The 193,777-nt window shown below is 71.2% G+C and carries 162 protein-coding genes, 1 tRNA gene, 1 rRNA gene, 1 pseudogene and 1 riboswitch (1 of these 166 only partly in view); of the genes and pseudogenes, 65 read left to right on the forward strand and 100 right to left on the reverse strand.

Annotated features, from left to right (window positions below; translation table 11 throughout):
- Window positions 1-1,054: the 5' portion of an APC family permease gene (locus ACZ41I_RS31405; RefSeq protein WP_363215098.1), read on the reverse strand. 998 nt of this gene lie to the left of the window's left edge; 1,054 of the gene's 2,052 nt are visible here — the first part of the coding sequence; its start codon is at window positions 1,052-1,054; the stop codon falls past the left edge of the window.
- Window positions 1,055-1,519: 465 nt separating this feature from the next.
- On the opposite strand from ACZ41I_RS31405, the gene ACZ41I_RS31410 reads away from it, so the two are divergent.
- From ACZ41I_RS31410 to ACZ41I_RS31455, 10 genes are read left to right on the forward strand one after another with little or no spacing between them, the layout of a single operon-like run.
- Window positions 1,520-1,645, forward strand: a complete 126-nt coding sequence (locus ACZ41I_RS31410) for a hypothetical protein (protein ID WP_363215097.1) — start codon at window positions 1,520-1,522, stop codon at window positions 1,643-1,645.
- A gap of 11 nt (window positions 1,646-1,656) precedes the next feature.
- Window positions 1,657-2,343 (forward strand): 2OG-Fe dioxygenase family protein, encoded by a 687-nt coding sequence (locus tag ACZ41I_RS31415; RefSeq protein ID WP_363215096.1) that lies wholly within the window; start codon window positions 1,657-1,659, stop codon window positions 2,341-2,343.
- Window positions 2,336-5,221, forward strand: coding sequence for an FAD-binding and (Fe-S)-binding domain-containing protein (locus ACZ41I_RS31420; protein WP_468515651.1), 2,886 nt, complete (start codon window positions 2,336-2,338; stop codon window positions 5,219-5,221). The genes ACZ41I_RS31415 and ACZ41I_RS31420 overlap by 8 nt, the downstream gene beginning before the upstream one ends.
- A gap of 3 nt (window positions 5,222-5,224) precedes the next feature.
- Window positions 5,225-6,001, forward strand: a complete 777-nt coding sequence (locus ACZ41I_RS31425; RefSeq protein ID WP_363215094.1) for a fumarylacetoacetate hydrolase family protein — start codon at window positions 5,225-5,227, stop codon at window positions 5,999-6,001.
- A complete protein-coding gene (locus tag ACZ41I_RS31430) occupies window positions 5,998-6,726 on the forward strand; it encodes a sulfite exporter TauE/SafE family protein (RefSeq protein WP_363215093.1) in 729 nt (242 codons plus the stop codon). Before ACZ41I_RS31425 ends, ACZ41I_RS31430 begins: the two co-directional genes overlap by 4 nt.
- 56 nt (window positions 6,727-6,782) lie before the next feature.
- Window positions 6,783-7,979: an aminotransferase class I/II-fold pyridoxal phosphate-dependent enzyme gene (locus ACZ41I_RS31435; protein ID WP_363215092.1), complete on the forward strand. Its 1,197-nt coding sequence runs from the start codon at window positions 6,783-6,785 to the stop codon at window positions 7,977-7,979.
- Window positions 7,969-9,273, forward strand: a complete 1,305-nt coding sequence (locus ACZ41I_RS31440) for an ATP-grasp domain-containing protein (RefSeq protein ID WP_468515652.1) — start codon at window positions 7,969-7,971, stop codon at window positions 9,271-9,273. Before ACZ41I_RS31435 ends, ACZ41I_RS31440 begins: the two co-directional genes overlap by 11 nt.
- Window positions 9,270-10,517: an ATP-grasp domain-containing protein gene (locus tag ACZ41I_RS31445; protein ID WP_468515653.1), complete on the forward strand. Its 1,248-nt coding sequence runs from the start codon at window positions 9,270-9,272 to the stop codon at window positions 10,515-10,517. Before ACZ41I_RS31440 ends, ACZ41I_RS31445 begins: the two co-directional genes overlap by 4 nt.
- Window positions 10,518-10,560: 43 nt before the next feature.
- Window positions 10,561-11,439 carry an isocitrate lyase/phosphoenolpyruvate mutase family protein gene (locus ACZ41I_RS31450; RefSeq protein WP_468515654.1) on the forward strand — a complete coding sequence of 293 codons (879 nt, stop codon included), beginning with the start codon at window positions 10,561-10,563 and terminating at the stop codon, window positions 11,437-11,439.
- Window positions 11,436-12,650, forward strand: a complete 1,215-nt coding sequence (locus tag ACZ41I_RS31455; RefSeq protein WP_363215088.1) for an MFS transporter — start codon at window positions 11,436-11,438, stop codon at window positions 12,648-12,650. Before ACZ41I_RS31450 ends, ACZ41I_RS31455 begins: the two co-directional genes overlap by 4 nt.
- On the opposite strand, the gene ACZ41I_RS31460 is transcribed toward ACZ41I_RS31455, so the two are convergent.
- Entirely contained in the window at window positions 12,620-13,684 is a 1,065-nt protein-coding gene (locus tag ACZ41I_RS31460) for a LuxR family transcriptional regulator (RefSeq protein ID WP_399772317.1), read from the reverse strand. The two genes, ACZ41I_RS31455 and ACZ41I_RS31460, sit on opposite strands and share 31 nt — an antisense overlap.
- A 299-nt stretch (window positions 13,685-13,983) precedes the next feature.
- Here ACZ41I_RS31460 and ACZ41I_RS31465 point away from each other — a divergent pair, with 299 nt between their 5' ends.
- The gene (locus tag ACZ41I_RS31465; protein ID WP_363215086.1) at window positions 13,984-14,655 is read left to right on the forward strand and encodes a potassium channel family protein; all 672 of its coding nucleotides are present in this window, start codon (window positions 13,984-13,986) and stop codon (window positions 14,653-14,655) included.
- Window positions 14,655-15,326: a potassium channel family protein gene (locus ACZ41I_RS31470; protein ID WP_363215085.1), complete on the forward strand. Its 672-nt coding sequence runs from the start codon at window positions 14,655-14,657 to the stop codon at window positions 15,324-15,326. The genes ACZ41I_RS31465 and ACZ41I_RS31470 overlap by 1 nt, the downstream gene beginning before the upstream one ends.
- A gap of 80 nt (window positions 15,327-15,406) precedes the next feature.
- Here ACZ41I_RS31470 and ACZ41I_RS31475 read toward each other — a convergent pair whose 3' ends face one another.
- The 7 genes from ACZ41I_RS31475 to ACZ41I_RS31505 form a co-directional block, all read right to left on the reverse strand.
- Window positions 15,407-16,168: a DUF3159 domain-containing protein gene (locus tag ACZ41I_RS31475; RefSeq protein WP_399772320.1), complete on the reverse strand. Its 762-nt coding sequence runs from the start codon at window positions 16,166-16,168 to the stop codon at window positions 15,407-15,409.
- A gap of 3 nt (window positions 16,169-16,171) precedes the next feature.
- Window positions 16,172-16,570, reverse strand: a complete 399-nt coding sequence (locus tag ACZ41I_RS31480) for an OB-fold nucleic acid binding domain-containing protein (RefSeq protein ID WP_076095565.1) — start codon at window positions 16,568-16,570, stop codon at window positions 16,172-16,174.
- Between the two features lie 43 nt (window positions 16,571-16,613).
- The gene (locus ACZ41I_RS31485; protein WP_363215083.1) at window positions 16,614-17,303 is read right to left on the reverse strand and encodes a response regulator; all 690 of its coding nucleotides are present in this window, start codon (window positions 17,301-17,303) and stop codon (window positions 16,614-16,616) included.
- Window positions 17,300-19,882 carry an ATP-binding protein gene (locus tag ACZ41I_RS31490; protein WP_468515655.1) on the reverse strand — a complete coding sequence of 861 codons (2,583 nt, stop codon included), beginning with the start codon at window positions 19,880-19,882 and terminating at the stop codon, window positions 17,300-17,302. The genes ACZ41I_RS31485 and ACZ41I_RS31490 overlap by 4 nt, the downstream gene beginning before the upstream one ends.
- A 228-nt stretch (window positions 19,883-20,110) precedes the next feature.
- The gene (locus tag ACZ41I_RS31495) at window positions 20,111-20,875 is read right to left on the reverse strand and encodes a DUF3710 domain-containing protein (protein WP_363215081.1); all 765 of its coding nucleotides are present in this window, start codon (window positions 20,873-20,875) and stop codon (window positions 20,111-20,113) included.
- 1 nt (window position 20,876) lies between these two features.
- Window positions 20,877-21,428, reverse strand: coding sequence for a dUTP diphosphatase (dut, locus tag ACZ41I_RS31500; protein WP_363215080.1), 552 nt, complete (start codon window positions 21,426-21,428; stop codon window positions 20,877-20,879).
- On the reverse strand, window positions 21,425-22,009 hold the full coding sequence (locus tag ACZ41I_RS31505) for a PaaI family thioesterase (protein WP_363215079.1): 585 nt from the start codon (window positions 22,007-22,009) through the stop codon (window positions 21,425-21,427). The genes dut and ACZ41I_RS31505 overlap by 4 nt, the downstream gene beginning before the upstream one ends.
- Window positions 22,010-22,067: 58 nt before the next feature.
- Here ACZ41I_RS31505 and ACZ41I_RS31510 point away from each other — a divergent pair, with 58 nt between their 5' ends.
- On the forward strand, window positions 22,068-22,571 hold the full coding sequence (locus ACZ41I_RS31510; protein ID WP_468515656.1) for a DUF3093 domain-containing protein: 504 nt from the start codon (window positions 22,068-22,070) through the stop codon (window positions 22,569-22,571).
- Here ACZ41I_RS31510 and ACZ41I_RS31515 read toward each other — a convergent pair.
- The 4 genes from ACZ41I_RS31515 to ACZ41I_RS31530 form a co-directional block, all read right to left on the reverse strand.
- Window positions 22,568-23,482, reverse strand: coding sequence for a hypothetical protein (locus ACZ41I_RS31515; protein ID WP_399772326.1), 915 nt, complete (start codon window positions 23,480-23,482; stop codon window positions 22,568-22,570). The genes ACZ41I_RS31510 and ACZ41I_RS31515 overlap by 4 nt on opposite strands.
- A 13-nt stretch (window positions 23,483-23,495) precedes the next feature.
- A complete protein-coding gene (locus ACZ41I_RS31520) occupies window positions 23,496-23,792 on the reverse strand; it encodes a DUF4193 domain-containing protein (RefSeq protein ID WP_003997302.1) in 297 nt (98 codons plus the stop codon).
- A gap of 393 nt (window positions 23,793-24,185) precedes the next feature.
- Window positions 24,186-25,433, reverse strand: coding sequence for a sensor histidine kinase (locus tag ACZ41I_RS31525; RefSeq protein WP_363215076.1), 1,248 nt, complete (start codon window positions 25,431-25,433; stop codon window positions 24,186-24,188).
- 6 nt (window positions 25,434-25,439) lie between these two features.
- The gene (locus ACZ41I_RS31530; protein WP_031165802.1) at window positions 25,440-26,093 is read right to left on the reverse strand and encodes a response regulator transcription factor; all 654 of its coding nucleotides are present in this window, start codon (window positions 26,091-26,093) and stop codon (window positions 25,440-25,442) included.
- Window positions 26,094-26,511: 418 nt separating this feature from the next.
- Between ACZ41I_RS31530 and ACZ41I_RS31535 the strand changes: the two genes are divergently transcribed.
- A complete protein-coding gene (locus ACZ41I_RS31535; protein ID WP_167528465.1) occupies window positions 26,512-26,685 on the forward strand; it encodes a hypothetical protein in 174 nt (57 codons plus the stop codon).
- Window positions 26,686-26,886: 201 nt separating this feature from the next.
- Here ACZ41I_RS31535 and ACZ41I_RS31540 read toward each other — a convergent pair whose 3' ends face one another.
- Together ACZ41I_RS31540 and ACZ41I_RS31545 are read right to left on the reverse strand one after the other, a co-directional pair.
- Window positions 26,887-27,702, reverse strand: coding sequence for an inositol monophosphatase family protein (locus ACZ41I_RS31540; protein WP_399772329.1), 816 nt, complete (start codon window positions 27,700-27,702; stop codon window positions 26,887-26,889).
- An 8-nt stretch (window positions 27,703-27,710) separates the two neighbouring features.
- A complete protein-coding gene (locus ACZ41I_RS31545; protein ID WP_468515657.1) occupies window positions 27,711-28,838 on the reverse strand; it encodes a ferrochelatase in 1,128 nt (375 codons plus the stop codon).
- A gap of 172 nt (window positions 28,839-29,010) precedes the next feature.
- On the opposite strand from ACZ41I_RS31545, the gene ACZ41I_RS31550 reads away from it, so the two are divergent.
- The 3 genes from ACZ41I_RS31550 to sepH all read left to right on the forward strand — a co-directional run bounded on the left by ACZ41I_RS31550 (window position 29,011) and on the right by sepH (window position 33,015).
- Window positions 29,011-30,249: an MFS transporter gene (locus ACZ41I_RS31550; protein WP_468324217.1), complete on the forward strand. Its 1,239-nt coding sequence runs from the start codon at window positions 29,011-29,013 to the stop codon at window positions 30,247-30,249.
- Complete coding sequence (locus tag ACZ41I_RS31555) at window positions 30,209-31,528, forward strand: D-arabinono-1,4-lactone oxidase (protein ID WP_468515658.1); 1,320 nt, start codon at window positions 30,209-30,211, stop codon at window positions 31,526-31,528. The genes ACZ41I_RS31550 and ACZ41I_RS31555 overlap by 41 nt, the downstream gene beginning before the upstream one ends.
- A gap of 446 nt (window positions 31,529-31,974) precedes the next feature.
- Complete coding sequence (gene sepH / locus ACZ41I_RS31560; protein ID WP_363215071.1) at window positions 31,975-33,015, forward strand: septation protein SepH; 1,041 nt, start codon at window positions 31,975-31,977, stop codon at window positions 33,013-33,015.
- Window positions 33,016-33,071: 56 nt separating this feature from the next.
- Here the strand turns inward: sepH and ACZ41I_RS31565 are convergent, their stop codons facing one another.
- Window positions 33,072-33,923: a sulfurtransferase gene (locus ACZ41I_RS31565; protein ID WP_468515659.1), complete on the reverse strand. Its 852-nt coding sequence runs from the start codon at window positions 33,921-33,923 to the stop codon at window positions 33,072-33,074.
- 321 nt (window positions 33,924-34,244) lie between these two features.
- Between ACZ41I_RS31565 and ACZ41I_RS31570 the strand changes: the two genes are divergently transcribed.
- Window positions 34,245-35,036: a VOC family protein gene (locus tag ACZ41I_RS31570; protein ID WP_399772344.1), complete on the forward strand. Its 792-nt coding sequence runs from the start codon at window positions 34,245-34,247 to the stop codon at window positions 35,034-35,036.
- 217 nt (window positions 35,037-35,253) lie between these two features.
- On the opposite strand, the gene ACZ41I_RS31575 is transcribed toward ACZ41I_RS31570, so the two are convergent.
- Window positions 35,254-35,988: an SDR family oxidoreductase gene (locus ACZ41I_RS31575; protein WP_468515660.1), complete on the reverse strand. Its 735-nt coding sequence runs from the start codon at window positions 35,986-35,988 to the stop codon at window positions 35,254-35,256.
- A 71-nt stretch (window positions 35,989-36,059) separates the two neighbouring features.
- Between ACZ41I_RS31575 and ACZ41I_RS31580 the strand changes: the two genes are divergently transcribed.
- Window positions 36,060-37,007 carry a LysR family transcriptional regulator gene (locus tag ACZ41I_RS31580; RefSeq protein ID WP_468515661.1) on the forward strand — a complete coding sequence of 316 codons (948 nt, stop codon included), beginning with the start codon at window positions 36,060-36,062 and terminating at the stop codon, window positions 37,005-37,007.
- Between the two features lie 448 nt (window positions 37,008-37,455).
- On the opposite strand, the gene ACZ41I_RS31585 is transcribed toward ACZ41I_RS31580, so the two are convergent.
- Genes ACZ41I_RS31585 through ACZ41I_RS31605 form a run of 5 tightly spaced genes read right to left on the reverse strand, consistent with a single transcriptional unit; the run spans window position 37,456 to window position 43,284 of the window.
- A complete protein-coding gene (locus tag ACZ41I_RS31585; protein ID WP_468324205.1) occupies window positions 37,456-38,106 on the reverse strand; it encodes a thymidine kinase in 651 nt (216 codons plus the stop codon).
- 51 nt (window positions 38,107-38,157) lie between these two features.
- Window positions 38,158-39,348: an alkaline phosphatase family protein gene (locus ACZ41I_RS31590; RefSeq protein ID WP_468515662.1), complete on the reverse strand. Its 1,191-nt coding sequence runs from the start codon at window positions 39,346-39,348 to the stop codon at window positions 38,158-38,160.
- The gene (locus ACZ41I_RS31595; RefSeq protein WP_363215064.1) at window positions 39,348-39,935 is read right to left on the reverse strand and encodes a DUF5998 family protein; all 588 of its coding nucleotides are present in this window, start codon (window positions 39,933-39,935) and stop codon (window positions 39,348-39,350) included. Before ACZ41I_RS31595 ends, ACZ41I_RS31590 begins: the two co-directional genes overlap by 1 nt.
- Before the next feature lie 10 nt (window positions 39,936-39,945).
- Complete coding sequence (locus tag ACZ41I_RS31600) at window positions 39,946-40,359, reverse strand: hypothetical protein (protein WP_468515663.1); 414 nt, start codon at window positions 40,357-40,359, stop codon at window positions 39,946-39,948.
- A gap of 18 nt (window positions 40,360-40,377) precedes the next feature.
- Window positions 40,378-43,284, reverse strand: coding sequence for a bifunctional acetate--CoA ligase family protein/GNAT family N-acetyltransferase (locus tag ACZ41I_RS31605; protein WP_468515664.1), 2,907 nt, complete (start codon window positions 43,282-43,284; stop codon window positions 40,378-40,380).
- Between the two features lie 178 nt (window positions 43,285-43,462).
- On the opposite strand from ACZ41I_RS31605, the gene ACZ41I_RS31610 reads away from it, so the two are divergent.
- Window positions 43,463-43,744: an HPr family phosphocarrier protein gene (locus ACZ41I_RS31610; protein WP_184565564.1), complete on the forward strand. Its 282-nt coding sequence runs from the start codon at window positions 43,463-43,465 to the stop codon at window positions 43,742-43,744.
- Between the two features lie 139 nt (window positions 43,745-43,883).
- On the opposite strand, the gene ACZ41I_RS31615 is transcribed toward ACZ41I_RS31610, so the two are convergent.
- From ACZ41I_RS31615 to ACZ41I_RS31630, 4 genes are all read right to left on the reverse strand, one after another.
- Window positions 43,884-44,570: a GntR family transcriptional regulator gene (locus tag ACZ41I_RS31615; protein ID WP_399772366.1), complete on the reverse strand. Its 687-nt coding sequence runs from the start codon at window positions 44,568-44,570 to the stop codon at window positions 43,884-43,886.
- Window positions 44,571-44,767: 197 nt separating this feature from the next.
- Window positions 44,768-45,511 (reverse strand): M23 family metallopeptidase, encoded by a 744-nt coding sequence (locus ACZ41I_RS31620; RefSeq protein ID WP_468515665.1) that lies wholly within the window; start codon window positions 45,509-45,511, stop codon window positions 44,768-44,770.
- A 12-nt stretch (window positions 45,512-45,523) separates the two neighbouring features.
- Window positions 45,524-45,684: riboswitch (cyclic di-AMP (ydaO/yuaA leader) on the reverse strand.
- A 213-nt stretch (window positions 45,685-45,897) separates the two neighbouring features.
- On the reverse strand, window positions 45,898-47,286 hold the full coding sequence (locus tag ACZ41I_RS31625; RefSeq protein ID WP_363215059.1) for a M16 family metallopeptidase: 1,389 nt from the start codon (window positions 47,284-47,286) through the stop codon (window positions 45,898-45,900).
- The gene (locus tag ACZ41I_RS31630) at window positions 47,283-48,677 is read right to left on the reverse strand and encodes a M16 family metallopeptidase (protein WP_363215058.1); all 1,395 of its coding nucleotides are present in this window, start codon (window positions 48,675-48,677) and stop codon (window positions 47,283-47,285) included. The genes ACZ41I_RS31625 and ACZ41I_RS31630 overlap by 4 nt, the downstream gene beginning before the upstream one ends.
- 323 nt (window positions 48,678-49,000) lie before the next feature.
- Here ACZ41I_RS31630 and ACZ41I_RS31635 point away from each other — a divergent pair, with 323 nt between their 5' ends.
- Window positions 49,001-51,460 carry a DNA topoisomerase (ATP-hydrolyzing) subunit A gene (locus ACZ41I_RS31635; RefSeq protein ID WP_399772371.1) on the forward strand — a complete coding sequence of 820 codons (2,460 nt, stop codon included), beginning with the start codon at window positions 49,001-49,003 and terminating at the stop codon, window positions 51,458-51,460.
- Here the strand turns inward: ACZ41I_RS31635 and ACZ41I_RS31640 are convergent.
- Both ACZ41I_RS31640 and ACZ41I_RS31645 read right to left on the reverse strand, forming a co-directional pair.
- Window positions 51,457-52,542, reverse strand: a complete 1,086-nt coding sequence (locus ACZ41I_RS31640; RefSeq protein ID WP_468515666.1) for a CobW family GTP-binding protein — start codon at window positions 52,540-52,542, stop codon at window positions 51,457-51,459. The genes ACZ41I_RS31635 and ACZ41I_RS31640 overlap by 4 nt on opposite strands.
- A 150-nt stretch (window positions 52,543-52,692) precedes the next feature.
- Window positions 52,693-53,859 (reverse strand): citrate synthase, encoded by a 1,167-nt coding sequence (locus tag ACZ41I_RS31645; RefSeq protein WP_399772376.1) that lies wholly within the window; start codon window positions 53,857-53,859, stop codon window positions 52,693-52,695.
- A 111-nt stretch (window positions 53,860-53,970) separates the two neighbouring features.
- Here ACZ41I_RS31645 and ACZ41I_RS31650 point away from each other — a divergent pair, with 111 nt between their 5' ends.
- The 4 genes from ACZ41I_RS31650 to ACZ41I_RS31665 all read left to right on the forward strand — a co-directional run bounded on the left by ACZ41I_RS31650 (window position 53,971) and on the right by ACZ41I_RS31665 (window position 58,676).
- On the forward strand, window positions 53,971-55,239 hold the full coding sequence (locus ACZ41I_RS31650) for a citrate synthase (RefSeq protein WP_468515667.1): 1,269 nt from the start codon (window positions 53,971-53,973) through the stop codon (window positions 55,237-55,239).
- Window positions 55,240-55,292: 53 nt separating this feature from the next.
- The gene (locus ACZ41I_RS31655; protein ID WP_468515668.1) at window positions 55,293-56,234 is read left to right on the forward strand and encodes a sucrase ferredoxin; all 942 of its coding nucleotides are present in this window, start codon (window positions 55,293-55,295) and stop codon (window positions 56,232-56,234) included.
- Between the two features lie 85 nt (window positions 56,235-56,319).
- Complete coding sequence (locus ACZ41I_RS31660) at window positions 56,320-57,999, forward strand: ATP-binding protein (RefSeq protein WP_468515669.1); 1,680 nt, start codon at window positions 56,320-56,322, stop codon at window positions 57,997-57,999.
- Window positions 57,996-58,676: a response regulator gene (locus ACZ41I_RS31665; protein WP_468515670.1), complete on the forward strand. Its 681-nt coding sequence runs from the start codon at window positions 57,996-57,998 to the stop codon at window positions 58,674-58,676. The genes ACZ41I_RS31660 and ACZ41I_RS31665 overlap by 4 nt, the downstream gene beginning before the upstream one ends.
- A 10-nt stretch (window positions 58,677-58,686) precedes the next feature.
- Here the strand turns inward: ACZ41I_RS31665 and ACZ41I_RS31670 are convergent, their stop codons facing one another.
- The 3 genes from ACZ41I_RS31670 to ACZ41I_RS31680 form a co-directional block, all read right to left on the reverse strand.
- On the reverse strand, window positions 58,687-59,736 hold the full coding sequence (locus tag ACZ41I_RS31670; protein WP_399772387.1) for an ABC transporter substrate-binding protein: 1,050 nt from the start codon (window positions 59,734-59,736) through the stop codon (window positions 58,687-58,689).
- 67 nt (window positions 59,737-59,803) lie between these two features.
- A complete protein-coding gene (locus ACZ41I_RS31675) occupies window positions 59,804-60,667 on the reverse strand; it encodes an ABC transporter permease (protein WP_399772389.1) in 864 nt (287 codons plus the stop codon).
- The gene (locus tag ACZ41I_RS31680) at window positions 60,657-61,472 is read right to left on the reverse strand and encodes an ABC transporter ATP-binding protein (protein WP_363215048.1); all 816 of its coding nucleotides are present in this window, start codon (window positions 61,470-61,472) and stop codon (window positions 60,657-60,659) included. The genes ACZ41I_RS31675 and ACZ41I_RS31680 overlap by 11 nt, the downstream gene beginning before the upstream one ends.
- Window positions 61,473-61,629: 157 nt before the next feature.
- Between ACZ41I_RS31680 and ACZ41I_RS31685 the strand changes: the two genes are divergently transcribed.
- The 3 genes and pseudogenes from ACZ41I_RS31685 to ACZ41I_RS31695 all read left to right on the forward strand — a co-directional run.
- Window positions 61,630-62,322 (forward strand): response regulator, encoded by a 693-nt coding sequence (locus ACZ41I_RS31685; RefSeq protein WP_363215047.1) that lies wholly within the window; start codon window positions 61,630-61,632, stop codon window positions 62,320-62,322.
- A gap of 55 nt (window positions 62,323-62,377) precedes the next feature.
- Window positions 62,378-62,869: a hypothetical protein gene (locus ACZ41I_RS31690; protein ID WP_468515671.1), complete on the forward strand. Its 492-nt coding sequence runs from the start codon at window positions 62,378-62,380 to the stop codon at window positions 62,867-62,869.
- A gap of 182 nt (window positions 62,870-63,051) precedes the next feature.
- A pseudogene (locus ACZ41I_RS31695) lies at window positions 63,052-63,246 on the forward strand (IS5/IS1182 family transposase); the annotation flags it as partial.
- Window positions 63,247-63,271: 25 nt separating this feature from the next.
- Here the strand turns inward: ACZ41I_RS31695 and ACZ41I_RS31700 are convergent.
- The 6 genes from ACZ41I_RS31700 to ACZ41I_RS31725 form a co-directional block, all read right to left on the reverse strand.
- Window positions 63,272-64,864 (reverse strand): solute symporter family protein, encoded by a 1,593-nt coding sequence (locus ACZ41I_RS31700; RefSeq protein ID WP_468515672.1) that lies wholly within the window; start codon window positions 64,862-64,864, stop codon window positions 63,272-63,274.
- Window positions 64,861-65,346: a DUF485 domain-containing protein gene (locus ACZ41I_RS31705; protein ID WP_399772398.1), complete on the reverse strand. Its 486-nt coding sequence runs from the start codon at window positions 65,344-65,346 to the stop codon at window positions 64,861-64,863. Before ACZ41I_RS31705 ends, ACZ41I_RS31700 begins: the two co-directional genes overlap by 4 nt.
- Before the next feature lie 70 nt (window positions 65,347-65,416).
- Window positions 65,417-66,106 carry a response regulator transcription factor gene (locus tag ACZ41I_RS31710; protein ID WP_468515673.1) on the reverse strand — a complete coding sequence of 230 codons (690 nt, stop codon included), beginning with the start codon at window positions 66,104-66,106 and terminating at the stop codon, window positions 65,417-65,419.
- On the reverse strand, window positions 66,103-67,254 hold the full coding sequence (locus ACZ41I_RS31715; protein WP_363215042.1) for a sensor histidine kinase: 1,152 nt from the start codon (window positions 67,252-67,254) through the stop codon (window positions 66,103-66,105). Before ACZ41I_RS31715 ends, ACZ41I_RS31710 begins: the two co-directional genes overlap by 4 nt.
- The gene (locus tag ACZ41I_RS31720; RefSeq protein ID WP_468515674.1) at window positions 67,251-67,772 is read right to left on the reverse strand and encodes a DUF1453 domain-containing protein; all 522 of its coding nucleotides are present in this window, start codon (window positions 67,770-67,772) and stop codon (window positions 67,251-67,253) included. Before ACZ41I_RS31720 ends, ACZ41I_RS31715 begins: the two co-directional genes overlap by 4 nt.
- A gap of 662 nt (window positions 67,773-68,434) precedes the next feature.
- Complete coding sequence (locus ACZ41I_RS31725; RefSeq protein ID WP_363215040.1) at window positions 68,435-70,558, reverse strand: DNA gyrase/topoisomerase IV subunit B; 2,124 nt, start codon at window positions 70,556-70,558, stop codon at window positions 68,435-68,437.
- A 438-nt stretch (window positions 70,559-70,996) separates the two neighbouring features.
- Between ACZ41I_RS31725 and ACZ41I_RS31730 the strand changes: the two genes are divergently transcribed.
- Window positions 70,997-71,227, forward strand: a complete 231-nt coding sequence (locus ACZ41I_RS31730) for a DUF7455 domain-containing protein (protein WP_363215039.1) — start codon at window positions 70,997-70,999, stop codon at window positions 71,225-71,227.
- 99 nt (window positions 71,228-71,326) lie between these two features.
- Here ACZ41I_RS31730 and ACZ41I_RS31735 read toward each other — a convergent pair whose 3' ends face one another.
- From ACZ41I_RS31735 to ACZ41I_RS31780, 10 genes are all read right to left on the reverse strand, one after another.
- On the reverse strand, window positions 71,327-72,187 hold the full coding sequence (locus ACZ41I_RS31735; protein WP_468515675.1) for a serine protease: 861 nt from the start codon (window positions 72,185-72,187) through the stop codon (window positions 71,327-71,329).
- Window positions 72,188-72,307: 120 nt separating this feature from the next.
- Window positions 72,308-73,849 (reverse strand): RNA polymerase sigma factor, encoded by a 1,542-nt coding sequence (locus ACZ41I_RS31740; RefSeq protein WP_363216989.1) that lies wholly within the window; start codon window positions 73,847-73,849, stop codon window positions 72,308-72,310.
- A gap of 436 nt (window positions 73,850-74,285) precedes the next feature.
- Window positions 74,286-75,173 carry a FadR/GntR family transcriptional regulator gene (locus ACZ41I_RS31745; RefSeq protein ID WP_363216990.1) on the reverse strand — a complete coding sequence of 296 codons (888 nt, stop codon included), beginning with the start codon at window positions 75,171-75,173 and terminating at the stop codon, window positions 74,286-74,288.
- 162 nt (window positions 75,174-75,335) lie between these two features.
- A complete protein-coding gene (locus ACZ41I_RS31750; RefSeq protein ID WP_468515676.1) occupies window positions 75,336-78,335 on the reverse strand; it encodes an ATP-binding cassette domain-containing protein in 3,000 nt (999 codons plus the stop codon).
- Between the two features lie 163 nt (window positions 78,336-78,498).
- Window positions 78,499-79,257, reverse strand: a complete 759-nt coding sequence (locus ACZ41I_RS31755; protein ID WP_363216993.1) for an NUDIX hydrolase — start codon at window positions 79,255-79,257, stop codon at window positions 78,499-78,501.
- A 128-nt stretch (window positions 79,258-79,385) separates the two neighbouring features.
- On the reverse strand, window positions 79,386-81,563 hold the full coding sequence (locus tag ACZ41I_RS31760) for a glycogen debranching N-terminal domain-containing protein (protein WP_468515677.1): 2,178 nt from the start codon (window positions 81,561-81,563) through the stop codon (window positions 79,386-79,388).
- A 467-nt stretch (window positions 81,564-82,030) separates the two neighbouring features.
- The gene (locus ACZ41I_RS31765) at window positions 82,031-83,581 is read right to left on the reverse strand and encodes a DUF4192 domain-containing protein (protein WP_468515678.1); all 1,551 of its coding nucleotides are present in this window, start codon (window positions 83,579-83,581) and stop codon (window positions 82,031-82,033) included.
- Between the two features lie 255 nt (window positions 83,582-83,836).
- Entirely contained in the window at window positions 83,837-85,378 is a 1,542-nt protein-coding gene (locus tag ACZ41I_RS31770) for a hypothetical protein (RefSeq protein WP_468515679.1), read from the reverse strand.
- A 156-nt stretch (window positions 85,379-85,534) separates the two neighbouring features.
- The gene (locus ACZ41I_RS31775) at window positions 85,535-86,776 is read right to left on the reverse strand and encodes a SufS family cysteine desulfurase (protein WP_468515680.1); all 1,242 of its coding nucleotides are present in this window, start codon (window positions 86,774-86,776) and stop codon (window positions 85,535-85,537) included.
- A 187-nt stretch (window positions 86,777-86,963) separates the two neighbouring features.
- Entirely contained in the window at window positions 86,964-88,343 is a 1,380-nt protein-coding gene (locus tag ACZ41I_RS31780) for a family 2B encapsulin nanocompartment shell protein (protein ID WP_468515681.1), read from the reverse strand.
- A 317-nt stretch (window positions 88,344-88,660) separates the two neighbouring features.
- Here ACZ41I_RS31780 and ACZ41I_RS31785 point away from each other — a divergent pair, with 317 nt between their 5' ends.
- Window positions 88,661-89,134 (forward strand): GNAT family N-acetyltransferase, encoded by a 474-nt coding sequence (locus ACZ41I_RS31785; protein WP_363216999.1) that lies wholly within the window; start codon window positions 88,661-88,663, stop codon window positions 89,132-89,134.
- 51 nt (window positions 89,135-89,185) lie between these two features.
- Here ACZ41I_RS31785 and ACZ41I_RS31790 read toward each other — a convergent pair whose 3' ends face one another.
- Window positions 89,186-91,345 carry a RecQ family ATP-dependent DNA helicase gene (locus ACZ41I_RS31790; RefSeq protein ID WP_468515682.1) on the reverse strand — a complete coding sequence of 720 codons (2,160 nt, stop codon included), beginning with the start codon at window positions 91,343-91,345 and terminating at the stop codon, window positions 89,186-89,188.
- Window positions 91,346-91,671: 326 nt separating this feature from the next.
- Between ACZ41I_RS31790 and ACZ41I_RS31795 the strand changes: the two genes are divergently transcribed.
- Complete coding sequence (locus tag ACZ41I_RS31795) at window positions 91,672-92,292, forward strand: hypothetical protein (protein WP_363217001.1); 621 nt, start codon at window positions 91,672-91,674, stop codon at window positions 92,290-92,292.
- A gap of 465 nt (window positions 92,293-92,757) precedes the next feature.
- Here ACZ41I_RS31795 and ACZ41I_RS31800 read toward each other — a convergent pair whose 3' ends face one another.
- The 6 genes from ACZ41I_RS31800 to ACZ41I_RS31825 form a co-directional block, all read right to left on the reverse strand.
- A complete protein-coding gene (locus tag ACZ41I_RS31800) occupies window positions 92,758-93,390 on the reverse strand; it encodes a hypothetical protein (protein WP_363217003.1) in 633 nt (210 codons plus the stop codon).
- 68 nt (window positions 93,391-93,458) lie between these two features.
- Window positions 93,459-94,160, reverse strand: coding sequence for a ribonuclease HII (locus tag ACZ41I_RS31805; protein ID WP_363217004.1), 702 nt, complete (start codon window positions 94,158-94,160; stop codon window positions 93,459-93,461).
- An 81-nt stretch (window positions 94,161-94,241) separates the two neighbouring features.
- Window positions 94,242-94,538 carry a hypothetical protein gene (locus ACZ41I_RS31810; RefSeq protein ID WP_468515683.1) on the reverse strand — a complete coding sequence of 99 codons (297 nt, stop codon included), beginning with the start codon at window positions 94,536-94,538 and terminating at the stop codon, window positions 94,242-94,244.
- 295 nt (window positions 94,539-94,833) lie between these two features.
- On the reverse strand, window positions 94,834-95,739 hold the full coding sequence (locus tag ACZ41I_RS31815; RefSeq protein WP_363217006.1) for an ADP-ribosylglycohydrolase family protein: 906 nt from the start codon (window positions 95,737-95,739) through the stop codon (window positions 94,834-94,836).
- A gap of 12 nt (window positions 95,740-95,751) precedes the next feature.
- Window positions 95,752-96,411 carry a histidine phosphatase family protein gene (locus ACZ41I_RS31820; RefSeq protein WP_363217007.1) on the reverse strand — a complete coding sequence of 220 codons (660 nt, stop codon included), beginning with the start codon at window positions 96,409-96,411 and terminating at the stop codon, window positions 95,752-95,754.
- Between the two features lie 98 nt (window positions 96,412-96,509).
- Window positions 96,510-97,115, reverse strand: a complete 606-nt coding sequence (locus tag ACZ41I_RS31825; protein ID WP_363217009.1) for a YdbC family protein — start codon at window positions 97,113-97,115, stop codon at window positions 96,510-96,512.
- A 154-nt stretch (window positions 97,116-97,269) separates the two neighbouring features.
- Between ACZ41I_RS31825 and ACZ41I_RS31830 the strand changes: the two genes are divergently transcribed.
- Window positions 97,270-97,800 (forward strand): TerD family protein, encoded by a 531-nt coding sequence (locus ACZ41I_RS31830; RefSeq protein WP_468324137.1) that lies wholly within the window; start codon window positions 97,270-97,272, stop codon window positions 97,798-97,800.
- Between the two features lie 59 nt (window positions 97,801-97,859).
- Here ACZ41I_RS31830 and ACZ41I_RS31835 read toward each other — a convergent pair whose 3' ends face one another.
- Window positions 97,860-100,754 (reverse strand): vitamin B12-dependent ribonucleotide reductase, encoded by a 2,895-nt coding sequence (locus ACZ41I_RS31835; RefSeq protein ID WP_468515684.1) that lies wholly within the window; start codon window positions 100,752-100,754, stop codon window positions 97,860-97,862.
- A gap of 165 nt (window positions 100,755-100,919) precedes the next feature.
- Window positions 100,920-101,471, reverse strand: a complete 552-nt coding sequence (gene nrdR, locus ACZ41I_RS31840; protein ID WP_363217013.1) for a transcriptional regulator NrdR — start codon at window positions 101,469-101,471, stop codon at window positions 100,920-100,922.
- A 565-nt stretch (window positions 101,472-102,036) separates the two neighbouring features.
- On the opposite strand from nrdR, the gene lexA reads away from it, so the two are divergent.
- Window positions 102,037-102,816 carry a transcriptional repressor LexA gene (gene lexA, locus ACZ41I_RS31845; protein ID WP_023546157.1) on the forward strand — a complete coding sequence of 260 codons (780 nt, stop codon included), beginning with the start codon at window positions 102,037-102,039 and terminating at the stop codon, window positions 102,814-102,816.
- Between the two features lie 200 nt (window positions 102,817-103,016).
- Here the strand turns inward: lexA and ACZ41I_RS31850 are convergent, their stop codons facing one another.
- Entirely contained in the window at window positions 103,017-105,008 is a 1,992-nt protein-coding gene (locus tag ACZ41I_RS31850; RefSeq protein ID WP_399772448.1) for an ATP-dependent DNA helicase, read from the reverse strand.
- A 555-nt stretch (window positions 105,009-105,563) separates the two neighbouring features.
- Between ACZ41I_RS31850 and ACZ41I_RS31855 the strand changes: the two genes are divergently transcribed.
- The 8 genes from ACZ41I_RS31855 (at window position 105,564) to ACZ41I_RS31890 (ending at window position 113,656) form a co-directional block, all read left to right on the forward strand.
- Window positions 105,564-106,463 carry a LysR family transcriptional regulator gene (locus tag ACZ41I_RS31855; RefSeq protein WP_363217016.1) on the forward strand — a complete coding sequence of 300 codons (900 nt, stop codon included), beginning with the start codon at window positions 105,564-105,566 and terminating at the stop codon, window positions 106,461-106,463.
- 187 nt (window positions 106,464-106,650) lie between these two features.
- Window positions 106,651-107,100, forward strand: coding sequence for a cobalamin B12-binding domain-containing protein (locus ACZ41I_RS31860; protein ID WP_468515685.1), 450 nt, complete (start codon window positions 106,651-106,653; stop codon window positions 107,098-107,100).
- 29 nt (window positions 107,101-107,129) lie between these two features.
- The gene (locus ACZ41I_RS31865; protein ID WP_468515686.1) at window positions 107,130-108,440 is read left to right on the forward strand and encodes a methylaspartate mutase; all 1,311 of its coding nucleotides are present in this window, start codon (window positions 107,130-107,132) and stop codon (window positions 108,438-108,440) included.
- Window positions 108,441-108,480: 40 nt separating this feature from the next.
- Window positions 108,481-109,416 carry a transporter substrate-binding domain-containing protein gene (locus ACZ41I_RS31870; protein WP_363217020.1) on the forward strand — a complete coding sequence of 312 codons (936 nt, stop codon included), beginning with the start codon at window positions 108,481-108,483 and terminating at the stop codon, window positions 109,414-109,416.
- Between the two features lie 34 nt (window positions 109,417-109,450).
- The gene (locus ACZ41I_RS31875) at window positions 109,451-110,440 is read left to right on the forward strand and encodes a DMT family transporter (protein WP_468326792.1); all 990 of its coding nucleotides are present in this window, start codon (window positions 109,451-109,453) and stop codon (window positions 110,438-110,440) included.
- Window positions 110,437-111,480, forward strand: a complete 1,044-nt coding sequence (locus ACZ41I_RS31880) for an aspartate-semialdehyde dehydrogenase (RefSeq protein ID WP_363217022.1) — start codon at window positions 110,437-110,439, stop codon at window positions 111,478-111,480. The genes ACZ41I_RS31875 and ACZ41I_RS31880 overlap by 4 nt, the downstream gene beginning before the upstream one ends.
- Window positions 111,477-112,610 (forward strand): amino acid kinase family protein, encoded by a 1,134-nt coding sequence (locus tag ACZ41I_RS31885; protein WP_363217023.1) that lies wholly within the window; start codon window positions 111,477-111,479, stop codon window positions 112,608-112,610. Before ACZ41I_RS31880 ends, ACZ41I_RS31885 begins: the two co-directional genes overlap by 4 nt.
- 5 nt (window positions 112,611-112,615) lie before the next feature.
- The gene (locus tag ACZ41I_RS31890) at window positions 112,616-113,656 is read left to right on the forward strand and encodes a TauD/TfdA family dioxygenase (RefSeq protein ID WP_399772463.1); all 1,041 of its coding nucleotides are present in this window, start codon (window positions 112,616-112,618) and stop codon (window positions 113,654-113,656) included.
- A gap of 981 nt (window positions 113,657-114,637) precedes the next feature.
- Here ACZ41I_RS31890 and ACZ41I_RS31895 read toward each other — a convergent pair.
- The 4 genes from ACZ41I_RS31895 to ACZ41I_RS31910 form a co-directional block, all read right to left on the reverse strand.
- Complete coding sequence (locus ACZ41I_RS31895) at window positions 114,638-115,660, reverse strand: enolase C-terminal domain-like protein (protein ID WP_468515687.1); 1,023 nt, start codon at window positions 115,658-115,660, stop codon at window positions 114,638-114,640.
- A gap of 158 nt (window positions 115,661-115,818) precedes the next feature.
- Entirely contained in the window at window positions 115,819-116,814 is a 996-nt protein-coding gene (locus ACZ41I_RS31900) for a helix-turn-helix transcriptional regulator (RefSeq protein ID WP_363217026.1), read from the reverse strand.
- A gap of 184 nt (window positions 116,815-116,998) precedes the next feature.
- Window positions 116,999-118,369 (reverse strand): acyl-CoA dehydrogenase family protein, encoded by a 1,371-nt coding sequence (locus ACZ41I_RS31905; RefSeq protein ID WP_468515688.1) that lies wholly within the window; start codon window positions 118,367-118,369, stop codon window positions 116,999-117,001.
- A complete protein-coding gene (locus tag ACZ41I_RS31910) occupies window positions 118,366-119,427 on the reverse strand; it encodes a ScbA/BarX family gamma-butyrolactone biosynthesis protein (RefSeq protein ID WP_468515689.1) in 1,062 nt (353 codons plus the stop codon). Before ACZ41I_RS31910 ends, ACZ41I_RS31905 begins: the two co-directional genes overlap by 4 nt.
- Window positions 119,428-119,679: 252 nt before the next feature.
- On the opposite strand from ACZ41I_RS31910, the gene ACZ41I_RS31915 reads away from it, so the two are divergent.
- Window positions 119,680-120,282, forward strand: coding sequence for a TetR family transcriptional regulator (locus ACZ41I_RS31915; protein WP_468515690.1), 603 nt, complete (start codon window positions 119,680-119,682; stop codon window positions 120,280-120,282).
- A gap of 156 nt (window positions 120,283-120,438) precedes the next feature.
- A complete protein-coding gene (locus tag ACZ41I_RS31920) occupies window positions 120,439-121,068 on the forward strand; it encodes a ScbR family autoregulator-binding transcription factor (RefSeq protein ID WP_399772476.1) in 630 nt (209 codons plus the stop codon).
- 24 nt (window positions 121,069-121,092) lie between these two features.
- Here the strand turns inward: ACZ41I_RS31920 and ACZ41I_RS31925 are convergent, their stop codons facing one another.
- The 3 genes from ACZ41I_RS31925 to ACZ41I_RS31935 form a co-directional block, all read right to left on the reverse strand.
- Window positions 121,093-121,899 carry a GNAT family N-acetyltransferase gene (locus ACZ41I_RS31925; protein ID WP_468515691.1) on the reverse strand — a complete coding sequence of 269 codons (807 nt, stop codon included), beginning with the start codon at window positions 121,897-121,899 and terminating at the stop codon, window positions 121,093-121,095.
- Window positions 121,900-121,972: 73 nt separating this feature from the next.
- The gene (locus tag ACZ41I_RS31930; protein ID WP_468515692.1) at window positions 121,973-123,928 is read right to left on the reverse strand and encodes an IucA/IucC family protein; all 1,956 of its coding nucleotides are present in this window, start codon (window positions 123,926-123,928) and stop codon (window positions 121,973-121,975) included.
- Window positions 123,929-124,137: 209 nt separating this feature from the next.
- On the reverse strand, window positions 124,138-125,529 hold the full coding sequence (locus ACZ41I_RS31935) for a diaminobutyrate--2-oxoglutarate transaminase family protein (protein WP_468515693.1): 1,392 nt from the start codon (window positions 125,527-125,529) through the stop codon (window positions 124,138-124,140).
- A gap of 374 nt (window positions 125,530-125,903) precedes the next feature.
- On the opposite strand from ACZ41I_RS31935, the gene ACZ41I_RS31940 reads away from it, so the two are divergent.
- Complete coding sequence (locus ACZ41I_RS31940) at window positions 125,904-127,130, forward strand: trypsin-like serine peptidase (protein WP_399772486.1); 1,227 nt, start codon at window positions 125,904-125,906, stop codon at window positions 127,128-127,130.
- 73 nt (window positions 127,131-127,203) lie between these two features.
- On the opposite strand, the gene hflX is transcribed toward ACZ41I_RS31940, so the two are convergent.
- The 6 genes from hflX to miaA form a co-directional block, all read right to left on the reverse strand.
- The gene (gene hflX, locus ACZ41I_RS31945) at window positions 127,204-128,694 is read right to left on the reverse strand and encodes a GTPase HflX (protein WP_468515694.1); all 1,491 of its coding nucleotides are present in this window, start codon (window positions 128,692-128,694) and stop codon (window positions 127,204-127,206) included.
- 155 nt (window positions 128,695-128,849) lie between these two features.
- Window positions 128,850-130,502: a M1 family metallopeptidase gene (locus ACZ41I_RS31950; RefSeq protein ID WP_468515695.1), complete on the reverse strand. Its 1,653-nt coding sequence runs from the start codon at window positions 130,500-130,502 to the stop codon at window positions 128,850-128,852.
- A gap of 141 nt (window positions 130,503-130,643) precedes the next feature.
- Window positions 130,644-132,932: a RelA/SpoT family protein gene (locus ACZ41I_RS31955; RefSeq protein WP_399772494.1), complete on the reverse strand. Its 2,289-nt coding sequence runs from the start codon at window positions 132,930-132,932 to the stop codon at window positions 130,644-130,646.
- 284 nt (window positions 132,933-133,216) lie between these two features.
- The gene (gene dapF, locus ACZ41I_RS31960; RefSeq protein ID WP_399772496.1) at window positions 133,217-134,086 is read right to left on the reverse strand and encodes a diaminopimelate epimerase; all 870 of its coding nucleotides are present in this window, start codon (window positions 134,084-134,086) and stop codon (window positions 133,217-133,219) included.
- 173 nt (window positions 134,087-134,259) lie between these two features.
- Window positions 134,260-134,793, reverse strand: a complete 534-nt coding sequence (locus tag ACZ41I_RS31965) for a hypothetical protein (protein ID WP_399772583.1) — start codon at window positions 134,791-134,793, stop codon at window positions 134,260-134,262.
- Between the two features lie 107 nt (window positions 134,794-134,900).
- Window positions 134,901-135,839 carry a tRNA (adenosine(37)-N6)-dimethylallyltransferase MiaA gene (gene miaA, locus ACZ41I_RS31970; protein WP_468515696.1) on the reverse strand — a complete coding sequence of 313 codons (939 nt, stop codon included), beginning with the start codon at window positions 135,837-135,839 and terminating at the stop codon, window positions 134,901-134,903.
- Window positions 135,840-136,021: 182 nt separating this feature from the next.
- Here miaA and ACZ41I_RS31975 point away from each other — a divergent pair, with 182 nt between their 5' ends.
- Window positions 136,022-136,315, forward strand: a complete 294-nt coding sequence (locus ACZ41I_RS31975) for a hypothetical protein (protein WP_363218034.1) — start codon at window positions 136,022-136,024, stop codon at window positions 136,313-136,315.
- Between the two features lie 23 nt (window positions 136,316-136,338).
- The gene (locus ACZ41I_RS31980; protein WP_363218033.1) at window positions 136,339-136,623 is read left to right on the forward strand and encodes an antitoxin; all 285 of its coding nucleotides are present in this window, start codon (window positions 136,339-136,341) and stop codon (window positions 136,621-136,623) included.
- Window positions 136,624-136,795: 172 nt separating this feature from the next.
- On the opposite strand, the gene ACZ41I_RS31985 is transcribed toward ACZ41I_RS31980, so the two are convergent.
- The 6 genes from ACZ41I_RS31985 to ACZ41I_RS32010 all read right to left on the reverse strand — a co-directional run bounded on the left by ACZ41I_RS31985 (window position 136,796) and on the right by ACZ41I_RS32010 (window position 142,341).
- The gene (locus ACZ41I_RS31985; RefSeq protein ID WP_468515697.1) at window positions 136,796-137,509 is read right to left on the reverse strand and encodes a class III extradiol dioxygenase subunit B-like domain-containing protein; all 714 of its coding nucleotides are present in this window, start codon (window positions 137,507-137,509) and stop codon (window positions 136,796-136,798) included.
- Window positions 137,510-137,574: 65 nt separating this feature from the next.
- Window positions 137,575-137,862, reverse strand: a complete 288-nt coding sequence (locus ACZ41I_RS31990; RefSeq protein WP_468515698.1) for a hypothetical protein — start codon at window positions 137,860-137,862, stop codon at window positions 137,575-137,577.
- A 60-nt stretch (window positions 137,863-137,922) separates the two neighbouring features.
- Complete coding sequence (gene miaB, locus ACZ41I_RS31995) at window positions 137,923-139,452, reverse strand: tRNA (N6-isopentenyl adenosine(37)-C2)-methylthiotransferase MiaB (protein ID WP_363218030.1); 1,530 nt, start codon at window positions 139,450-139,452, stop codon at window positions 137,923-137,925.
- A 513-nt stretch (window positions 139,453-139,965) separates the two neighbouring features.
- Window positions 139,966-141,534 carry a multicopper oxidase family protein gene (locus tag ACZ41I_RS32000; RefSeq protein ID WP_468515699.1) on the reverse strand — a complete coding sequence of 523 codons (1,569 nt, stop codon included), beginning with the start codon at window positions 141,532-141,534 and terminating at the stop codon, window positions 139,966-139,968.
- Window positions 141,531-141,992, reverse strand: a complete 462-nt coding sequence (locus ACZ41I_RS32005) for a hypothetical protein (protein WP_399772511.1) — start codon at window positions 141,990-141,992, stop codon at window positions 141,531-141,533. The genes ACZ41I_RS32000 and ACZ41I_RS32005 overlap by 4 nt, the downstream gene beginning before the upstream one ends.
- Window positions 141,985-142,341, reverse strand: coding sequence for a darcynin family protein (locus ACZ41I_RS32010; RefSeq protein WP_363218027.1), 357 nt, complete (start codon window positions 142,339-142,341; stop codon window positions 141,985-141,987). The genes ACZ41I_RS32005 and ACZ41I_RS32010 overlap by 8 nt, the downstream gene beginning before the upstream one ends.
- A gap of 138 nt (window positions 142,342-142,479) precedes the next feature.
- Here ACZ41I_RS32010 and ACZ41I_RS32015 point away from each other — a divergent pair, with 138 nt between their 5' ends.
- Window positions 142,480-143,223, forward strand: coding sequence for a TetR/AcrR family transcriptional regulator (locus ACZ41I_RS32015; RefSeq protein WP_399772515.1), 744 nt, complete (start codon window positions 142,480-142,482; stop codon window positions 143,221-143,223).
- Window positions 143,224-143,244: 21 nt separating this feature from the next.
- Here the strand turns inward: ACZ41I_RS32015 and ACZ41I_RS32020 are convergent, their stop codons facing one another.
- Together ACZ41I_RS32020 and ACZ41I_RS32025 are read right to left on the reverse strand one after the other, a co-directional pair.
- Complete coding sequence (locus ACZ41I_RS32020) at window positions 143,245-143,904, reverse strand: hypothetical protein (RefSeq protein WP_468515700.1); 660 nt, start codon at window positions 143,902-143,904, stop codon at window positions 143,245-143,247.
- Window positions 143,901-144,788, reverse strand: coding sequence for an ATP-binding cassette domain-containing protein (locus ACZ41I_RS32025; RefSeq protein ID WP_468515701.1), 888 nt, complete (start codon window positions 144,786-144,788; stop codon window positions 143,901-143,903). The genes ACZ41I_RS32020 and ACZ41I_RS32025 overlap by 4 nt, the downstream gene beginning before the upstream one ends.
- Before the next feature lie 126 nt (window positions 144,789-144,914).
- Between ACZ41I_RS32025 and ACZ41I_RS32030 the strand changes: the two genes are divergently transcribed.
- Complete coding sequence (locus ACZ41I_RS32030) at window positions 144,915-145,340, forward strand: SRPBCC family protein (RefSeq protein ID WP_363218022.1); 426 nt, start codon at window positions 144,915-144,917, stop codon at window positions 145,338-145,340.
- 49 nt (window positions 145,341-145,389) lie between these two features.
- On the opposite strand, the gene ACZ41I_RS32035 is transcribed toward ACZ41I_RS32030, so the two are convergent.
- Together ACZ41I_RS32035 and ACZ41I_RS32040 are read right to left on the reverse strand one after the other, a co-directional pair.
- Complete coding sequence (locus ACZ41I_RS32035) at window positions 145,390-145,668, reverse strand: hypothetical protein (protein ID WP_468515702.1); 279 nt, start codon at window positions 145,666-145,668, stop codon at window positions 145,390-145,392.
- Window positions 145,669-145,732: 64 nt separating this feature from the next.
- Window positions 145,733-146,482 carry a PP2C family protein-serine/threonine phosphatase gene (locus tag ACZ41I_RS32040; RefSeq protein WP_363218020.1) on the reverse strand — a complete coding sequence of 250 codons (750 nt, stop codon included), beginning with the start codon at window positions 146,480-146,482 and terminating at the stop codon, window positions 145,733-145,735.
- 126 nt (window positions 146,483-146,608) lie between these two features.
- Between ACZ41I_RS32040 and ACZ41I_RS32045 the strand changes: the two genes are divergently transcribed.
- The 3 genes from ACZ41I_RS32045 (at window position 146,609) to ACZ41I_RS32055 (ending at window position 149,227) form a co-directional block, all read left to right on the forward strand.
- Entirely contained in the window at window positions 146,609-146,968 is a 360-nt protein-coding gene (locus ACZ41I_RS32045) for a DUF6204 family protein (protein WP_468515703.1), read from the forward strand.
- A gap of 73 nt (window positions 146,969-147,041) precedes the next feature.
- Window positions 147,042-147,485: a MarR family winged helix-turn-helix transcriptional regulator gene (locus ACZ41I_RS32050; protein ID WP_363218018.1), complete on the forward strand. Its 444-nt coding sequence runs from the start codon at window positions 147,042-147,044 to the stop codon at window positions 147,483-147,485.
- A 299-nt stretch (window positions 147,486-147,784) separates the two neighbouring features.
- On the forward strand, window positions 147,785-149,227 hold the full coding sequence (locus ACZ41I_RS32055; protein ID WP_468515704.1) for a hypothetical protein: 1,443 nt from the start codon (window positions 147,785-147,787) through the stop codon (window positions 149,225-149,227).
- On the opposite strand, the gene ACZ41I_RS32060 is transcribed toward ACZ41I_RS32055, so the two are convergent.
- A complete protein-coding gene (locus ACZ41I_RS32060; protein ID WP_468326759.1) occupies window positions 149,224-149,697 on the reverse strand; it encodes a pyrophosphohydrolase domain-containing protein in 474 nt (157 codons plus the stop codon). The two genes, ACZ41I_RS32055 and ACZ41I_RS32060, sit on opposite strands and share 4 nt — an antisense overlap.
- Window positions 149,698-149,803: 106 nt before the next feature.
- Here ACZ41I_RS32060 and ACZ41I_RS32065 point away from each other — a divergent pair, with 106 nt between their 5' ends.
- On the forward strand, window positions 149,804-150,802 hold the full coding sequence (locus ACZ41I_RS32065; protein WP_363218015.1) for a TAXI family TRAP transporter solute-binding subunit: 999 nt from the start codon (window positions 149,804-149,806) through the stop codon (window positions 150,800-150,802).
- A 46-nt stretch (window positions 150,803-150,848) separates the two neighbouring features.
- On the opposite strand, the gene ACZ41I_RS32070 is transcribed toward ACZ41I_RS32065, so the two are convergent.
- Window positions 150,849-152,252: a sensor histidine kinase gene (locus ACZ41I_RS32070; RefSeq protein ID WP_399772535.1), complete on the reverse strand. Its 1,404-nt coding sequence runs from the start codon at window positions 152,250-152,252 to the stop codon at window positions 150,849-150,851.
- Between the two features lie 9 nt (window positions 152,253-152,261).
- A complete protein-coding gene (locus tag ACZ41I_RS32075) occupies window positions 152,262-152,948 on the reverse strand; it encodes a response regulator transcription factor (RefSeq protein ID WP_363218013.1) in 687 nt (228 codons plus the stop codon).
- 290 nt (window positions 152,949-153,238) lie between these two features.
- Here ACZ41I_RS32075 and ACZ41I_RS32080 point away from each other — a divergent pair, with 290 nt between their 5' ends.
- From ACZ41I_RS32080 to ACZ41I_RS32115, 8 genes are all read left to right on the forward strand, one after another.
- A complete protein-coding gene (locus ACZ41I_RS32080; RefSeq protein WP_399772537.1) occupies window positions 153,239-154,015 on the forward strand; it encodes an amino acid ABC transporter ATP-binding protein in 777 nt (258 codons plus the stop codon).
- Window positions 154,016-154,090: 75 nt separating this feature from the next.
- Window positions 154,091-154,927 carry a glutamate ABC transporter substrate-binding protein gene (locus tag ACZ41I_RS32085; protein ID WP_363217724.1) on the forward strand — a complete coding sequence of 279 codons (837 nt, stop codon included), beginning with the start codon at window positions 154,091-154,093 and terminating at the stop codon, window positions 154,925-154,927.
- Window positions 154,928-155,002: 75 nt separating this feature from the next.
- Window positions 155,003-155,668 (forward strand): amino acid ABC transporter permease, encoded by a 666-nt coding sequence (locus ACZ41I_RS32090; protein WP_363217723.1) that lies wholly within the window; start codon window positions 155,003-155,005, stop codon window positions 155,666-155,668.
- On the forward strand, window positions 155,665-156,624 hold the full coding sequence (locus ACZ41I_RS32095; protein ID WP_468326752.1) for an amino acid ABC transporter permease: 960 nt from the start codon (window positions 155,665-155,667) through the stop codon (window positions 156,622-156,624). The genes ACZ41I_RS32090 and ACZ41I_RS32095 overlap by 4 nt, the downstream gene beginning before the upstream one ends.
- Before the next feature lie 176 nt (window positions 156,625-156,800).
- The gene (locus ACZ41I_RS32100; RefSeq protein WP_468515705.1) at window positions 156,801-158,435 is read left to right on the forward strand and encodes an FAD-dependent monooxygenase; all 1,635 of its coding nucleotides are present in this window, start codon (window positions 156,801-156,803) and stop codon (window positions 158,433-158,435) included.
- Window positions 158,436-158,512: 77 nt separating this feature from the next.
- Window positions 158,513-158,599: a putative leader peptide gene (locus ACZ41I_RS32105; protein WP_313960178.1), complete on the forward strand. Its 87-nt coding sequence runs from the start codon at window positions 158,513-158,515 to the stop codon at window positions 158,597-158,599.
- 72 nt (window positions 158,600-158,671) lie between these two features.
- Window positions 158,672-159,205 carry a cupin domain-containing protein gene (locus tag ACZ41I_RS32110; protein WP_363217726.1) on the forward strand — a complete coding sequence of 178 codons (534 nt, stop codon included), beginning with the start codon at window positions 158,672-158,674 and terminating at the stop codon, window positions 159,203-159,205.
- Window positions 159,202-159,615, forward strand: coding sequence for a rhodanese-like domain-containing protein (locus tag ACZ41I_RS32115; protein WP_468515706.1), 414 nt, complete (start codon window positions 159,202-159,204; stop codon window positions 159,613-159,615). The genes ACZ41I_RS32110 and ACZ41I_RS32115 overlap by 4 nt, the downstream gene beginning before the upstream one ends.
- A 68-nt stretch (window positions 159,616-159,683) precedes the next feature.
- Here the strand turns inward: ACZ41I_RS32115 and ACZ41I_RS32120 are convergent, their stop codons facing one another.
- The 5 genes from ACZ41I_RS32120 to ACZ41I_RS32140 form a co-directional block, all read right to left on the reverse strand.
- The gene (locus ACZ41I_RS32120; protein WP_468515707.1) at window positions 159,684-162,212 is read right to left on the reverse strand and encodes an FtsX-like permease family protein; all 2,529 of its coding nucleotides are present in this window, start codon (window positions 162,210-162,212) and stop codon (window positions 159,684-159,686) included.
- Window positions 162,213-162,428: 216 nt separating this feature from the next.
- Window positions 162,429-163,277: a recombination regulator RecX gene (gene recX / locus ACZ41I_RS32125; RefSeq protein ID WP_468515708.1), complete on the reverse strand. Its 849-nt coding sequence runs from the start codon at window positions 163,275-163,277 to the stop codon at window positions 162,429-162,431.
- Between the two features lie 3 nt (window positions 163,278-163,280).
- Window positions 163,281-164,408 (reverse strand): recombinase RecA, encoded by a 1,128-nt coding sequence (gene recA, locus ACZ41I_RS32130; RefSeq protein ID WP_363217717.1) that lies wholly within the window; start codon window positions 164,406-164,408, stop codon window positions 163,281-163,283.
- A gap of 230 nt (window positions 164,409-164,638) precedes the next feature.
- Window positions 164,639-165,883: an AI-2E family transporter gene (locus ACZ41I_RS32135; RefSeq protein WP_363217716.1), complete on the reverse strand. Its 1,245-nt coding sequence runs from the start codon at window positions 165,881-165,883 to the stop codon at window positions 164,639-164,641.
- Between the two features lie 114 nt (window positions 165,884-165,997).
- Window positions 165,998-166,192, reverse strand: coding sequence for a DUF3046 domain-containing protein (locus ACZ41I_RS32140; RefSeq protein ID WP_399772557.1), 195 nt, complete (start codon window positions 166,190-166,192; stop codon window positions 165,998-166,000).
- A gap of 80 nt (window positions 166,193-166,272) precedes the next feature.
- Between ACZ41I_RS32140 and ACZ41I_RS32145 the strand changes: the two genes are divergently transcribed.
- The 4 genes from ACZ41I_RS32145 to ACZ41I_RS32160 all read left to right on the forward strand — a co-directional run bounded on the left by ACZ41I_RS32145 (window position 166,273) and on the right by ACZ41I_RS32160 (window position 174,688).
- Window positions 166,273-167,217 carry a hypothetical protein gene (locus tag ACZ41I_RS32145; RefSeq protein WP_399772560.1) on the forward strand — a complete coding sequence of 315 codons (945 nt, stop codon included), beginning with the start codon at window positions 166,273-166,275 and terminating at the stop codon, window positions 167,215-167,217.
- A gap of 695 nt (window positions 167,218-167,912) precedes the next feature.
- Entirely contained in the window at window positions 167,913-172,910 is a 4,998-nt protein-coding gene (locus ACZ41I_RS32150) for an ATP-dependent helicase (RefSeq protein WP_468515709.1), read from the forward strand.
- 50 nt (window positions 172,911-172,960) lie between these two features.
- Window positions 172,961-173,800: an Fpg/Nei family DNA glycosylase gene (locus ACZ41I_RS32155; protein ID WP_468515710.1), complete on the forward strand. Its 840-nt coding sequence runs from the start codon at window positions 172,961-172,963 to the stop codon at window positions 173,798-173,800.
- A gap of 123 nt (window positions 173,801-173,923) precedes the next feature.
- Window positions 173,924-174,688, forward strand: a complete 765-nt coding sequence (locus ACZ41I_RS32160) for an SDR family NAD(P)-dependent oxidoreductase (RefSeq protein WP_363217710.1) — start codon at window positions 173,924-173,926, stop codon at window positions 174,686-174,688.
- Between the two features lie 350 nt (window positions 174,689-175,038).
- Here the strand turns inward: ACZ41I_RS32160 and ACZ41I_RS32165 are convergent, their stop codons facing one another.
- The 9 genes from ACZ41I_RS32165 to ACZ41I_RS32205 all read right to left on the reverse strand — a co-directional run bounded on the left by ACZ41I_RS32165 (window position 175,039) and on the right by ACZ41I_RS32205 (window position 189,516).
- Window positions 175,039-175,509, reverse strand: a complete 471-nt coding sequence (locus tag ACZ41I_RS32165) for a Dps family protein (RefSeq protein WP_399772586.1) — start codon at window positions 175,507-175,509, stop codon at window positions 175,039-175,041.
- 193 nt (window positions 175,510-175,702) lie between these two features.
- The gene (locus ACZ41I_RS32170) at window positions 175,703-176,077 is read right to left on the reverse strand and encodes a helix-turn-helix domain-containing protein (protein ID WP_014675397.1); all 375 of its coding nucleotides are present in this window, start codon (window positions 176,075-176,077) and stop codon (window positions 175,703-175,705) included.
- Window positions 176,078-176,186: 109 nt separating this feature from the next.
- Window positions 176,187-176,732 carry a CinA family protein gene (locus ACZ41I_RS32175; RefSeq protein ID WP_363217707.1) on the reverse strand — a complete coding sequence of 182 codons (546 nt, stop codon included), beginning with the start codon at window positions 176,730-176,732 and terminating at the stop codon, window positions 176,187-176,189.
- Window positions 176,729-177,487 (reverse strand): CDP-diacylglycerol--glycerol-3-phosphate 3-phosphatidyltransferase, encoded by a 759-nt coding sequence (gene pgsA, locus ACZ41I_RS32180; RefSeq protein ID WP_363217706.1) that lies wholly within the window; start codon window positions 177,485-177,487, stop codon window positions 176,729-176,731. Before pgsA ends, ACZ41I_RS32175 begins: the two co-directional genes overlap by 4 nt.
- Window positions 177,484-178,956 (reverse strand): 30S ribosomal protein S12 methylthiotransferase RimO, encoded by a 1,473-nt coding sequence (gene rimO, locus ACZ41I_RS32185; RefSeq protein ID WP_363217705.1) that lies wholly within the window; start codon window positions 178,954-178,956, stop codon window positions 177,484-177,486. The genes pgsA and rimO overlap by 4 nt, the downstream gene beginning before the upstream one ends.
- Before the next feature lie 117 nt (window positions 178,957-179,073).
- Window positions 179,074-179,919 (reverse strand): helix-turn-helix domain-containing protein, encoded by an 846-nt coding sequence (locus tag ACZ41I_RS32190; protein ID WP_399772572.1) that lies wholly within the window; start codon window positions 179,917-179,919, stop codon window positions 179,074-179,076.
- Window positions 179,920-180,205: 286 nt separating this feature from the next.
- Window positions 180,206-182,950 (reverse strand): DNA translocase FtsK, encoded by a 2,745-nt coding sequence (locus tag ACZ41I_RS32195; RefSeq protein ID WP_468515711.1) that lies wholly within the window; start codon window positions 182,948-182,950, stop codon window positions 180,206-180,208.
- Between the two features lie 124 nt (window positions 182,951-183,074).
- Window positions 183,075-183,755, reverse strand: a complete 681-nt coding sequence (locus ACZ41I_RS32200; protein ID WP_363217702.1) for a response regulator — start codon at window positions 183,753-183,755, stop codon at window positions 183,075-183,077.
- A 298-nt stretch (window positions 183,756-184,053) separates the two neighbouring features.
- Window positions 184,054-189,516 carry a HAMP domain-containing protein gene (locus ACZ41I_RS32205; RefSeq protein WP_363217701.1) on the reverse strand — a complete coding sequence of 1,821 codons (5,463 nt, stop codon included), beginning with the start codon at window positions 189,514-189,516 and terminating at the stop codon, window positions 184,054-184,056.
- A gap of 426 nt (window positions 189,517-189,942) precedes the next feature.
- On the opposite strand from ACZ41I_RS32205, the gene ACZ41I_RS32210 reads away from it, so the two are divergent.
- A complete protein-coding gene (locus ACZ41I_RS32210) occupies window positions 189,943-192,702 on the forward strand; it encodes a SpoIIE family protein phosphatase (protein WP_363217699.1) in 2,760 nt (919 codons plus the stop codon).
- Window positions 192,703-192,745: 43 nt separating this feature from the next.
- Here ACZ41I_RS32210 and ACZ41I_RS32215 read toward each other — a convergent pair.
- The 3 genes from ACZ41I_RS32215 to rrf form a co-directional block, all read right to left on the reverse strand.
- Window positions 192,746-192,821, reverse strand: a tRNA-Thr gene (locus ACZ41I_RS32215).
- Between the two features lie 85 nt (window positions 192,822-192,906).
- Window positions 192,907-193,569 (reverse strand): DegT/DnrJ/EryC1/StrS family aminotransferase, encoded by a 663-nt coding sequence (locus ACZ41I_RS32220; RefSeq protein ID WP_468515712.1) that lies wholly within the window; start codon window positions 193,567-193,569, stop codon window positions 192,907-192,909.
- Between the two features lie 115 nt (window positions 193,570-193,684).
- Window positions 193,685-193,777 (reverse strand): 5S ribosomal RNA (rrf, locus tag ACZ41I_RS32225); the annotation flags it as partial.

Genomic DNA, 193,777 nt, shown 5'->3' on the forward strand with positions numbered 1-193,777 from the left:
GCGGGAAGCCGTTGTAGGCCGTGTTCGCCGCCAGGAACAGCACGAGGGCGGTGGCCGCCGCGAGGACGACGAACAGGAAGCTGCCCTTGCCGAAGACCGCCTCGGCGACCTGGGAGATCACCGGGTTCTGGACGTAGCCGGAGCCGAGCGGGTGGCCGTCCCGGAGCAGGTCGGTGGCCGGGTTCTCGGCCATACGGACCTTGGTCGACATGGCGAGGGCGATGATGCCGCAGAACATGGTGACGGCGAGCCCGCCCATCAGCGCCAGCGTGGTCGCCGCGTTCTTCGACTTGGGCTTGCGGAAGGCCGGGACGCCGTTGGAGATGGCCTCCACGCCGGTGAGCGCGGCACAGCCGGAGGAGAAGGCGCGCAACAGCAGGAAGACCAGCGCGAAGCCCGCGAGGCCCTGGTGTTCGGCCTGGATGTGGAAGTCGGCGGTGGGTGCGCGCATGGTGTCGCCGAGGAGCAGACCGCGGACGGCGCCCCATGCGATCATGATGAAGACGCCGCCGACGAACACATACGTCGGGATCGCGAAGAGCTTGCCGGACTCCTTCACGCCGCGCAGGTTCATCAGCGTCAGCAGGACGATCACGGCGACCGCGCACAGCACCTTGTGCTGGACCACGAAGGGGATCGCGGAGCCGAGGTTCTCGATGCCGGAGGCGATCGAGACGGCGACGGTGAGGACGTAGTCGACGAGCAGGGCGCTGGCCACCGTCAGGCCCGCCTTGGGGCCGAGGTTGGTGGTGGCGACCTCGTAGTCGCCGCCGCCGCTCGGGTAGGCGTGCACGTTCTGGCGGTAGGAGGCGACGACCGTGAACATCAGCACGACGACCGCGACGGCGATCCAGGGGCTGAAGTGGTACGCCGACACGCCCGCGATGGACAGGACCAGCAGGACCTCCCCCGGCGCGTAGGCGACAGAGGACAGCGGGTCGGAGGCGAAGACGGGGAGTGCGATGCGCTTCGGCAGCAGCGTTTCGCCCAGCCGGTCACTGCGCAGTGCGCGCCCGATCAGGATCCGTTTGGGCACGTCGGTCAGTTTGGACACGACAGAGGATCGTACGGCTTCGAACCGGGTGCTTCCACTTGCGGTCGCACATCTGCCTGACGGGTGAAATCGGCGCCGGTCAGGGCTACGGATTCCGCAGCCCCGACGATCTTGTGTCTAGATCTCCATGTCCATATGACAAATCCCGTCCTTGCCGTCGTACGGAGGTCCCATGCCCGCGCCCGCAGAGCTGATCGGCGCCGCCTGCGCCCTCGTCGGCCTCGGAATCCTCACCCTCTTCAGCGTCCTGAGCATCAGCCGCCGCTGAGCCGGAACGCCCGACGGCGAACCCGCCTCCTCGAACCCGTCGTGTTTCCGCACTGCGGGTTCAGGCACCCTTTTCGATCTTGAACGGTCCGAGCGGCTGGGAAAGGCTGGCGAAAGCCACGCGAACCCGCTGTGAACAACAGCGCACGGAGCGATGACCAGCTCTGCCCCACCCGCGCCCAGAGAGGCTGTACGACCGTGATTCGCCGTCTGCTCATACCTGCGATACCCGCCGTGCTCATCGGCGCCGCCCTCCTCCCCACGGTGCTGGCCACCGACATCGGCTGGGACGTCTCCCGCCCCGCCGCGCCGGCCACCGCCTGAGGAGGAGAACCATGACCAACGTCCCGCCCTACCTGCATGTGCCGGCCGCCGACACGCTGCGGGCGCTGGCCGCACACTCCGACGAGGAGCTGAAGTCCTTCCGGGAGAGCTGGGAGGACCTGCCCGTCGACGCGTACATGAAGGACGGTGCCGACTACCGGCGCCGCCGCTACGGCTCCTTCCGCGGCGTGGACCGCATGGAGCCCGACGCGCACGGCGTCTTCCACCAGTCCGTCGAGGTCAACGCCCTGCACGGCGGCGTCGACCGGCTCTTCCCGCCGCTCGCCGAAGAGGTGAAGGCCTCCAAGGTCCTGCGCACCCTGGTGGCCGCGCTCGCCGACCGGCTGCCCGGTGAGTTCGACCGGAGGCGCGGCGGCGTCGGCGTCCACCAGATACGCATCACCGCCACCCGCGGCACGAACGGCCTGCCCGCCCCCGAGGGCGTCCACGAGGACGGCCACCACTTCGTCGCCCAGGTCTTCATGGGCCGCGTCGGCGTCCAGGGCGGTGCCTCGCAGATCTACGACCGCGAGATGCGGCCGCTGCTGCGCACCACGCTCACCGAACCGTTCGAGACGATCATCATCGACGACCGGCGGGTCTTCCACGGCGTCGACGCCATCGAGCCCGCCGACGGCCACCGCACCGGTGTCCGCGACATGCTGCTCGTCGACTTCTTCCCGCGCGCCGATGGGTGACGGCGCCTCCGCGGTGCCGGGCGGCGTCACCGTCCCGGACGGCTTCCTGCGCGAGCTGTCCGAGCGGCTGCCCACCGCCCGCACCGATGCACTGACCCGGTCCGCCTACACCTCCGACGCATCGATCTACCGTGTCGTACCGCGTGCCGTCGTCGAACCCCGGGACGCCGAGGAGGCCGCCACCGCCGTGGCGGTCGCCGCGGCGCACGGGGTCGGCGTCACCGCTCGCGGCGGCGGCACCTCCATCGCCGGCAACGCCATCGGCGCCGGCCTGGTGCTGGACTTCTCCCGGCACATGAACAAGGTCCTCGCCATCGACCCGGATGCCGGTACGGCCACCGTGCAGCCCGGCGCGGTCCTGGGCACCGTCCGGGCGCGCGCCGCCGAGCACGGGCTGACCGTCGGCCCCGACCCGTCCACCTACTCGCGCTGCACCATCGGCGGCATGATCGGCAACCATGCCTGCGGGCCGCACTCCGTGGCCTGGGGCACCACCGCCGACATCACCGAGCGCATCGAGCTGCTGCGCGCCGACGGACGGCTGCTCAGCGTGGGCCCCGGCACCACCGGCGACCGGGACCTCGACGAACGGCTCCGGGGTCTGCGGGACGCGCACCTGGCCGGCATCCGCACCGAGCTGGGCCGCTTCAGCCGCCAGGTCTCCGGCTACGGACTGGGCCGGCTGCTGCCGGAGCACGGCTTCCACGTGGCGCGCTCGCTGGTGGGCTCCGAAGGCACCTGCGGCCTGGTCCTGGGCGCGACGATCAACCTGGTACCGCTGCCCGCCGCCCGGGTCCTGCTGGTCCTCGGCTTCCCGGACGTCTACGACGCCGCCACCGCGGCCCCCGGCCTGGCGCGGGCCGGCGCCCTCACCGTCGAGGGCATGGACGCCGCCCTGGTGGACGCGCTGCGCGCGCGGCCCGGGCAGGCGGCGGGCGTCGACCTGCTGCCGCCCGGCGGGGCCTGGCTGTACTGCGAGATCGAGGGCACCGACCCGGCGGACGCCGAGGAGCGGGCCCGGCGGATCGGGAAGGAGAGCGGGGCCCGCTGGGAGGTCTTCACGGACGCCGGCCGTACCGACGCCCTGTGGAGCATCCGGCGCAACGGCGCCGGCATCGCCACCCGCATGGCCGACGGCCGGGAGGCCTGGCCGGGCTGGGAGGACTCCGCGGTACCCGCCGAGAACCTCGCCGGTTACCTGAAGGACCTGCACGCCCTGATGGCCGAGCGGCAGCGGCAGGGCACCATCACCGGCCACTTCGGCGAGGGCTGTCTGCACCTGCGCGTCGACTGGGACCTCACCAGCGAGGCGGGCATCGCCGACTACCGCGCCTTCATCGAGACCGCCGCCGACATCGCCGTCTCGCACGGCGGCTGTGCCTCCGGCGAGCACGGCGACGGGCGGGCCCGCTCCGAGCTGCTGACCCGTACGTATTCGCCCGAACTCCTCGGCGCCTTCCGGCAGTTCAAGGAGATCTGGGACCCCGAGGGGCTGCTCAACCCGGGCATCCTGGTCGACCCGGCCCCCCTGGACGCCGATGTGCGGCCCGGCCCCGGGCACGACCGGCACGCGCTGCCGCTGCTCACCCTGTCCGCCGACAAGGGCTCGATGGCGGGTGCGGTACGCCGCTGCATCGGCGTCGGCAGCTGCCGCAACGCCACCGGCGCCATGTGCCCGTCGTTCCAGGCCACCGGGGACGAGGTGCACTCCACGCGCGGCCGGACCCGGGTGCTCGGCGAGATGCTGCGCGGCGAGACGCTGCCGGACGCCTGGCGGTCCGAGGAGGTCCGCGAGGCGCTCGACCTGTGCCTGTCCTGCAAGGCGTGCAAGAGCGAGTGCCCGGTCAACGTCGACATGGCCGCGTACAAGGCGGAGTTCCTGCACCAGCACTACAAGGGGCGGTTGCGTCCCCGGGCGCACTACGTGCTCGGCTGGCTGCCCCTGCTCGGCCGGCTCGGCTCCCTGGCGCCGGGCGCGGTCAACGCGCTGGCCCGACGGCCGGGGATCGCCCGGAGGCTGTCGCGGCTGGCCGGTCTGGAGACCCGGCGAGGCCTGCTGGGGGTCGCTCCGCGCACCTTCCGGCAGTGGTTCGCGGCCCGGCGGGCGGCGCCCGCAGCGGGACGGCGGACCGTCGTGCTGTGGCCGGACACCTTCTCCAACTTCCTCGACCCGTCCGGCGCACAGGACACCGTCGAGGTGCTGGAGGCGCTCGGGTACCGCGTCGTCCTGCCGGACGGCCCGGTCTGCTGCGGCCTGACCTGGTACTCCACGGGGCAGCTGGGAGTGGCCCGCACGGTCCTCGCGCGTTCCCTGAAATCCCTGGAGAAGCACCTCGCGGCCGGGCACACGGTCGTCGGCGTGGAACCGTCCTGCACGCAGGCTCTGCGTGAGGAGTCCGTCGAGCTGCTCCCCGAATCGCCGGCCGCGCGCCTGCTCGCGGCGCAGACGACCACGCTGGCCGAACTCGTCGCCGGGCACGAGGGCCCCTGGCCCTTCGGCCCCCTCGACACCGACGCCGTACTCCAGCCGCACTGCCACCAGGAGGCGGGTCCCGGCCACCGGGCCGAGCTGGAGGTCCTGAAGCGGCTCGGCGTGGACACCGACGTGGTCACCGCGGGGTGCTGCGGGCTCGCCGGCAACTTCGGCTACGAGCCCGGGCACTGGGAGGTCTCCCAGTCCTCGGCGGAGCGTGAGCTGTACCCGAAGGTGCGCGCGGCGGACGAGAGCACGGCGATCGTCGCCGACGGCTTCTCCTGCCGTACGCAGATCTCCCAGGGCACCGAGCGCACGGCCACCCACCTCGCGGCACTGCTGCGCAGGGCGCTGGGCAGCGGCGGCGGTTCGGGTGATGTACCAGCACAGCGAAAGAACGGATGACGTATGCGCATCGTGAGGTACCGGGAAGCGGCGGGGACCGAGGGGGTGTACGGCCTCCTCGGCGCCGACGGGCTGATCACGCCGTTGGCCGGGGACCCGTACGGCACCCGCGCTCCGGCCGGGGACCGCCCGCCCCGCCCCTTGGACGAGGTGACGCTGCTCGCCCCGGTGGAGCCCTCGAAGGTGATCGCGGTCGGCCGCAACTTCGCCGCCCACGCCGCGGAGCTGGGCAACCAGGTGCCGGAGCGGCCGCTGATCTTCCTCAAGCCGTCCACCAGCGTGGTCGGTCCCGGAGCGGACATCGTCTTTCCGGAGTACACCGACGAGCTCCACCACGAGGCGGAGCTGGCGGCGGTCGTCGGCGTCCAGTGCCGCGACCTGGCACCCGAGGACGTACCGGGCGTACTGCTCGGCTACACCTGCGCCAACGACGTCACCGCTCGCGACCTGCAAAAACCCGACGGCCAGTGGTGGCGGGCCAAGGGTTCGGACACCTTCTGCCCGCTCGGCCCCTGGGTGGAGACCGACCTGGACCCGGCCGCGCTGCGGGTCACCGCCACCGTCAACGGCGAGCTGCGGCAGGAGGGCGGCACCCAGCAGATGGTCCGCCCCGTCGACGAGCTGATCGCGCACATCAGTTCGGCGATGACGCTGCTGCCCGGCGACGTGATCCTCACCGGCACTCCGGCGGGCGTCTCGCGGATGTTCCCCGGTGACACGGTCACCGTCGCCGTCGAGGGCCTGGGCGAGCTGACCAACACGGTGGTGCGGGCCTCATGACCGCAGCCGTCGTCGCCGGGGTCTTCCTCGTCCTCACCCTGGCCTCCGTCATCCGCACCACCGCGGGGTTCGGCTTCTCGCTGGTCGCCGTACCCCCGCTGACGCTGCTGCTCGACCCGGTGACGGCCGTCGTCGTCGCCGCGATCATGGCGGCGCCGCTCAGCCTGTGGATCGCCGTGAAGGACTGGCGGCACGTGGACCGGCGGATCACCGCCGTGGCGCTGGGCGCGGGCCTGCTGGGCGTGCCGTTCGGGGTGTGGCTGCTGCACGTGCTGCCCGGACGGGCACTGTCGCTGGTCATCGCGGTCGTGGTGCTGCTGTGCACGCTGATGGTGTGGCGCCGGGTCACCGTGCGCGGCGGGCTGGCCGCGGTCGCCTGGATCAGCGCGTTCTCCGGCGCCTCCTTCGCCTCCACCGGCATCGACGGCCCGCCGATGGTGGCCGCCATGCAGAGCCTGCGGCTGCCACCGCGGGTGCAGCGCGCCACGCTGGGCGTGGTGTTCTCCGGTACGAGCCTGGCGTCGCTGAGCGGTTACGCGCTCAGCGGGCGTCTCACCGCTCAGGTCGGGTGGGCGCTGCTCGCCGGGGTGCCGGCGCTGCTCATCGGCATCGTCGTCGGCGAGCGCATCTTCGCCCGCTTCGACTCCGAACGCTTCCGGCAGGCCGTCCTGGGGCTGCTCGTCGTCAGTTCGGTGTCGGTGATCGCCGGCGTGCTCTCGGGCTGACCACCCTGCCACCCCTTCCCCCCGTCTCTTCCAGAACGACAGATGGGAGCCCTCGCATGCGCCTCGCCGCACGCGCGCACTCCGTATCCGGATCCAAGACCTCCGGCACCCGCAACAAGGCCGAAGCCCTCCGGGCCCAGGGCGTCGACATCGTCAACTTCGCTGCGGGAGAGCTGGACTTCGCCCCGCCCGCCGACGTCCTGCGCGCCCTGCACGCGGCCACGGACGCGGACACCCACCGCTACACCGACACCGCGGGGCTGCCCGCCCTGCGCACGGCCCTGGCCGAGCGGATCACCCGGCTGTCCGGGGTGCCGTACGCGGCGCAGGAGGTGATCGTGACCACCGGGGCCAAGCACGGTCTGCACCTCGCCGCGCTGGCCCTGCTCGACCCGGGCGACCAGGCGCTGGTCCCCAACCCGGGCTGGGGCACCTTCGCCGCGCAGATCCGCATTGCGGGCGGTGAACCCGTGCCGGTGGAGACGTCCGACACCGGGTTCGTGCCGGACGTGGACCGGCTGGAGGCCCTGCGGACGCCGCGCACCCGCCTGCTGGTCCTCAACACCCCGAACAATCCGACCGGCGCGGTCTGCCCGCCCGAGCAGCTGGCCCGCATCGCCGCCTGGGCGGTCGCCCACCGCGTGTGGATCGTCTTCGACGAGTGCTACGGCGAACTCGTCCTGCCCGGTGCGGCCCACGCCCACCCCGCGGCGCTGGTGCCTCAGGCCCGCGACCTCACCGTCGGCATCGGCTCGTTCTCCAAGAGCTTCGCCGTCACCGGCTGGCGCGCGGGCCATGTGCACGGCCCGCGTCCGCTGATCGACACGCTGAAGAACCTGCAGAGCCACACCGCGTCGAACGTCACCAGTGTCGTCCAGCACGCGCTGCTGCCGGCGGCCCGGGGCGAACTGGACGGTTTCACGGAGCACGTCCGCGAGGTGCTGGCCCGGCGGCATGCACTGGTCGGCGAAGCCCTCACCACCATCGACCACATCCGGCCCGCCACCACTCCCCAGGGTGCCTTCTACTACTTCCTGGACGTCCGTGACGTGATCGGCCGCAAGCTCGGCGGCGTCCCCGTCCCGGACACCGACACCCTCACCGGTGTCCTCATGGAGCAGGCGCACATCGCGCTGACCCCGGGCACGGCCTTCGGCACCGAGGGCTTCGTGCGGTTGTCGTACGCGATCGCCGAGGACCGCATCGACGCGGGCCTCGCCTCGCTGCGGGAGGTGATGACCGGTGTCGAGTGAGCCCGCCGCGGCCGGCCGCCGTCCGCTGGTCCTGTACTTCGGCGCCGTGCAGCGCCCCGAGTTCTACGCCGGCCTGCTGGAGGCAGGGGTGGCACTGGGTGTGCTGCGGGACACCGACAGCGTGCACACGCTGGAGCCCGAGGAGTTCGAGGTCGTCGAGCACCTGCGGTTCGCCGACGGCGCGGACGCGGTCGTACGCCGGATCGAGGAGATCGGCCGGACCTGGCGGATCGACTCGGTGCTGAACGTCGACGAGACCCTGGTGCCGCTGTGGGCGGAGGTGTGCGCGCGGCTCGGGCTGGCCGCGATGAGCCGCGAGGCGGCGGCCGCGGTGCGCAGCAAGAGTGTGATGCGGCGCAGGTTCGCCGAGCACATCGGGGAGCACGCCTCCGCCCGCTCGGCCGTGGTGACGAGCGAGGAGCAGGCGCTGGCCTTCGCCGCCGGCACCGGCTATCCGGTGGTGCTCAAGCCCGGCAACCTGTGGGGCAGTTATTTCGTCTCGCGGTGCGAGAACGCCGCCGAGCTGGCCACCGCCCACCGCGAACTGGCCGCCACGCTCCCGGAGTTCAGTGCGGGACAGCGCATCGGCGACACACCGGTGGAGATCCTGGTCGAGGAGTTCCTGACCGGCACCAACCACTCCGTGGAGTGCCTGGTGCTCGGCGAACAGGTGTGGACGACACCGGTCGTGGACGTCGTCACCGGTACCGACCTGGGCGGCACCGACTTCCACCACTTCGCCCGTGTCACCGCCACCCGCCTCACGCCCGGCGAACGCGAGCGGATGCGCGCCCTGGCCGCGGACGCGGTCCGTGCCCTCGGCATCCGGCGCGGTCTCGCCCATGTCGAGTTCGTGCACGGCCCCGACGGTCCCCGGCTGATCGAGGCGGCCGGCCGCCCCGGTGCCAACCGTGCCCCGCTGCTGCGCGAGGCGTACGGCATCAATCTGATCGCTGGCTACCGGGACGTGCTGCGCGGCGTGGAACCGGACGTGGAGCCGGTGCGCGACGGGGCCGCCGCGGTCGTCACACCGTATCCGGAGCGAGCCGGGACGCTGGTCGCCTATCACGGCCTGGACCGGATCCGCGCCCTGCCCGCCACCGCCCAGGTCGATGTGTACAAACACCCCGGCGACCTGGTCCGGCCCCGCCACGAGGGTGCCGCCTCCCCGCTGCGGATCGAGCTGCGCGCCGACTCGCCCGAGCTGCTGCTGGCGGACCTGGACCGGCTGACGGCCCTGAGCGAGGACCTTTTCGTGCTGGAACCGGCGGCGGCTCCAGAGGCGGCGCTGTGAGCGGCCGGCACGTCGTCTTCCTGGAGAGCAACCTCACCGGCAGCGGGTACGAGGCCATCGCCGCCGCGCGCCGCGCCGGCCACCGGGTCACCTTCCTCACCCGGGATCTGTCGCTGTACCTGGCTCCGGGTCATGAACGCCTGGACCTCGGTCTGGTCGACGAGGTCGTCACCTGCGAGACCAACGATCCGGCCGCCGTCGTGGCCGCCGTACGGGGCCTGGCGCACCCGGCGGACGCGATCGTGGCCGTCGGCGAGTGGCACATGATCAGCGGCGCCGAGGCCTCGCGCGCGCTCGGGCTGCCCGGTCCCGACCCCGCGGGGGTCCGCGCGGCCCGCGACAAGTCACGGACCCGCCGGCTGTGCGCGGACGCGGGCGTGCCGGTGCCGGGGTTCGCCCGTGTCGGGACGCCGGAGGAGGTGCACGGCGCGGACCTCGCGTACCCCTGCGTGGTCAAGCCGCTCGACGACGGCGGCAGCAACGGCGTACGCCTGTGCCGCGACGCGGACGAGGCTGCCGACCATGTGCGGCTGCTGCTGAAGGAGACCCACAACGAGCGCGGCCAGCGCAAGATCCCGGCGGCGCTCGTCGAGGAGTACGTCGACGGACCCGAGGTCAGCGTCGAGGCGCTGGTGCGCGGCGGCGAGGTGTCCGTCCTCGCCGTCACCCGCAAGGAGCTGGGCGAGCTGCCGTACTTCTGCGAGACCGGCCACCACGTGCCGGCCGCGCTCGGCTCCGGCCTCGACGAGGCATGCGCGGACGTGGCCGCCGCCGCGCTGCGGGCCGTCGGTTTCGACTTCGGCGCCGCCCACGTCGAACTGCGGCTGGCCGCCGACGGCCCGCGCCTCATCGAGATCAACTGCCGTCCCGCGGGCGACCGGATCACCCAACTCGTGGCGCTCGGCACGGGCGTGGACATCCCCGCCGAGCTGGTCACGATGTACCTGACTCCCGGGGACGCGCACCCACTGCCCGCGCCCGGGCACCACCGGGCCGCTGCCATCGCCTTCCTCCCCGCGGTCGAGGGCGTGGTCACGGCGGTCACGGGCGCCGACGAGGCGGCCCGGCTGCCCGGGGTCCTCGACGTCGGTGTCTACGTCGGGCCCGGCGCCCGGGTGCGGCCCCTGCCCAACAACACCGCCCGCTACGGGCACGTGGTCGCCGTCGCCCCGACCGGTCCGGAGGCGCTGCGGCGGGCGCGGGCGGCGGCGGACGCCGTGACGGTGACCACCGCGCGGGCCTGAAGTCCTGTTCACCCCCACCACTCGCACACCAAGGAGCACCGCCATGCTCGGATCCACCCGTCATCCCTCCTTCCGCTCGGTCCTCGCCGCACGCCGTGCCGCCGGGGGCGCGGTGCGGGTCGCCGGCGCGCATGACGCGCTGGGCGGCCGGCTCGCCGAGTCCGCCGGCTTCGACGCCGTCTGGGCGTCCAGCCTGGAGGTGTCCGCGGCACGCTGCCTGCCGGACGCCAGCGTGCTGACGATGACCGAGTACCTCCAGGCCGCGGCGAACACCCAGAAGGCCATCGGCATCCCCGTCGTCGCCGACGTGGACACCGGCTACGGCAACAACCTGAACGTGGCGCACATGGTCCGCGAGTACGAGGCGGCCGGGATCACCGCGGTCGCCATCGAGGACAAGCAGTTCCCGAAGATGAACAGCTTCGTCGCCACCTCCCACACCCTCCTCGACACCGAGACGTTCTGCTCCAAGCTGCGCGTCGCCAAGCAGGCCCAGCGCACCGAGGACTTCTTCGTCATCGCCCGTACCGAGGCGCTGATCGACGGCCTCGGCGTCGAGGTCGCCCTGGAGCGCTGCCACGCCTATGTGGACGCGGGCGCCGACGCCGTGCTGGTCCACTCGAAGATGCCGACCAACGAGCAGGTGCTCGCCTTCCTCGCCGAGTGGCGGGACCGCGCGCCGGTGGTGGTCGTCCCGACCACCTACCCCGACTGGCACATCGACGACGCCGCCAAGGCCGGCGTGTCCACGGTGATCTACGCAAACCAGGGCCTGCGCGCCACCATCCGGGCGCTGCGTGAGACCTACGGCACGATCCTCGACCGGGGCGCGACCACCGAACTGGAGGGCCGCATCGCCTCCGTGAAGGACATCTTCTCGCTGCAGCGGCTGGCCGACTGGCAGGAGCTGGAGTCGGCGTGAGAGCACCGCACCCGGGAGCGGCCGTCGTACGGCAGCCGCTCCCGCCCGTGTTCTGGCTGCTGTTCGCCGGGACGCTCCTGAACCGGCTGGGCATCCTCGTCCCGGCGTTCCTCTCCCTGTACCTGGCCGCCGGGGCGGGGCTGTCCGCCGGCACCATCGGGGTGCTGGTCGGCCTGTGGGGTGCGGGGTCCGTGGCGGGGTCCCTCGCGGGCGGTGCGCTGGCCGACCGGATCGGGCCCCGGGCGGCGGTGCTGTGCTCGCAGGCGGTCTCGCTGGCCGCCTCCCTCGCCCTGGCCGGCACCCGGCGCACCGGCCTCCTGGCCGCGGTCGTGCTGCTGTCCGGATGCGCGTCCACGCTGCACAAGCCGGCCGGTGCGGTCGTGGTCGCCCGGGCCCTGCCCGAGTCAGGCCATGTGCGCGCCTTCGGACTGCTCTACTGGGCCTCCAACATCGGCGCCGCGATCTCGCCCGCGGTCTCCGGCGTCCTGCTCGAACGCGGTGCCGGCTGGCTGATCGTGCTCAACATCACGACCGCCCTGTGCTACAGCGCGGTGGCGCTGCGCCTGCCCGGGCGGGGGCCGGGCGCCCCGGGCGGCAGCGGTGCCGTACACGGCCTGCTGTCCCCCTTCCGCTCCGGACCGGTCGCGCGCTTCCTGTGCCTGTCCTTCTGCCTGGCCCTGATCTACCTGCAGAAGCAGTCGACACTGCCGCTGGAGATGGCGGCGCACGGGCTGAGTCCGCACGCCTACGGCCTGGTCGTCTCCCTCAACGGACTGCTGATCATCGTCCTGCAGCCCGTCGTGTCCCGGCTGGCCGGACGGATCGGCATGGACGCCCAGTTCGTCCTCGCCGGACTGCTGGTGGCGCTCGGGTTCGGCGCCAACGCCGTGGCCGGGGCCGCATGGTCGTACGCCGCCGCACTCACCGTGTGGACGCTGGGCGAGATCCTGCTGGTGCCGCAGGCGTCGGCGTTCCTGGTCCGGCACGCGCCCGAGGGCCGGGCGGGCGCCTACCAGGGCGCGTACCAGTTCGTGTGGAACCTCGGCCTGGTGCTCGGCGCGCCGCTGGGCATGACGGTGCGTCAGGCCTACGGCGGGGACACATTGTGGACGGCGTGCCTGGTGCTCGGGACCGGGGTGGTGGTGCTCTACGCGGTGTACGCGGCCCGGGCGCGGGCGGATCAGCCGACGGTGGACAGCGAGGCGGCGTGAACCGAGGTGTGCTCCGGGTCCTCCGGGGGCTCGTCCGGCACATGCGCTTCCAGCAGGCCGGACTTGGCGATCAGGTAGCCGAGCTGTGCCCGGCTGCGGCTGCCGAGCCGGTCCGAGAGCCGGGCGATGTAGGCCTGGCAGCGCCGGATGCTGATGCCGAGCTGCTGGGCGGTCACGGCGTCCTTGTCGCCGGCGACCACGTGCCGCAGGATCGCCAGCTCCATCTCGTCGGTGATCCGCGCCGTCGCCCGGTCCCGGCCCGGCGGGGTGAAGGGGACGGCGCGGAGCCAGGACCGTTCGAAGACCACCGCGAGGAAGGAGACGACCGCCGGGATGCGCACCTCGACGGCCACCGAGCGGTCTTCGGTGCCCGGAATGAAGGCCACCTTGCGGTCGAAGATGATCAGCCGGTCGAAGTTCTCGTCCAGGGTGCGCACTTCCGCGCCGTGCTCCTCGATGGCCCGTACGTACGCCTGGGTGGCGGGGCCGGAGCGCGCGTTGTGCTGGTAGATCGTCTTCATCCGGGCGCCGCGCCTGAGCATGTCGAGCGTCGGGGGAAGTGCGGTGGCGAGTACCTCGGCGGAGCGCGGTCCACCCGGTTGCGAGGTGAGGATCTCCTCGTGGCACTCGCGGGTGGCGATCTCGATGGCGGCGTTGATGTGGGGCAGCCCCGAGTGCACCTTGTACCCGCCCGAGTCCCGCTGGCGCAGGTAGGCGTCCACCGCCGGGGCCAGTGTCTCCTGGTCGCGCAGCAGGCGCCCGATCATCTCCTGCGCCTCGTCGAGGACGCCCTTCGCCCGCAGGCCGCCGACGCGGGCGGGGTTCACGGCGGCGTAGGTGACGGGGTGGCGGCCCTCACCGGCCTCGCCGCTCTCGTGCAGCAGCCCGATCGCGACCAGCCTGCGCACCGCTTCCGGCGGCGCTCCGTCGGCCGGCCCGGGCAGTCGGGGCAGCAGGGAGACGTAGACCTCGACGTCCTCCGGCTCCAGTAAGCCCCCGCCCCGCGCGACCCTCAACTCGCCCCGTTCCGTCACGATTCCCCCGAGCTGCGGCAACGTTGTCCACGATCTTCGCTGTCTTCAAATGTAACCACCGCAACCACTGTTCACACCTCACAGGCCTGTGACGGGCGTCTCCTGCCGCTACGGTGGCCGCAGCGCGGACGGCGGCAGCAAACCGCGACCCACGAGCGGATGACGGCGGCATTCCCCGGCATGATGTTGCCTTGCGGGCCGCGAACGGCCCGCAAGGTAGCGCGTGGCGAGCCGAGAGAGGAACATGAAAACGACGTTGGGACAGGTCGGACGGCCTGCCGAAAGTGCGGTGTGAGGCGATGCACATTGTCATCATGGGCTGCGGACGAGTGGGCTCCGCTCTGGCCCAGACCCTGGAGCAACAGGGCCACACGGTCGCCGTGATCGACCAGGACCCCACCGCCTTCCGCCGGCTGGGCCCGGGCTTCGGGGGCCGCCGGGTCACCGGGGTCGGCTTCGACCAGGACACGCTGCGCGAGGCGGGCATCGAGGAGGCCGGGGCCTTCGCCGCCGTCTCCAGCGGTGACAACTCCAACATCATCTCCGCGCGCGTGGCCCGCGAGATGTTCGGCGTGGAGAACGTGGCCGCGCGCATCTACGACCCGCGCCGTGCCGAGGTCTACCAGCGTCTGGGCATCCCCACCGTGGCCACGGTGCGCTGGACCGCCGACCAGATGCTGCGCCGCCTGCTGCCCTCGGGCGCCGAGCCGCTGTGGCGCGACCCCACCGGGGGCGTCCAGCTCGCCGAGGTGCACGCCTCCGCGAAGTGGGTCGGTCACAAGATCAGCAAGCTGCAGGAGGAGACGGGCGTCCGCGTGGCGTTCCTGACCCGTCTGGGGGAGGCGATCCTGCCGACCTCGCAGACGGTGCTGCAGGAGGGCGACCTCGTGCACGTGATGATGCGGACGGACGAGGTCGAGAAGATCGAGGCGGCGTTCGCCCAGGGACCGGAAGAGGAGGGCGGTCACTGATGAGGGTCGCCATTGCCGGAGCCGGCGCCGTCGGCCGCTCGATCGCGGGCGAGCTGCTGGAGAACGGCCACGAGGTCCTGCTCGTCGACAAGGCCCCGACCGCCATCTCGGTGGAGCGGGTGCCCCAGGCGGAGTGGCTGCTGGCCGACGCCTGCGAGATCACGTCCCTGGACGAGGCGGCGCTGCAGCGCTGCAACGTCGTCATCGCCGCGACCGGCGACGACAAGGTCAACCTGGTCGTCTCGCTGCTCGCCAAGACGGAGTACGGCGTCCCGCGGGTCGTCGCCCGCGTCAACAATCCGAAGAACGAGTGGCTGTTCAACGAGGCCTGGGGCGTGGACGTGGCCGTCTCCACCCCGCGCCTGATGTCCGCCCTGGTCGAGGAGGCGGTCTCGGTCGGCGACCTGGTCCGCCTGCTCCGCTTCAGCCACGGCGACGCCAACCTCGTCGAGCTGACATTGCCCGAGGAGTCGGCCCTGGCCGGCACCCAGGTCGGTGACGTCGAGTGGCCCGAGGACACCTCGCTGGTCACGATCATCCGCGGCACCCGCGTGCTGACCCCGTCCAAGGAGGACTCCCTGGAGGCGGGCGACGAGCTGCTGTTCGTGGCCGCCCAGGCCCGGGAGGAGCAGCTGGAGGAGCTGTTGTCGGTGCGGCGGGAAGAGGCCTGACCGCCACATCGAGAAGGGCGCCCTCTCCCCGAGGGCGCCCTTCTTCGTCGTACGACGGCCGACCAGCCGCCGGACACCCCCTAGCCCTCCCGGCGGTGCCTGCCGCCGGCGGCCTCGGCAGCGGCCTTCCTCTCCTCGGCCGCCTTCTCCTCCGCCTCCATCTCCGCGAACACGTCGATCGGCGCGGGCGCCTTCGCCAGGAAGACCCAGGTGAGCCACACCGCCAGCAGGAACGGCGGGATCTTCAGGGCGACCAGGACCCAGCCGAGCCTGGTGGTGTCGGACCACCAGTAGAGCGGGAAGAGGATCGCGCACTTGGCGAGCAGGATCAGGCCCCAGGCCCAGCTGGCCTTCGCGTAGGCCTTCTTGCGGCCGGGGTTGCGGGTGCGCCAGGAGAGGTTCTCCTTGAAGACCGGGCCGAGGATGAGGCCGATCAGGGGCACCCCGGCGAGGGTCGTGACGATGTACGCCAGCGCCAGGCCCAGCGTGTAGAGCATGCCGGGCAGGTAGAAGTCCTTGGCGTTGCCGGTGAACATCGCGAAGACCACGCCGAAGGCCACGCCGAACACGCCGCTGAAGGCGTGCTTGACGGTGTCCTTCATCGCGAGCCGGACCACGACCAGGACCAGGGAGACGATCAGCGCCGCGATCGCCGACACATGCAGGTCCTTGCTGACCGTGAAGATCGCGACGAAGAGCAGGCCCGGCACGACCGTCTCGACCATGCCGCGGACACCGCCGAACGCCTCGAACAACGCGGCCTCGGTCACCGCGCGGGCGTCGCCGGTCTCGTCGGGGGGATTGTGGTCGGTGCTTTCGGTCGGCTTGTCGAGGGACGTCACCGGCTACTCCCGTCCGAGGGGTCGCAGTTCGTACTTCGGGTTGAAAAGCACCCGGCGGCCCCGGCTCATCGAGATCCGGCCCGATGCGATCAGCTTGCGCCCCGGTTCTATGCCCACGATGGAACGCCTGCCGAGCCACACCACGTCCAGCGCGGCGGAGCCGTCGAACAGCTCGGCCTCCAGGGCCGGGACCCCGGCGCGTGGTCGCAAGGTGACCGTGCGCAAGGTACCAGTTACGGTGACGATCTGCCGGTCGTGGCAGTCACCGATCTTCGTGCAGCCCGCCGTCTCGGCGTCTTCGCGCAGCTCCTCGGACTCCAGGTCCTCCTGTGAGGAGGAGAGCCGGTCGAGCATGCGCCGGAACCGGCCGGCCGGCTTTTCGGAACGAGGAACAGCACTCATACCTGAAGCGTACCGGGGCCCACCGACGGCACCGTAGCGCAGCTCACTTCTCGAAGCGGTATCCCATGCCGGGCTCGGTGACGAAGTGCTTCGGGTGCGAGGGGTCCGTCTCCAGCTTCCTGCGCAGCTGGGCCATGTATACGCGCAGGTAGTTCGTCTCGGTCCCGTACGAGGGCCCCCACACCTCCTGCAGCAGCTGCTTCTGGCTGACCAGGCGCCCGGTGTTGCGGACCAGCACCTCCAGCAGGTGCCACTCGGTCGGGGTGAGGCGGACGTCCCTGCCGGCCCGGTTGACCTTCTTGGCGGCCAGGTCGACGGTGAAGCCCTCGGTCTCCACGGTCGTCAGGTCGTCCTCGCCGGCCCCGACCGGCTCGGCCCGGCGTACGGCGGCCCGCAGCCGGGCCAGCAGCTCGTCCATGCCGAAGGGCTTGGTGACGTAGTCGTCGGCGCCCGCGTCCAGCGCCTCGACCTTCTCGTCGGAGGAGTGCCGGGCGGACAGGACCAGGATGGGCACGCGGGTCCAGCCCCGCAGGCCCTTGATCACCTCGACGCCGTCCATGTCGGGCAGACCCAGGTCCAGCACGACCACGTCGGGGTGCCGGGAGGCGGCGAGTTCGAGCGCCGTACGGCCGTCGGGGGCCGCGTCGACCTCGTACTTGCGCGCCTTGAGGTTGATCACGAGGGCGCGCACGATCTGCGGCTCGTCGTCGACCACGAGCACCCGGGTCGTCATAGGGTCTGCCTTTCTGGTTCTGCGAGGTCCTCCCCCGTGGGAGATCCTGCGAGGTCCGCGCCCGCCTCCAGGGGCTCCGGACCCGGTCGTGCGGCCCGCAGGCTCAGGACCATGGTGAGGCCCCCGCCCGGCGTGTCCTCGGCGTTGAGGGTGCCGCCCATGGCCTCCGCGAAGCCCCGGGCGACCGCGAGGCCGAGCCCGACCCCGGCGCCGCGCGGGGCGTCACCGTACCGCTGGAAGGGCTCGAAGATACGGTCCTTGGCCTCGTCCGGCACGCCCGGCCCGCGGTCCACCACCCGCACCTCCACCCGGTCCGCCATGGCGCTCGCGGAGACCAGCACCGGGCGCCCGCGCGGGCTGTACTTGACGGCGTTCTCCACCAGGTTGGCCACGGACCGCTCCAGCAGCCCGGGGTCGACCTCGACCATCGGCAGCGTCTCGGGCACGTCCAGTGCGACGCTGTCCTCGGGTACGCCGCCCAGGGCCATGGGGACCACTTCGTCCACGTCGATCTCGCGGATCAGCGGGGTGACCGTACCGGTCTGCAGGCGGGACATGTCGAGGAGGTTGCCGACGAGGTGGTCGAGCCGGTCGGCGCCCTCCTCGATGCCCTTCAGCAACTCCGCCCGGTCCTCCTCGGACCAGGCCACGTCGTCGGAGCGCAGACTCGACACCGCGGCCTTGATGCCGGCCAAGGGCGTGCGCAGGTCGTGGCTGACAGCGGCCAGCAGGGCGGTGCGGATGCGGTTGCCCTCGGCGAGGGTGCGGGCCTGGTCGGCCTCCTCCTGCAGCCGCCGGCGGTCCAGGACGACGGCCGCCTGCGCGGCGAAGGCGGCGAGCACCCGGCGGTCCTCGGCGGGCAGCACCCGGCCGGTGAGCGCGAGCGCCATGTGGTCGCCGACGGGCATGTCGACGTCGGCGTCCTCGGGCCGCTCCAGCGCCCGCCCGAACCCGGCGCGCCCGGCGCAGGTCCACGGCTCGACGTCGCTCGCCCGCTCCAGCAGCGCGGCCGACTCCATCGCGAAGGTCTCCCGGACCCGCTCCAGCAGCTCCTCCAGGCTGGTCTCGCCGCGCAGCACGTTCCCGGCGAGGAAGGAGAGGATCTCCGACTCGGCGCGCAGCCGGGCGGCCTGGTGGGTGCGGCGGGCGGCGAGGTCCACCACCGAGGCGACCGACATGCCGACTCCGAAGAAGATCGCGATGGCGACGATGTTCTTGGGATCGGCGATGGTCAGCCGGTGCAGCGGCGGGGTGTAGAAGTAGTTCAGCAGCAGCGAGCCGAAGGCCGCCGAGGCCAGCGCGGGCAGCAGGCCGCCGAGCAGCGCCGCCGCGACGGTGACCGCCAGGAACAGCAGCATGTCGTTGGCGAGGCCGAGGTCGATGGTGTTCAGCAGCACCGCGAGGACCGCGGGGCCCACCAGACCCACCGCCCAGCCCCAGAGGATCCGGGCCCGCCCGAGCCGTGCGCCGCGGGCCACGGGCAGTCCGCGGCCCTTGGCGACCTCCTCGTGGGTGACGATGTGGACGTCGAGGTCGGGACCGGAGTCCCGGGCCACCGTGGCGCCGACGCCGGGTCCGAAGACGTACTGCCAGACCTTGCGGCGTGAGGAGCCCAGCACGATCTGGGTGGCGTTGACACCGCGCGCGAAGGCCAGCAGCGCGGCCGGTATGTCGTCCCCGACGACATGGTGGAAGGTGCCGCCGAGGTCCTCCACGAGGGTGCGCTGGACGGCCAGCTCCTTCGGGGAGGCCGCGGTCAGACCGTCGCTGCGCGCTATGTAGACGGCGAGCACCTCACCGCCGGCGCCCTTCTCGGCGAGCCGCGCGGCCCGGCGGATCAGGGTGCGCCCCTCGGGGCCGCCGGTCAGCCCGACCACGATCCGCTCGCGCGATCCCCAGATCCTGGAGACCCGGTGTTCGCTGCGGTACTCGTTCAGGTACTCGTCGACCCGGTCGGCCACCCACAGCAGCGCCAGCTCGCGCAGGGCGGTGAGGTTGCCGGGGCGGAAGTAGTTGGACAGGGCCGCGTCGACCTTGTCGGGCTGGTAGATGTTGCCGTGGGCCATACGGCGGCGCAGGGCCTGGGGCGACATGTCGACCAGCTCGATCTGGTCGGCGCGCCGTACCACCTCGTCCGGAACGGTCTCGCGCTGCCGCACCCCGGTGATCGACTCCACGACGTCGCCGAGTGATTCCAGGTGCTGGATGTTGACGGTGGAGACGACGTCGATGCCGGCGGCGAGCAGTTCCTCCACGTCCTGCCAGCGCTTGGCGTTGCGGGAGCCGGGGATGTTGGTGTGGGCGAGTTCGTCGACCAGGGCGACGGCGGGCGCCCGGCGCAGCACGGCGTCGACGTCCATCTCGCCGAAGACGGTGTCCCGGTACTCCAGCCGCCTGCGCGGCACCTGCTCCAGGCCGTGCAGCAGCACCTCGGTGCGCGGCCGGCCGTGGTGCTCGACGAAGCCCACGACACAGTCGGTGCCCCGCTCCACCCGGCGATGCGCCTCGGAGAGCATGGCGTAGGTTTTGCCCACGCCCGGTGCCGCGCCGAGGTAGATCCGAAGCTTGCCGCGTGCCATGGCTCCATTGTCTTCCGGTGACTGCTGCCTACGCAGCGTCGACCTTACGGCCAACCATCACGGCAAACGGGACAGGAGGGCGGGCCGGGGGCAACTTTGACGCAACCCTGATGACCACCTTGTTCACGCACGACGAACCCGCACTCGGCAACGGAGGACCCCCAAGGGCGAGACCCCGCAAAAAAGCGGGCCGCGCCCCTCGAAGGCACGGCCCGTGAACCCGATGGGCTATCGAACTTCCGTGATCTCCGGCCCCCGCTGCAACTGCCCCATACCCCCGGAGAAGCGCGAGCCCTCCTCCTGCTGGACCCCTTCGGGGACCATCTGCGCGTCGTTGGGCAGCTTGAGGACGATCGGGTCACGAGGCGCCATCGGCCCCTCACCGCGCACCACGACCGTGTCCCGGAAGATCTGCTCCAGCAGCCCCGCGGCCTGCGGCTGCACCGCGCCCTGCCCGGAGATCACACCGCGCAGGAACCAGCGCGGACCGTCCACGCCGACGAACCGCACGACCTGGAAACCGCCCGTGCCGTCCGGCAGCTGCACCGGCACCTGCGCCCGCAGCTCCCACCCCAGCGGCCCCTCGACCTCGTCGACGATGCCACCCTGCTGGGTGATACCGGCCCCGATCTCCTCGCGGACCTCGCCCCAGATGCCCTCACGCTTGGGCGCGGCGAAGGCCTGGAGCTGGATGGCGCTGTCACGCAGCACGACGGTCGCGGCGACGATCGCGTCACCGGCGACCTCGACCCGCAGCTCCATGCCGTCGACGCCCGGGATGAACAGCCCGCCGAGGTCCACGCGGCCCTCGCCCGGGTCGCGCACCTCGCTGCTGTCCCACGGCCCGTCGGGCCGCGGCCCGGGCTCCAGCCGGACGCGCTCGCGCTCGGCCTCTGCTTCCTCGTCCGCCTCGGTGTCGACGTTGTCGACGACCTGCTCGGCCTCGCCGGCCGCGTCCTCGGCGGCACCCTTCTTCTTGCGACGTCCGAACACGTCACTGTCCTTCCCGGTCGGATACGACCGAAGCGTATCGATTCCCACCCGTCGGACCGCCCTCGGCGGCCTGACCGCTTGTGCCGCTCTCGCCGCCCACCGCGGCATGGCCACCGGTGGACCCGAAGCCCCCTTCGGCCCGCGCCGAGCCGGGAAGTTCCGCGACCTCCTGGAAGCGGACCCTCTCGACCTGCTGGACGACCAGTTGGGCAATCCGGTCGAAGCGCTCGAACCGCACGCTCGCGCGCGGATCGAGATTCACCACGATCACCTTGATCTCCCCACGGTACCCGGCATCCACCGTCCCCGGGGCATTCACGAGGGCGACACCGCAGCGGGCGGCGAGGCCGGAGCGCGGATGCACGAAGGCGGCGTACCCCTCGGGCAGGGCGATCGACACGCCCGTGGGCAGCACCGCCCGCTCCCCGGGCTCCAGCTCGCACGCCTCGGTGGTCCGCAGATCCGCCCCGGCGTCCCCGGGGTGCTCGTACGCCGGAAGCGGTACGTCGGGGTCGATGCGCCGGAGCTGCACGTTCAGGGGACGGCGGCTCACGGGTTCACCTCGAAGGCGCGGGCGCGCCGGACCTGGTCGGGGTCGCTCATGGCGGCCTGGATCTCCTCCTCGCGGCCGTGGTCGATGAAGTGGTCGACCTTGACCTCGATGAAGAGGGCGTCGGCGCGGACGGCGACGGGCCCGTCGGGGCCGCCGATGCGTCCGGTGGCGGTGGAGTAGATCTTCCGCCCGGCGACGGCGGTGACCTCGGCCTCCAGGTACAGCGTGGTGCCCACCGGGACCGGCCGTACGAAGTCGGTCTCCAGCCGGCCGGTGACGGCGATGGTCCGCAGCAGCCAGTTCAGCGAGCCGAGGGTCTCGTCCAGGGCCGACGCCAGCACGCCGCCGTGCGCGAGGCCGGGGGCGCCCTGGTGGGCGGGCTGGACGGTGAACTCGGCGGTCAGCGAGACATCGTCACCGGCGCGAGCCTCCAGGTGCAGGCCGTGCGGCTGCCCGGGGCCGCAGCCGAAACAGTGTTCGTAGTGGGCACCGAGGAGTTCCCCGGGCGCGGGCGCGTCGGGGTGCCGTACCGGTTTCACCGCGTCGGCGGGGGGCTGAAGGCTTGCGGAACTACCACTCACAGCCGCAGACCTTACCCGCGCGTCGGGGATATCAGGATCCCGTGCCAAGCTTGGCCCCATGCAGCTCTCCGCCACCCCCTACGAAGAACGCCTCACCGCCCCCCGCTCATGGTGGCTGATCAGCCTTCTCGTGGGTGTCTCGTTCGCCCTGATCCTGCTCCCGTTCGGCACCCTGCCGCTGCTCGGCGGTCTGGTCGGCGGTACGGCGGCCGCGGCGGTGGTGGCCAGTGCCTACGGCTCGCCGCGCATCCGTGTGGTGGGCGACTCGCTGATCGCGGGGGAGGCGAAGATCCCGGTGTCGGCGCTGGGCGAGTCGGAGGTGCTGGACGCGGAGGAGGCCCGCGCCTGGCGGACGTACAAGGCCGACACCCGCGCCTTCCTGCTGCTGCGCGCCTACATCCCGACGGCCCTGCGCGTCGAGGTCACGGACCCCGAGGACCCGACGCCGTACCTGTACCTGTCGACGCGGGAGCCGGAGAAGCTGGCGGCGGCGATCGAGGCGGCCCGGAAGTCCGGCGCCCAGAGCCCGCGACGCCGGGATGATCCGAACGACACCCCCTAGAGCTCTTCCGGAAGATCGCGCAGCTTCAGCGGGTCCGCCGGCTTCTCCAGCGGGGGAAGCTCCGCCAGCTCCTCCCACGGCACCTGGATCTTGCGCAGGTCGGCCCGGATGCGGGCGGCGAGTCTCTTGGTGTCCCTGCGGTTCATGACCGCCCCGACCGCGGCGCCCACCATGAACGGCATGAGGTTGGGCAGGTCCCGGACCATCCGCTTCATGATCTGCTGGCGCAGTTCGCGCTTCATGCGGCCGCCGAGGGCCACGTCGTACGTCGACGGCTTCATCACGTCGATCCCGCGCTCCCCCGACCAGGAGGACAGATACGCGGTACTGCGGGTCTTCAGGTTCCCGGGCGGTCGTACGCCGTAGACCTCGTGCAGTTCGGCGATGAGCTTCACCTCGATCGCGGCGACCCCGGTGATCTCAGCGGCCAGCTCGGTCGGCATGGCCGGCGGTACCGGCAGCATCGCCGCCGCTCCGATCCCGGCGCCGATCGTGGAGGTGCCGGCCGCCGCGCCCGCCACGAGCTTGTCGGCGAGTTCTTCGGGGCCGAGCTCCGGGAACTGCCGACGCAGGGTCGCGAGGTCGCGTACGGGGATACGCGGGGCGATCTCGATGATCCGGTCCGCGAGGTACGCCAGGCCCGCGCGGGCGCGGCTGCCGCCCCTGCGGGCCCCTTCCCGGGCCAGGTCCCGGGCCTTGTCGCGCATCACCGCGGCCCGTCGCCGTGCGACGGGCGCGGGCTGCCGCACCGGCGCCGGGTGGTCAGCCCGGTCGGTCGCCGGTTCGAGCGGGGCCACCACTCCCGGTGAGCCCCGCTCGTCGTCACGCGCGCCGTGCGGGCCGTCGGACGGCCCTTCGTCCGCTTTCCCGAGGGAGAAGCGGCGCTTCCGTGGAGGGGTCGAGCCAGTCACGGCCGACCCGACCTCAGTCGCAGTCGCGGCAGATCGGCTGGCCGTTCTTCTCACGGGCCAGCTGGCTGCGGTGGTGCACCAGGAAGCAGCTCATGCAGGTGAACTCGTCCTGCTGCTTCGGCAGGACCCGGACGGCCAGCTCCTCGTTCGAGAGGTCGGCGCCGGGCAGTTCGAGGCCCTCGGCGGCCTCGAACTCGTCGACGTCCACCGACGAGGTGGACTTGTCGTTCCGCCGGGCCTTCAGCTCTTCGAGACTGTCCGAGTCGACGTCGTCATCGGTCTTGCGTGGAGTGTCGTAATCGGTTGCCATATCGCTCTCCCCCTCTGGGTGTCTGCGGTGTCTCCAGCGCACGTAACGCGTGAGAGGCCGGACTTGTGCCCGACCTGAGGCGGAGATTTTGCCTCACATCAAGGTCTGTTACTCAATCGACACCCAACCCGACCCCTCAAGAGTGATCGGCTTGGATGGCGGTGAGGACCGTACACGGTTCGAATGCCGCACCTCAAAGGCGCCTCACCGTGTACTTCCCGTGATCAAGAGCCCTGAAAACCAGGACTTTCCCGGCTTTCTGCCATCTGTCATGATCACGGAGCGTACATGGCCGGAAATCCTCCCATGTGATTGATCACACAATGTGAACCCCGTCCGGCGCCCCGAGGATTCCGCGCAAAGCGAACATGCCTCGCGTGTGTCGGTCCAGGATCACAACGGCAGGGTGACCCGCATCACCAGGCCTCCGCCGTCGCGAGGCTGCGCCACGATGTGGCCGCCGTGCGCGCGCGCCACGGACCGGACGATGGACAGTCCGAGACCGACACCCTTGTCGCTGCCCGTGCGCTCCGTACGGAGCCGCCTGAAGGGTTCGAAGAGGTTGTCGATCTCGTACGCCGGCACCACCGGCCCGGTGTTCGTGACGGTCAGCACCGCCTGTCCGTGCTGGACCTCGGTGTTCACCTCGACCCAGGCGTCCTCGGGCACGTTGTACCGCACGGCGTTCTGCACCAGGTTCAGCGCGATCCGCTCCAGCAGCACGCCGTTGCCCTGCACCACGGCGGGCTTGCGCTCGCCGCGGATCTTCACGCCCTTGGCGTCGGCCTCGGCGTGCACCTGATCGATGGCCTGGGTGGCGACCTCGGCCAGGTCGACGGGCTTTCGCTCGACGATCTGGTTGTCGCTGCGGGCGAGCAGCAGCAGACCCTCGACCAGTTGTTCGCTGCGCTCGTTGGTCGCCAGCAGCGTCCTGCCGAGCTGCTGCAGCTCCACCGGGGCGTCCGGGTCCGACAGATGGACCTCGAGCAGCGTTCTGTTGATCGCGAGCGGGGTGCGCAGCTCGTGGGAGGCGTTGCCGACGAAGCGCTGCTGGGCGGTGAAGGCCCGTTGCAGCCGCTCCAGCATGTCGTCGAAGGTGTCCGCCAGCTCCTTCAGCTCGTCGTCCGGGCCGTCCAGCTCGATCCGGCGGGACAGGTCGGATCCGGCCACCTGGCGGGCGGTGCGGGTGATCCGGCCGAGCGGGGACAGCACGCGGCCGGCCATCGCGTAACCGAACGCGAACGCGATCACGGCGAGGCCCAGCAGGGCCAGCAGGGAGCGGCTGAGCAGGTCGTCCAGGGCCTCCTGGCGCTGCTGGTCCACGCAGTGGGCGATCGCGTCGTTGAAGTCGGACAGCGGCAGCGTGCCGCCGTTGATCGCGGGACAGTTGTCGCTGGAGACCCGGATCTGGGTACCGCTGACGATCTTGAACAGTGGCTGGTTGCCGGTGCTGATCGCCTGTGCGGCCAGCAGATAGATGATCGACAGCAGCAGGATGCCGGCGATCAGGAACATGCCGCCGTACAGCAGCGTGAGCCGTATCCGGATGGTCGGGCGCAGCCACGGGAAGGGGGGCTGCGGTCTCCGGGGATCCCAGGTGGGCTTCGGGGGCGCCTGGGGCGGCGCGGGAGTGGCGGCCATGGCGGATCAGATCCGGTAGCCGGAGCCGGGAACGGTGACGATCACCGGGGGCTCGCCGAGCTTGCGCCGCAGGGTCATCACGGTCACGCGCACGACGTTGGTGAACGGGTCGGTGTTCTCGTCCCAGGCCTTCTCCAGCAGCTGCTCGGCGGAGACGACCGCGCCCTCGCTGCGCATGAGGACCTCCAGCACCGCGAACTCCTTGGGCGCGAGCTGGATCTCCTTGCCGTCGCGGAAGACCTCGCGGCGGTTCGGGTCCAGCTTGATGCCGGCGCGCTCCAGGACCGGCGGCAGGGGCACGCTCGTACGGCGGCCGAGGGCGCGCACGCGCGCGATCAGCTCGCTGAACGCGAAGGGCTTGGGCAGATAGTCGTCGGCGCCGATCTCCAGGCCCTCGACCCGGTCGCTGACGTCGCCGGACGCGGTGAGCATCAGCACGCGCGTGGGCATGCCCAGCTCCACGATCTTGCGGCAGACGTCGTCGCCGTGGACGAGCGGGAGGTCGCGGTCGAGGACGACCACGTCGTAGTCGTTGACGCCGATGCGCTCCAGGGCGGCCGCACCGTCGTACACGACGTCGACGGCCATGGCCTCCCGGCGCAGTCCGGTGGCCACCGCATCGGCGAGCAGCTGCTCGTCCTCGACGACGAGTACGCGCACGTCGCTTGTCCTTCCTCTGTCCACCCGCGACAGCGCACCGTGTGGGCGTGTGCGGGCAGGGGTGTTCGTGGGGTGTGACCTCCATCCTGCCCTTTTCGGCCGTAAGTCGGCTGTAAGGCGGGTTGCGGACGGCACGGACCGGCGCCCGGGGCAGGAATACGAGATTTTCTCCTCCGGTTGAGGTTTCCGGGTGAGGGAGCGGGGGGAGGACGGCTTTACACCCCGCGATCACGCTCTGCATGTGCCGCAGCACCATGCGGTACCCCACGATCCGCTTGTTGCAGAGTGGGCGCGGGTGTCCGGCACCGTCGCCGCCCAGCAGGGCAGCGCTGGGCACCCGTGAGAGACGTGATCGCCCCTTTCCCAACAGGCACACCCCCGTGCCACCGACCCACGACCCAGGACGAGGGGGCGCAGCATGGACGCTTTCACCGCAGGACTTCTGCAGCGCATAAGGGCGACCGAGTCCGACCTGTCGCGGGCTCGTGACGAGGGCGACGACTTCCTCGTCGAGGTGGAGCAGGCAGAGCTCGACGACCTGCGACGCCTCGCCGCCGACCACGGTGTGGAGGTCGGCGCGTCACGCGTCTGATCGGCTCGAAAGCGCAAGAAGGGACCCCGGCGAATCCAGCGCCGGGGTCCCTTTGCGTCGTGCGGTGCATCGTGCGGTGCGCCGGGCGCGCTCCCTGCCGCCGGCGGTTGCCGTGCAGCCGGCCGGCGCTTTCTTCGCGCCGCCGCGGCGCTCAGCCACGACGGCGGTCACCGGCAGTGCCGGCCTCCGCGCCCTGCCCCCTCAGTCGTGCCACGCGCCGAACTCCTCCAGCAGCCCCTGCAGCGGCTCGAACACCCCCGGCGCCGCGGCGACCGTCAGATCCCGCGACGGCCGCTCCCCGGGCCGTCCACCGACCAGCGCGCCCGCCTCCCGGGCGATCAGGTCACCCGCGGCGAAGTCCCACGCGTTGAGCCCCCGCTCGTAGTACCCGTCAAGCCGGCCGCAGGCCACATCGCACAGGTCGACCGCCGCCGAGCCGCTGCGCCGGATGTCCCGCAGCAGCGGGATGAGCCGGCCGGCGACCTCGGCCTGGTGGGTGCGGACCTCGGCGACATAGTTGAAGCCGGTGGAGACCAGCGCCTGCTCCAGCGGGGGCGCGGGACGGCAGGCGAGCGCCCGCTCGCCCTCCCACGCGCCGGTGGCCCATGCGCCGCCGCCGCGCACGGCGTGGTACGTCTCGCCGCGCATCGGGGCCGCCACGACCCCGACGACCGTCTCGCCGTCCTGCTCGGCCGCGATGGACACCGCCCAGGTCGGCAGGCCGTACAGGTAGTTCACCGTCCCGTCCAGCGGGTCGATCACCCAGCGGATGCCGCTGGTGCCCTCGCTGGAGGCGCCCTCCTCGCCGAGGAAGCCGTCGTCGGGCCGCCGGCCGGAGATCAGGTCGGTGATCAGCTTCTCCGCCGCGATGTCCATCTCGGTGACGACGTCGATGGGGCTGGACTTGGTCCTCGCCACGGCCAGGTCGGCCGGGCGGCCGTCGCGCAGCAGCTCCCCGGCCCGGCGGGCGGCCTCCCGGGCCAGCTCCAGCAGTTCCCGGTGCAGGGCGTCGGTCACGGGGCTCCTCACGCGTAGGGGCTGTCGGCGCCGGCGGCGGCCGGGCGGGGCGTACGGGACGGACAGCAGCCGACGGGGCAGATGTTGTGGCTCGCGCCGAGGGCGCCCAGGGCGCAGGGAGTGATCTCCTGACCGCGCTCCACGGCGGCACGCTCGGTGATCAGCTCGCGGACCGCGGCGGCGAACCGCGGGTCGGCGCCCACGGTGGCCGAGCGGCGCACCGGCAGGCCCAGCTCCTCGGCCTTGGCCGTGGCCTCGGTGTCGAGGTCGTAGAGGACCTCCATGTGGTCGGAGACGAAGCCGATGGGCGCCATGACGACGGCCGGAACGCCCGCCGCGTGCTGCTCCTCCAGATGGTCACAGATGTCCGGCTCCAGCCACGGGATGTGCGGGGCGCCGGAGCGGGACTGGTAGACCAGCCGCCAGGGGTGGTCCACGCCCGTGCGCTCGCGGACGGCGTCGGCGATCAGCTGGGCCACCTCCAGGTGCTGCTCGACGTACGCGCCGCCCTCCCCGTGGGCCTCGACCGGGCCCGAGCTGTCGGCGGCGGAGGCCGGGATGGAGTGCGTGGTGAAGGCGATGTGAGCGCCCGCGCGGACGTCCTCGGGGAGGTCGGCGAGGGAGCGCAGCACGCCGTCGATCATGGGCTCGACGAAGCCGGGGTGGTTGAAGTAGTGCCGCAGCTTGTCGACCTTCGGCAGCTCCAGGCCCTCGGCCTGAAGGGTGGCCAGCGCGTCGGCGAGGTTCTCGCGGTACTGCCGGCAGCCGGAGTAGGAGGCGTAGGCGCTGGTGGCGAGCACCAGGATGCGGCGGCGGCCGTCGGCCACCATCTCGCGCAGGGTGTCCGTGAGGTACGGCGCCCAGTTGCGGTTGCCCCAGTAGACCGGCAGGTCCAGTCCGTGCTCGGCGAAGTCCTTGCGCAGGGCGTCCAGCAGGGCGCGGTTCTGGTCGTTGATGGGGCTGACCCCGCCGAACAGGAAGTAGTGCTGCCCGACTTCCTTCAGGCGTTCCTTCGGGATGCCACGCCCGCGCGTGACGTTCTCCAGGAAGGGGACGACGTCGTCCGGGCCTTCGGGGCCGCCGAAGGAGAGCAGGAGCAGGGCGTCGTACGGGGTGGCATCGAGCGCGTCTGGCATGTCTCGATCCTGCCACCCGGCACTGACAGCCGGGCAACAGTGGGGTGACGAGTCGGGTTCCAGTCGGTTTATGCCGGTATTTCCCACGGTCGAACGAGGTGCAATTAGGGTCCCCTAACTCGTAAGCTGTATCGGCCGCATTCGCGCCTTACCGAGCCGCTTCGGAGACCCCGTGCCCAGCCCCTACAGAGCCCTGTTCGCCGAGCCCGGCACCAAGGCGTTCTCCGCCGCGGGATTCCTCGGCCGGATGCCGCTGTCGATGATGGGCATCGGCGTGGTCACGATGGTCTCCCAGCTGACCGGGCGGTACGGGCTCGCGGGCGCGCTGTCGGCCACCATCGCGCTGTCCGCCGCGGTGATCGGCCCGCAGATCTCCCGGCTGGTCGACCAGCACGGGCAGCGCCGGGTACTGCGTCCCGCGACCCTGGTGGCCCTGACGGCGGCGGCCGGGCTGCTGCTGGCCGCGCATCTGAAGTGGCCGGACTGGGTGCTGTTCGTGTGCGCCGCCGGGATCGGCTCGGTGCCGAGCCTCGGCGCGATGATCCGAGCTCGCTGGGCGGCGCTGTACCGGGGCACCGACAAGCTGCACACCGCCTACTCGTTCGAGTCGGTCGTCGACGAGGTGTGCTTCATCTTCGGCCCGATCATCTCCATCGGGCTGTCCACGGCCTGGTTCCCGGAGGCCGGGCCGCTGCTCGCCGCCTGCTTCCTGGCCGCCGGCGTCTTCTGGCTCACCGCCCAGCGTGCCACCGAGCCGGAGCCGCACCCGCGCGAGAAGCACGGCGGCGGCAGCGCCCTGCGCTCGCCGGGGCTGCAGGTACTGGTGGCGACCTTCGCCGCGACCGGCGCGATCTTCGGCTCCGTGGACGTGGTCACCGTCGCCTTCGCCGACGAGCGCGGCCACAAGGGCGCCGCGAGCCTGGTCCTCGCGCTGTACGCGGCCGGTTCCTGTGTGGCCGGCGCGGTCTTCGGGCTGCTGCGGTTCGCCGGGGCACCGGAACGTCGCTGGCTACTGGGCGTGGCGGCCATGGCCGTGAGTATGATCCCCCTCCTACTGGTCGGAAGCCTGCCGCTGCTGGCCGTGGCGCTGTTCGTTGCGGGGCTGTCCATCGCACCGACGATGATCACGACGATGTCCCTCATCGAAGAGCACGTACCTCGCGCGCAGCTCACCGAGGGCATGACCTGGGTGAGCACCGGCCTCGCGGTCGGAGTCGCGCTCGGCTCCTCCGTGGCCGGCTGGGTGATCGACGCCGCCGGGGCACGGGCCGGGTACGGGGTTCCGGCCGTGTCCGGGGCCGTCGCGGTCGCGGTCGGTTTCCTGGGGTACCGCCGGCTGCGCAGGCCGGCCGCGGGTCGGGGAGGCACCGTTGAGCAGCACGGCGAGCGGGAAGAACGGCACCTGGCGTAACTGGGGCGGGAACGTCTCGGCCCGGCCCGCCCGGCAGGTCGCGCCGGCGTCGGTGGACGAGCTGGCCGCGGCGGTGCGCCGGGCGGCCGAGGACGGCCTGAAGGTGAAGGCGGTCGGGACCGGCCACTCCTTCACGTCGATCGCGGCCACCGACGGTGTGTTGATCCGCCCTCAACTGTTGACGGGCATCCGCAGGATCGACCGTGAAGCCATGACGGTCACGGTGCAGGCCGGCACCCCGCTCAAGAGACTCAATGTGGCCCTGGCGCGCGAGGGCCTGTCGCTGACCAACATGGGCGACATCATGGAGCAGACCGTCTCCGGGGCCACCAGCACCGGCACGCACGGCACGGGCCGTGCGTCCGGCTCCATCGCGGCCCAGATCAAGGGCCTCGAACTCGTCACGGCCGACGGCTCGGTGCTCACCTGCTCCGAGAAGGAGAACCCGGACGTCTTCGCGGCCGCCCGAATAGGCCTCGGCGCCCTCGGCATCGTCACCGCCCTCACCTTCGCCGTGGAGCCGCTCTTCCTGCTCGCCGCGCGCGAGGAGCCGATGCCCTTCGAGCGGGTACTGGCCGAGTTCGACCAACTGTGGGCCGAGAACGAGCACTTCGAGTTCTACTGGTTCCCGCACACCGGCAGCACCAATACCAAGCGGAACAACCGCAGCGCCGGCCCCGAGCAGCCCGTGGGGCAGCTGGCCGGCTGGTTCGAGGACGAGTTCCTCTCCAACGGCGTCTTCCAGGTGGCCCAGTGGGTCGGCCGAGCCGTCCCCGCCACCGTCCCGGCCATCGCCCGGATCTCCAGCAAGGCCCTGTCCGCGCGGACGTACACCGACATCCCCTACAAGGTCTTCACCTCCCCGCGCCGGGTGCGCTTCGTGGAGATGGAGTACGCCGTCCCGCGCGCGGCCCTGACCGAGACGCTGCGGGAGCTGAAGACCATGGTCGACCGTTCCGGGCTGCGCGTCAGTTTCCCCGTGGAGGTGCGCACCGCACCGGCCGACGACATCACCCTGTCCACCGCGTCCGGCCGGGACACCGCCTACGTCGCCGTCCACATGTTCCGGGGCACGCCGTACCAGGCCTACTTCACCGCCGCCGAGCGGATCTTCACCGCGCACGAGGGCCGACCGCACTGGGGCAAGGTGCACACGCGCGACGCGGAGTACTTCGCACGCGTGTACCCGCGTTTCGACGAGTTCACCGCACTGAGGGACCGCCTGGACCCGGAACGGCTGTTCCAGAACGACTACTTGCGGAGGGTTCTGGGCTCGTAGACCCCGTGGCGGGCTCGCCGAGAAGGGCGGACGTACCGACGAAACCAATAATTCCGTTTCTGCTGATTGCGTGAAGTTCGCCACGTTCATGATCGGTAAAACCGGTTGCCAAGGGCCAAGTCATAGGCCTTGCCAGAAGTTGGGCGGCGCGCCCATCCACGCACATGGTCCAAATGGAGTACTGTTGCGAGCCCTGGGTCCGGTCTCCCACCAGGGTGTCCGCGGCCTTGCAGGACCGCCGGGAGGGGGGCTAGTTGCACAGGGTGACAGACTTGGTCACTTAGCGTTGCGAACAGGTAACCGTGCCATAACGGCGACCCAGGGTCCGTGCCCGACACGCCGGGCAACTCGGCAAGGTTGTGGCAGGCTGCACCCGGGCAGGCCACACTCGACTAGCGGAAGCAGCGACGCACGTGACGTCGGCAGGCACCACCCGGGAGGTCCCCATGCCCGAACTGCGTGTCGTGGCCGTCTCGAATGACGGCACACGGCTGGTGCTCAAGGCTGCCGACTCTACGGAGTACACGCTTCCGATCGACGAACGGCTCCGCGCAGCCGTGCGCGGCGATCGGCCGCGTCTCGGCCAGATCGAGATCGAGGTCGAGAGCCATCTGCGCCCGCGTGACATCCAGGCGCGTATACGCGCCGGGGCCACCGCGGAAGAGGTCGCTCAGCTCGCCGGCATCTCCGTCGACCGCGTACGGCGCTTCGAGGGCCCCGTACTGGCCGAGCGCGCCTTCATGGCGGAGCGCGCCCGCAAGACCCCGGTCCGCCGCCCCGGCGAGAACTCCGGTCCGCTGCTCGGCGAGGCCGTGCAGGAGCGGCTGCTGCTGCGCGGCGCCGAGAAGGACAGCGTGCAGTGGGACTCCTGGCGCCGCGACGACGGCACCTGGGAGGTGCTCCTCGTCTACCAGGTCGCGGGCGAACCGCACTCGGCGAGCTGGACGTACGACCCGCCCCGGCGGCTCGTCCAGGCCGTGGACGACGAGGCGCGCTCGCTCATCGGCGAGTCCGACGACCTCGCCGTGCCCGAGCCGAGCTTCCCGTTCGTCCCGCGCATCGCCCGGCTGCCGCGCGAGCGTTCCATGGACCGCGCGCTCGACCGGAGCGACCGGGAACGGCCCAGCCTGCCCGCGCAGCCGTCCGAGCCCGCCGAGGACAGCACGGGCGAACGCGACTCGCTGACCAGCCTGCTGGAGGCCGTGCCGAGCTTCCGGGGCGACCTGGTGGTCCCCGAGCGCCCGGCGGAGACGCCGGAGGAACCCGCCGACGAACCGGCTGCCGAGGAGCCGCCGGCCCCGGCCGCCTCGGCCGGCTCGGCCTACGCGGACGTCCTCATGCCCCGCTCCGTCGGCAGCCACCGCGACCGGCTCATCGGCGCGACCGACCGGCAGGCCGAGGCCGACGGTGTCCGGCCCGGCCGCCGCGCGGCCGTACCGAGCTGGGACGAGATCGTGTTCGGCACGCGGCGCAAGAAGCAGGAGTAAGCAGGCCGTACGGGAACGGCGGGGGTACGCGCGCGTGCCCCCGCTTCCCGCTGCCGCTACTGCGGATCCGCCCCCACGGCCACCGGACGGGACGGGTCCGAGGACCACTCGGACCACGAACCGACGTACAGGGCCGCCGGAATGCCGGCCACGGCGAGGGCGAGGACCTCGTGGGCACCGGAGACGCCCGAACCGCAGTACACGCCCACCTCGGTGTCCGCAGAGACGCCCAGGGCCTTGAAGCGGTCCAGCAGCTCCGCCGCGGGCAGGAAGCGGCCGTCCGGGCCCACGTTCTCCGTCGTGGGCGCCGACACCGCGCCCAGGATGTGCCCGCCGACCCGGTCGACCGGCTCCACCTCCCCGCGGTACCGCTCCCCCGCACGCGCGTCCAGCAGTACGCCCGCGCGGGCCAGTGCGGCTGCCCCGTCCGCGTCCAGCAGACCCGCGGCGGCCGGCGCCGGCCGGAAGTCGCCCTCGGCCACCGCCGGCACCTCGGTGGACAGCTCACCCGCCCAGGCCGCCAGACCGCCGTCGAGGACCCGCACGTCCGGGTGACCCGTCCAGCGCAGCAGCCACCAGGCGCGGGCCGCCGCCCAGCCCTGGCCGCCGTCGTACACGACGACCGGGCGGGTGGCCGACACACCCGCACGGCGCATCGCGGCACCGAACTCCGCGAGGTCCGGCAGCGGATGCCTGCCGTGTTCCCCGGGCGCTCCGGCCAGTTCACGGTCCAGGTCGACGAAGACCGCGCCGGGGAGGTGACCGGCCGCGTACTCGGCCCGCCCGTCGAAGGCCGGTGCGCCCGCCGCCTTGGCCAGGGTCAGCTGCCAGCGCACGTCCAGCAGCAGCGGCGGGCGGTCCCCGGCCAGCTCATGTGCGAGATCGGTTGCGGTGATGATGGCTGTCATGGCGTCCATCCATACGCCAGGGGTGGCCGCGGCGTCCAGGTCCGGCTACTCTGCTCGGCCGGACACGCTCGATCACCAGGCGTACGGGATCGAGCACGGGCTGTACAGCCGACGGACACCCGCCGGCCATCGTCAGGAAGCGGCGAAAGACGGCAGATCGGGCATCCTCCCGGACGTACCGCCGGGCGGCTGCGCGGTATCGCACACGGCGCCGTGGAGGATGCGGGCACCGGTGCGGGCGTACCCGCCGCCGGCGTGGACACCCCTTCCGGGGAGCGGAAGCGACACGGCCACCGCGAGGGGCCGGGGAGAGAGTGATCGATGACCGAGGCACGGGAGCCGGCCGGTCCGCACGCGCGGCGTGCGCCCGGCACGCCCTGCTGGGTGAGCCTGATGGCGCACGGGCTGGGCGCCACCGAGGAGTTCTACGGTGAGCTGTTCGGCTGGGAGTTCCGGCCGGGCCCGCAGCAGCTCGGCCCGTATGTGCGGGCGCTGCTGGACGGGCACGAGGTGGCGGGCATGGGCCAGTTGCCCCCGGACCGCCGGCTGCCGATCGCCTGGACGCCGTACCTCGCCTCGGACGACGTGGACGCGACGGCCGACACGGTGCGGGAGTGCGGCGGCACGGTGGCGGTCGGTCCGCTGGACGCCGCGGAGGCCGGGCGGATGGCCATCGCCGCGGACCCCTCCGGCGCGGTGTTCGGCATCTGGCAGGGCTCCGCGCATCTCGGCACCGCGATCACCGGTGTGGCCGGGACGCCCGCGTGGAACGAGCTGGTGACCTTCGAGACGGAGAGCGTCGCCAAGTTCTACGCGACCGTGTTCGGGTACGAGCAGCAGCCGGTGGTGTCCGCCGACTTCGACTACGTGACCCTCCATCTCGCCGGGCGCCCGGTGGCCGGGCTGCACGGCGTGGGCCACGCGCTGCCCCGCGATCGCGGACCGCACTGGCAGACGTACTTCGAGGTCGCCGACGCCGATGCGACGACGCGTCAGGTCGCGGATCTCGGCGGCCGGGTCATCCGGCCGCCGCACGACAGCCCGCACGGCCGGGTGGCCACGGTGGCGGACCCGGAGGGCGCGGAGTTCTCGGTGGTCCAGAACCCGCACTGAGCGAAACGGCGGCGCCCCTGGCCGACGGCACTGCAGCACCAGGGCGCCGGGCTGCACCGACACGCGGCTCCGCCGCGACGGGCTCCGGTTCGAGAGGACAACCGAGCACTTGGCAAGCGCCAAACGGGGAACGGCGCCGCTCAAGAGGCCAGTGATCGTCACTGCGGAGGTTGAGAACACCCCGGCAGGCTTCGGGCGGAGACGGCGCGGCATGGTCTCACCAGGGAATCGGCCCGTCCTCGGCCAGGAAGGCGCCCGTCGGGCCGTCCTCGCCCACAGTCGCCAGGTCAACCACGACGGCCGCGCCCTCCTCCGCCGTGCGTATCCCGGTGTGGCGGTTGAGGTCGGTCGCGCAGTAGCCGGGACTCACCGCGTTGACCAGGATCCCTTCGGCGCGCAGTTCATTGGCGTAGAGCACGGTGATCGCGTTCAGCGCGCTCTTCGAGGTGCAGTAAGGGAGGAGGACCGAGTAGTAGGCGGACCACGGGCTTCCCGGGTCGGCCAGGTGGGTGAGGGAGCCGAGTTCGCTGGACATGTTGACGATGCGTGCGGCGGCGGAGCGGCGGAGCAGGGGGAGCATGGCGTGGGTCACCGCGATGACGCCGAACACGTTGGTCTCGTAGACCTGCCGGACGGTGGCGGCGGGGGTTTCACTCGGTTCTTGCGGTCCGGCGGCGATCGCGGCGTTGTTGACGAGGATGTCGAGGCGGCCGAACGTGGCGTCGATGTGCTTGGCGGCGGCCTGGACCGAGGTCTCGTCGGTGACGTCCAGCGGTACGAACCGTACGTCGGCACCGTCGGCGCGAAGCTCCTCGGCCGCCGCCTCGCCACGCTCGGCGTTGCGGGCGCCGATCAGCACGGTGATGCCGAGGGCTGCGAGCCTGCGCGCCGTTTCCTTGCCGATGCCCTTGTTCGCGCCGGTGATCAGAGCAGTCTTCTGCGAAGTCGTCATGGCACCCAGCCTCCCCTCACCCACGGGCGGCAGGGAAAGACCAGAAGACTCTGGATCTATAGTCCACAGATATGAGTGAGCTGGAGGTGCGCGAGCTGAGGTACTTCATCGCGGTCGCCGAGGAACTGAACTTCAGCCGGGCCGCGCAACGCCTGGGCATGGCGCAGCCCCCGCTGTCGAAGGCGATCGCTCAGATGGAGTCCCGGCTCGGGGTACGCCTGCTGGAGCGCACCACCCGGCAGGTGAGGCTGACCAACGCCGGTCAGGTGCTGCTCGATCAGGCCCGGATCGCGGTCGACGCGGTGCACGCGGCGGCCCGGCGTGCTCGCCGGGCCGGTCAGTCGACACCCCAGCTCGTCGTGGCGGTCAAGCCGGGAGGCGATGCCGGGCTGCTGCGGGAGATCCTCGCCGCCTACCGGGGAACGGGTTCGCATCTGCCGCCGCCCGAAGTCGTCGTCGGCGGCAGCGGGGAGCCGATCGCCATGCTGCGGGACGGCCGTGCCGACGTAGCGCTGCTGCGCAGCCCGTTCGACGGTCAAGGGCTGGATTCCCAGACGCTCGTGGTCGAGCCGCGACTGGCCGTTCTCCCCGCCGGGCACCGCCTGGCCGGACGCCGGCGACTGCGGCTGACCGACCTCAAGGGCGAACCGATCCCGCGCTGGAAGGGGGCCGCCCCCTCCGCCACCGCCTACTACACAGGATGCGACGGAGCGGAAGCAGGCGATGTCCACACAGGCTCGGCGCCGGCCGACACTCCTGAGGGGCCGCTCGTGGCCGGCGTCGAGCAACTGCTGGAGGTGGTCGCGCTGGGCCAGGCGGTGGCGTTCCTGTCACTCTCCACCACCGAGCGGCACCAGCGCCCGGACATCGTCTACCGGCCGGTCACCGGCCTCAGCCCCAGCGCGGTCATGGTCGCCTGGCCGGAGACCTCGCGATCCGCAGCCGTCGCCGCCTTCGTTCAAGCCGCCCACGACGTCGCCGCCCACCACCCCGACCACATGACCGCACTGGCCTACTGACCGGGGGCACTCACCCCTCGCCAGGACGATCACCGCAGGACCGATTTCAACCACCAGCGCGAAGAGAAGAAAGGCCGGCACCCCCTCACCCGCCACCGCCATGCGCATGCCGCCTCGTCCCCGCGCTCGACCGCTACGGCCGGTCCCTCAAGGACCTGGTCAACATGGTCGGCGGACTCCGCCGCCGCGAGATCGGCTTCTGCTCCCCGAAGGCCGGGCACCGGCCGTCTCGGGAGCAGGGACGGCACCGCCGGCCCGGCCCGGCCGCGCGAACCCAGCCGGGGCGGCCCAGCCGGGCTCAAGGCATGCCGGGAATGAGCCGGGCCGGCTCACGACGCGCCGGGCCGGGCCGAAGGGGAGCGGGGTACCGGGACGGGGCTGTGCCCCTTACCTGTCGGGACGGACGGGAAGAGGCTCAGGACGGGTCGGAAGAGGCTCAGGGGCGGAATCAGGACGGGGAGACGGGGAGGACGTCCGGGGAGAGGGCCGCTGCGTGGGCCGCTGCGGCGGTCATACGGCGGCGGTGGTGGCGACGGCACAGCACCTCGTAGCCGACCTCGCCCGCCGCCTGGTTGACGTCGCCGACGACCACCTGGGCGCCCTCCACGACCATCTCGCCGCCTATCGTGCGGGCGTTGTGCGTGGCGCGGGCGCCGCACCAGCACAGCGCCTCCACCTGGAGCACCTCGATGCGGTCGGCCAGCTCCACCAGCCGCTGCGAGCCGGGGAAGAGCTTGGAGCGGAAGTCGGTGGTGATCCCGAAGGCGTACACGTCCAGGCCGAGATCGTCCACCACGCGCGCGAGCTGGTCGATCTGCTCGGGCGCGAGGAACTGCGCCTCGTCCGCGATCACATAGTCGGCCCGGCGCCCCTGCGAGAGGTGTTCCACGAGATAGCCGTACAGGTCCTGGTCGTCGGCGACCTCCACGGCGTCGGTGACCAGGCCGAGCCGCGAGGACAGCTTGCCCTCGCCCGCGCGGTCGTTCCGGGTGAAGATCATGCCGACGAGGCCGCGCGCGGAGCGGTTGTGCTCGATCTGCAGAGCCAGCGTCGACTTCCCGCAGTCCATCGTTCCGGAGAAGAACACCAGCTCGGGCATGAGGAGTTGAGCACCTTTCGGCGAGTAGTCACAAGGGGGAGCGTCAGGACGTCAGGAGCGTACTTCGAGCAGCGGGACCAGCTGCTCGGCAGGCGTCATCGAACCGTGGTTGCCGACCAGCGCCGACTCCTTCGGCTCCCGCTCGGACGCGATGATCAGGACGTCGTCGTGCGCGGCCGCGACCACGTCACCGAGCCGTGGATGGACCCGCTCGTCGATGTGCGGCCCGAACCAGCCCGCTGCGATCGCCTCGTCCCGCGAGGCCACCCAGAACTGCTCGCCGAGCACCTCGCGCCAGACGGTCAGTACGTCGTTCTCGGCGCCCGGCACCGCGTACACGTGCCGCGCCCGGCCCTCGCCGCCCAGCAGGGCGACTCCGGCGCGCAGTTCCCAGTCCGTGTCGAAGTCGAGGCGGTGCTCCTCGTCGAACGGGACGTCGACCATGCCGTGGTCGGCGGTGACGTAGAGCGCGCTGCGCGGCGGCAGTTGCTCGGCGAGGCGCTGGACGAGCCGGTCGACGTACATCAGCTGGCCGCGCCAGGTGTCCGAGGCGACGCCGTAGCGGTGCCCGGCGCCGTCCAGCTCGGAGTAGTACGTGTAGACCAGGGAGCGGTCCCCGGCGGCCAGTTGATCGGCCGCGAGGTCCATGCGCTCCTCGCCGCTCAGCCGGCCGTGGAAGCCGCCGCCGCTGAGCGCGATCTTGGTGAGCGGGGTGTGCTCGAAGGCGGGCGAGGTCACCTGTGCGGCGTGCACCCCGGCCTGCTCGGCGAGCTGGAAGACGGTGGGGTACGGCTGCCAGGCGCGCGGATCGGTGTACGGCTGCCAGCGGAGCTGGTTCATCAGCTCGCCGGTGGCCGGGTTGCGGACCGTGTAGCCGGGCAGTCCGTGGGCACCGGGCGGCAGGCCGGTGCCGACGGAGGCGAGGGAGACCGCGGTGGTCGCCGGGTAGCCGGCGGTGAGCGGGCGGCCGGTGCCGCCGCGCGAGGTGCCGAGCAGCGAGGTCAGGAAGGGTGCCTCGTCCCGGTGGGCCAGCAGCTGCTCCCAGCCGAGCCCGTCGATCAGGAAGACACAGACGCGGTCTGCGGGGGTCAGTTCCTGGATCGTCGCGGTCATGCCGGGGACGCCCATCCCAGCCGCCAGGGTGGGCAGCAGATCGGCGAGTGAGCCGGTGCCGTACTCGGGCAGCGGCGCGGTGTCCAGGGCGAGCGGTTCCGGGTGGTCCCAGGCGGAGAGCTGGGACATCAGCGGGTGATGTCCGCGGTCGCCTCCGAGATGGCCTGTGCGAAGGCGAGCGCCTGGCGCACCGTCTCCGGGCCGTCCCCGGCCTCGCTGACGCGCAGGCTGAGGTCGTCCGCCGTGGAGTTGCCCGTATAGCCGTGGTCGGCGTCGCAGTTGGGGTCGCCGCAGGCGGCGGGCTCCAGGTCGATGCGGTTGACCGCGCCCCAGCCGATGGTCAGCACGACCTCGCGGGGCAGCGTGCCCGGCGCGTACTGCTCCGGGTTCGCGACCACGCGGCTGACCACCACCGAGGAGATCCGGCCGAGCTTCACGGACTCGGTGGAGGTGGTGGCGTACGGCGTCGGGGAGGTGCTGTCGGCGGCCTGCTCGTCGGTGTGGCTGACGATGAAGCGGTTGCCGGTGAGGACCAGCACCGTGACATGCCGGCGGACCTCGTTCTGGTCGAACGTCGTCTCCTGGTGGACCAGGTACGACCGGATGGGCTCGCCGCCCACAGCGGCCTCCACCGCCTCGGCCACGAGGGCCGGGTAGTAGCCGCTGCGCTCGATCGCCGCGCGCAGCCCCTGGGTCGTCGTACTGGTCTTGGCCATGGCGTCCATCCTAATCCGTGGGCAAGGGGGGTCCGGGCCAGGCGCGGAGACCGGGGGCGGCCCGCACATGCGCGCGTGGGTGCCGCTGGACAAGCCCCGGCAGGATGTCCAGTCCCTCGGCAGCGATCAGGCAGGGGACGGGTTCGGGCCCGCCGGCGTCCGCCTCGAACGCGACGACGACGGGCACCGTCCCGCCCAGCGTCCGCCGCAGCCGTGCCGTCTCCTCCGCGGCCGGCTCGCGGAAGACGGGATCCTGGAAGGCCGAGGGGCAGGAGACGAAGGCCGGGGCGGTGAAGACGACCTCCGGGCCATGGTGGTGGGTGAGGTCGTACCCGGCGGCCGGCCGCAGCTGCCGGCCGTCCCGGACGATCACTTCCCAGTCCCCCCAGCTGCCCTCGGGCAGCCGCCGGCCGGCGATCTCCATGCGCTCCCCCCTCCCCCGTCAGTAGGCCGGCATCGTGCGCGGGCCGAGGTCGTCGCGGGCGGGCGGGGGCGCGAGCCGTACCGTGGCGCCGAGGACGCTCACGCCGTGCGGGGCGACGACGACCGGTTCCAGGGTGACGGCGACCACCTCCGGGTGATCGTCGACCAGCCGGGACACCCGCAGCAGCAGCTCCTCCAGCGCCGGGGTGTCGACGGGCGTGGAGCCGCGCCAGCCGAACAGCAGCGGCGCGGTACGGATCGAGCGCACCAGCGAGGTCGCCTCCCGGTCGGTGACCGGGACGAGCCGGTGCGCCATGTCCCCGAGCAGCTGCGAGGTGGCCCCGGCGAGTCCGAAGGACAGCACGGCCCCGGCCGCCGGGTCGATCACCGCCCGTACGACGGTGTCGACGCCGCGCGGCGCCATGCCCTGCACCACCGGCCGCAGCTCCTCCGGCTTGCCGAACAGCTCCGTCAACTCGGCGTACGTCCGGCGCAGTTGGTCCTCGTCCGCGAGATCGAGGCGTACGCCGCCCAGGTCGGCGCGGTGCCTGAGGTGCGGGGCGGTGGCCTTGAGGGCCACGGGGTAGCCGAGGAAGCGGGCGGCTTCCGCGGCGGCGTCGGGGGTGGGCGCGGGCAGCGCGCGCCGCACGGGGATGCCGTATTTGCCGAGGAGCTCGCAGGTCTCCGCGTCGGAGATGGTGAGCCCTTCCCCGCGCGCGAGCAGCTCACCGATCAGTCGCGCGGCACCCTTCTCGTCGATGTCGTCGTACTCGGGCACCTTTCCCGGGTCCATGGCCTCCCGCCGCCACTGCCCGTACCTGACGGCTTCGGCCAACGCCCGCACGGCACGTTCGGCGGCGGGGTAGGCGGGGATGAGACGGGTGCCTTCCGGAGGGGCCGTCGCCGCAGAGGACCCACTGTCGACCGCTCCCGCGGTGACCGGTCGTTCCGCCCCCGCGATGGGCAGTCGTTCCGGCCCCGCGGCGGGCAGTCGTTCCGCAGGGCGGAACGGGTGGGCACCGCCCTCGGTACCGGGTGCCTTGACGGCCTGCGGTGCAGTACTGGCCGCAGCCGACAACGCTTCGGCAAGTCCCCCGAGCTCCACGTGCACAACGAGCACCGGCTTACCGGGAACCGCAGCCGCAGCGGAGCGCAGAGCCTCGGCCAGCTCCGCATCCCCCGGCGACGCCTCCCCGATGGCCGGTATCGCCGTCACCACGACGGAGTCGCACGTGTCGTCGGCCAGCGCCCGCGTCAGCGCCCGGTGGAAATCCTCCGCCGTCGCCCCCGTCGTCAGGTCCACCGGACGCGACGGCCGCAGCCCCTCGGCGAGACAGCGGTCGTAGGTCAGCACCCCCAGTGACTCGGAGTTCCCGAGGATCGCCACTCTCGGCCCCGCAGGGAGCGGCTGCCGCGCGAGCAGCAACCCCGCGTCGACCAGCTCGGTGATCGTCTCGACCCGGATCACCCCGGCCTGCCGCAGCAGCGCGGAGACGGTCGCGTGCGGCAGCCGGGTGGCCCGCACCGCGTGCCCCTGCGGCGCGGAGCCGACCCCCTGCACCACGACCAGCGGTTTCGCCGCCGCGGTCCGCCGTGCGAGGCGCGTGAACTTGCGGGGGTTGCCGATGGACTCCAGATACATCAGGGCGACGTCGGTCTCGGGGTCGTCGTACCAGTACTGGAGGACGTCGTTGCCGGAGACGTCCGCGCGGTTGCCGGCGGACACGAAGGTGGACACGCCGGTGACCCCGGTGACCCCTCCCCCGCGCCGGTGCAGCCGGGACAGCAGGGCGATGCCGATGGCGCCGGACTGGGCGAACATGCCGATGCGGCCGGGGCGGGGCATCTGAGGGGCCAGGGAGGCGTTCAGCCGGACGTCCGGTGCGGTGTTGATGATCCCGAACGCGTTCGGGCCGATGATCCGCATGCCGTACGCGCGTGCCTGCCGCACGAGCGCCCGCTGCCGCTCGCGTCCCTCGGGCCCGCTCTCGGCGTACCCGGCGGAGAGCACGACGAGTCCCTGCACCCCGTGTTCTCCGCATTCGGCGACCACCGCGGGCACCTGCTCGGCCGGTACGGCGACGACGGCGAGGTCCACCGGGCCGTCGATGTCCCGCACGGACCGGTGCGCCGGCACCCCGTCGACCTCCTCGATGTGCGCCGGGAAGGCCTTGTTCACGGCGTGCAGCCGGCCTCCGTAGCCGGCGTCCCGGATGTTGCCGAGGACGCTGCGGCCGACTCCGCCGGGGGCGCGGCCGACGCCGACGACCGCCACGGAACCGGGCGCGAGCAGCCGCCGTACCGAGCGGGCCTCGGCGCGCTGCTCCCGCGCGCGCTGCACGGCGAGGGAGCGGTCGGTGGGTTCGAGATCGAACTCCAGGCGTACGACGCCGTCCTCGAAGCTGCGCTTCTGGGTGTAGCCGGCGTCCGTGAACACCTTGATCATCTTGTTGTTGGCGGGCAGTACCTCGGCGGCGAAGCGGCGGATGCCGCGCTCGCGGGCGACGGCGGCGATGTGCTCCAGCAGGGCGGAGGCGACCCCGCGGCCCTGGTGGGCGTCCTGCACGAGGAAGGCGACCTCGGCCTCGTCGGCGGGCGCGGAGGCGGGCAGGCCGTCGGTGCCGATGCGGTCGTAGCGTACGGTGGCGATGAACTCGCCGCCGATGGTGGCCGCGAGTCCCACCCGGTCCACAAAGTCGTGGTGCGTGAAGCGGTGGACGTCCTTGGCGGAGAGCCTGGGGTACGGCGCGAAGAAGCGGTAGTACTTCGACTCGTCCGAGACCTGCTCGTAGAAGCTGACCAGGCGGTCGGCGTCATCAATGGTGATGGGCCGGATGCGCGCGGTACCCCCGTCGCGCAGCACCACGTCCGCCTCCCAGTGGGCGGGGTACTGGTGCCGGTCCTGCCGGTCCGCCGAGGTCTGCATGGGCCCCAGAGTACGGCTCGCGTACGACAACGGCGCGGGGCAGTCTGTGGAGGACGACGAGTCGGACCGAGGCCGCGGTCCGACGACCCGCCGGGGCAGGACGAAGGTCCGCTCCGGGCATGCTTCACGATATGGGAAACTGGTCTAGACAACCCTGAAGACTGAAGGGCAGCAACACATGGCTGAGCGCCGCGTCAACGTCGGCTGGGCCGAGGGCCTCCACGCCCGCCCCGCCTCCATCTTCGTCCGAGCCGCCACGGCCGCAGGCGTCCCGGTGACGATCGCCAAGGCTGACGGCAACCCCGTCAACGCGGCCTCCATGCTGGCTGTCCTGGGCCTGGGCGCCCAGGGCGGCGAGGAGATCGTCCTCGCCTCCGACGCCGAGGGCGCGGACGTCGCCCTGGACCGTCTGGCCAAGCTGGTCTCCGAGGGGCTGGAAGAGCTGCCCGAGACCGTCTGAGCAAGGCGGGGGAGCCGCGCCGCCCATTCCGGGTGGCGCGGCTTCCGCGTTTTCCGGAACAAGAATTCAGGGCGCCGGAGAAAAGGGCAGCGGAAATCATGCCCACCGAATAGCCCCTTCTTTGTATACGGTGCCCGTGTTAATGCCGAAGGCTCGGCATGTTTACGGCGTGTTGCGAAGTCCTCACGCGCTCGGCGGACCCGGAAAAACGGAGCCGGTGCGCGGCCGTCGCGCGCTCGGTGTGCAGCGCCGTGACCGCCCGCGCGCGCTCGCCGTCGCCGCGCGCCACCGCGTCGACGATGGCGCCGTGTTCCGCCCAGGACTCCACCGGGCTCGGCGGCGCCTCCACCGCGTACATCCAGGCGATCTTGTGCCGCAGCTGGGTGAGCATCGCGCTCAGCGAGGGACTGCCACAGGCCTGGGCGAGCGTCTCGTGGAACCAGCCGCCCAGTGAGCGCAGATCGTCGCTGTGGCCCCTCCTGGCCCGCTCCTGACCGATCCTGACCAGGCCGCGCAGCACCTTCAGGTGGGCCTCCGTGCGGCGCTGGGCGGCCCGGGCGGCTCCGAGCGGCTCCAGGAGCATGCGCATCTCCAGCAGGTCGGCCGCCTCCTGCTCGGTCGGCTCGGCCACGCACGCGCCGGCGTGCCGGCGGGTCACCACGAATCCCTCGGCCTCCAGGGTGCGCAGCGCCTCGCGGACGGGGACGCGCGAGACGCCGTAGCGGCGGGCCAGGACTTCCTCGGTGAGGCGGCCGCCGCGCTCATGGACACCGGCCACGATGTCGTCCCGGATCGCCGTGCACACCGAGTGCGCCGGAATACGCATGACCGACCTCCGTCTTAATCCCCGTGAAACGTCGACGATGGACGCGTGTTCCGTGACTCTATTCCAATGCGTCGGACATTCCGACGGCGGGCCGGAATCCATGGATATTTTTTTGGCCAGCGGATCCGGTGGACGCGCCGGAAAACGGCGGAAGCCCCGGCCGGTGCGGGCGGGGCTTCCGGGGAGCGGCAGGGGCGTCAGACGTCCACGCCGTGCTTGCGGAGGTAGGCGACCGGGTCGACGTCCGAGCCGTAGTCGGGAGTCGTACGGGCCTCGAAGTGGAGGTGCGGACCGGTGACGTTGCCGGTCGCGCCGGACAGGCCGATCTGCAGGCCCGGGGTGACCTGCTGGCCCACCGTGACGCCGATCGACGACAGATGGCCGTACTGGGTGTACATGCCGTCGGCCATGCGGATCACGATCTCGTTGCCGTACGCGCCGCCCCAGCCGGTGGAGACGACGGTGCCCATGCCGACGGCGTGGACGGGCGTGCCGCTGGCCGCGTGGAAGTCGATACCGGTGTGCGAACCGGAGGACCACAGCGAGCTGCTGGCCTTGTAGGCCGTCGACACGTAGGAGTGTGCGATCGGGGCGACGAAGGCGTTCAGCCGCTCGCGCTCGGCCTCGCGGGCGGCGCGGGCCCTGGCCTGGCGGATCTCCTGGGCCCGCTTGGCCGCGGCCTCCTCGGCCGCCTTCTGTTCGGCGGCCTGCTGCTGGGCGGCGGCCTGCGCGTCGATCTGCTCGGCGATGTCGTCGCCGACGCTGATCACCGGGGTGAGGCCGGTCTGCTCGGCGGTGTTCTCGGCGGCCGTCGCCGGAGACGCCGCGAGGGTGCCGATGACGCCGGTGGTGGTGAGGGCCGCGATGCCGGCCGCCTGAGCGGTGGTGCGCTTGACCCGGCCGGGCTTGCGATGCTTCCCGGTGGCGCACATGAACGCCATGAAGTGGCTGGTCCTTTCCTTCCCTCTCGCCTACCGGGTTAGCTGACGGGTTCGGAGCAGGAAGGTCTCCTACAGGCCCCCTCGCTGTCGCGCGGGCGCCCGATTCACCCCAGGGACGGTGGGTCCCCGGCTCCCCTGGCTCGCGCCGTACGGGGACTCGGCGATGGCTGTCCGGTGCCGCGGGTGCGGCGTACTGCCTGACGAACAGCCCGGACGACGCTACGGAAGCCTGCTTTCCAACCTCAAACGGATCCGGGCTTTTGTAGCGCATCCCACAGGGCAGACAGGCAACCTCCGCCTCAAATCGGGCATCTGGGGAAGGGAGTGGAACCGCAGGGGCCCTGACGGTGTGTCGACCGTCAGGGCCCCTCGCGTGCGTGCCGTTGCTACTCGGCCGCCACCACGGTCACATCGCCGATGCCGAGTGCCTCGACCGGCGCCTTGATCTGGGCGGCGTCACCGACGAGGACGGTCACCATGCGGTCCACCGGGAAGGCGTTCACGACGGCCGCCGTGGCCTCCACCGTGCCCGTCGCGGCCAGCTGCTGATACAGCGTCGCCTGGAAGTCGTCGGGCAGGTGCTGCTCGACCTGGTCGGCCAGCGTGCTCGCCACGGCCGCCGCGGTCTCGTACTTCAGCGGCGCCACCCCGACGAGGTTCTGCACGGCCACGTCCCGCTCGGCGTCGGTCAGGCCCTCCGCCGCGAGGGTCCGCAGCACCTTCCACAGGTCCTCCAGCGCGGGACCGGTGTTGGGGGTGTCCACGGAGCCGCTGATGGCGAGCATGGAGGCGCCCGTGCCGTCCGGTGCGGACCTGAGGACCTGCCCGAAGGCGCGCACTCCGTAGGTGTAGCCCTTCTCCTCGCGCAGGACGCGGTCCAGGCGGGAGGTGAGGGTGCCGCCGAGGCAGTAGGTGCCGAGCACCTGGGCGGGCCACACGCGGTCGTGCCGGTCGGGGCCGACGCGGCCGATGAGCAGCTGCGTCTGGACGGCGCCGGGCCGGTCCACGATGACCACGCGGCCGGTGTCGTCCGCGGTCACCGGGGGCACGGGCCGCGGCTCGCCCGGGGTGCCGGTCCAGGCGCCCAGGGTGTCGCCGAGCAGCGCGTCCAGGTCGATCCCGGTGAGGTCGCCGACCACGACGGCCGTGGCCGTGGCGGGGCGTACGTACCGGTCGTAGAAGGCGCGTACGGCGGCGGCGTCGATCTTCTCGACGGTCTCCTCGGTGCCCTGGCGCGGACGCGACATGCGCGAGGTCGCCGGGAACAGCTCCTTGGAGAGTTCCTTGGCGGCCCGGCGGGAGGGGTTGGCCAGCTCGTGCGGGATCTCGTCCAGGCGGTTGCGGACCAGCCGCTCCACCTCGCTCTCGGCGAAGGCGGGCGCGCGCAGGGCGTCGGCGATCAGGCCGAGGCCCTTGGCCAGGCGGGAGGCCGGGACCTCCAGGCTGAGCCGGACGCCGGGGTGGTCGGCGTGCGCGTCGAGCGTGGCGCCCGCGCGCTCCAGCTCGGCGGCGAACTCCTCGGCGGAGTGCTTGTCGGTACCCTCGGAGAAGGCCCGCGCCATGATCGTGGCAACGCCGTCCAGGCCGGCCGGCTCGGCGTCCAGGGGTGCGTCGAGCAGCACCTCGACGGCGACGACCTGCTGGCCGGGGCGGTGGCAGCGCAGCACGGTCAGGCCGTTGCCGAGCGCGGTGCGCTCGGGCGCCGGGAACGCCCAGGGCCGGGCCTCGCCGGGCTGCGGCTGGGGGTGGAAGTCCATGGTGGCGAGCTCGGTCACTTGGCCGTCTCCTCGTTCTCGTTACCGGCCTCTACGGTCGCTTCCTGCTCCGGGTCCTCGGGGACGTCGGCGTCCGGGGCCTCCTCCGGGGACTTCGGTTCGTAGACCAGGACCGCGCGGTTGTCGGGACGCAGACGGGCCTTGGCGACCTCCTGGACCTCCTGAGGAGTCACCTCCAGGACGCGCTTGACGGCGGTGAGGGCGAGCTGCGGGTCGCCGAACAGGACGGCGTACCGGCACAGTTCGTCCGCACGGCCGGCGACCGTGCCGAGCCGGTCCAGCCACTCGCGCTCCAACTGGGCCTGGGCGCGCTCCATCTCCTCGGGGGTGGGGCCCTCCTCGGCGAACCGGGCCAGCTCCTCGTCGATGGCGGCCTCGATGACCGGCACCTCGACGTCACCGGAGGCCTTCACGTCCAGCCAGCCCATCGAGGGCGCGCCCGCCAGGCGCAGCAGGCCGAAGCCGGCCGCGACAGCCGTACGGTCGCGGCGCACGAGCCGGTTGTACAGGCGGGAGGACTCGCCGCCGCCGAGGACGGTCAGGGCGAGGTCGGCCGCGTCGCACGCGCGCGTGCCGTCGTGCGGGAGCCGGTAGGCGGCCATCAGGGCGCGCGCCGGAACCTCCTCGACGAGGACCTCGCGCTTCTGCTCGCCGATGACCTCCGGCAGGGAGCCGTCACGCGGTGCGGGCTTGCCGTCGTGCGCGGGGATCGAGCCGAAGTACTTCTCGATCCAGGCGAGGGTCTGCTGGGGGTCGATGTCGCCGACCACGGAGAGCACCGCGTTGTTCGGCGCGTAGTAGGTGCGGAAGAACTGGCGGGCGTCCTCCAGGGTGGCCGCGTCCAGGTCCGCCATGGAGCCGATCGGCGTGTGGTGGTAGGGGTGGCCCTCCGGGTACGACAGGGCGGTCAGCTTCTCGAAGGCGGTGCCGTAGGGCACGTTGTCGTAGCGCTGGCGGCGTTCGTTCTTGACGACGTCCCGCTGGTTCTCCATGGACTCGTCGTCCAGGGCGGCGAGCAGCGAGCCCATGCGGTCGGCCTCCAGCCAGAGGGCGAGCTCCAGCTGGTGCGCGGGCATGGTCTCGAAGTAGTTGGTGCGCTCGAAGCTGGTGGTGCCGTTGAGCGAGCCGCCGGCGCCCTGCACCAGCTCGAAGTGACCGTTGCCCTTGACCTGAGCCGAGCCCTGGAACATCAGGTGCTCGAAAAGGTGAGCCAGACCGGTACGCCCCTTGACTTCGTGGCGGGAGCCGACGTCGTACCAGAGGCAGACCGCCGCCACCGGGGTCAGGTGGTCCTCGGAAAGCACCACGCGCAGACCGTTGGCCAGGCGGTGCTCGGTCGCTGTCAGGCCCCCGGAGCCTGCCTCGGCTGTGGTCGTGTGACCCATGGGCATGTACATCCCTTCGCGAGCGGATGCGGTTGTGAAAACCGCGGTCTTCCTGCCGTTCCTGCCACTGTATGCACAGCGTGCGGGGGCTCGGCGAAGTTCCCGCGGGACGTACGCCCACAGCGGATCGCGTAGCCTGCCCCGGACCCGGCCCACCGGCCCGGGAAGCCGCCTGGACCCGGGTCGTGGTACGGCTTGTCAGTGCCTCGGTCCACAATGGTCGGCGTCAGATCCGTCCCACGCTTCACGCAAGAGCGAGCCGGAGGGGCGCGTAGGTGTCGAGAGGCGCCCCGCAGGCGAACAAACAGATCAGAAGGAGCCAGGCAGCGATGGCCCGCCGCAGCACGAAGACCCCGCCGCCCGACGATTCGTTCGAGGAGAGGATCCTCGACATCGACGTCGTGGACGAGATGCGTGGCTCCTACCTCGAGTACGCGTACTCGGTCATCTACTCGCGCGCCCTCCCGGACGCACGGGACGGCCTCAAGCCGGTGCACCGCCGGATCGTGTACCAGATGAACGAGATGGGCCTGCGCCCCGACCGCGGCTATGTGAAGTGCGCGCGCGTCGTCGGCGAGGTCATGGGCAAGCTGCACCCGCACGGCGACGCGTCGATCTACGACGCCCTGGTGCGCATGGCGCAGCCCTTCTCCATGCGTGTGCCGCTCGTCGACGGGCACGGCAACTTCGGTTCGCTGGGCAACGACGACCCGCCGGCCGCCATGCGGTACACCGAGTGCCGCCAGGCCGAGGCGACGAGCCTGATGACCGAGTCGATCGACGAGGACACGGTCGACTTCGCACCCAACTACGACGGCCAGGAGCGGGAGCCGGTGGCGCTGCCCGCCGCCTTCCCGAACCTGCTGGTCAACGGCTCCTCGGGTATCGCGGTCGGCATGGCGACGAACATGCCGCCGCACAACCTGCGGGAGGTCATCGCGGCCGCCCGCCACCTGATCAAGTACCCGAACGCGGACCTGGACGCGCTGATGAAGCACGTGCCGGGACCGGACCTGCCCACCGGCGGCCGGATCGTCGGCCTGGACGGCATCCGCGACGCGTACGCCTCGGGCCGCGGCACCTTCAAGATGCGCGCCACGGTCGCGATCGAGACGGTGACCGCCCGCCGCAAGGGCCTGGTGGTCACCGAACTGCCCTTCACGGTCGGCCCCGAGAAGGTCATCGCGAAGATCAAGGACCTGGTCAACGCGAAGAAGGTCCAGGGCATCGCCGACGTCAAGGACCTCACCGACCGTGAGCACGGCCTGCGCCTGGTCATCGAGATCAAGAACGGCTTCGTGCCGGAGGCGATCCTGGAGCAGCTGTACAAGCTGACGCCGATGGAGGAGTCCTTCGGCATCAACAACGTGGCGCTGGTCGACGGCCAGCCGCTCACGCTGGGTCTGAAGGAGCTGCTGGAGGTCTACCTCGACCACCGCTTCGACGTGGTCCGGCGGCGCAGCGAGTTCCGCCGCGGCAAGAAGCGCGACCGGCTGCACCTGGTCGAGGGCCTGCTGACCGCGCTGGTCGACATCGACGAGGTCATCCGGCTGATCCGGTCCAGTGAGAACTCCGCGCAGGCCAAGGAGCGCCTGATGGAGCGCTTCTCGCTGAGCGAGGTGCAGACGCAGTACATCCTCGACACGCCGCTGCGCCGGCTCACCAAGTACGACCGCATCGAGCTGGAGGCGGAGAAGGACAAGCTCACCGCGGAGATCGCGGAGCTGACCCGGATCCTGGACTCGGACGCGGAGCTGCGCAAGCTGGTCTCCGCGGAACTGGCGGCCGTGGCCAAGAAGTTCGGCACCGACCGGCGCACCGTGCTGCTGGAGTCGGCGGGCGCCCCGGTGGCCGCGGTGCCGCTGCAGGTGGCCGACGACCCGTGCCGGGTGCTGCTGTCCTCGACGGGTCTGCTGGCCCGTACGGCGACCGCCGAGCCGTTCCCGGATCAGGCCGGCGCCAGGCGCGTCAAGCACGACGTGATCGTCTCCGCGGTTCCGGCGACCGCGCGCGGCGAGATCGGCGCGGTGACCTCGGCGGGGCGCCTGCTGCGGATCAACGTGGTCGACCTGCCCCAGCTGCCGGAGACGGCCACGGCCCCGAACCTGTCCGGAGGGGCGCCGCTGGCGGAGTTCGTCTCCCTGGAGGACGACGAGACCGTGGTCTGCCTGACCACGCTGGACGAGTCGTCGCCGGGCCTCGCGCTCGGCACCGAGCAGGGTGTCGTCAAGCGTGTGGTGCCCGACTATCCCTCCAACAAGGAGGAGTTGGAGGTCATCACCCTCAAGGAGGGCGACCGGATCGTCGGCGCGGTGGAGCTGCGCACCGGCGAGGAGGACCTGGTCTTCATCACCGACGACGCGCAGCTGCTGCGCTTCCAGGCGTCCATCGTGCGCCCGCAGGGCCGCCCGGCGGGCGGTATGGCGGGCATCAAGCTCGCCGAGGGCGCGAAGGTCATCTCCTTCACGGCCGTCGACCCCGCGGCCGACGCGGTGGTGTTCACCGTGGCGGGTTCGCGCGGCACGCTGGACGACTCGGTGCAGACGACGGCCAAGCTGACGCCGTTCGACCAGTACCCGCGCAAGGGCCGGGCCACGGGCGGTGTGCGCTGCCAGCGGTTCCTGAAGGGCGAGGACTGCCTGTCGCTGGCCTGGGCGGGACCCGCTCCCGCGCGTGCGGCGCAGAAGACCGGCACCCCGGTGGAGCTGCCGGAGCTGGACCCGCGCCGGGACGGCTCGGGCACGTCGCTGGCCAAGACGGTGTCGGTGGTCGCGGGGCCGGTGTTCTAGGCCTCGTACGACGTCTCGTACGGCTCCGGGCCGGGCTCCTGCTCGGAGCCCTGGACATAGCGCAGGACACCCCACATGCCGTGTTCGTCGGCGTGTGGGGCGTCGTTCCGGCACCCCTTGAGCTCCTGGCCGAGGACTTCCGTGTCGATGCCGGAGCCGATCAGCACGAGCTGGGTGCGGCGGTCGCCGGTGGCGCCCCAGCTCTCGGGGTAGAAGCGCAGGAACCGGCCGACGGCGTGCACGGCGTACCGGTTGAGGGGGTCGTACGGTCCGAAGTCGACGTACCCCTTGATCCGGTACAGCCCCTCGGGCCGGCTGTCCAGGAACCGCATGAGCCGGCGGGGGTCCAGGGGGACCTCGGAGGTGAAGGACAGGCTGTCGTAGCCGGTGTGCAGATGACCGGCGTGTTCCTCGCGCTCGTCGTCCCCGGTGTGCTCGTGCAGGTCGTCGAAGGACAGCTGCCCGATGCGCTCCTCGCTCGGCCTGCAGTCGAAGAGGAACTCCGGGTCGATCCGGCCGTAGGCGGCGGGGACCACGGCGGCGCGGTCCGTGAGGGACCGCACCAGACCGAGGATCCGCTCACCGTCCACGGCGCGGTCGAGCTTGTTGACCACGACCAGGTCGGCGAGGGCCAGATGCCGGTCGATCTCGGGGTGCCGGGCACGGCTGTCGTCGAACTCGGCGGCGTCCACGACCTCGACCAGGCCGCCGTAGACGACCCTCGGGTGCTCGCTGGCCAGCACCATCCGCACGAGTTCCTGGGGTTCGGCGAGCCCGCTGGCCTCGATGACGATCACGTCGATGCCGGTGTCCGGGTCGGCGAGCCGGTCCAGGTAGAGGTCGAGTTCGCCGGCGTCGACGGCACAGCAGAGGCAGCCGTTGCCCAGCGAGACGGTGGAGTCGCCGAGGGCGCCCGCGACGGCCATCGCGTCGATCTCGATGGCCCCGAAGTCATTGACGATCGCCCCGATGCGGCTGCCTCCGCTGCGGTGCAGGAGGTGGTTGAGGAGCGTGGTCTTCCCGGAGCCCAGGAAACCGGCGAGCACGACGACCGGGATCTGCGGACCGCTGCTGTTCCCCAACGGGTGACCTCTCTGCTGTGGACGGGGTGGCCCTGGCGGACCCGGGCCCCTCTGGACGGGGTGCCCTGTGGACCGGGGCCCCTGTGGACCGGGGCCCTGAGGACCGGCTGCCGGACCAGCATAAGAGGGCGCTGCTGTCGTCTCGCGCGGTCAGCGGGCGGCCGGTACCGCGACCGGCGGCTGCGGCCCGACATACCGCGCCACCGGCCGGATGATCTTCGAGTCGGCCGCCTGTTCCAGGAGGTTGGCGCTCCAGCCCACCACCCGTGCGGCGGCGAAGGTGGGAGTGAACATCTCGCGGGGCAGGCCGCAGAGTTCCATGACCACGCCGGCGTAGAACTCGACGTTGGTGTGCAGTTCGCGGCCGGGTTTCAGCTCGGCGAGGATCGCCTCGACCCGGCGCTCGACCTCCACCGCGAAGTCCACGCGCGGACCGCCGAATCCGAGGGCGATCTCCCGCAGCATCCGCGAACGCGGGTCCTCCGTGCGGTAGACGGCGTGTCCGAAGCCCATGATCCGGTCACCGGCGAGCACCCGTTCCCGGATCCAGGGGTCGATCCGGTCCGGTGTGCCGATGGCGTCCAGGGTGTCCAGGGCCCGGCTGGGCGCGCCTCCGTGCAGCGGACCGGACAGGGCGCCGACGGCTCCGGTCAGGCAGGCGGCCACGTCGGCACCGGTGGAGGCGATGACGCGGGCGGTGAAGGTCGACGCATTGAATCCATGATCAATGGTGGAGATCAAGTACTGCTCGACGGCACGCGCCCGCCGTGGCTCGGGCTCCTCACCGTTCAGCATGTACAGGTAGTTGGCCGCGTAGCGGAGGTCCTCGCGCGGCTCGACCGGGTCGAGGCCCTGTCCGAGCCGGTACAGCGCGGTGAGCAGCGTGGGTACGGCCGCGCAGACGGCCACGGTGTCGGCGCGGCGCCGGTCGGCGTCGATGTCGTACACCGGTCGCAGCCCCCGCGCCGAACCCAGCAGCGACAGGGCCGTGCGCAGTCCGGACAGCGGGCCGGAGAGGCGGCTTGCCGCGGCGATCGCGGGCAGCGCCGCGCGGACCTCCTGCGGCAGCCGGCGCAGTGCCGCGGTCTCGGCGGAGAAGGCGGCGCGGCGCTCCCCGTCCGGCAGCGAACCGTGCACCAGAAGGTGCCAGACGTCCTCGAAACCCCGGGTCCGTGCCAGTTCGACGGCCGAGTACTGGCGGTAGTGGTAGAAGCCCTCCCGCCCGCGGACGTCGCCGATCTCGGTCTCGGTGACGACGACGCCGGCGAGACCGCGCGGTGCGTCGATGAGCGGGGTTGCGGTCCTGTTGACGGCCATGGTTCTCCTCCCTGGACTTGATTCGACTGTCCATGCTTGACTAAGTTGTTGTCAATATTGATTGAATCAATGTAGCGATCAAGGTATGCGGAGGCGGCTACGGTGACCCCCATGCGCGCACACGAACCCGCCGAACCCGTCCCGCCCGGCCGTCCCGGGCGGAGGCTGACCACCAAGGAGACCGCCGAACTGCTCGGTGTGAAGCCCGAGACCGTGTACGCGTACGTGAGCCGCGGCCTGCTCAGCAGCAGACGCGAGCCCGGCGGCCGGTCCAGCACCTTCGAGGCGAAGGAGGTCGAGGCCCTCGCCCGGCGCCACCGGCGCGAGGCGGCCGTGAGCCCGGGCGCCGGCGGGGACCTCTCCGTGCGGACGCGGATCACGCTGATCGAGCGGGACCGGTACTTCTTCCGGGGCGTCGACGCCGTGGAGATGGCGCTCCGTCACTCCTACGAGGAGGTCGCGGAATGGCTGTGGACGGGCCGGCTGACCCCGGGCGTCGCCTTCTCCGCGCCCGGACCCACCGTCGAGGTGGCCCGCCGCGCCGTCAACGCCCTGAGCGAGCACGCCTCCCCCACCGACCGGCTGCGCGTCGCGGCGATCGCCGCGGCGGCCGAGGACCCGCTGCGCTTCGACCTGTCGGAGGACGCCGTGCTGAACACCGCACGCATCCTCATCCCGACCCTCGTCGCCGCGCTGCCGCCGGCCCGGCACGCCCACAAGGACGACGGCCCGCTCGCCCACCGGCTGTGGGGCCGGCTGACCGGCCGCCCGGCCGACGAGGCGTCGCTACGCGTCCTGGACACCGCGCTCGCCCTGCTCGCCGACCACGACCTGGCCGCGTCCACGCTCGCGGTCCGGGTCGCCGCCTCGGCCCGCGCACACGTCTACGCGGCCGTCTCGGCCGGGTTCGGCGTCCTGGAGGGCCCGTTGCACGGTGCCGCGAGCGGCATGGCCCACCGCATGCTGCTCGACGTGCTCGACCAGGGCACGGCGGTCCCGGTGATCGCCGACGAACTGCGCGCGGGCCGCCGCATCCCCGGGCTCGGCCACCGGCTGTACACCGGCGAGGATCCCCGCGCGCGCGTGCTGTTCGGCCTTCTGGAGCAGGTCCCGCGCGCGGAGTCCGCCCTGCTCGCCGCCCGTGACATCGTCGCCACGACCGCGCGGCACACCCCGCTGCACGCCAACGTCGACCTGGCCCTGGCGGTGTTCACCGCGTCCAGCGGCATGGCCGCAACGGCAGGCGAGACGATCTTCGCCGTCGCACGTACGGCGGGCTGGATCGCGCACGCCCTGGAGGAGTACGGCGAGCGCCCCCTGCGCATGCGCCCCGTCGGCCACTACGTCGGCCCGCGGCCTCCGCAGCCCCGCCCGGAGTAGGACACGACGACACCGGAAGTCGCCCCAGGAAGACTCAGGTTAGGCTCACCTCTGTGAGTAGGTGCGCGACCGTCTCCCGGAGCCTCGACGAGCCCGTTTCCGGCACGGCGGCCACGGCGACGACGTGGCTGCTGCTGGAACAACCCGGCCCGTGGGGCGCCAAGGCGCTCACTTCGAGTCACCTGGACCCCTCACTGGGCCGGGCCCTGGAGTCGGCCGCCGAGGGAACCGGCGTACGCGTCGCGCTCATCCGGCGCCCCGGACGTCACGCCGACCCGGGCAGGCCCTCCGTCCGGCAGCTGTACGCCGCCCACACCATGCCGGGCCGCACCTGGCTGCACAGCGCCAGGATCCGCGATCCCCGGCGGCTGCTCGGACTGGACTTCGCCGCCCTCGGAGCGGGTGACCACCGTTCCTTCGGCACCGCGCTCGGCGGCCGGCCGCACCGCGGCGACCCGCTCGCGCTGGTGTGCACCAACGGCAAGCGTGACCGCTGCTGCGCCCTCCTGGGCCGCCCCCTGGCCGCCGAACTGGCCGCCTCCGAAGTGCGCGGCGTCTGGGAGGTCACCCATCTGGGTGGACATCGCTTCTCGCCGACCGTGCTCGTCCTGCCGTACGGCTACGCCTACGGCCGCGTCGAGGCGCACACCGTCAAGGAGGCGCTGCACGGCGTCCAGGAAGGGCGCGTCGTGGTCGAGGGCTGCCGGGGGTGCTCGGCCTGGGAACGGCCCGGTCAGGCGGCCGAGCTGGCTGTCCGGTCGGCCGCCGGCGAGTACCGGGCGGGGGTGCTGAGCATCGTACGGACCGACGGCAGGGCTCCGCGCTGGCAGGTCACCGTCGGACACGCCGACGGCCGACGCTGGCGGGTGACCGTGGCGCAGGGCGCGTCGCTGCCGCCCCGTCCGGAGAGCTGTGGCGCGGCGGTGCTGGGGACGCCCGCGCGGATGGACGTGGTCGACGTGCGCGAGCTGAGGCCGACGGCGCTGGCGAGCTGAGCGGCCACCTCGTTCAAGAACTGGTCAAGAGATCCCCACCACACCCCCTGGGGCGTGGTGAGTCCTTCCACGTACCGTCATGGGTATGAGCCCCACGCCCTCCGCACGCCGTCTGCGTCTCGGTATGCCACGGCGGGTCTTCTCGCAGGTGCTGCTGATGCAGGTGGCGATCGCCGCGGGGGTCGCGGTGCTCGCGACCGGGCTGTTCCTGGCGCCGCTGAGCAGGCAGCTGGACCAGGAGGCGATGCGCAGGGCGCTGGCCATCGCCGAGACCACGGCCCAGGACCCGCAGATCGCCGAGGGCGTCCTGACGACCCCGCCGACCACCGACGGACCGGTGCAGAAGGAGGCCGAGCGGATCCGGCACGCCACCCACGCCGAATACATCGTCGTGATGGACCGACGGGGCGTCCGCTGGTCGCACACCACCCCCTCGGAGATCGGCGACCATGTCTCGACCTCCCCGAAAGAGGCGCTGGCCGGCCACAAGGTCATGCAGATCGACACCGGCACCCTGGGCCGCTCCGCGCGCGGCAAGGTGCCGCTGTACGACGTACACCACCGCATCATCGGCGCGGTCTCGGTCGGTATCGCCTACGACAGTGTGCGGGCACGGCTGATCAGCGCGATCCCGGGGCTGTTGGCCTACGCCGGCGGTGCCCTCGCGGTGGGTGCGCTGGCCGCCTGGCTGATCTCCCGCCGGGTCCAGCGGCAGACCCGGGACCTGGCCTTCTCCGACATCTCGGCGCTGCTCGCGGAGCGCGAGGCGATGCTGCACGGCATCCGTGAGGGCGTGGTCGCCCTCGACCGCGGCGGCCGTATCCGCCTGTTCAACGACGAGGCGCGGCGGCTGCTGGGCATCGGCGACGAGGCCGTCGGACAGACCCCCGACGCGGCGCTCGGTGCGGGCCGTACGACGGACGTGCTGGCCGGCCGGGTGACCGGCACCGACCTGCTGACCGTGCGCGGCCAGCGGGTGCTGGTCGCCAACCGCATGCCCACCGACGACGGCGGCGCCGTGGCCACCCTGCGCGACCGCACCGAGCTGGAGCGGCTGGGGCGTGAACTGGATTCCACGCGCGGACTGATCGACGCCCTGCGCGCCCAGGACCACGAGCACGCCAACCGCATGCACACCCTGCTCGGACTGCTGGAACTGGAGATGTACGACGACGCCGTGGAGTTCGTCGGCGAAGTGGTCGGCGACCACCGGGCCACGGCCGAGCAGGTCACCGAGAAGATCCAGGATCCCCTGCTGGCCGCGCTGCTGGTCGGCAAGGCGACCGTGGCGGCCGAGCGCGGTGTCGCGCTGTGGGTGTCGGAGCGCACCCGGCTGCCCGACCGGCTGATCGATCCGCGGGGCCTTGTCACAGTGGTCGGCAACCTGGTCGACAACGCCCTCGACGCGGTCGCCGGCACGCTCCACGCGCGCGTGGAGGTCGAGTTGCGCACCGAGGGCCGTACGGTGGTGCTCAGAGTGCGCGACACGGGCCCCGGGATCCCGGCCGAGCAGCGGGAGTTGGTCTTCGCTGACGGCTGGTCCACCAAGCAGCCGCCGGCGCACGGCAAGCGTGGCATCGGGCTCTCACTGGTGCGTCGGCTCGCCGAACGGCACGGCGGGAGCGCGACGGTGGACGCGGCGGACGGCGGCGGTGCGGAGTTCACCGTGGTCCTGCCGGAGACGCTGACCGATCCTGAGCTGGATCCCTCGGTACTCGACGAGTCCGCCGAGCCTGCCGCCCTCACCGAGGAGGAGGCGCGATGATCGAGGTCCTGGTCGTGGACGACGACACCCGCGTCGCCCGGGTCAATGCCGCGTACGTGGCGAAGGTGCCGGGATTCCACGTCGTCGGCGAGGCGCACAGCGCCGCCGAAGCGCTGCGCCAGGTGGAGACGCTGCCGCGGCTGGACCTGGTCCTCATGGACCACTACCTGCCCGACGACACCGGTCTCGCGGTCGTGCGGGAGATGCGCCGGCGCGGCCACGAGACCGACGTGATCATGGTGACGGCGGCGCGGGACGTGTCGACCGTCCAGGCCGCGATGCGGCAGGGGGCGCTGCAGTACCTGGTGAAGCCGTTCGCCTTCACCGGTCTGCGCACCAAACTGGAGGCGTACGCGCAGCTGCGGCGCACCCTGGACGGCGGCGGCGAGGCCGAACAGGCCCAGGTGGACCGCATCTTCGGCGCCCTGTCCGCGCCGTCGGAGCCCGCGCTGCCCAAGGGGCACTCCCCCACGACGGCCGAGCTGGTGCGCCAGGCGCTGATGAACGCCGAAGGGGCGCTGTCCGCCCACGAGATCGCCGAGCGGACCGGGGTGAGCCGGCAGACGGCCCAGCGGTATCTGAAACTCCTGGAGCGCACCGGACGGGCGCGGCTGACCCTCAAATACGGCGACGCGGGCCGCCCGGAACACCGTTACGTGTGGGCGACCCGCGGCTGAGCGGACTCGTCTACTTGGCAGCGTTGACGAACTCGGTCGTGTAGGTCTTGCTCAAGTCGACCTTGGCGTTCTTGATGTTGGCGTTGAACGACTTGAGGACCTTCTCAACGGTCTCCGGGCCGCCCTGGGGCATCACGCCGTCGTCGGTGAACATCGGCAGGGTGCTCTTGATGGCCTGTGCATAGAGGGCCTTGTTGCCCTGGGAGTAGTCGGCGGGCATCTTCGCGGCGATCTCGTCGGCGCTGTGGGTGGACATCCACTTGAGCGTCTTGACGAACGCGTTGACCAACTTCTGGACGGTGTCCTTGTGCCCGTTCACCCAGTCCGTCTGCATGTACAGACTTGACGACGGGTACGGCCCGCCCAGTGCCTTCTGCGAGCCCTCGGGGGTGCGCATGTCGAGAAGGACCTTCCCGGCCTTCTTGTCCAGGATCGTGGCGACGGTCGGGTCGGTGGTCATACCGCCGTCGATCGCCCCGTTCTGCAGGGCCGCGATGAACGTGGGCCCTGCGCCCACGGCGACGGGCGAGAACTCGCTGACGTTCACGCCGTTCTTGACCGCCAGGTACTTGGTGAGGAAGTCGGTGGAGGAGCCGAGCCCGGTCACGCCCAGCTTGCGGCCCTTGAAGTCCTTGGGCGAGGTCAGGTCTCCGGCCGCCTTGTCCGAGACGACCTCGACCTCACCGGGCGCGTGCGAGAACTGGACGACCGACTCCACCGACTTGCCCTTGGTCTGCAGGTCGAGGGTGTGGTCGTAGAAGCCGACCGCTCCCTGCACCTGGCCGGAGACGAGCGCGGTCTCGGCCTGGACACCGGCGGGCTCGCTGAGGAGTTGGACATTCAAACCTTCGGCCTGGAAGTAGCCGAGTCGCTGGGTGAGCATGGCGGGCAGGTAGATGACCTTGTCGAGGCCACCGACCATGATCTTGACCGTCTCACCCTTGCCGCCGCCTCCGGTGTCGGCGGTGGAGCTGGCCGCGTCGTTGGCGCAGGCGGTGAGCGAGGAGAGGGCGAGCAGGCCGGCGGCGGCCAGGGAGGCGTGTCTGGCGGTGTTGCGCATGCGGTTCACGTCCTTGTGAGAGGGCGGTGCGGGGAAGGCGTGGGGGGCTGGTCCGGGGCGGGGCCGGTCAGTCGTCGGAACCGGCGGGCTTCCAGCGGAAGATGCGGCGCTCGGCAAACGTGAGCAGTCCTTCGGCGGCGAGGGCGACGACCGCGAGGATGACCATCGCGGCGTACACACCGGCCGAGTTGAAGGTGTTCTGCGACTGGGAGACGAGCAGGCCGATGCCCTTCGTGGCGCCGATGTACTCGCCGACGATGGCGCCGATGAGCGCGAAGCCGAAGCTGACGTGGAGGCTCGTGAAGATCCAGGAGGTGGCCGACGGGATGACCACCTGGAGCGTGACCCGGCGGTCGCTGGCACCCAGGATGCGGGCGTTGGCCACCAGGTTGCGGTCCACCTCCCGGGCGCCCTGGAAGGCGTTGAAGAACACCGGGAAGAAGACCAGCACGACGGCGGAGGCGACCTTGGAGGACGGTCCGAGCCCGAACCAGATCAGGAAGATCGGCGCCAGGACGATCCTGGGAATCGAGTTGAGAACCTTGATGTATGGACCAAGGACCTCGGCGAGCAATCTGATCCGCCCGAGCGCAATGCCGAGCAACACACCGGCAACCACACCGAAGACCCAGCCGAGGAGTGCCTCGTAGAGGGTGTACCAGATCTGTTCGCCGAGCGATCCGAGCGCGGTTCCGTGCATGACCCAGGTCCAGATCTGGTCCCAGATCTGCGACGGCATCGAGAAGTTGAACGAGTCGATGATCTTGGCCCGGGACAGCCCTTCCCACAGGCCCAGCACGGCCACCAGGAGCAGCACGCGCGCGGCGGAGACGAGGGCCTTGCGGCGGCGGGCGGCCTGGGCCCGCGACTGGGCGCGGTCCGGGACCTTGGCCGTGTCGACGACCGGCGTGCTGATGACCTCAGGCGACATGGGCGGCACCTCTTTCGCGGGTGATGCGGACCTCTTCGCCGAGGGACTCCCAGATCTCGCGGTAGATCTCGATGAACCGCGGCTCAAGGCGCACCGACTCGACCTTGCGCGGCCGGGGCAGGTCGATGTCGAAGACCTGCTTCACGGTCGCGGGGCCGGCGGTCATCACGACGACCTTGTCGGCGAGCGCGATGGACTCCTCAAGGTCATGGGTGACGAAGACGACGGAGGCTCCCGTGCCCTCCCACAGCTCCAGCAGTTCGTCCGACATCAGGGCCCGCGTCTGCACGTCCAGCGCCGAGAACGGCTCGTCCATCAGCAGGATCTCGGGGTCGTTGACGAAAGTGGCGGCGAGGGCGACGCGCTTGCGCTGGCCGCCGGAGAGCTGGTGCGGGTAGCGGTCCTCGAAGGCGGCGAGTCCGACGCGGGCCAGCCACTCCTGGGCCTTCTCCTTGGCCTCGGCCTTCGGTACGCCCCGGAAGCGCGGGCCGGCCATGACGTTGGACAGGACCGTGCGCCAGGGGAACGTGGCGTCCTGCTGGAAGACGAAACCGACCTTGTCGCCGACGCCGTCGACCGGCTCGCCGGCCACCAGCACCTCGCCCTCAGTGGGCTCCTCCAGGCCGCTGACCAGCGTCAGCGTGGTGGACTTACCGCAGCCGGTCGGTCCTACGACGGCCACGAACTCGCCGCGCTCGACGGTGAGGTCCAGACCGCGCACGGCCGTGTGCAGTCCCCCTGACGGGGTTCTGAAGGTCTTGCTCGCGCCCCGCAGCTCAATGGCGGGGCTGGTGTGTGCGCTCATGGCCCGGGACGGTAGGTGTGGCCCCGGCCACAGCAGGAGTCTTGTGAGCACAAGCCCTTCTTTTGCTCGCAAGAGCCTGTTGTGCTCATTTTGCTCGCGCTACAACTGCGGAGCACGAAACACGGGCTTAACGCTCGCCGGCCTTAGGAGAGGCCTGATGATTGACGTCCTGGTCGTGGACGACGACTTCCGCGTCGCTGAGATAAACGCCAAGTACGTGGGAAAGGTTCCCGGCTTCCGGGTGGCCGCCCGCGCGCACAGCGCCGCCCAGGCCCTGGCCGCCGTCGAGCGCGGCGGCATCGACCTGGTCCTGCTCGATCACTATCTGCCGGACCGGACCGGTCTCGACCTGGTGCACCGCATGCGGGAGCAGGGCCACGGCACGGATGTCATCATGATCACCGCGGCCAGCGATGTGACGACCGTCCAGCAGGCGATGCGCCTGGGCGCCCTGCACTACCTGGTCAAACCCTTCACCTTCGCCGCCCTGCGCGCCCGCCTCGACTCCTATGCCGCCCTGCGCCGCACGGTGGACCGCGTCGGCGGCCGGGGCCTGACGGGCCAGGAGCAGGTGGACCGGATCTTCGGAGCGCTGCGCGCCGCTCCCGCACCGTCCGCGCCCGGCCTGCCGAGCGGCCACTCGGAGCCCACGACCGATCTGATCTGCGGTGTCCTGCACCGTGCGGGCCAGCCGCTGTCGGCCCACGAGGTGGCCGCCAGGACCGGCCTGAGCCGCTCCACGGCCCAGCGCTACCTCCGCCACCTGGAACAGGCCGGCCGCCTGCGGCTGTCCCTGAAGTACGGCGACACCGGCCGGCCCGAGCACCGGTACGCCTGGGTGGCGCCCTAGGAGTCGTCTTCAAGTCTCACGCCCACATCAGGAGCTGTGCGAGGGTGACGGCTGCTTGGCAGGGCTGGTCTTGCCGGTTCCGGAGACGTTCACCGGCCCCAGCCCTCTCAAGGGCGGCCGGGACCAGAACGACTCGCACTTCGACGCCGGACAGCTCACGCCGTTCGTGTTCGACCTCCGCATCGACAAGCCGGCCGACCTCGCACCCGGTTCCATCAAGGTGACGCCGTCGACCCGGGACGGCAACGCCAAGGACAACACCGCGGCGATCACGGTGACCGCCGACGGCTCCCAGGGCGACGGCTCCGGCTCCTCCTCGGGGGGCGGCTCCTCCTCCGGGGGCGGCTCCGGCGGCGGTTCGGCCTCCGGCGGCACCTCCGGCTCCGCCTCGGCCGGATCCGGCACCGCGGCTTCGGGCAGCACCGGGCAGGGCTCGATGGCCGACACGGGCACCGGCGCGCTGCCCTGGTACGCGGCTGCGGCGGCCTTGGTCGCCCTGATCACGGGCGGCACCCTGTTCGTCGTCGCGCGGCGCCGCAGAAACTGAGTCGAGTGGGAGTTCGTCCGGCCGCTGCTGCCCGAGTCGTTGCGAGGCAGCACCCGGTTCCGCCGGTGGGCCCTGGACGGCAGGTTCGAGCGGATGCTCCAGGCCGACCAGGCCCGAGGCGGACTGACCAGCAGGATTCACCTGGCGGGCGACTCCCTGGGGCGTCCGCTCGCCTTTACGAAGCGATCCGGGCCTGGCTCGGGCGGCGGGGCGTCGGCCACACCGTCCCGGAACGGTCCGACCAGATCCGCCACCGGCTCCGGCGCGGCCGTCGCGGCGGGCGCCCGCCGGCCTTCGACAGGCGTCTCTGTGAGCGGCGCAACGTAGTCGAACGCTGCTTCAACCGCTTGAAACAGTGGCGAGGGATCGCCACCCGCCACGCCGGACGGACCGCGTGCCCGGCTAGGCGGCACCGGCGCCGGTCAGCGACCGTACCTCCGTCTCGGCGTACTTGGCCTCGTCCGCGACCTCGATCGAGGTGACCGTGCCCAGCCAGCCGGCGAGGAAGCCGAGCGGGATGGAGACGATGCCCGGGTTCTGCAACGGGAAGTACTGGAAGTCGACGTCCGGGAAGAGGGAGCCCGGGCTGCCGGACACCACCGGGGAGAGCAGCACGAGTCCCAGCGCCGGGATCAGCCCGCCGTACACGGCCCACACCGCACCGCGGGTGGTGAAACCTCGCCAGAACAGCGAATACAGCAGTACCGGAAGGTTCGCCGACGCGGCGACGGCGAACGCGAGACCGACGAGGAAGGCGACGTTGAGATCACGGGCCAGCAGACCGAGCGCGATCGCCACGACGCCGGTGCCGACCGCCGCCCACCGTGCCACCGTCACCTCGCTGCGCGCCGTGGGGCGAGACCGCCGCAGCGACGCGTACAGGTCGTGCGCCACCGACACCGATGAGGCAAGCGTGATGCCGGCGACCACGGCGAGGATCGTGGCGAACGCGACGGCGGCGACGACCGCGAAGAGAACCGTTCCGCCGGTGGAACCCGCGCCGCCGCCCAGCTCCAGTGCGAGCAGGGGCACCGCCGTGTTCCCTGCCGCGTTCGAACCGCGTACCGCATCCGGCCCCACGACCGCGGCCGCTCCGAAGCCGAGCACGATCGTCATCAGATAGAAGCCGCCGATCAGCCCGATGGACCACACCGCGGAGCGGCGGGCGGCCCGCGCGGTGGGCACGGTGTAGAAGCGCGACAGGATGTGCGGCAGTCCCGCCGTGCCCAGCACCAGGGCCAGTCCCAGGCTGATGAAGTCCAGGCGGGCGGTCCAGGTGCCCCCGTACTTGAGGCCCGGCGCCAGGAACGCCCTTCCATGACCGCTGCGCTCGGCGGCCGTGAGCAGCAACCGGTCGACGTCGCCGTGGAAGCGCAGCAGGAGAAGCACGGTCAGCGCGACCGTGCCGCCCAGCAGCAGGACCGCCTTCACGATCTGGATCCAGGTGGTGGCCCGCATCCCTCCCAACGACACATAGATCACCATCAGCGCGCCGACCCCGACGACCACCCATGCCCCGGCAGCTCCGCTCGTCCGCCCCAGCAGCAACGCCACCAGACTGCCCGCGCCGACCATTTGCGCCACCAGGTAGAGAACGGACACCGTGACCGAGGAGGTTCCCGCCGCGATCCGCACCGGCCGCTCTCGCATCCGCGCGGCCACCACGTCGGCCAGCGTGAACCGCCCGCAGTTGCGGACCAGTTCGGCCACGAAGAACAGCACCACCAGCCAGGCCACGAGAAAGCCCACCACATACAGCATCCCGTCGTACCCGTACAGCGCGATCAGCCCGGTGACCCCGAGGAAGGAGGCGGCCGACATGTAGTCACCCGCGATGGCAAAACCATTCTCCATGGGAGAGAACAACCGCCCTCCCGCATAGAACTCCTCCGCCGAACCGTGCCGGCGACGGCTCACCCACGTCGTGATCCCGAGCGTGACGGCCACGAAGCCGCTGAACAGCAGCAGCGCCAGCACCTGGTGCCGATCGGTCACGAGGCGCCTCCCCGTGCCCCGCGGGTCAGTTCCTGGGTGTCCCAGCGCAGCTCCAGCGCCGCCCGGTCCCGGCGCAGCCGCGCATGCCGTGCGTAGGCCCAGGTGAGCAGGAACGTGGTGAGGAACTGTCCCAGCCCGGCCAGCATGCCCACGTTCACCGCCCCGGCCACGGGCCGGGCCATGAGCCCCGGAGCGGCCGTGGCGGTGACCAGATAGCTCACATACCAGACGAGGAACACGGCGACTCCCGGCACGACGAACCGCCGGTACCTGGTGCGCACCTCCTGGAAGGCCGCACTGCGCTGCACCTCGGCGTACACGTCCCGGGCACGGACGGCCGTTCCGCTCCGCTCCCCGCGAGCGGACGGTACGGCGGGCACCGGCACACCGGCGCCGTCCAGCTCGTCCCAGCCGGAGGCCAACGCGTCGCACCAGGGGTCCTCGTCCCCGGCTCCCCGAGGACGATCATTGCTTGACTGCATGCCCAAGGATGGACAGACCCGGAAGATCCCCGACTCTTCTTCTCTCGGCTCTTCACCCCATCAGGTGACTTCACTGCGTGGGCGGCCGCACCAGCCCCTTGCTGTAGGCGTAACGCACCGCCTGTGCCCTGTCCTTGAGTCCCGTTTTGGAGAAGAGATTGTTGATGTGTGTCTTCACGGTCGCGGTCGACACATGCAGCTTGCGGGCGATCTCCTGGTTGCTGAGTCCTTCGGCGATCAGCAGCAGGACCTCGGTCTCCCGGGCGGTCAGCCCGTCGGGCGGCGTATCGGCGGTCACCGGCGGGCTGGGCTCGGGCTGTGACAGCCGCTCCAGCAACCGGCGTTGGACGCTCGGCGACAGACCCGCGTCCCCCGACAGCACGCTCTCCACGGCACGCACGATCTCGTCACCGCCCGCGTCCTTGGTCAGATAGCCCCGGGCGCCGGCGCGCAGCGCGGGGAACAACGACTCGTCGTCCGCGAATGTGGTGAGCACCACGACCTGGGTCCCGGGATGCTGCGCCCGGATCCGCCGGGTGGCCTCCACACCGTCGCAGCGGGGCATCCTGAGGTCCATCAGGACGACGTCCGGGGCCAGTTCCGCCACCAGGCGCACCGCCTCCTCGCCGTCTCCCGCGGAACCCACGACCTCCACACCGGGCAGCAGTCCGAGCAGCATCACGATGCCCTCCCGGACCACGGTCTGGTCGTCGGCGACCACCACCCGTGCGGGCTTCTTCTCCCCCTCCGTCTCCGTCATACAGGTACCTTCAGCGTCACCACGAACCCCTCCTCGCCCGGCCCCGCGTCCAGAGAGCCGCCCAGCAGCTCGGCACGCTCCCGCATGCCCAGCAGACCGTATCCGCCCCCCGACCCCGTCAGTTCACCCGGCCGCCCGCCCGAGTCCCGTACCGCGAGCGTCACTTCGTGTTCGCTGTAGTCGAGCCGCAGCTGCACCTTGGCACCGTGGGCGTGCTTGCGGACGTTCGTCAGTGCTTCCTGGGCCACTCTGCGCACGGCCTGGGAGGCCTCGGCCGACAGGGGCCTGCGCTCACCCGTCACGGTGACCTCGGCGCCGTCGGCTCCGCTGACGAGTTCGCCCAGGAAGTCCTCCAGCGGGGTCAGTTCGCCCCGCAGCGCGGACAGGGCCTGCCGGGTCTCGGCGAGTCCGTCGCGAGCCATGCCCCGCGCGGCCACCACCCGCTCCAGGATCCGCTCGCGGTCCGCGCCGTTCTCGATCAGCAGCCGGGCCGCCTCCAGGTGCACCAGCTGCGCCGAGAGGCTGTGGGCCAGCACGTCGTGGATCTCTCGTGCGATCCGCGCTCGCTCGGCCAGCGCTGCGGACTCGGCTTCGGCCGACCGGGCGGCACGCTCCTGGGCAAGGAGCCGCTGCGCGTTGCCGCGGGCCTCCGCGTCCAGCCGCAGGACGTATCCGGCGAGGGCCATGCCGGCCACGGTGGCGGCCGTGGTCAGCCATGCGTCGTTGTTGAACGCGGAGTACGAGGCCAGCGCGACCGACGCCACGGGTACTGCTGCTCCCAGCGGGAGCCGCTCCAGGGCGCTGATTCCGCAGCCGCACCAGAGCACCAGGGCCGGCGCTGTGAACCCCGTTGCCTCGGCGACGACGGCGATCCCCAGGAGGATGCCGATGAAGGCGAGGGAGGGAACCAGCCGGTGCTGGTAGGTGGTCCGGAAGAAGGCCCAGGAGACGAGAGCGGCGAGGAGAACTCCCGCCGCTGCCGCGAGTCCGCTCCAGACGCCGACATGCCTCTGGCTGAAGGCGCTCCACAGCAGCAGCACGAGCACGAGCAGTCTCACGGCCCAGGCGATCATGCGCCGGGTGCGGGAGGTGCCCTCGCGGCCGAGCGCCTCTCGCGACGGCCAGCGGGTCAAGGCGTACTCCGTCACACGCGCTCCTTCCAGGCCGACCGCATGCCGTCACCGTACGCCGGGGCCGGACGGTCCGCGGGGCCGAGGGGCTGCGCCCGCCAGACCAGGATGCCGTCGCGGACCAGCAGCGTGGCGCCGAGGGTGAGCATCAGAGCGGAGCTGTTCTGGTGCAGGCCGAGCGCGAGGCCGAGGGCGTAGAGACCGATCCGCAGGGCGATGCCCACTCCCCATGCGGCGAGGCTTGCCTTGGTGCTCTTGGTCCATACGACGCCGTCCGGAGCCGTCCAGACGCGGGTCGTCCACGCCCAGCCGGCGCCGGTGGCCACACCTATGAGCAGCTCCACCGCGAGCAGTACGGCGGATTCCGCGCGGTGGTGGGCGTCCAGGATGCCGGGCTCGCGCAGCGCGACGACGGCGAGGATGACCGGGACGAGCCACCAGCGCCGGTCGGTGCTGATCGCGCGGGCACGGAACTGCCGCGCGATCACCGTGGCGGCGACGGCCCCTATCACCAGCGCGTTGACGAGCCCGGACATCAGAGCCTCCGTGAGCGAGAAGGTGGTGCCGGGAGCGGGCGCTGCCGACACCTACGAAGCTACGGAAAAGCGCAGGTCGGGAGATCGGCGCCGGGGTGGATCAGGGGTGGAAACCTGGAGCGGTCGCTCTCCACCCACGGGTGTAGAGACCGGTCAGGGCGGAAGCGGGGTCGGAAGAAGGCGTGGTCGGCCATGGCGGGGTACCGGGCCGACCGGCGCCGCCTGCGCGGAGACCCCTGGCCAACCAGTGCCGGCGACGCGATCTCGCTGCCGGCCGGAGCCGACAACACGCACTCCCGGCCGCCCGGTGCCGACGACTTGGACTGCCGCCCGACCGGCGCCGACGGCGCGGACAGCCGTCCGACCGGTGCAGGAAGGTCGGCCTGGGTACGGAAGGGATGAGCCGGTGGACGACGAAAGACGCCGGCCACGACCGACGCACCTCCACTCCGCCGGCACTCGGCCGGCCCTCGACCAAGCGACCGGCGAAGAACGACCAGTCGTCGCCACTCCGCCGGCCCACAAGCCCCGTCGACCCCGCTCAGCCGCCTCCGCTCGCGCCGACCCCCGGACAAGGCCCTCTCGGCCTGCGCGAGGACAGAGCCCCCGTTCGGCCGAAGCCAGTCGGCCCCAGCCCACTCGGCCGAAGCCCAGCGCAGCGGCTACGCGTCGATGCGCGACCGGTCCAGCGTCGCCGCCGAGCTGGAGATGAACTCCTTGCGTGGTGCGACGTCGTTGCCCATCAGCAGGTCGAATACCTGTTCGGCAGCCTCCAGGTCGGAGAGGTTGATACGCCGCAGGGTGCGGTGACGGGGATCCATCGTGGTCTCGGCCAGCTGGTCGGCGTCCATCTCACCCAGACCCTTGTAGCGCTGGATGGAGTCCTTGTACCGGATGCCCTTGCTCTGAAACTCCATGAGCTTGTCGCGCAGCTCGCGGTCCGAGTACGTGTAGACGTACTTGTCCTGACCCTTCTTCGGCTGGACGATCTCGATGCGGTGCAGCGGCGGCACCGCGGCGAAGACCCGGCCGGCCTCGACCATGGGACGCATGTAGCGCTGGAAGAGCGTGAGCAGCAGGCACCGGATGTGGGAGCCGTCCACATCGGCGTCGGTCATCATGATGATCTTGCCGTAGCGGGCCTGGTCGATGTCGAAGGTGCGGCCCGAGCCCGCTCCTATGACCTGGATGATCGCGCCGCACTCGGCGTTCTTCAGCATGTCGGTCACGGACGACCGCTGCACGTTGAGGATCTTGCCGCGGATCGGCAGCAGGGCCTGGAACTCGGAGTTCCGCGCCAGCTTGGCCGTACCGAGCGCGGAGTCGCCCTCGACGATGAACAGCTCGCTGCGGTCGACGTCGTCGCTGCGGCAGTCGGCGAGCTTCGCCGGCAGGGACGAGGACTCCAGGGCGGTCTTGCGCCGCTGGGCGTCCTTGTGCTGGCGAGCCGCGACGCGCGTACGGGCGGCGGCCACCACCTTCTCCATGACGACCCGGGCCTGCGCGGCGGCGTCCCGCTTGGTGGCGGTCAGGAACGCCTTCAGCTCCTTGGTGACCACGTTGTTCACGATGCGCCGGGCCGCCGAGGTGCCGAGGACCTCCTTGGTCTGCCCCTCGAACTGCGGCTCGGCCAGGCGCACGGTGACGACGGCGGTGAGGCCCTCCAGGGCGTCGTCCTTGACGATGTTGTCCTCGGCCACCCGCAGCAGCTTCTTGGCCCGCAGCACGTCGTTCATCGTCTGGGTGAGGGCCTGCTCGAAGCCGGCGACATGGGTGCCGCCCTTGGGCGTGGCGATGATGTTGACGAAGGACCGGACCGTGGTGTCGTAGCCCGTGCCCCAGCGCAGGGCGACGTCGACGCCCAGCTCACGCGTGACCTCGGTGGGGGTCATCTGACCGTGCTCGTCCAGGACCGGGACGGTCTCCTTGAAGGTCCCCTGGCCCGAGAAGCGCAGGACGTCGCAGACCGGCTTGTCGCCCGCCAGATACTCGCAGAACTCGCTGATGCCGCCGTCGAAGCGGAAGGACTCCTCGCCCTTGCTGCCGCCCTCGCCGAGGCCGTACTCGTCGCGGACGACGATGGTCAGGCCCGGCACCAGGAAGGCCGTCTGGCGGGCGCGCTGGTGCAGGTTCTCCAGGGAGAGCTTGGCGTCCTTGAGGAAGATCTGCCGGTCGGCCCAGTACCGCACCCGCGTGCCGGTCCGGGTCTTGGGGATCTTCTTGGCCTTGCGCAGGCCGCTCTTGGCCTCGAACTTCGCCTCGGCGCCGTCGGCCGCGAAGGCGCCCGGCACGCCGCGCCGGAAGCTGATGGCGTGCGTGTGGCCGCCGCGGTCCACCTCGACGTCGAGACGGGCGGACAGGGCGTTGACCACGGAGGCGCCGACGCCGTGCAGACCGCCGGAGGCGGCGTACGAGCCGCCGCCGAACTTGCCGCCCGCGTGCAGCTTGGTCATGACGACCTCGACGCCGGACAGGCCGGTCTTGGGCTCCACGTCCACGGGAATGCCGCGGCCGTTGTCCCGCACCTCGACGGAGCCGTCGTCGTGGAGGACCACCTCGATGTGGTCGCAGTAGCCACCGAGGGCCTCGTCCACGGAGTTGTCGATGATCTCCCACAGGCAGTGCATCAGACCGCGGCTGTCGGTCGAGCCGATGTACATGCCCGGGCGCTTGCGCACGGCCTCGAGGCCCTCGAGGACGAGCAGGTGCCGCGCGGTGTAGTTGGAACCGTCCCGGTCTGCTCCTGCCAGCAGCGCTGTGGACGGCACGGACGTATCGGCGGTCACGCGGTTCGCTCCTCGCTGAATTTCAGTGGGCCCCCTACTGGGTAAGGGGGCGGCTTCGGTCGCCGCTCAGAGGGTACCGAGGCCTGGTAGAGCCGGTGTAACGCCACCCTCGTCGAGAACTCAGACTAGTCCAGACTCGTATACACGTTCGATCCCTCGATGGAGTGAAGTACACATCACGTTCCCTTGGAGGCATGAACCATTTAGGCTCCGGGCACGTCCTCATGAACAACCGGCAACCCGGCCGGGAGGACCAAGACACACCACAGCGCGAAACCGTAAGCACTCAAGAGACGCACTACGGCACATTCGCCGCCAACCGGCAGCAACCAGCCGCCCTGGAAGTTTTTTCAAGGAAAAGCCACGAGCGGGAACGTTTTCGGGCTGGTTGGATGTTGACCCTGGTACGACAGCTCGTCGAGCTAGAGAAGAGGCGACGTGACTACTGTTCTGACCCCCGCGAGCCCGCTGACGGCCGCCGATCGCTGCGACCGCTGCGGCGCCCAGGCATACCTGCGCGTCGTCCTGCTGAGCGGCGGAGAACTGCTCTTCTGCGCCCACCACGGTCGCAAGTTCGAGCCGGAACTCAAGAAGATCGCCGCTGAGATACAGGACGAGACGGAGCGACTGACGTCCGTTCCGAACACCCCCACCGACGAAGAGCGCTGAATCTCGCACACCCGACGAGCCAGCCCGGCACAGGCCGGTGAACGGGCGGTCGCTCCTCCAGAGGAGCGACCGCCCGCGCTCATGCCCCGTACGGACGCCTCAGGGGCGCCCGTGGGGCTGTTTCTGGCTCCTTGAGACCGCCTGAAGGCTTCGCACGACGTCGGATATGCGGGTGTAGACGCCGGGTTTGCCCGGCCTGCCGCAGCCGCTCCCCCAGGACACGAGCCCGATCAGCCGCCCCGCGGCCACCAGCGGGCCACCGCTGTCGCCCTGGCAGGCGTCCGGCCCGCCGGCGGGTTCTCCGGCGCAGAGCATGCTGTCGGCACGGTAGGTGCCGTCAGGGCCGCCCGGATAGGCGCGGGCGCAGAGGTCGTCGGACAGCACACGCACGCGTGCGGCGTGCAGCGTGTGCGGGTAGGCGCCCGCGCCGGTGATGTCCCCCCATCCGGAGACCAGTGCCTGGGTGCCCGGTGTGTAGACCGGGTCACCCGCACTCGCCATGGCGACGACGGCGCTCTGGGGCAGTTCCTTGGCGAGAGTGAGTACGGCGAAGTCACCGGCGTGGGTCTCGTCGTCGTATCCCGGGTTGATCCGGACGTCACGTACGGCGATCTCCTGACCCCCGCCCGACAGCAGATCGGTGCGGCCCGCGATGACCCTCAGGTCGTGCACGCGATTCGGCGGGGCCCCGAGGACGTCGTCGCCCATGCAGTGGGCCGCGGTGAGCACCGTGGTGCGGGCGACCGCCACGCCACCGCAGAACTGGCCTGCCCGGGTACCGCCGAACCGGTCACGACTGGACAGTGCGACCGTCCAGGGAGCCTGCGAGACGTCTATCGAAAAGCCCCCTACGACAACGCTGTCGGCGGCCACGGGTGTGGCGTGGACCAGGGGTATCACGGTCATGGTGGCCGCCAGGGCAAGCGGCCGGATCAGTGACCGGGCAACGGAACGGCGCATGCAGGCTCCTCACTCCGGGTTCGTGCTGGGACACCCAGAGTGATCCACGACGCGGCTGTGCGCAGCACGAAGGCCCGGCTCCCACGGGGGGCCGGGCCTTCGCCGTCGTACGACTGCGACCTAGTCGAGGTAGTCGCGCAGCACCTGCGAACGCGACGGGTGGCGCAGCTTCGACATGGTCTTGGACTCGATCTGGCGGATGCGCTCACGCGTCACGCCGTACACCTTGCCGATCTCGTCGAGGGTCTTCGGCTGACCGTCGGTGAGACCGAACCGCATGGAGACGACGCCGGCCTCGCGCTCGGACAGGGTGTCCAGAACGGAGTGCAGCTGCTCCTGCAGGAGCGTGAAGCTGACGGCGTCGGCAGGGACGACGGCCTCGGAGTCCTCGATGAGGTCACCGAACTCGCTGTCGCCGTCCTCACCCAGCGGGGTGTGCAGCGAGATGGGCTCACGGCCGTACTTCTGGACCTCGATGACCTTCTCCGGGGTCATGTCGAGTTCCTTGGCCAGCTCCTCCGGGGTGGGCTCGCGGCCCAGGTCCTGGAGCATCTGGCGCTGCACGCGCGCGAGCTTGTTGATGACCTCGACCATGTGCACCGGGATACGGATGGTGCGGGCCTGGTCGGCCATGGCGCGGGTGATGGCCTGACGGATCCACCACGTGGCATAGGTGGAGAACTTGTAGCCCTTGGTGTAGTCGAACTTCTCGACCGCGCGGATCAGACCGAGGTTGCCCTCCTGGATGAGGTCCAGGAAGAGCATGCCGCGGCCGGTGTAGCGCTTGGCCAGGGAGACCACCAGACGGAGGTTGGCCTCCAGGAGGTGGTTCTTGGCGCGGCGGCCGTCCTCGGCGATGATCTCCAGCTCGCGCTTGAGCTTCGGCGCCAGCTTGTCGGCGTTGGCCAGCTTGTCCTCGGCGAACAGACCCGCCTCGATGCGCTTGGCCAGCTCGACCTCCTGCTCGGCGTTGAGCAGGGGGACCTTGCCGATCTGCTTCAGGTAGTCCTTGACCGGGTCGGCGGTGGCGCCGGCCGCGGCGACCTGCTGCGCGGGCGCGTCGTCCTCGTCCTCGTCGGACAGGACGAAGCCCGCGTTCTCGGCACCCTCGGGCTCGTCGGCGACCTTGGTGTCCTCAAGAACCTCGTCCTCGAGAAGCTCGGCGTCGTCCTTCTTGGCCGTGGTCTTCTTTGCGGCCGTCTTCTTCGCGACGGTCTTCTTCGCGACCGCCTTCTTGGCGGTCGTCTTCTTGGCCGCGACCTTCTTGGCAGGCGCGGTTTCCTCGGCGGAATCGGCTGCGATCGGAGCGGTGGGCGCCGCGGGGGCGGCCGTGGTGGCGGTGGCCTTCCTGGTCGTCACCGTCTTCGCCGCGACCGTCTTGGTGGCGGTGCGCTTCGCCGGACTCTTCGCTGCGACGCTCTTGCGGGTGCGCTTGGGCTCTGCGGCACTGACCATCAGCGTCACACCCTCTTCCTCAAGAATCTGGTTGAGGCTGCGCAGTACGTTCTTCCACTGAGTGGCCGGAATCTGGTCAGCTTCGAAGGCCCGACGCACATCGTCGCCGGCGATCTGCCCCTCAGCCTTTCCCCGCTCAATGAGCGCCATGACAGAGACGGACTCGGCGATCTCCGGCGGGAGCGTACGGGATGTGCTGGCCGACACGAACAACCTCTCGGAACGTTGGAAAACGGCTTCCGGCACCGTCCACTGCGGACAGGAGCCGACCACCGGCCTGGGGATGGGCCGACGGCGCGGGCGGGGCCGGGAAGATGCACAGCGCCTCTCATGGCGTCCGTATTCCCTCCGCGGCTGTCACCTCTTAGGTCATCGCGCTGTTTCCAGGAGCGTTACGCCCAATCTGCGTGGCCCGAGTCACACCCCGTAAGTGATCAAAAGCAGTCAGACATGGACATATGAGATCAGTTGCGGCGTCATACCCGGCCGCCTGCATCACCTCGGGGACCCGTTGCACCGCTGGACCCCGCCGGACCGCAAGGGTCCGGCAGGGTCCGGCGACGGCCGGCATCCGAGTCCGGCGCCGCCACGAGCACCACGAGGACGCCACGCACCGGCGACCGCACCGCCTTGGCCGCAGAGGTCAGTGCTCGCGCGGCGCGGGTACCACGCGCTCGACCTCGGGGTGGACCGTGAGCAGTTGACGCATGGCCGCCTCGGCCGCCGCGCCGTCGCCGGTGCCGAGCGCGTCGACGATCCGCGCGTGCTGCGCGAGGGACGCCTCGTTCGGCCGGTCACACGAGGTGACCGGGCCGCCCGAGACCTGCAGCGCGGCCGAAACGATGCCGGAGAGGTGCTCCAGCATGCGGTTGCCGGCGATCTGGATGAGCAGGGAGTGGAACTCGCCGTCGGCACGCGAGTACGTCAGCGCGTCGCCCTGCGCCATGGCGTGGCTCATGATCTCGACCATGTCGCAGAGGCGCTGCTGCACCTCCTCGCGCCCGTGCCCGGCGGCGAGCCGGGCGGCGAGTGGCTCGATCGTCCAGCGCAGCTCGCTCAGCTCGCGGCGCTGGTCGTCGCGCTGGGGGCCGAAGGCCCGCCACTCGATGATGTCCGGATCGAGCAGGTTCCAGTCGCTGACGGGACGCACGCGCGTGCCGACGTTCGGGCGGGCGCTGACCAGGCCCTTGGCTTCGAGGACGCGGAGGGACTCACGGACGACGGTGCGGGAGACCTCGAAGCGCTGGCCGATCTCCTCGGGCACCAGCGGACGGTCGGCGCCGAGGTCGCCGGAGACGATCATCTGGCCCAGCTGCTGAACGAGTTGGCCGTGCAGTCCACGTCCGCGGCTGCCCGCGGCACGCCGGCCGACGCGGCCCAGGTCGGGGTCCGCGCCTTCCCAGGAGGGTGCCGCGACGCGATCACCCACCTGGGACTCCGCGTAGGGGTAGCGGTCGAGATCGCCCGGGCCGGCCAGACCGGAGTCGGTGGAGCGGGCGGCGGTCATCATGGTGTGCGCAAGGGTACTCACGGATCCTTTGTCGGCGCCGCCTCCAACTCCCTTGAGGTCTTTGGTGAAAAGCACACGAAAGGGTGATCGCTCACCCCGTCGCAATTGACGCCTTATCGGAAAGAAATGGGCTTTCCGCGGGGAGTTGTGCACACGGCGGGATCGGAAGTGCGCTCATGCTCGTCACCGGAACCTGGTGCGCAGCGACGTGAACAGATACGCGCACAGCAGTGCCGACAGCGACAACGCCAGTGCGCTTCCCACAGGTTGGGCGAGCACACGCACCAGCCCGAGCAGGTAACGCTCGCCGCCGAAGGGCCACTGCAGCAGGTGGACCTCCCGCATCCGCACCGGGAACCCGGCCGTCATGTGCAGGGCCGGCCCCCGCATCACCTCGTGCACGAGGGGGACGACGACAACGGGCACGGCGAGTACGGCCGCCAGGCCGCCCGTGGTGGACCGGAACACACCGGCGGCCAGCACACCGGCCCAGGCGCAGCCGACGACCAGACCGAACCAACTGGCGGTCAGCGAAAGCCAGTCGGCGGGAACTTGCGTCAGCTCCCGTCCGTAGACGATGTAGAGCGCTTCGGCGTCGCAGCCGACGGTGAGGAAGGCCAGCATCGTCGCGGTGGCTCCGGAGACGAGCAGTTTCGCGGTGAGCAGCCCCAGCCGGCGGGGCACGGTGCCGCGGTCCGCCGCGAGGGCGGGGTGGCGGAACTCGTCCCCGAATGCCAGCGCACCGAGCAGCCCCGCCGCGAGGGCCGCGGGGGGCAGCGGAAGTTCCCGCGGCCACGCGCCGAACAGCCGCGCCTGCGGGGTGTGCCCGAGCCTGGCCAGCAGTACGGCGGTGAGCGCGGACACCACCAGTGCGACACCACAGGTGAGGAAGCCGACGCCGATGCCGGTGGCGCGCCGGATCTCGTAGCGCAGGGGGCGGAGGGGGCTGGGGGCGGGGCGGACGGAGATGGGGGGCGGGAGCGGGGGCAGGGCGTCGAGGGTGCCGTCGGGTCGGGCGGTGCGCGCGGAGTGCGGTTGACCGTTGCCGGGATTCCTGGCGCCGGGGAGGAGGGTGCGGAGGGCAGTGATACCGCGGAACGGGACGCTCGTGCCGCCGGTCCGCGGTGCCTGGCCCGCCGAGATCGCATCGCGCCGGGTGCTCACCGTGGCCGCGGCTTCGGCGGTCCGGCTGCCGGGGGCTCCAGCGAGCGCCTCGACGGGGAAACGAACGGTTCCGTCTTCGCCGGGCGTGCCCTCGCCGATGGACCCCTCGCCGTCATCGGACGCGTTCCCGCCATCGAACGCGTTCCCGTCCCCGGACGCGTTGTGTCCGAGGGGCACGTCCACGCCGTCTGACCCGTCCACGCCGTCCGGCTCGACGCCGCCGGGCGCCGGCCCGCCGGCTTTCGTGACGGTGTCGTCAGGCGACGCGCCCTCGGTCGCCACCGGAGCCGTGGTCCCTGCCGGCTCAGTACCCGTCCGGGAGTCGGATGCCTCTCCGAGCGGCGCCACCTCCCCGCTGAGGGCCTGCGCCGTGTCGCCCGACAGGGGTTCTCCGTCCGAGGAGGCCGGAGGTTCTTCATACGAGGAGACGTCGGCTGCCTCCCCGAACGACGGCACCTCGACCCCGAGAGCCCGCTCCCCCTGCCCCGGCGGGGGTTCTTCCTCCGCCGACCGTTCTTCGCCGACGGAGCCGCCGGGTACTGCCCGCCGCGGCGTCGAGGTGTCTGCTGGGGCGTCCTCGCGGCTCTCCACCGAGAAGCCGAACGGCATGGTGCCCCGTTCTCTCGCCGAGGCACCCGGCGCTGTGCCTCCCGGTGCTGCCGACGAGGGGCCGAACAGCACAGCGGACTGCTCCGGCGCGGAGGAGCCGAGCGTCGACACACCCGACTCCGCCGACGACGAGCCAGGCGCCGGGGAGTGTGACGCCGACGCCGCCACACCGAGCCCTGAGACGCCCGACTCCGCCTTCGGCAAGTCGCACACGGCCGTCTCGGGCTCCGGCATCGGCAACCCATGCACGACCGGCTCCGGTACCACCGGCGAAGGGCCCGGCATGGCGGCCCGGTCCCGCTCCACCGCCGGTTCCTTCTCCGCCTCCACGCCCGTCTCCCCCGGCGGGACGGCACCCAGTCCCGCGTCGGCACCCGCTGCACCTGACTCCCCTGCCGGAAAGCCGCTCACAGTCGCCTCGGGCTCCGCCGGTGATGAGTCCGACCTGGCGGCCTGGTCCCCATCCGCCGCCGGATCCTGCGCCGCCGCGCCCGCCTCCCCCGACACGGGGATGCCGGGTCCGGCACCCGCACCCGGGCCCATGTCACCCACTTCGTCGGCGAGTTGGTGGATGAGGATGCCGTGGCGGAACGCCGCCTCGCCGACGTCGGCGGTCGAGGAGCCGTACACCGAGAGACGGTTGCCGCCCTCGTGTACGACTTCGACGGAGCGGCGGCCGGTACGGGCCTCCTTGGTGAGGAGAGCCGCGAGTCGCGCTGCGTGCGGGCTGCGGACGGCCACACGCGGACGCAGCCGGGTACGGCTGAACTCCCGCGCGTCCTGGTCGGCCACGAGTCTGCCGGCATCGAGGGTGACGACCCGGTCGGCCGTGCGCGCGGCTTCCTTGGGATCGGCGGAGGTGAAGAGCACGGTGCCGCCCTGCTCGGCGTGGGCTCGCAGCATGCCGTGCACCCACTGCGCCTCACGGGCGGAGAGCCCGTCGGTGGGTTCGTCCAGGACGAGCGTGTGCGGGTCGGGCAGCAGAGCGCAGGCCAGGCCGAGTCTGCGGTCCATACCGCGCGAGAGCGTGCCGAGGCGCTCCTCGCGGAGGCTGACGAGGCCGACCGTTTCGAGGACCTCGTCGGCCCGTCGGGCGGGAACTCCCGAGGCCGCGCACAACATGCGCAGATGGCCACGTACCGAGCGGGCCGGATGTCCCGGTACGTCACCGAGGAGCACGCCGACTTCCCGTGCCGGATGGGCGATCCGGTGCAGGGGCCGCCCTCTGAAGTAGGTGATGCCGCGCCCCTGTTGAAGCTCGAGCATCAGTCTGAGCGCCGTCGTCTTGCCCGCGCCGGCGCCGCCGAGGAGCACGGTGACATCCCCCGCACGCGCTTCGAAGGAGACGTCGTCGACGGCGGGCGGGTGCGCCTTGCGGGGGTTGCTGGTCAGTCCGAAGGCATGGATCACCTGCAGCAAGATAGCGCGCCATGTCCGGTTTTTCCGGTATAACCCGATCTGCTATCGCGTGCAATGCGGACCGAACCCGTTTGCGTCCGCCGTTCGACGGAGCCCGGCTCGGCATGTGCACTCGTCCCGCGGACGGTCCGGGCGGGCCGGTGGCCTGTACGCCTCAGACCTCGGGGCGCAGCATCGGCGGGTTGAGCAGGGTGGCGCCACCGGCCCGGAAGAGCTGCGCCGGCCGGCCACCCTGGCGCGTGGTCGTTCCTCCGGTGGGGACGAGGAAGCCAGGGGTTCCGGTGACCTTGCGATGGAAGTTGCGCGGATCGAGCGCCACCCCCCACACCGCCTCGTACACTCTGCGCAGCTCGCCGACGGTGAACTCGCTCGGGCAGAACGCGGTGGCCAGCGACGAGTACTCGATCTTGGACCGGGCCCGTTCCACCCCGTCGGCGAGGATCTGGGCGTGGTCGAAGGCGAGTGGCGCCACGGGCTCGCCGTCGCGGCCGTAACCGCCCTGCTGGAGCAGTTCCTCGACCGGTGCCCAGCGCGCGTTGCTGGCGTCGCCGCCCGCCCGCGGGGCGGGCAGGTCGGGCGCGAGTGCGAGGTGCGCGACACTCACCACACGCATGCGCGGGTCCCGCTTGGGGTCGCCATAGGTGGCGAGCTGTTCGAGGTGGGCCCCGTTGTCCTGGGCCGGAGCCTCCGGATCGTGTGCGGACAGCCCGGTCTCCTCGGCGAGCTCACGCGCCGCCGCCTGGGTGAGATCCTCGTCGGCCCGTACGAAACCGCCGGGCAGCGCCCAGCGCCCTTGGAACGGTGGCTCGCCCCTGCGGATCGCCAGCGCGCACAGGGCATGGCGGCGCACGGTCAGCACGACCAGGTCCACGGTGACGGCGAAGGGCGGAAAGGCTGACGGGTCGTAGGGCATGCGGCGATCATAGTCGTCTGCCTGACGATAAACACTCCCTCCGCCGGGCGCATCGACGGGTTCCGCTTCGTTCCGGTACGGGGCGCACTGCCGGCACCCGTTCTTCGTTCCGGCGGCGTCGTACGAGGTCACACTCCCAGTTGCAGGCCGTCCGCCGCCTCCTCGACCATGGCGAGCCCCAGCCGGCCGACCCGCACGGCGAACGGCGCACCGGCGACCCGCAGCCCGGTCAGGACGAGTTCGCCGAGCGGCGCGCTCCGCACCGGGCACAGGGTGACCGTGCGGGCGGGGGTGTCGGGGCGGATACCCGCGAGCGAGGTGAGCATCATGATCACAGACGCTGCCGCGGTGGCCGCCGGCCGGCAGGCCGCGGGGTGCGCAAGGGGCGCGCTCCCGGTGGTGCGCTGCTCACCGGCGAACATCTCCGGCAGCCGGTGGCCGAAGTGTTCCCCCGCGTCCAGCAGTCCTCTCAGCAGGCCGCCCGCTTCCTTCTCGTAGCCGGCGGCGGCCAGCCCGGCGATGGCGAGGGCGGTGTCGTGCACCCGGACGGCTCCGGTCCGGTGGCCGAACGGGTTGTGTCCCGCCTCCTTGGCGCCGAGACCGCGCAGCCCCCAGCCCGCGTCCAGGGCGGGGGTGCCGAGCAGCCGCGCGAGGTGTTCGGTCTGTACGGGGTCGAGCAGGCCCGGGGCGAGTCGGCCGGAGCCGAGCAGGCCGGTGTCGAGGAGGTGAACGGTGGTGGAGCCGAGGTGCGGCATGGGGCGGCCGTCCGGTGCCAGGGCTGCGGCCGGACGTCCGCCGCCGCGGTCCGCGACCCAGAATTCGGCTCGGAAGGCCGCCTGCAAGGCCCGGGCCCACTGGCGCAACTCGACGGCGCCGGGCCGGCCGTACGCGTCCAGAAGATCGGCGCCGAGCAGGGCCGCCCGATACGCGTGTGCCTGCGTCTCGCAGCGCGCCGGGCCGCCGGGCTGGGGGTCGTGAAGGTAGGGGCCGTCGCCGGCGGTGGCCCGCAGCCAGGCGAGACAGCGTTCTGCCGCGGGCAGCAGCTCCCTCGTCTCCTGCTCGGGCAGCCCCCAGCGGCGGGCCTCGGCGAGCAGGACGGGGAAGAGCAGCGTGGCCTCCGTGCCCGTGCATCCCGGCGGAAGAAGCGGGCCGGCGTCGCGTCGTGGTCCGGGGATCATGCCGGGCCGTGGGCTCCGGTCCGGGAGCTGGGTGCGGGCCAGGGTGCGCAGCGTGCCGGCGGCGAGCCGGGTGCCGAGCGGCAGCGCCATGCGGGCCGCCGCCAGGGCCTCGGCGGGGGCCAGCCCGCAGCGCCAGGGCGCCCCCGCCGCGAGGTGCGTGTCGGTGGGGTGGGCGGGGTCGCGCAGAAGCAGACCCTGGAGGTCGGCCACCGCCGTGCGCAGCAGCGGAGCCACTCGGTGATCGTCGCCTGTCGCCCCGGCGGGAGCGAATGGGGCCGTGGCATGGCCCGCCGTCCGCAGCGGACCCGCACCGTCTAGCCGTACCCGGAGCTCCACTGCTGCCGTGCCGCCCGGCGGCACTTCCAGTTCCCAGCGCAGCAGCCCGGCTGACGCGAGCGCGTCGGAGGGCGGCGGGTCGGCGGTGACGGAGGCGGCGGCACCGGCGGTGGCCCAGCGCAGGCCCGAGTCGTGGACGGTGGCCGGGAGTTCGCGCCCTGTCCTGCCGGAGGCGATGGTGCCGAGCTCGGCGAGGTCCGTACCGAGGGCGATCTCGAGGGGCAGCTTCAGCGGTCGTGCGGCGGCGTTGCGCAGCGTGATCCGTTCGGTTCCGTCGGCACGTCGGGTCCGCTCGACCACGACATCCGGATCGGGACCCGCAGACGGGGAAGCGCGTAGTGTTCCCACGAATCGGGCACTGTCGGCACCGGTCATCCTGGCCTGCACGGCCAGCGGTTCGCGGCCGGCCACGCGGACCTGACACCGCGAGAGCAGACGCCTGCCGCCTCGGTAGAACCCGTCCAGCCCCTGGCCGGCCAGCTGCCCGTCGCCCGAGACGGCGAGGCCGGGCAGAGCGACGCAGATCAAGGCGGCATGGGCCGGCGGCAGCTCGGGCGCGGTTCGGTTGCCCCTCGGTGTGCGCACCGGCGGGGCTGCGGTGGGCCGGCTGCCGCGGCCGGGGGCCGGTGGCCTTGCGTGACCTGTCGCGGCCTTCGGCCCGGGGCTCTGGGCTGAGGCCGGGGCACCGACCGTGCGCCGCGCCGTGGCGGCACCGTCCGCCGGGAACCAGTCGCGACTGTCCCAGGGCGGACGTTCGTCGACGATGGAGGGCGGAGTCGGCTGCTGGTGCATGGGATGGCTTCCTCTGCGCTCGGTGCGCCTGTGCCGTGCTGGGCGACCGGGGGGACGCCCCGGAGAACAAGGGTCGTACGGCGGCAGGGCCCGTCCAGGCGTTCCGCCACTCAGGTGAACGGGGGGAATGTCGTCCGGGTCACGGCCGGTCTCGGGGAAGCCGGCTTTGCGGCGGCGTGGGAGGGCGGTGGTGCCGTTCAGGACGGTGGTGAACCGCTGCCGCCAACACACGCGCGACGGACCGTCGCATGCCGCCTGAGCGGTCGAGCGTGCCCGGTGGGCCCGGCCGGCCCAGCGGACCGCCAGCGTGCCGGCGTCACGGCAGCCGCACCGGCTCGCACCCGAGCGGTTCCGCGGGGACCTCCCGGGGCGTGCGCCGCATCCCGCGGATGTCGGTGACGGGCTGTGTGTCTTGCTCACGCAGACCTGCTGGACCGGGGGTCCGCCCGCGCGCCCCCGCACGACGCTCACCCTTCCTCCTGGAACTTGTGGCGGTCACTTCCCGACGGTGCAGCGCCGGTCGTGGTGGAGCCCGGCTCCGCCGCCCGCGTGCGCGTGCCGCTGTGGCCCCGGCTGCCGGGGCGCGCGGACGCCGCTGCCGAGGGGCGCGGGCGGGAGCCGGGCGGCCTCCGGCGGCCGCCCGTGGAGCCGGCCGCGCGAAGGGCGTCATTTCCGTCGGCGGATCGCACACGGCGCCGTCGGCGTGTGCCCGTTCCGCGGATCTCCTCGGGGCCCTCGCCGTCCGCACCGGCGCTAGCGCCGGGGGTCGCGTCCTCGGTTGCCGGGAGCGCGACCCGAGCGGCTTTCCTCTCCGGACACGGCTCTGCGGCGCTCTCCGCCTGCGCACGCCCCGCGCGCAGGCAGCGGCGGATGGATTCGGGGTCGATGCCGTCGTTGCAGGCCTGGTGAAGCAGCCGGGCGAACAGATAGTCGGGATCCGCGCCCAGTGCCATGGCCAGCGCCTCGCGGGCCTCCAACTCGTCACCCGTGGACCAGGCCACCCAGCCGGCCAGGGTCAGCGGGGCCGCGGCGTGCTCGCCGTAGGGGCCGACGCAACGGCGGGCCAGGGCGCGCCAGAGGCGCAGAGCGGGAGCCGCCTCGTCGTCCTCCATCCAAACGGCCGCCCGGTCGCGGGTCGTGCGGTCCTGGAGTCCGAGGATCAGCGTCGCCGCCTCGTCGTGTGTCAGGAGGCCGTCGTCACGCAGGTCCGCCGGGTGGGCGCCGGACACCGGTGCGGCGGCGGCGAAACGGCGGATGAGCTGCTCGGCGAGGCCCAGGGTCTCCTCCGCCACTTCGGCGCGGGAACCCTCGTCGAGAATGCGGGGCACCAGGCTCATCCCGGCCGCGTCGAGGGCGATCTCCTGCTCCAGGGCCGCGGTCGTCTCCCAGGGCTGCAGCCTGGCGCGCAACTCCCGGAGGGTGCCGCGCACTTGCACGCCGGCGTAGGTGGCCGCGGCGGCCAGCACGGATGTGCCGGGAAGACCCATCGGCGAGCCGTCCTCGGGGCAGCAGCCCTCGATCGGGCAGCAGTAGGACCAGAAACGGCCGTCGGAGATGCACAGTGCCTCGATGACCGGCACGTGGAGGTCCCCGCACTGGGTGCGCAGGAGGTGGGCCAGCCGCTCCAGCCGGCGTTTGACGTCGCGGCCGGACTCGCCCGGGGCGGGTTCCTGGCAGACGTAGGCCACCATCTGCTCCGGCCGGGCGCCTCGTCGTTCGCTGCCGGTCACCAGTCCCTGGGCCAGCTGGCGTGCGGCCGCCTCCCAGTCCTCCTCGTTGGCGGGGATGCCGAGCCGGGCCCGGCCGCCGAACCTGCCCTGGCCTTCGCGGTCGTGCAGGGCCACCAGCACCATGCTGTCCTCCGGGCGGTAGCCGAGGAGGTAGGGCAGGGCGTCGGCCAGTTCGGCGGGGGTGCGCAGCGTGACCTGGGTGTCATGCGCGGACAGGTCGGTGAACGGCTCCCGTCCCGAGATGTCGCTGTTTTCGAACGGTCCGGTGGATTCGCTGTGATTCGTCATGCGCCGACGATCTCGCGGATTGCGAGGTTCCGGTTGCCCCTGTGGATAAGTGGGGCCAGGGACACGACAAGGCCGTCGCGGTTGTCCACACCCCGCGCCCGTAGCCCGCCCGCTTGCCGGTCCCGTCCTGTTGCATGGAACGCATGGAACGCATGGAACACACGATCCGTAAGGCCTGCGGGCCAGGACACCTGCTGTGCGCCTCCGCCCTGTCCCGGAGGCACAGGGCGGAGAGAGCCCGTGGGACGAACGGGCTCAGTCAGGCAGGTGTCGCCCGACGTGTCCTACGACAAGGACACGTTCGTCCTCGTCGATGTACCAGTAGATACGCAGGCACTGATCGCGACTCGTCGCTTCGTCAACCTTCAGATGTGCCTCGAGAAGAACTGTCCCGTCCTTGTACTTCACCTCGTAGTGGCGCCGGGTCTTTCGGGCGTGCGCAGCCGGATTGAGCGCGGAGTAGCCGTAGCCGAGTCCGCCGAAATATTCTCCGAACGGCTTCCCGAGCGTGTTGGTGCTCCAGCGGCGGCCTGCCTCGGCCACGTCCAGAAGCGCGCGGTAGAGCTTTTCCGGGTCCTTGTACGACGCGAACTCCCTGACGCTCTTGTCCGCGCGAGGAAGCAGAACCAGATCGTCACCGATCTTTGCTTTCGCGCGTTCATACGCTGCATAGACAGACAGGGACGAAACATCATCCTCCTCTGTCCCCGGGGGCGAACCAGGCTCGGCGGACGAAGATTTCGAGTGCCGCGCAACCAACGCGTACTGCTCCCGCATGCCTTCCAGCCGGGCTTTGGCCTCGGCCTCGGCCCTTCGGGCCTCGTCCCGCTCGGTCTTGTACCGCAGCAGATCGGCCTCGATGCCTCTGAGGTACGGCTCCGCCCACGCCGGCAGTTCACCAGTTTCTGTCATGGCTTTACGCCGCGCGATCCGCACCCACTCGATGACCGGATTCTCCGGTACGGTCGCCGCACCCACCGAGCCGAGCCAGCGCCTGAGCTCGCCGACCAGGCTCTCCCCGCCCGACAGCAACCGGCTGGGAGTCCACAGCTTGTGCTCGTACGGATTGGCCTCGATGCTGAACTGCGGCCAGTAAAGACGCACGGCTCCCTGCCACACGGAGCGGGACGGTCCGAGCTGTTCGGTGAGTGCCTGGGACGCCAGGTGAGTCGAGATCACGACGACATGTGCGAGACCGGCCAGTTCCCTGGCGAGTTCCTTCAGGTCGACGAGTGGGCGCCCGGTGGTGGGGTAATTGGTCACGGCGACCACGGGCAGGGCGCGTTGCTGGTTCGTCAGAAAGGAAACCAGTGAGGAGACGTCACCGGCGCGAATCACCCGGTACTCAGGCGACACACGCTGCCCCGCGTCACTGACCTGGAATTCACGCAGCAGTGTCCGGACGATCGCCGGCGCGCTGAACTGGTAGACGGGCCTGCTGAGCTGGAAGTCCCGGCCACCTTGCTGGACCCCGATGCGCACCGTGGCACAGACCTCGTCCTCCTGGGTCGCAAGCGCAATGTCGAGGGTGAACTGTATGGAAGCGTCGTCGGCTCCTGGGCGCTCCCAGACGTACCGCAGGCCCGCAGGATCCTCGTCCTCCTCAAGCGGAAAGCGGGACGTCCTTACTGTGTGACCACTGGGCGTTTCCACTTCCTGCTGCCGAAGTTGCTCCGGCGACAGCCCACTTGGGCGCGCGATCCATTCCCGGACAAGAATGCCGGCACGTTCCAGGGTATTCGCAATGGATCCCTTCTCGCCGTTCAGCACCAACTGGCAGGCATACAGCTCGCGCATGAATCCCCCCTCAGGACACACGGATGGGCCTGAGGTCCATCATCCCCGTCATCGCCCCCCGGATACCCGGGAAACTGCGGGCCTGCCCGTACGCCCTTGGCCGGGGTCGTACGAGCAGGCCCGTCAGTCCTGTCCGGGATCACCGGGGGTCCGGCCTCAGGCGGCCTGCAGCCCCAGCAGCGACGTCACCAGCCGGTCCACCTCCTCCCTCGTGTTGTACAGCGCCAGCGACGCACGAGCCGCCGCATCGAGGCCGTAGTGGGCCAGGGCCGGCTGGGCGCAGTGGTGGCCGGCCCGGACGGCGATGCCCTCGCCGTCCAGCCAGTCGGCGATCTCGGTCGGAGTGTGACCGGGCAGGGTGAAGGTCAGTACGCCGATCCGTTCGGCCACCGGGCCGAGCAGATCGAGACCGGGGACCTGGGCCAGGGCCTGCTGCGCATAGGCCATCAGCTGCGTCTCGTAGTCCGCCACCGCCTTGCGGTCGAAGGCCGTCAGCCAGTTGAGGGCGGACATCAGGCCGGCCACGCCGGAGATGTGGCCGGTGCCGGCCTCGAAGCGGTGAGGGACCGGGGCGTACGTCGTACGGTCGAAACTCACCGACTCGATCATGTTGCCGCCCGACTGCCACGGCGCCATGGTCTGGAGTATCTCCGGCTTGGCGTACAGGGCGCCGATGCCCGTGGGGCCGTAGATCTTGTGGCCGGAGAAGGTGTAGAAGTCGGCGTCCAGGTCCTGCACGTCGACGGGAAAGTGTGCCACCGCCTGTGCCCCGTCGACCAGCACCTTCGCCTGGTAGCGGTGGGCCAGCGCCGTCATCTCCCGCACCGGTGGCACGGTGCCGAGGACGTTCGAGGCGTGGCTGATGACCACGAGCCTGGTCCGTACGGAGAGCAGATCGGCGTACGCGTCCTGGTCGATGCTGCCGTCCGGCCGCAGGGGCACGGGTACGACGCGCGCCCGTGTCTGCTTGGCGATCAACTGCCAGGGCACGATGTTCGCGTGGTGCTCCAGCACCGGCACCAGGATGTCGTCCCCGGGGCCGAGGCCGGCGCGCCCCCAGCTCTGTGCGACCAGGTTGATCGCCTCGGTCGTTCCCCGGGTGAAGACGATGCTCTCGGGGGCGGGCGCGCCCAGGAACTGCGCGACCGCGGCCCGGCCCGCCTCGTACATCTCCGTGGCCTCGCGCGCCATGGTGTGCGCGCCCCGGTGGATGTTCGAGTTGGCGGAAGCGTAGAACGCCGCCAGCGTCTCGATCACCTGACGGGGCTTCTGCGTGGTGGCGCCGTTGTCCAGCCAGATCAGCGGGCGACCGTTGACCGTCCGGTGCAGGATCGGCACGTCACGGCGGGCCGCTTCGGGCGAGAAGCCCTGGGAGGCGCCGGACGGCCGGGGAGTCATGGCTTGACCCGTGAGCCCCGGAACCCCGTTCGGGTCCGGAGCGGTCAGGCCCGGGGCGGTCGCAGCGGTCAGGCCCGGGGCGGTCGCAGCGGTCAGGCCCGGGGCGGTCGCAGCGGTCGGGCCCGGGGCAGTCACAGCGGTCGGGCCAGGTGCTGTCAGGCCGGTCAGGCCGGTGGATCCGGTGACGTCAGGAGTAGTCATGGTACTTGGACACCTCGACGTTCTGGAGCACCGCGAGCGCGTCCTCCACCAGCACCGCCGCGTTGAAGTACGCCGTCATCAGGTACGACGTGATGCCCTTCTGGTCCACGCCCATGTTCTTCATCGCCAGGCCCGGCTCGACCTCGTCCGCCACCTTCGACGGCCGCAGGCCCACCACACCCTGCTCCGCCTCGCCCAGCCTCATCAGCAGGATCTCGGTCGTACCCACACCGGCGCCCCCGGAGAACCGCACCTTGTCCGACGGCAACAGCGGCACTCCGCGCCAGGTCAGCAGCGGGCTGCCGAAGCGGTTCTCGATCACCGGGGGCACGCCCCGGCGCGTACATTCACGAGCGAACGCCGCGATCGCCTTCGGGTGGGCGAGGAAGTACGCGGGCTGCTTCCACACCCGCGTCAGAAGCTCGTCCAGGTCGTCGGGGGTCGGCGCGCCGGTGCGCGTCTGTACGCGCTGCCCAGGGGCGACGTTGTTGAAGAGCCCGAACTCCGGGTGGTACAGCATCGAGGCTTCCTGCCGCTCGCGCAGGGCGTGAACGGTGAGGTTGGCCTGGGCCCGCGTCTGGTCGATCGGCCCGTTGTAGAGGTCGGAGACGCGTGTGTGGACACGCAGCACGGTCTGCGCGAGCGTCATGTGGTACTCGCGGGGCGTGTCCTCGTAGTCGACGTACGTCCCCGGCAGGTCCGGCTCGCCGTCGTGTCCCGCGGTGAGGTCGACGGGGACCTCGGCACCGGCCATGACGTCGGCGCCGGCGACGTACGCGTCCACCGCACCGCGTAAGGTCTCGTCCCGCTCGCTGAGCCGGGCCAGTTCCGAGCGCTGCAGACAGAGGGCGACGCCGGCGGTCAGCGCCTGTACCCGGTACGGCATGGCTTCGGCGCGGGTCCACAGGGCGAGGTCGAAGAACTGGCCGTCGCCGATGACGTCGAGGAGCGCGTCCGCGCCGTACTGCCCGGTCGCCCGCTTCTCCGCGCGCCCGTGCACGATCACCCACAACCGGTCGGCCGGGGCACCCTCCTGGGCCAGCACCTCGCCCGGTTCGAAGGACACCTGCGTGAACGCGCCGGCCAGTTCCTCCAGCAGCGTGTCGTCCGCCTCGCGCAGGTACGGCACTTCGCGGAGGTCACCCGCGATGACGCGCGGCGTGTCGCCGTCGGTCGTGCTGATGCGGTCGTCGCCCAGGACGTACGTACGGCGCCGGTTGACCCGGTAGACGCCGGACTCGACGTCCACCCAGGGCAGCGCACGCAGCAGATAGCGCGGTGTGATGCCGCGCATCTGCGGTGTCGTCTTGGTCGTGTTGGCGAGTTGCCGTGCGGCATCCGGGCCGAGGCTCAACCGCTCGCTCATGAGAACTCCTCGCAGGTAGGGCGTTGGACGAGGAGCGATCGTCTTCCCGTCGGCAGATTCATCACAAGAGGGCATTTATATGCTGATGGCAGGAATTGCCCTCCGGACATCGCTTCGGGAGTCGCACCCACGCCCGAGCAGCCTTCGTCTTCGCAGGTCGCGGCGTGCGAGGGTGACGGGGAATTTCTATCGATCCACGGGGCGGCCGCGCCTCCGAATCGTCCATAGAGGGCCGAATTTCACCTCATATGAATCCTTTGTGAATCCCAAAGGGACGATTATTTACGCCGCTTGACCCAAGCTGCTCGACGCCTGCCATGATCGTCATCATGGGCATACAGATCGTGGCGGCCACGACGGCTGACTTCCATCAGGTCCTGGCCGATCATCCTCGCTACTGGGGCGAACGCGATCTCCGGTCTCTGCACCTTCTGGCACTGGTGCAGGAGTTCGGTTCGACCTGCCTGGTCGCCCGGGCCGAGGACGGGATCCACGGATACATCTTCGGGTTCGTCACTCCGAACGGCACCGGATACGTGCATCTCATCGCCACGCGGGACGACGCCCGGGGCACCGGGCTCGGGAGTCGTCTGTACTCCGCTTTCGCCGAGGCCGCGGAGCGTCAGGGGGCACGGCAGCTGAAGGCGATCACGTCCATCGAGAACACCGGCTCGATCGCCTTCCACCGCGGTCTCGGCTTCGACGCCGAGGTCGTCGACGACTACAACGGCCCCGGCCGGGCCATGGTCGTCTTCCACCGGGTCCTGCCGCTCGACGTCCTGCGGTCCTGACCGGCCGGCCCTCACCCGCAGTCGCCCCTGCCTTCGAGAGGAGATCCGAGCTCAGCCGGCTGCGGCAAGGACCAACGGAAGGACCTGTCCACTGCCCGCCTGTCGCAGCAGGCGGGCAGCGACGGCAAGGGTCCAGCCCGAGTCGGTGTAGTCGTCCACGAGGAGAACCGGGCCGGGAGAGCGCACCAAGGCGCCGGCCAGGTCGTCGGAGACGGTGAAGGCACGGGACAGCACCCGGAGACGTTGGGCGGAGTTGCTGCGCCGTGCCGCCTGCGCGCCGCCCTCCCCCGTGTACGTCAGGGTGCCCAGGAACGGCAGGCGGCCGACGGTCGCAATCCCCTGGGCAAGGGAACCCACCAGCTGCGGACGGGCCAGCGACGGTACGGCGACGACTCCGACCGGCCGGGGGGAGGCGTCCGGGGCGTTCGGTGCCCAGCCGCCCGGGGAGCGCGCCCAGTCGGCGAGGACCGCCACCGCGGCCCGCAGGACATCATCGGGGACCGGAGCGTCGGGCGCGTTCTCGGCCAGCAACGGGCGCAGCCGGTTGCCCCAGCCGATGTCCGACAGCCGCCCCAGGGCACGCCCCGTCGAGCACTGCTCCCCGGCAGGGATACGGCCCTTGAGGTCGATGCCGAGCGCGGGCATCCCCGTCGGCCACATCCGGCGCGGCTCCACCTCCACCCCCGGCCGGTCCAGCTCCTTCACGGCCCCTGTCAACGCCTCGGCCGACACGGAGGCATCGACCCAGGCGCCGGCGCAGTTGTCGCACCGCCCGCACGGGGCCGCGCCCTCGTCATCGAGCTGCCGGCGCAGGAACTCCATCCGGCACTGGGCCGTGGTCACGTAATCGCGCATGGCCTGCTGCTCGGCCGACCGCTGCCGGGCCACCCAGGCGTACCGCTCGGCGTCGTAGACCCACGGCTCGCCGGTGGAGATCCAGCCGCCCTTCACCCGCTTGACCGCGCCGTCCACGTCAAGCACCTTCAGCATGGTCTCCAGCCGGGTACGCCGCAGATCGACCGCCGCCTCCAGGGCCGGCACGGACAGTGGCCGCCCCGCGTCCGCCAGAGCCGACAGGGTCTGGCGGACCTGCGCCTCGGGCGGAAAGGCGGTATCGGCGAAGTAGCGCCAGATCGCCTCGTCCTCCTTGCCCGGCAACAGCAGCACATCGGCGTGCTCGACACCGCGGCCCGCACGCCCCACCTGCTGGTAGTAGGCGATCGGCGAGGACGGCGAACCGAGGTGCACCACGAAGCCCAGATCGGGCTTGTCGAAGCCCATCCCCAGCGCCGAGGTCGCCACCAGCGCCTTCACCCGATTCGCCAGCAAATCGGCCTCGGCCTGCAACCGGTCGGCGTTCTCCGTCTTGCCGGTGTAGGAGGCCACATTGAAGCCTCGCTGCCGCAGGAAAGCGGTGGCCTCCTCGGCCGCAGCCACCGTCAGGGCGTAGACGATCCCCGAGCCCGGCAGGTCGTCCAGATGCTCCGCCAGCCAGGCCAGCCGGTGCGCGGCATCCGGCAGCCGGACGACTCCCAGTCGCAGGCTTTCCCTCTCCAGCGAACCCCGGAGCACCAGCGCCTCACCGGCACCGGTACCCAGCTGCTCGGCCACGTCCGCGGTGACCCGCGCATTCGCGGTGGCGGTGGTGGCCAGCACCGGCACACCCGGCGGGAGGCCGGCGAGCATGGCCCGCAGCCTGCGGTAGTCGGGCCGGAAGTCGTGCCCCCAGTCCGAGATGCAATGCGCCTCGTCCACCACCAGCAGACCGGTCGTGCCCGCCAGCTTGGGCAGCATCTGATCGCGGAAATCCACCGAATTGAGGCGCTCCGGACTCACCAGCAAGACATCGATCTCGCCGTGCGAGATCTCCTCGTGGATGGTCTCCCACTCCTCCGGGTTGGCCGAGTTGATCGTCCGCGCCCGGATACCGGCCCGCTCCGCCGCCTCGACCTGGTTGCGCATCAACGCCAGCAACGGAGAAACGATCACCGTCGGACCCGACCCGCGGCGACGCAGCAACGCCGTGGCCACGAAGTACACCGCCGATTTGCCCCAACCGGTGCGCTGCACCACCAGAGCACGCCGTCGCTCCTCGACCAGGGCCGCCACCGCCTGCCACTGATCCTCCCGCAACCGCGCCGAACCCCCGGGATCACCGACCAGCTCGGCAAGAATGGCGTCGGCTTCGGCGCGCAGCTTCAGATCGTCCATGTCTCCATGCAACCCGATCCCACTGACAATCAGCGAACTCACCCAGCGCGACGACCGACCCACCAGCAGTCCACCGACCGCTCTGCAGGCACGCCCCCGCACCTCAGGCGTCATGGGTCCAACCTTTGGGTAGGGATATAAGCCACGCACCGTCGGATAACAGTCGGTGACCCCAATTGATCGTTGCCGCATCCAAGTTCGGCAGGAAGAATTGAGGTCCGCTCCCCGCACGGCTCGTCCGTGATCCGGTTGGGCTCTGCTGCGGTGCGCGGTCCCCCGTCATCCGACCTCGCCCGCAGTGTGGGCGCGTAGCCGAAGGGAGGAACGTGACCTTCGGATTCGCCTCGTCCTCGGCGGCCTCGTTGTCGACGTCCGCGTCCGCCGCCTCCGCCAGTCGCCTGCTTGAGCCGGCCGAATGGGCCGCCGCCGGAATCCCTCTGCTGCGCAACCCCCGTGAGGTCGTCAGCGGGCTGCATGCCCGCCATGGGCCGAGGCCCGCCACGGCGATCGTGGCAGTGCTCGATCCGGACGAACGGCTGTGCGCCAGCGCGTCGTTCACGCGTCGTCCGTCCCCGGCCGACGGCTGGATGTTCCGCAACGCGCTGCTCGCACAGCTGCGCCGGGTCATTCCGCACGACCTGCGGCGCCGCACCCCGGTGCGCACGGCGATACTCGTCTACTGCCGTGAGGGCGACGCGCGTTGGACGGAGGAGGACGGCGCCTGGATGTGGGGCCTGCGTGACGCCTGCACGCTGCACGGGCTGCGGTGCGGGGCGTACATCACGCTGACCCATGATGGCTGGCACGTGCTCGGCGAGGGGCGCAGCGGGCGCCGTCCCAACGCCGAGTCCGCACCGGAGCCCCTCGCCCTGTCCGAGGCCCCGCCGCTCGCGCCGCGTACCGGCGGACCGGTCTCGGACGTCCTGCGGCGCGCGGCGGCTCGCTGAGGGACGCGGCAGCGGGTCAGGGCTTACGCCGGACCGTCTTCCGTGTCCCGGGCCGGGTCGCGCGGACAGCCGGCCGACCGCCCGCCGCGCGGGCTTCGGGGACGCCGTACGACGAGGGGGCCGTGCCGCGCCGGGAGACGCTGGCCCCTGCCGGGACCCGGCCGACACCTTGGACGCGCCCGGCGGTCGTACGAGACCTGCGAGATCCGCTTCCCGGATCCCCCCGGCGCGGCTGCGCGGGCGACCCTCATGGGCCGGTCCCGCCAGGCACAGGAACGTGATCCGAGACGGGCCCTCTGCCTGGCGGCCACGGCTGCGCAACCCGATGCTTCGGTGCCTCACCAGGAAGCCGCCCCGGGAGGGGAACGGCCGACGGCCGTCCGGGCATACCGATGGCAGCGCCGTGCGGATGCCGCCGGAGCGGCTCCTTCGCCGCCCCGGGTGCACCGAGGTGCGGGACGTGGCTCAGACGCCGGCGCCCAGCACCGAGTTGATCTGCTGCGGGTCGCCGCAGACGATCAGCAGGGCGCCGGCCCGGGCGTGGGCCAGCGGAAGGGCCGCGGCAGCAGCGGAGGCGGGGCCTCCGTTGACGGCCACGACGACCACGGGGCGGGACGCGGCACGGGAGGCGGTGGCGGCGTCCGCATAGAAGACGTCGTCACCGGCATCGTGCTGCGCCCAGTAGGAAGCTTCACCGAAGGACAACTCGTGCTCCGCCCACGGGTGCTGGGACCCGGTGGTGAGCACGAGTACGTCACCGGGGGCACGACCCGAGTCCAGCAGCAGGTCCACCGCCTCCTCGGCGGCGTCGAGCGCACCCTCGGCCGAGGCCGGGATCAGCTGGATCTGCGGGGTGGCCGGCGTAGCGGCGGGAGCGGCCGGACCCGACGGGCCCGGCTTGGCCGGAGCCCCGTCGCGCGGCGTGCGCTGCACCGGCGGCGTCGGCCGCGGAGGGCCGGGGCGACCGGGGCGGGACGGAGCCGCGGGGCGGGGGCCGGGTACGGGGCGGGGGGTCGGCGCGGTACGGCCGCTGGCCGGAGTGGCGCGGGGACCCTGGGCACTCTCGTGAATCTGAGGCTCCTCGGGAATGAGAGGCATGAGCTGATATTTATCAAACTTTGGTGCGGTGCGGGTGACCGGGTGGCACATCAGTGCGAGCAGAACCGTCAGAAATCGAAGCCGAGCTGACCCTCGATTTCCGGAACGCTTCCGTCCGCCCAGCTGCGGACCTTCTTGAGGTGCCGCCACTGGGGCAACGCATCAAGATACGCCCACGACAAGCGGTGGTGCGGGGTGGGCCCCCACTCCTGCAGTGCGGCCTTGTGCACGGGCGACGGATACCCGGCGTTGTCCGCAAAACCGAAGTCTGCATGGTCGATACCCAGTTCGGCCATCATTTTGTCGCGCTGGACCTTGGCTATCACCGACGCCGCGGCGACGGCCACACACGAGCGATCGCCCTTGATCACCGTGCGCACCTTCCAGGGGGCGCCGAGGTAGTCGTGCTTCCCGTCGAGGATCACGGCGTCGGGACACACCGGCAGGGCGTCCAGGGCGCGGACCGCGGCGAGTCGCAGGGCGGCCGTCATCCCCAGGTCGTCGATCTCCTCGGGGGAAGCATGCCCCAGCGCATAGGCAGTCACCCACGCCTGCAGGATGCCGGCCAGTTCCGTGCGTCGCTTGATCGTCAGCAGCTTGGAGTCGGTCAGCCCCTCCGGTGGCCGGCGGAGCCCGGTGATCGCGGCGCAGACGGTGACAGGTCCGGCCCAGGCGCCGCGTCCCACCTCGTCGACACCGGCAATGACCTTCGCTCCGGTCGTGGCGCGCAGGGAGCGCTCGACGGTGTGAGTAGGCGGTTCGTACGGCATGGCGCCCTTAGCGTACGCCGCCGGGATCGTCCCCCGACACCCCGGTCGCCCGACCTCCGCGCAGGTCACCGACGTGCGGGCTCAGCCCCCGTGGGGGCGGAGCAGCGGGAGCATCAGCCGGTCGGTCATCTCTTCAAGAGCCTGGTCGCTCCATTCGCCGGCGCACATCTTCGAGCGGTACATCGTCGCGGCTGCGACGGCATCGAAGACATAGCTGTCAGCCGCATCCGACCACACCTCTTCCCCCTCCATCCCACGGATGACGACTTCACTGAGGAGCTGGACAGTCGGCTCCACCACACCTCCGACGATCACCTCGTGGAAGCGCTCCGCCCGGATGCGATCGCACTCGTGAATTACTGCCGCGCCTGCCGGCACAGGGCGAGAGGGTCCTCGCGCACACTGCCGCGCACACTGCCGCGCACGGGGCCCGCCGGGAGGGGCATCCTCAAGTTCAGCACCACGGACCTCACTTGGGTGCTCCTGCTGTCCGCCGCCCGCAGCCGGAAAGCCGCGGAGTACGACGGGTATGAGAGGAACGGACGGTGGTAACGGAGAGTTCCCGGCGGACACGGAGAGTTTTCGCACATTGCCTGACCGGGTCCACCGCACACGGGAAGCCGTCAAGCGGGCTGCATCCGCGTGAAATGCCGAGTCCGAGGCGCCGGGCCCGTCAGGGCCCTGTCGGCACCCAGTCCGGCAGTGCCTCGACCCGCTCCGTCCATGCGGCGGGCGGAGCCCCGGCCTTGCCCGAGGCGAGCACGCCGCCCACGATCGCGCAGGTCGTGTCCACGTCGCCGCCCACCCCGGCCGTCGTCCAGAAGGCCGCCTCGAAGTCACCGAGGCTCCGCGCGGCGGACCAGAGGGCGAAGGGCACGGTGTCGTGGGCGGTCGTACGCCGTCCGCATCCCAGCACGGCCGCGACGGTGCCCGCGTCGCCGTAGTCGAGCATGTCCCGGGCACGCCGGAGTCCCTGGCCGACGGCGCTCTTCGGCACCAGGGCGATGACACCGTCGAGGAGTGACTCGGGGCTGGGCGGGCCGTCCGGCGAACCGGCCAGAGCCGCCGCCGCGGCCACGGCCATGGCGCCGACGACGGCCTCACGGTGCTGGTGGGTGGGGTAGGCCGAGATCTCAGCCTGGTGGGTCGCCTGCTCCGGATCGTCCGCGTACCAGGCACCGAGGGGCGCGATCCGCATCGCCGCTCCGTTGCCCCACGACCCCTGTCCGTTGAACAGGCCGGCGGCCAGCTCCCGCCAGTCCCCGCCCTCCCGGACCAGTCTGAGCAGACGATTGACGGCGGGGCCGTAGCCCCGGTCGAAGTCGTGGTGGTCGGCGAAGGAGCGGGCCAGCGCGTCCTGGTCGATGCGCCGGTGGGCAGCGAGTACGGCGACGACGGAGCAGGCCATCTCGGTGTCGTCGGTCCACTGCCAGGGCCCCGCGGGCAGCTCGCGTCGCTTCAGCAGGGGGTAGTGCGCGGGAACGAAGAACTGGGAGCCCAGGGCGTCCCCGACGGCCAGTCCGCGCAGGCTCGCCAGGGCGCGCTCCAGGCGTCCGGAGGAAGAGGAGTCAGCGGTCATCGCTCTGCCACTCTATCCGTTCACCCAGTAGGGAACCGGCTCACGCCAGCGTTCGAAAGGCCGGTCGAGCGTGTACTTGCCGTCGTCCCCCAGAACGAGCATCCGCATCTCGGCGTTCCCCGGATTCGCCAGCGACTCGAATTCCGCGACGGTCCAGTGGAACCAGCGCATACAGAACAGGCGCATCGCGAGACCATGCGTCACCAGGAGAACGTTCGGCGGGTGGTCCGGCGCCTCGAAGCTGCGGAACAGGCTCTCCAGGAAGCCGCCGACCCGGTCGTACACGTCGGCGCCGGACTCGCCCTGGGGGAACCGGAAGAAGAAGTGGCCGTACGCGTCGCGGTAGGCCTTCTGCAGGCGCACGTCGTCGCGGTCCTGCCAGTTCCCCCAGTCCTGTTCACGCAGCCTGGGCTCCTCCCGGACGCGTATGAGGTCGGGGTCGAGGTGGAAGGCGCGGAGCGTGTCGTGCGTCCGGCGGTAGGGGGAGACGTACACGCTCACGCGTTCCCTGCCGAAGAGTTCCCGGAGCTTCTTGCCGGTCTCCTCGGCCTGCCGCCGGCCGCGCTCGGTCAGCGCGAGGGCGTGGTCGGGTTCGCGTTCGTACACGGAGTCGTCAATGTTGCCCGTTGACTCGCCGTGCCGGACAAGGACGATGCGCCGTGGTCGTACCATGCCAAAACCCTAGATCGAACGAGGGGAGGTCGAGCACTCGTACGGCCCCATACAGCGTAGATCACACGAGTTTGCTCTTCGAACGCACGTCTGGGGCCTCAGACCGTCCAGGACGGCTCCAGGTCCACGATGTCACCGGAGAGCGCCGCCACGTCGGCCTCGGTCTGGGCGCGCAGCGCGAGGCGCTCCACGCGCTCGGTGCGGTACTTGCCGTGCTCGGCCGCGGACCGCCACATCGACAGGACCAGGAACTCCTGCTCGGGTGCCTCGGCGAACATCCCGCGGATCATCCCGGGCGATCCGGCCATCGCGGGGTTCCAGACCTTCTCCTGCATGAGTGTGAAGTGCTCGACGCGCTCCTCGTGGACCCGGCACAGGGCCACGCGGATCAGATCGGTGTCGGTGAACCGCGGCTCGAACCCCGTCTTCACATCGAAGCGGTACTCGAAGAGTTTGACATGGGCGTCCTTGAACGTGCCGGACTGGGCGGCCGCCAGGCGGTCGTGGGAGCGGGCCATGAAGGAGTCGTAGAAGGCGCGGCTCTCCCAGAAGGCGAAGATGTGCGCCACCCCCGGCCGCTGCCGGCTCCAGCCCCCACCCTGCCCCCGAAAACCCGGCTCCCCCGGAAGCCCCGCCCATTTCCGCTGCCCCCGCTCGAAACCGCGGCGGTCCACCACGGTGCAGCGAATCCACTTGACCAGCACCGCGCCATCGTAAGGCCACACGGCGTGGCGCCGGTCACGCTCCGGCGGAGATCACCCGCGCATGTGCCCCCGCGCGCGTGGCACGATGAACAAGAAGCCCCGACTGCAGACGAGTTGGGGACTGAGGCCACCACCCGGGGGAAGGGGAAGCCTGTTGACCGGCTTCAGCAAGGGAATCAGCAAGGTGGAGGTCGGGCTCCAGTGGGACCCCAGTCCTGCGGGCCGGCCGCCCACCGATCTCGACCTCGTCGCCGCGCCGTTCCTGGCGGACGACCCGTACGGGGCCCCGGCCTATCTCGTGCACTTCGACAGCCGCTCACCGGACGGCACCATCTTCCTCAACCGGGACAGCACGGACGGCAGGGGCTTCGGCTGGGACGAGGTCATGACGCTGGAACTGGACCGGCTCGACGACCGGTACGCGCGCGTGGTGGTCGGTGTCGTCATCCAGCAGCGCTTTGAGCACAAGACATTCGCCGACGTGCTGAATCCGGCCATGCGCATCCGGGTGGACCGCTACACCGTGCTCGCCGAGGACGACTTCGGCTCGGTCCCCCGGGCGACGGCGGCCACGATCGCCGAATTCGTCCGTGACGGCTCCGGGGAGTGGACCTTCCGTCCCGGCGTGCACGGCTTCGAGGAGGATCCCGCGACCTTCACCCGGGCCATGGGCAGGGCCCACTAGCGGTAAGGGGCGCCGGCCATTGCCGACGCCCCTTACTTCACTTCAGAAACTGCGCGTCATCAGCTGCAGCCGCTGGTCGAGCCGCAGCCCTCGCAGATGTAGCAGGAACCGGCCCGCTGCATCTTCGTACCGCAGGAGAAGCACAGCGGGGCGTCGGCCTGGATGCCCAGCTGCATCTCCACCAGCTCGGCGCTGGTGTGGGCCTGCTTCGGGGCGGACTTGACCGTCTCGACCTCGGCCTTCGGCGTGGCGACCGCCTTCAGTTCCTGGGCGCGCGGCGCGGACTGGGCCAGGCCCTCGACGTCGACCTCGTCGTCGGCCGGCTCGTAGGAACCGGTCTCCAGGTGCCGCTGACGCTCCTCGGCGGAGTGGATGCCGAGCGCGGAGCGGGTCTCGAAGGGCAGGAAGTCCAGCGCCAGGCGACGGAAGATGTAGTCGACGATCGACTGCGCCATCCGCACGTCCGGGTCGTCGGTCATGCCGGCCGGCTCGAAGCGCATGTTGGTGAACTTCGAGACGTACGTCTCCAGCGGCACGCCGTACTGGAGGCCGACCGAGACGGCGATGGAGAAGGCATCCATCATGCCCGCGAGCGTGGAGCCCTGCTTGGACATCTTCAGGAAGACCTCGCCGAGACCGTCGTCCGGGTAGGAGTTGGCGGTCATGTAGCCCTCGGCACCGCCGACCGTGAAGGACGTGGTGATCCCCGGGCGGCCCTTGGGCAGACGCTTGCGGACCGGGCGGTACTCGATGACCTTCTCGACCGTCTCGCGGATGGCCGCCTCGGCCTTCTCCGTGACCTCGGCCTTCTCCTTCTCCTTGGTCTTGGCGGAGAGCGGCTGGCCGACCTTGCAGTTGTCGCGGTAGATCGCGAGCGCCTTGACGCCCAGCTTCCAGGCCTCGAAGTAGATCTCCTCGACCTCCTCGACGGTCGCCGTCTCCGGCATGTTGACCGTCTTGGAAATGGCGCCGGAGATCCACGGCTGGATCGCGGCCATCATGCGGACGTGGCCCATCGGGGAGATGGCGCGCTCGCCCATGGCGCAGTCGAAGACCTCGTAGTGCTCGGGCTTGAGGCCGGGGGCGTCGATCACATTGCCGTGCTCGGCGATGTGGGCGACGATCGCCTCGATCTGCTCCTCCTGGTAGCCCAGGCGGCGCAGGGCCTGCGGGACGGTGCCGTTGACGATCTGCATCGAGCCGCCGCCGACCAGCTTCTTGAACTTCACCAGGGCGAGGTCGGGCTCGACGCCGGTGGTGTCGCAGGACATCGCCAGACCGATGGTGCCGGTCGGGGCGAGGACGGACGCCTGGGAGTTACGGAAACCGTTCTTCTCACCGAGACGGACGACGTCCTGCCAGGCCTCCGTGGCGGCGGCCCACACCGGGGTGTCCAGGTCGTCCATGCGGACGGCCGTGCCGTTGGCGTCCGCGTGCTGCTTCATGACGCGGTTGTGGGCATCGGCGTTGCGGGCGTAGCCGTCGTAGGTGCCGACGACCGCGGCCAGCTCGGCGGAGCGGCGGTAGGCCGTACCGGTCATCAGGGAGGTGATGGCGCCGGCGAGGGCGCGGCCGCCGTCGGAGTCGTAGGCGTGGCCGGTGGCCATCAGCAGGGCGCCGAGGTTGGCGTAGCCGATGCCGAGCTGGCGGAAGGCGCGGGTGTTCTCGCCGATCTTCTGGGTCGGGAAGTCCGCGAAGCAGATCGAGATGTCCATCGCGGTGATGACCAGCTCGACGACCTTCTGGAAGCGCTCGGTCTCGAAGGACTGGTTGCCCTTGCCGTCGTCCTTCAGGAACTTCATCAGGTTCAGCGAGGCCAGGTTGCAGGACGTGTTGTCCAGGTGCATGTACTCGCTGCACGGGTTCGACGCGGTGATCCGGCCGGACTCGGGGCAGGTGTGCCAGTTGTTGATGGTGTCGTCGTACTGGATGCCCGGGTCGGCGCAGGCCCAGGCGGCCTCGGCGATCTTGCGGAAGAGCGCCTTGGCGTCGACCTCCTCGATGACCTCACCGGTCATCCTGGCGCGCAGGCCGAACTGGCCGCCCGCCTCGACCGCCTTCATGAACTCGTCGTTCACACGGACCGAGTTGTTGGCGTTCTGGTACTGGACGGAGGTGATGTCGTCGCCGCCCAGGTCCATGTCGAAGCCCGCGTCGCGCAGGACGCGGATCTTCTCCTCTTCCTTGACCTTGGTCTCGATGAAGTCCTCGATGTCGGGGTGGTCGACGTCGAGCACGACCATCTTGGCGGCGCGGCGGGTGGCACCACCGGACTTGATGGTGCCGGCGGAGGCGTCGGCGCCGCGCATGAAGGAGACCGGGCCGGAGGCGTTGCCGCCGGAGGACAGCAGCTCCTTGGAGGAGCGGATGCGGGAGAGGTTCAGGCCGGCGCCGGAGCCGCCCTTGAAGATCATGCCCTCTTCCTTGTACCAGTCGAGGATCGACTCCATGGAGTCGTCGACGGACAGGATGAAGCAGGCGGAGACCTGCTGGGGCTGCGACGTGCCCACGTTGAACCAGACGGGGCTGTTGAAGCTGAAGATCTGGTGCAGGAGGGCGTACGCCAGCTCGTGCTCGAAGATCTCCGCGTCGGCGGGGGAGGCGAAGTACTTGTGGTCCTCACCGGCCTTCCGGTACGTCTTCACGATGCGGTCGATCAGCTGCTTGAGGCTGGTCTCGCGCTGCGGGGTGCCGACGGCACCACGGAAGTACTTGCTGGTGACGATGTTGACCGCGTTCACCGACCAGAAGTCGGGGAACTCGACGCCACGCTGCTCGAAGTTGACCGAGCCGTCGCGCCAGTTGGTCATGACGACGTCACGGCGCTCCCACGACACCTCGTCGTACGGGTGTACGCCGGGGGTGGTGTGGATGCGCTCGACACGCAGCCCCTTGGTGGCCTTGGCGCCCTTGGCTCGGGAACCTCGTGCCGGACCGCTCGCCGTCTCTGTCATGCCGCCTCCCTGTACGGGCAAAAACGCCCTGAAGTGCCCCGTTTGTTCCCGTGGCACGGTGTTCTGTCTTGTGTTGCGGGCACCCTCAGCCGCCACCCGCAACAGGTCTTCGGTCGCCGCCTCCCGGCCGGAACCCGGGGCTCCTCCCGGCGTCCGGCCCTCCGGTCAGTCGGCGGCGTGGGCGGGCACGGGAACCCGAGTGGTCCCGCCGGGCCCTCGATCGTCTTCCTGGCTCCCCGCTGCCGCGTCATCCTCGTCCGCGGCGGGGCCTCCCGTCGCCTCCCTGAGCTCCGCGATGGCGGCCTCGAAGTCCTCGAGCGAGTCGAACGCCCGGTAGACGGAGGCGAATCGCAGATAGGCGACGAGGTCGAGTTCCTGCAACGGGCCGAGTATGGCCAGCCCCACGTCGTGGGTGGTCAGCTCGGCGCTTCCGGTGGCCCGCACCGCCTCCTCGACCCGCTGGCCGAGCTGGGCGAGTGCGTCCTCGGTGACAGGCCGTCCCTGGCATGCCTTGCGCACGCCGTTGATGACCTTGGCACGACTGAAGGGCTCCGTGACCCCCGACCGCTTGATCACCATGAGCGAGCACGTCTCCACGGTCGTGAAACGACGGGAGCAGTCGGGGCACTGACGGCGCCTGCGGATCGACGTGCCGTCGTCGGTCGTACGACTGTCGACCACGCGGCTGTCGGGGTGCCTGCAGAAGGGGCAGTGCATGATCTCCAACCCTCCTCACAGCAGACTCAACAACCTCACCGGGTCTCATGGGCCCCGCGAAGCAGCCCTAAGCATAGGGGATCGCGGAGCCACTTCAGACCCGGGGGACCACAATTTGTGGGCTGCCGTAGCCATCCAACCACTACATGTGGGGATTGACTCATACGCCGAGGCGGGCTCGCGTGTCGCCGCAGAGGACAGCGGACATGCGCGCACACAGGTGACGACAGGGACACGCGGACGCGGAGCCGTATCACTGTGGCGCTTACGGGGATACCGTGGGCGCCGCGCGGAGGACGCGTGGCACTCCGGCACACCAGGGACCCGAAGCCCGGACGGCCGGGTTCCGGATGGCAGACTGGGGTGGCGGCTCACGAGGTCGGCAATCCCGGCGGTGAAGAGTACAACAATGGGCGCTTTTGCCCGCCAGGCAGCGCGTCAGCAATACACCCAGACACGCGATCGCGTCAGGTGAATCGCACTTTTTCACTCGAACGTGTGTTTGGCGCAACCTTTCGAAAGCAACTACCGTTGTGCAGCAGGGAGACCATCGAGAGGGGCCGACGTGACCACCACCGCAGACAGTGCCACCATCACCGCCCAGGACCGCTCCCAGGGCCGAGTCGAGCCGGTACACGTGATGAACGAAGCCACGAATCCCGAGGGGCACAAGCGCTCCCTGCCGGGCCGACCTCCGGGAATCCGGGCGGACAGCTCCGGACTCACCGATCGGCAGCGCCGCGTGATCGAAGTCATCCGTGACTCCGTCCAGCGGCGCGGATACCCGCCGTCGATGCGGGAGATCGGCCAGGCCGTCGGCCTCTCCAGCACCTCGTCGGTCGCACATCAGCTCATGGCGCTGGAGCGCAAGGGCTTCCTGCGCCGCGACCCGCACCGGCCCCGCGCCTACGAGGTGCGCGGCTCCGACCAGGCCGTGAGCGTGCAGCCCACGGACACCGCCGGCAAGCCCGCCGCGTCCTACGTCCCCCTGGTCGGCCGTATCGCCGCCGGTGGCCCCATCCTCGCGGAGGAGTCCGTCGAGGACGTCTTCCCTCTCCCCCGCCAGCTCGTCGGCGACGGTGAACTGTTCGTCCTCAAGGTCGTCGGCGACTCCATGATCGAGGCCGCGATCTGCGACGGTGACTGGGTCACCGTGCGCCGTCAGCCGGTCGCCGAGAACGGCGACATCGTGGCGGCCATGCTCGACGGCGAAGCCACCGTCAAGCGCTTCAAGCGCGAGGACGGCCACGTCTGGCTCCTCCCGCACAACGCGGCCTACGAGCCCATCCCGGGCGACGACGCGACCATCCTCGGCAAGGTCGTCGCGGTGCTGCGGCGCGTGTGACGCCCGCGGCGGGCGGGCCGCACGGCCGCTCGCTCCCTGACCGGGCCCCGGAACCCCTGCGCCGGTTCCGGGGCCCCGCTGCATCCAGAGGTCCTCAGCGCCCAGCACCGGGGTGCTACCCGCGTCGGCCTTCCGGGGTGCTCCTGGGCGCTTCCCCGTGGCGGGGTGGCCTGACCGGCACCGGTCACGCCACCCCGCGATCACTTCGCCTCCGCGTACTCCGCTTCCGCCGCCTTGGCCGCCGCATCGATCGCGGCGAGCGACTTGCGCACCTGGTTACGGTCCGTCGTGTACCAGAAGTCCGGCAGTGACGCCTTGAGATAGCCGCCGTACCGTGCGGTGGCCAGTCGCTGGTCCAGTACGGCGACCACACCCCGGTCCCCCGACGCGCGGACGAGCCGCCCGGCGCCCTGGGCCATCAGCAGGGCCGCGTGCGTGGCGGCCACCGCCATGAAACCGTTGCCGCCCGCGTCCTCCACCGCCTTCTGCCGGGCACTCATCAGGGGATCGTCGGGACGCGGGAACGGAATCTTGTCCATGACGACGAGCTGGCAGCTGGGCCCGGGGACATCGACGCCCTGCCACAGGGACAGCGTGCCGAACAGGCACGTCTTCGGGTCGGCCGCGAAGTTCTTGATCAGTTCACCGAGGGTCTCCTCGCCCTGGAGCAGGATCGGGAACTCGGGGATCCGGGAGCGCAGCTCCTCCGCCGCGAGCTGTGCGGCCCGCATGGACGAGAACAGCCCGAGCGTGCGTCCGCCGGCCGCCTGGATGAGCTCGGTCAGCTCGTCGAGCATGTCGGTGCGCTCGCCGTCACGCGCGGGGCGTGCGAGGTGCTTGGCGACGTACAGGATGCCCTGTCTGCGGTAGTCGAACGGCGAACCGACATCCACCCCCTTCCACTGCGGCAGATCCTCGCCCTCCACGCCCTCCGGGCCGAGTCCCAGCGAGGCACCGACCCCGTTGAAGTCGCCGCCCAGCTTGAGGGTCGCGGAGGTGAGGACGACGGCGCGGTCGGCGAAGAGCTTCTCCCTGAGCAGGCCCGAGACGGACATGGGAGCGATCCGCAGGGACGCACCGAAGCGGTCGTGCCGCTCGTACCAGACGACGTCCCACTCCGAGCCGTTCAGGACCCGCTCGGCCACGTCGTGGACCGTCTCCACCGAGGCGAGCGCCTGCTTGCGCACCGCGTCCTCGTCCTGCACCGACTTGTCGCGGGTCGAGCCGAGCGCGGTGATGACCGTGCGGGCGGCGTCCCGCAGCGCCATGAGGGCGTAGCCGAGGTCTTCCGGGATCTCCTCCAGGCGGCCCGGCAGGGCCAGCTCCATCAGCCGCTCGAAGCCCTCCGCGGCGGTCTGCAGCTGGTCGGCGGCCTTCTCGTCGACGAGCTTGGCGGCGCGGCGCACCGCCCGGTTGACCTGGCCGGGCGTGAGTTCACCGGTCGCGACGCCGGTGACCCTGGAGACGAGTTCGTGGGCCTCGTCCACGATCAGCACCTCGTGCTGCGGCAGCACCGGCGCGCCCTCGATGGCGTCGATGGCGAGCAGTGCGTGGTTCGTGACCACGACGTCGGCGAGCTTGGCACGCTCGCGGGCCATCTCGGCGAAGCACTCGGCGCCGTACGCGCACTTCGACGCGCCCAGGCACTCCCGCGACGACACCGACACCTGCGCCCAGGCGCGGTCCGACACACCCGGGGTGAGATCGTCCCGGTCGCCGGTCTCGGTCTCGTCCGACCAGTCGCGCAGCCGCAGGAGGTCCTGGCCGAGCTTGCTGGTGGGCGCGGCGGCCTCGAACTGGTCGAAGAGGCCGTCCTCCTCGTCCTGCGGCACGCCCTCGTGCAGACGGTGCAGGCAGAGGTAGTTCGACCGGCCCTTGAGCATCGCGAACTCCGGGCGGCGGCGCAGCAGCGGGTGCAGGGCGTCGACCGTGCGGGGCAGGTCGCGCTCCACGAGCTGGCGCTGCAGCGCCAGGGTGGCCGTGGCGACGACCACCCGTTCCCCGTGCGCGAGCGCCGGCACGAGATAGCCGAGCGACTTTCCGGTGCCGGTGCCGGCCTGGACCAGCAGGTGGGATCCGTCGTCGATCGCCTCGGCGACCGATTCGGCCATGGTCACCTGGCCGGGGCGCTCCGTCCCGCCGACAGCGGTGACGGCGGCGTGCAGGAGCTCGGAGAGTGGGGGCTTCGTCATAGCGTGACCAACCCTACGGCCCGGCACTGACAAACGTGGGGCGGAAGCGAACAGCGGGGGCCGGGCTCCCGGGCGGCCGCCCGGAGACGACATCCTCACGGGTGACACCGCTCGCACCACCCGGCCCGCACCGACGTCCGCCCGGCCGGCACCACGTCCGCCCGGCCCGCACCACGTCCGCCCGCCCTGGCGCGCACCGCCGAGCCCGCACCGACCTGCGCCCGGCCCCGGCGCACACCGCCCGGCCCGCACCGACCTCCGCCCGGCCCCAGCCGCACCACCCAGCCCGCGACCGACCTCCCCCTAACCCCCGACACACCACCCAGCCCGCAACCGACCTCCCCCTAACCCCCGCACACACCGCCCAGCCCCCCAACCACCGCCCGGGGCGGCCCGCGCTCGGCGACGTCCTCGCGGCTCCCGTCCCCCGGCACATCTCTGCCGTGGGCACTGTGTGCCAGCGGGATCTGCTTCCGCCGCCCGGGCAGGGTCGGCAGGCTCGATGTCTCGACCACCGTGGATCGATTTCCGTCCGCATCCCTCCGGGAGAGACCAATGGACATCCGGCAACTCCGGACCTTTCACCGTGTGGCCACGCTGGGGAGCTTCACCCGGGCCGCGGCCGAACTCAACTACGCGCAGTCCAGCGTGACCGCGCAGATCAAGGCCCTCGAAGTGTCCCTCGGCAGCGAGCTGTTCGAGCGGGTCGCGGGCAAGGTCAAGCTCACTCCGGCGGGTACGCGGCTGCTGCCGTACGCGGCCCAGATGCTGTCCCTCGCGGACGAGGCGCGCGGTGCGGCATCGCCGGACGCGCGCCCGGAGGGGGTGCTGACGATCGGCACGATGGAGAGCATCACCTCCTACCGCATGCCGCCCGTCCTGGAGTACTTCCACCACCGCTACCCGCGGCTGCAGATCGCGCTGCGGCCCAGCCTGTGCGCCGAGACCCTGCATTCGCTGCGGCAGGGGGTGTTCGACGCGGGCTTCCTGATGGAGGCCGAGACCCAGCACTCGGGTGTGCACAGCGAGGTCCTCGGCGCCGAGCCACTCGTCATCGTGGCCGCTCCGGGCCACCGGCTCGCCGACGAGACCAAGGTGGAGACGGACGAGCTGCGCCAGGAGTCGGTGCTCGCGCCGGAGGCGGGGTGCGCCTACCGGGAGCTGCTGGAGGCGGAGCTGAACGACGGCTCCGGTGAGCCGGTGCCGTTCCTGGAGTTCGGCAACATCGAGGCGATCAAGCGGGGTGTGGGTGCGGGGCTCGGGATCAGCCTGCTGCCGCGGATGACGGTCGCCGACGAACTGGCCGCCGGATCGCTGGTGCCGCTGGCCTGGGAGCCGCCGTTCGCGCTGTACACCCAGCTCGCCTGGCGCAAGGGATCGCAGCTGTCGCGCGAGCGCCAGGTGTTCGTGGAGCAGGTCATCGAATTCCTCAGCCGGGAATACCAGGAGCCGTGATGGGCGGGAGTGTCCGAAAAGCAGGGGCGGTATGCGGTCCGGGCCGTACCTCGGTCTCATCGATCGATCGACTCGATAAAGCCCATCTGTAATACCGAACCGGTTTTCTGGACTCTGCCACAGCCCGGTACGGAGACTCGGAGAGTCACAGTTTCAGCGGCAAGGAGAACCTCTTATGTCTCAAGTCATGCTCCCGGCGAAGAAGTTTGTCGTGTCGAGCGTGTCTTCCGACGCCCATATGTGGAACCTGGTCTTTCTGCAGTTGCTGCTCGAGGAACAGGGCGCGGACGTCGTCAATCTGGGTGCCTGCGTGCCGGATGAGCTCATCATCGAGGAGTGCCGGCGGTCCCGGCCGGACGCCCTGGTCATCAGTACGGTGAACGGCCACGGCCATCTGGACGGACTGCGCCTGATCCGCCGCATACGCAGCGAGCCGGATCTGGCGGAGCTGCGGGTCGTCATCGGCGGAAAGCTGGGAGTGCGCGGCGCCGAGAACATTGTGTTCGCCGAGGAGCTCGCGCTCAGCGGATTCGATGCGGTATTCGAGGCGGACGGCGGAATCGACGGATTCCAGGAATTCCTGGCGAGCCTGGACAGCGCGGAGCGGCCCGAACTCACTTCCGGGGCTGCCGCGTGAACACACCGGCGCGAACAAACGAAATGCCCGTGGCCGGGACGGGGCCGCTGGGCCGGTTCTCCCGCCATATTCGGGAAGCGCATGCGCAGGGGCGTCTCGTCGTCCAGCCGCGGATGGGTTTCGCGGACATCGCCACGATGCGCGAAGGGCTGCTCGGGGTACGGGCCGCCGACGCCACCTCGGTCGGCACGATCACCCTGGACAGCTACACCCGGGTCAATGACCACGAATCGGCGCGGGCGGCCCTGCGCACCGGCGCGGAGCTGAACGGCTTTCCGCTGGTGGCGCACGGGCCCGGGACCACCCGGCAGTTGCTGGACGCGGTGTCGGGGGACGACTTCCCGGTCCAGGTCAGGCACGGCTCCGCGCTGCCGTACCCGCTGTTCCAGGCGATGGTGGCGGCCGGCGTGGACGCGACCGAGGGCGGTCCCGTCTCGTACTGCCTGCCCTACAGCCGAGCGCCGATCAGCGAGGCGGTGAAGGCCTGGGCCCAGTGCTGTGAGCTGATCGCCGCGCAGCCGGTGCCGATGCATCTGGAGAGCTTCGGCGGCTGCATGCTCGGGCAGTTGTGCCCGCCGAGTCTGCTGGTCGCGCTGAGCGTGCTGGAGGCGCTGTTCTTCCGCGAGCACGGACTGAGCGACATCTCCCTGAGCTATGCGCAGCAGACCCACCCGGGGCAGGATCTGGAGGCGATCGCGGCCCTGCGCCGGCTCGCGGGCGAGCGCCTGCCGCAGGCCGACTGGCACGTGGTGCTCTACACGTTCATGGGGGTGTTCCCGCGTACACCCGTGGGTTCGTACCGGATCCTGGAGGAGAGCGTCCGCCTCGCGGTGCGCAGCGGCAGCGAGCGGCTGATCGTGAAGACCCCGGCGGAGGCGCACCGGATTCCCACGATCGCCGAGAACGTGGACGCCCTGGAGTTCGCCGACGCCATCGCACGGGACGAGGCGGGCCGGGTACCGGACGTCGAGGCCACGGACACGGGCATCTACGAAGAGGCCAGGCTGCTGATCGACAGCACCCTGGAGCTGGCGCCGACCGTCGGTGAGTCGCTGGTCCGGGCCTTCTCGCGGGGTCATCTGGACGTGCCGTACTGCCTGCACCAGGACAACGCCAACAGGTCGCGGGCGTATGTGGACGGGGGCGGCATGCTGCGCTGGGCGGAGCCCGGACGGATGCCCCTGCGGGTGGCGCACGGCGGCGCCCGCCGGCCGGTCAGCGCGAAGGGGCTGCTGACGATGCTCGGCTTCAACGAGCGCCGCTTCGACCGCGAGCAACTGACCCACGGGCACCTCAGGGGACTGCAGTACACCCCCCAGCGGCCCCGGAGCCTGTCGTGACGCCGGGCGTACCCCGGTTCACCCCTTCTAGGAGCGTGTCATGAGCACACCCACATTGGACGCCGTGCGCGAGCGCGGTGTTCTCCGGGCCGCGGTCAGCCGCGGCATCCGCGGACTCTCGCTGCGCGGCGACGACGGCCGGTGGAGCGGCCTGGACACCGATGTCGCGCGGGCCGTGGCCGCTGCCGCCCTGGGCAGCGCGGACGCCGTCGAGTGGGCCCCCACCGATCCGGCGCAGCGGCTCGGCCGGCTGGCGTCCGGCGAGGTCGACCTGACCGTCTGCAATGTCAGCTGGACCCTGGGCCGGGAGGCCTCCCTGCCCGTGCTGTTCGCGGGAGTCACCTGCTACGACGGCGAGGGCTTCCTGGTACGTGCGGACAGCGGGATCACCCGTCCCGAGGAGCTGGCCGGGCGCCGCGTGGCCGTACAGGCGGGCACCACGAGCGCGGCCAACCTGGCTTCCTGGTACGGCAGTCGGGGACTGGCGGTCGAACCGGTGGCGTACACCACGCCGGGTGAGACCCTCGCCGGGTACGCCGCCGGCGCGTGCGCGGCCTACGTACTCGACCGGGTGGCGCTCGCCGGGGAGCGGGCCGCGCTCGACGACCCCGCGGCCCACCGCATCCTCGACACGGCCATCTCGCGGGAGCCGATGGCGGCGGCCGTACGCGACGACGACCCGGCCTGGTTCCGGCTGTGCCGGTGGGTGCTGCAGCTCCTCGTGTCCGCCGAGCACCAGGTCGACGAGGTGGGCGAGCGGGAGAAGGCGCTGGCCCAGGCCGCGGAGACGGCGGGCGTGCACGGGCCGGCCGTCGGCCTCGACCGGGACTGGGCCGCCCGGGTCCTGGACGCGGTCGGCACCTACGCGGACGTCTACGAGCGCAATCTCGGGCCGGCCACCGGCCTCGCCGTGCCGCGCGGACTCAACGAGCTGTGGACCAGGGGCGGCCTGCACTACGCCGTGCCCCTGCACTGACCAACCGCCCCTACCCCTCAGAAAGGCACTTCACATGAGTACCGACACTCGGGCACCGAACCAGGAGACGAAGGGAGCGATCGAGCTGACGCTCGCCATGGTGCTCTCGGGCACCCTGGGCGTCTTCGTGATCGAATCCGGCGCGTCGCCCTTCAACGTGGTGTTCTTCCGCTGCCTGTTCGGCACCGTCGCGCTGGGTCTGTACTGCCTGGTGCGCGGCTTCTTCAAGAACCACGGCTTCACGGCCAAGAAGCTGGGCCTGGCGGCGCTCGGCGGCGCGTTCATCGTGTTCAACTGGGCTTTCCTCTTCAAGTCGTACGAGGGCACGTCGATCTCCGTGGCGACGGTCGTCTACCACACGCAGCCCTTCTACGTGATGCTCCTCGGCTCGCTGATCTTCCGTGACAAGATCACGGCCAGCAAGGTCGGCTGGCTCGGAGTGGCCTTCGCCGGACTGATCCTGGTCGCCGGGGTGTCGGCGTCCGACCTGACGGGCAGCGGGGACAGCGCCTATCTGGCGGGTCTCGGCTACGCGCTGCTCGCCGCCGTCTTCTACGGCGTCTCGACCCTGATCACCAAGCGGGTCACCGGTGTGAAGCCGCATCTGGTCGCCCTGGTGCAGCTCGTGCTCGGCATCTTCCTGCTGCTGCCCTTCACCACGCTGAGCGAGACGAAGGACCTCGGCGCCGGCTGGGGCTGGCTGGTCGGTCTGGGCGTCATCCACACGTGCGTGATGTACGTCCTCATGTACTCCTCGTACCAGAAGCTGCCCACCCCGAAGATCGCCGTCCTGGCGTTCGTCTACCCGGCCGTGGCGATGCTCATGGACTGGGCCGTGTACGGGCACAGCGTCAGCCTGCTGCAGGCCCTCGGCATCCCGATGATCGTCGCCGCCAGCCTCGGCATCAACCTCGGCTGGTCCTTCAAGGGCCGCGCGGTCAAGGCAGCGGCCGCCACCCCTGCCGCCGGCGCCGCACGGACCGCCGAGCCCAAGGTTCAGATCAACTCTGGAGGCACCCGATGACCCTCGTCACCGACCCCGCCGCACCGCGGATCGCCATCGTCGGCGCCACCGGCGCCGTCGGCAACACGCTCATCGACCTGATCGAGCAGCGCGGTCTGCGCTACCGCGACATCCAGCTGGTCGCCTCGGCCCGTTCGGCAGGCACCGAGCTGAGCGTCGACGGCGTGTCCCATCCCGTGCAGGCCGTGGACGAGTTCGACTTCTCCACCGTCGACCTGGCGTTCTTCTCCGCGGGCACCGAGGCGAGCCAGCAGTGGGTGCCGAAGGCCACCGCCGCCGGCGCCGTCGTCATCGACAACACCATCGCCTACCGCATGGACCCGGACACCCCGCTGGTCGTACCGCAGGTCAACGCGCACGAGCTGGACCGGCGCCCGAAGTCCGGGGTGATCGCGAACCCCAACTGCTCGACCATCCCGCTGGTACGGCTCCTGAAGGGGGTCGAGGAGCGGTGGGGTGTGCGGCAGGCCGTGGTCAGCACCTACCAGGCCGCGTCGGGTCTGGGGCACCCGGGCGTCGAGGAACTGCGGGAGGCGAGCCGGGCCGCCCTGGAGCACCCCGAGGAGCCGTACCCCGCCAAGGAGTTCACTCCTTCACTGGCCTTCAACGTCATTCCGAAGATCGACCGTTTCCTGGACACCGGCTTCACGCTGGAGGAGCAGAAGATGCTCCAGGAGTCCCGCAAGATCCTCGGCATACCCCATCTGGACGTCACCACCACCTGTGTGCGGGTGCCGGTGGTCAACGGCCACTCGGAGACCGTGTGGATCGAGGCGCAGGGCGTGGTCGACCGCGCCGAACTCGTCGAGGTGCTGGCGGCGCTGCCCGAGGTGACGGTGCACGACCGTGAGTCGCCGCGCGAGTTCCCCACGCCCACGACCATCGACGACCCCAACCGGGTGCACGTCGGCCGCGTCCGCGTGAACCCGAACAACCCGCGCGCCTTCTGGCTCTGGCTGGTCGCCGACAACCTCACCATCGGCGCCGCGCTCAACGCCATCCAGATCGCCGAAGAACTGATCGCCCGGGGGACCCTGTGACAGCCGCACCACCGACGCAGCAGCCGCCCGCGGTCCTGAAGTTCGGCGGCTCCAGCTTCCGCACCCTGGCCGCGTATCAGCAGCTGGCCGAGGCGCTGGCCCGGCGGATCGACGAAGAGGGCAGCCGCCTGGTCGTCGTGGTGAGCGGCCAGCCCGGTGAGACGGAGCAGTTCCGCGAGCGGCTCAGCCAGGTCAACCCGCACCCGGAGGACGAGACCGTCGCCGGTCTGCTGACCCTCGCCGACACCGTGGGCGCACAGCTGCTCGCCACGGCGCTGCACCGGGCGGGCCGCAGCGCCACGGTGCTCGCCGGCCACCAGCTGGGGCTGACCACGGACTCGTCGTTCATGTGGGCCCGGTTGGAGCACACCGACCCGGAGCCGCTGCGTACGGCGGTCCGCGACCACGAGGTCGTGGTGGTGCCGGGAGGCCAGGCCGCCGACAAGGAGGGCCGGCCGACCTGGCTGGGCAAGAACAGCTCGGACCTGTCGGCGGTGGCGGTCGCGGCGGCGGTCGGCGCGCACAGCTGCGAGATCCACTCGGACGTCGACGGCATCTACAGCTCCGACCCGCACCTGATCACGGGCGCCCGGCTGCTGGGCGAAGTGTCGTACAACACGGCGGCGTTGATGTCGCTGTACGGCGCGAAGGTGCTGCACCGAAGGGCTGTCCGGCTCGCCCAGCGGAACCGGATCGAGATCGTGTGCCGCTACAACCGGCCGCCGTTCCCGCGCGGTTCGGTGATCGGCACCGCGGGTTCCTCGGTGGCCGCGGTCGTACTGAACCAGCGTTCGGCGGCCCTGCGGTACGCGACGGAGGAGCTGGCCGACCAGGCGTACACCGTCTTCCACGGCGCCAACATCGATGTCGTCCGTCTGACGTCGGGCCCGCTGGTCGCCGTCACCGGCGGATTCGTCGACCTGCCGGAGTTCCAGCGGCGCAACGGGCTGACCCCCGGTGAGTACGCGGGCATTCCGGTGACCGCGGTGCGCGGCAGCCAGGTGGCCACCCGGCTCGCCGCCGACGAGGAGGACGCGCTGCACCTCACGCAGCGCCTGCACGACTACGTGAACCGTCCCGGCGCGGACCTTGCCCCGGACGCGCCGCTGCTCGAAATGCAAGGAGTGTGACAGCCATGACCGCGACCACCGTCCACACCGTGCCGGCCACCGAACCCGTCACCACCGAGACCTTCCGCGAGATCGTCCTGCCTGACGAGGTGCGGGACGCGCTCGGGGAACAGCTGGAGCGGTTGCCGGATCCGAACATCGACATCGACCGCTCGATGACCCGGCTGCTGCAGATCTTCGCGACGCTGCCGACGGCGCTGTTGCAGCAGATCCTGGACTTCGGCCGGCACATCGACACTCCCGGCGTCAGCCTGATCAGCAATCTGCCGGTGGACGCCGAGCTGCCCGACACGCCGTCGGACGGCGGGCCGAGCCGGGAGAAGACGTCGTTCGTGGCGGAGGGCGTGCTGCTGGGCCTCAGCGGGCTGCTCGGTGAGCCCATGGGCGTGCTCACGGAGAAGGCCGGCCAGTTGGTGCACGACGTCATTCCGGTCGAAGGGGGAGCGCGGACCCAGACCAACCAGGGGTCCGAGATCTTCCTCAACTTCCACAGCGACATCATGCATGACGTGATCGGCCGGTACGACGTGGCCAACCCCGACTTCCTCGTGCTCAGTTGCCTGCGTGCCGACCACGAGGGCGTGGCCGGCACCTTCTACGCCGATGCCCGTGACATCTCGGCCGCGCTGGCGCCGGAGGTGCTCGACACCCTGCGCAGCCCGCTGTTCCGGTTGAACGCGCCGGGCAGTTACGTGCGTGACGTCGCCGGCGGGCAGGACGTGCTGTCCGAGCCGGTACCGATGATCAGCGGCCATCACGACTTCCCGGAGATCGCGATCTCCGCCAATGGTGTGCACCCGCTCACCAGCGGGGCGCGGGAGGCGCTGGAGACGCTGCAGCAGGTCTGCCGCCAGGTCGCGCACGGCGTGCAGTTGCGCCCGGGCCAGGCGCTGCTGATCAACAACCGGAAGGGGGTGCACGCCCGGTCCACGTTCACGGCCCGGTACGACGGCCGGGACCGCTGGCTGCAGCGGACCTATGTGCGCCGGAGCCTGTGGAACGTGCGGTATCGCGTGACGGAGCAGAACCGCCGCGTGCACTACTGAGCCGTCGGCCGGCTCCGGACCGGGCGTGCCGCTCACCGCAGAGCGGCACCTGCCCGCCGCGCCCCGCAGGCCGCCCGGGCACCCCCGGCGACCGGCGGGGCTCGCCGCTTCCCCCAGCCCTCATCCCCGCGGCTTCCGTCCCCCGGGCGACCGGCGGAGCCTCGCCGCCTCCCGACCTGCAACCGCCCAAACCACGGCTTCCCGACCGGCGGCTTTCCAACTCGCAGCCTTCCGACTGACGGCCTTCCGCCGCAGCGCCAATCGGCGGCCTTCCGCCCCAGAGCCTTCCGACCGGCGGCCTTCCGCCCCAGAGCCTTCCGACCGGCGGCCTTCCACCCCAGGGCCTTCCGACCGGCGGCCTTCCGCCCCAGGGCCTTCCGACCGGCGGCATTTCGACCCGCGGCTTTACGGCCCGTCGTTTTCCGGCCCGACGCTCGACGGGCTCGCAGCCTCCCCCAACGCGAACCCACCGCCCCGCCACTTCCCTCCCCCGGGCGACCGGCGGGGGCCCGACCTGCGGCTTTCCGGCCCGCGGCCCTCCAGCTCGCGGCTTTACGGCCCGTCGTTTTCCGGCCCGTCGATCGGCGGGCTCGCCGCCCCCAGACCGCGGCATTCCGACCCGCGGCCGCCGACCACCGCCTTTCGACCCCGGCCCTCCAACCCACGGCCCTGCAGCCGCCGTTCCCGGTCCGTGGTAGCTCCCGGCCGGTATGGCATCGAGCGGTCATTCCCGTCACGGCCAGGTGTGGGCGGCTGTATCCCGCTCGGGTACGTCGGATGATCGGTGTGTCGAGCCCCATCGCCTGCTGCCGGTCCGGCCAGCGCCCCGCACGGAGGAAGATCAAGATGAGCAACGCGCGAGAGTTCCGTCATGGCAACACCGGCTCCGCCGTACCGCCGGCCCCGACCTCGGCGGCAGAGGACGACCTGATCTGGGGCTGACGCCTCGCCGCCCGGCCTGAAGGGGGACTCGGGGCGCGGTCAGCCCCAGAGGTCCGTCGCGGAGGAGGCCTGGGGGCCGCTCGGCCGCTGTGGTTCGTGCGGCTCCCCCGGCACGCACAGCGTCTGCGGCACGTTCACCAGGTCCGCCGCGGTGGCCGCGTGCAGGGTCGCCGCCCAGGAGCGGGCGGTCGCCGGCGGTGAGCCGAGCAGCACGAGCAGACCCCGCTGCTCCGCCTGTTCCATCATGGCAAGGGCCATGGTGAGACCACCCACCGCGTCCAGTTTGAGGTTGATCCCGTCGTACCGGGCCACGAGCCGCCCCATGTCGCCGACCTCGCCCCGAGGCAGATCGGCGATGATCGGGAACGGCCGGCGCAGGGTGACGAGCGCCCCGGACTCCGCCTCGGGCAGCGGCTGTTCGAGCACCCGCACCCCATGGTCCGCGAGCTTGGGCAGCATCGCGTGCAGCCGGTCCACGTCCCACCCGCCCTCGGCGTCGGCCATCAGCCAGGCATCGGGCCGGTGGCGGCGCACCGCGTCGAGCCGGGCGAGGTCGTCCTCGACGGCACCGGCCCCGAGTTTCAGCTTGAGCGAGGAGAAGCCGTCGCTGTGGCGCAGTTCGTTCTCCAGCCGGGTGTGCTCCAGCAGCGGGAGGGTGCGGACGACCGGTACCGGGCGCGGCCGGGGAACCCCGAGCAGTTCCCAGGCCCGTTGCCCGCTGCGCTTGGCCAGCAGGTCCCACAGCGCGGTGTCGAGCGCGCTGCGCAGGGGGCCCGGCGGCAGCAGGTCCAGCAGTTCGACCGGGCTGATCAGATGCGCCAGCTCGGCCTCGACCGAGGCCAGTTGCTCGCTGACGGCTTCGCGGCTGTCCGCCTCCCGGTAGGGCAGGAGCGTGGCCTCGCCCCGCCCGGTGCTGCCCGCTCCCCGCAGCCGGACGCGCAGTACGGCCCACTCGCGCGGCACGTCGACGGTTCCGCCGTCGGGTGCGGGCACGGGCAGTACGGCGCACTGGACCCGCAGCGGTGTCCCCGTCAGGGATCTGAGGAGTACCGGGTCGAACACGAGGAGGGCTCCTGACTCAACTGGCACGTTGCCGGAGCACCATCCTGTCCACCGGCCACGGCAAGGGCCAGCACGAAAGCCCTGCCCATGGCGGCCTGGCCCCAACCGGACAGCCGAAGGCCGACAGGACACCCGGACCGGCCGGGAGCTGTCTCGCCCTAGTCCAGCAGGCCCAGCTTCGCCGCCGTGATGCCTGCCTGGAACCGGCTGTCCACACCCAGCCGCGCCATCAGGTCCGCCATCATCCTGCGCAACGTCCGCACGGACACACCGAGTTCGCGGGCGATCGCCTCGTCCTTGCGGCCGGTGGCCATCAGCCGCAGCATCCACAGCTGCTGGGAGGTGAACCCGGACTGCCGGCCGGACTCGGCCGCCTCCAGGGGGGCGGCGGACGCCCAGCACATCTCGAAGACCTTCACCAGCAGTGCCGTGACGGCCTCACCGCGCAGCACCATCATCGCGCCGCTCGACCGGACGTGCAGGGCGGGCACCAGCGCCTGCACCCGGTCGACCAGGATGAACCGGAACGGCACGATGCTGGCGATCCTCAGGTCCGCGCCCGCCGCCCGCAACTCCTGCAGATGGGTCATCGCATGGGTGATCCGGGTCATGGGCCGCAGATGGATGCTGCGCATCGACACGCCTCGCTCCAGCACCCGCCGGTCCCGCCGGAGGCCTTGGGCGAGCACGTCCGGCGGCATCACGGGGCCGGGGTGCATGCTCAGGATCTCCGACGTGGCCATGTCGGCGGCATCACCGAGGACGCGTGCGATCTTCTCCGGGCAGGTGACCACCTCCAGGCCGCTCGACCGTGCCGTGTGCAGGGGCAGAAACGCCTCGCGCATCGCGCCGACACGCTCCCGGGTCCGCCGGATCTGCTCGGTCAGTTCCATGACCGCCTGCTCCTCGGCCGTGAGCAGCCTGAGCAGTGCGGCCTCCGGGGCGGTCGCCCTGACGGTCCGCTCCCCCGTCGCCGAGGCGCCCTCGGGCACCTCGATGAGCAGGCCGAGCCCGAGGAGTTCCTGGCGGGCCTGCTCGATCTCGTCGACGCTGCTGTCGAGTTGCTCGCATGCGGTGCGCACGGTCCAGTCGCTGCGGGCCGATGCGTACTCGAACAGTCTCAGGGCCTGGGGCCCGATGGTCGGTGCGCTCATACCGTGCACTGCCTCCGTCCCCCTGATCCTGCGCGTACCGAATAACATACCCTCTCGAAGGTATTTTTTCCAGAGAGGAGCCGGCCGTGCCCGCGAGCGGCAGTCGGCCGCCGACGCGGGCACGCTGTGCGCGCCGCGCGGCGGCGGCCACAAGTGGATCGGGCGACTCCTCGGAGTCGGGCGGTCAGGCCCCGAAGACGGCCTGCGCATAGGACTGCGCCGAAGCGTCGAAGCGGAGCATCGCATGCGTCGACGCGGACTGGATGTCGCGCCAGCGGCGCTGGACCGGGTCCTGCTGCGACTGTCCCCGGCTGCCGGTCGTACGGAACAGCCGGTCCACGGCGGCCGCACACATCTCGACCGCGGCCACCACGTCCCGTGCCGTCTCCGCCACCGCCAAAGGCTCGATCCGTGCCGCGTCGGCGCGCCGGGCGGCACTGTCCAGCAGCAGCTCGGCGGCCCGCAGCCCGGCCGAGGAGCGGGCAAGTGCCGTGGACAGCGCGGGCGTCGAGCCGGCCCGGCCGCCGTCCGGGCCCGTGCGGTCCACGGCGGCGCGGGTCCACTCCGTCAGCGCGCCACGGGTGGCGCCGAGCACCGGTGCCGCGAACATCAGCGCCGCCACGAGCGGGTAGGGAACGCTGTGGCAGCGCGCCGCGCCCTGCTCGCGCGGGACGAGCAGCCGGGCTCGGGGAACCGCTCGGTGGCCGGGCACGAAGACACCGTCGAGCCGCACCGTGTTGCTGCCGGTGCCACGCATGCCCAGCGGGTTCCAGGTGTCGAGGACCTGGCAGTCCTCGATCGGGACGAGGAAGAGCGTGGGCACCTCGCCACCGGACCCCGCACCATCGGCTCCCGCGGCACCGGACCCCACCCCATCGGACCCCTCGCCGGCGAACCCCGCACCACCGGGTCCCTCGGAGCCGGATCCCGCACCCCCAGACCCCGCATCACCAGACCCCGCACCGCCAGACCCCACGCCACCGGACGCCGCACCACCGGACCCCTCGCCGACGAATCCCGCACCCCCGGACCCCACGCCCCCGGCCCCCTCGGCGAGTGCCGCGAGCAGCACCCAGTCGGCGAAGTCCACGCCGCTGACGCTCGGCCACTCGCCGCTGAGCAGCCAGCCGCCGGGCACGGTGACGGCGTGCGGCCCCGGCGGTGCGACGCCTGCCGCGATGCGGGTGTCGGGGGACGTGCCCCACAGGTCCCGCCGGGCGCGCTCGGGCAGGTAGGAGGCGATCCGGCCATGGGCGGCGAAGAGCGTCGCCACCCAGGCCGCCGAGGTGCAGCCCTCACCGACGTGCGCGGCGGCCTGCACCAGGTCGGTGAACGAGCCCTCCGTGCCGCCGTGCTCAGCGGGAACGAAGTGCCGGTTGAAGCCGGCCCGGGCCAATTCCACGACCACGTCGAGATCGAGCCGGCACCGTACGTCGGCCTCGTCGGCGTGCCATGCCGCGACCCGGGCCGCACGGCGCACCGACAGGCCGGCGGCCGGCGAGACCTCCTGTTCCCGCTCGGAGTCGCCGGGGGTGGAAGCGGAGGGCCGTATCACGCGAAGACCTCCTCCACGCCGGCGCGGACCGAGGCCGGGGCGGCAGCCGGAGCCGCCTGCCAGCGCGCACTGCCGGACGCCACGGTCCTGCCGTTCTGCACGGCTTCCACGGCCAGGGTGACCTCGTCCGGCGTCCGGGGCGTGCCGGACTGCCGTACGACGAGCCGGGTGGGTGCGGTCAGTTCGCAGTAGGCGGCGAACTGCACCCCGCCACCGGACATCGTCCATTCGTACAGCGGAGCCGGAGCCGGTCCCAGGGCCGCCCGCGAGGCCTGCCGGACGGCTTCCAGCAGCAGCATCCCCGGCACATGGTCGCTGGGGTGGTCGAAGAACACCGGGTGGGACTGATCGACGTGCAGCAGCCACGTACCACCCGGCTCCTCAGCCGCCGCCCGCTCGTCCGGCAGGCCGGACTCGGCGACGACCACGTCCATGGACCGCTCGCGGCCCACGAGTTCGGGCGCCATCACGCGTGCGCCGGGATGCACCGCGGTGACCGCGGTGCCGGGGGCGGGCGGCAGGGCCCCGGCGGCGCCGCGACGGCGCACCGCCGCGTAGCTCGCGCGGTCGACCGCCTGCCAGGAGACGCTGCCCGTGGCGCGCACCCCGCCCGAGGAGACGAGCTGCGCCCCCAGGCTCATCACCGCGCGCTTCGCAGTGCGCTCCCTGGTCTCCCGGCAGCGGACCTCCAGGACCACGGACTCGTCCTCGGTGTCGTCCGCGCCGGGCACCGGGAGGTCGAAGTCGAGTCCGCAGAAGACGAAGGGATGCTCCAGCGGCACCCCGTAGAAGCGGTGCGAGAGGTAGATCGCCGTCTGCCGCAGCATCTCGACGAAGAGCGTCGGATCGGTCCCCCCGGCGGCGTCCGGGCGGTACAGCCCGTGTCCGGCCGGCTGCCGCACGGCCAGATAGAAGAGTCCGGGACGCACGCGTACGGCGTCGGTCAGCAGCACCTCGTGTGCCGCCTCCTTGTGGACCAGTCGCTGCGGAACGGTCCGCTGGAAGTCCTCCCCCCACGCGTCCTGCGGCATGTCGGTCGCCAACACGTCGCCACTCATCACTGACCCCCATACAGATAGACGAATCAGACGCAGAGCACACACAGACGGCCGGGGTGACCTCCCCCGGCAACCGGCGAGAAATATACCTCCGGGAAGGTATATTGCAATGGACTTCTCTGAGATCGTTGGATCCATGACCGCTTCCAGAACCCACTTCCCGCCGGTCCGGCGAACCGGCGGGCGGAAACATACCTTGGGGATGGTATTTTCTTTCGGAGGTCGCAGTGCCGGGTGAAGGGGGGTCCCAGGATGGTCAAGCAGGAACGCGCGCGGCGCACGTACGAGGCGATACTGGACGCCGCCGCGGAAGAGTTCGTCTCCCTCGGCTACACGCGCACGACGCTCGGCGGAGTGGTCGCTCGCACCGATCTCACCAAGGGCGCGCTCTACGGCCACTTCTCCTCCAAGGAGGACCTGGCCAGGACACTGGTGCGCCATGGCGCCGCGGTGTGGGCCGGGCTCCTGGCGGACATCGAGTCCGCGCGGCTCGCGCCGCTGAAGGCGCTGCGCTCCCTCACCGTGTCGCTGGCCGGCCGGCTCTGGTCCGACGTGCGGGTACGGGCAGCCTTCCGCCTCGCCTCGGAGATGCCGGGGGACGCCATGGAGAGCGGCCCCCTGCTCACCGAGGTCTGGGACTTCCTGGTGGGCAACGCGAAACAGGCACAGGCCGACGGCGAGATCCGGATGCGCTGCTCACCCGAGTCCGTGGCGCAGCTCCTGCTCTCCCTGGTCCTCGGCTTCCAGCACCTGCCCGTCCCACGGGGCGACCTGCCCGCCAAGGACCGCATCGAGGAGCTGTGGGTCATCGTCGCAACCGCACTCCGCTCGCCCGGACCCGCCCTCGACGCCTGACCCGCGCCGACCGCTCATATACCTTCGTGACGGTATATTCAGCCCGGAGCGGTGAGGCACGGGAGCCCGGCCTCAGGGCGCCCGAGCCTTTGGCGGAAGAAACCTGAAACACTGCGTCCGCTTCATGCGCCACGCCCGCCGGAAAGCCGGAGATCCATGACCAGCACATCGTCCGCCCGCACCACGACCGGCCGGGAGCCCAAGCAGGAACGCGCCGTACGCACCCGCGCCCAGGTCCTCGACACCGCCGCCGCACTCTTCGCCGAACGCGGCTACGAAGCCACCTCGATCGTCGACATCGCCGAGCGCGTCGGCATGACGAAGGGTGCCGTGTACTTCCACTTCAAGAACAAGGAAGCCATGGCCATCGCGATCGTCGAGAAGAACTACGAGCGATGGCCCGCACTGCTGGAGGAGGTCCGCACCCTGGACCTCGACCCCCGCAGCACCATCCTCACCCTCCTGGACCGAACCGCCGAGGCCTTCCACACCGACCGCACCATCCAGGCCGCCACCCGCCTGCAGTCCGAACGCTCACTCATCCACACCCCGCTGCCCGAGCCCTACGTCGGCTGGATCAAGCTCCTCACGGGCCTCTTCGAAGAGGCCGAACGGGCCGGACAGCTCAAGGCAGGACTCCCCCCGCGCGCCGCCGCCCAGGTCGTCGTCGCCTCCTTCTACGGCATGCAGCACATCTCCGACGTCCTGCACCAGCGCACCGACCTGCTCGACCGCTGGCAGGAACTGCGCACCGTCACACTGCAGGCCCTCCTCCCCCAGGGCTGACCGGCCGGGCCGAAACGCCCGGCGCTACAGCACCTCGCGCAGGACCCGGTCCCGGATCATGAGGGCGGCCCGCTTGGCGGGCAGCTCGACCTCGTCCGCGAACCGGAAGCCGGCGTTGAGGAACGCTGCGACGGAGGGGATGTTGTGAAGATCGGGCTCCGCCACGATGCGTGCGCAAGCGGGACGCCGGTCGAGGATCAGGTCGGCCACGGCTCGCAGCAGGGCGGATCCCAGCCCCCGCCCTCGATCCGCGGCCCCACCGACGAGCACGTGGACCCCGGTGTCATGGGGGCGGGCCGGGTAGTGGCGGGCCAGGGGATCCAGGTCCGCCCGGTAGATCTCCCAGTAGCTCATCGGTGTGCCGTCCAGCACGCCGAGACACGGCACGCTGCGGCCGTCGCCGTCGAGTTGGGAGCGCAGGTGGTCCTCCGTCCGGTTCCGGGGGCCGGCCAGGTCCCAGAACTCCGAGACGGCGGGGTCGTTCATCCAGCGGTGGATGAGCGGCAGGTCTGCGTCGATGCGCACGGGCACGAGCCGGAAGGAACCGACCCGCGTGACCACTGTGCCCCAGGTGGGGAGTTGGTCCAGGAGATGGGCCGTCCCGCCGGCGAAGAGGGCGAGGAAGTCCGCGGGCAGATGCAGGTCGAGCGTGTCCTCGCAGTCGGCGTCGTCGTCCTCGACGGCGAATCCGGCGTAGGGGGTGCGCCGGGTGACCGCGCCGTCGGCTCGTGGGCCGGCGGAGCCCCCTCGGGCAGCGGCCCCCGGGGCGACGGGAGCACCCGGCCGGGCGGGACCGGGGCCGGAGTCGGCGTTCGCGTCGGTGGGAGGCATGGTGCGCTCCTCTCAGGAGACGAGGTGGGTCATGTTCCTCGGGACGTGCGGGGCGAGGCGAGGTGGGGTTCGCTCAGGAGTGCAGGGGGTTGGCGACGGTGACGTAGACGGACTGGGTGTCGACCGGGCCGACGAGTTCGTCTAGGCCGTGCAGCCGGGTCAGCAGGTTGGCCTTGCAGCGCAGGACGGGCGAGTCGAGCAGATGGCAGGGCAGGGAGGTGCGCAGTGCGGCGGGCCCTGCCGCGACGTCGGTGAGGAAACGGCGGAAGGCCGCGAGGAGCAGCCGTTCGTCGGCGAGGCGCTGGGAACCGAACGCGCCGATCAGGCCCAGCACATTGTTCACGGCGAGGTAGTAGGCGAAGCGTTCGTCGGTCACTTCGTCGGAGACGAAGGTGTCACTGCGCTCGCCGATACCGGGCAGCCGGGCTTCCAGTTCGGCTCGCCGGGACTCGCGGAAGTAGTAGCCCTGGTTGTCGCGGTAGCGGCCGCCGGCGGGCCAGCCGGCGCCGTCGAGCAGCAGCAGGGTGTTCTGCTGGTGGGCCTCCAGGGCGATGCCGGCCTCGCCGTCCAGCCAGAGCACGGGACGGACGACGTGTTCCAGGTACCGGAGGAACCACTCCGCGGCCACGGCTGCGACGGGCCGTCCGGTGCGTACGGCGAGCCGTTCGACGAGCTGGGCCAGCCGGGAGCGCATGGGCCAGGTGGTCCGGTGGAGCGAGGAGTCGCCGTCCGGGTCGGGCACGGGCCGCAGCGCGAGGAGTCCCGCCACGCAGCCGACGTCGTCGGTCGGAGCGAACGGGTTGTGCCTGATCACCACGTCGAGTCCGGGTACGGGAAGCCCGTCCGGGGCGTCCACGCCGAGCCAGGCCGGGTCGCGGACGATGTCGAAGGACGGGTGTGCGGCCTGCCATCGCTGGGACAGGCCGGTGCGCAGCAGCCGGTGCACCTCGACTCCACGGTGGAGTTCCTTGCGCAGGTTCTCGCGGCGGGAGTTGGTGATGCGCAGGCCGAGAGACAACTTCAGCATCGCGGGGGCGCCCGACCGGTGGACCGTGCGGACGGAGGAGGTGGGGTGCCAGCCGGTGCCGAGAGGGCCGAGGTCGTGCAGGAGCCCGGAGTCGAGCAGTTCGGCGACGGGTTCACGGTGGCACAGCTCACGGGCCTGCCACGGGTGCAGCGGCAGGGCGGCGTGACCGGGGGGCACCGGGAGGTCGGTCTCCGCCAGGCGCCGGATGAGGTGCACGGCCGGGACGGGACGGCCGCGCTCGGTCCAGGCCGAGTCGGTGGCGAGAAGGGCGGGGGCGACAGCCATCCAGTGCAGGGGGAAGGAGCCGCGCAGCTCTGGTGAGTACCGGCGGGTTTCGCCCTCGGTCAGGCCTTCGCGGCTCTTGGGGGTCGGGTGCAGTGGGTGTCCGAGGAGAAGGGCCTGCTCGGCGGAGAGAAAGAGGTCGGGGACGTCGGCGGGGTGCTCCCGCCGGTCGCGGATGAAGGTCGCGGTGCGGCGCTGGGAGTCCGCCACCCTGGCCACGAGATCACCGTCGTCCACGTGCCCTGCGGTTTTGAGGTCCGGTGCGGAATCTGCGCTGCCCGTGTCGCCGGCCGTCTCCCGGGCGAGCAGAGCCGCCAGGGTCACGGCGTCGACCGCAGGGGCGGCCACGGGGGCGCCGACCAGGCGTGGCGGACCGAAGCGGTGCAAGCCCGTCGGTGACCAGTAGCGGACCGGCGCGAGCAGGGAGGTGCCGCTGGCCGGAAGCGGAAGGCAGAGCGTGCCGCTGTGGGGGGCTGCGAGGTTGCTCTCCCGTACCCGGCACCGCAGCAGGTTGTCCACGGCGGCGGCCTGGGCCACGGTGCGCGGGTCGGGATCCTCCAGCAGGTCGGCGCCGGGCTCGGTCACTCGGGTGAGGTCCACGGTGCGCCTCTTCTGCTGGGGAACCGACTCGGCGAGCGGCACATGAGAGGCCGGGATGCCGGGGTCTCCCGGTTCGTCGGGAGCACCGGAGCTGCCGTCGGGGGTGGGGGTGGCGTTCATGACGGCTCCTCGTGGGCTGACCGGGCGGTGCGGGGCTTGAATTGGCGGTGTCGGCACTGAGAGCGGGGTGACCGAGGGGGCTGTGGATGTGTCAGGGAAGGCCGCTTTCGACCTGAACCTCTTTGGCTGCGGAGGGAGTCGGAGGGAGGAAGGGAACGGTTTCCGAGGCTGGGGCCGGCTCGGCGACGGAGGCGGTGCCGGTGCGGCTCTCAGCCTGCGCGGTGAGTGCGGGCCACCGCTGCCACCGCGTCCGTGAGGCGGTCCAGTACGGCTGCCGCCTGTTCGTCGCTGATCGTGAGCGGCGGAAGCAGCCGGACCACGGCCGAGTGACGGCCGCCCAGTTCGACGATCAGTCCTCGCTGGAGGCACTCCCGCTGGACGGCCGCGGCGAGTTCGGGCGCGGCCCGAGGCGGGGTGCGGGTGGGCTCCGGACCGGTGGGCAGGGGACGGTGGTCGTCGGGCTCGGCGCCGATGCCTTCCGGGTCGACCATTTCGACCCCGATCATCAGTCCACGTCCCCGCACCTCCCCCACGCACGCGAACGTGCCGGCGAGTTCTGCGAGTTGCGCCAGCATGCGGGAGCCGAGGGTGGCGGCTCGTTCGGCGAGGCCGTTCTCCCGGACATGGGTGAGCGTCGCGGTGCCCGCGGCCATGGCGAGTTGGTTGCCCCGGAAGGTTCCCGCGTGGGCGCCGGGCGGCCAGACGTCCAGATCGTCGCGGTAGACGATCACGGCCAGCGGGAGGCTGCCGCCGATGGCCTTGGACAGGACCATGACGTCGGGGCTGATGCCGCTGTGGTCGACGGCCCAGAAGGCGCCGGTCCTGCCGACGCCGGTCTGGATCTCGTCGGCGATCAGCGGGATGGACCGGTCGGCCGTGAGCTGCCGCATGCGGCGCAGCCAGCCGTCCGGCCCGGGAATCACCCCGCCTTCGCCCTGGACGGGTTCGAGGATCATCCCGGCCGGCAGGGGCACGCCTGACTTGGGGTCGTCGAGGAGGGACTCGGTCCAGCGGGCGGCGAGTTCGGCGCCGCGCGGTCCGCCGACACCGAAGGGGCAGCGGTAGTCCTGCGGATAGGGCAGACGGGCGACCTGGATGTCGCGGGCCCCGCCGGAGGCGGCCAGGGCACCGGCGGTCATGCCGTGGTAGGCGCCGGTGAAGGCGAGGATGCCGGCGCGGCCGGTCGCGGCCCGGACCAGTTTGAGGGCGGCCTCCACGGCATCGGTACCGGCCGGTCCGCAGAACTGGACACGGGCACGGTCGGCGAGGCCGGACGGGAGGGTGCGGAACAGTTCGGTGATGAAGGCGTCCTTGACGGGGGTCGCCAGATCGAGGACGGAGAGCGGGGCGCCGGAGTCGAGGACCCTGCGGATGGCCTCCAGCACGACCGGATGGTTGTGGCCGAGGGCGAGCGTGCCGGCGCCGGAGAGGCAGTCCAGATAGCGGCGGCCGTCGGCGCCCTCGATGGTGAGCCCGCGCGCCCGGACCGGCACGATGGGCAGGGCCCGGGCGTAGGTGCGGGCCGAGGACTCGCGCGCCGACTGGCGTCTGAGGATCCCCTCGTGCACGGCACGCGCTTCCCCGTGCAAGCCTCCAGCCATCGACTCCGTTACGGCCACGGCGCGCTGTCCTCCCCGCTGTTCACAGGCGTGTTGATCCGCGGGGACCGGGTGCAGGCAGCTGGCCCCCCACCGCTACAACCCCGGACCGTTCGACGGGTTACGGGTTCTCTCAAGATCGTCCATGGGGCGTTGTGGGCGAGTGGACGTCAAATCGGTAGATCTCCGGATGATTGGCCAGGTCAGACGGCTTGTAGCCGAACCGTTGCCGTTCCGTCGGAACTCCCCCACAGCGAGCGCATAGTGTGTGATGCCGTTCCCAGACGGCCGTGAGACCGGCGTGAACTCCCCACGAGTTCGCGGCGGGTGTCGCGTCCGCAGCGCCATATACCTTCATCACAGGGGGAGTCACAAGCATGCGATCCATACGGCCGTCGTTCACCGTTCGGCGGGGGAGGGGCCCCCGCCGTACCTCCCCCGCAGTGGCGGCGGTCGCCCTCGCCTCGGCGCTGGCCCTGACCGCCACCGCCTGCAACGGCGACGACGACAACGCCGGCGGCAGTCCGACCCCCTCCGTGACCGCGGCCGGCACCGGCGACGGAAAGATCAGGATCCCGGACGACCTCAGGAAGAGGCTCAAGGAGCACGGGATCGACATCGACAAGTGGAAGAACGGCGACTGGAAGAACTGGAACAAGCAGGACTGGCTGCGCGAGGCCAACGATTTCATCAACCCGATCATCAAGGGCCTGTGGGACCCGGACCGGATGCGCCACGCCAACGACCCCAACAAGGGGGTCGACGACAACGACATCTCCGGTGACCAGGGCGTGACGGACCCGACCCCGCAGCCCGTGAAGGCCAAGGCGGTGGCGCCGCCGTACCACACCAACGCGGCCACCTCCGGCAAGGTGTTCTTCGACTCCCCCGAGGGTCACATGGTGTGCTCGGGAACGGTCGTGGAGGACCCCGCGCACCCGGGCAAGTCGAATCTCGTCTGGACGGCGGGTCACTGTGTGCACGCCGGCAAGAGCGGCGGCTGGTACCGCAACATGGCCTTCGTGCCGTCGTACAACAACTCCGGCAAGTCGGCCGCTCAGCTGCAGCACGCCAGCAGGTCGGAGGTCGCCCCGTACGGCGTCTGGTGGGCCGACGCGGCGAAGACCTCGCAGCAGTGGATCGACCAGGGCGGCGCGACCGGCGGCAACGGTGCCTCCTACGACTACGCGGTGATCCACGTGACGCCGGAGCAGGGCAACAGCGGCAGGTCGCTGGAGGAGACGGTCGGCGGGGCTCTGCCGGTCAACTTCAACGCTCCGGCGGTGCCGAAGGTGAAGAGCATCACCGCGTCCGGCTACCCGGAGGCGGCTCCGTTCGACGGTCAGCTGCTCTACCAGTGCACGGACAAGCCGGGCCGGCTGTCCCTCGCCCAGGCGGACCCGACGATGTACCGGATCGGCTGCACGATGACCGCGGGCTCCTCCGGAGGCGGCTGGGTGGAGACCGGCTCCGACGGCAAGCCGGCGCTGGTGTCCAACACGTCGATCGGCCCGGTGACTTCGGGCTGGCTGGCCGGGCCGCGGCTGGGGCCCGTGGCCAAGGGTGTGTATGAGTCGGTGAGCAAGAAGTTCGCCGGGCAGTAAGGACCCGCGCCCCTTCCGGCACGCACGAAGGCCCGCCCTCTCGAAAGGGGGCGGGCCTTCCGCATGAGCGTGGTCAGGCCGCCGAGACCGCAGCGTACGGCGCCAGGTCCGCCGCCAGCTCCTCGTGGACCCGGACCTTGAGCAGGGTGCCCTCCGCGGTGTGCTCCTCGGAGATCACCTCGCCCTCGGTGTGGGCGCGGGCGACGAGCTTGCCGTGCGTGTAGGGCACGAGCGCCTCGATCTCGACCGACGGGCGGGGCAGGTCGTTGTCGATCAGGGCGAGCAGCTCGTCGAGGCCCTGGCCGGTGCGGGCCGAGACGGCGATCGAGCGCTTCTCGACCCGGAGCAGCCGCTGCAGGACCAGCGGGTCGGCCGCGTCCGCCTTGTTGATCACGACGATCTCGGGCACGTCGGTGGCGCCGACGTCCCGGATGACCTCGCGCACGGCGGCGAGCTGCTCCTCCGGGGCCGGGTGCGAGCCGTCCACCACGTGCAGGATCAGGTCGGAGTCACCGACCTCCTCCATGGTGGAGCGGAACGCCTCGACCAGGTGGTGCGGCAGGTGCCGGACGAAGCCGACGGTGTCCGCCAGCGTGTACAGCCGGCCGCTCGGGGTCTCGGCCCGGCGGACGGTCGGGTCCAGGGTCGCGAACAGGGCGTTCTCGACCAGGACGCCGGCGCCCGTGAGGCGGTTGAGCAGGGAGGACTTGCCGGCGTTGGTGTAGCCCGCGATGGCGACCGACGGCACCTTGTTGCGCCGGCGCTCCTGGCGCTTGATCTCACGGCCGGTCTTCATCTCCGCGATCTCCCGGCGCATCTTGGCCATCTTCTCGCGGATCCGTCGCCGGTCCGTCTCGATCTTGGTCTCACCGGGACCACGCGTGGCCAGGCCGCCGCGACCGCCACCCATCTGCCGGGACAGCGACTGACCCCAGCCTCGCAGCCTCGGCAGCATGTACTGCATCTGCGCGAGCGCGACCTGCGCCTTGCCCTCTCGGGATTTGGCGTGCTGGGCGAAGATGTCCAGGATCAGGGCCGTACGGTCGATGACCTTGACCTTGACGACGTCCTCCAGCTGGATCAGCTGGCCCGGGCTCAGCTCACCGTCGCAGATGACAGTGTCCGCGCCCGTTTCGAGGACGATGTCCCGCAGCTCCTGAGCCTTGCCGGAGCCGATGTACGTGGCCGCGTCGGGCTTGTCACGGCGCTGGATGACGCCGTCCAGCACGAGCGCGCCCGCGGTCTCCGCGAGGGCCGCCAGCTCCGCGAGGGAGTTGTCGGCGTCCTGCGCGGTGCCCGTGGTCCACACCCCGACGAGCACGACCCGCTCCAGGCGGAGCTGTCGGTACTCGACCTCGGTGACGTCCTCCAGCTCGGTGGACAGGCCCGCCACACGGCGCAGCGCCGCGCGCTCCGAGCGGTCGAACTGTTCTCCGTCCCGCTCGCCGTCGATCTCGTAGCTCCAGGCGACGTCCTCTTCCATCAGGGCATCGGCCCGAAGCCCCTCGGAATAGGCGTGCGCGAGGCGCTTGGTGTCCTGGGAAGGGGAAGAAGAGGAGGTCATTGGATCCTTACGTCGATGGGATGCCGTTACGGCGTCGGTACACGGTCCTGCCGGGCCGCTGATGGGTCAACGCTCGAGTACCCCGGGAGATTCCCGTGTCCCGTCTCGCGCCGACCCGAAGATGGTCGCACGCGGCGGCACGTCCCGTCACCGTGTTATCGCCCGGCCATCGGCTTGGCCGGCCTCTGCGTCCCGACCGGCCCCGACGGCTTCCGGTGCGACTGCGGCGCCCTGGCCTGCCCCGATGCCTTCCCGTGCGCCTTCGGCGCCTTGCCCGCGCCCGACGCCTTCCGGTCCGGCTTGCCCGACTTGGCGGGGTCCGAGGCCTTCCAGTCCGCGTGGCCGGGCATCGGCGGTGTCTTCTCGCCGTACAGCCAGGCCTGGAAGAAACCGCCCAGGTCACGGCCGGAGACCGTCGACGCGAGCCGGACGAAGTCGGCGCTGGTGGCCGTGGAGTCCCGGTGCGTGCGGGCCCATTCCCGCTCCAGTCGCTCGAAGGCCGGCCGGCCGATCTCCTGCCGCAGGGCGTAGAGGACGAGCGCTGCGCCGTCGTAGATGTTGGGCCGGAAGATGCCGATCTTCTGGCCGGGGGAGGGCGGCTTGGGCAGGCCGGGCGGGCCGCCGGCCTCGCGCCAGCTGTCGGAGGCGGCGTACGCGGCCTTCATGCGGTTCGCCAGGGACCGGTGGGCGGTCTCCTCGGCGTACAACGCCTCGTACCAGGTGGCGTGCCCCTCGTTCAGCCAGACGTCGGACCAGGTGCGCGGACTGACGCTGTCCCCGAACCACTGGTGGGACAGCTCGTGCACCATGATCGACTCCTTGTACCACCGGGGCAGGGAGGACTCGGTGAAGAGGTTCTTCTCGAAGAGCGACAGGGTCTGTGTCTCCAGTTCGAAGCCGGTGGACGCCTGCGCCAGGAGCACGCCGTAGGTCTCGAACGGGTACGGACCGACCTTGCTCTCCATCCAGGCGATCTGGCCGGGCGTCCTGGCGAGCCACGGTTCGAGGGCCTTGGCGTCGGCGCTGGGCACGACGTCACGGACCGGCAGCCCGTGCGGTCCCTCGCGGTGCAGTACGGCGGACCGGCCGATGGACACCTGGGCGAGTTCGGTGGCCATGGGATGACGGGTGCGGTAGATCCAGGTGGTGGTGCGCCCGGCCCGGTGCCCCCCGGCGGGCAGACCGTTGGCGACGGCGGTGTAGCCGTTCGGGGCGGTGATGCGGAAGGTGAACATCGCCTTGTCGGACGGGTGGTCGTTGCACGGGAAGACCAGGTGGGCGGCGTCGGCCTGGTTGGCCATGGCGAGGCCGTCGGAGGTACGCACCCACCCTCCGTCCTGCTCCTTGACCGCGGCCGGATCGCTGGTGTGCTTCACCGTGATCCGGGTCCAGCTGCCCTCCGCGAGCGGGTGGTCCGGGGTGACGACCAGGTCCTCGCCCGCGCTCGTGAAACTCGCCGGATGCCCGTCGACCTCGACGGACCGCACGGTGCCGTGCGCGAAGTCCAGGTTGATCCGGTCCAGGTCGGCGGTGGTCCAGGCGTCGATGGTGGTGACGGCCTGGAGCGGCTTGTCGTTGGTGCCGGGATAGGTGAACGACAGGTCGTACGACGTCACGTCGTAGCCCGGGTTGCCCAGGTACGGGTAGAGCCGGTCGCCGACGCCGAGGGGCTTGGCCGGGGCCCCGGCGGCGACGAGACAGACGGAAACGGCGGAGGCGAGCAGGGCCGCCTTGCGGTACCGCGAGACACGCGGCTGGGTCCGGGACTGCGAGCGGGCACGGCGGCTGAAGCGGGCGGTGAGCGGCATGCACCACCGCTACCAGGGCGCTTGGGCGCTACGACGGCGACGCGCGCCCGACCCACCCGAACGGGTCCCGACCGGCGGCCTTCTGCGCACAGCACGGCGGCGCTCCGACGCGCGGTGAGCCCAGCGTCACCGGGTGGGTCCTCAGGGTGCCGGGGCCTGGTGCTGGGCGCGGGTCACGTCGTAGACGCCAGGGACGTCCCGCATGGCGCGCATCAGGGACGGCAGGTGGGCCGCGTCGGGGAGCTGGAGGGTGTAGGTGTGCCGTACCCGCTGCTGGCTGGGCGGTTCGACGGTGGCGGAGACGATGTCGACGCCCGCCGAAGCGATCGCCTCGGTGAGGTCGGCGAGCAGATGGGGGCGGCCGAACGATTCAGCGACCAGCGTGACCCGGCACTCGGTGGTGTCTCCCCAGCGCACGCCGATCTCCGTGCGCCCCCGGCCCTTCATGTCCGTGACCGCCGCGCACTCCGTCCGGTGCACGGTCACCACTCCCCCGCGTACCGCGAAGCCGGTGATCTCGTCCGGCGGCACGGGCGTACAGCACCCGGCGAGCCGCACGGCGGCCCCCGGGCGGTCCGCGAGCACGTCGGCGCGCCGGGGGCGGGACGGAGCTCCCGTGACGGGGCCGGCGGCGGGGCGGTGCGGGGCGGCGCCGGCGGGGGCAGGGCGCGGCGGGGCGGTGACGCCGGCGGGGGCCGCCGTATGCGCGGGGCGGGGTGCGGCGGTGTCCTCGGCGGGTTCGGCGCGTTCGCCGGTCGTCCCGTCCTCTCCGGTGCCGCCCCCGGGATGCGTGGCCAGCCAGCGCTGGATGGCGATGCGGGCGGCCGGGGTGTGGGCGTGCTCCAGCCATTCGCGGGAGGGCTCGGAGGCCGGGTCCTGGCCCATGAGGAGCTGGACCGTGTCGCCGTCCCGCAGAACCGTGCTGAGGGTGGCCAGGCGACCGTTGACTCGGGCGCCGATGCAGGCGTGCGCGTCCTCGCCGTACTGGGCGTAGGCGGCGTCCACGCAGGTGGCGCCCTCGGGCAGGCCGAGCGTGCCGCCGTCGGGGCGGAAGACGGTGATCTCGCGGTCCTGGGCGAGGTCCTCGCGCAGGGTGGACCAGAAGGTGTCGGGGTCGGGCGCGGCCCGCTGCCATTCGAGCAGCCGGGAGAGCCAGCCGGGGCGGGTGGGGTCGACGCGCTCGCCGTCGGCGGGGCCCTCGGATGCGGAGGCGTCGGCTGTGGGGGCGTCGGCTGCCGGGGCGTAGGGGTTGCCGAGGGCGACGACGCCGGCCTCGGCGACCTTGTGCATCTGGTGGGTGCGGATGAGGACTTCGACGACCTGGCCGTCCTGACGGGCGACGGCGGTGTGCAGCGACTGGTACAGGTTGAACTTCGGTACGGCGATGAAGTCCTTGAACTCCGAGACGACCGGCGTCATACAGGTGTGCAGTTCGCCGAGCACGCCGTAGCAGTCCGCGTCCTCTCCCACCAGCACCAGCAGACGGCCGAAGTCGCTGCCGCGCAGCTGTCCGCGCTTGCGGGCCACGCGGTGCACGGAGACGAAGTGCCGGGGGCGGATGAGGACTTCGGCCTGGAGGCCGGCCTCGCGCAGCACGCCTCGCATCTCGTCGGCGACCTCGGCGAGCGGGTCGTCCGGGCGGGCGGCGTTCTCGGCGATCAGTTCCCGTGTGTGCTCGTACTCCTCGGGGTGCAGGATGGCGAAGACCAGGTCCTCCATCTCCGTCTTCAGGGCCTGCACGCCGAGGCGTTCGGCGAGCGGGATGAGGACGTCGCGGGTGACCTTGGCGATCCGCGCCTGCTTCTCGGGGCGCATCACGCCGAGGGTGCGCATGTTGTGCAGACGGTCGGCGAGTTTGATCGACATCACGCGCACGTCGCTGCCGGTGGCGACGAGCATCTTGCGGAAGGTCTCGGGCTCGGCGGCGGCCCCGTAGTCGACCTTCTCCAGTTTCGTGACGCCGTCGACGAGATAACGGACCTCCTCGCCGAACTGTTCCCGCACCTGGTCCAGCGTCACATCGGTGTCCTCGACGGTGTCGTGGAGCAGAGAGGCCGTCAAGGTCGTGGTCTCGGCGCCGAGTTCCGCAAGGATCAGGGTCACGGCGAGCGGGTGGGTGATGTACGGTTCACCGCTCTTGCGCATCTGGCCGCGGTGCGAGGACTCCGCGAGGACGTAGGCGCGGCGCAGCGGGTCGAGGTCCGCGTCGGGGTGATGGGCGCGGTGCGCCTCCACCACGTGGCCGATCGCGTCGGGCAGCTTGCCGCGGACGGCGGGGCCGAGCAGGGCGGCCCGGCCCAGTCTGCGCAGATCGAGCCGTGGCCGGGACTTCCTGCGGTCCGCCCGGGGCACCACGGGCGCGGTGGCCGCCGCGGATGCTGTGGGCGCTACCGGGCCAGGGGTCGCAGGGTTCGTGGCCTCCGCACTCATGGGCACCTCCGGCTCGTGGACCGGCGGACGGGGCCCCAGGGCGTACGCGGCTCAGGGATGGCGACGTTCCCCCGTCCGTGCCGGTGCTTGATGCTACCGAGCCCACCACGTGCGACCGACCGCCTCTCGGCGAGCGTGAAACGGATCACCCATTCGAGCGACGGAAAGGAGGTTTAGTAATTGCGCCAACCGCCCTTGGGCCGCCAGCGGTTGGGAACGTCCTCGCTCGCGGGAAACCGCTGATCCGGGAGCCGGAGGGCGTCCTGCTCGTCAATTCCGCCGGGTCAGCGAAGCGCGTTTTCCAGCCATTCGCCGTCGATCTCGCCCTCCGCGACGATCACGGCGGGTCCGGTCATCTCGACCTGGCCGTCGGGCCGCTCGGTGATGACCAGGCGGCCGCCGGGCAGATCGACGGTGTACGTGGCCGGGGTGCCGGTGACGGCCGGGTCGGCTCCGTCGCGCCGGGCGGCGGCCACGGCGACGGCGCACGCGCCCGTGCCGCACGAGCGGGTCTCGCCGGAACCGCGCTCGTGCACCCGCATGGCGACGTGGCGGGGGCCACGATCGACGACGAACTCGACGTTCACCCCGTCCGGGTAGGCGCCCGCGGGGCCGACCGGCGGCGCGTCGTACAGGGTGCCGGCGTGTGCGAGGTCCTCGACGAAGGCGACCGCGTGCGGATTGCCCATGTTCACGTTGCGCGCGGGCCAGCTGCGTTCGCCGACGCTCACGGTGACGTCGCCCTCCGGCAGCCGGGCGCTGCCCATGCCGACGGTGATGTCACCGTCCTTGGCGATGTGGACGGTCTTGACGCCCGCGCGCGTGGCGATCGCGAGGTCACCCTCGCCCACATGTCCTGCGTGCTGGAGGTAGCGCGCGAACACACGGACTCCATTGCCGCACATCTCGGCGACCGAACCGTCGCCGTTGCGGTAGTCCATGAACCACTCGGCCTCGGCCGCCATCGACGTGGCCTCCGGGTGCGCGGCCGAGCGCACCACGTGCAGCACACCGTCGCCGCCGATTCCGGCCCGGCGGTCGCACAGGGCGGCGACGGCGGCCGGGCTCAGGTCGAGGGCGTTCTCCGGGTCCGGGACGATCACGAAGTCGTTCTCGGTGCCGTGACCCTTGAGGAAGGCGATCCGCGTGCTCATTCCTCGATCCTACGGGAGCGCTCCGCTCGGGTCGGCCGACGGAGGCAGGGGGTGGTGCCGGGTCGGCCGACGGAGACGAGGGGTGGTGCGGGACTGCGCACGACTGCGGGCCGCCGGGGGTTGCTCGCGCAGTTCCCCCACGCCCCTATGGGGCGTGTCGGCTCGCGGTGTGTTCAGCGCAACCGTGCCACGCGCCACATGGCGAGGATCACGACTACGGCCACCAGCAGGACATATCCGAGTACGACCCGCCAGTCGGGGCGGCGGCCCGAGCCGCGTGCCGGCAGCCCCGGCCAGGTGTAGCCCACGCGGCGGGCGGCCATCATGCCCCAGCCGGCGGCGCAGGAGCAGATCAGCAGGCCGAGCATGGCGATGACGGCGCCGCTGTCGCCGAAGTCGAAGGCGAGCGGGAAGGCGAACATCAGGGAGCCGACCGCGGACAGACCCACGATGGGGGCGAGCTGCCAGAGGCGCAGCCGGCGCTGCGGGCGCAGCTCGACCTCGACCTCCGGACCGCCCGGGTACATCTCCTCGGGCTCCGGCCCGTCGTCGGTCACCCCGTCCGGCGTCTCGTCGGGGCCGTCGTCCGTCAGCCGGGCTTCGGCAAGGGCGTCCTCGGCGAGCCGGCCCTCGGCCGGGCCCGGTTCGTCACCCTTGGTGGTGACGTGCTCGGTACTTTGTGCGGTGTCGCGAGGGCCGGCCTCCATCGCCACGCGCCCTCCCAACTAGGCTCCACTTGGTCGATCGAAGCTCGATGATGGCACGGCCTCGAAGGCCGCGATGACCGGCGACGCATCCCGATGCCATGACGTGATCAGGCTGTAACCGGTCGTTCGACCAACGCCAGGGCCTGCTGCGGAAGTTCCCCGCGATCCGCCACGGCCCCACTCAACCAGTGCACCCGCGGATCGCGCCTGAACCACGAATCCTGACGGCGCGCGAAGCGCTTGGTCGCACGGACGGTCTCGGCCCGCGCTTCCGCTTCGGTGCACTCCCCCGCGAGCGCCGCGAGCACCTGCTGGTAACCCAGCGCGCGCGACGCCGTGCGCCCCTCGCGCAGCCCCTGCGCCTCCAGTGCACGCACCTCGTCCACGAGGCCCGCCTCCCACATCCGGTCGACGCGGCGCGCAATGCGCTCGTCCAGTTCCGGACGAGTCACGTCGACCCCGAGCTGGACGGTGTCGTAGACGGAGTCATGACCCGGCAGGTTCGCGGTGAAGGGCCGGCCGGTGATCTCGATCACCTCCAGCGCCCGGACGATACGACGGCCGTTGCTCGGCAGGATCGCGCGCGCGGCCTCCGGATCGGCGGCGGCCAGGCGGGCGTGCAGCGCGCCCGAGCCGCGCAGGGCCAGCTCCTCCTCCAGGCGCGCCCTGACTTCGGGGTCGGTGCCGGGGAACTCCAGATTGTCCACGGCCCCACGGACGTACAGGCCGGAGCCGCCGACCAGGATCGGCCAGCGGCCGTCGGCGAGCAGTGCGTCGATCCGGGCGCGGGCCAGCTTCTGGTACTCGGCGACGGAGGCGGTGACCGTCACGTCCCAGATGTCCAGCAGGTGGTGCGGGATGCCGCCGCGCTCCTGCGGCGTCAGCTTGGCGGTGCCGATGTCCATCCCTCGGTACAGCTGCATGGAGTCGGCGTTGACGACCTCCCCACCGAGCTGTTGTGCCAGGAAGACGCCGAGATCGGACTTTCCGGCCGCGGTGGGTCCGACGACGGCGATGACGCGGGGGCTGGGGGGTGCACTGCTCACCGCACCAGTCTCGCAAACCTCCTGGCGGTGCCTCGAACGAGTTACGTGACGGGTGGGGTCGCTGGTCGTTGCCCGTGGCGAGATACCGCCCTCGGTCCGCCGGAGGCGGTGACCCGGGCGGCGCAACCGTACGCACCGGGTAACGCGGGAATTCGCCCGCACGAGTACCGTATGGAGTGGATATGGGCGTTTTTGCACGACTCCTCGGCAGGTCGAAGGCGACTCCGGAGGCGTCGGTCGCCGAGGCGGAGGCCGGCGCGGAGTCGGCAGGGGCCGAGGCGACGGAAGCGGAGTCGGCGGAGGCGAAGGCGGCCGGTTCGGCAGAGGCGAAGGGTTCGTCCGGGGACGGGAGCGAGGACGTGGCGGCCGGATCGGACGCCGGTGCGGACGACACGTCCGACGGCTCGGGCATCCCCAAGCAGCAGTCCGCCGAGGAAGCCGCCGACAACGAGGCCGGCGAGAACGCCCGCAGGTAACCGCCCGTGAGGGAAGGTGGACCATGGGTCTGATGGACAACATGAAGGCCAAGCTCGGCCCGGCCAGGGACAAGGTGTCGGACCTCGCCCGGCAGCACGGGGACAAGGTTCAGCACGGCATCGACAAGGCCGCCAAGGTCGTGGACGAGCGGACCAAGCACAAGTACAGCGACAGGATCCAGGCGGGCACCGGCAAGGCCAAGGAGGCGATGGACCGCCTCGCGCACAAGGAGGGTCCTGGCCCGCAGACGGTCACCGGCGATCCGACCACCCCCACCCGGCCGGAGGGCCCGCCACCGGCTTCCTGAGTCTCCTGAAGGGCATGTGGGATCGGCGGACGGTCGTGGAGCACAACACCGCTCCCGGCCGTCCGCCGTTTCGCGCATGCGGCGAGGTCCCCCGCCATGTGCCGCCGCCGCGGAACCGGTGGCCACCAGGCCGGTCGGATGCCTACGACCAGCCTGCCAAGTCAGCTACCAGCTAGGACCAGGTCGCCACCACATAGCCCACGCCGTAGGGCGCGTCCTCGTACAGCAGGGCGCCGGTGAGGTCGGCGGCCTCGGCGGCGCCGGCCAGGATCTGCCAGGGGGCCCGGCCGGCGGCCTTCAGTTCGTGCGCCAGCTCGGCATCCAGCGCCTGGACCGCCGCCACGTCCGCCGCACCCAGCGCCCGCGCGACCTCCGCGTCGAAGGGTGCCGCCCGCTCGTCCAGGTAACCCGGCGCCTTGAGCGTGCGGCACGCGCTGGCGTCTCCCATCACCAGCAGCGCCACCCGCCCGGCCCGGGCGCCGATCTCCCTACCGGCTTCGACACACCGCTCAGGCGCGAGCGTTTCCCCCACACCGAGTCCCTCGATCGGGGCATCCGCCCACCCGGTCCGCTGCAGCAGCCACGCGGCGACGGCCAGTGACGGCGGCAGCTCGCGCTCGCCGACGGTGTCCGTCACGGGCCCGAGGCGTACGTCCAGGTCCACCCCGAATCCGCGGAAGGATCCGCGGGTGCCCTGCGGATACGATCCGCGCCCGCTCTGCTCGGCGGTCCCGACCACCACCAGGAGGTCCGGCCGGGCGGCCGCGAGCACACCGAGCGCGTCGGCGCAGGCCGAACGCACGGCGTCCATCTCGGGTGCGGCACCCGCGGCGACCTCGGGCACGAGCAGCGGAGGGCAGGGACAGACTGCGGCGGCGACAAGCATGATCGGCAGGGTACGCGGTCACGTACCCGGACACCTTGACAGCCCGACGGCCCGACGGCCGGCGGTCAGTAGGTGATCGGGCCCGAGTCCCACTCCAGCTCGGTGAACAGGAAGTGGTAGGTGAACACACCGCCGGACGAGCCGTCCCCGGCCAGCATCCAGCCGTCACCGGTGCGATACCGGCGCATCCGCACCGGATACCGCGGATGCCTGGGCTGATACAGGCGTACCAGCTCCCCGAACCGCGCCTCGGCCTCCTCGCGCGTGCCGTCGATGGTGGCCATCAGCTCGTACTGCCTGCGGTACGGCCCCTGGCCAGGCGGTTTGTCCAGCAGCAGCGCCCATCGAGGCATCAGCTCGTCCCCGTCCCCCGTGTGCAAATTGTCGACAAGTATCCAGGCCGGCCGGGCCGGTCAGTCGCAGCCGCAGCCGGAGCCCGTGGCGACCGGCAGCGGCTCCGGTACGCCGATCTTCGGCAGGCCCAGCATGACCCCCGCCGGCTTGGCGGCCTCGGCGGCGTTGCGCTTCTCCCAGGCGTCTCCCGCGCGCGTACGGCGCACGTCGAGGACGGCGCCCTCGGCGAGGAGGTGGTGCGGGGCGGCGTACGTCACCTCGACAGTGACCACGTCGCCGGGGCGGACCTCCTGCTCCGGCTTGGTGAAGTGGACGAGCCGGTTGTCGGGAGCACGGCCGGACAGCCGGTGCGTGGCGCCGTCCTTGCGGCCCTCGCCCTCGGCGACCATCAGCTCCAGTGTGCGGCCGACCTGCTTCTTGTTCTCCTCCCAGGAGATCTCCTCCTGGAGGGCGACCAGCCGCTCGTACCGCGCCTGGACGACCTCCTTGGGGATCTGGTTCTCCATGGTCGCGGCAGGGGTGCCGGGCCGCTTGGAGTACTGGAAGGTGAAGGCCTGCGCGAACCTCGCCTCGCGGACCACGTGCAGCGTCTGCTCGAAGTCCTCCTCGGTCTCGCCGGGGAAGCCCACGATGATGTCGGTGGTGATCGCGGCGTGCGGGATTGCGGCGCGCACCTTCTCGATGATCCCGAGATAACGCTCCTGCCGGTACGAGCGGCGCATCGCCTTCAGGACCGTGTCCGAACCGGACTGCAGCGGCATGTGCAGCTGCGGCATGACGTTCGGCGTCTCGGCCATCGCGGCGATGACGTCGTCGGTGAAGTCGCGGGGATGCGGGGACGTGAACCGCACCCGCTCCAGCCCCTCGATGCTCCCGCAGGCCCGCAGCAGCTTGCTGAAGGCCTCGCGGTCACCGATGTCGGAGCCGTAGGCGTTGACGTTCTGGCCGAGCAGCGTGATCTCGGAGACACCCTCGGCGACCAGCGCCTCGACCTCGGCGAGGATGTCGCCGGGGCGGCGGTCCTTCTCCTTGCCGCGCAGGGCCGGGACGATACAGAAGGTGCAGGTGTTGTTGCAGCCGACGGAGATCGACACCCAGGCCGCGTACGCGCTCTCGCGCCGGGTCGGCAGGGTGGACGGGAAGGCCTCCAGCGACTCGGCGATCTCGACCTGCGCCTCCTCCTGTACGCGGGCGCGCTCCAGCAGGACGGGCAGCTTGCCGATGTTGTGCGTGCCGAAGACGACGTCCACCCAGGGCGCCTTCTTCACGATGGTGTCGCGGTCCTTCTGGGCGAGGCAGCCGCCGACCGCGATCTGCATGCCGGGCCGCGAGGCCTTCTTCGGCGCGAGCCGGCCGAGATTGCCGTACAGCCGGTTGTCGGCGTTCTCACGGACGGCGCATGTGTTGAACACGACCACATCCGCGTCCCCGTCCGAGCCCTCGGCGGCCCGCACGTACCCGGCCTCTTCGAGCAGCCCGGCCAACCGCTCGGAGTCGTGGACGTTCATCTGGCACCCGTAGGTTCGGATTTCATAACTCTTAGATCCTTGAACGTCCACTGTCAGGCTCCGGTCGGTGCTGCTCGTCATGGGTCAAGGGTAGGCGCTGCCCGGAGATCCCTGCCCCGTGCTCCCCGGGGGCCCATGGTGACCGCGGCGACGATCCGCTTGAGGAAGTCGTGCACCACGATCCACTGGTAGTGCCACCGCACGAGCCGCCGGGCACGGTCGAAGACCTCCTCGTCGACCCCTGGCAGTGGCTTGAGCAGGCTTGATCGCGAACCATCGGGCAGCGCGCGACGCCCAGCCCCGGTGGGTACTGGAGGGGACAGGCGAGGTCACCCTCACCCTCCAGAAGCTGCACTCCGCGATCACCGCGTTTCCCGCACACCCGCGCCTGCCCAGCCATGGCTGGCTCCGCCGGACTTCGAGCAACGCTGTGCCCGAGCAGGCCGCCCATGTCGTCCAGCCGCACAGCTCGCCCTGCGGGGAGGCAGCTCATGAGGGAGCAGCTCACAAGGAGCGGACCTTGACGGCGATCACCGCCCGGTGCGAGCTGTTTCCTGAGGACCGGTGCCCCGAGCCCGGCGCTCGGCGTACGGCCTACACCACCTCGTAGTTGGCCATCATCGCCATGTCCTCGTGCTCCAGGTTGTGGCAGTGCAGCATGTACCGGCCGCGGTAGCCGCGGAAGCGGACCAGCACGTCCACGACCTCGTACGGCCGTACGTCCACCGTGTCCTTCCAGCCGGCATCGGTGGGCCCGGGCGCCCGGCCGCCCCGTGCAAGGACCTGGAAGTGGGCCAGGTGCAGATGCACGGGGTGGTGGAAGTCGCTGGTGAACCGCCAGCGTTCGACGGTGCCGAGGCGCGGGCGGGCCAGGATCTCAGAGGTGCTGAAGGGGCGGCCGTTGATGGTCCACGCGTCGTCGGAGCGGCGGAAGTCGAAGTGCCGGACGGCGACGGCCGACGCCGGGTGCAGGGCCGCGTACCGGGACAGGCGCGCGGGGACGTGGCTCGCGTCCTTCTCCTTGCGGGCGACGCGGAAGCGCATGATCTGGCGCATGCGGCCGTCCGCCAGGGCGTTGACCAGGGTGACGTGGCTGCCCACCGGGCAGTCGGTGAAGTCCACGACCGTGTCGAAGCGTTCGCCGGGCGCCATGGCGATGCCGTTGAGCCGCTGGGGGGCGGCCAGCAGGCCGCCGTCGCCGCCGATGTGCGTGAAGGGCAGCGTGCCGCCGTCCTCCCGGCGCAGGAGCAGGTGGTAGCGACGGGCGTTGGAGGCGTTCAGCAGACGCAGGCGGTGCCGGGTCGCGGAGATCTCCGCCTCGGGCCAGGGCGCGCCGTTGACCAGCTGTACGTCGCCGAGGACGCCGTCCATGTACGCGTCCTGGACGCCGGGCGCGCCGGTACAGGTGGGCGAGTGGCCGGGGTAGCGGAAGGAGCCGTCCTCCTCGAAGGCGCGGTCGCAGATCATGAGCGGGACGTCCCGCTCGCCGCCGGGCAGCGGCAGGGCGTCCTCCTCCTGGTCATGGACGAGGAACATGCCGGCCAGACCGCGCCAGACCTGCGGTGCGCTGAAGTCCATCCGGTGGTCGTGGTACCAGAGCGTCGCGGCCCGCTGGTCCATCGGGTACGTGTACGTCTTGTAGCCCTCCGAGACCGTCCAGTCGGACGCGGGGGCGTGCATGCCTCCCGTTCCGTGGCCCTCGGTTTTGAACTCGGCGCCGCACCGGGCGGGTACGACCACATCGGTCGGATAGCCGTCGGAGTGCGGCGGGGTGACGCCCCCGTGCAGGTGCAGGGAGGTCGGCACGGACAGCTTGTTGAGGACCCGCACCTCCATCCGGCGCCCCGAGCGGGCGGTGAAGGTGGGGCCGGGGAAGACGCCGTCGTAGCCCCAGACGGTCGTCCTCAGACCGGGGATGATCTCCACGGCCGACGCGCGCTGCGTGATGTCGTAGTACTCCGCGCCGCCCTCGGTGCGGGACGGACGGGCGCGCGGCGGCACGGGCAGCGGCACCGCGAACTGCCGGGGCAGCCGGATCCTGCTGGTCAGGACGGCTCCTGTGCGCTCGCCCGACCACTTCTCGTACGCCGCTGCTCCGGCCGGTACGGCCAGGCCGGCCATGGCACCGGCGCTCAGGCCCAGGATTCTCCGACGGGACGTCATCCGGCCTCCCGGCCCTGGTACGTACACGCCCAGCAGGCCAGCGCCACGCCGGTGCCGAACACGCCGAGCGCCAGCGGGACATGGCCGCCCAGCAGCCGGGCCGCGCCCAGCCACATCTGCGCCCCGACCAGCACGACCAGGCCGGCCGCGAGCGCGAAGGGCCAGGCCGGTCCCCGCGTCGCGCGCCACACCAGCAGGGCGGCCACGGCCTCGACGAGCGCGATGACGGCGACCAGCTGGGCGTTGGCCGCGTGCAGGTCGAGGAAGCGCACATCACCGGTGATGAACAAGCCGGCCAGGGCCGCCTGGAACAGGGTGTCGAAGAGAAACAGCAGCGAGGTGACCCGCAGCAGGGTGAGCGGCCAGGTGCGGGACCGCTCCGCGGCTCTGCCGGATTGCGGCTCCTCCTCCGTCGGGCGCGGACGGGGAACTGCAGCCTCTGTGGACGTGTCAGTCACGCGCCACCTCGCCGCCCCCGACGCGGGCCTGGGCCTCGAACGCCCGGAACCCGGCCTCGATGCCCATGAAGATGTCGTTCATGACGAGGTAGCCCTGCGCGATCAGCGGCGAGTCGCGCAGCTCCTCGATGAGGAAGTAGTACGCCTTGAGGTCTTCCGTCTCCAGCACGGCGAAGTCGGAGAAGGCGGTGGTGAACGCCTCCGCGTCGAAGAAGCGGGCCGAGACGCGGTCGGCGTACCTGGCGAACACCGGTTGGATGTGGGCCGCCGCCATCGCGTTCCGCTCATCGCGGGAGAGCGCCAGCCAGGCCGGGGTGAAGGTGTAGGTCAGGATGATCGTCGTCTTCACGACAGAGGTCCCCCGTTTTCACAAAGCAGCGTAAGCAGTGTAAACGCTGTTAGCTTACCCCGTTTACTGCGGTGACAGGCGTTAACCTGACCAGGCGCGGGCCGGTCGGCGGAGCCGCGTCGGGTCAGGAGGCACAGCGTGGGCAGCGAGACCGCTTCGGCGTCGGCGCGACGGGCTCGGCAACGCGAAGAAGTGCGCGAGCGCCGGCGCGCCGAGACGAAGTCCGAGATCCTGCGGCATGCCCGCCGACTGCTGGTGGACGAGGGCCCGGCCGCCGTCTCCCTGCGTGCCATCGCGCGCGAGATGGGGATGACCGCTCCGGGGCTGTACCGCTACTTCGCCGACCACCGTGAGCTGGTCCAGGCCCTCACGGCCGCCCTGTACGACGAGCTGGCCACCGCCCTGGAACACGCCCGCGACCAGGCACCCGAGCAGTCCCCGCGGGGCCGCTTCACCGCCGCCGCCCGGACACTCCGGGCCTGGGCACTGGGCCACCGGCCGGAGTTCACCCTCGTCTTCAGCAAGCCGATGCCCGACGCCGACTGCGCACCGGGCGACCCGTGCCATACCGCCGGCTGGCGCTTCGGCGGCGTCTTCCTCGACCTGATGCTGGAGTTCTGGCGGGCCGGCACGCTCCCGCTTCCGCAGGCCGGCACCCTCGACCCGGACTGGCTCCGCCAGCTGGCGGAGATGAGGGAGCACATCGAGCCCGAGCAGCCGCCCCTGGAAGCGCTGTACGTCTTCGTCCTCGCCTGGTCCCGCCTGTACGGCATGGTGTCCATGGAAGTGTTCGGACACCTGGACTTCGCCCTGACCGACCCCGAGCCCCTGTTCGAGCACAGTCTCCGCGACATCGTGGAGCTGCTCGAAGCCAGGCACTGACAACCGCCTCAGGCTCTGCTTTCACTCTCTTCGCGCGGCGACGAACTGGGTGACGGCCGTGCACGCGACCAGGATCACGGTCGCGATCGCCAGCATGCCGCCCGCGGGAGCCAGGAGCTTCGCCGCGTGGGGGGTCGTCGACATCAGGGTGAAGAGTCGATTGACCGGTGGCATTCCCTTGGGGAAGAGGGCTCCCATCATCAGGGCGACGGCGGACACCACCGCGTATCCCTGTCGCCCGAAGACCGGCCGCGAGCACAACACGCCGATGCCGATGCCCACGAACGCACACGTCAGCTGGGCCTCGACGCCCAGCAGAAGATCGCCCGCGGTGACGCCGTAGCGCCCCATCCACAGCGGGAGGAGCAGGCCGAAGACCATCAGCACCAGACAGCTCAGCAGAGCCGTGCCGATCGCCGCGAGCAGGACCTTGAGCGACCGGCCGCCGGACGCCACGACGACGATCGCCCGCTGTGCCGGTTCGTCCAGGCTCATCAGGGCAACGGTCAACCATGTCGAGCAGACGAACAGCGCACCGGCGGACGACGCGTAGGCGGGAGGCAAGGGGCCGCTGCCGTTCACCGTCAGCACGCCCATCAGGCCCATGAACAGGAGCAACGGGGCGACGTAGCGCTGTGTGTGCAGCACGGTGGCGAACGTGTAGCGGATGAGGGCGATCACTGCACGCCTCCGTTCGCGGCAGCGTCCCGCGCCAACAGGTCCACCGCCGTCCCTTCCACCCGTTCCACGGACCAGCCGTGCTGAAGGGCGGTGAGCAGCAGGGCGTCGGTGGTCTCGCGGACCACTGTCAACCGGACGCCCGAGGCCGTGCGGCTCACCGTCAGCACGCCGTCCAGCTCCGCCCAGGCGAGGTCCTCAGGCGCGCGGCCGCCCGGGTCCCCGGTCAGGACGACGTCGGACGAAGGCCGGTGTCCGTTCGGCCGGGAGTCCGGTCCGCGCAACGAGATCCGGCCCTTGCTGACGCTGTAGATCCGTGTGGCACGGGCCCGCGTCACCGACTCGCGGTGGTCGGTGAAGACCACCGTCCCCCCGGCGTCGGCGACCTCGGTCATGATCCCGGCCAGGACACCGTGGGCATCGGCGTCCAGCCCCGACCACGGCTCGTCGAGAACGAGCAACCCGGGCTCCACCAACAGTGCCTGCGCCACCGCCACCTTCTGGGCGTTGCCCTTGGAGAGGTTCCGCAGCGGGGCCTGCTTGCCGCCCACCAGCGCCAGCCTGTCCAGCAAACCGTGCGCCCGCGACGAGGCGACCGAGGTGGGCAGCCCGCGCACCCGCCCCACATGGGTCAAGTAGGCCACCGCCGACATGCGTTCGTTGGGGGAAAAGCGGTCGGGCACGTAGCCCACGACCGGTGGCCGCGTGGTCACCCGGCCGCGGGTCGGCCGGGACAGGCCCACCGCTATCCGCAACAGCGTCGACTTCCCCGAGCCGTTCCCGCCTGTGAATGCCACGATCTCTCCCGGCGGCGCCTCCACATCGACGTCTCGCAGGATCCAGTCACCACGGCCATAGCGCTTGCTCACTGCTTGAAGTCGTAACAAGTAACCCCCTCCGGTACGCCGGCCTCAGCCGCCTGGCAGGTTACGGTGCCCGCCTCACGCCTGTCCCATCGGGCGCACACTGTAAGCAGAAGGGCATGCGCCATGAGCCGCACATGGAGGTGAGCCATGAGCACCCTCGAACTGCATGTCGACGTCGGGGTTCCGGTCGACAAGGCCTGGGAGACACTTCACCGGGTGGAGAACTACCCGCGCTTCGTGGACGGCGTGCGGGGCGCGCGCACGGATGCGGGGGGCCGCGCGCATCTGGACGTCGAGGCGGGCGGCCGGGCCCGGGAGATCGAGGCCGAGGTCACCGACCGCGGTGAGCGCGTGATGGAGTGGCTCACCACGGGTGCCCCCGAGCTGACGGGCTCCTTCTCGGTTCAGCCCATCGACCAGAACCACACCCGGATCCAGGCACGGCTGGAGTACGACCCCGGCACGCTCCGGGACACCTTCGGCGGGCCCAAGGGGTTCGCCCAGACCAACGCGATCCAACGGCTCGTCCGCAGCGATCTGGAGCACTTCAAGGAGTACGTGGAACGAGGGTGACCGGCCGGAGCACGGCGGGCCCGGCGATGCCGGGCAGCCGGTACGCCGGTCAGACTTCGATCACGGCAGCGCACTCCGGGCAGACCACGGATGCGTATTCCGCGGGGTACCAGGGCGCTCCGGGCTCCTGTGAGGGCGTCCAGCGGGCCGTCTCCATGGCGAAGGTGTCCTTGCCGCAGAGGGTCCGCGGTCCCGCGGTAGTGCGTGAACCCGGGGCCGCGGGGGCCACGTGCACCTTACGGACGCGCCGTTCCGCACCGGTGGCCGATCCGGTCGAGGAGCGCGTAGTCACCGGTTTGTCGACTTCGTAGACGACGATCTCGGTCATGTCTCCACCGTAGGCGGTCCGGAGACCGAACCGGCGGACCGAACCGGCGGCGCGTGAGCGCCCCCTATGCGTCCGCGATGCGGACGACCGCCAGCGTGATGTTGTCGGGGCCGCCCGCCCCGATCGCGGCCTTCCACAGCTCGAAGGCGGCCCGGCCGTCGTCCTGCTCCCGCATCACCCCGTCGAGCACGTCCTGCGGCACTGGGTCGGTCAGACCGTCGGTGCAGATCAGATAGCGGTCGCCGGGAGACAGGGGCGCGGCTGTCACATGGGGGCGTATGGCGCGGTACGAGCGGCTGCCGCCCAGGCACTGGGTGACGATGGACGTGGTACGCCGCCCGGGTGGGAGTGGGGGGCTGTCATCGACGCTCACCTGGCGCAACCCGTCACGGGAGGCCGCGAAGACCCGGCTGTCGCCCACGTTGAACACCAGCAGGGAGGCGGGCAGTACGACGGTGCCGGCGATCGTCGTCCCCATGGCCGCGAGCTCGCCTCCCGCGTCGCCGCCGGCGGCCTCGTACACGACGCGATTGCAGCCGCTCAAGGCGTCGCGGACGGCGTCCTCGCTGCTCAAGGCGGCTCCGAGGGACGCGATCCGGCGGGCCACCAGGGCGCTGGCCACATCGCCGCCGGGATGCCCGCCGAGCCCGTCGGCGACCGCCACGACAAGGGGCGTGCCGAGCGGGAAGACCAGGGTCTGCGGACTCTCCGTCACCGTGGCGCACAGGGTCCACGGCCCGATCACGAGACTGTCCTCGTTCCGTTCGCGAAGCAGCCCGGGATGGCTCAGCGCACTCACTGCCACGTACTGCATGGAACAGCCACCGCCTTCACGGCTCCAGCGTAGGCGCTCCCCGGGCGCGGGCACGACGCGGTGCCGCAAGCATGCGGGGCGGAAACCCGGTGGAGGCGGCGGGCCTGCTGTGCCTAGGGTCGCGGGATGAGTACTCGCACTTTCCGGATCACCGTCCGCGGCGTCTTCGACGGGCTCACCGACGCCCAGCGGGCAGCGCTGCTGGCCGACGCCGCGGAGCACGACGTGCTGCGCGCCGCGTTCACCCCCGAGGGCAGCCTCACCTACGACATCGCCGCCCGCCCGGCCTTCGTCTTCCGTTTCTCCGACACCGGGGAGGAAGAGGGGGACGTCCTGGAGGCGACCGAACGGGCCGAGGAGGCGGCGAAGGCCTGGCTGACCGAGCGCGGCTACGGCTTCAAGAACCTCCGTTCCACCGCCGAGGACCTCTCCCAGGCGCCGATGGGCAAGCGGCAGCGGCGCGCGGCCCGTTCCCACCGGGCATAAAGTTGAGTACTCAAGGACACTGCAACGAGAAGGCGGAAACGAGGCAGGAGCGGAGAAGACGTGAGCTGCGGCGATGAGTGACACCCTGGACGCGGCACTGCGGCTGGTACGGGCCCAGGCGGCGCTCGTACGGCGCTTCGATTCCCGGCTGAGCGGGTTGCACGGCGTCAGCCTCGCCGACTTCACCTTGCTGCTACGGCTGGGACAGGCGCCCGGGGGCCGCATGCGCCGGGTCGACCTGGCCGAGGCACTGGGCCTGACGGCCTCGGGGGTCACCCGCGGGCTGGCCCCGCTGGAGCGGATCGGGCTCGTGACCCGCGAAGCGGACGCCCGGGACGCGCGCGTGGCCTACGCGTCGCTGACCACGACGGGCCGACGGCGGCTGCGGGAGATGCGCGCCACGGCCGAGGAGACCGCCGCCGAGGTCTTCACCGCCCCGGCCTGGAGCGCCGAGGACATCACCCAGCTGGCTTCCCTGCTGACCCGCCTCGGCGGCACGGGCCTGACCGGCCGCTGACCCTGACTCCCGGCCCGAGCGCGGCCGCCCCCGTACCGCGCCGGCCTCCACCGGCACGCGGGTGGCGGCCGCTTCGCAACGCGCCCCGCCAACCAGCCCGCCGGCTCGGCGGTTTCGGACACGGCCGACGTGAACTCACCGTGGTACAGGTCACGTTGAGTTGTAGCTGGTTTGTGAGGGAACCCTGCACACGGGCATGGCATGCTCAGGGCTCGTCACGAGTTACCGGCCGGTTCTACCTCTGAGTAGGCCGCTTGCCGGTACCTCTCTGCCACCCCCCATTCCACACAGGACCATCCATGCGCAGACGCATGCGGCACAGACGTGCCCTGCTGCCCGCCTTCGCCGTGACCAGCCTCTTCCTCGCCGCGGCCTGCTCCTCGCCCACACCGCAGGCCGAACCGCCGGGTACCGCCGGGAACGGCCGCCCGCAGGTCGAGGTCGCCGACAGACCCGCCGACGGCCCGGACCACTCGCTCGCCGTCGCCGCCGCTCCCACCACCGGCGCCACCGCCACCGCGACTGCGGGACCGGCCGGTTCCGGACGGCGGGCGCACAAGACGGCGCTCGCCATCAGCTCGTACGACCGCCACACCCGGCGGGCCGTGCTCTCCGACAAGCCCGCGCACAGGGGGAGTTCACCAGGCTCCCCCTCCTCCACTCCTTCCCCCGCCCCCTCCGGTGCCCCGCACAAGGCCGCCGTCGGCGACGTGATCGCCAGTGCGCCCGCGCCCGGGGCACCGCACGGTCTGCTCGCCAAGGTCACCAAGGTGGTCGGCGAGAAGGACGGCGGCACCGAGGTGCAGACGGAACCGGCCACCCTCAACGCGCTGCTCGGCGACGAGACGGCGAAGGGCGAGGTGCCGGTCGACCCGTCGTCGTTCACCGTCGACAAGCTGCTCCCCGATGTGAAGGTCTCCTGGGCGAAGGCCGGTGACGTGCACGTCGGCCCCAAGGGTGCGACGGTGCCGCTCGGCAGCCTCCGCCTCGACGTGAGCGCCGGCATACCGGCGGCCCAGGGCGCCCCGGTCTCGGCCACCGCCTCGGTGAACGGATTCGTGCAGGTCGCCCCGCAGGTCGACTTCACCTACGGCGGAGCCGGTACCGACGCGCCGCCCGGCTCCGCCTACCTCGGCGTGTCCGGCGACTGGACCTCCGGCTGGGCGGTCAAGGGGCGGGCCGCCATGACCACCGGCACCCCGCTGCGGATCCCGTTCGCCAAGCTGCACGCCGACCCGGTCCTCCAGGTGGGCCCCGTCCCCGTCGTCGTCAACCTGGATCTGACCTGCTACTTCCAGATCAGCGGCGACGGAAAGGTCACCGTCGACGTCGAGCAGAAGCTCAAGGGCGACTTCAAGGCGGGCGGCACCTTCGGCCTGGCCAAGGGCTGGACGCCGGTCAGCTCCTCGAACATGACCAGCACGCCCGTGCGCGCCTCGGTCACCACCGCCGGGACCGTGAAGACGGCGCTCGGCGCGGAGGCCTCGGTCGGCCTCTACGGCGCCGTCGGTGTCACCGCCGACCTGGCCCCGTATCTGCGCGGCGAGGCCTCCGGCACGGTCACCGCCTCCTCCGACGGCGGCGGGGCGAAGGCCGAGGGCACCTGGGCCGTGTACGGCGGGGTCGATCTGTCCGGGACCCTGCGGTTCCAGCTGTCCGTCTTCGGCACACCGGTCATCCAGCGGAGCATCCCGCTGGGCGCCCTGAACCGCGAGTGGAAGCTGGCGGGCGGCACCTTCTAGGAGCCCGCCTGCGCAGCACTGTCCTGAACAGCACTGTTCTGAGCAGGACTGTCCTGAGGAGCACTGTCCTGAGCCGCCGGTATCCACCCCTGGCGGCGCAGCACGGACGACACGTCCGGCGCCCGGTAGTGCTCCCCCTTGAGGACCTTGCCGTCGGCCCGGCGGGCGACCTGCCCGTCCGGGCCGAGCTTGCTCATGTTGGCCCGGTGGATCTCGGTGATCACCTGGTCGAGGTCGATGCCGTGGACCAGAGCCGTGCCGTACGCCACGTAGACCACGTCCGCCAGTTCGTGCGCGAGCCTGTCCAACGGGCCGCCGACCGCCACCTCGGCGACCTCCGCGGCCTCCTCGGCGAGCAGCTCCCCACGGTGCGCGGCCAGTTCGGGGTCCACCTCCGTCGGCGTACTGCGGGCGTCGAGGCCGAAGGCGCGGTGGAACTCACGGACGAGGTCGGCGGGCGAAGTGCTCATGCGACGACTGTAACGGCCGCCACTGACACAGCCCCGCGGTCCGCTCCGGGGGCAGGAGTGACCTCGGCCCTGGTCAGCGGCGCTCCCGGCCTGGCAGGATCACCGCATGTCCAAGGTGTTCCCCCGAATCGGCCGGCGCCGGGCGCTGCCGGCCGCGGTCGCCGGTGCCGTGGTGCTCGGGCTGCTGTTGTGGTGGCTGCTGCCCCTGGGCGAGAAGCCGCCGAGCGGGACGATCGTCTTCAGCACGGGCACTCCCCGGGGGGTCTACCAGGAGTACGGCGAGCGACTGCGCGCCGAGTTCGCCAAGGACATGCCCGACCTGAAGGTGAAGCTGCTCAACAGCGCCGGCTCGCAGGAGAACGTGCAGCGGGTGGCGACCGGCGAGGCCGACTTCACCATCGCGGCGGCCGACGCGGTGGAGGCGTACCAGCTGGGGCGCGGACGCGGTGCCGGGCGGCTGCGCGGGGTGGCCCGGCTCTACGACGACTATGTGCACCTCGTCGTGCGCAGCGACTCGGACATCAGGGGCATCGCGGATCTGCGGCACAAGCGGGTGTCGATCGGCCTGCCCGACTCGGGGGTGCGGCTGATCGCCGAGCGGGTGCTGAAGGCCGCCGGCATCGATCCGCGCAAGGACGTCGTGCCGGCCGCGGACGGCATCGACACCGGGCCCGACCGGCTGGCGCACCAGAAGATCGACGCGTTCTTCTGGTCGGGGGGGCTGCCCACCAAGGGACTGGTCACGCTGGCGAAGGAGTCCGCCTTCAAATTCGTGCCGATCGAGGGCGACCTCGTCACCAAGCTGCACGACGAGGGCCAGGCGGCGCGCTACTACCGGGCCACCAACATCCCCGAGTCGGCCTACCCGACCGCGCAGCAGGGCAGCGAGGTCCCGACGATCGCCGTCTCCAACCTCCTGATGACCCGCACGGACGTCGACCCCCGGTTGACCGAGTGGGTGACCCGCACCGTCATCAAGAGCCGCGACGGCATCGGCGCCCACGTCCACTCCGCCCAACTGGTCGACCTGCGCACCGCCATCTACACCGACCCCCTGCCCCTGCAGGAGGGCGCCCGGCGCTATTACCGCTCGATGAAGCCCTAGCCACTGGGCCCCGTCCACCCCGGGCCGTCCTCGACCGGTCCCTTCGTCAGGGCTCCCCGTGTCGCGGTACGGACACCGTCACCCGCAACCCCCGCGGCTCGTGGTGGGCGTACTCGATCGAGCCGCCGCCCGCTGCCAGAAGCGCCCGAGTGATCGACAGCCCCAGGCCCGAGCCCTTGACGTTCTGATGGCGGCCGCTGCGCCAGAACCGGTCGCCCACGCGCGCGAGTTCCTCGTCGGTGAGGCCGGGTCCCGTGTCGGTGACGACGACCGTGGAGGTGTCGCCGTCGGCGGCGACGGTGACCTCCACCGTGCCGCCCTCGGGGCTGAACTTCACGGCGTTGTCGATCACCGCGTCCAGGGCGCTGGACAGGGTGATCGGGTCCGCCCAGGCGGTCGTGGGCGGGCAGTTCCCGGTCAGCCGGACCCCCTTGGTGCCGGCGACCGGAGACCAGGCGGCGACCCGCTCCTCGGCGAGCGCGCCGACATCGGTCAGCGTCAGATCCGCGTCGGCGTGCTCGGCCAGCGCCAGGTCGAGCAGGTCGTCCAGGACCTGCGCGAGACGCTTTCCCTCGGTGCGGACCGAGGCGATCTCCTCGTTGTCCTCGGGGAGTTCGAGGGCGAGCAGTTCGATGCGCAGCAGCAGCGCCGAGAGCGGGTTGCGCAACTGGTGCGAGGCGTCCGCGACGAAGGCGCGCTGCTGCTCCAGCACGTCCTCGACGTTGTCCGCCATCTCGTTGAACGAACGGGCCAGCCGTCTGAGTTCCGGCGGACCGCCGGCGACCGCGACCCGGGACTTCAGCCGCCCGGTGGCGATGTCGTGGGTGGTGGCGTCCAGTACCCGCACCGGTCTGAGCACCCAGCCGGTCAGCCGCAGCGCGGCGCCGACGGCGAGCAGCATCGCCGCGCCCTCGCCCGCCCCGATGAGCAGCCAGCCGCGCAGGGTCCGCGAACGCATCTGCCCGGTGGGCGAGTCGGTGACCACGACCGCCACGACGTCCCCGTCCCGGATCACCGGCGAGGCGACGACCAGCCGGCTGCGCTGCCAGGGCCACACCTGCTTGGGGTCGTGGCTGCGCCGGCTGAGCAGCGCCTCGTCGAAGGCCTCCCGCATCTCCCCCCTGCGGGGTACGAACCAGTCGCCGGGGGCGTTGGCCATCGCCGAGCCGTTGCGGTAGAAGACGCCCGCACGGATGCCGTAGACGCCGTAGTAGCTGTCCAGTTCGCTGCGCAGGGCCTCCAGGCGCTCGTCGGTGCCGGTGCGGCGCGATCCGCCGGGTCCGGCGGTGACGAACTGGGCGAGCGCCGCGAAGCGTGCCGTGTCGTCGATGCGGTCGACGACGACCTTCTGCTGCTGGGCGGCGGCCAGGCTGAGGGCGAGCGGAAGCCCGAGGGCGAGGAGGACGGCCGCCATCAGGACGATGAGCAGCGGCAGCAGACGTGCGCGCACCCGTCCCCGCTAGGCGGTCGGGGCGACGAGCCGGTAGCCGACGCCGCGCACGGTCTCGATCAGTGCGGGCATCCGCAGTTTGGCCCGCAGGGAGGCGACGTGCACCTCCAGGGTGCGGCCGGTGCCCTCCCAACTGGTGCGCCAGACCTCAGAGATGATCTGTTCCCGCCGGAAGACCACGCCGGGGCGCTGAGCGAGCAGGGCGAGCAGGTCGAACTCCTTGCGGGTCAGTTGGATTACCGAACCGCCCACGGTGACCTGCCGGGTGGGCAGTTCGATGCGTACGGAACCGAGGTGCAGGGCGCTGTCGCCACCGATCGCCGGGTCCTCGTGGACGGTGCGCCTGCTGACGGCGTGGATACGGGCGAGCAGTTCCCCGGTGTCGTACGGCTTCACCACGTAGTCGTCGGCGCCCAGGTTGAGCCCGTGGATGCGGGAGCGGACGTCGGAGCGCGCGGTGACCATGATCACCGGGGTGCTGGTGCGTTTGCGGATCTTGCCGCAGACCTCGTAGCCGTCCTGGTCGGGCAGGCCCAGGTCGAGCAGGACCACGCCGAAGCCGGCGCCCTCGGGGACGAGCGCCTGGAGGGCCTCCTCGCCGCTGCGCGCGTGGGTGACGTCGAAGCCGTGCCGCGCCAGCACGGCCGACAGGGCCGCGGCGACATGGTTGTCGTCCTCGACGAGCAGCAGTCTCACTCCGGCCCCCTCCGGTTCAGCGGTCGTACGGTCTGGGTTCGCGCGCAGGTGGCATTTCACGCGCGCGTGCACCATGGCAGTGACGCCGATGGACTAGGACGGCGTCAAGAGCGTTCCGGTTGCCCGTCGGTTCCGTTACCCGGCCGATACGCACACGGGGGGCAAGTGCTACGACACGTGTCCGTTTGCTATCGGATCGTGATGCTCAGATCTCCCTCAGATGTGATGACGCAGGTCACAGCCCCTCACTACTGTCCTCGGAAACCCGAGGAGGACGGAGCCCGAGAGCGATGACCAAAGTATCGGTGGCCAAGGAGGACGTGGCCACGTCCGGCGAACTGGTCGTCCTGAAGAGCGTCAACAAGCACTTCGGCGCGTTGCACGTGCTCCAGGACATCGACCTGACGATCGCCCGCGGCGAGGTCGTCGTGGTCATCGGGCCCTCCGGGTCCGGAAAGTCGACGCTGTGCCGCACCATCAACCGCCTGGAGACGATCGACTCGGGCACCATCACGATCGACGGCAAACCCCTGCCCCGGGAGGGCAAGGAGCTGGCCCGGCTGCGGGCGGACGTCGGGATGGTCTTCCAGTCCTTCAACCTCTTCGCGCACAAGACCGTGCTCGAGAACGTGATGCTGGGGCAGCTCAAGGTCCGCAAGACGGACAAGAAGCAGGCCGAGGAGAAGGCCCGGGCCCTGCTCGACCGGGTCGGTGTGGGCACCCAGGCCGACAAGTACCCCGCCCAGCTGTCCGGCGGCCAGCAGCAGCGCGTGGCGATCGCCCGTGCGCTGGCGATGGGCCCCAAGGTGATGCTCTTCGACGAGCCGACCTCCGCCCTCGACCCCGAGATGATCAACGAGGTCCTCGAGGTCATGCAGCAGCTCGCCCGTGAGGGTATGACGATGGTCGTCGTCACCCACGAGATGGGCTTCGCACGGTCGGCTGCAAACCGGGTCGTCTTCATGGCCGACGGCCGGATCGTCGAAGAGGCTGCGCCCGACCAGTTCTTCAGCAACCCGCGCAGCGACCGGGCCAAGGACTTCCTGTCCAAGATCCTGCAGCACTGACGGCGTGCCACCCGGACGCCCTGGGTCGCCTTTTTCCAACGGACCTCGTTCCTCACCATTCGAAGGATGTTCAGCATGAAGCTCCGCAAGGTCACCGCCGCCTCGGCCGCCGTACTCGCCCTCGCCGTGGGCGCCACCGCCTGCGGCGGCGGCAAGAAGGACGACAACGGCTCCTCCGGCGGCGGCAAGAAGATCGCCATCGGCATCAAGTTCGACCAGCCGGGCCTCGGCCAGCAGACCCCGCAGGGCTACACGGGCTTCGACGTCGACGTGGCCACCTATGTCGCCAAGAAGCTCGGTTACAGCGCCGACCAGATCGAGTGGAAGCAGTCGAAGAGCGCCGACCGCGAGACCATGCTGCAGCGCGGTGACGTCCAGTTCATCACCGCCACCTACTCGATCACCCCGGAGCGCCAGAAGAAGGTCGACTTCGCCGGCCCGTACCTGCTGGCCCACCAGGACGTGCTGCTGCGTGCGGACGACAACAAGATCAAGTCCCCCAAGGACCTGAACGGCAAGAACCTGTGTTCGGTGGCCGGCTCGACCTCGGCCCAGAACCTCAAGACCAAGCTGGGTCTCAAGCCCAACCTCCAGACGTACCCGACGTACTCGGCCTGCCTCTCGGGCCTGCAGAGCGGCGCCATCGAAGCCCTCACCACGGACGACTCGATCCTGGCCGGTTACGCCGCGCAGGCCCAGTTCAAGGGCAAGTTCAAGCTCGGCGGCTTCAAGATGACCAACGAGAACTACGGCATCGGCGTCAAGAAGGGCAGCCCCCTCAAGGACAAGATCAACAAGGCCCTTGAGGAGATGGTCTCCGACGGTTCCTGGAAGGCGGCCGTGCAGAAGAACTTCGGCCCGGCGAACTACAAGAACGAGCCCGCCCCGAAGATCGGCGACATCAAGAGCTGAGGCAACCCCTGCCCGGTGCGCCGCTCCTGACGGCGGCGCACCGGGGCATCCTTACACGCGGAAGCGCGGGAGACAGTGTTCGACTTTCTTGACAAGTACGACGTGCTGGGAGCCTTCTGGACGACGGTGCAGCTGACGCTGCTGTCGGCCGCGGGCTCCCTGGTCTGGGGCACTCTGCTGGCCGCCATGCGGGTGGGCCCGGTACCGCTGATGCGCGGTTTCGCCACCGCCTACGTGAACATCGTGCGGAACATCCCGCTCACGGTGATCATCTTGTTCTCCTCGCTGGGCCTCAGCCAGACGCTGGGGGTCACCCTCGGCGCGCACGACTTCCAGGTCCAGGGCTTCCGGCTGGCCGTGCTCGGTCTGATCGTCTACACCGCGACCTTCGTGTGCGAGGCGATCCGGGCCGGCATCAACACGGTGCCGGTCGGCCAGGCGGAGGCCGCCCGCGCCATCGGTCTGAGCTTCACCCAGGTGCTGTTCCTGGTCGTGCTGCCGCAGGCCTTCCGCGCGGCCGTCGGCCCGCTGGCCAACGTGCTGATCGCGTTGACCAAGAACACGACGGTGGCCGCCGCGATCGGCGTGGCGGAGGCGGCCTTCCTGATGAAGCAGATGATCGAGAACGAGGCCGAGCTGCTGGCGATCTCCGCGGTCATCGCCTTCGGGTTCGTCTGCCTGACCCTGCCGACCGGTCTGATCCTCGGCTGGGTCGGCAAGAAGGTGGCGGTGAAGCGATGACTTCGGTCCTGTACGACGCCCAGGGCCCGCGCGCCAAGCGGCGCAACATCCTCTACACGGCACTCTTCCTGGTCGCCGTCGCGGCCGTCGTGTGGTGGGCGTACAAGGTCCTCGACGACAAGGGGCAGCTGGACTGGGCCCTGTGGAAGCCCTTCTTCAGCGGCACCGAGGCGTACTCGACGTACATCTGGCCCGGTCTGGAGAACACGCTGGAGGCGGCGGCGCTGGCGATGGTCATCGCGCTTCCGCTGGGTGCCGTCCTCGGTATCGCCCGGCTCTCGGACCACGTGTGGGTGCGCGTCCCCGCCGCCGTCGTGGTCGAGTTCTTCCGCGCGATCCCCGTCCTGGTCCTGATGATCTTCGGGAACGCGCTCTACGCCCAGTACACCGACGTCAGTTCGGACGACCGTCCGTTCTACGCGGTCGTGACCGGTCTGGTGCTGTACAACGCGTCGGTGCTCGCGGAGATCGTCCGCGCGGGCATCCTCACCCTGCCGAAGGGCCAGTCCGAGGCGGCCATGGCGATCGGCCTGCGCAAGGGGCAGGTCATGCGGCTCATCCTGCTGCCGCAGTCGGTCACCGCGATGCTCCCGGCCATCGTCAGCCAGCTGGTGGTCATCGTGAAGGACACCGCCCTCGGCGGCGCGGTCCTCACCTTCCCCGAACTGCTGTCCTCGGCCAACACGATGGCCGGCTACTACGGCAACATCATCGCCTCCCTCACCGTCGTGGCGGTGATCTACATCCTCATCAACTTCTCCCTGACCTCGTTCGCCGGCTGGCTGGAGGGCCGGCTGCGGAGGCGCAAGAAGTCGACCGGCGCGGTGCTCGGCGCCCAGGACGTGGCGGACATCGCGGGTACGGCGGCGACCGGAGCCGGAGGTGCCGTCGGCGGCGTGGACCTCGGCGGTCACTTCGTCGGTGGCGGTCACCACGGCGGCGGCCAGGGGAACTGACGCTCATTCAGGTGACATGAGCCATCCGGGGGCAGTGGTGTGATCGCCACTGCCCCCGGTCGCTTGACGCAAACTCTGCCAATGGGTTGCATACGTTGTGTGATCGTGCACCCCGCTCCACCTTCCTGTTCACTTGTCTCCGTCAGGGCATCGTCACGGGCAGGGGGCGCCGCGTCATGGACCCGGTGATCATCGTCGGAGCGGGGCCCGTCGGGCTCACGCTCGCCCTGGCGCTGGCCCGCCAGGCGGTGCCGTCCGTCGTCCTGGACGAGGGCCCCGGCAAGGACGAACCCCGCCCGGCGCGCACGGTCGTCCTGCGCGAGGACACGGCCGCCCTGCTGGAACGGTTGACCGGGGTGGCGCTCGGTGCGCACGGCGTGCGCTGGGCCGGATGGCGGTCCCTGCGGCGCAAGCAGGTAATGAGCGAGATCGCCTTCGGTGAGGCGGACCCCGCCGCTCCGCTGCACATCGCCCAGCATGTGATCACGGGCGTCCTGCGCACGGCCGTCGCCGACGAGCCGCTGGTGAAGACCGCCGTGGACAGCCGCCTGGACGCGATCGAGCAGGACCGTTCCGGCGTCACCGCGCACACCCGCGGCCCCCGGGGCACCTGGTGGCGCGGCAGTTACCTGGTCGGCTGCGACGGACCCCGTTCCACCGTGCGCAAACTCCAGGACATCCGCTTTCCGGGCCGTACGGCGGTGGAGCGGCACGCGGTCGCCGCACTGCGGGTGGAACTTCCGTGGGAGGGCCGGGCGTTCCTCCATCGGATGCCGCCGTGGCGGCAGTCCGGGCCCTCGGCCGGGGAGGTGACCGCCCGCCCCCTCCCGGACGGCGTGTGGCGCCTGGACTGGCTGCTGCCGCCGGGCAAGGACCTGGTCACGCCCGAGATCCTGGTGGCCCGGATCCGCGAGACCCTCGCGGGCTGGACGGACGGCTCCACACCGGCGTACGAGCTGCTCGACACCGGTGTCCACACGGTGCACCACCGGCTGGCCCGCCGCTGGCGCGCCGGCCGGGTCCTGCTCGCCGGGGACGCGGCCCATCTGCTGGGCGCGCTCGGCACCCAGGGGCTCGACGAGGGCCTCCGGGACGTCGACAACCTCGCCTGGAAGCTGGGCGTGGTCTGGCACCGCGGCCCGCACGAGGCGCTGCTGGACACCTACCAGGCCGAGCGGCGCGCGCTGGTCGCCGCCCGGCTGCGCGCCGCCGACCAGCTGCTGCCGGTGTTGCGCGGCGGCGGCGGACTGCGTCAGATCGTTCCCGGCACCGCCCGGAACCACGACGTACTGCTCACCGACGGCCACCTGGGGCGCGGGCCGCTCGGTGCGCCGGGGGCGTACGCCGACTCACCGCTGGCGCCCCGGCATCTGGAGGCGGAGATCCCGGTCGACACCCCGCCCGGCGCGCAGGTCACAGACGTACGGGTCACCGCGGAGGACGGTTCCTTCGTACAGCTGCGCGACCGGCTCGGTCGCGGCTCCCTGCTGGTCGTCCTGATCGCGCCGGGTACAGGTGTGTGGGACCGCAAGCACTGGGTCTCCGCCGGGGTGATGCCCCGGCTCGCCGCCGCCGTGACCGCGCTGCCGCACCCCGCCGAGCTGCTGGTCGCCGAGAGTTACCCGGGCGCGCCGGCGCACAGCGTGCTGCTCGTGCGCCCCGACGGCCACCTGGTCACCGCGCTGAGCGGAGTCCGCCCGGCCGACCTGTACGCGGCGGCGGAGGCGACGCTGGGCGGCGCGGTGACGGAGAGCGAGAAGCAGAACGAGAAGGAGGAGGCGACGGCGGAGGCCGGCTCCGGCGTGCGCTGACCGTGTGCCCCGTCACCCTCCGTCCACCTGGTGACAGTGAGTTGACCGAAGTGCACCGACATGCTGTACTCCGGACCATGACCGACACCTGCGTGCGCCTGTGGCGGAGGGTCCATATGGACCTCGTCCGCTATGCGGGCTGCGTGTGTCGCCCGTCCTGCTGAATTCGCCTCCCCTTCCTTCCGGGCGCCGTCGTGCGCCCGTTCCGCGAACGCTCTTCAGGACGGTGTGTGTACGTGTCTGTGCCCTCTCCTTCCGTCTCGCCTGCCGTCGGCTCGGCGCCCACGCAGGCGGACCTCCTCGACTTCGTGCGGCGTACGGCCGCCGACACCGAGCTGATCGCCTCCCTTCCGCTCGACCCGGAGGGCCGCACCTGGGTGCGGCTGGAGGGGCCGGGCGGCAGCGAGGCCTGGCTGATCGGCTGGCCGCCCGGCACCGGCACCGGCTGGCACGACCACGCCGACTCGGTCGGCGCGTTCCTCACGGCCTCCGGCGAGCTCAGGGAGAACTCGCTCGCCGCCCGGCTGCCGACCGACGGCTGGAAGACCCTGGAACTCGCCGAGGACGTGGACCGCGGACGCCGGCTGCCGGCCGGTCAGGGCCGCGCCTTCGGCCATCACCATGTCCACGAGGTCCTCAACGAGTCCCGCGACCGACACGCGATCTCCGTCCACGCCTACTACCCGCCGCTGCCACGCATCCGCCGCTACAGTCGCACCGGCCAGGTTCTGCGCCTGGAGCAGGTCGAACGCCCGGAGGACTGGCAGTGAGCGGGAGCACCGGCCAAGCGCCGGTCGGCATCGACGAGTTGCTGGAGCGGGTGCGCGCGGGCTACCGGCGCATCGAGGCACATGAGGCGCACGAGGCGGCGCGAACGGGCGAGGCGCTCCTCGTCGACATCCGGTACGCGGCCCTGCGCGAGCGGGACGGGCTGATTCCCGAAGCGCTCGTCATCGAACGCAACGAGCTGGAGTGGCGCCTCGATCCGCAGGGCAGCCACCGCGTCCCCGAGGCCACCGGCCACGATCTGCGCGTCGTGGTGATCTGCAACGAGGGCTACGCCTCCAGCCTCGCCGCCGCCTCCCTCCACCAGCTGGGCCTGCACCGGGCAACGGACCTGGTGGGCGGCTTCCAGGCATGGCGGGCGGAGGGACTCCCGGTGGAGCCGGCGAGCCCCTGACACGAGCGGAGGGACTCCCGGTGGACCCGGTGAGTCCCTGACGCGGGCGGCTCCGGGTGGCCCGGCGCCTACTCCTTGGCCGTGGCCACCGTCACCGCGCGCACCCGCAGCGCCGCCCGCCCCGGAAGCGCACTGGCCACGAGCGCGAGGAGGCCGGCGATCCCGACGACGGCGACGTAGAGCAGGGGCGTGACCGTCGGCGCCGCCCGGCCTGTCATCCCGACGCTGAATGCGGTGAGCACGGCGAGGGCGATCCCGCTGCCGAGCGCGGTGGCGAGGAACAGAACGGACAGCACCTCGGTGCGCAGCATCCGGAGCACCTGACGGCGGGTCGCACCGGTGAGGCGGAGCAGGGCGAACTCCCGGACACGCTCCGCCACGGACATGGCGAGGGTGTTGACGACGGCGATGGCGGTGAAGGCCAGCACCAGCCCCATGGCGAGATAGTTGACCTCGGCGTTCGTCCGCTGTCGATCGGCCTGCAGGGCATCGGCCTCGACCGGCGAAAGAATTCGCAGCCCCGGGAACTCACGGAGAGTAGTCGCGAGTTGTGTCTGTGTACGGGTCGTGCCGACAAGGACGGAGGAGGCGAGCGGGTTGTCGACGTGGCGGGCGACGAGGTCGTGGGAGAAGGTGAAGTCCCCGAAGCCGAGACCGCGGGCATAGACGGCGGCGACGGTGAGCGTGGCGGGAGTGCCGTCGCCGAGGGTGAGTTTCAAGGTGCTGCCGGGCTTCACATGGTGCTGGTCCGCGGCCAGTCGGCTGACGGCGACCGTGCCGGGGCCGAGCCGGGCGAGGGAGCCGGCGGTGACCTGAGGGTCCCAGGTGCGGTCCAGGCCTGCCGGGGTGACGCCTTGCGCGGGGTACTTGTCGAGGCCGACGCGGACGGTTGTACGGACGATCTCGGTGACGGTGTCGTGCCCTGCGCGCAGCCGCTGTGCGGCCTCAGCGGGGACGCCCGGTCCCTGCGCGGCGACGACCCAATCGGCTCGCACGCCGTCCCGGGCCTGGCTGCGGGCGGCTTCGCCCAGCGTCGACTGGACGAACAGCACGGTGCAGGTCATTCCGATGAGCAGGGTGAGAGGGGTGACGACGGAGGCCATACGGGCGGCGTTGCCGCGCAGGTTGGCGGTGGCGAGGCGGCCGCCGTGGCCGGTGAGCCGGAGCGGGCCGGTGAGCAGCAGCGCGGCAGCCCTGACCAGCAGCGGACCGAGCAGGGCGACGGAGGTGGACAGGACGACGACGGCGAGGAAGGTCACGGGCGTCGAGGCGGGCTCGGTGCGCAGGGAGGTGAGGACGACGACGAGGACGACTCCACCGGTGAGAAGCAGCAGTCCGGCGCTGATCCGACCCCAGGCGGGACGGGTCCGCTCGGTCCTGGCCTCGGCCAGAGCCTCGGTCGGGCGGATCCGGGCGATCCTGCGGGAGGCGATCCTGGCCGCTGCCCAGGCGCCGAGCAGGGTGGCGGCGAGGGCGGCGAGCGGCGGGAAGACACTGACGGTGTGTTCGAGCGTGTCGGGTACGGCGCCCAGGGCGACGAACCTGGAGTGCAGCCAGCCCCCCAGCGGCAGCCCGAGCAGCGCGCCCACGGTGCCCGCCGCCGCGCCGACGATCAGCGCCTCCCGGCCGAGCAGCCGGCGGATCTGTCCGGATGTGGCGGCGATGGCACGGAGCAGGGCGAGTTCGCGGTGGCGCTGCTGCACGGTGAGCGCGAAGGTGCCGACGACCACGAGCACCGCCACCAGCAGCGAGGTTCCGCCCATGGCACCGCCCATGCTGACCAGCCGGGTGCGGGCGGCAGCCGCGTCCAGGAACTCGACGGACCCGCGGGCGGTGCCGGTGCTGACCTGGGCGGTGGTGCCGTGCAGAGCCTGCCCGACGGCGTTCCGTACCCGCTCGGGGTCCGTCCCCTTGTCCGGCAGCACGCCGAACGCGCTGACCTGCCCGGGGTGCGCGGCCAGCCGGCGGGCCTCGGCAGCGGAGAAGAACAGGGACGTCTGGTGGCGTACGACGGTGGCCGGGGCGGCGATACCGGTGATGCGGTAACCACGCGGGGCCCGCGTGGAATGCACGGTGAGCCGGTCCCCCGGCCGCAGCCCGGAGCGTGCCGCGAGGTCGCTGTCGATGACCAGGTCGTCGTCGGACCCGGGCGCGCTGCCGGCGGTCAGCCGGTACGGCGTCAACGCGGCGGATTCCCAGGCGTGCCCGTAGGCGGTACGACCGCCGGTGCCTGCCGGGGTCAACGGCTGGGCGAGAAAGGTGAGTTCAGGCACCACCCGGGCCACGCCGGGAACATGGGAGAGTCTGGTGCGCAGTCCCTCCGGGAGCCAGGCGCGCTCGGCGATGGGCTTCGCCTTGTGCTTGACCTTCGTCTTGCCCTTTTTGTGCTTGACGGTGGTCTGGTGGACGTACTGGTCGCCGGAGACCACGACAGGAGCGGCGGCGTAGCGCTCGGTGCGGATGGTGCCGCGCAGGCCGGTGTCGAGGAGGGTGCCGCAGGCGGTGATCAGAGCGGCCGCGCACATCAGCGCGAGGAAAGCGCCGAGAAATCCCGCCTTTCGGGCGCGGACTGTCCGGAGGGCGTATCGCAGCATCATCGGGCGGACTCTCTTCTGTTGTACGCGTCGGCCGGAGTCATACGCGGCCGGCCTCGGCAAAGGTGCCTGCCGTGGTCCGGAGCGTGCGTACAGGTTCGTCCGTGCGTGCCCGGGAGAGCACTGCGGTGGCCCGGCGTCTTCGACGGGGGTTACCCCCACCGCGGGCCTTGAGGGCCCGGAGAGACCCGCGTTCCGGAGCCCGCCCGCCCCGAGGACTCAGTAGTCCCCTTCTCCGAGGTACTCCATGTCCTCGCCCTCTTCCTCCAGGGCCTGGCGGACGAGGCGGAGGGCCATGCCCTCGGGATACCCCTTGCGGGCGAGCATGCCGGCGAGGCGGCGGATCCGCTTGTCCCGGTCGAGGCCCCGGGTCGCGCGCAGTTTGCGGGCCACCAGCTCGCGGGCCGTCGCCTCCTCCTGCTCGGAGTCGAGCTGGGAGACGGCCTCGTCGATCAGTGCCGAGTCGACTCCCTTGGTGCGCAGTTCCTGGGCGAGCGCCCGGCGCGCGAGTCCCCGGCCATGGTGCCGGGACTCCACCCAGGCGTCCGCGAACGCGCTGTCGTCGATCAGACCGACCTCCTCGAACCGCGACAGCACCTCCTCGGCCACGTCCTCGGGGATCTCCCGCTTGCGCAGGGCGTCCGCGAGCTGCTTGCGGGTGCGCGGGGTCCCGGTGAGCAGGCGCAGGCAGATCGCCCGTGCCCGCTCAGCCGGGTCCCCAGAAGACTCCCCCCGCTCGGCCCTCGACGAGGAAGGGGCGCCTTCGTCCTCACCGGGTGCGTCCCCGAAGCCGCGCCGCCGCCGGCCACGCCCCCGGCCGCCGCGCGGGCCGCCGCCACTGCCGGGCGAGCCGTCCCCGTACGGTCCGCCGCCCGGGTCGCCCAGGCGGGCGCGGCCGTCATCGCCGTGTCCCGCCGCTCCGCGGTACTCGTGGTGCCCGTCGTCACCGTCGTCCCGGTATCCGTCGTCACCGCCCGGTGTGGAGTCCGGGTGGCCCCCGGTGCCCCTCCCCCGTGGGGCGCCGGGGGTGAGGTGCTCGTACTCCGCCCAGTCGGTTCGTCGTGTCACGGGTCAGCTCTTGGCTGCGGCGGCCTTGGGCTTGGTGGCCTTGGCGGCTGCCGGGGCGGGCGCGGCCTTGGCGTCGTCGCCGGCCGTGGTGGTGACCGCCGCGTCCGCGCCCGGTTCGGCTGCGGGCTCCTCCGGCCGGACACCGACGCCCAGCTTCTCCTTGATCTTCTTCTCGATCTCGTTGGCCAGGTCGGGGTTGTCCTTGAGGAAGTTGCGGGCGTTCTCCTTGCCCTGGCCGAGCTGGTCGCCCTCGTAGGTGTACCAGGCGCCGGCCTTGCGGACGAAGCCGTGCTCCACGCCCATGTCGATCAGACCGCCCTCGCGGCTGATGCCCTGGCCGTAGAGGATGTCGAACTCGGCCTGCTTGAAGGGCGGGGCGACCTTGTTCTTGACGACCTTGCAGCGGGTGCGGTTGCCGACCGCCTCCGTGCCGTCCTTCAGCGTCTCGATGCGGCGGATGTCGATGCGCACCGAGGCGTAGAACTTCAGCGCGCGGCCACCCGTCGTGGTCTCCGGGGAGCCGAACATCACGCCGATCTTCTCGCGGAGCTGGTTGATGAAGATCGCGGTGGTCTTGGACTGGTTGAGCGCGCTGGTGATCTTCCGCAGGGCCTGGCTCATCAGACGGGCCTGCAGACCGACGTGGCTGTCGCCCATCTCGCCCTCGATCTCCGCGCGCGGGACGAGCGCGGCGACGGAGTCGATGACGATGAGGTCGAGCGCGCCGGAGCGGACGAGCATGTCCACGATCTCCAGCGCCTGCTCGCCGTTGTCCGGCTGGGAGAGGATCAGGTTGTCGATGTCGACGCCGAGCTTGCGCGCGTACTCGGGGTCGAGGGCGTGTTCGGCGTCCACGAAGGCGACCTGGCCGCCGGCCTTCTGCGCGTTCGCCACCGCGTGCAGGGTCAGGGTCGTCTTACCGGAGGACTCCGGTCCGTAGATCTCCACGACACGGCCGCGCGGCAGGCCGCCGACGCCGAGGGCGACGTCCAGTGCGGTCGACCCGGTCGGGATGACCTCGATGGGCTCCTTCGACCGCTCGCCCATGCGCATGACCGCGCCCTTGCCGAATTGCCGTTCAATCTGTGCGAGCGCGGCGTCGAGCGCCTTCTCGCGGTCGGTTCCTGCCATGGGTTCCACCCGGTTTGCTTGAGTCGATCGCTTCACGTCAAAGACGCTAACGCCTGCCACTGACAATGCGCCCCGACGCAGGCCCAGCCTGTGGATAACCGAGGGACTTCCGCCCGCAAAACGGGACGAAGTCCACTGCCGAAAGCCTTGCCTGAGCCTCCATAGGAATGGATGTTCGATTTTTCTGTCAAGCGAACCAGGCGGCGCCGGCGCTCCGAGGCTCGCCGGCCCTACGACTCCTCCGCCTCCGGCCGCCGGGCCCGCAGCCGGCGTATGCGTGCCGGGATTCCGGGACCACCCGGTCCCCGGCCGCGGTGCCCGTGCACCCTGGGATCGTCCGTGACGGCGTACCGCTTCACATACGCTCCGAGGAAGGCCTGGAGGGTGGCGACCGCCGGGATGGCGATCAGCGCACCGACGGCACCCAGCAGCGCGGTGCCCGCGATGACGGAACCGAAGGCGACCGCCGGGTGGATGTCGACCGTCCTGGCCGTCAGCTTGGGCTGGAGCATGTAGTTCTCCAGTTGTTGGTAGACCACTACGAACGCCAGCACCCACACCGCGTACCAGGGCTCGACGGTGAACGCGATCAGCATCGGCAGCGCCCCCGCGAGGTAGGTGCCGATGGTGGGGATGAACTGCGAGACCAGGCCCACCCAGACACCGAGCACGGGCGCGTAGGGCACCCCCAGGGCCTGGAGCAGGATGTAGTGGGCGATGCCGGAGATGAGCGCCATCAGACCGCGCGAGTAGAGATAGCCGCCCGTCTTGTCGACGGCGATCTCCCAGGCGCGCAGCACTTCGGTCTGGCGGGCGGGCGGCAGGACGGAGCACAGCGCGCGGCGCAGCCGGGGACCGTCGGCGGCGAAGTAGAACGAGAACAGCCCCACCGTCAGCAGCTGGAACAGTCCGCCGAGCACCTGCGCGGAAACGTCCAGGACACCGGCGGCACTGGTCTGCGCGTACTTGCGCAGCCAGTCGGAGTGGAGCAGGCCCTCCTGGACGTCCACACGCCGCAGCTCCATGTGGAAGGTCTCATTGATCCAGTTGATGAGCGAGTCGAGGTAGTCGGGGAAGCCCTCGACCATCTTGATGATCTGGCCGGCCAGCATGGAACCGAGCAATGTGACGAACCCGGCGGCGGCGATCGCCAACCCGAGGAAGACCAGGAAGGTGGCGAGCCCCCGGCGCATGCCGCGGGCGGCCATCCGGCTCACCGCCGGCTCTATCGCGAGCGCCAGGAAGAACGCGATCAATATATTGATCAACAGACTGGTCAACTGGTGGAAGGCCCAGCTGCCGAGCTGGAACGCGGCGATCAACGCGAGCGCGAGCACCATGGCACGCGGCAGCCAGCGCGGCATGCGGCCGCCCGGAGCGACGGCGCCGGGAGCCGGGGGCGGGTCGGGCGGTGTCGTACCGGTCGGTGCCGCTTGCCGGGGAAGCGGCTCGTGGGTCTCGTCAGTGGGTGCCACGCGCCAAGTCTCGCCCACACCGCCGACAACCGGCGCCCACCTGCGATCTTTGTGACCGATCGGTGCCGTGGGGCCGACCGTGCTCAGGGACGACCGAGGCGTTTCGGGCAGCGGTCAGCGCCGCTCGCCGGGCACGTCCATGACCGTGCAGACCACGCGCCACACGTCCTTCGCGTCCCAGCCGGCGTCCAGTGCCTCGTTCACTGTGCGTTGACCCAGCTCCGACATGACGTGATCGCGCGCGAAGGTTTCGGCGTACCCCGAACCGAAGTGTTCCGCCATCCGCTGCCAGAAGACCGTCAACCGCATGACTCCAGTATCCCGCCCCTGGGTGTGGGCCCCGGCCCGGAGCGCTTGCCGAGACCGCTTTCCGTCCTACGGTCTGACGCATGGCCGAAACCGGAGCTTCCCCGCTCCCCTCCCCGACCCCGGCGCGCTCCCCGCTCTTCCGCGCCGAGCAGTTCGTGTGGCTCACCGCGCGCGTGCTGGAACAGCGCCTCTTCGCGTACCACTTCCTGCACGGCACCCCGGACGCGGTGGAGGCGGCGCTGGACGCCTACCGCAACGAGGACGGCGGATACGGGCACGCGCTGGAGCCCGATCTGCGCGGTCCCGTGAGCCAGCCCCTGCACACCGCGCACGCGCTGCGCGTCCTGGACGCCGTCGGGCGCTGCGGCGGGCAGCGGATCGAGCGCGTGTGCCGCTATCTGACCTCGGTCTCCACAGCGGACGGCGCCCTGCCGGCGATCCGTCCCAGCCAGCGCGGGTATCCGACGGCACCGTTCGTCCCGGTCGTCGACGATCCTCCCAGCGAGCTGCTCGCCACCGGGCCGGTGGTCGGGCTGCTGCACCGCAATGAGGTGTGGCACGCCTGGTTGTTCCGGGCCACGGACTTCTGCTGGCAGGCAGTGGAGTCCCTGGACAAGTCCCACCCGTACGAGGTGGAGGCCGCCGTGGCGTTCCTGGACTCCGCTCCGGACCGCTCGCGCGCGGAGGCCGCCGCGGACCGGCTCGGCCGCATGGTGCGGGAGCAACGGCTTGCGGCACTCGACCCGGACCGGCTCGACGCGTATCCGGTCGCGTCCGGCTACGCCCCCGGCGAGCACCACTTCCCGCACGACTTCGCCAGGAGTCCGGAGTCGCTTGCGCGCGCGTGGTTCACGGACGAGGAGATGGCACGGTCCCTTGATCACCTGGCCGCCGAGCAGCAGGACGACGGCGGCTGGCCGATCCGGTGGCGCCAGTGGGCGCCGGCCCCCGCGCTGGAGGCACGCGCCATGGTCACCATCGGGGCGCTGTGCACGCTGCGGGCATACGGCCGTTTCGTGGGCTGAGCCGGCGCCCTGGGGTGCGACTCATGCGGGCGGCAGCATGCCGTGGGCGTCAGGGAACGCCCGCAGTGGCGGGAACGGCTGGTGCCGAGGTCGGGTGGCCGGCCGTTCCGGGCCGGCGGCTCGGCCGTCCGCTCGTTCAGCACAGCACGCGCGTGCCGCGATACCGGCCGCGGCCGTGCGCACCAGCCGCTGGGGCGACGGGCCGCCGTTCGGTCGCAGCAGCCGGGTCACGACGCCCCGCAGCAGGGTGTCGGGGGCCGCCGCGCTGCCCTCGTCGGCGGCGCGGAGCCACCTGGTGGACCGGGCGGGCGTATGGCGGAGGAACGGCCTTGTGGACCTACCGGGCCCCAGCGGGTCCCCACCCGGCGGGCCCGTCGCACCGCCGGTGCCGCGCACCACGCTCCCTGGCCGGTCCCGCTCCTTCCCCGGTGGTCCCTGCCGCCGGTCCCGCTCCCCCGCCAGTCCCGCTCCTCCCCTCGGCCGATCCCCGCTCCTCCTCCCCCGGCCGATCCCCGCCTCCTCCCCCGGCCGGTCTCCGCTCCTCTCCCCGCCGTTCCGTTCGTCGGCCTGCCCCCTTCGACCCGCCATACGCCCGCTCTCGGCCCCACCACCCGCGACCGGCCCCCGCGCACTCCGGCCGCACGGCGTTTGCCCAGGTCAGCTCGATTGTCAGTGGCCGGGTGCAGGATGGACGCATGGTCAGCTCCGCACACCGAGCCCTCGACGGCTTCTCCCCCGCGACCCGCGGCTGGTTCATGGGGGCGTTCTCCGCGCCCACCGCGGCCCAGGCCGGGGCGTGGCAGGCCATCGGCGCGGGTGCGGACGTGCTGGTGGTGGCCCCGACCGGATCGGGCAAGACGCTGGCCGCGTTCCTCGCCGCCCTTGATCAGCTGGCCTCGACCCCGCCTCCGGCCGACCCGAAGAAGCGCTGCCGGGTTCTCTATGTCTCTCCGCTGAAGGCCCTCGCGGTCGACGTCGAGCGGAATCTGCGCAGCCCGCTCACCGGCATCCGGCAGGAGTCCGTGCGCCTGGGCCTGCCCGAGCCCGAGGTCAGGGTCGGCATCCGCTCCGGTGACACACCGGCGGCCGAGCGGCGGGCCCTGTCCACCCGCCCGCCGGACATCCTGATCACCACCCCCGAGTCGCTGTTCCTGATGCTGACCTCGGCCACGCGCGACGCGCTGACGGGCGTGGAGACGGTGATCCTCGACGAGGTGCACGCGGTCGCGGGCACCAAGCGCGGTGCCCATCTCGCGCTTTCCCTGGAGCGGCTGGACGAACTGCTGCCGAAGCCGGCCCGGCGGATCGGCCTGTCGGCGACCGTCCGCCCGGTGGACGAGGTGGCCCGGTATCTCTCGCCCCGCCGCAAGGTGGAGATCGTCCAGCCGGAGTCCGGCAAGGAGTTCGACCTGTCCGTGGTCGTCCCGGTCGAGGACATGGGCGAGCTGGGCGGTTCCCCGGCGGCCGACGCGGGCGAGGGCGCCGAGCGGCCCTCGATCTGGCCGCATGTGGAGGAGCGGATCGCCGACCTGGTCCAGTCCCATCGCTCCACGATCGTGTTCGCCAACTCCCGTCGCCTCGCCGAGCGGCTGTGCAACCGGCTGAACGAGATCGCCTACGAGCGGGCGACCGGCGAGACGTTGGACGAGCACCACTCCCCGGCCCAGCTGATGGGCGGTTCGGGCGCGGCCCAGGGCGCGCCGCCGGTGATCGCCCGCGCGCACCACGGTTCGGTCTCCAAGGAGCAGCGCGCCCTGGTCGAGGAGGATCTGAAGGCGGGCCGGCTGCCCGCCGTGGTCGCCACGTCCAGTCTGGAGCTGGGCATCGACATGGGCGCCGTCGACCTGGTCGTGCAGGTCGAGTCCCCGCCCTCGGTAGCCTCCGGGCTCCAGCGGGTCGGCCGCGCGGGACACCAGGTCGGCGCCGTCTCCACCGGTGTCGTCTTCCCCAAGTACCGCGGTGATCTGGTCCAGGCGGCCGTGGTCACCGAGCGGATGCGCTCGGGCTCGATCGAGTCCCTGAAGGTGCCCGCGAACCCGCTGGACGTGCTCGCACAGCAACTGGTCGCCATGACGGCACTGGACACCTGGCAGTTCGACGACCTGCTCGCCGTGGTCCGCCGTGCTGCCCCCTTCGCATCGCTGCCCGAGTCGGCGTTCACGGCGGTCCTCGACATGCTCGCCGGCCGCTACCCGTCCGACGCCTTCGCGGAACTGCGCCCGCGCGTGGTGTGGGACCGTGTGACCGGCGAGATCACCGGCCGCCCCGGCGCCCAGCGGCTCGCCGTCACCTCGGGCGGCACCATCCCCGACCGCGGCCTGTTCGGGGTCTTCCTCGCCGGTTCGGACCCCAAGAAGGGCGGCGGCCGGGTCGGCGAGCTCGACGAGGAGATGGTCTACGAGTCCCGGGTCGGTGACGTCTTCACGCTCGGCACGAGTTCCTGGCGCATCGAGGACATCACCCGCGACCGGGTCCTGGTCTCCCCGGCTCCCGGTGTGCCGGGGCGGCTCCCCTTCTGGAAGGGGGACCAGCTGGGCCGCCCGCTCGAACTGGGCCGTGCGGTGGGCGCGTTCCTGCGCGAGGTCGGCTCGCTCCGCAAGGACGACGCCCGGCTGCGCCTGCTGGCGGCGGGCCTCGACGCGTGGGCGGCGGACAACGTGCTGTCGTACCTGGACGAGCAGCGCGAGGCCTGCGGTCATGTCCCGGACGACCGCACGATCGTCGTGGAGCGCTTCCGTGACGAGCTGGGCGACTGGCGGGTCGTCGTCCACTCCCCCTTCGGCGCCCAGGTGCACGCCCCCTGGGCCCTCGCTCTCGGCGCCCGCCTGTCCGAGCGGTACGGCATGGACGCGCAGGTCATGCACGCCGACGACGGCATCGTGCTGCGCCTGCCGGATGCCGACCTGATGGGCCTGGACCTGCTCGACCAGGAGCCGCTGAGGGCCGGCACGGAGTACGACAGCGAGCAGGCGCCCGTCGGCGCGGCGGACGTCGCCTTCGACAAGGGCGAGGTCGACCAGATCGTCACCGACCAGGTCGGCGGCTCCGCCCTGTTCGCCTCCCGGTTCCGCGAGTGCGCCGCACGCGCGCTGCTGCTGCCGCGCCGCAACCCCGGCAAGCGCACCCCGCTGTGGCAGCAGCGCCAGCGCGCGGCCCAACTGCTCCAGGTGGCAAGCGAATTCGGCTCGTTCCCGATCGTCCTGGAAGCGGTCCGCGAATGTCTCCAGGACGTCTTCGACGTCCCCGGGCTCGCCGAGCTGATGGGCGACATCGAGTCCCGCAAGGTGCGCCTGGTCGAGGTCACCACCCCCGAGCCGTCCCCGTTCGCCCGCTCGCTCCTGTTCGGGTACGTCGCCCAGTTCCTGTACGAGGGCGACTCCCCGCTGGCCGAGCGCCGCGCCGCCGCGCTCTCCCTGGACTCCCGGCTGCTGGCCGAGCTGCTGGGCCAGGCAGAACTGCGTGAGCTGCTGGACGCCGAGGTACTGACCGAGCTGGAACGCGAGCTGCAGTGGCTCACCGAGGACCGCCGGGTCAAGGACGTGGAGGGCGTGGCCGATGTGCTGCGGCTGCTCGGTCCGCTGACCGACGCCGAGCTGATCGCCCGCGGCGCGGATCCGCAGTGGGCGCGCGAGCTGGCCGGCGCGCGCCGGGCCATCAAGGTGCGGATCGCCGGCGCCGACCACTGGGCGGCGGTCGAGGACGCGGGCCGGCTGCGCGACGCGCTCGGCACGGCACTGCCGGTCGGCGTGCCCGAGGCCTTCACCGAGCCGGTCAAGGACCCGCTCGGCGATCTCCTGGCCCGCTATGCCCGCACGCACGGCCCGTTCACGTCCGCCACTGCGGCGGCACGCTTCGGCCTCGGTGTGGCGGTCACCGAGGGCGCCCTGCAACGGCTCGCCGGCAACGGCCGGGTGGTGCAGGGCGAGTTCCACCCGGCGGGCATCGGTCAGGAGTGGTGCGACGCGGCCGTACTGCGCCGCCTGCGCCGCCGCTCCCTGGCGGCCCTGCGCCACGAACTGGAGCCCGTGCCACCGGCCGCGTTCGCCCAGTTCCTGCCGCAGTGGCAGCACATCGGGACGGGCCATGGTCTGCGTGGCATCGACGGACTGGTGCGCGCCGTCGAGCAGTTGCAGGGCGCCTCCGTGCCCGCCTCCGCCCTGGAGAAGCTCGTTCTGCCCTCCCGTGTGGCGAACTACGCGCCCTCGATGCTCGACGAGCTGACCGCCGCCGGCGAGGTGGTGTGGGCCGGCGCGGGCGCGCTGCCCGGCAAGGACGGCTGGGTCTCGCTCTATCTGGCGGACGCCGCCCCCGTGCTGCTCCCGCCGCCGCACCCCCTGGAGCTGACCGCGCTCCACCAGTCCGTGCTGGACGCGCTCTCCGGCGGCTACGGTCTGTTCTTCCGCCAGATCGCCGACCAGGTCCGTGCCACCACCCACCCCGACGTCACCGACCCCCAACTGGCCGACGCCCTGTGGGACCTGGCCTGGTCGGGCCGGCTCACCAACGACACCCTGGCGCCGATGCGCTCCCTGCTGGGTTCGGGCCGTACGGCGGGGTCGACCGCCCACCGCGCCAAGCGCGCCGTGCCACGCGGGCGCTACGGCTCCCTGACGGCTGCCGCGCGCACCGCGTCCCGTACGGGCCCGCCAACGGTCGCCGGCCGCTGGTCCCTGCTTCCGGCGGCCGAACCGGATGCCACCGTGCGCGCCCACGCGCTGGCCCGCACCCTCCTGGACCGGCACGGCGTGGTCACCCGAGGGGCGGTCGCCGCGGAGGGGATCGAGGGCGGGTTCTCGGCGGTGTACCGCGTGCTGTCCGCCTTCGAGGAGAGCGGCCAGGCGCGGCGCGGTTACGTGGTCGAGGGCCTGGGCGCGGCCCAGTTCGCCATGGACGGCGCGGTGGACCGGCTCCGCGCGGTGTCCAACGCCCGAGAACGCGGTGAGAGCCTGACCGCCGCTGCCCCCGGGAACGGCTACCCGCACCCCTCGGGCGCCTTTGCCGCACCGGCGTTCCCGGACGACTTCGGCGGCGGCGACGGCGCACCCCATGAACACCTTCCCCCCGGCGCCTCGGGCGGGTCGGACGGCGGCTTCGCGCATCCCGGCCTCGACGGCGACTTCACCTGGCCACCGGTGGATCCCGCGCCCGCCCCGGGCGACTACGTCTCCCCCCGCGACCTCGCCGACCCCTTCGGTTCCCCCGGCTACGGCGGCCCCCGCGGAGGCGGAGCCGGCGCCGGCTCCTACGGCTCGCCGGCGTACCGGGCGTACGGCAGTGGTCGTACGGGCACGTCCTCGCCCGACCCTCGTGCCGTGGTCCTCGCCGCGGCCGACCCCGCCAACGCCTACGGCGCCGCCCTGTCCTGGCCCGAGCCTCCGACCGGTGCCGGACACAAACCGGGCCGTAAGGCGGGCTCGCTCGTCGTCCTGGTCGAGGGGGAGCTGACCGTGTACATGGAGCGCGGCGGCAAAACGCTGCTGGCCTGGCCCGCGGGCCCGGACATCGCGCCTCCGGACGATCCCCGCCTGCGTTCGGCCGCGGATGCGCTGGCCGCGGCGGCACGCGCGGGCTCTCTCGGCACGGTCACGGTCGAGCGGATCAACGGCGCGCAGGCCCTGACCTCGCCGATAGGCACCGTTCTGGAGGCAGCGGGCTTCGTGGCCACACCGCGCGGACTGCGCCTGAGGGCGTGACCGGCCACAGCGCACCCGCAGCCGGAGACACACCGTGGCACCCTTGACCCATGCCCGAAGGTGACACGGTCTGGCAGGCCGCGAGGCGGCTGCACGAGGCCCTCGCGGGCAAGGCGCTGACCCGCAGCGACTTCCGGGTGCCGAAGTACGCGACGGTGGACCTCACCGGCCGTCGGGTGCTCAGCACGATCCCGCGCGGCAAACACCTGCTCACCCGGTTCGAGGGCGGGCTGACCCTGCACACCCATCTGCGGATGGAGGGGACCTGGAAGGTGTACGGCGCGGACGAGCGCTGGCGGGGCGGCCCGGCGCACCAGATACGTGCGGTCCTCGGCACCGTCGACCGTACGGCCGTGGGCTACCGCCTCCAGGTGCTGGAGCTGCTGCGCACGGACGAGGAGGAGCGGGTGGTCGGTCACCTGGGCCCCGACCTGCTCGGCCCGGACTGGGACCCCGAGCGCGCGCTGGCCAACCTCCTCGCCGACCCTGCCCGTCCGCTCGGCGAGGCCCTGCTCGACCAGCGCAATCTCGCCGGCATCGGCAACGTGTACAAGAGCGAGCTGTGCTTCCTGCTGGGCGTCACCCCGTGGCTCCCGGCCGGCGCGCTGCCCCCGGACCGCGCCGAGAAGCTGCCCGCGCTCGCCAAGCGACTCCTGGAGGCGAACCGCGACCGCCCGGTCCGGCAGACCACGGGCTTGCACCGGTACGACCTGTTCGTCTACGGCCGCGCGCCCCGCCCCTGTCTGCGCTGCCACACGCCGGTCCGCGTGGCCGACCAGGGCGACGGCAGCCAGGAACGCCCCACCTACTGGTGCCCCACCTGTCAGACGGGCCCCGCCCCCGGCGCACCGCAGCGCTGGCGAGACCGGTACCCCCGTCGCACCGCCTGACGACGCGTCCGCCCCGTCACGCACCCGGTGTCCACCACGCCGGCGGCAGCCGAACCAGTCACCGAGTCCGGCCGATGCACCAAGTAATTGACGACCCGTCAGAAATGCTCGTACGGTCCTTCCATGCCCCTCACCCCGTACGACCTCACCGGCCGCACCGCCTTCGTCACCGGAGCCGGCGGCGGGATCGGCCGGGCCTCCGCCGTCCTGCTCGCCGAGGCGGGCGCGGCGGTGCACTGCGCCGACCGGGACGCGGACGGTCTGCACGGCACGGCGGAGCTGATCGAGAAGCGCGGCGGCACGGCCCGTACCCATGTCCTGGACGTCACCGACCGGGCGGCGCTGGCCGAGGCGGTCCGCTCCTGCGAGCGTCTGGACGTGATGGCGGCGATCGCCGGGATCATGCACAGCAGCCCCGTGCTGGAGACCCGCGACGAGGATCTCGACCGCGTACTGAACGTCAACTTCAAAGGCGTGCTGTACGCCTGCCAGGAGGCGGCCCGTCTGATGCTCGCCCGCGCCATGCGGGGCAGCATCGTCACCATGGCGTCCGGCGCGGTCGACACCGGCGGCCCCGGACTGCTCTGCTACGGCGCGGCGAAGGCGGCCGTGGTCCAGCTGACCAAGACGCTGGCCGGCGAGGTCGGACGGCACGGCATCCGGGTCAACGCGATCGCGCCGGGCTGGATCCGCACCCCGATGACCGACCGGCACGACCGCGAGGCGCAGGTGCACACCGAGGGCGTGATGGCCCGGATGTCACCGCTGGGCCGGGTCGGTGAGCCGGAGGACGTCGCTCACGCGGTGCTGTATCTGGCGTCGGACGCGTCGGCGTTCACGACCGGTCAGATACTTCGCCCGAACGGGGGTGTGGCGATGCCCTGGTAGTGCCGCCCGCACGCCAGGCGGCCACCCAGCGCCCCGCCGGTAGCAGACCGGTCGCCTGCCCCTCCGGCACACAGTGCACCGGCAGCAGGCTCAGCCCCCATCCGCCGGCCACGACGGCGCCTTCCACAATGCCCGCGCCGTGCCCCAGGGCGATCCTCAGCACCGCCCACCACCACACGGCCCCCAGAGCCGGGAGGGCCACCCAGCGCACTATCCGTCCCACCATGCCCGCCACCACCTCCCGCCGGACGCTAGACCGCCGCACCGGCCACGCGGGAGGCGCACCGAGGGCTCACGGATGCAGCAGCGAAAGCAGCCCGTCCGGGAGCGCCCGATCCCGGCCGAACCGCTTACGCGTTCTCCGCCTGGAACATCCAGTGGTGCTTCTCCAGATCAGCGGTGATCTGGATGAAGATGTCCTGGGACACCGGATCCGGCTCCCCCGTCGCGCCCACGCGCTCCCGCATCCGGGTGATCACGGCACCCAGGGCGTCCACCATGGTCCCGACGGCGTCCGTGTCCTTGATCCACCCCGCCGGGCTGGTCTTGATGCCGCTGCCGGAGGAGACCGTGACGGCGCGCCCGTCGGGCGGCACGCCGAGGGCCGAGGCCCGCTCGGCCACGGTGTCGGAGTGGGTGCGGGCCGAGGCGACGACCTCGTCGAGCTGGAGGTGGATGGAGCGGAAGCGGGGCCCGACGACGTTCCAATGGATCTGCTTGGCGACCAGCGACAGATCCACCAGGTCGACCAGAGCGCCCTGCAGCGCCTCGGCCACGGTCTTCAGGTCCGCGTCGGCCAACGGGCTCTTCACGACGTACATCCGCTTCCTCCGGTGCTTCTGCCCCGTCACGTCCCTCCACCATGACGGCACCGACCGAGCCCGGCAAACGGGAGCAAAAGTGACGCAAGTCGCATTCGTGACCGGTAAAACGAAAGCCCCGGCGGCGCTCCCGGGTTCGTCCCGAGAAGCCCGGCCGGGGCCTCACACGTTCGCTAGACCGCGCACGCGTACGTCACGCGGCGACCACGTCCACCGCCTCCGCGGGCGCCTTGATGGTCACCCGTTCCGGTGGCACACCGGTCACCGACACCGAACCCAGCATCGGACGGACCGGGGTGGGCACGGGCTCGGTGGCCCGGGCGGACTGGGCCAGTTCGGCGAGCGCCAGCTCGTCGCTCACTTCCCGCATGAGTTCCGACATCCGTACGTCCAGCGCGTCGCAGATGGCGGCGAGCAGCTCGGAGGAAGCCTCCTTCTGCCCCCGCTCCACCTCGGAGAGATAGCCGAGTGAGACTCGGGCGGACGAGGAGACTTCGCGCAGAGTACGGCCCTGGCGTTGGCGCTGCCGACGCAGCACGTCACCCAGCAGGCGACGGAGCAGAATCATCGGTGGCTCCCTCCTCGGACCGCGTAGCCGCATCCTTCTCGCCCCACCGTACCGCCTTGCGCCGCGGCCGTGCGGGGAGCGATGTCGTGTTCACTCAGGGCTGCAAACATCAAAACCCCCCGTTCCGTTCCGTATCCTGTGCCCGCTCATTCCCGGTCTGTTCGCCCGCAAGCTCCTTCAGAAGCAGTGCGAGTACGCTCCGTACACTCTCCATACGAATTTCCGCACGGCTGCCGTTCAACCGCAGGGCCTCCACTTTTCCGCCACCGGCGGAACCGAGGCGGTCCGTGAGCGGTCCGTCGACGGCCACGAAGACCGTGCCGACCGGCTTGCCGTCCTGTGGGTCGGGGCCGGCGACTCCGGTGGTGGCGACGCCCCAGTCGGCGCCCAGCGCCTTCCGTGCTCCGGCTGCCATCTGGCCTGCGACCTGCGGATCGACCGCTCCTCGCTGGGCCAGCAGGGTGGCGTCGACACCCAGCAGCTCATGCTTCAGCTCGGTGGCGTACGCGGTGACCGAGCCCCGGAACACCTTGGACGCTCCGGGCACTGCTGTGATCTCCGCCGCCACCAGGCCACCGGTGAGCGACTCGGCGACGGCAAGGGTCTCGCCCCTCACGGTCAGTAGTCGCACCAGTTCGGTGGCCGGTGAGCTCACGCTTCCTTCTCCTCCAACGCTGCCGCACGCTCGGCGATTCCCCTTCGGCGCAGCACAATGGCTTGTCTTACGTAGTCGAGGCCGGTGACGACGGTGAGGACGACTGCTGCGGCCATCACCCAGAACCTCAGAGTGGCCAGCCAGCCCGTCAGCGCCAGGACGTACATCCCGACGGCCACTCCCTGGGTGAGGGTCTTGAGCTTGCCCCCACGACTGGCCGGGATCACTCCGTAGCGAATGACCAGAAAACGCAGCAGCGTGATACCGAGTTCCCGGCCGAGGATGACGCCCGTCACCCACCACGGCAGGTCGCCCAGGCCCGACAGACAGATGAGCGCCGCCCCCATGATGGCCTTGTCGGCGATGGGGTCGGCGATCTTCCCGAAGTCGGTGACCAGGTTGTACGTGCGCGCCAGATGCCCGTCGAACAGGTCGGTGATCATGGCGACGGCGAAGGCCGCCCAGGCCAGCGAGCGCCAGGCCGGGTCGTAGCCGCCGTTCGCCAGCATCAGCGCCACGAAACCGGGGACGAGGACCAGCCGGAGCATGGTCAGCAGATTGGCGACGTTCCAGACGCTGGCCTGGTTGACGGCCGCAGCCGCGATCTTCCCGCCGCGCGGTGCCCTGCCGCCGCCCTCGGGACCTGAGGCAGAACCGGAGACCTCGGAGGCAGCGCCGTCTGCAGCGGCGGCGGGCCCCCGGGCGCCGTGCGCGCCGGAGGAGCCGCCCGCGGCGGATGCCGGGACTCCGGTCATCTGCCCGCCTCCTCACGACACGCGAGCGAGCCGGTCAGCGGCTCGGCCACCAGGTCGACACCTTCCGTACCGACCACCTTTGCCTCGACCATACGTCCGACGGTCAGGCCTTCGCCGCTCGTGAGGAGCACCTGGCCGTCGGTCTCGGGCGCCTGGTGTGCGGCGCGGCCGTACACGCCCTCTTCCTCGTCGACGGACTCGACCAGGACGCGAACCGTGTCGCCGACGCGCTCCTCGGCGCGCTGCGAGACGAGTTCCTCGGCCAGCCGGGACACCCGCGCAAGGCGCTGGGCGACGACGTCCTCGTCGAGCTTGTCGTCGTACGTCGCCGCCTCCGTGCCCTCCTCGTCGGAGTAGCCGAAGACACCGATGGCGTCCAGGCGGGCGCCGTTCAGGAAGCGCTCCAGCTCGGCCAGGTCCGCCTCGCTCTCGCCGGGGAAGCCGACGATGAAGTTGGAGCGCACGCCGGCCTCGGGGGCCTTGGAGCGGATCGTGTCGAGCAGTTCCAGGAAGCGGTCGGTGTCGCCGAAGCGGCGCATGGCGCGCAGCACGTCGGGCGCGGAGTGCTGGAAGGACAGGTCGAAGTACGGGGCGACCTTCGGGGTGGAGGTCAGTACGTCGATCAGGCCGGGGCGCATCTCGGCCGGCTGCAGGTAGCTCACCCGCACCCGCTCGATGCCGTCGACCTCGGCCAGCTCCGGCAGCAGGGACTCCAGCAGGCGGATGTCGCCCAGGTCCTTGCCGTAGGACGTGTTGTTCTCGGAGACGAGCATGATCTCCTTCACACCCTGCTCGGCCAGCCAGCGGGTCTCGTTCAGCACATCGCTGGGGCGGCGGGAGATGAAGGAGCCGCGGAAGGACGGGATGGCGCAGAAGGAGCAGCGCCGGTCGCAGCCCGACGCGAGCTTGACCGAGGCGACCGGGGAGCCGTCCAGGCGGCGGCGCAGGGGCGCGCGCGGACCGGAGGCGGGCGCGACGCCCTCCGGGAGGTCGGCCGGGGCGTGGCCGGGCAGCGCGACGGAGGCGGCCGATTCCTGACGCTCGGCCGGGCTGATCGGGAGCAGCTTGCGGCGGTCGCGCGGGGTGTGGGAGGCGTGGATGCCGCCGGACAGGATGGTCTGCAGGCGGTCGGAGATGTCCGCGTAGTCGTCGAAGCCCAGCACGCCGTCGGCCTCGGGCAGCGCCTCGGCCAGCTCCTTGCCGTACCGCTCGGCCATACAGCCCACCGCCACGACGGCCTGGGTTCTGCCGTGATCCTTGAGGTCGTTGGCCTCGAGGAGGGCGTCGACGGAGTCCTTCTTCGCGGCCTCGACGAAGCCACAGGTGTTGACCACGGCGACGTCGGCGTCCGCGGCGTCCTCCACGAGCTGCCAGCCGTCCGCCTCCAAACGGCCTGCGAGCTCCTCGGAGTCCACCTCGTTACGGGCGCAGCCGAGAGTGACAAGGGCGACGGTACGGCGTTCAGGCATGGGCTCAAGACTACTTCGTCTCACCGACAGCCCACGTCGACGGGGTCAGGGCCTCCCCGGCGGACCCTGCCGATCTCGGCGGCCAACCCCGTCACACGGCTCTTCCTGAAGGGCCGCCTAGCCCGCGACGGGGTCGCCCTTCGTGTAGGTGAGGCGTTCCACCGCGCCCGGCTGGAAGTTGTCGTCGATCTTCTTGCCGTTGACGTACAGCTCGATCGCCCCGGCGTCGCCGAGGATCAGGTTGATCTTGGAACTGTCCTGGAAGGTCTTGGACTGGCCCTTCTTCAGCAGCCCGTCGAAGAGCATCCGGCCGTTGTGGTCCTTGGCCGAGATCCAGCTGCGTCCGCCCGGCGCGCTGACCTGGACGGTCACCTTGTCCTGGGGGGCGGCGGCGATGGCGCTGTCGGAGGGCTCGGTGCTCGGCGCGGCAGGCTTGCCCTTCTTCGGCGTGGGCGAGGCGGACTTGCTCGCGGCGGGTGTACCGCTGCCCTCGGCGACCTGTGACTTCGCATCGTTTCCGGAGCCGCCGCCCCTGACCGCGGTGAAGCCGACGAAACCGATCACGACGACGATCGCGGCGACCATGGCCGCCGTCCAGTTCGGGCCGCGCCGCTCGGGCCGGATGCGCTCCGCCTCGAACAGGGGTGCGGCCGGAGTGGGCGCGGGACGGCCGCCGTGCTCGGCGTCGTACTGGGCGATCAGCGGGGCGGGATCGAGGCGGACGGCCCTGGCCAGCGTGCGGATGTGCCCGCGGGCGTACACATCGCCGCCGCACGGGGCGAAGTCGTCCGCCTCGATGGCGTGCACGATGGCGATACGGACACGAGTGGCGCTGCTGACGTCGTCCACGGTGAGCCCGGCCGCGATCCGCGCCTGCTGCAGGGCACGGCCCACGGAGACATGGGCCTTTCGGGATTCGTCGGGGAACGGACGCTCGTCTTCAGGGGAGTTGCCGATGGACACGGGGGCGCCTTTCGAGCGTGTAGCCACCTGTGCTGGAAGCTCAGTCTAGGGGTGGGACGAAAGGGTGGGGCAACCGGGCGGTGGGACTTTGTACGCCATCGGAACGGCCGGACGCACCGAGGGCTTGACAGGCAGATACCCCATGATGGGACTACTACCTGTCCTCTCGCTCAACTGGACGTACGACAAAGGGAAACGGTTGCCCGCCGTTCTCTAACAGGTGGATCACGGCGATCCGGCCACCCGGCGCAAGCCGCGACCGGCGGACGGCCCTTCGCCCCTGCCCCTAGTCCCCGGACTCCCCGCGGATCACGGCGAGCACGCCGTCCAGCTCGTCGGGCTTCACAAGTACGTCACGCGCCTTGGAGCCTTCGCTCGGTCCCACGATGTTGCGGGACTCCATGAGATCCATGAGCCGCCCGGCCTTGGCGAAGCCGACCCGCAGCTTGCGCTGGAGCATGGAGGTCGACCCGAACTGGGTGGAGACGACCAGCTCGGCCGCCTGGCACAGCAGGTCGAGGTCGTCGCCGATGTCCTCGTCGATCTCCTTTTTCTGCTTGGTGCCGACCGTGACGTCGTCACGGAAGACGGGCGCCATCTGGTCCTTGCAGTGCTGGACGACGGCGGCGACCTCGGCCTCGGTGACGAACGCGCCCTGCATTCGGGTGGGCTTGTTCGCGCCCATCGGCAGGAACAGGCCGTCGCCCTTGCCGATGAGTTTCTCGGCGCCGGGCTGGTCGAGGATGACCCGGGAGTCGGCGAGCGAGGAGGTGGCGAAGGCCAGCCGGGAGGGCACGTTGGCCTTGATGAGACCCGTCACGACGTCCACCGAGGGCCGCTGGGTGGCGAGCACCAGGTGGATGCCGGCCGCACGTGCGAGCTGCGTGATGCGCACGATGGCGTCCTCGACGTCGCGCGGGGCGACCATCATCAGGTCGGCCAGCTCGTCCACGATCACCAGCAGGTACGGGTACGGCTGCAGCTCCCGCTCGCTGCCCTCGGGCGGCTTGACCTTGCCCTCGCGGACGGCCTGGTTGAAGTCGTCGATGTGCCGGTAGCCGTAGGCCGCGAGGTCGTCGTAGCGCAGGTCCATCTCGCGTACGACCCACTGCAGCGCCTCGGCGGCCCGCTTGGGGTTGGTGATGATCGGCGTGATCAGGTGCGGGATGCCCTCGTAGGCGGTCAGCTCGACCCGCTTGGGGTCGACCAGGATCATCCGGACGTCCTCCGGGGTCGCCCGCATCATGACCGAGGTGATCAGGCAGTTGATGCAGGACGACTTGCCGGAGCCGGTGGCACCGGCGACCAGCATGTGCGGCATCTTCGCCAGCGAGTGCATCACGTACCCGCCCTCGACGTCCTTGCCGAAGGCGACCAGCATCGGGTCGTCGTCCTCGGCGGACTCCGCGAGGCGCAGCACGTCGCCGAGGTTGACCATCTCCCGGTCGGTGTTCGGGATCTCGATGCCCACCGCCGACTTGCCGGGGATGGGGCTGATGATCCGCACGTCGGGGCTGGCTACGGCGTACGCGATGTTCTTGGTCAGCGCGGTGATGCGCTCGACCTTCACGGCGGGGCCGAGCTCGACCTCGTACCGGGTGACCGTCGGGCCGCGCGTGAAGCCGGTGACGGCGGCGTCGACCTTGAACTCGGTGAAGACCTGGGTGAGCGAGGCGACGACCGCGTCGTTGGCCTCGCTGCGCGCCTTGCCGGGGCCGCCGCGGGTGAGGAGGTCCAGCGACGGCAGCGCGTAGGTGATGTCCCCGGACAGCTGGAGCTGCTCCGCCCGTGGCGGCAGGTCGCGCGGCTGGTCGGGAGCCTTCTTGGTCAGATCGGGGACGATTCCGGGCTTGAGCTTCTCCTGCTTGGGTCGCGCGGCCGGGACCGGCGAGGGCGCGGGGGCCGGTGCCGGCACCGGCGTGGTCTCTTCGCGGTCGCCGACGCTGACGCCCTGGGTGAGGTCGGCGACCAGCGGGGAGGGCGGCATGCCGTGCAGCACCGCGCCGTCGAGCGCCGCGGCGGCGGCCGCCGCGACGTCCACGGCGTCCATCTGGCGCTGCGGATCCGGCTGGGGCACCGCCGAGCGCCGGGGACGGCCGCGGCGCTGCGAGAGGGCCTCCTCCTCGGCGCTCTCCGGGTCGTACGCCCGGGGGGCGGCCGAACGCTTGCGGGGGCGCGCGGGCAGCGCCTCGCGCCACTGGTCGTCGTAGCGCGCGTCGTCCTCGGTGTACTGCGGCGCCTCGTGGTCGTGCAGCACGCCCAGGCGTACGCCGAGCGCACGCAGCCGCTGCGGGATGGCGTTGACCGGAGTGGCGGTCACCACGAGCAGACCGAAGATCGTCAGCAGCACCAGCAGGGGTACGGCCAGCATCTCGGTCATGGTGTACGTCAGCGGGGTGGCCGCCGCCCAGCCGATGAGGCCGCCGGCGTCCCTTATGGCCTGCATGCCGTCGCTGCGCGCGGGTGAGCCGCAGGCGATGTGGACCTGGCCGAGCACGCCGATGACCAGCGCGGACAGGCCGATCACGATCCGTCCGTTGGCCTCCGGCTGCTCCGGGTGCCGGATGAACCGTACGGCGATCACCGCGAGCAGTATCGGCACCAGCAGGTCGAGCCGGCCGAAGGCACCGGTGACGAGGATCTCCACCAGGTCCCCGACGGGGCCCTTCAGATCGGCCCAGGTGCCGGCGGCGACGATCAGCGCGACGCCGAACAGCAGCAGCGCGATGCCGTCCTTGCGGTGGGCCGGATCGAGGTTCTTCGCGCCCTGCCCTATGCCGCGGAAGACGGCGCCGACGGCGTGCGCGAGGCCCAGCCAGAGGGCGCGCACGAGCCGGTACACGCCCCCGGTGGGGCTGGGTACCGGCTTGGGCGCGGCCTTCTTGGCCGGGGCTTTCTTGGCGGGCGCCTTCTTGGCCGGAGCCTTCTTCGCTGCGGCCTTTTTCGGGGCGGCCTTCTTCGCCGGAGCCTTCGCGGGAGCAGCCGCCTTCTTGGCGGGCTGCTTCTTGGCTGCGGAGGGACGTGAGGCCATGGGTGTGAGGTTACCGGGGGAGACGACAGCGGACACGTGTGCCCACAGCTTCACCCGTTCGTGTCGCCCTTGCCGGGGCGCGGAACTGACGCGCGCTCATGGGCAACCGCTGCCCGGGCGTATGTCAGTTCTGCGCCGGCACCGACGCACCGCCGGTGCCGGTGCCCGGCTCCAGGGCGTCGAGCGCTCGCCGCAATCCGGTGAGTTTGCGCTCCAGATGCGCCGCCGTGGCCACCGCGGCCGCATCCGCCGAATCGTCGTCCAGCTGCTTGGACAGCGCCTCGGCCTGCTCCTCGACGGCCGCGAGCCGCGCGGACAGCTCGGCCAGCAGCCCGGCGGACTCCTTGCCGCCGACCGCGCCCTTGCCGCCGCCCTCCAACTGCAGCCGCAGCAGTGCCGCCTGCTCGCGCAGCTGACAGTTCTTCATGTACAGCTCGACGAACACCGAGACCTTCGCGCGCAGCACCCACGGGTCGAACGGCTTGCTGATGTAGTCGACCGCACCTGCCGCGTAACCGCGGAAGGTGTGGTGCGGGCCGTGGTTGATCGCCGTGAGGAAGATGATCGGGATGTCCCGGGTCCGCTCGCGCCGCTTGATGTGCGCGGCGGTCTCGAACCCGTCCATTCCCGGCATCTGGACGTCCAGCAGAATGACCGCGAAATCGTCCGTGAGCAGTGCTTTGAGCGCTTCCTCCCCGCTCGATGCCCGCACCAGCGTCTGATCGAGCGCAGAGAGGATGGCCTCCAGCGCCAGCAGATTCTCCGGCCGGTCATCGACCAGGAGGATCTTGGCCTTCTGCACCATGGCCCGCCCTCCTCGCCCCGGCGGTACACCGGGCGCCGCCCCAGGGGACGACTCCCTTTCGCCGCCCGTCCTTGTGCCGGTCATCGTAGCCGCACCCCGCCTGTCGCCACACCCTGTCACCGCGATGTCACTGTGCACGTACCGGAAACGCGGCGGAGGCCGGGATGGTTCCCGGAATCCCGCATTCCCATACGTCTCCAGCCACCCTAAGCCGTCCGTGCGCAGTGACCTCAACCGGGCAACTCCCGACACGCGCCGAGGGTTCCCCGGCCGTTCACATCCCGGCGTGCCGATCGCGTCATTCCCCGCCCATCCACTGCTGCATCACCGCCAGCAGATGATCCGGGTCGACCGGCTTGGTCACGTAGTCGGAGGCACCCGACTCGATCGCCTTCTCCCGGTCGCCCTTCATCGCCTTCGCGGTCAGCGCGATGATCGGCAGCCCGGCGAACTGCGGCATCCTGCGAATCGCCGTGGTCGTCGCATAGCCGTCCATCTCCGGCATCATGATGTCCATCAGCACGACCGCCACGTCGTCGTGCTGCTCCAGCACCTCGATGCCCTCGCGGCCGTTCTCGGCGTACAGCACCGAGAGCCCGTGCTGCTCCAGGACGCTGGTCAGCGCGAACACATTGCGGATGTCGTCGTCGACGATCAGGACCTTCTCGCCGCCGAACCGCACCCCGCGCGCGAAGTGCGCCGTGCTCTCCTGCTCCGGGAGCGCCATCCGGTGCTCGGGCCGCTGCTCGCCCTGCGGAAGACTCCGCCGCCGGCGCCGGAAGAGCGCCGCGGGACCGTTCTGCGTCTCGCGGTACGACTTCACCTCGGCCGGGGTCTCGATCTCCACGGCGGACAGCTCCAAGGACTGCTCCGCCTCGGAGGCCAGCAGCTCGCCGGCCTCCAGCGGGGGCACGGACTGCTGGTAGCCCTGCGGCGGCAGTTCGCTCGGGTGCAGCGGCAGGTACAGCGTGAACGTCGAGCCGCGGCCCGGTTCGCTCTGCGCGTGGATCTCACCGCCGAGCAGCTGTGCGATCTCCCGGGAGATGGACAGACCGAGGCCGGTGCCGCCGTACTTGCGGCTGGTCGTGCCGTCCGCCTGCTTGAACGCCTCGAAGATCACCCGCATCTTGCTGGCCGCGATACCGATGCCGGTGTCCGTCACCGAGAACGCGATCAGCGGCGCGTCCGGATCGGTCAGCGAGCCGGCCTCCAGCAGCTGCTCCCGGATGCCCACCGGCACATCCGCGCCGGCCGGCCTGATCACCAGTTCCACCGACCCGGAGTCCGTGAACTTCACCGCGTTCGACAGCAGGTTGCGCAGCACCTGCAGCAGCCGCTGCTCGTCGGTGTGCAGGGTCGCCGGCAGCTCCGGGGAGACCCGTACGGACAGATCCAGGCCCTTTTCCGCGGTCAGTGGCCGGAAGGTGGCCTCCACGTAGTCCACGAGCTGGACGAGCGCGATACGCGTCGGCGAGACGTCCATCTTGCCCGCCTCGACCTTCGACAGGTCGAGGATGTCGTTGATCAGCTGGAGCAGATCCGAGCCCGCGCCGTGGATGGTCTCCGCGAACTCCACCTGCTTCGGCGAGAGATTGCCCTCGGCGTTGTCGGCGAGCAGCTTCGCCAGGATCAGCAGCGAGTTGAGCGGCGTACGCAGCTCGTGCGACATGTTGGCGAGGAACTCGCTCTTGTAGCGCATCGACACCGCGAGCTGCTCGGCGCGCTCCTCCAGAACCTGCCGGGCCTCCTCGATCTCGGTGTTCTTCACCTCGATGTCGCGGTTCTGCCGCGCCAGCAGCTCGGCCTTCTCCTCCAGTTCGGCGTTGGAGGCCTGCAGCGCCTTCTGCCGGTTCTCCAACTCGGCCGAGCGCTCGCGCAGTTGCTCCGTCAACTCCTGCGACTGCTTCAGCAGCTGCTCGGTCTTGGTGTTGACCGAGATGGTGTTGACGCTGGTCGCGATCATCTCGGCGATCTGGTTGAGGAAGTCCTTCTGGATCTGCGTGAACGGCGTGAAGGAGGCCAGCTCGATCACACCGAGCACATTGCCCTCGAACAGCACCGGCAGCACGATCACCTGCGCGGGCGGGGCCTCGCCGAGCCCCGAGGAGATCTTCAGATACCCGCTGGGCGCGTTCTCCACCAGGATGGTGCGCTTCTCCTGCGCGGCCGTACCGACCAGCGCCTCACCCGGCCGGAACGACGTAGGCATCGAGCCCATCGAGTAGCCGTACGAACCGAGCATGCGCAGCTCGTACCGGTCCTCGGCCTCGGCGCCCAGCTCCTGCCCCTCCATGAGGGACATCGCCACGAAGAACGCGCCGTGCTGGGCGGACACCACCGGCGTCAGCTCGCTCATGATCAGCGAGGCCACGTCCTCCAGGTCCCGGCGTCCCTGCATCAGCGCGGAGATACGGGCGAGGTTGCCCTTGAGCCAGTCCTGCTCCTCGTTGGCGATCGTGGTGTCGCGCAGGTTGGCGATCATCTTGTTGATGTAGTCCTGCAGTTCCTGGATCTCGCCGGAGGCGTCCACGTCGATCTTCAGGTTCAGGTCACCGCGGGTCACCGCGGTCGCCACGCGCGCGATGGCACGCACCTGCCGGGTCAGGTTCCCGGCCATCTCGTTCACCGACTCGGTGAGGTCCCGCCAGGTGCCGTCGACGTCACGCACGCGTGCCTGACCGCCGAGCTGCCCTTCCGTGCCCACTTCGCGCGCCACGCGCGTGACTTCCTCGGCGAAACTGGACAGCTGATCAACCATCGTGTTGATCGTCGTCTTCAGCTCAAGAATCTCGCCACGAGCGTCAATGTCGATCTTCTTGGTCAGGTCACCCTTGGCGATGGCCGTGGTGACCATGGCGATGTTGCGCACCTGGCCGGTCAGGTTGGACGCCATCTGGTTCACGGACTCGGTGAGGTCCTTCCAGGTGCCGGCCACACCCGGCACGTGCGCCTGACCGCCCAGGATGCCGTCCGTACCCACCTCACGGGCCACCTTGGTGACCTGGTCGGCGAACGAACTCAGCGTCTTGACCATCGTGTTGATGGTGTCGGCGAGCTGCGCCACCTCGCCGCGCGCCTCGATGGTGACCTGACGCGTCAGATCACCGTTGGCGACCGCCGCGGCCACCTGGGAGATGTTCCGCACCTGCATGGTCAGGTTGTTGGCCATCAGGTTGACGTTGTTGCTGAGGTCCTTCCAGATACCGGTGACGCCCGGCACATGCGCCTGGCCGCCCAGAATGCCCTCCGTGCCCACCTCACGGGCCACCCGGGTCACCTGCTCGGCGAAGCTGGACAGCTGATCAACCATGGTGTTGACCGTCGTGACCAGCTCAAGGATCTCACCCTTGGCGTCAACAGTGATCTTCTTCGACAGGTCACCCTTGGCGACCGCGGTCGTGACCTCGGCGATGTTGCGCACCTGGATCGTCAGGTTGTTCGCCATGAAGTTCACGGACTGCGTGAGGTCCTTCCAGGTGCCGGAGACACCCTGCACCTCGGCCTGACCGCCGAGGATGCCCTCCGTACCCACCTCGCGGGCCACCCGCGTGACCTCCTGCGCGAACGACGACAGCTGGTCCACCATCGTGTTCAGCGTGTTCTTCAGCTCCAGGATCTCCCCGCGCGCGTCCACGGTGATCTTCTGCGAGAGGTCACCGCGGGCCACGGCGGTGGCGACCTGCGCGATGTTGCGCACCTGGGCCGTCAGGTTGCCGGCCATGCCGTTCACCGAGTCGGTCAGGTCCCGCCACACACCGGCCACGCCGGGCACCTGCGCCTGGCCGCCCAGGCGGCCCTCCGTACCCACGTCGCGCGCGACCCGGGTCACCTGGTCGGCGAAGGCGGACAGCTGATCAACCATCGTGTTGATCGTGTTCTTCAGCTCAAGGATCTCGCCGCGCGCGTCAACATCGATCTTCTGCGACAGGTCACCGCGCGCCACGGCCGTCGTCACCTGGGCGATCTGACGCACCTGGGAGGTGAGGTTGCCGGCCATGAAGTTGACGGAGTCCGTCAGCTCCTTCCACGTGCCGGACACGCCGTCCACCCGGGCCTGACCGCCCAGCCGGCCCTCCGTACCCACGTCCCTGGCCATCCGCGTGACCTGGTCGGCGAAGCTCGACAGCTGGTCCACCATGGTGTTCACGGTGTTCTTCAGCTGGAGCATCTCGCCGGAGACGTCCACGGTGACCTTCTGGGACAGATCACCGTTGGCCACCGCCGTGGTCACCTGGGCGATGTTGCGCACCTGCCCGGTGAGGTTGCGGAACGCGGTGTTGACGGAGTCCGTCAGGTCCTTCCAGGCACCGGCCGCGCCCGGCACCTGCGCCTGACCGCCCAGCTCGCCCTCGACCCCGATCTCCCGGGCGACCCGCGTCACCTCGGCACCGAACGCCGACAGCTGGTCCACCATCCCGTTGACGGTGTTCTTCAGCTCCAGCATCTCGCCGGCCACGTCGACCGTGACCTTCTGCGACAGATCACCACTGGCCACGGCCGTCGTCACGGTCGCGATGTCCCGCACCTGAATGGTGAGGTTCCGGAACACCGTGTTGACGGAGTCCGTCAGGTCCTTCCACGTACCGGCCGCGCCGGGCACGTTCGCCTGGCCGCCCAGCCGGCCCTCCGCGCCGACCTCGTTCGCGACGCGCGTGACCTCGTCCGCGAAGATCCGCAGCGTCTCGGTCATCTGGTTGATCGTCTCGGCGAGCTGCGCCACCTCGCCACGCGCCGGAACCGTCACCTTGCGCGACAGGTCACCGTTGGCGACCGCGGTCGTGACCTGCGAGATCCCACGCACCTGCGCGGTCAGGTTGCCCGCCATCGTGTTGACGGAGTCGGTCAGCTCCTTCCAGACACCGGCCACACCCGGCACCTGCGCCTGACCGCCCAGGATGCCCTCGGTGCCCACCTCACGGGCCACCCGCGTCACCTCGGACGAGAACGACGACAGCTGCTCCACCATCGTGTTGACGGTGTTCTTCAGCTCCAGCATCTCGCCCGCGACATGCACGGTGACCTTGCGTGACAGATCACCGCGCGCGACCGCCGTCGTCACCAGCGCGATGTCGCGCACCTGTGCGGTCAGCCGGTTGGCCATCGTGTTGACGGACTCGGTCAGGTCCTTCCACGAACCCGACATACCGCGCAACTGGGCCTGACCGCCGAGCTTGCCCTCGGTGCCGACCTCGCTGGCCACGCGCGTGACCTCGTCCGTGAACGTCGACAGCTGGTCGACCAGGTTGTTGACGGTACGGCCGACCTTGAGGAACTCTCCCCGCAGCGGATGCCCCGTACCGTCGTCCGGTGCCTGCGTCCGCAGCTCCATCCGCGGCGACAGATCACCCTCGGCCACGGCCGTGAGCACCCGGCCGACCTCCGAGACCGGCCAGACGAGATCGTCCACCAGCGCGTTGGAGGCGTCGATCGCGGACGCCCAGGAGCCCTCACAGGCCCCCGTCTCCAGTCGTTCCGTGAGTTTTCCCTCACGGCCCACCATGCGCCGCACCCGGGACAGCTCACCGGTCAGATGCAGATTCCGGTCGGCCACCTCGTTGAAGACGGCCGCGATCTCCGACATCACCCCGTCCCCGGAGACGGTGAGCCGCTTGCGGAAGTTCCCGTCCCGCATCGAGACGAGAGCCGCCAGCAGCCGGTTCAGGGCAGCCGTGTCCACTTCCGTGGTGCCGCCGCGCCTGCCCAGGGACGGTCCGCCTTTCGCGCGCGTCTTCGTGCCACGCGTCGCCGCGCCAGACTCCACTGTGTCCCTCCCGGAGGGGTAGACCGTTACTGCTGTGCTCGGCCGCTTCCGCCCGGCGTGCCGGTCGTCGACATACCGGTTACTTCTGCGTACCTGTTACTTCTGCGTATCTGTTACTGCTGCGTATTTCTGCCAGACGAGATCCGGCCACACCAGGGGCTGCTGCCCGCCGTGCACGGAACACACGCAGCCCGACCCGACCTTCATCAGAAGCCTGCCCAGTGTTTCACCCTGCCCGAACCAGGCCATAACAGTTCGGCAGCTTCGCACATCGTCCGCACACCCTGGGGGGTAAACACCGGCGACCGGCACCCGCTCGGACGGCGAAGGTAAGTAACCTTGCATGCGGCTGTCCAGCCGCACCGGTCCGACCGGCCTGGGCGGTGGCACGAGAACGAGCGGGCATCGGAGGGGCAGCCGCAGACCATGACCACCGGAGTCATCCCCGGGGAACAGCCCCCGGAGCCACAGCCGACGGACGCGCTGATGCCGCACCAGCGGAGCGAGCCGGCCGGCCACGCAGCCCTGCACGTAGACAACCGGCCGAGGAGTTCTGTGATCACCGCGCGCGCGGCCGCCACCTTCGAGCCCGTCGGGCGATCGGTCGCGACCGCCCGGTCCTTCGTCCGCGACACCCTGCAGGGCTGGGGCTTCGCCGACATCGTCGACGACGCCGTCGTCCTCACCAGCGAGCTCGTGACGAACGCCGTCGTCCACGCGGGCACGCACGCGGACGTCCTGTGCCTGCGCACCGAGGACGGCGTGCGCATCGAGGTCTCCGACCGCTACCCCGAGCGTGAGGTCCCCCTCCAGAACAGCGTCGCCGCGATGGGCAGCCCCGACCGCGAGGGCGGCCGCGGACTCCAGCTGTGCGCGGCCCTGGCCACCCGCTGGGGCGTCGACTACACGCCCACCCACAAGAACGTCTGGTTCCAGCTCAACCTCCCCGAACGCGTGGTCGGCACCCGAACCGCCGGCCCGTCCCTGCCCGCCGACCTGCTCCCGCTGGCAGACGGCCGGGTCCGCGTCGCCGTCGTCCAGGTCGACCGCAAGGGTTCCATCACCTCCTGGAACGAGGACGCCGAGGACCTCTTCGGCCATACGGCCGGCGAAGTCGTCGGCAGGCCCCTCGCCGAACTCGCGGCCTGGCCGCACACTCCCGGCACCGGCACCGGCGTGGCCGAGGCCCTCCAACTCTCCCGCTGGGAGGGCAGCTACGGCATCCGCGGCGCCGACGGCCGGGTGGCCCCGGTCTACGCCTCCCACCTGCGGGTCCGCGACACGGGCGGCGAACCCTCCACCGTGTGCCTGATGGTCCGCGACCACGAACGCGCCGTCCTGCAGACCCCGTCGCGCGTCCCGGCCGGCGACCAGAACCAGACCTCTGACGGGCAGAGCGCCGACCCCTTCGAGGTGTTCATCGGCTCCCCCGCCCCGGACGACCTCGACGGCCTGCTGCAGCGCACCGTGGAGCGCGCCCGCGACATGCTCGACGGAGACTCCGCGTTCCTGCTGCTGGCCACCGACGACGAGACCGAGCTGGAAGTACGCGCGTCCACCGGCCTGCCCTCCGCCCGCCAGCGCTTCGCGCGCGTGCCCGTCGAGGCCGGCCCCGGCCGCTACGGCTCCGCACGCATGCCGGCCGTCCACGACGACCTCGCATCCGTCCCCGGGGCCGTACCACTGCTGAACGGCACGGGCATGCGCTCGGTCGTCACGGTCCCGCTGAAGGTCGAGGGCCGCCTGACCGGCTCGCTCGGCGTCGCCGCCGAGGCACCCGGCCGGTACTCCAACGAGGAGGCACTGCGCCTGCAGTTCGCCGCCGACCGCATCGCCCTGGCCGTCGAGTCGGCCCGCCTGGGCGAGCTGGAGCGGCTGCGCCGCGGCTCCCTGAGCTTCCTCGTCGAGGCCTCCGACCTGCTGGCCGGCACCCTGGACCGCGACCAGACGCTGGCCCTGATGGCCCAGATGACGGTCCCCACCCTGGCCACCTGGTGCGCTGTCTACACGATCGCCGACCAGGCCTCGGAGCCGTACCTCTCGTACGTCCTGCACGAGGACGAGGAACTGATCGACGGCATCAAGTCGTTGCTCTCCAAGATCCAGCCCCCGGACCCGGTGCCGACGCCCGGCGCCCGCGTCTGGACGACCCCCGCCGAGGTCGCCCACCAGGCCGCCCTGCGCAGCTCGATGCGCAGCCTCGGCCTCGCCGGCGGACCCACGCACCAGATCTCCGCGGGCATCGGCCCCACCCTCGCCACGGCCTCCGCGGTGGGCGGCGAGACGGTCGTGCTCCCGCTCGTCGCCCGCAACCGCGTCATCGGCATGCTGGTCCTCGGCAAGCCCACCGACGAACACTTCCGCCAGGAGATCCTGGAACTCGCCGAAGACCTCTCCCGCCGGGCCGCCCTCGCCCTGGACAACGCCCGTCTCTACTCGGAGCGCACGGCCATCAGCCAGGCCCTCCAGCGCAGCCTGCTCCCGCCGGGCACACCGCACATCGACGGCGTCGAGGTCGAGGTCATCTACCGCGCGGCCGGCGAGGGCAACGAGGTCGGCGGTGACTTCTACGACCTCTTCCCCATCGGCAACGGCGCCTACGGCTTCGCCATCGGCGACGTGTGCGGTACGGGCCCGAACGCGGCGGCGGTCACCGGCCTCGCCCGGCACGCCCTGCGCCTGCTGGCCCGCGAGGGCCTCAGCGGCCCCGCCGTCCTGCAGCGCCTCAACTCCGCGATCCTCGACGAAGGCGACCGCAGCCGCTTCCTGACCCTCCTGTACGGCGAGATGCGCCCACAGGAGGACGGCAGCGCCGAGCTGAAGGTGGTCTGCGCCGGGCACCCGCTGCCGCTGCGTCTGCGCCAGGACGGCACGGTCACGGCGGCCGCCGAACCGCAGCCGCTGCTGGGCGTGATCGAGGACCTGGAGCTGCACGAGGAGACCGTCACCCTCGACCCCGGTGACGTGCTGCTCTGCGTCACCGACGGCGTCACCGAACGCCGTGAGGGCACACGCATGCTGGGCGACGACGGCCTCGCCGACGTTCTCACGACGTGCACGGGGCTGACGGCGGGCGCGGTCGCGGCACGCATCATGCGCGCGGTGGAACGCTTCGCGTCGGACGCCCCGTCGGACGACATGGCGATTCTGGCGATGCGCGTCCCGGGAATCCACAAGGACGTGTGAGGAAGCACGAAAAAGGCCCACCCGGAAGGGTGGGCCTTTTTGTTGGAGCCCCCAAACGGAATCGAACCGTTGACCTTCTCCTTACCATGGAGACGCTCTGCCGACTGAGCTATAGGGGCCGGTCGTTTTCGAGGTTTCCCTCGCGGCGACGAAGAAACTGTACCCCGAGCAGGCCCGAGTTCCCAAATTCGTTCGGGCACCCGCTCAGAAGGCAGGCTGGAGGAGGCCCCCGAGGGCATTGCAGGCGGACACGATCCGCTGCATCTCCCGCTTGGTGAGCGAGGCGTCCACGGGCAGTGTCAGTGTCTCGTCGGCGGCCAGCTCGGTCTCCGGCAGGGACACGCACCGACGGAACTCCGGCAGCCGGTGCACCGGCGTCTTGACCGGCACTCGGCACTCAACTCCCTTGGCCCGCAAAGCCAACGCGAAGGCGTCCCGGTCCGGCCGGCCATTTCCCGGCACCCGCACGACGTACTGCTGATACGTGTGCCCGTCACCACCGTCCGGCGTCCGTACGCCCTTCAACTTGGCGTCGAGATACGCGGCCCGTTCCCTGCGCTGCGCTGTCTCGTCGTACGGCGCCTCGGACTCACCCTGCTCCAGCACCAGCAGCCCGTACCGCTGCCCCAGCGCGTGCAACCGCCCCAGATCGGCTCCCCGTCCGAAGCGGTGTACGACAACGACGGCGGCCGTACGGGGAGTTACGGCTGCCTCGACAGCACCGGGATCGAGGCAGTACGTCACGGGATCTATGTCGGCGAACACCGGGAGCGCACCGGCCAGGGCCACGGCCTCGGCGACCTCGACGTTCCCGAAGGCCGGCACGACGACCTCGTCACCGACTCCGACACCGGCGGCCCTGAGCATTGCAGCAGTTCCCATGTGCTGGATGCTGGGTGCGCGACGTGAACGACACGTTAAGGAAAACATAAAAAGGTCGGACCCCGAACCAAAGTTCAGGATCCGACCTTTTTGAAGAATTGTTCGGCGGCGTCCTACTCTCCCACAGGGTCCCCCCTGCAGTACCATCGGCGCTGTGAGGCTTAGCTTCCGGGTTCGGAATGTAACCGGGCGT

The sequence above is a fragment of the Streptomyces sp. NPDC030799 genome, from assembly GCF_055572255.1.

Excerpts from the sequence above, each read along its gene's own strand:
- ACZ41I_RS32055 (WP_468515704.1), top strand. The coding sequence starts at position 147,785 with ATGCGCAGACGCATGCGGCACAGACGTGCCCTGCTGCCCGCCTTCGCC.
- ACZ41I_RS32035 (WP_468515702.1), bottom strand. The coding sequence starts at position 145,668 with ATGACCGAGATCGTCGTCTACGAAGTCGACAAACCGGTGACTACGCGC.
- ACZ41I_RS31900 (WP_363217026.1), bottom strand. The coding sequence starts at position 116,814 with ATGAGCGCACCGACCATCGGGCCCCAGGCCCTGAGACTGTTCGAGTAC.
- ACZ41I_RS32080 (WP_399772537.1), top strand. The coding sequence starts at position 153,239 with ATGACCAAAGTATCGGTGGCCAAGGAGGACGTGGCCACGTCCGGCGAA.
- ACZ41I_RS31980 (WP_363218033.1), top strand. The coding sequence starts at position 136,339 with ATGGGTCTGATGGACAACATGAAGGCCAAGCTCGGCCCGGCCAGGGAC.
- ACZ41I_RS31755 (WP_363216993.1), bottom strand. The coding sequence starts at position 79,257 with ATGCCCTACGACCCGTCAGCCTTTCCGCCCTTCGCCGTCACCGTGGAC.
- ACZ41I_RS32060 (WP_468326759.1), bottom strand. The coding sequence starts at position 149,697 with ATGAGCACTTCGCCCGCCGACCTCGTCCGTGAGTTCCACCGCGCCTTC.
- ACZ41I_RS31800 (WP_363217003.1), bottom strand. The coding sequence starts at position 93,390 with ATGCCTCTCATTCCCGAGGAGCCTCAGATTCACGAGAGTGCCCAGGGT.
- ACZ41I_RS32105 (WP_313960178.1), top strand. The coding sequence starts at position 158,513 with ATGACCGACACCTGCGTGCGCCTGTGGCGGAGGGTCCATATGGACCTC.
- ACZ41I_RS32210 (WP_363217699.1), top strand. The coding sequence starts at position 189,943 with ATGACCACCGGAGTCATCCCCGGGGAACAGCCCCCGGAGCCACAGCCG.
- ACZ41I_RS32220 (WP_468515712.1), bottom strand. The coding sequence starts at position 193,569 with ATGCTCAGGGCCGCCGGTGTCGGAGTCGGTGACGAGGTCGTCGTGCCG.
- ACZ41I_RS32030 (WP_363218022.1), top strand. The coding sequence starts at position 144,915 with ATGAGCACCCTCGAACTGCATGTCGACGTCGGGGTTCCGGTCGACAAG.
- ACZ41I_RS31565 (WP_468515659.1), bottom strand. The coding sequence starts at position 33,923 with ATGACAGCCATCATCACCGCAACCGATCTCGCACATGAGCTGGCCGGG.
- ACZ41I_RS31850 (WP_399772448.1), bottom strand. The coding sequence starts at position 105,008 with ATGACGAAGCCCCCACTCTCCGAGCTCCTGCACGCCGCCGTCACCGCT.
- ACZ41I_RS31590 (WP_468515662.1), bottom strand. The coding sequence starts at position 39,348 with ATGTCCCAGCTCTCCGCCTGGGACCACCCGGAACCGCTCGCCCTGGAC.
- ACZ41I_RS31705 (WP_399772398.1), bottom strand. The coding sequence starts at position 65,346 with ATGCAGTCAAGCAATGATCGTCCTCGGGGAGCCGGGGACGAGGACCCC.
- ACZ41I_RS31615 (WP_399772366.1), bottom strand. The coding sequence starts at position 44,570 with ATGCGTATTCCGGCGCACTCGGTGTGCACGGCGATCCGGGACGACATC.
- ACZ41I_RS31535 (WP_167528465.1), top strand. The coding sequence starts at position 26,512 with ATGGACGCTTTCACCGCAGGACTTCTGCAGCGCATAAGGGCGACCGAG.
- ACZ41I_RS31975 (WP_363218034.1), top strand. The coding sequence starts at position 136,022 with ATGGGCGTTTTTGCACGACTCCTCGGCAGGTCGAAGGCGACTCCGGAG.
- ACZ41I_RS31710 (WP_468515673.1), bottom strand. The coding sequence starts at position 66,106 with ATGACGGAGACGGAGGGGGAGAAGAAGCCCGCACGGGTGGTGGTCGCC.
- ACZ41I_RS31680 (WP_363215048.1), bottom strand. The coding sequence starts at position 61,472 with ATGAGCGCACACACCAGCCCCGCCATTGAGCTGCGGGGCGCGAGCAAG.
- ACZ41I_RS31860 (WP_468515685.1), top strand. The coding sequence starts at position 106,651 with ATGCTCCCGGCGAAGAAGTTTGTCGTGTCGAGCGTGTCTTCCGACGCC.
- ACZ41I_RS31735 (WP_468515675.1), bottom strand. The coding sequence starts at position 72,187 with ATGCGCCGTTCCGTTGCCCGGTCACTGATCCGGCCGCTTGCCCTGGCG.
- ACZ41I_RS31780 (WP_468515681.1), bottom strand. The coding sequence starts at position 88,343 with ATGAGCGAGCGGTTGAGCCTCGGCCCGGATGCCGCACGGCAACTCGCC.
- ACZ41I_RS32170 (WP_014675397.1), bottom strand. The coding sequence starts at position 176,077 with ATGATTCTGCTCCGTCGCCTGCTGGGTGACGTGCTGCGTCGGCAGCGC.
- ACZ41I_RS31610 (WP_184565564.1), top strand. The coding sequence starts at position 43,463 with ATGGCTGAGCGCCGCGTCAACGTCGGCTGGGCCGAGGGCCTCCACGCC.
- ACZ41I_RS31930 (WP_468515692.1), bottom strand. The coding sequence starts at position 123,928 with ATGAACGCCACCCCCACCCCCGACGGCAGCTCCGGTGCTCCCGACGAA.
- ACZ41I_RS31965 (WP_399772583.1), bottom strand. The coding sequence starts at position 134,793 with ATGGAGGCCGGCCCTCGCGACACCGCACAAAGTACCGAGCACGTCACC.
- recA (WP_363217717.1), bottom strand. The coding sequence starts at position 164,408 with ATGGCAGGAACCGACCGCGAGAAGGCGCTCGACGCCGCGCTCGCACAG.
- ACZ41I_RS32065 (WP_363218015.1), top strand. The coding sequence starts at position 149,804 with ATGTCCAAGGTGTTCCCCCGAATCGGCCGGCGCCGGGCGCTGCCGGCC.
- ACZ41I_RS31815 (WP_363217006.1), bottom strand. The coding sequence starts at position 95,739 with ATGACCGCTGACTCCTCTTCCTCCGGACGCCTGGAGCGCGCCCTGGCG.
- ACZ41I_RS32045 (WP_468515703.1), top strand. The coding sequence starts at position 146,609 with ATGAGTACTCGCACTTTCCGGATCACCGTCCGCGGCGTCTTCGACGGG.
- ACZ41I_RS31880 (WP_363217022.1), top strand. The coding sequence starts at position 110,437 with ATGACCCTCGTCACCGACCCCGCCGCACCGCGGATCGCCATCGTCGGC.
- ACZ41I_RS31465 (WP_363215086.1), top strand. The coding sequence starts at position 13,984 with ATGCACATTGTCATCATGGGCTGCGGACGAGTGGGCTCCGCTCTGGCC.
- ACZ41I_RS31805 (WP_363217004.1), bottom strand. The coding sequence starts at position 94,160 with ATGCCGTACGAACCGCCTACTCACACCGTCGAGCGCTCCCTGCGCGCC.
- ACZ41I_RS31510 (WP_468515656.1), top strand. The coding sequence starts at position 22,068 with ATGCAGCTCTCCGCCACCCCCTACGAAGAACGCCTCACCGCCCCCCGC.
- ACZ41I_RS32150 (WP_468515709.1), top strand. The coding sequence starts at position 167,913 with ATGGTCAGCTCCGCACACCGAGCCCTCGACGGCTTCTCCCCCGCGACC.
- ACZ41I_RS31670 (WP_399772387.1), bottom strand. The coding sequence starts at position 59,736 with ATGCGCAACACCGCCAGACACGCCTCCCTGGCCGCCGCCGGCCTGCTC.
- ACZ41I_RS32085 (WP_363217724.1), top strand. The coding sequence starts at position 154,091 with ATGAAGCTCCGCAAGGTCACCGCCGCCTCGGCCGCCGTACTCGCCCTC.
- ACZ41I_RS31955 (WP_399772494.1), bottom strand. The coding sequence starts at position 132,932 with ATGAGTGCGGAGGCCACGAACCCTGCGACCCCTGGCCCGGTAGCGCCC.
- ACZ41I_RS31595 (WP_363215064.1), bottom strand. The coding sequence starts at position 39,935 with ATGGCCAAGACCAGTACGACGACCCAGGGGCTGCGCGCGGCGATCGAG.
- ACZ41I_RS31660 (WP_468515669.1), top strand. The coding sequence starts at position 56,320 with ATGAGCCCCACGCCCTCCGCACGCCGTCTGCGTCTCGGTATGCCACGG.
- ACZ41I_RS31525 (WP_363215076.1), bottom strand. The coding sequence starts at position 25,433 with ATGGCCGCCACTCCCGCGCCGCCCCAGGCGCCCCCGAAGCCCACCTGG.
- ACZ41I_RS31890 (WP_399772463.1), top strand. The coding sequence starts at position 112,616 with ATGACCGCGACCACCGTCCACACCGTGCCGGCCACCGAACCCGTCACC.
- ACZ41I_RS32000 (WP_468515699.1), bottom strand. The coding sequence starts at position 141,534 with ATGACGTCCCGTCGGAGAATCCTGGGCCTGAGCGCCGGTGCCATGGCC.
- ACZ41I_RS31480 (WP_076095565.1), bottom strand. The coding sequence starts at position 16,570 with ATGAGTGCTGTTCCTCGTTCCGAAAAGCCGGCCGGCCGGTTCCGGCGC.
- ACZ41I_RS31685 (WP_363215047.1), top strand. The coding sequence starts at position 61,630 with ATGATTGACGTCCTGGTCGTGGACGACGACTTCCGCGTCGCTGAGATA.
- ACZ41I_RS31915 (WP_468515690.1), top strand. The coding sequence starts at position 119,680 with ATGGTCAAGCAGGAACGCGCGCGGCGCACGTACGAGGCGATACTGGAC.
- ACZ41I_RS31770 (WP_468515679.1), bottom strand. The coding sequence starts at position 85,378 with ATGCGCGAGCTGTATGCCTGCCAGTTGGTGCTGAACGGCGAGAAGGGA.
- ACZ41I_RS31875 (WP_468326792.1), top strand. The coding sequence starts at position 109,451 with ATGAGTACCGACACTCGGGCACCGAACCAGGAGACGAAGGGAGCGATC.
- ACZ41I_RS32120 (WP_468515707.1), bottom strand. The coding sequence starts at position 162,212 with ATGATGCTGCGATACGCCCTCCGGACAGTCCGCGCCCGAAAGGCGGGA.
- ACZ41I_RS31620 (WP_468515665.1), bottom strand. The coding sequence starts at position 45,511 with ATGGCGTTCATGTGCGCCACCGGGAAGCATCGCAAGCCCGGCCGGGTC.
- ACZ41I_RS31545 (WP_468515657.1), bottom strand. The coding sequence starts at position 28,838 with ATGCCAGACGCGCTCGATGCCACCCCGTACGACGCCCTGCTCCTGCTC.
- ACZ41I_RS31570 (WP_399772344.1), top strand. The coding sequence starts at position 34,245 with ATGACCGAGGCACGGGAGCCGGCCGGTCCGCACGCGCGGCGTGCGCCC.
- ACZ41I_RS32100 (WP_468515705.1), top strand. The coding sequence starts at position 156,801 with ATGGACCCGGTGATCATCGTCGGAGCGGGGCCCGTCGGGCTCACGCTC.
- ACZ41I_RS31635 (WP_399772371.1), top strand. The coding sequence starts at position 49,001 with ATGGCCCGCCGCAGCACGAAGACCCCGCCGCCCGACGATTCGTTCGAG.
- hflX (WP_468515694.1), bottom strand. The coding sequence starts at position 128,694 with ATGACCTCCTCTTCTTCCCCTTCCCAGGACACCAAGCGCCTCGCGCAC.
- ACZ41I_RS31855 (WP_363217016.1), top strand. The coding sequence starts at position 105,564 with ATGGACATCCGGCAACTCCGGACCTTTCACCGTGTGGCCACGCTGGGG.
- ACZ41I_RS32195 (WP_468515711.1), bottom strand. The coding sequence starts at position 182,950 with ATGGCCTCACGTCCCTCCGCAGCCAAGAAGCAGCCCGCCAAGAAGGCG.
- ACZ41I_RS32160 (WP_363217710.1), top strand. The coding sequence starts at position 173,924 with ATGCCCCTCACCCCGTACGACCTCACCGGCCGCACCGCCTTCGTCACC.
- ACZ41I_RS31990 (WP_468515698.1), bottom strand. The coding sequence starts at position 137,862 with ATGCCTCGATGGGCGCTGCTGCTGGACAAACCGCCTGGCCAGGGGCCG.
- ACZ41I_RS31650 (WP_468515667.1), top strand. The coding sequence starts at position 53,971 with ATGCGCGCACACGAACCCGCCGAACCCGTCCCGCCCGGCCGTCCCGGG.
- ACZ41I_RS31940 (WP_399772486.1), top strand. The coding sequence starts at position 125,904 with ATGCGATCCATACGGCCGTCGTTCACCGTTCGGCGGGGGAGGGGCCCC.
- ACZ41I_RS31485 (WP_363215083.1), bottom strand. The coding sequence starts at position 17,303 with ATGACGACCCGGGTGCTCGTGGTCGACGACGAGCCGCAGATCGTGCGC.
- ACZ41I_RS31720 (WP_468515674.1), bottom strand. The coding sequence starts at position 67,772 with ATGTCCGGGCTCGTCAACGCGCTGGTGATAGGGGCCGTCGCCGCCACG.
- ACZ41I_RS31585 (WP_468324205.1), bottom strand. The coding sequence starts at position 38,106 with ATGCCCGAGCTGGTGTTCTTCTCCGGAACGATGGACTGCGGGAAGTCG.
- ACZ41I_RS32140 (WP_399772557.1), bottom strand. The coding sequence starts at position 166,192 with ATGCGGTTGACGGTCTTCTGGCAGCGGATGGCGGAACACTTCGGTTCG.
- ACZ41I_RS32155 (WP_468515710.1), top strand. The coding sequence starts at position 172,961 with ATGCCCGAAGGTGACACGGTCTGGCAGGCCGCGAGGCGGCTGCACGAG.
- ACZ41I_RS32145 (WP_399772560.1), top strand. The coding sequence starts at position 166,273 with ATGGCCGAAACCGGAGCTTCCCCGCTCCCCTCCCCGACCCCGGCGCGC.
- ACZ41I_RS31675 (WP_399772389.1), bottom strand. The coding sequence starts at position 60,667 with ATGTCGCCTGAGGTCATCAGCACGCCGGTCGTCGACACGGCCAAGGTC.
- pgsA (WP_363217706.1), bottom strand. The coding sequence starts at position 177,487 with ATGACCGGAGTCCCGGCATCCGCCGCGGGCGGCTCCTCCGGCGCGCAC.
- ACZ41I_RS31765 (WP_468515678.1), bottom strand. The coding sequence starts at position 83,581 with ATGACGAATCACAGCGAATCCACCGGACCGTTCGAAAACAGCGACATC.
- ACZ41I_RS31575 (WP_468515660.1), bottom strand. The coding sequence starts at position 35,988 with ATGACGACTTCGCAGAAGACTGCTCTGATCACCGGCGCGAACAAGGGC.
- ACZ41I_RS31870 (WP_363217020.1), top strand. The coding sequence starts at position 108,481 with ATGAGCACACCCACATTGGACGCCGTGCGCGAGCGCGGTGTTCTCCGG.
- ACZ41I_RS31580 (WP_468515661.1), top strand. The coding sequence starts at position 36,060 with ATGAGTGAGCTGGAGGTGCGCGAGCTGAGGTACTTCATCGCGGTCGCC.
- ACZ41I_RS31605 (WP_468515664.1), bottom strand. The coding sequence starts at position 43,284 with ATGCAGACCTCGGCGGACCGGCAGGACCGGCACCAGTACCCCGCCCAC.
- ACZ41I_RS31935 (WP_468515693.1), bottom strand. The coding sequence starts at position 125,529 with ATGGCTGGAGGCTTGCACGGGGAAGCGCGTGCCGTGCACGAGGGGATC.
- ACZ41I_RS31785 (WP_363216999.1), top strand. The coding sequence starts at position 88,661 with ATGATCGTCATCATGGGCATACAGATCGTGGCGGCCACGACGGCTGAC.
- ACZ41I_RS31950 (WP_468515695.1), bottom strand. The coding sequence starts at position 130,502 with ATGCCGCTCACCGCCCGCTTCAGCCGCCGTGCCCGCTCGCAGTCCCGG.
- ACZ41I_RS31435 (WP_363215092.1), top strand. The coding sequence starts at position 6,783 with ATGCGCCTCGCCGCACGCGCGCACTCCGTATCCGGATCCAAGACCTCC.
- ACZ41I_RS31760 (WP_468515677.1), bottom strand. The coding sequence starts at position 81,563 with ATGCACCAGCAGCCGACTCCGCCCTCCATCGTCGACGAACGTCCGCCC.
- ACZ41I_RS31425 (WP_363215094.1), top strand. The coding sequence starts at position 5,225 with ATGCGCATCGTGAGGTACCGGGAAGCGGCGGGGACCGAGGGGGTGTAC.
- dapF (WP_399772496.1), bottom strand. The coding sequence starts at position 134,086 with ATGAGCACGCGGATCGCCTTCCTCAAGGGTCACGGCACCGAGAACGAC.
- ACZ41I_RS32040 (WP_363218020.1), bottom strand. The coding sequence starts at position 146,482 with ATGCAGTACGTGGCAGTGAGTGCGCTGAGCCATCCCGGGCTGCTTCGC.
- ACZ41I_RS31910 (WP_468515689.1), bottom strand. The coding sequence starts at position 119,427 with ATGAGTGGCGACGTGTTGGCGACCGACATGCCGCAGGACGCGTGGGGG.
- ACZ41I_RS31430 (WP_363215093.1), top strand. The coding sequence starts at position 5,998 with ATGACCGCAGCCGTCGTCGCCGGGGTCTTCCTCGTCCTCACCCTGGCC.
- ACZ41I_RS31450 (WP_468515654.1), top strand. The coding sequence starts at position 10,561 with ATGCTCGGATCCACCCGTCATCCCTCCTTCCGCTCGGTCCTCGCCGCA.
- ACZ41I_RS32050 (WP_363218018.1), top strand. The coding sequence starts at position 147,042 with ATGAGTGACACCCTGGACGCGGCACTGCGGCTGGTACGGGCCCAGGCG.
- rimO (WP_363217705.1), bottom strand. The coding sequence starts at position 178,956 with ATGCCTGAACGCCGTACCGTCGCCCTTGTCACTCTCGGCTGCGCCCGT.
- ACZ41I_RS31925 (WP_468515691.1), bottom strand. The coding sequence starts at position 121,899 with ATGCCTCCCACCGACGCGAACGCCGACTCCGGCCCCGGTCCCGCCCGG.
- ACZ41I_RS31985 (WP_468515697.1), bottom strand. The coding sequence starts at position 137,509 with ATGCTTGTCGCCGCCGCAGTCTGTCCCTGCCCTCCGCTGCTCGTGCCC.
- ACZ41I_RS32095 (WP_468326752.1), top strand. The coding sequence starts at position 155,665 with ATGACTTCGGTCCTGTACGACGCCCAGGGCCCGCGCGCCAAGCGGCGC.
- ACZ41I_RS31665 (WP_468515670.1), top strand. The coding sequence starts at position 57,996 with ATGATCGAGGTCCTGGTCGTGGACGACGACACCCGCGTCGCCCGGGTC.
- ACZ41I_RS31630 (WP_363215058.1), bottom strand. The coding sequence starts at position 48,677 with ATGCCCATGGGTCACACGACCACAGCCGAGGCAGGCTCCGGGGGCCTG.
- ACZ41I_RS31420 (WP_468515651.1), top strand. The coding sequence starts at position 2,336 with ATGGGTGACGGCGCCTCCGCGGTGCCGGGCGGCGTCACCGTCCCGGAC.
- sepH (WP_363215071.1), top strand. The coding sequence starts at position 31,975 with ATGCCCGAACTGCGTGTCGTGGCCGTCTCGAATGACGGCACACGGCTG.
- ACZ41I_RS32200 (WP_363217702.1), bottom strand. The coding sequence starts at position 183,755 with ATGGTGCAGAAGGCCAAGATCCTCCTGGTCGATGACCGGCCGGAGAAT.
- ACZ41I_RS31820 (WP_363217007.1), bottom strand. The coding sequence starts at position 96,411 with ATGGTACGACCACGGCGCATCGTCCTTGTCCGGCACGGCGAGTCAACG.
- ACZ41I_RS32165 (WP_399772586.1), bottom strand. The coding sequence starts at position 175,509 with ATGTACGTCGTGAAGAGCCCGTTGGCCGACGCGGACCTGAAGACCGTG.
- ACZ41I_RS31470 (WP_363215085.1), top strand. The coding sequence starts at position 14,655 with ATGAGGGTCGCCATTGCCGGAGCCGGCGCCGTCGGCCGCTCGATCGCG.
- miaB (WP_363218030.1), bottom strand. The coding sequence starts at position 139,452 with ATGACGAGCAGCACCGACCGGAGCCTGACAGTGGACGTTCAAGGATCT.
- ACZ41I_RS31600 (WP_468515663.1), bottom strand. The coding sequence starts at position 40,359 with ATGGAGATCGCCGGCCGGCGGCTGCCCGAGGGCAGCTGGGGGGACTGG.
- ACZ41I_RS31520 (WP_003997302.1), bottom strand. The coding sequence starts at position 23,792 with ATGGCAACCGATTACGACACTCCACGCAAGACCGATGACGACGTCGAC.
- ACZ41I_RS31490 (WP_468515655.1), bottom strand. The coding sequence starts at position 19,882 with ATGGCACGCGGCAAGCTTCGGATCTACCTCGGCGCGGCACCGGGCGTG.
- ACZ41I_RS31775 (WP_468515680.1), bottom strand. The coding sequence starts at position 86,776 with ATGACTCCCCGGCCGTCCGGCGCCTCCCAGGGCTTCTCGCCCGAAGCG.
- ACZ41I_RS31790 (WP_468515682.1), bottom strand. The coding sequence starts at position 91,345 with ATGGACGATCTGAAGCTGCGCGCCGAAGCCGACGCCATTCTTGCCGAG.
- nrdR (WP_363217013.1), bottom strand. The coding sequence starts at position 101,471 with ATGCACTGCCCCTTCTGCAGGCACCCCGACAGCCGCGTGGTCGACAGT.
- ACZ41I_RS31835 (WP_468515684.1), bottom strand. The coding sequence starts at position 100,754 with ATGACAGAGACGGCGAGCGGTCCGGCACGAGGTTCCCGAGCCAAGGGC.
- ACZ41I_RS31415 (WP_363215096.1), top strand. The coding sequence starts at position 1,657 with ATGACCAACGTCCCGCCCTACCTGCATGTGCCGGCCGCCGACACGCTG.
- ACZ41I_RS31645 (WP_399772376.1), bottom strand. The coding sequence starts at position 53,859 with ATGGCCGTCAACAGGACCGCAACCCCGCTCATCGACGCACCGCGCGGT.
- ACZ41I_RS31920 (WP_399772476.1), top strand. The coding sequence starts at position 120,439 with ATGACCAGCACATCGTCCGCCCGCACCACGACCGGCCGGGAGCCCAAG.